This is a genomic window from Lelliottia sp. JS-SCA-14 (assembly GCF_035593345.1).
GTDB classification, from domain to species: domain Bacteria; phylum Pseudomonadota; class Gammaproteobacteria; order Enterobacterales; family Enterobacteriaceae; genus Enterobacter; species Enterobacter wanjuensis.
On record NZ_CP141606.1, the window covers coordinates 3273604 to 3504289 of the forward strand.

Sequence of the window (230686 nt, forward strand, 5' to 3'; positions counted from 1 at the left end):
GTGGTACGAAAGGAGACGAGGTATTTCAAGGGGGCGAAGCTCCGCCATCAGGGTCAAAAAGAATGTGGTTAAGGTAGCGGTAAACGCCGTTTGCCGCAATGTTCGCTTGTCTGCAAAAAAAGAAAGGGCCGGTATCCGGCCCTTTTTTCTGTCAGGAGACATTACTCTTCGGCATCATCTGCCGCATCGTCGTCGGTGTCTGCTTCCGGCGCGATTTCGTCATCGCCTTCTGCCACACTTCCGTCGATGGAATCGAGCTCTTCGTCATCCACCGGCTCTGCAACACGCTGCAGGCCGACCACGTTTTCATCTTCCGCAGTACGGATGAGGATCACGCCCTGGGTATTACGACCCACAACGCTAATCTCAGAAACGCGGGTACGCACCAGAGTGCCTGCATCGGTGATCATCATGATCTGGTCGCAGTCATCAACCTGTACCGCGCCGACCACGGAGCCGTTACGCTCGGTGACTTTGATCGAGATAACGCCCTGTGTGCCACGAGACTTGGTTGGGTATTCCCCTTCCGCGGTACGTTTACCGTAACCATTCTGCGTCACGGTCAGGATTGCGCCTTCGCCACGTGGAATGATCAGGGAAACAACGCTGTCTTCGCCAGCCAGTTTGATACCACGAACGCCGGTCGCCGTACGACCCATTGCGCGCACGGCGCTCTCTTTGAAGCGCACCACTTTACCGGCGGCAGAGAACAGCATCACGTCATCAGAACCGGAAGTCAGATCCACACCGATCAGTTCGTCGCCTTCGTTCAGGTTGACGGCAATAATGCCGGCAGAACGCGGACGGCTGAACTCTTTCAGTGCGGTTTTCTTCACGGTCCCGCTGGCGGTCGCCATAAAGACGTTCACGCCTTCTGCGTACTCGCGTACCGGCAGGATGGCGGTGATACGTTCGTTCGGCTCCAGCGGCAGCAGGTTGACGATTGGACGACCACGCGCCCCGCGGCTCGCTTCCGGCAGCTGATAGACCTTCATCCAGTACAGACGACCACGGCTGGAGAAGCAGAGGATCGTGTCGTGGGTGTTGGCCACCAGCAGGCGGTCGATAAAGTCTTCTTCTTTAATACGTGCAGCAGATTTGCCTTTACCACCACGACGTTGTGCTTCGTAGTCGGTCAGCGGCTGATACTTCACGTAGCCCTGGTGAGACAGGGTCACAACCACATCTTCCTGGTTGATCAGATCTTCGATGTTGATATCCGCGCTGTTGGCGGTGATCTCAGTGCGACGCTCATCGCCAAACTGGTCGCGGACCAGCTCCAGCTCTTCGCGAATCACTTCCATCAGACGATCTGCGCTACCGAGGATGTGCAGCAGCTCAGCGATCTGCTCCAGCAGCTCTTTGTACTCGTCGAGCAGTTTTTCATGCTCAAGGCCGGTCAGTTTCTGCAGACGCAGATCCAGAATCGCCTGGGCCTGCTGTTCAGTCAGATAGTATTGACCGTCACGCACGCCGAACTCCGGCTCCAGCCATTCAGGACGCGCAGCGTCATCGCCCGCACGTTCCAGCATGGCGGCCACGTTACCCAGCTCCCACGAACGGGCAACCAGGCCCGCTTTCGCTTCGGCAGGGGTTGGCGCACGACGGATCAGTTCGATGATCGGGTCGATGTTCGCCAGCGCAACGGCCAGAGCTTCGAGGATATGGGCACGATCGCGTGCTTTACGCAGTTCGAAAATAGTACGGCGCGTCACCACTTCACGGCGGTGACGGACGAACGCGCTCAGGATCTCTTTCAGGTTCATGATCTTCGGCTGACCATGGTGCAATGCCACCATGTTGATACCGAAGGAAACCTGCAGCTGAGTCTGGGAGTAAAGGTTGTTCAGAACCACTTCACCCACGGCGTCGCGTTTGATTTCAATCACGATGCGCATACCGTCTTTATCAGACTCGTCACGCAGCGCGCTGATGCCTTCAACGCGTTTGTCTTTCACCAGCTCCGCGATTTTCTCGATCAGGCGCGCTTTGTTCACCTGATACGGAATTTCGTGGACGATAATGGTTTCACGACCGGTTTTCGCGTCCGCTTCCACTTCGGCGCGGGCACGAATATAAATTTTGCCACGACCGGTGCGGTAGGCTTCTTCAATACCGCGACGGCCATTGATGATGGCGGCAGTCGGGAAGTCCGGGCCTGGGATGTGTTCCATCAGCCCTTCAATGCTGATGTCTTCATCTTCGATAAAGGCCAGGCAGCCGTTGATCACTTCCGTGATGTTGTGCGGTGGAATGTTGGTGGCCATACCCACGGCGATACCGGAAGAACCGTTCACCAGCAGGTTTGGGATCTTGGTTGGCATCACGTCTGGAATGCGCTCGGTGCCGTCGTAGTTATCGACGAAATCCACCGTCTCTTTTTCCAGGTCGGCCATCAGCTCATGGGCGATTTTCGACATACGGATTTCCGTATAACGCATCGCCGCAGCGGAGTCGCCATCGACAGAACCAAAGTTACCCTGGCCATCTACCAGCATGTAACGCAAGGAGAATGGCTGTGCCATACGCACGATAGTGTCATAAACGGCGGTATCACCATGAGGGTGGTATTTACCGATTACGTCACCAACGACACGGGCAGATTTTTTGTAGGCTTTATTCCAGTCATTGCCCAATACGTTCATGGCGTATAGTACGCGACGGTGTACCGGCTTCAGGCCATCTCGGACATCCGGCAGCGCACGGCCAACAATGACCGACATCGCATAGTCCAGATAGGAGCTCTTCAGCTCTTCCTCAATGTTAACCGGTGTAATTTCTCTCGCAAGGTCGCTCATCTAACCGCTATCCCTCTACTGTGTCCCGGATTCAAAGGTCGCAAATTATAACACAACCGCTCTCAGACAGGTAAACCTGTATGCTTTATTCACGGGGAGAGCCTGATATACTCGATCCTCTTGCGAAATAAGGAGTAAAAGCGCCCATGAATGCCGAAAAATCCCCGGTAGCTCACAACGTTGACCACAACGAGATTGCCAAATTTGAAGCGGTGGCATCCCGCTGGTGGGATCTCGAAGGTGAGTTCAAACCTCTGCACCGCATTAACCCGCTGCGTCTGGGCTATATCGCGGAGCGTTCCGGCGGTCTGTTCGGTAAAAAAGTGCTCGATGTCGGCTGCGGCGGCGGCATTCTGGCTGAAAGCATGGCGCGCGAAGGCGCTACGGTCACCGGGCTGGATATGGGCTTTGAGCCGCTACAGGTCGCGCGTCTGCATGCACTTGAGAGCGGTATTCAGGTCGATTACGTTCAGGAGACGGTGGAAGAGCACGCGGCGAAGCACGCGCATCAGTATGACGTCGTCACCTGCATGGAGATGTTAGAGCACGTCCCTGATCCGCAGTCGGTGGTTAACGCCTGCGCAGCGCTGGTCAAACCCGGCGGTCAGGTCTTCTTCTCGACCATCAACCGTAACGGCAAAGCCTGGCTGATGGCGGTCGTAGGTGCAGAATATGTGCTGCGGATGGTGCCAAAAGGCACGCACGACGTGAAGAAATTCATCAAACCGGCGGAGCTGTTAGGCTGGGTCGATGGCACCTGGCTCAAAGAACAGCACATCACCGGTCTGCATTACAATCCGTTAACGGATAAATTCAAGCTCGCGCCGGGCGTAGATGTTAACTATATGTTGCACACAACCGCCAAAAACGACTAACGTCATCAACTATTCTTATAAAGATTGCGCGGCATCATGTTGCGCAATTTTGACCTCCCGTTGAAGAAATCAGCACTCGATCAAATTTTGAATTTTTTTTCTAAATTATTGACATGTCGTCCAGGCCTTACAGTACGAGGACTTAGGCTTTTTTACCCTTTCACAACCTCAATTTAACCTCAAAATCAACCCTTGTACTGAAATGATTCGATACTAGAATACTCACCATATAGCGTTCATTTAATCGCAAAACCCCTATATGTAGTATTTATCCACAGACTTAGTCACAAGGCAGTTCTGTGGATAAACGGGGGATATTTCTATTTCACGGTAATTCACGGACAGGTAAAAACCCACATGAATCAGAGTCTGCTGGTGACAAAGCGCGACGGTACCACTGAGCGCATCAATCTCGACAAAATCCATCGAGTTCTCGACTGGGCAGCAGAAGGACTGAATAACGTATCTATCTCCCAGGTTGAGCTGCGTTCTCACATTCAGTTCTACGACGGCATTAAAACCTCTGACATCCACGAGACCATCATCAAGGCGGCGGCAGACCTGATCTCCCGCGAAGCGCCAGATTATCAGTATCTCGCGGCACGTCTGGCCATTTTCCACCTGCGTAAAAAAGCCTACGGCCAGTTTGAGCCGCCAAAGCTTCACGATCACGTAGTGAAAATGGTTGAGCTGGGCAAATACGACACGCATCTGCTGGAAGACTATACGGAAGAAGAGTTCGAGCAGATGAACGGGTTTATCGATCACTGGCGTGACATGAACTTCTCCTACGCCGCGGTGAAGCAGCTCGAAGGCAAATACCTGGTGCAGAACCGCGTGACGGGAGAAATCTACGAGAGCGCGCAGTTCCTGTATATTCTGGTCGCCGCGTGCCTGTTCTCCGGCTACCCGCGTGAAACGCGTCTGAGCTACGTGAAGCGTTTCTATGATGCGGTTTCTACCTTTAAAATTTCTCTGCCTACGCCGATCATGTCTGGCGTGCGCACCCCGACTCGTCAGTTCAGCTCCTGCGTCCTGATCGAGTGCGGCGACAGCCTGGACTCCATCAACGCCACCTCCAGCGCGATTGTGAAATACGTCTCCCAGCGTGCCGGTATCGGCATCAACGCCGGTCGTATTCGTGCGCTGGGCAGCCCGATTCGCGGCGGTGAAGCGTTCCACACCGGCTGTATTCCGTTCTACAAACACTTCCAGACCGCTGTGAAATCCTGCTCGCAGGGCGGCGTTCGTGGTGGCGCTGCGACGCTGTTCTACCCGATGTGGCACCTGGAAGTCGAAAGCCTGCTGGTCCTGAAAAACAACCGTGGCGTTGAAGGCAACCGCGTTCGTCACATGGACTACGGCGTACAGATCAACAAGCTGATGTACACCCGCCTGCTGAAAGGCCAGGACATCACCCTGTTCAGCCCGTCTGACGTCCCGGGTCTGTACGATGCGTTCTTCGCCGATCAGGACGAGTTCGAGCGTCTGTACACCCAATACGAAAACGACGACAGCATCCGTAAGCAGCGCGTGAAAGCCGTGGACCTGTTCTCCCTGATGATGCAGGAACGTGCCTCCACTGGCCGTATCTACATCCAGAACGTCGACCACTGCAACACCCACAGCCCGTTTGATCCGGCCATCGCGCCAGTGCGCCAGTCTAACCTGTGCCTGGAGATCGCCCTGCCGACCAAACCGCTGTACGACGTTAACGACGAAAACGGTGAAATCGCACTTTGCACCCTGTCCGCTTTCAACCTGGGCGCGATCAAGAGCCTGTCCGAGCTGGAAGAGCTGGCGGTGCTGGCGGTTCGTGCGCTGGATGCCCTGCTGGATTACCAGGACTACCCAATCCCTGCGGCAAAACGCGGCGCAATGGGCCGTCGTACCCTGGGTATTGGCGTGATCAACTTTGCCTACTGGCTGGCGAAAAACGGTAAACGTTACTCCGACGGCAGCGCCAACAACCTGACCCACCAGACCTTCGAAGCCATTCAGTACTACCTGATGAAAGCGTCGAACGAGCTGGCGAAAGAGCAAGGCGCGTGCCCGTGGTTCAACGAAACTACCTACGCGAAAGGCATTCTGCCGATCGATACCTACAAGAAAGATCTGGACGGTATCGTGAACGAGCCGCTGCATCTCGACTGGGAAGGCCTGCGTGAGTCCATCAAAACTCACGGTATGCGTAACTCCACGCTCTCCGCGCTGATGCCGTCCGAGACCTCTTCGCAGATCTCCAACGCCACCAACGGCATTGAGCCGCCGCGCGGCCACGTGAGCATCAAAGCGTCGAAAGATGGCGTGCTGCGTCAGGTGGTGCCGGATTACGAACTGCTTGGCAATAACTACGAACTGCTGTGGGAGATGCCGAATAACGACGGTTACCTGCAGCTGGTGGGCATCATGCAGAAGTTTATCGACCAGTCGATCTCTGCTAACACCAACTATGACCCGACGCGCTTCCCGTCTGGTAAAGTGCCGATGCAGCAGTTGCTCAAAGATCTCCTGACCGCCTACAAATTTGGCGTGAAAACCCTGTACTATCACAACACCCGTGACGGTGCTGAAGATGCGCAGGATGACATGGCACCTTCTATCCAGGACGATGGCTGCGAAAGCGGCGCGTGTAAGATCTAGTATTGTCTTTTGCCGGATGGCGGCGTAAACGCCTTATCCGGCCTACATAATTACAAGGTGTTGTAGGCCGGATAAGCGAAGCGCCATCCGGCATTACACTCCTACAGGACCCACATTAATGGCATATACCACCTTTTCACAGACGAAAAACGACCAGCTCAAAGAGCCGATGTTCTTCGGCCAGCCGGTCAACGTGGCACGCTACGATCAGCAAAAATATGACATCTTCGAAAAGCTGATCGAAAAGCAACTCTCCTTCTTCTGGCGTCCGGAAGAAGTGGATGTTTCCCGCGATCGTATCGACTTCCAGGCGCTGCCGGACCATGAAAAGCACATCTTCCTCAGCAACCTGAAATACCAGACGCTGCTGGACTCCATTCAGGGTCGTAGCCCGAACGTGGCGCTGCTGCCGCTGATCTCCATCCCGGAGCTGGAAACCTGGGTTGAAACCTGGGCGTTCTCCGAGACGATCCACTCGCGCTCCTACACCCACATCATCCGCAACATCGTCAACGATCCGGCGGTGGTGTTTGACGATATCGTCACCAACGAGCAGATCCAGAAACGCGCCGAGGGCATCGCCCACTACTACGACGAGCTGATCGAAATGACCAGCTACTGGCATCTGCTGGGCGAAGGCACGCACAACGTGAACGGCAAAACCGTCACCGTGAATTTGCGCGCCCTGAAAAAACAGCTGTACCTGTGCCTGATGAGCGTCAACGCGCTGGAAGCGATCCGCTTCTACGTCAGCTTTGCCTGCTCGTTTGCCTTCGCCGAGCGTAAGCTGATGGAAGGTAACGCCAAAATCATCCGTCTGATCGCCCGTGACGAAGCCCTGCATCTGACCGGTACTCAGCATATGCTGAACCTGCTGCGCAGCGGCGTGGACGATCCGGAGATGGCTGAAATCGCCGAAGAGTGCAAACAAGAGTGCTACGACTTGTTTGTGCTGGCCGCGCAGCAGGAGAAAGAGTGGGCAGATTACCTGTTCCGCGACGGTTCGATGATCGGTCTGAACAAAGACATTCTGTGCCAGTACGTGGAGTACATCACTAACATCCGCATGCAGGCGGTGGGTCTTGAGCTGCCGTTCAAAACGCGTTCTAACCCGATTCCGTGGATCAACACCTGGCTGGTGTCCGATAACGTACAGGTTGCGCCGCAGGAAGTGGAAGTGAGTTCGTACCTGGTCGGTCAGATTGATTCCGAAGTGAACACTGACGACCTGAGCGATTTCCAGCTCTGATGAGCCGCGTCACGCTAAGCCTTTCCGGCACAGAAGTGCTGTGCCGCGAAGAGCACCCTTCCCTGCTGGTGGCGCTCGAGTCGCATCAGGTTGAGGTCGAATACCAGTGTCGCGCCGGTTACTGTGGCTCCTGCCGCTGTCGTTTAGTGGCAGGCCAGGTTGACTGGCTCACGGAGCCGCTGGCATTTATCCACGAAGGGGAAATTTTGCCCTGCTGCTGCCGGGCAAAAGGCGATATCGAAATCGAAATGTAATGCCCGCTTTCTGGACTGACCCCATAAAGTTGGACAGTTCATGTTAAGCGGCTATCGGGGTCTGGGTTCGGTATTCTACCGGACTCAGACCTTTTAATTTCAGACTGATCCGCTCGTTGTTATAGTAATGGATATAGTCCTCTATCGCCTTCCTCAGTTCATTCAGATTGCTGAACCTGTTCAGGTAAAAACACTCCGATTTCAGTGTGCCGAAGAAGTTCTCCATTACCGCGTTATCCAGGCAGTTTCCCTTGCGCGACATGCTTTGTGTCATACCCTTCGCCTTTAACTTTGCCTGATAACCTGCCATTCGATATTGCCAGCCCTGATCCGTGTGCAGCAACGGTGCATCCTCCGGTTCGAGCACTGAGAATGCATCATGCAGCATCGTATTAACCATCTCCATCACCGGCCTTTCCGACAGGCTGTATGAGATAATCTCCCGGTTAAACAGATCGAGAACCGGCGACAGGTACAGCTTTTTACCCTGCACCGAGAACTCGGTAACATCCGTGACCCATTTTTCATTGGCTTTCGATGCACCGAAGTTCCGGCCCAGGATATTGGGTGCAGCCTTGCCCACCTCACCTTTCCAGGCACGATATTTCTTCACCCTTATCAGAGAGCGGAGCGACAGCTCTGCCATCAGCCGCTGCACTGTTTTATGGTTTACCAGCAACCCTAGTTTTCTCAATGAGAGCGTGATCCTGCGGTAGCCATAACGCCCTTTGTGATAGTGGTAAATCTCTCTGATTTTGTCTTTCAGCCCGGCATGCCTGTCCATTCGCTTCAGCGCATTTATATTGTGATACCACGTACTGCGGGACATGTCCGCCGCACGCAAAAGATCACTGAGCGCATACTCCAGCCTTAGCTCACTGATTATTACGGCTTTCTGCCGTTTTTCTCGCTTTGAACTAAGGCCTTCAGCTTTTTTAGGTAGGCATTCTCTGCGCGCAGGTAACGAAGTTCAGCCCGCAACTCTTCAGGAGATAACTTTTCCAGCGCAGCATCGGTAAGTGGAGGTGTTTTTTTGGGTTTTGTCATGTCCTTGCTCCGGCCAGGTTTTATGCTCAGAAGTCCTTTTTCACCTGCGTCTTTGTAGACATTCACCCAGTGCCGGACAACGGTTTCAGTGGAGATATTAAACCGTGCGGCAGCTTCGCGCATCGAAAGTTCTTCAGCGAGAACAGTGCGTACGACAGCAATCCGGAACGCCGGAGAATGGCGGTCATTTTTCCAGGTAATGCCATCAATACCGTGGAGTTGCCAGGCTCTTACCCAGCGTCGCACTGATGTTCTTTCAACCCCAAAACGTTCAGCGGTACGATGTGTTCCATCTTTTCCGGCAAGGTAGTGATTGACTACAGCTAATCTGGTTTCGAGGGAATATTTTGGCTTTGCCATAAAAAACTGCACCTTACTCAGTTGGGTGTCCAACTTTTGGGGTGCAGTCCATTCGCGGGCATTTTTTTATCCGCGTTTCTGCATCATCTCGGCATGATGACGCTTCTCGCCAATCATCACCACGATCAACAGCAACACCGCCATCACGCTGCCGCCAATCATCACCATAAAGCCACCGTCCCAGCCGAAGAAATCGACCGTGTAGCCAACAATGGCGCTGGCCGCGACCGACCCGCCGAGATAGCCAAACAGACCGGTAAAGCCCGCGGCGGTTCCTGCGGCTTTCTTCGGTGCCAGCTCCAGAGCATGCAGACCGATCAGCATCACCGGGCCGTAAATCAGGAAGCCAATCACGATCATACAGGCCATATCCACGCCTGGATTACCCGGAGGGTTGAGCCAGTAAACGACCGTCGCGATGGTCACCAGAGTCATAAAGAACACGCCCGTTGCGCCACGGTTGCCTTTGAACACTTTGTCCGACATCCAGCCGCAAATCAGCGTCCCCGGGATCCCGGCGTATTCATACAGGAAATAGGCCCACGAGGACTTATCCAGCGCGAAATGCTTCACCTCTTTCAGGTAGGTCGGCGACCAGTCGAGGATGCCGTAGCGCAGCAGATAGACAAACACGTTCGCCACCGCGATATACCACAGCAGTTTGTTTGGCAGGACGTATTTCATGAAGATCTGCTTCGCCGTCAGCTCCTCTTCATGCTGCTCGCTGTAGTCATCCGGATAGTCGTTTTTATACTCTTCAATCGGCGGCAGACCGCAGGACTGCGGCGTGTCGCGCATCAGGGCGAAGGCAATCATCGCCACCAGAATCGCGCCGAACGCCGGCATGTACAGCGCCGCTTTCCAGTCGTTAAACCACGCCATTCCCAGCAGGAACAGCAGCGGTGGAATACCGCCGCCGACGTTATGGGCGCAGTTCCACACCGACACAATCCCGCCGCGCTCTTTCTGCGACCACCAGTGAACCATGGTGCGTCCGCACGGCGGCCATCCCATCCCCTGGAACCAGCCGCAGACAAACAGCAGAACAAACATCACCGCGATGCTCGACGTCGCCCAGGGCACAAAGCCCATAAACAGCATCACCGCCGCCGCGAGGATCAGCCCCGCCGGTAAGAAGACGCGCGGGTTAGAGCGATCCGAGACGGATCCCATAATGAATTTAGAAAAACCATAGGCGATGGAAATGCCGGACAGGGCAAAACCTAAGTCACCGCGTGAAAAACCCTGCTCGACCAGGTACGGCATCGCCAGCGCGAAGTTTTTACGCACCAGGTAGTAGGCGGCATAGCCAAAGAAAATCCCGAGGAAGATTTGCCAGCGCAGGCGGCGATAGAGCGGGTCGACTTCTGCTTCTGGCAGACGCGCCCGATGCGGGGCAGGTTTGAAGATACTGAGCATAACAGCCTCCGTGGCCATGTATTGAATTGCCGGGCGTTATACATCACCCCGGCTCCAGAGAGGCGGGGATGTTAAATAATCACAACGATTGTTACTGTGAATCAACGCACGAATTGTTACAGAAATATGACACAGTGCGCAAAAAGGCGCACGGAATCACGTTTCATTTTCGTATTATGCTCGATTATGTTCGAAATCAAACAAACCCCATTTTTGATGTGGCTAAATGGTAAAAAAACGAACATGAGGGAAGACAATGACAATCCGCGATCCTCGTTACAGCGATGTGATTATCATTGGCGGCGGCGCAACGGGCGCCGGAATGGCGCGGGACTGCGCCCTGCGAGGCTTGAGCGTGACGCTCCTCGAGCGTCATGACATTGCCACCGGTGCAACCGGGCGTAACCACGGCCTGCTCCACAGCGGCGCGCGCTACGCCGTCACCGATAACGAATCCGCGCGCGAGTGCATTGCCGAAAATCAGATCCTCAAACGCATCGCCCGCCACTGCATTGAGCCGACCAGCGGCCTGTTTATCACCCTGCCCGAAGACGATCTCGCCTTTCAGCAAACCTTTATTACCGCCTGCACGGAGGCCGGGATTTCCGCCGAAGCAATCGATCCTCAGCTTGCCCGACGCATCGAACCGGCGGTAAACCCTGCGCTGCTGGGCGCGGTGAAAGTTCCCGACGGCACCGTCGACCCCTTCCGTCTGACGGCGGCCAACATGCTCGACGCCCGTGAGCACGGCGCGACCGTTCTGACCGCCCACGAAGTGACGGGGCTGATCCGCGAAGGCGACAGAGTGCGGGGCGTGCGCGTCTACGACCATCTCTACGGGGAACACAGCGCGTTGTACGCCAGCGTGGTGGTGAACGCGGCGGGGATCTGGGGCCAACGCATTGCCGAATATGCGGATCTCTCCATTCGCATGTTCCCGGCCAAAGGCTCGCTGTTGATCCTCGATCATCGCATCAACAATCACGTCATCAACCGCTGTCGCAAACCGTCTGACGCCGACATCCTGGTGCCCGGCGATACCATCTCTCTGATTGGCACCACCTCCACGCACATTGATTACAACGACATCGACAGCAACCGCGTCACCGCCGAAGAGGTGGATATCCTGCTGCGCGAGGGGGAAAAACTGGCCCCGATCATGGCGCAAACCCGCATTCTGCGCGCCTATGCCGGTGTGCGTCCGCTGGTCGCCAGCGATGACGACCCGAGCGGACGCAACGTCAGCCGCGGGATTGTTTTGCTGGATCACGCCGCGCGCGACGGGCTGGAAGGCTTTATCACCATCACCGGTGGCAAGCTGATGACCTACCGTCTGATGGCCCAGTGGGCGACGGACGCCGTGTGCCGCAAGCTGGGCAATACGCAGCCCTGCACCACCGCGGAACGTCCGCTGCCCGGTTCGCAGGAGCCGACCGAAAAAACGCTACAAAAAATCATCTCCCTGCCCGCACCGCTGCGCGGTTCAGCCATTTACCGTCACGGGGATCGCACGCCCGTCTGGCTTGGGCAAGGACGTCTCAGCCGCAGCCTGGTGTGTGAATGCGAAGCCGTCACGGCGGGGGAAGTGCAGTACGCGGTCGAAAACCTGACGGTCAATAATCTGCTCGATTTGCGTCGCCGCACCCGAGTGGGGATGGGCACCTGTCAGGGCGAGCTGTGCGCCTGCCGCGCGGCAGGTCTTCTGCAACGGTTTAACGTGACCACCTCAGCGCAATCACTGACGCAGCTCAGCGAGTTCCTCAACGAGCGCTGGAAAGGGGTGCAGCCTATCGCCTGGGGCGACGCGCTGCGCGAAAGCGAATTTACCCGCTGGGTCTATCAGGGTCTGTGCGGACTGGAAAAGGAGCAGCACGATGAAGTTTGATACGGTGATTATCGGCGGCGGTCTGGCCGGGCTGATGTGCGGTCTGAAGCTGACGCAACGCGGCCAGCGCTGCGCCATCATCACGCGCGGTCAAAGTGCGCTGCATTTTTCGTCCGGCTCGCTGGACCTGCTCGGCGCGATGGCCGACGGGTCACCCGTTCAGAATCCGCTGACGGCGCTGGAAAACCCGCAGGCCCTGCCGCCAGAACACCCTTATCGTCGGGTGGGCATCGACAATATTTCCCGTCTGGCACTGGAAACCGAAGCGCTGCTCGCGGCGTGCGGCACGCGCTTAAAGGGCAACGCCGGGCAAAACCATCAGCGCGTCACGCCGCTGGGCACCCTGCGTAGCGCGTGGCTCAGCCCGGAAGAGGTGCCTGTCGCCCCCGCGCAAACCCAGCGCGTTCGCGTCGTCGGCATTAGCGGCTTTCTTGATTTTCAGGCCCACCTCGCCGCCGCCTCGCTGCGTCATCAGGGGATCGAGGCGGACACCGTCGAAATTGAGCTGCCGGAGCTGGATGTCCTGCGCGACAACGCCAGTGAGTTTCGCGCGGTGAATATCGCCCGTCTGCTGGATAACGACGTTCACTGGACGACGCTTTACGACGCTTTAAAACCGCTGGCGCAGGACGTCGACGCGCTGTACATGCCCGCCTGCTTTGGGCTGACGGATAACCGTCTATGGCGCTGGCTCTCCGACCGCCTCCCCTGCCCGCTGCATCTCCTGCCTACGCTTCCCCCTTCCGTACCGGGAATTCGTCTCCATAATCAGCTCCAGCGTCAGTTTGTCGCCCAGGGCGGTGTGTGGATGGCGGGCGATGAGGTCAAAAAAGTGTCGCTGGAGGAAGGCAAAGCCACCGCAGTCTGGACGCGCAACCACGACGATATCCCGCTGCGCGCCCGTTTCGTGGTGCTGGCGAGCGGGAGCTTCTTCAGCAACGGCCTGCTCAGCACCCGCGAAGGCATTCGCGAGGCGGTAATGGGCCTCGACGTACGCCAGAGCGCCTCGCGCGCCGACTGGTATCAGAGCGATTTCTTTACCCCACAACCGTGGCAGCAGTTCGGGGTCATTACCGACGACTGCCTGCGTCCGCAGCTTTCCGGCGTCGCCGTCGACAATCTTTACGCCATAGGTTCGGTGCTCGGCGGTTTTGACCCGATAGCCCAGGGCTGCGGCGGCGGTGTGTGCGCCATTACCGCGCTGGCGGTAGCCGAACAGATTTGCCAGCGTGCGGGAGAACACCCATGAACGATACCCGTTTTGAAAGCTGCATCAAATGCACCCTCTGCACCACCGTCTGCCCGGTCAGCAGCGTGAACCCTCGCTATCCCGGTCCGAAACAGGCCGGGCCGGACGGCGAGCGTCTGCGCCTGAAAGATGGCGCCCTGTACGATGAGGCGCTCAAATACTGCATCAACTGTAAGCGCTGCGAGGTCGCCTGCCCGTCTGACGTCAAAATCGGCGATATCATTCAGCGCGCACGGGCGCAGTACAGCACGCAAAAACCGACCCTGCGGGATGCGATTCTGAGCCACACGGATCTGATGGGCAGCGTCTCTACCCCGTTCGCCCCGCTGGTCAATGCGGCCACCGCCCTGAAACCGGTGCGCAAGCTGCTCGACGTGGCGCTTAAAATCGATCATCACCGCAGCCTGCCGAAATACTCCCACGGCACCTTCCGCCGCTGGTATCAATCTGTCGCCGCTGAACAGGCGCAATACGCCGACCAGGCCGCGTTTTTCCACGGCTGTTACGTGAACTATAACCACCCGCAGCTGGGCAAAGATCTGGTCAGCGTACTGAATGCGATGGGCACCGGCGTGCAGTTGCTGAACAAAGAGAAGTGCTGCGGCGTGCCGCTGATTGCCAACGGCTTTACCGACAAAGCGCGCAAACAGGCCCGGCATAACGTGACTTCCCTGCGCGAAGCAATTGTCGACAAAGGCATTCCGGTGCTTGCCACTTCGTCTACCTGCACCTTCACCCTGCGCGATGAATATCCGCATCTGCTGGATGTCGATAACAGCGGCCTGCGCGAGCACATCGAGCTGGCGACGCGCTTTATCTGGCGCAAACTCGATAGCGGGCAGACGCTGCCGCTTAAGCCGTTGCCGCTAAAAGTGGTGTATCACACGCCGTGTCATATGGAGAAAATGGGCTGGGCGATCTATACGCTGGAGCTGCTGCGGCTGATTCCGGGGCTAGAGCTGACGGTGCTGGATTCGCGCTGCTGCGGGATTGCGGGAACCTACGGATTTAAGAGCGAAAACTACCCGACCTCACAGGCGATCGGTGCGCCGCTGTTCCAGCAGATTGAGGAGAGTGGCGCGGATCTGGTGGTGACCGACTGCGAGACCTGTAAATGGCAGATTGAGATGTCCACCAGCAAGCGCTGCGAGCACCCGATTTCGCTGCTGGCGAAAGCATTGCAGTGACGGGAGTCCTTTATAACAGTAGTGGAATCGTTCCGTTCACTTCATCGTCCGTCTCTTTGCGGTGAACGTGTAAAGGGCGCTCGCCGCCGCTCCCTCAACCTTCACAGCTGTCTACATGTGGCACCGGTGTGGGTCCCCGCAGAAATCGGCGAACCGGAGGCCGGATGACAAGGGCTGGACGCCAGGGATGGCGGCCAGAGGCGAAACGAGACAGGACAAAATTGCCGGGAGCAATTTTGAACAGCGCTTGCGCTGGCCCCGTAGGGGCGAGTCCCATGGATGGGACGAGTAATCACGAGTCGAGCCGACCGCAGGCAGATGGCCGGGAGGTGAGCGCAGTGCGAAGCACCGATTTCATGGCGGGGCGCGGGGATTGCAAAGGGGGCCGCGCAGCCCCCTTTGCACGTTCACAAGTTGTGAAGCCATTATATTCTGCTGAACATAAAGTGAACGGAACAACCTCTGATGCTTAACTGTCCGATACTGAGGCGCTTAGCCCCGTAAGCATCACTCAATAAACAGCGTATCCACCACATCAATCCAGCCATGATCGCTCGCAACATCTTTCCCATTAAGCCAGCGGCGCAGCATGTTCAGGGCCATCATCGCGCACACTTCCTGACGCACCGGCAGGCTGTAGCGCGTGGCACTCATTTTCACCCGCAGAGCATGGGTGCCCTGCGGCGTGGCGAGGGCAAAGTTGAGATGATCGTCTTCCAGACCCGTCACCGCCAGCGCCAGCCCGGCGAAATGATTCACCCGACGATCGGCCGTCCAGTGGGCGGTTTGCGCCAGAGTCTCTTCCTGAGACGGCACCACTTCGCTCGCCAGCAGCGCGGCGTTGGCCCGCGAGAGCTGCAGCGCCAGCAAACCACCGGTGAACTGCTCGCTTAAGGTCAGGCTCAGCTGACGCTCCTGCAGATGGCGGGCGATTTGCGCCGGTAATCCTTCGGTGCCTTCGAAGATCAGGTTTTCACCCGCCACGCGCTGCACTTCCGGCCATGCCGCCAGCATCGCCGCTTTTTGTGTCGCCGGGCCGGTGAGTTTCAGTTCGATAATCGGCATTGAGGAGCGATAGCCCATCGACACCCCTTCCGGCAGTTCGAGGGGATCCAGGCTTTGCGCCAGATCGCTTTCCGAGCGGCCAAAAGTGGTGAGACGCAGGCAAATCGGCGGCTCGGGCAGCGTGAATCGCTCGCGCAGGCGCGGCATGATCTCCTGCTCGACCATAACTTTAAATTCAGAGGGAACACCGGGGGTGAAGAACATCAGGCAGCGGTTCAGCTTGACGGCAAACCCGCAGGCCGTGCCAACCGGGTTGTTGATAAATTCAGCGCTGGCGGGGATTTCCGCCTGCTTGCGGTTGCTGGGGGCCATCACCCGACCACGATCGGAAAAGAAGCGCTCCATCTGTGTCAGCCAGGCTTCGTGCAGCACCAGCCCTTCACCTTTTGCCGTGGCGGCGGCCAGCGCGCTGAGATCGTCGCTGGTCGGCCCGAGGCCGCCGTTCACAATCAGCACATCCGCATGCTCGCTGCGCTCGCGCAGCACGTTGACTAATGACTCGAGGCTATCGCCGACGGTATTGCGGCGCGTTAAGGGTAATCCCTGCTCAAAGAAAAAATTGGCCAGCCAGGCCGCATTGGTATCGGTAATTTGTCCGTGCAGCACTTCATCGCCAGTGGACAACATTTCCACGCTTATCATCGTGTTCTCCCACGTATTGAGTGGAAACACTATAGCGCAAACCGATGTGGGGGGAAGAAAGAAACAGGTGCGGCAGGACGCCGCACCCGAAAATCAGAAACCTGCGCTCACACCAACGTACGGGCCGTCGGCCAGCGCGTTGTCGCGGTTGCCGTCTTTACCGGCGAGGTTCAGGTAGCGGTAGCCCGCTTCGATAGTGATTGGACGCATGATGGTCCAGCGCGCACCGGCGTTGGCTTCTTCATAGCTGTCGATACCGCTGGAGAGGGAATCCGGAGAGTAGTAGTACTCGCCAAACAGGCCGAAGCTGTCGCCGATTTTCCACTGTAAACCGCCGCCCACTGCCGCCGCGTAGCCTTCGCTGCCGTCGTTCGGGTTGGTGTAGATCCCTTTCCCGCCCACGGTCGCCAGGAAGGGTCCCAGCGGAATGTTCAGACCCAGGCCGAGGCTTGCCGCATCGCCGTCGTCATCGTTATGCGTCCAGCCGCCGGTCATCGCCAGGCCAGAGGTCTCCGTGCCCATGCCAAAACCAAGGTGGGTGTAATCTTTACCCGCCTGGCCGCTGAAAGAAATTGCGTTTGCCGCTGCAGATACAAACATCAGGCCGCTCAGGCCCAGTAATGCCACTTTTTTCATTGTCGTGATCCCGCACTCATTGAATAGATATCCCAAAACCGCGCGATTTTAACCCGTGCGGGCCTGGGATCAATGCGCTATCAGTGCGTATGACGTTTAGTTTGTAACGATTTGAAACTTTCCGGCTTTTTTGCAAGCAGTGTTTAGGTCAATTAACGGACTAGCCTTTCAGAAAAGCATTAACCCACTGCTGTAATGCCCGACGGGAAATTTTGATCCCACCGCTTTTCAGCTCCGCGGGCAGCACCAGCCAGTGTCGTGGCTGCTGGAACCGCGCCAGCTTGTCGCTGACCCACTCGGGAAACTCGCCGATATCGGCGTTTTCGGCGCACTCGACTACCGCCACCGGGCGCTGACCGAACTCGGCGTCATCCAGCGGCACGACAAACACCTGATGAATCAGCGGATGTGCGCTAATTACGCGCTCCAGCTCTTCCGGCTGAATGCCCTCGCCGCCGCTGAAAAACAGATTATCCATGCGTCCAACAATCGTCAGACGGCCATCGTGCAGCTCCCCACGATCGCGGGTGGCGAACCAGCCCTGCGCATTGGCAAGCGGCGCTAAACCGCCGTCGCGCCAGTAGCCGCTGGCCATCGATTTCGCTTTCAGCCAGACCTCGCCGTCAACAATGCGAACTTCACGGCCCGGCAGCGCATATCCCACGTCAGGTTGACCGTCGGCCTCTTTCGCACAAACTGTGGAGGCAAACTCCGTCAGGCCGTAGCCACACCAGCTTCTGATGCCCTGCTCTTGCGCCTTGAGAGTTAGCTCAACGGGGATCGCCGCGCCGCCCAGCAGCACCGCTTTGAGGGCGACGGGGTCGTGGTTATTCAGCAGACGCCAGAGCTGCGTCGGGACCAGCGACGCATGCGTGCAGCCCTGCAGCATCTGCTCCAGCGGCTGTTTTTCACGCACGGTTAAACGGGCACCGGCCAACAGCCAGCGCCAGAGAATCCCCTGCCCGGAGACGTGAAACAGCGGGAGCGAAAGCAGCCAGTCATCGTCGTCGCCATAGGGCATCAGGGAGAGCACGCCCTGCGCACTGGCAAGATGGGCCTCACAGGTGTGTACCGCCGCTTTTGGCAGGCCAGTGGAGCCAGAGGTCAGCGTCATCGACGCCAGTCGCTCTGGCTGCCATGGGGCCGCGTGGCGTCCTGTGGATTCGCGCATCGCAAGCCGCGGCAATCCATCGAAATCGCCGTCCAGCAGCAGGGTAAAGCGCAGGGTCATCTGCGGAATTAACACGTCCAGCAGCGGGCGCGGAAGCTGAGGGTTAACGGGTAAGATTCGCGCGCCGCATTGCAGCAGCGCCAGCCAGGCGAGCAGCGTATCAGGGTGGTTTTGCGCCATCAGCATCACGCCGTCGCCGTCCTGCACGCCCTGCTGCTGGAAGCTGCTGGCCTGGGCATCGACGCGCTGACACAGCTGATGCCAGGTCAGGATTTCACTGTTCAGGCGCAGGGCCGGTTTGTCGGCCTGCTGCTGACACCAGTGTCGCCACGGCCAGTCGGTAAAGCTCATAGCAGCGGCTCCAGCGCCTCAACGTCCACCAGCGGGAGCGCATTGTCCGGCCAGCGACGCACGAGCTGGGCCTGCATCAAATTGAGCGTGTCCAGCCCCGGAATGGTGTTCGGGGTCAGCCACGCGGCAATCCGCGCCAGTTGGGTCAGGCCGAGGCTCGACTCGATGGAGGAGCTGATTACCGCGGTCAAACCCAGCGCGTGGGCCGCCGCGACCTGCTCGCGCACCTTATCCAGACTGCCTGTGAGCGTCGGTTTGATCACCACCGCGCTCACACCCGGCTCGGCGATAAACTCGAAATCCGCCTCGCGCAGGCTTTCATCCCAGGCAATGGCAATCCCCGTCTCCTGTGCAAAGGCGCGCGAGTCGTCACGGGTTTTGCACGGCTCTTCCATAAACGCGATGCGGTTGCGGTAAACCGGATTGACATACTTCGCGAACTGCTGCGCTTTGAGCGGCGTCCAGGCGCGGTTGGCGTCCAGACGCAGACGCAAATCCGGGATCGCCTCGAGCAGCAGATTAACGACCATGCCGTCGCGTACCGCTTCGTACAGGCCCACTTTGACCTTAGCGACTTTCTCGCCCGGCATGGCGGCAAGCGCCACAAACAGCTCGTCCGGATCGCCGGAACAGAGCGGCGCGGCGCGATAATCCGCCGCCTCCGGCAGCGTGCCATCCAGTTCGGCGAGCGCGCAGCTAATCCCGAAGGCAGCAGAAGGCACATCCGGCAGCGCCGGAGAAGCGCCGTCGCGCCAGGCGTTAACCCAGCTCAGCAGCGCCGCCTGGGCGTCGTCCAGCGATTCGAGGCTAAAGCCTGGCAGCGGCGAGACTTCGCCCCAGCCCTGCTTTTCGCCCTGCTGCAAATGGACGAACAGACCGTCACGGGTTTTTAACCGCCGTTCACGCAGCACCACGCCCGCGTCCATCGGTATCTGCCAGCGGTAAACCTGCGCGCGACGCATTACGGGTTCCGTTTGTATTTGCTGAAGTCCGGCTGGCGTTTTTCGTTAAACGCGTTGCGGCCTTCCTGCCCTTCTTCGGTCATGTAGAACAGCATGGTGGCGTTACCCGCCAGCTCCTGCAGGCCGGCCTGACCGTCGCAGTCGGCGTTCAGCGCGGCTTTCAGGCAGCGCAGCGCCATCGGGCTGTTTTGCAGCATTTCGCGACACCAGCGGACGGTCTCTTTTTCCAGATCGGCAATCGGCACCACGGTGTTGACGAGGCCCATATCCAGCGCCTCTTTAGCGTCGTACTGACGGCACAGGAACCAGATTTCACGCGCTTTTTTCTGACCCACGATGCGCGCCATGTAGGAGGCCCCCCAGCCGCCGTCGAAGGAGCCGACTTTCGGGCCGGTCTGGCCGAAGATGGCGTTTTCAGCGGCAATCGTCAGGTCACACATCATGTGCAGCACGTGGCCGCCGCCGATGGAGTAGCCAGCGACCATTGCGACAACAGGTTTTGGACAGGTGCGGATCTGGCGCTGGAAGTCGAGCACGTTCAGGTGATGCACACCGGAGTCGTCCTGGTATCCGCCGTAGTCGCCGCGTACTTTCTGATCGCCGCCCGCGCAGAAGGCTTTGTCGCCTTCCCCGGTCAGCACGATCGCGCCGATGTTGTCGTCGTAGCGCGCATCAGCCATCGCCTGCATCATCTCTTTGACGGTCAGAGGACGAAACGCGTTACGCACCTGCGGACGGTTAATGGTGATTTTGGCAATGCCGTCGACAGATTTGTGGTAACGAATATCCGTGTAGCCTTCGGAGCAGTCTTGCCATTCAACGGGTGCATACAGCATTTGTTCATCAGGGTAGATCATAGGATGTCCTTTGTTCGAAGACGCAGTATCTGCGCCAGACTCGCGGCAACCGCAGCGGGATTGTCCCGGTGGGCGTTGTGTCCGGCATTGGGAATCACATGGCGTTCGGCGTGAAGTTCAGCCGCGAGGGCTGCAAACTTCTCGTCGCGCTCGCCATACACATAGTGAAAAGGAATATTGCTGGCGCTGAGCGCCGCACGTAAATCAGGCTGTACCGCCAGAGAGGTGGCTTCCAGCATGGCCGCCAGGGTCGCGCCGTTGTTTTGGCTGCGCAGGGCAACCAGTTCGCCGCGCTGGGCGTCGGTCAGAGAGGCAAAGACCGGCTGCTGATACCACTCCTGGAAGACTGACGCCAGGGGTTCATCGCGAAAGCATCGCGCCCAGCGTTGATCGGACCGGGATCGCGCCTCTCGCTCTGAGGCGTCGCGCAGGCCAGGATGACCGCCCTCCACGATCAGCCCCGCCAGCCCTTGCGGCTGCTGGCAGGCATGAAACATCGCCACGCGGCCGCCGAGGGAGTACCCCACCAGCCAGTAGTTAAGTATGTTGTAACTAAGAAGCGTATTACTCAGAAGCTGGTTGACGTCGCTGAAACCCGTCACGGCAATAGCCTGTGAACCGCCGTGGCCGGGAAGATCGAGATACAGCTGCAGGTAGTCGGGCAGCTGCGCCCCTACCCTCTGCCATTCGCGGTTATCGCCGGAAAAACCGTGCAGGAACACCAGCCAGGGGAGGCCTGGTTTTCCGGCGCGCATTTCACCGGCGAGGATCATAGATGGCTCACCTGGGCGAGGAGGTTTTGCAGCTTCTGCGCGCCGTCGGAATCGTTGACCACCAGCTCAATCAGCGTGGCGCCCGGCTGTTTCCAGGCGCGGCTCATGGCCTCATCCAGCTCAGCCCAGCTTTGCGGGCGGCGGTATTTGAGGCTAAACATCGCCGCGGCGTGCTCGAACTGCACGTTTTGCGGCATGAGATAGAATCGCTCGCGCTCGCTTTGCGGCGTCGGCAGCAGGGAGAAAATCTGCCCGCCGTTATTGTTCACCACAATCAGCACGAACGGTGCGGAGACCTGGCGCAGCAATGCCAGCGCGTTGAGGTCATACAGGGCCGATAAATCCCCGACAATCGCCAGCGTCGATTTTGCGCTCGCGCGCTGCACGCCCGCCGCGGTGGAGATCAAACCGTCGATGCCGCTTGCGCCACGGTTGCTGTAGACCGGGTAACCGGCAGGCAGTTTTGCCAGGGCATCAATCAGACGCACCACCAGACTGTTGCCGACAAACAGCTGGCCCTGCTCCGGCAGATACTGACGGATGCGGTGCGCCAGCTCGGCCTCGCCAAAACCTTCGCACTGCTGCGAGGTTAACTCCCAGGCCTGGCGCGACAGCGTCGGGATATCCATCGCCCACGGCTGACGTTTTTCTGCCGGATGGGCATCCAGCCAGTCATCGATGTTACTGACCAGACGACGTCCGCGATGGTGCGCCGGATCCAGCCGTCCTTCCAGCGGGTCCACCAGCCAGTACTCTTCCGGCTCGCAGGTGGTTTGCCATTGCAATACGCGCTTACCCGTGAGGCTCGATCCCAGCTGGACCACGATTTGTGCCTGCGACAGTTCTGTCACGGCTTTGGCGTTACTCAGCCAGAGGTCCGCGCAGGGCAGCGGCTGTCCGGTTTGCGAAAGCACGTCGCCAATCAGCGGCCAGCCGAGGGTTTGCGCCCACTCCGCCACCCGTTTGCCCTCGGCGGCGGTCATGCGGCCGGCAAGGACCACGCCGCGCTTTTGTCGCCAGAAGAACCAGTCGCGCTGTTTTGCGCTGTCGAGATGGGTCTGGGCGCGCAGCCAGGGTTTGTCGCTGCGCCACCAGTTGCCGAGGGTTTGCTGCCACTCCACGCCGGTGTCGTCCATTTCACCATACAGCGGTTCGGCGAACGGGCAGTTGATGTGCAGCGCACCGCTGTGCAGCGATCCCAGCGCATGATCAATCGTCGAGACCAGCCAGCTGGCGGGGATATCTTGTGTCGGACGCGGAAGCGCGATGGACTGGGACGGATGAGAGGCAAAAATGCCCGGCTGACGGATCGCCTGGTTGGCGCCGCAGTCGATCAGTTCCGGCGGACGGTCGGCGGTGAGCAGAATCAGCTTTTCGCCCGTCAGCCCGGCTTCAATCAGGGCCGGATAGAGATTCGCGACCGCCGTACCGGACGTCACAATCACCGCCACGGGTGCCTGGCTGACTTTTGCCAGCCCAAGGGCCAGATGGCCAAGACCGCGCTCATCAAAATGGGTGTGATGAATAAACGCCCGGTTTTCTGCCGCCGCCAGCGTCAGCGGCGTAGAACGTGAGCCCGGCGCAATACACACATGCCTGACGCCATGGCGAGTCAGGGCTTCAAGGATCACCGCCGCCCAGCGTCGGTTAAAAGAACTTACTGACATGAAATTGTCCGGTATCAATATTGAGACACAGTATAAATAATAGAGAGTGATTGAATTTTGATATGAATCGGGATTGCGCGACTCAGTATTAATCCATAAGGAGCAGTGTTCTCAGCCCTGCGGCTTTGTTCTCTATCTCCTGCCACTCCTCCTCGGGAACGGACCCACTGACAATCCCTGCCCCGGCGTAAAGCCTGACGGCTGAATCACTGACGCGCGCGCTGCGAAGCGCCACGCAAAATTCACTTTGTGCCAGCGACAAATAGCCCGCCGAACCGGCGTACCATTCCCGGTCGAAGGGTTCAAAGGTCTGGATAAAGTCATGCGCTGACTGGCGTGGCAAACCAGCGACGGCGGCCGTCGGCTGTAACAGCTGCAAACACTGCTCGTCGTCGGCGTCATGTAATTCGGTCCAGATACAGCGGCGCAGGTGTTGCACCTTGCGCAGCCGGACGATTTGCGCCGGGAGCACCTCCAGCGCCTGGGTATGGCGCTGCAACCGCTGGCAGATATCTTCCACCACCAGCATGTTTTCACGCTGGTTTTTGTCGTCCGCCAGCAGCCACTCGCCCAGACGTTGGGCCTGAGCGTCGTCGGGATGGCTGGCGACCGTACCGGCCAGCGCCTCGGTGCGCAGATGCGTGCCGCGCCGACGCCACAGGCGCTCCGGCGAGGAGCCCATAAACGCGCTGTGGGCGTCAAACACCATGCAGAAATGGTAGCAGTTGAGATTCAGACGGCGGCTGGCGGCCATCAGGGCGATGGCGTTCACGCCGCGGTCGAAGTGCAGATCCGTCGCGCGGGCCAGCACCACTTTATCGAATGCACCGCGCTCGATGGTGTCGGTGGCCTGCGAAACCAGCCGCAGCCACTCCGGCTTTTCAGGCAGATGCGTTTCGCGCACTTTGTGCATCGCGAGCACGGTAATGGGTTTGCTCTGACTGAGCTGTTGCAGAAAGGCGCTGGCCTGTTGCGCGTCGTCCTGAAGCGAATGGTCGCTCGCCAGATTCAGTCGCAGCGTCGCCACGCCGCCCAAACGCTGCCATAACAGACGCGGCAGGAACAGATGGCTCTTTTCAGGGCTAAAGGCGTTCAGCCCGCAAATACGGGTATCGTCAGGAAGCGAATGGGTCTTGAGAAACTGGCGGGCGAGCGCGAGTGAGGAGAAGTGTTGCACCGCGCCGATGGCGGCGAGCTCTTCTTCGCCGTTACGCTGCTGCCAGTAAAACTGGGGATAAGATGCCTGAGCGCCCAGCCAGGCCAGGGGATCGAAGGCATCGTTTAACGGGAAAGCAATGTCGATATGGCGTACGCCGGGGGTAGCCGGAAAGTCTTGCGCCAGAAAGCTGCAAAGACGTTCCATCGCGACTGAAATCGAATGCACGCTGACCTCTCCCTGTTAAAACCTCACATTATACGGGGTACTTAGCCGAAAAAGCAGTACCCACGTTTAGGGAGGGGTCACCGTTTGTGCGCAGAATCAGCGGCGAGAGAGCAGAAGCCCCAGCACCAGTCCGACGGCCGCCCCTGCGCCAATGCCCTGCCACGGTTTTTCGTGCACGTAATCATCGGCGCGATAGACCGCTTTTTTGGCGCGATAATAGTAATTATCGGACGCGTTGCTGACGCGGTGTTTCACCTCTTCCAGCGCCCGCTCAGCGCGCGCTTTCAGCTCAATGTACTTTTGGTCAGCCGGATCGCCCGATGAGCGCAGCACTTCTTCCAGCGTTTCGCTTAGCAGCGCCAGGTCGTCGTCGATACGGGAATCCCAGGATTGAAATGACATATCTTTCTCCATGTGAGTGCATCAGTCCCTAACTATAGACAACGACAGCGAATTACGCCTGTTTCGCTTCCCTTGCCATGCCAATGTGCGGAATGCCGTCTTCGTCATACACGTCCGTGACCGGGGCAAAACCGAAATGGGCGTAGAAGGGTTGCAGATGCGCCTGTGCGCCGAGGTATAACGCCTTGTCTGGCCACTGTTTTTCGCAAGATTTCAGCGTTTGCTCCATCAGCGCATAGCCAAGTTTTTCCCCGCGCGCGTTACTGCTGATAATTACGCGGCCAATGACGACCGGTTCATAATCCTCTTCGCTTTTCAGAATCCTCGCATACGCCACCAGTTCGTCATCTTTCCAGCCGAGGATGTGGCGGTTCTCGCCCACCAGGTCATCGCCGTCGATATCCTGGTACGGGCAGGTTTGTTCCACGACAAACACTTCGCAGCGCAGTTTGAGCAGCGCATAGAGGGCGGAAACGGTCAGTTCACTATGATGTAAATCTTGCCACTGGATCATGTCAGGCTCCTTATTGGATTTCATCCCGTTATACTAAACACTTCTCGTGAGTCATAGAGTTTGATGATGTTATGGAACTGATTTTTCTCGGTACGTCTGCCGGTGTGCCAACCCGATCACGAAACGTGACGGCAATATTGCTCGATTTGCAGCACCCGACGCACGCGGGCTTATGGCTTTTCGACTGTGGTGAAGGGACGCAGCATCAGCTGCTACGCACCACGTATCACCCCGGCAAGCTGGACAAAATTTTTATCACCCATCTGCACGGCGATCATCTGTTTGGCCTGCCAGGGCTGCTGTGCAGCCGCTCAATGGCCGGGAACGCTAACCCGCTGACGATTTACGGCCCGGCGGGGATTAAGGAGTTTGTCGAAACCACCCTGCGCCTGAGCGGATCCTGGACCGATTACCCGCTGGAGGTGGTTGAAATCACCGAGGGGGTGGTCTTTGAAGACCCACGCTATAGGGTGACGGCGCAGCCGCTGAATCATCCGGTGGAGTGCTATGGCTATCGCGTGGATGAGCACGACAAGCCCGGTGCACTGGACGCTGCGGCGCTGATTGCCGACGGCATCAAACCGGGGCCACTGTTCCAGCAGCTGAAAAACGGCGAAACCCTGACCCTGGATGACGGGCGCGTGGTTAACGGTCAGGATTATCTCGCATCCCCCGTTCCCGGCAAAAAAGTGGCGATCTTTGGCGATACGGCGCCCTGCCCGCAGGCGCTACTTCTGGCACAGGACGTGGATCTGCTGGTTCATGAGGCCACGCTTGAAGCAGCAATGGAAGAGAAAGCCAACAGCCGTGGGCATAGTTCTACCCGTCAGGCGGCGGCCCTGGCGCGAGATGCAGGCGTGAAGAAACTGATCGTCACCCACGTCAGCTCCCGCTACGACGCCGAGGGCTGCGCGGCGCTGCTCGCGGAGTGCCGGGAGGTATTCGCAGAGTGCGAGCTGGCCCACGATTTCTGGCAGGTTTGCGTTTAGCCCTTCACTTTTCCCTCAGCGTGCCGATAACGATTAAAAGGCAAGCATTTCATTTGAGGGCACCATGGATAATTACCAACAAGATATTGATGACAGGGCGAATCTCACCCTGTCGAACCGGTTTGAACTGTTACTGTTCCGTCTCGGGACCTCAATGAATGAGAACAAGTCTGAACTGTTTGGCATTAACGTTTTTAAGCTGCGTGAAATTGTGCCGATGCCGGAATTCACTAAACCTGCGGGTATGAAATCCCCGCTGATGGGGATGGTGAATATCCGCGATCAGGTGATCCCGGTGATCGATCTGGCGGCAGTCGCAGGCTGTACCCCTACAACCGGTCTGAATATTCTGCTGATTACCGAGTATGCCCGCAGCGTGCAGGCGTTTGCCGTGGAGTCCGTGGACAATATTATGCGTCTGGACTGGAAGCAGGTGCATGCGGCGGAAACCGCCGTCAGCGGGCGCTACATTACCAGCATCGCCAGTCTGGATGAGGGCAGCGATTCGAACAATCTGGCGATGGTGTTGGACGTTGAGCAGGTCTTATATGACATCACGCCAGCGAACCACGAAATGCACGCCACGGATTTGAAAATCAGCAAGTTCAACATCAAGCCAGGTGCGGTGGCGATTGTGGCGGAAGACTCTAAAGTCGCTCGCTCGATGCTGGAAAAAGGGCTGGAGGCGATGAATATCCCGGCACAGCTGTTTATCACCGGCAAAACAGCCTGGGAAAAAATTGGCGAGCTGGCGGCGCAAGCTCAGGCAGAAGGCGTGCCGATTACCGATAAGATCGCGCTGGTGCTGACTGACCTCGAAATGCCAGAGATGGACGGATTTACGCTGACGCGCAAAATCAAGACCGATGAATTCCTCAAGCACATTCCGGTGGTGATCCACTCTTCCCTGTCCGGGAACGCCAACGAAGACCATATCCGCAAGGTGAAGGCCGACGGGTATGTGGCGAAGTTTGAGATTAACGAGCTGTCATCGGTGATCGAGGAAGTGCTGGATCGTTCGATGAAGAAGATTGAAGGGCCGTTGATCAGTCGTAAACAGCTGGCGTAAGCCTTGTGCCGGGTGGCGGCTGCGCCTTACCCGGCCTACAGATCATGACATTTTTGTAGGCCGGGTAAGCGAAGCGCCACCCGGCAATAAAAAACCCGCCGAAGCGGGTTTTTTTATGTCTGCCACCTGTTACATCAGCGGCATCGCATGCTGCACCAGGGTGATCAGCGGCTGCGGGTAGATACCGAAGATCAGCACCAGCAGCGCGGAGATCAGCACCACAATACCGCCGGCGCTGTACTGCCAGTTGGTAGGCGCATCGCGGTTCAGCTGCTGCGGCGCGTTCAGGTACAGACTCACGGCGACACGCAGGTAGTAGTACAGACCGATGGCGGAACCGATAACCACCGCCGCGGTCAGCCACCACAGACCCGCCTGCACACCGACGGCCAGCACGTAGAACTTACCGATAAAGCCGAGCGTCATCGGGATACCCGCCAGAGACAGCATCATCACGGTCATCACCGCGGACAGAATCGGACGGTGCCAGAACAGACCACGGTAGGAGTACAGTGAATCTGCATCCGGGCCACGGTACGGGCTGGACATCAGACTCACCACGCCGAACGCGCCGAGGCTGCTGAACAGGTAACCGGCCAGGTAAACCCCGACGGTTTCCATCGACATCGAACCGCTCTGCAGCGCAATCAGCGCCACCAGCAGATAGCCCAGGTGAGAGATAGACGAGTAACCCAGCAGACGCTTGATGTTGGTCTGGCTGAGCGCCATCAGGTTACCGAAGATGATCGAGGCGAAGGCGATAATGCCCAGCACCACGCGCACCGCTTCGCTGTCGCCAACCGGCGCGTACAGGAACAGACGCATCACCACGCCGAAGATAGCGATTTTGCTCGCCGTCGCCAGGAAGGTGGAAACCGGAGCCGGAGCACCCTGATACACGTCTGGCGTCCACAGGTGGAACGGAACCAGAGAGAGTTTAAAGCCGAGGCCAACAATCATCATGCCCAGACCCGCCAGCAGCAGCGGTTCGTGCAGCATGTTGTCGCCGAGGCTCTTGCCGAGCGCCAGGAAAGAGAGGTTACCGGACTGCGCATACAGCAGCGCCATACCAAACAGCAGGAATGACGAGGCCGCAGCAGACAGGATCATGTACTTGATAGCAGCTTCCAGAGAACGCTTCTGACGGAACGCATAACCAATCAGGCCGAACAGCGGGAGAGAGATCAACTCAATACCGAGGAACAGGGCCGCGAGATGGTTAGCGTTCGCCAGCAGGATCCCGCCGAGAGCGGCAATCAGAACCAGCAGGTAAAACTCTTCTTTGTTGTCGTTGTAGCCTTCAAGCCACGGGTAGGCAAAGGTACAGGTCGCGAGGCTCGCCAGCAGAACCAGCCCGGTGTACAGCATCGCAAAACCGTCAACGCGCATCAGCGGGGTGACATCCATCGCGCCCGCCTGGCCAACAAACCAGAGGGAGACTAACGCAGCGTTCAGACCCAAAACCGACAGCGTGGCATTCAGGAAGTGATTGCGTCGCCACGCAATGGAGAGCATCACAACCACCACCGTCAATCCGACGATCAGCAGCGGTAGCAGCGCGATCAGTTGTTGTGGAGTTATTGTCATGGCGAATTACAGCCTTGTATTAGAAGCAGAATTAACAAACCACTGCTGGATGTTACCCATCGCGGAATGCGAGGTATCCAGAATCGGCTGCGGATAGAAGCCCAGCAGCACCAGCAGTACGACCAGCAACAGAACGAGGAACAGTTCGCGCGGCGACATCCCCGGCAGCTCTTGCTCCGCGATTTGGCTCTTCGCTTTACCGAAGTAAGCGCGATGCAGCATCGCCAGCGAGTACACGGACGCGAAGACCAGGCCGAAAGTGGAGACCACGGTAATCACCGGAACCACTTTGAAGCTGCCGAACAGAATCATGAATTCGCCGACAAAGTTACCGGTGCCCGGCATCCCCAGCGTCGCGACTGCGAAGAACATCGACAGAGCTGGCAGCCACTTAATTTTGCTCCACAGACCGCCCATCATGCGCATGTCACGGGTATGCAGACGTTCGTAAAGCTGACCGCAGAGGATGAAGAGACCCGCCGCAGAAAGACCGTGAGCAATCATCTGAATCACCGCGCCCTGGTACGCCAGCTGGCTGCCGGTGTAGATGGCAATCAGCACGAAGCCCATGTGGGAAACGGAGGTGTACGCGATAAGACGTTTGATGTCGTACTGCGTGAATGCCATCCATGCGCCGTAGAAGATACCGATCACACCGAGCCACATCGCAATAGGCGCGAACTCAGCGGAGGCGTTCGGGAACAGCGGCAGCGCAAAGCGCAGCAGACCGTAGGCCGCGGTTTTCAGCAAGATCCCCGCCAGGTCAACGGAACCTGCCGTTGGTGCCTGGGAGTGCGCGTCTGGCAGCCAGCCGTGCAGCGGAACCACCGGCATTTTCACCGCAAACGCGATGAAGAAGCCCAGCATCAGCAGGTATTCCACGCCGTGAGACATTGGCGTTTTCAGCAGCGCTTCGTAGTTGAAGGTCCAGACGCCGGTCGCGTTGTAGTGCACGAACACCAGGCCCAGGATCGCAATCAACATCACCAGACCACTCGCCTGGGTGTAGATGAAGAACTTGGTTGCCGCCGTGATACGCGTTTTACCGTCGGATGCCTTATGGCCCCACAGCGCGATCAGGAAGTACATCGGCACCAGCATCATTTCCCAGAAGAAGAAGAACAGGAACATGTCGATGGCAAGGAACACGCCGATCACGCCGCCCAGGATCCACATCAGGTTCAGGTGGAAGAATCCCTGGTATTTTTGAATCTCATTCCAGGAACACAGTACCGCCAGAACGCCAAGCAGGCCGGTCAGCACCACCATCAGCAGCGACAGGCCGTCGAGCGCGAGGTGGATCGTGATACCAAAGCGCGGTATCCACGGCAGGATAAATTCAGACTGCCACTGCGGGATGCCCGCAGACTGGGTCAGTGAATAGCCGCCCTGCAACCAGAGTTGCAGACCAAGTGCAAGCGTCAATCCCATGGTGATCAGCGCAATCCAGCGCGGCATCTTCACGCCAAAGCGTTCGGTCTGCCAGCACAGGAACCCACCAATGAAGGGAATTAATATTAGCCAGGGTAGTAACATGGCGATTTTTATTCCTTTTTAAGGCCCCAGCCGGGGCCGATGTTCAACGAATTCTCACGGAAAATTCAGTTCGGATGGGGTTTGTTGTGTCGGGTGGTGCTTACGCTTACCCGACCTACGGTTTTGTAGGCCCGGTAAGCAGCGCCACCGGGCGAAACCCCATCTCAAATCAACGCAACACCATCAGCAGCGCCAGCACGACAACCGCACCAATGCTCATCGAAGCCACATACCAGCGCAGATAACCGTTCTCGCTCAACAGCAGGCCTTTACCTGCGAAGCGGGACAGCACTGCCGGGATGTTCATCATGGAGTTCATCGGATCGCGTTTCAGCAGCCACGCAATGCCGAGGAATGGCTTAACGAAGATCATGTCGTACAGCCAGTCGAAGCCCCACGCGTTGTACCACCAGGTGCCCAGCAGACGGCCCGGCGCACTGTTAGCGACCGCAGTCACCAGCGTACGTTTGCCCAGCCACAGCCATGCAGCGATCAGGATGCCCGCAATAGCGACCACACCCGAGGTGATTTCAAGCGTCAGAACACGACCGTGCTCAAGCTCGGTGGTATCCGGCAGTACGCCCTGCAGCGGTGGCACAATCATCGCGCCAACGAAGGTAGACAGGACCAGCAGAACCAGCAGCGGCAGGTGGTGGGTAATCCCTTTCCCTGCGTGAGCGTGAATTTGTTCTTTACCGTGGAATACGATGAAAATCATTCGGAAGGTATACAGGGAGGTCATGAATGCACCGACCAGACCTGCCACCATCAGATTGATATGACCATTTGCCATGGCACCCGCAAGGATTTCGTCCTTACTGAAGAAGCCCGCGGTGATAATCGGCAGAGCCGACAGCGCCGCGCCGCCCACCAGGAAGCAGACATAAACCAGCGGAATCGATTTGCGCAGACCGCCCATCTTGAAGATGTTCTGCTCGTGGTGGCACGCCAGAATGACGGAGCCGGACGAGAGGAACAGCAGCGCTTTAAAGAACGCGTGTGTCATCAGATGGAAAATCGCCGCGTCCCATGCCTGTACGCCGAGCGCCAGGAACATGTAGCCAATCTGGCTCATGGTGGAGTAAGCGAGAACGCGTTTGATGTCCGTCTGAACCAGCGCGGCAAAGCCCGCCAGAACCAGCGTCACCGCGCCCACGATACCGACCAGGTGCAGGATTTCCGGAGTCATCAGGAACAGACCATGGGTACGCGCAATCAGGTAAACACCGGCGGTCACCATGGTCGCGGCGTGGATCAGCGCGGAGACAGGCGTTGGGCCTGCCATCGCGTCCGCAAGCCAGGTCTGCAACGGCAGCTGCGCGGATTTACCCACGGCACCACCCAGCAGCATCAGCGTTGCCCACGTCAGCATGTTGTTGCCTGCTTCGAAGTGAGCCGGCGCCAGTTCCACCATTTCGCGGAAGTTCAGCGTGCCCAGTTCGTTGTAAAGAATGAACAGCGCGAAAGCGAGGAACACGTCACCCACACGGGTCACGACGAACGCTTTCATGGCCGCTGCGCCATTCTTCGGATCGGTGTAGTAGAAACCGATCAGCAGGTAAGAGCAGAGACCCACGCCTTCCCAGCCGAGATACATCAGCAGGAGGTTATCACCCAGCACCAGAACAACCATGCTGGCGATAAACAGGTTGGTGTAGGCGAAGAAGCGGGAGTAACCCTCTTCACCGCGCATATACCAGGAGGCGAACATGTGGATCAGGAAGCCCACACCGGTCACCACGGAGAGCATGGTCAGAGAGAGACCATCCAGCACCAGGCTGAAACCGATGTTGAAATCACCGACCGACATCCAGGTCCACAGCGGCAGGGTGAACGCCTGCTTGCCGTTGTTAAAGAAGTCGATACCGGCATAGGCGGTGACCAGCGCCGCCAGGCCGATAGAGCCAATGCCCACGGTCGCGGACAGATTTTCCGACCAGCGGCCGCGGGAGAATGCCAGCAGCACAAAGCCGATCAACGGAAAGATAATGGTTAAGGCAAGCATGTTCATCCACGCAACTCACTTACTGAATCGATGTTCAGGTTCTGGCGGCGACGATGGAGCTGCAGCAACAGCGCCAGGCCAATACTCGCTTCAGCAGCCGCAAGGCTGATGGCGAGAATGTACATTACCTGACCATCGGTCTGGCCCCAGTAGCTACCGGCGACCACAAAGGCCAGCGCGGAAGCGTTGATCATGATTTCCAGACCGATCAGCATAAACAGCAGATTGCGGCGGATAACCAGACCGGTTAAACCCAGAACGAACAAAATCGCGGCGAGGATCAGTCCATGTGTTAAGGGGATCATGCGCGCTCCTCCGTTTTTCTTTTCGCGCTGTCATTCGCACGGTTGCTCAGCACTTCACCCGGACGCTCTTCGCGACCGACGTGGAAGGCCACAACCAGACCCGCCAGCAGCAGCATCGACGCCAGTTCAACGGCCAGAACGTATGGGCCAAACAGCGTGATACCGACCGCTTTCGCGCTGATCGGCGTACCGTCGATGCCCTGATCGTTCACGCCAAGGATCGCGTAAACGATCACCGCCAGCATGATGGCCGACAGAATCGCCGGGCCAATCCACACCTGCGGTTTTAACCACTGACGTTCTTGTTCAATTTCAGAGCCGCCCAGGTTCAGCATCATCACCACGAAGACGAACAGAACCATGATGGCCCCGGCGTAGACGATGATTTCCAGTGCGCCCGCAAAGTGGGCGCCCAGTGAGAAGAACACCCCGGAAATAGCCAGCAGCGAGATGATCAGATACAGCAACGCATGCACCGGATTGGTGTGCGTGATCACGCGCAGCGTGGCCAGGATGGCGATAAGGCCACAGATATAAAAAGCGAATTCCATTGCCCTCTCCTTACGGTAACAGGCTCTTGACGTCGATAGGCTTAGCTTCGTTCTCTGCTTCGCCCTTATCTTTGCCGTCGATTGCCATACCCGCCATCCGGTAGAAGTTATATTCCGGGTATTTGCCCGGACCGGAAATCAGCAGATCCTCTTTCTCGTACACCAGGTCCTGACGCTTGTACTCACCCAGTTCGAAATCTGGAGTCAGCTGAATCGCCGTGGTTGGGCACGCTTCTTCACACAGACCACAGAAGATGCAGCGTGAGAAGTTGATGCGGAAGAACTCAGGGTACCAGCGGCCGTCTTTGGTCTCTGCTTTCTGCAAAGAGATACAGCCGACCGGACAGGCTACCGCACACAGGTTACAGGCAACGCAGCGCTCAGAGCCGTCCGGATCGCGGGTCAGCACGATACGGCCACGGTAGCGCGGCGGCAGATATACCGGCTCTTCCGGATACATCTGGGTTTCGCGTTTTGCAAACGCGTGCAGGCCGATCATCCAGATACTGCGAAGCTGGGTGCCGGTGCCTACCAATAATTCTTTTAAGGTCATGTTCTAAAGCCCCTTATGGCTGCTGCCAGAGAATGACAGCCGCCGTTACCAACAAGTTGACGAGCGTCAGCGGCAGGCACACTTTCCAGCCGAAGGACATTACCTGGTCATAACGCGGACGCGGTAAGGACGCACGAATCAAAATGAACATCATCATGAAGAACGCGGTTTTCAGCGCGAACCAGATGAACGGCGGTAAGAACGGGCCATGCCAGCCACCAAAGAACAGCGTAACCATCAACGCGGAAATGGTGACGATACCGATGTACTCGCCCACGAAGAACAGACCGAACTTCATGCCGGAATATTCAATGTGGTAACCGTCGGCCAGTTCCTGTTCGGCTTCTGGCTGGTCAAACGGGTGACGGTGACACACCGCCACGCCCGCGATGGCAAAGGTGACAAAACCAAAGAACTGCGGTATGACGTTCCAGATATCAGCCTGGTTGTTGACGATGTCGGTCATGTTGAATGAACCGGCCTGCGCCACCACGCCCATCAGGGAAAGACCGAGGAACACTTCGTAGCTCAGGGTCTGCGCAGACGCACGCATCGCCCCCAGCAGGGAGTATTTGTTGTTACTCGACCAGCCCGCGAACAGGACCGCGTAAACCGCCAGGCCTGCCATCATCAGGAAGAACAGGATCCCGATGTTCAGGTCCGCCACCACCCAGGTCGGACTGACCGGGACGATAGCAAAGGCCAGCAGCAGCGAGGTAAAGGCGATCATCGGTGCCAGGGTAAAGATGACGCGGTCCGAGAATTTCGGGATCCAGTCTTCTTTAAAGAACATCTTGATCATGTCCGCGACCAGCTGGAGTGAACCACCCCAGCCCACGCGGTTCGGTCCGTAACGGTTCTGGAACAGACCGAGCAAACGACGTTCACCAAAGCTCATGAACGCGCCGCAGGTGACAACCACCAGCAGAATGACCACCGCCTTGAGAATGCTTAACAGAATTTCGATGAGATCCGGCGTTAACCAACTCATGCTTGTGCCTCCTGCAGATTATCAAGACGCGCGCCCGCCAGCACCGGAGCGATACCCGGCAGACCCATCGGCAGACCCACCTGCCCTGCTGTCAGACCTTCGGCGATCACCAGCGGCAGACTGATGGTCTGGCCTTCATAGCTAAAGGAGACCTGGCTGCCCGCGTTGACGCCAAGCTTCGCGGCATCCGCCGGATTGAGCTTGATGTAAGGCTGCGGCATGCGCGTCTGGAACACCGGAGAGCGCTGGGACATCTCGTCACTACCAAACAGATGGTAGTAAGGCGCGATACGCCAGTTGCCTTCCTGCGCTTCGAAACGTGCCGGAACGGTCGTGAAGTACTCCAGACCCGTTTCGCTCGCCTCAATCAGACGCACGCCCGGATCGCCGTGGCGCAGAGAACCGCCCACTTCAGCCTGGAACTTGTTCCATGCCTGCGGGGAGTTCCAGCCCGGTGCCCATGCGAACGGAATCTGAGAACGCGGTGCAGACGGCTGGTTGTTCCCTTCCATGGAGAAGGCGAACATGGTGTCTTTATCCTGCGGCTGACGCGGCTCGTGCACGCTGATATTGGCGCGCATCGCAGTACGGCCACTGTAACGGTGCGGTTCACGCGCCAGTTTCTGGCCGCGAATGCGGAAGCTCGCGTCCGGTGCGGCATCTTTGATGCCTGCCAGCTGCGGCAGTTTGGCCACAACGGCGTCGATCACATCATCGAGCTGCGTCCAGTCCACCTGACGGTTTTCCACGGTGCTGTGCAGAGAGTGCAGCCAGCGCCAGCTTTCCAGCATCAGGGTGTTCGCGTCGTAGTAAGACGGGTCATAAACCTGGAAGAAACGCTGTGCGCGGCCTTCGTTGTTGATAACAGTACCGTCGCTTTCGGCGAAGCTTGCTGCCGACAGCACCAGGTGCGCTTTGTCCATAATCGCCGTGCGCTGATGGTCAATTACCATCACCAGCGGCGCTTTCGACAGAGCCGCATCCACGCGAGCGGCAGAAGCATGACGATGCAGGTCGTTCTCAAGGACGATCACGCCGTCAGCCGCACCCGATTCGAGTTCGCTTAACGCCGCTTCCAGAGAACCGCCGCCAATCAAGCCCAGACCGACGCTGTTAACTGCGCGCGCAATCATGGTCACGCCCACGTCCGCCCCACGCCCTTTCAGCGCTTTCGCCACGTTTGCCGCAGCCTGAATCACGTCCGGGCTACCGGCGTTGGTGCCGGAAATAATCAGTGGTTTCTTCGCGCCGGCCAGAGCCTGCACGATCACGTCGATCTTGTTCTGCAGGTCACGATCCAGGCCTTCGACAGCCGGAGCACTGTTATCCAGCGCGTGAGCAATGGCAAAACCGAGACGCGCCTGGTCTTCTACCGGAGCGCGATAGGTCCACGCCGCGATGTCGTCCAGACGGGTGTTGTCGACGTTAGTGACAAACAGCGGATGCTTGGCGCGCTGGCCGATGTTGAGGATCGCCGCAATCTGCCAGTCAGCCACTTTCTGGGCCGCTGCCATTTCACGTGCTTTACCTTTCACCGCCTGACGAACCGCCAGTGCAACGCGTGCACCGGTCTGCGTCAGATCTTCGCCCAGCACCAGCACCGCGTCATAGGATTCGATTTCGCGCAGCGCGGGAGTACGGATACCGCCTTCACGCAGCACTTTCAGCACCAGCTCCAGACGTTCCTGCTCGCCGTGGGCGATACCGGTGTAGAAGTTATCCGCACCCACCAGCTCACGCAGCGCAAAGTTGCTTTCGACGCTGGCACGCGGGGAGCCGATACCGATCACTTTCTTCGACTGGCGCAGAATATCTGCCGCGCCCTGCATCGCTTGTTCAGCGTTGAGGGTGATCAGATCGTCGCCACGGCGCTGAACCGGCTGACGCGGACGGTCTTTCAGGTTCACATAGCCATAGCCGAAACGACCACGGTCGCAGAGGAAGTAGTGGTTAACGGTACCGTTGTAACGGTTTTCGATACGACGCAGTTCACCGTAGCGCTCGCCCGGGCTGGTGTTACAGCCGAGGGAACACTGCTGGCAGATGCTTGGCGCAAACTGCATGTCCCACTTACGGTTATAACGCTCGGAGTGCGTTTTATCGGTGAATACGCCGGTCGGGCAGATTTCTACCAGGTTACCGGAGAATTCGCTTTCAAGCGTACCGTCTTCCGGACGACCAAAGTAAACGTTGTCATGTGCGCCATACACACCCAGATCCTGACCGTCTGCGTAATCTTTGTAGTAACGTACGCAGCGGTAGCAGGCGATGCAGCGGTTCATTTCGTGAGAGATGAACGGCCCCAGATCCTGGTTGCGGTGGGTACGTTTGGTAAAGCGATAGCGACGGAAGCTATGACCCGTCATCACGGTCATATCCTGAAGGTGGCAGTTACCGCCCTCTTCACAGACCGGACAGTCGTGCGGGTGGTTGGTCATCAACCATTCCACAACGCTCTCACGGAACTGTTTCGCTTCTTCGTCTTCAATCGAAATAAAGGTGCCTTCGGTCGCTGGTGTCATACAGGACATGACCAGGCGTCCACGCGTGTCTTCCGCGTTTTGGTATTGCTTCACCGCACACTGGCGGCAAGCACCGACGCTGCCCAGCGCCGGATGCCAGCAAAAATACGGAATATCAAGGCCGAGAGACAGACAAGCTTCTAGCAGGTTGTCGGCCCCGTTGACCTCGTATTCTTTGCCGTCTACATGAATCGTAGCCATTAGCATGCTTCCAGTTGGCTCAGTCAGAGACTGAGCGTTAATCAAAATTCAGTATCGCTACCAGCGCGCTTTCAGCAGGTTCGGCTGAATACCGTTAATCAAATGGGTATTGCTGAACTGCTGCTTGATGCCCGCTTCGAATTCGTCGCGGAAATATTTAATCGCGCTTTGCAATGGCTCAACGGCACCTGGTGCGTGGGCACAGAAGGTTTTGCCCGGACCGAGGAATCGACACAGTTGCTCAAGTGTCTCGATGTCGCCAGGCTGGCCTTCGCCGCGCTCGATGGCGCGCAGGATCTTCACGCTCCACGGCAAACCGTCACGGCATGGCGTACACCAGCCGCAGGACTCGCGGGCGAAGAACTCTTCCAGGTTACGCACCAGCGACACCATGCCAATTTCATGGTCAACGGCCATCGCCAGCGCCGTACCCAGACGGCTGCCTGCTTTACCAATGCTTTCGAATTCCATCGGCAGGTCGAGGTGCGCTTCTGTCAGGAAGTCTGTCCCCGCGCCGCCCGGCTGCCAGGCTTTGAATTTCAGGCCATCGCGCATACCGCCCGCATAGTCTTCGAGGATTTCGCGTGCGGTGGTCCCGAACGGCAGCTCCCACAGACCCGGATTTTTAACGCGACCGGAGAAGCCCATCAGCTTGGTGCCAGCGTCTTTACTGGTCGAGATGTTCTGATACCACTCCACGCCGTTGGCGAGGATAGCCGGAACGTTACACAGGGTTTCGACGTTGTTGACACAGGTCGGTTTACCCCAGACGCCGGAGCTTGCCGGGAACGGAGGCTTGGAGCGCGGGTTCGCGCGGCGGCCTTCGAGGGAGTTGATCAGCGCGGTCTCTTCACCACAGATGTAACGCCCTGCCCCGGTGTGCACGAACAGCTCGAAATCAAAACCGGTGCCGAGAATGTTTTTGCCAAGCAGGCCCGCTTCGGTCGCTTCCGCGATGGCGCGACGCAGGTTTTCTGCCGCTTCAATGTATTCGCCGCGCAGGAAGATGTAGCCACGGTAGGCTTTCAGCGCGAACGCAGAAATCAGCATGCCTTCCACCAGCAGGTGCGGCAGCTGTTCCATCAGCAGGCGGTCTTTATAGGTGCCCGGCTCCATTTCATCGGCGTTACACAGCAGGTAACGGATGTTCATGGATTCGTCTTTCGGCATCAGGCTCCACTTCAAACCGGTGGAGAAGCCCGCGCCGCCGCGCCCTTTCAGGCCGGAGTCTTTCACCGCGTTGACGATTTCATCTGGCGCCATGCCGGAGAGCGCTTTACGTGCGCCTTCGTAGCCGTTTTTGCTCTGATATTCTTCGAGCCAGACGGGCTGTTTGTCATCGCGCAGACGCCAGGTCAGCGGATGAGTTTCAGCAGTGCGAATGACTGTTTTCATTTGTACCGCTCCAGCAGGTCAGGAATCGCTTCCGGCGTCAGATGGCTGTGAGTGTCCTCATCAATCATCATGCTCGGCCCCTTGTCGCAGTTACCCAGGCAGCAGGTTGGCAGCAGCGTGAAACGACCGTCGAAAGTCGTTTGTCCTGGCTTGATGTCGAGTTTTTTCTCGAGCGCGGCCTGGATGCCCTGATAACCGGTGATATGACACACCACGCTGTCGCAGTAGCGGATCACGTGACGGCCTACCGGCTGGCGGAAGATCTGGCTGTAGAATGTTGCCACCCCTTCCACGTCGCTTGCCGGGATACCCAGCACCTCGGCGATCGCGTAGATCGCGCCATCGGGTACCCAACCGCGCTGTTTCTGGACGATTTTCAGCGCTTCAATGGATGCCGCACGCGGGTCTTCGTAGTGATGCATCTCGTGCTCAATTGCCGCACGTTCTGCCGCACTCAGCTCAAAAGCCTCGGTTTGTGGTTGTTGATTCTCGTGCATAATTAGCGGTCCACATCTGACATAACAAAATCGATACTACCCAGATACACAATCAGGTCGGAGACCAGACTGCCGCGAATGGCGGACGGGATCTGCTGCAGGTGCGCAAAGCTCGGCGTACGAATACGCGTACGGTAGCTCATGGTGCTGCCGTCACTGGTCAGGTAGTAACTGTTAATACCCTTGGTCGCTTCCACCATCTGGAAGGATTCCTGGGCTGGCATGACCGGGCCCCATGAAACCTGCAGGAAGTGGGTGATCAGGGTTTCGATATGTTGCAGCGTGCGCTCTTTCGGTGGCGGCGTCGTCAGCGGGTGATCCGCTTTGAACGGGCCTTCCGGCATGTTGTTGAGGCACTGCTCAAGGATGCGCAGACTCTGGCGCAGCTCTTCCACTTTCAGCATCACGCGGGTGTAGCAGTCGGATACACCGCCGCCAACCGGGACTTCGAAGTCGAAGTTTTCGTAGCCAGAGTATGGACGGGCTTTACGCACGTCGAAATCAATACCGGTCGCACGCAGGCCAGCACCGGTGGTGCCCCACTCCAGCGCTTCTTTCGCGCCGTAAGCGGCCACGCCTTTGGAACGGCCAATCAGAATGGTGTTGCGCAGCGCGGCTTTCTCATAAGAGGCCAGACGCTTCGGCATCCAGTCGAGGAATTCACGCAGCAGGCGATCCCATCCACGCGGCAAGTCGTGTGCCACACCGCCGATACGGAACCAGGCCGGGTGCATACGGAAACCGGTGATGGCTTCAACCAGATCGTAAATTTTCTGACGGTCGGTAAACGCGAAGAACACCGGCGTCATCGCCCCAACGTCCTGAATGAACGTGGAGATATAGAGCAAGTGGCTGTTGATACGGAACAGTTCAGAGAGCATGACGCGGATAACATCAACGCGTTCAGGCACTTTGATACCGGCCAGTTTCTCTACGGCCAGCACATAAGGCATTTCGTTCACGCAGCCGCCGAGGTACTCGATACGGTCGGTGTACGGAATGTAGCTGTGCCAGGACTGGCGCTCGCCCATCTTCTCAGCACCACGGTGGTGGTAACCGACGTCAGGAACGCAGTCGACAATCTCTTCGCCGTCGAGCTGAAGAATAATACGGAATGCACCGTGCGCAGACGGGTGGTTTGGACCGAGGTTGAGGAACATGAAGTCCTCATTGTCGGTGCCACGCTTCATGCCCCAGTCTTCCGGCTTGAAAGTCAGCGCTTCCATCTCCAGATCCTGTTTGGCTTTGGTCAGCTCAAACGGGTCGAATTCGGTGGCGCGCGCCGGGTAGTCTTTACGCAGCGGGTGGCCGGTCCAGGTCTGCGGCATCATGATGCGCGTCAGGTGCGGGTGGCCATCGAAGGTCATGCCGAACATTTCCCAGGTTTCGCGCTCGTACCAGTTCGCGTTCGGGAAAAGTTTGGTGATCGTCGGCAGATGCATGTCGTTTTCAGACAATGCCACCTTGAGCATGATATCCCGATTGCGGTCTATTGAGATCAGGTGGTAGAAAACGGAAAAATCCGCCGCGGGTAAACCGTGACGGTGGGTGCGCAGACGCTCATCCATGCCGTGTAAGTCAAACAGCATGACGTAAGGTTTAGGTAATTTCTTTAAGAAATCGACTGCTTCCAGCAATTGTTCACGCTTGACCCAAACAACGGGTACCCCGGTGCGGGTGGCCTGAACAGTAAAGGCATCCGGCCCAAAACGGTTGCGCAGTTCGCCGATGACCGGGTCATCGAGATGATCCCGGGTTTGCCATGCGGCATCTTGCGCGGTTAAGTCGGTCATATTGTTCACCATTGCAAATGGTCCGTGGTGACTGTTAAGCCTGGCTTCGCGCTATTTGTATAGTGATATGCGAAGGTTTTTCTCCAGGCCTACAGGCGCAAATTAAATTTCGTCAGGCGTACGCAGATTGGTCACTGCAATACGTTCTCCGCGTTTACGCTCGCGCTCAGACTGCATATTGGCGCGGTACACGCCCTGGTCGCCAACCACCCAGGAAAGCGGACGGCGCTCTTTGCCGATCGACTCCTGCAGCAGCATCAGCGCCTGCATGTAAGCTTCCGGACGCGGCGGGCAGCCAGGGATGTAAACATCCACCGGGATAAACTTATCGACGCCTTGCACTACGGAATAAATGTCGTACATACCGCCCGAGTTTGCACAAGCCCCCATGGAAATAACCCATTTCGGCTCGAGCATCTGGTCGTAAAGACGCTGAATGACGGGCGCCATTTTGGTGAAGCAGGTTCCCGCTACCACCATCAGGTCAGCCTGACGAGGTGATGCACGCAGTACCTCGGCACCAAAACGCGCAACGTCATGCACCGCAGTGAATGACGTCACCATTTCAACGTAGCAGCAAGAAAGACCAAAGTTGTATGGCCAGATGGAGTTCTTACGACCCCAGTTGACCATATCGTGCATGGCATGTTCGAGCTTGCCCATGTACACGCTTTTGTTGACTTCTTGCTCCAGGGGGTCGGTTACGATCTCCTGTTTTTGCAGGGGGTAACGGTCATTCTCACCGTTAGGATCTATGCGGGTGAGCGTATAATCCATCTTATTGCCTCGCTGTTACTGCTGACGATTAGAGTTACTGTTTTCCGGGTTAACCAGTTCACGGCGTGAACGCACAGGTGTCCAGTCCAGCGCGCCGATGCGCACCAGGTAAACCAGACCGGCCAGTAGCACTAAAATGAAAATTGCGGCTTCGACAAAGCCAATCCATCCACTTTCGCGGATTGAAGTTGACCATGCGAACAGGTAGAGCGCTTCAACGTCGAAGATGACGAAGAACATGGCCACCAGATAGAACTTGGCGGACAGGCGTAAGCGAGCGGTACCTACCGAATCGATACCCGATTCAAATGGGGTGTTTTTGTGCCTTGCGCGGGCGCGACCGCCCAGGAACCAGCCACCGACTAACATCAGGCAGCACAGGCCTATGGCAACGATAAGAAAGATTGCGAATGCCCAATGATGAGCGACGACTTCTGTGGATGTTGACATACTCATTGCTTACTCATCAAAAGTGATATCTACAGCTCTGCTCTTGCTGGCAGATGGACATCACATCGATTCATGGGGAGGAACAAATAACCTTACACCGACTGTCAGAAATGAGACATAGACAGCAAAATGATGTGGTTTTTTACTCCTTTCTATAACCTTTTGTCAACTTTAACAAAGGTTTCTTCACATTAAATCACATAGATCGATTCTCATTAACATTTCATGCCCTTTAACCCTGGTGGGTCGATGACTTTACGTCAACCGCATGGTGTTGAATCGTGTCCGTTTTGAAGTAAAAGAAATATTACCCCCCTATTTTGACAGGATTTGCTGCTGATTCCTCCCCCCAAATAGGAGTATTTTCTTGATCTGAGACACGCTTTTGTTAATCCAATCCAAAAAACGGCAACATTTTTGCTGGTTTTTTAACATCAACACTGCAAACAGAATAACAAAACGCGAAACGTTTAAAAATCGAGCAAATATACTCATTACTATGATAATTAAACACTTTTTAAAATATCCCTAAAGATAATGACGATATTTTTGTCAAAAAAAAACCACTCCGCGAAAAATCCGCACGAGTGGTTCTTTTTTACACTTACAAATTGTTACGAGATTATTAGAGCCTGATCACTCAAAATCCCCTTCAACCACCAGGGAATCGCCCCCCCCTTCGGGAGTAACATTCTCGAATTGCCACGGATTGTGGTAGCTCACCATCGCTTCAAAGACGATTTTTGCCAGCTCATTATTGCTGCCCGGGTTATGGCACAGCAGATACTCCGTGTCAGGTAATGACGGTAATCCGTCAGATTTGCCTAAAACGCGCAAATCCGGGCTCATCATCTCAACAGGACGAGCGGTCACGCCAAGTCCCGCTTTCACGGCGGCGCGAACCGCAGGCAGCGTGGAAGCCACATAGGCTAAGCGCCACGGAATATTGGCTTCATTCAGCGCGGACAACACCATATCGCGGAACGGGCTGGGATCGTCCAGCAACACCAGCGGAATAGGCTCACCTTTTTGCAGCACATATTCCGCCGCGCAATACCAGTGCGTCGGCGACGTGCGCAGCGTCAGGCAATCAAATTGCCCAGGGCGGTGCGTTGTCACAACCAGATCAACTTCATGGTCTTTCAGCATATCAATCATGAAGGCATTTCGTTTGACGCTGACATCCAGCGCAAGCTTCGGATAAACCGAACTGATGCGATTAAGTAAAAACGGCAATATCGTATCAGCGGATTCATCAGAAGCGCCTAACGTTAAAACGCCCTGAAGATTGCTAAACATTAATGACATACATGCTTCATCATTGAAGCGCAGAATCTTCCTTGCGTAACCCAGTAACTGGATCCCGTGCTCGGTTAAGAGCTTATTACGACCATGGCGTGCAAAGAGCTCTTTGCCCACCAGCTGCTCGAGTCGCTGCATTTGTTGGCTCACCGCCGACTGGGTACGGCAAACAGCGGCTGCGGCGGCGGCAAACGTATTGAGATCAGCGACCGCAACAAAGGTTCTCAGCAGATCGAGGTCGAGATTCATTATCGGACGATTTGCATTTATCATATCTATTCACTTACAAGTTGCTCGTGCGGAGCTGCCCGACCGGCAGACTACATGACAGATAGTTATTGGCTGGTGTATAGCAGAAGTCAGAAACAACGTTCCATGACGATATTTTTATTCTCTTAAATGTTCAGGATATTTTTAGGTTTTGCTGATTTAGGTAAATTCCATTAAAGAAACTACACATCATCACCTTTTTTCACGCAACACGGGCACAGCAGTAAAGGTGTTGCCTATCCAGTATAGTAGAGATAATTCTAACAATAACAATCAACTAATTCAGGAAAAACAGGAGGAAATACACGTTATTGTAAACATTCCTCTCTTTTCCTGAGACAACATCTTAACCCAAATCCACTTTATTTATAAGTATTATTGCACCATTAATGATTAATCGATGTTGATTAACGGCTAAACTAATTTTATTAAAATTAACGAAAGTTAAGATTTCGGCCTCAATAATATATAAACATTAATTTAGATTAGCTTTATCCATTAATAATGCTTAACATTATTTTCACACGCGCAACCTTTGACCAATTCCCCCATTGAGCAAAGATATTAAGAAGCATTCCGGTTTTACGAAAGGTCACCCGAGGAAATCATTGCAATCTCATCGTTTCCCTACAAGAGAGCGGTTTTTAGCAGGGTAAAATACATTAAAAACCGCCGCAAACGCGATAATAAACTGCACTTACCTGCTAACGCAATGCTTTAAACGACCAAACTACCCTGCTGGCAGATAAATAGATTACGTCTTATTTTCGCATCCCGGCAAAATCTTCTTCTGTACACCCTTCAAAACGCAGCGCGGTGGGAGTACATTGTTCCGTGCTGACTTCCACGGCAGGGAGTGGCAACAACAGCTAAAAGGTCAACGATTCATGTCCCCTATCGAAAAATCCAGCAAATTAGATAACGTCTGTTACGACATCCGCGGTCCGGTTCTCAAAGAGGCAAAGCGCCTGGAAGAGGAAGGTAACAAGGTCCTGAAACTCAACATTGGCAACCCTGCGCCCTTTGGTTTTGACGCGCCGGACGAAATCCTGGTGGATGTGATCCGTAACCTGCCCACTGCGCAAGGCTACTGTGATTCAAAAGGACTCTACTCCGCCCGTAAGGCCATCATGCAGCACTATCAGGCCCGTGGGATGCGCGATGTCACCGTTGAAGATATCTATATTGGTAACGGCGTTTCCGAACTGATCGTGCAGGCGATGCAAGCCCTGCTGAACAGCGGCGATGAGATGCTGGTGCCTGCGCCGGATTATCCGCTGTGGACAGCGGCCGTTTCCCTCTCCAGCGGCAAAGCGGTGCACTATCTGTGCGACGAATCCGCCGACTGGTTCCCGGATCTCGACGATATCCGCGCCAAAATCACCCCGCGCACGCGCGGTATCGTGATTATCAACCCGAACAACCCGACGGGTGCGGTCTACTCCAAAGAGCTGTTGATGGAGATCGTGGAGATCGCCCGTCAGCACAACCTGATCATCTTCGCCGATGAGATTTACGACAAGATCCTCTACGACGCAGCGCAGCACCACTCGATTGCGACGCTGGCTCCGGATCTGCTGACCGTCACCTTTAACGGCCTGTCGAAAACCTACCGCGTGGCCGGTTTCCGTCAGGGCTGGATGGTTCTGAACGGCCCGAAAAAGCACGCTAAGGGCTACATCGAAGGGCTGGAAATGCTGGCCTCGATGCGCCTGTGCGCCAACGTTCCGGCGCAGCATGCGATTCAAACGGCGCTCGGCGGCTATCAGAGCATCAGCGAATTTATCGTGCCCGGCGGTCGCCTGTACGAGCAGCGTAACCGCGCATGGGAGCTGATCAACGATATTCCTGGCGTCTCCTGCGTGAAGCCTAACGGCGCACTCTACATGTTCCCGAAAATTGACGCTAAACGTTTCAATATTCACGATGACCAGAAGATGGTGCTCGATTTCCTGCTGCAGGAAAAAGTGCTGCTGGTTCAGGGAACCGCGTTTAACTGGCCATGGCCGGACCACGTGCGTATCGTCACCCTGCCGCGTGAGGATGACCTGGAAATGGCGATTAGCCGGTTCGGACGCTTCCTCTCCGGTTATCATCAGTAACCTCCCATCAGGCTGCCACTGGCAGCCTGATTTGCATCTTGCCTCCCCTCGCCGCACAATGAACGCTGTCGCAGTGCAAGACAAAAGGTATTCTATGAGTCAAAGTCATTTCTTCGCCCATCTCTCCCGCCTGAAACTCATTAACCGCTGGCCGCTGATGCGCAACGTGCGCACCGAAAACGTGTCGGAACACAGTTTGCAGGTGGCGATGGTTGCTCACGCCCTGGCCGCCATAAAAAACCGCAAATTCAACGGTAACGTCAATGCCGAACGCATCGCCCTGCTGGCGATGTACCACGACGCCTCCGAAGTATTAACCGGCGATCTGCCGACACCGGTGAAATATTTCAATTCGCAGATTGCCCAGGAATATAAGGCTATCGAGAAGATCGCCCAGCAGAAACTGGTGGATATGGTGCCAGAAGAGCTGCGGGATATTTTTGCGCCGCTGATCGATGAGCATCAGTGCACAGAAGAGGAAAGATTGCTGGTGAAACAGGCCGATGCCCTGTGCGCCTATCTCAAGTGCCTCGAAGAGTTGTCCGCCGGAAACAACGAGTTTTTACTGGCGAAAACGCGACTGGAAAAAACCCTCGAATCACGCCGCAGCGAAGAGATGGATTACTTTATGCAGGTGTTTGTGCCGAGCTTCCATCTGTCGCTGGATGAGATTAGCCAGGATTCACCTCTTTAGTCGTCCGTTGTGCCCGGCGGCGCTACGCTTGCCGGGCCTACAAAACCCTTAACGGGATGCCAACAACGATGTCAAAACGGGAACAGCACCGGAATCAGCACCACGCAAACCAGCATCACCAGAATGGTGAACGGCACCCCGAGCTTCACGAAATCGCTGAATTGATAGTTCCCCGGCCCCAGCACCAGCGTATTCACCGGTGACGAAACTGGCGTCATAAACGCCGCTGACGCCGCCATTGCGACCATCATCGCAAACGGATACGGCGACACGCCCATCGACTTCGCCATCGCCAGCGCAATAGGTGCCATCAGCACCGCCGTCGCGGTATTGGAGATAAACAACCCGATGGTGGCGCACATCACGAACAGACAAATCAGCATCATGTACGGGCCATAGCCCCCGCCGACGTCCATCAGCCCTTTCACCACCAGATCCACACCGCCTGTTTTTTGCAGCGCCAGCGCGAACGGCATCATACCGACGATCAGAATAATGCTCGGCCAGTGAATGGCTTTGTAGGCGCTCTCGGCGTCGATGCAGCGGAATTTGCCCATCAGCAGGCAGGCAATAATCGCCGCGATGGGGTTAGGAATTTCGTCGGTGAGCATCAGGGCGACCATCAGCACCAGACAGAATATGGCGTGCGGAGCCTGACTGTGGGCGGGTGAGGCGTCGCTCTCTTCGACAGGCATATTGAGCACCACAAAATCGCGCCCTTTTTGCCCGAGTTGGCTGATAAGCTTCCAGTTGCCGACCACCAGGAAGATATCGCCCAGCTGCAGCGGCTCATCCACTACCGCCCCTTCCATCGCAACGCCGTCGCGTTTCAGACCGACGACGTTCAGTCCGTAGCGGGTACGGAACCCGATTTCACGCACGGTTTTGCCCAGCAGTTCCGACTCAGGGATCAGCGAGACCTCCGCCATCCCCACGTCCAGCGCCTGGTCGGAGAAATACTCGCCGCGCAGCACCATCGGCTCCAGCAGTTGTTCAGTGCAGAACTCACGCAGATCCACGTCCGCCGTCGACATATCAATCAGCAGGACGTCGCGGGCGCGGAACTCAGACACCCCATTCACATTCACAATCACGCGACGGAACCGCCGCCAGCGCTCGACGCCAATGATATTCGCGCCGTAGCGTTCGCGCAGTTTGAGATCGTCCAGACGCTGACCAATTAGCGGTGAGCCGGGGCGGATCGCCAGGCGACGCGCGCGCCCGGTGAGGCGATACTCTTTGATCAGATCGCGGAAAGTGCGCCGACGCCAGCCGTCGCCTTTTTTGTGTTGCGTATCGCCCTTCAGCGCAAAGCGGGTCAGAAGCATGTAAATCACGCCGAGCACCAGCACGACCAGGCCAATCGGCGTCACGCTGAAGAAGCTAAACCCGGCATAGCCTTCGCGCAGCAGTTCGCTGTTCACCACCAGGTTTGGTGGCGTCGCGACAAGAGTCATCATGCCGCTAATCAGCCCGGCGAAACTCAGCGGCATCATCAACCGCGACGGTGAGGTCTGCATGCGCATTGAGACGCTTAACACCACCGGAATAAAGATCGCCACCACGCCGGTGGAGCTCATAAAAGCACCCAGCCCGGCGACCGTCAGCATCAGGTAGATGAGCATTTTGGTTTCGCTGCTGCCCGCCACTTTCACCAGCCAGGAGCCCATCACCGTGGCGACGCCGGTGCGCACCAGCCCGTCGCCGATGATAAACAGCGCGGCAATCAAAATGACGTTCGGATCGCTAAAACCGGAGAAGGCTTCGGAGAGCGTTAAGGTACCGCTCAGAACAAACGCGACGATAACCAGCAGAGCAACGGCGTCCATGCGCACTTTGCCGGTTGCAAAGAGAATGATGGCGATAGCAAGAAGGCTCAGCACCCAAATCAGTTCACCGTTCACAACATATCCTTGTCAGGGAAAGGGAGGGAAATTTTGCCATAAAAAGGCCCCAACAATGTGGGGCCAAATCATGGGTTTACATTTTCAGGGAGACGGTAACATTTCCGTCCGATCCCTTGTGGACCGAGAGCGCGGCAAGCGACGTGAGCGCGAAATCCACTTCGTCGAGCCGGGGCGAACCGGCCGGGACATTCACGGCAATCACGTGGCTACCGGCGTTGAGCCCTGCCAGCACACCGGCGGCGGCGTCTTCGACCACCACGCAATCCTTCGGATGAATGCCCAGCAGTTCCGCGCCTAATAAAAACGCATCCGGCTCCGGTTTACCGCGCTTCACACGTTCAGCGGTGACGAACACTTCGGGCATCGGCAGGCCTGCGGCCTTGTGGCGGGCATGAGCGACGGGAATTGAACCCGAGGTCACGATCGCCCATGGGATCTGCGCTTCGTTCAGATGCTGGAGCAGCTCAAGCGCGCCCGGGAGTGCCGCAATACCCTCGACATCCTGAGCTTCAATTTGCTCCAGATATTTGAACTCCGCCTGAATCTCCTCTTCGGTTCTTCCGGATAAGAAGTGGCGTAAAGAGGTAATGGCCTGTTTGCCATGGATGAAATTCAACACGTCCTGATGGTCGATGCCATGCCTGTCGGCCCAATGGCACCACGAGCGCTCGACAACCGGCAGCGAATCCACCAGCGTACCGTCCAGATCAAACAGAAAACCTTTACACTGCACACTCACCCCCTCAGGCGTTAATAATTTGCTGAATCTCGTTGCTGCTTAAATGGTACTGACGCGGGCAGGCGTGCCACGCGCTTAACATACGCTGATATTTTTCCCACATCGGCGTCTGGGAGTTGAAGCCATGAGTACCGGCATCAAAATGGGTGTAGCGCCCTTCGGTGTTCACCATAAAGCGAACATAGCTCAGGTAGCGGGATTCGGTCGCCACGTCAAAACCAAGGAAGGTTACGCGACGCTCATCGATGGTTTGAGCATCTTTCAGATTGGTCCAGGAAACATGCAGCGCGTGGTACATCTCCATGATGTCGATGACGGTGCGGCACGTCTCTTCTTTCAGTTCACCAAATTCACGATCCAGCTCGCGCATCTGCAAGCCAAAGCCACGTTCGACGATAGTCTGCAAGCGGCGATAGCGCTCAGCGTTGTCGGGATCAAGCATAGTCATCATCTTGTACTGATTGGACAAAATCAGACGTTGAGCGTTGGTCATTTCCATCTTTCGACTCCTGTTGCGCGTTGCACTCAAAAAAAAGACACGGTAACTGATTGTTACTGTGCCTTCTTTTCGTGACCGTTTCGATGATCAATCACAAGTCATCAAGGAATGTTTTATCAAGTTGCTTAAAAGCGCGCTTGAGCGTGTCGGCCAGCGCCTGGTAATCCGGCTTACCTTCCACCGGGGCCAGCGCCTGACCGGCTTCCTGAAGTTTCCCGCGCACTTCATAAAACCAGTGTAAAATAGTAGGTGGCAGCGGTGTGACAGAACGTTTGCCCAGCCACCACAGTCCTTGCATCGGAAGTGTTAACGCAAATAGCGCCGTCGCGACGGCCGGGCCAAGCTGGCCGCCGAGGGCAATTTGCCAGCACAGGGTAAAGACGGCAATCGGCGGCATAAAGCGGATCGCATAGCGGGTGATGCGGATGACGCGGTTATCGATAAACACCGGGGCAAGGCGCTTTTCCAGGGGCCACGTCTTTGCGTAATGCTGGCCCCGACGAAACAGGCTAAAGAAGCTCACGGAGGGGTTCTCTGGTGTCGACATGGCTGTACCTCAACTTCACATATAAAAATTAAAATTTTCGTGCAAATCCACAACAAGCTATGACAACGTTCAAAATATTTTGTCATCGCTACCCAGTATCGGGTATTCTGTGCCAGCCTGATTGGGCCTTAGACGAGAATCGTTAACTCGTCAAATTATCGCATATTATGCCATTGTCTGAAAATCGTTCAAAATGGCATAAAATCATATGGATTTCTTTCATCCTGCCAGAATGTTCGTTTGGCATGATGTTAATCATAAATGTCTGGGTCATCTTGCGCTACGCTACGAGACTCACTGACGTTTTTTTAGCCACGTATCAATAATAGGTACTTCCATGTCGAGTAAGTTAGTACTGGTTCTGAACTGCGGTAGCTCCTCACTGAAATTCGCCATCATCGATGCGCTCAACGGTGAAGAGTACCTCTCTGGTTTGGCCGAATGTTTCCATCTTCCTGAAGCACGTCTTAAGTGGAAAATGGACGGCAGCAAACAAGAAGCGGCTTTAGGTGCAGGCGCCGCTCACAGTGAAGCGCTGAACTTTATCGTTAACACTATTCTGGCACAAAAACCAGAACTGTCTGCTCAGCTGACTGCAATCGGTCACCGTGTTGTTCACGGCGGCGAGAAGTACACCGGCTCTGTAGTGATCGACGAATCCGTGATTCAGGGTATCAAAGATGCAGCCTCTTTTGCACCGCTGCACAACCCTGCGCACCTGATCGGCATCGCGGAAGCGCTGAAATCCTTCCCGAATCTGAAAGACAAAAACGTCGCTGTCTTCGACACCGCGTTCCATCAGACCATGCCGGAAGAGTCCTACCTCTATGCCCTGCCGTACAGCCTGTACAAAGAGCACGGCGTACGTCGCTACGGCGCACACGGCACCAGCCACTTCTACGTTACTCAGGAAGCGGCCAAGGTTCTGAACAAACCTGTTGAAGAGCTGAACATCATCACTTGCCACCTGGGCAACGGTGGTTCTGTTTCCGCTATCCGCAACGGCGAGTGTGTTGATACTTCTATGGGTCTGACCCCGCTGGAAGGTCTGGTGATGGGTACCCGTTCCGGTGACATCGACCCGGCGATTATCTTCCACCTGCACGACACCCTGGGCATGAGCGTTGATGCGATCAACAAAATGCTGACCAAAGAGTCTGGCCTGCTGGGTCTGACCGAAGTCACCAGCGACTGCCGTTACGTTGAAGACAACTACACCACCAAAGCTGACGCTAAACGTGCAATGGACGTTTACTGCCACCGTCTGGCGAAATACATCGGTTCTTACACCGCGCTGATGGATGGTCGTCTGGATGCGGTTATCTTCACCGGCGGTATCGGTGAGAACGCGGCAATGGTTCGTGAACTGTCCCTGGGCAAACTGGGCGTTCTGGGCTTTGAAGTTGATCACGAGCGTAACCTGGCTGCCCGTTTCGGCAAGTCTGGCTTCATCAACAAAGAAGGCACCCGCCCGGCTCTGGTTATCCCAACCAACGAAGAGCTGGTCATCGCGCAAGACGCGAACCGTCTGACTGCCTGATTCCACACCGCCAGCCTAGCTGGCGGTGCTGTTTTGTACCCCGCCCGATGCGGCGGTAACCAAAAGAGGATAAACCGTGTCCCGTACTATTATGCTGATCCCTACCGGAACCAGCGTCGGCCTGACCAGCGTCAGCCTTGGCGTTATCCGTGCTATGGAACGCAAAGGCGTTCGCCTGAGCGTCTTTAAGCCTATCGCCCAGCCTCGTGCCGGTGGCGATGCGCCAGACCAGACCACCGCCATCGTGCGTGCGAATTCCGGTCTGCCAGCGGCTGAACCGCTGAAAATGAGCCACGTTGAGTCTCTGCTCTCCAGCAATCAGTCCGATGTGCTGATGGAAGAGATCATCGCCAATTTCCACGCGAATGCGCAAGACGCAGAAGTGGTGCTGGTTGAAGGCCTGGTTCCGACGCGCAAACACCAGTTTGCTCAGTCTCTGAACTTTGAAATCGCCAAAACCCTGAACGCTGAAATCGTGTTCGTGATGTCCCAGGGTACCGATACCCCGGAACAGCTGAACGAGCGTATTGAGCTGACTCGCAGCAGCTTCGGCGGCGCGAAAAACACCAACATCACCGGCGTTATCGTTAACAAACTGAACGCACCGGTTGATGAACAAGGCCGTACCCGCCCTGACCTGTCTGAAATTTTCGACGACTCTTCCAAAGCGAAAGTCGTGAAAGTGGACCCGGCTCAGCTGAGCGCAAGCAGCCCGCTGCCAGTTCTGGGCGCGGTGCCATGGAGCTTCGACCTGATCGCCACCCGTGCGATCGACATGGCGCGTCACCTGAATGCGACCGTGGTTAACGAAGGCGACATCAACACCCGTCGCGTAAAATCTGTGACCTTCTGTGCGCGCAGCATTCCGCACATGCTGGAACATTTCCGCGCAGGTTCCCTGCTGGTCACTTCCGCTGACCGTCCTGACGTGCTGGTTGCAGCCTGTCTGGCCGCGATGAACGGCGTTGAGATCGGTGCAATCCTGCTGACCGGCGCTTATGAAATGGACCCTCGCGTGGGCAAGCTGTGTGAACGTGCGTTCGCCACCGGCCTGCCAGTGTTCATGGTGAACACCAACACCTGGCAGACCTCCCTGAGCCTGCAGAGCTTCAACCTGGAAGTGCCGGTTGATGACCATGAGCGTATCGAGAAAGTTCAGGAATACGTTGCAAGCTACATCAACGCTGACTGGGTTGAGTCTCTGACTGCGACCTCCGAGCGTAGCCGTCGTCTGTCTCCACCAGCCTTCCGCTACCAGCTGACCGAGCTGGCGCGTAAAGCCGGTAAACGTGTTGTTCTGCCAGAAGGCGACGAACCACGTACAGTGAAAGCAGCCGCTATCTGTGCAGAGCGCGGAATCGCGACCTGCGTGCTGCTGGGTAACCCGGATGAAATCACCCGCGTTGCCGCGTCTCAGGGCGTGGAACTGGGTTCGGGTATCGAAATCGTCGATCCAGAGGTGGTCCGCGAGAGCTATGTTGCCCGTCTGGTTGAGCTGCGTAAGAGCAAAGGCATGACCGAAGCCGTTGCCCGCGAACAGCTGGAAGACAACGTGGTTCTGGGTACCCTGATGCTGGAGCAGGATGAAGTTGACGGCCTGGTTTCTGGTGCTGTTCACACCACCGCGAACACCATCCGTCCACCGCTGCAGCTGATCAAAACTGCACCAGGCAGCTCTCTGGTCTCTTCTGTGTTCTTCATGCTGCTGCCTGAACAGGTTTACGTTTACGGCGACTGTGCGATTAACCCGGATCCAACTGCTGAGCAACTGGCTGAGATCGCTATTCAGTCTGCGGACTCCGCGATTGCCTTCGGTATCGAACCGCGCGTGGCGATGCTCTCCTACTCTACCGGCACCTCCGGCCAGGGTAGCGACGTTGAGAAAGTACGTGAAGCGACCCGTCTGGCGCAGGAAAAACGTCCTGACCTGATGATCGATGGCCCGCTGCAGTACGACGCCGCAGTGATGGCTGACGTTGCGAAATCCAAAGCGCCGAACTCTCCGGTTGCAGGTCGCGCTACCGTGTTCATCTTCCCGGATCTGAACACCGGTAACACCACCTATAAAGCGGTACAGCGTTCTGCCGACCTGATCTCCATCGGGCCGATGCTGCAGGGTATGCGCAAGCCGGTGAACGACCTGTCCCGTGGCGCGCTGGTAGACGATATCGTCTACACCATCGCTCTGACCGCGATTCAGTCTTCACAGCAACAGCAGTAAGGTTTTGCCGGATGGCGCTTCGCTTATCCGGCCTACAAAACCGTAGGCCCGGTAAGCGTTAGCGCCACCGGGCAACAAAAAGGCGACCAATAAATGGTCGCCTTTTTTATTTACAGCAGCTCTCGCGCCGCCGAGACAATATCGTGAGCCGTCAGGCCATACTCTTTTTGCAGGAAATCCTGCGTCCCGACCTGACCGTAGCGCTCCTTCACCCCCACGCGACGCATCGGCACCGGGCACGTTTCGACCAGCACTTCCGCCACCGCAGACCCTAATCCGTTGTGAATGCTGTGATTCTCACAGGTGACAATCCGCCCGGTTTTCTCGGCGTAGTTTTTCACCAGCATCCGGTCGATAGGTTTCAGGGTAAACATGTCGATCACCGCCGCGCTGACCCCCTCCTGCTCGAGCTGGCGCGCCGCTTCCAGCGCTTCCGCCACCATAATGCCGTTGGCAATCAGAGTAATATCACTCCCCTCGCGCAGCACGTTGCCTTTGCCAATCGTGAACGTGGAGCCTGGCGCATAGACGCTCGGGGCCTGCTTACGAATGGTGCGCACCCAGTAGAACCCGTCGAGATCGATAAGCTGGCGCAGCACGTCCTCGAACATCACGGCATCGGTGACTTCCAGCACCACCGAATGCGCCAGACCGCGTACAATCCCCATATCCTCAAACGACATATGGGTGCCGCCGTTGTGACAGGCCGTGACGCCCGCGTCCGAGGCGATCACTTTGACGTTATTGCGCTGATAATCCAGCGACATAAACAGCTGATCAAAGCAGCGACGGCTGGCGAATGCCGTAAAGGTATGCACAAAAGGTCTGCGTCCGGTCAGCGATAAACCCGCCGCCGTGCCAATAACGTTGGCCTCCATAATGCCGCAGTTGATCACGTGCTGCGGGTAATCACGCGCCACGCCGTCCATCGCCATTGAGCTCATCAGATCGGCTTCGAGGGCGATAATCTCGCTTCCGGCTTCAATCTGGCTGGCCACGAAACCGGCGTACACTTTGCGCATCTCGATAGCGTCTTTTTGTCCTGCGGGTGCAACCTTAATCATTTGCGGCCTCCAGTTGGCGAATCGTCTCATTCAGCGCGGCTTTGACGTCATCCGTCAGTCGCAGGTGGTGGGAGTTGCTTAACTGCTCCAGATACGGCACGCCCTGCCCTTTGATGCTGTCGAGGATCACCACCCGTGGGCGGGCCTCGGCGGCAGGCGGCTGCGAAACGGCCTCCAGCAGCCCGGCCACGTCATCTCCTTTGACCGTCACCACATCAAAGCCAAAGGCGCGGAATTTCCCTTCGAGGTCGAACGCGCAGATGATCTCGTCCAGCTCACCGTCGAGCTGCTGTTTGTTCCAGTCGACAAAAATGGTCAGATTGTTCAGCCGGTGATGGGCAATAAACTGGAAGGCTTCCCAGCACTGGCCCTCGTTCAGCTCGCCGTCACCGACGATGCAGAATACCCGGTTTGGACGCCCCGCCAGCTTGTGTGACAGCGCCATGCCGCCCGCAATCGAAATCCCCTGCCCGAGCGAGCCGGTCGTCGCATCCACGCCGCGCGTTTTCAGGCGATCCGGGTGGCTTGGGAGCCGCGTCCCGTTCTGGTTCAGGGTGCTCAGTTCTTCCACCGGGAAATAGCCTTTAATCGCCAGCGTACTGTAGAGTGCCGGGCCCGCATGGCCCTTGGAGAGCACGAAGTAGTCACGCTCCGGCCAGTCGGGATCGGCCGGGTCGATTTTCATCACCGCGCCGTAGAGCACCGCCAGGGTTTCCACTACCGACATACTGCCGCCGTAATGTCCGAACCCCAGTTGCGTTAAGGATTTGAGCGTTTCCACGCGGATCTCGCGCGCCAGTCGGGTCACTTCTTTCACATTCATGATTTGGCTCCGGTGTTTTCCTGCGCGTTACCGCCCGCAGTTTTGTTTTTAGCAAACAGGTTGTAGGCCACCAGCACGGCAAACAACGCGACGACGAGGCCGGTGATAGCAAACGGTGACAGGTAGCGCGCCAGGTTGCCCAGCACGATGCCCACCGCGCCAAAATCGGCGTCAGAGAAGGTGGTGTTAGCGAAACCAATCGCCCCCAGCACCGGCAGCAGCATCACCGGCAGGAAGGTAATCAGCAGGCCGTTGGCAAAGGCACCGATCATCGCCCCGCGACGCCCACCCGTTGCGTTACCGAACACGCCAGCGGTTGCCCCGGTGAAGAAGTGCGGCACCACGCCCGGCAGGATCAGCACCCAGCTAAACTGTCCGCACAGGAACAGCCCGACGATCCCGCCGAGGAAGCTGAACAGGAAGCCAATCAGCACGGCGTTAGGCGCATAGGGATAGACCACCGGGCAGTCGAGGGCTGGACGCGCATTCGGCACCAGTTTTTCGGAGAATCCGGTGAAGGCCGGGACGATCTCCGCCAGAATCAGGCGCACGCCCTGCAGGATGATGAACACACCCGCTGCGAAGGTGATCGCCATGATGATGGCGTAAACCAGATAGTTTTGGCCGCCGCTGAAGGTGGCTTCTACGTACTCGCGCCCGGCGCTGACGGCCATGATCAGGTAGATAATCATCATGGTCAGCGAGATAGAAATTGAGCTGTCGCGCAGGAAGCTTAAGTTCTTCGGCAGGTTCATCTCTTCAGTAGAACGCGAACCTTTCCCGCACTTGCTGCCGATCCAGCCGGAGAGCACGTAGCCCAGCGTCCCAAAGTGACCAAAGGCAATGTCGTCATTGCCGGTGATGCGCTTCATATAGCGTTGCGCCAGCGCCGGGAAGAACGCCATGATTAAGCCCAGAATCAGCGAGCCGGTAAAGACCAGGCCGATGCCTTCGAAACCCGCCACCGTCAGGATCACGCCGATCATACAGGCCATATAAAAGGTGTGATGCCCGGTGAGGAAGATGTATTTCAGACGCGTAAAGCGGGCGACAATAATATTCGCCACCATCCCGAAGGCCATAATCAGCGCCGTGGATGCGCCGTATTTCTCCAGCGCAATCGAAACAATCGCTTCGTTATTCGGAATAATTCCCTGAATACTAAAGGCGTGTTCAAACATCCCGCCTAAGGGATTTAACGAGCCCACCAGCACCGTGGCACCACCGCCCAGCACAATAAAACCGAGAATGGTTTTAATGGTGCCTTTTACTACATCAGAAAACGGTTTTTTCTGCGCCACCAGGCCAATTAAAGCAATTAATCCCACCAGCACTGAGGGGACTTTTAAAATATCAACAACGAAATTCAGCGTTTCAAGGATAAACATATCCACCTCGCCTCAACAGGGTTATTGTTTCGCGAACCAGGCGCTGAGCTGCGCTTCGAGTTCATTGATATCGATAATGTTGGTGATCACCACCAGCTGGCTTTCCGGCACGCTTGCGCTGGCGGCGATGTCTTTTGCCATCACGAACAGGTCAGCGGCTCCCGGTGTGGCCGAGGAGAGATCGGAGTGCTCCACCTCAGCTTCAATATTTAATTTCTTGAGGACTTTTTTGATATTCATTTCGACCATAAAACTGCTGCCCAGGCCGGAGCCGCAAATCGCCATAATTTTCATTGTTATGCCTTTTTTGAGTAGAGTACGTCCGCATCACGCATCGGCGTAATGAGTCAATTAATCGGAATGGGTAATAACGTCAGAAGCGTTCGATAATGGCTTTTATTTCCTCCCGCGTATTAACGTTATGCAGTTCGGCCAAATCCTCATCGCTGGAAAATAACTCGGCCAGCGCGGAGATCATTTCGATATGGCTGTGTTTATCGGGTGCAGCCAGCATGATAATAATATCTACCGGATCGAACTCTCCGGCACCAAATGCGACTCCCTGTTTCAGTTTTAATAATGAGAGGCCAAGCCCTTTCGCCCCTTCTTCTGGCCGCGCATGCGGCATCGCCAGCCCTGGTGCCAGCACGTAATAGGGTCCTAACTTATGATGCTGTTCGACAATCGCCGTCACATACTCCGGGGAGATGACGTTCATCTCCAGCAGCGGTCTGGCGCACAGCTCCAGCGCCTGCGGCCAGTCCTCAACGCTCTCTTCCAGCGTGATGGTTGCATCATGTATCCAGCTTTTGAGCACTTTCTTCTCCCGCCTGAGGTCAATGATGAACAAACTTTATGCAAGCCCATCGCGGATAGCTGCGATCCGGATCACAAAGATAGCGCTACCAATTTCGAACATTCAGAATTGTGATAGCGCTATCAAATTGGAATCCGCACGGGAAATCACAGTAAAAAAAGGGATTTAAGGCGTATACTCAAATTCATGTGAAGCGAAGGATGATAAGAAAAACGCGTCTGGTCACCAGGAATTTGTATGTCTCTAACCCGAAAACGACGTAGTACCGGCAAAGTGACTATCTCGGATGTCGCGCAGCTTGCCGGAGTGGGTACTATGACGGTGTCCCGCGCATTGCGCACGCCTGAGCAGGTTTCCGATAAGCTACGAGAAAAAATTGAAGCGGCGGTGCAGGAGCTGGGTTATATGCCCAATCTTGCGGCCAGCGCGCTGGCGTCAGCATCGTCCAGGACCATTGCGATGGTCGTGCCCAATCTGGCAGAGGATGGTTGTTCCGATATGTTTGCCGGATTGCAGCAGGTCCTGCAGCCCGCCGGATACCAGATTATGCTGGCAGAATCGCAGCACCGGCCTGAGCAGGAAGAGAAATTGCTGGAAACGCTGCTCGCCTCGAACATTGCGGCGGCGATTTTACTCAGCGCGGAACACACGGATACCGTTCGCCACTGGCTGAAAAACGCCTCGATCCCGGTGATGGAAATGGGCGCGATGCGCGCCGACCCGCTGGATATGAATATCGGCATCGACAACGTCGCGGCGATGTACGAACTCACCGAACTGGTGATTCAGCGCGGCTATCAGAATATCGGGCTGTTGTGCGCCAATCAGGAGCAGTGGATTTTCCAGCAGCACCTGCAGGGTTGGTACAAAGCGATGTTGCGCCACCATATGTCCCCCAATCGGGTGATTAACGCCGCGCTGCCGCCGAACTTCTCGACGGGGGCGTCACAGCTGCCGGAGTTTTTACTCGCCTGGCCTGAGCTGGATGCGCTGGTCTGCGTCTCTGACGAGCTGGCGTGCGGCGTGCTGTATGAATGTCAGCGCAGACGCATCAAAGTGCCGGATGATTTGGCAGTAGTGGGTTTTGGCGATAGCGACGTGAGCCGCGTCTGTCAGCCGCCGCTGACGACCATGGCGGTGCCACATCGCAAGATTGGTGTTGAAGCGGGACGTGCGCTGCTGGAGCGCTTAAATGGCGACGACTGGCGCGATCAGAAACCGATCGCCTCCAGTCTGTGCTTGCGGGAAAGCTGCTGAGATTTACTCAGCCTGCTCCTGCTTCTCAGGTTTTGCGGATTCATTTTTGGCGTTGCGGCTCATCCACAGCGCCAGGGCTTTCAGTGAGTCCGGCGTAAATTCATCGCAACGGGCGGTGATCTCTTCTGGCGTCATCCAGCTCACTTCGCTCACCTCTTCTTCCTGAAGCGCGAATGGCCCGTGGGAAACGCAGCTAAACAAGCCACCCCAGACGCGACAATGTTTGTCCTCGAAGTAGAACAAACCGTGCTCGGCAAAGGGGACACCGGCGATGCCTAACTCTTCTTCGGCTTCACGACGCGCGGAATCCAGCAGGATTTCATCGGCCTGAACGACGCCGCCTGCCGTTGCGTCAAGCATGCCTGGCATAAAGTCTTTCGTTTCAGTACGTCGCTGTACCAGGATCTTGCCCATACCGTCGTGAACAACGATGTAGGTGGCGCGATGGCGCAGACGTTCAGCCCGCATTTGCTCGCGGCTGGCCTGTGCAATCACTTCATTGTCTTCGCTGACAATGTCTACCCACTCTGTACTTGCCAAATGACTCTGCTCCACCATCGGGAACCCTTCTCGTTAAGCGCTCTTTTGGCGCGTTTGACTTTTGAGGTGTAACTTACGGATTAATGCTGACCTGCGCAATAACTTGCTGATCATTAAGTGCGATAACGCTCAAGAGATTCTCATCCAGCAGGCCATAGCTGGGAGCATGTCCCCCTTTCGGAATGCTGACGGACCCTGGATTGAAATGAACGATATCCCCGTGTAATGCCGCCACCGGAATATGAGTATGACCGTAAACCAGCACATCGCCAGTCGCGAGCGGCGGCAGATTCTCCGGGCCAAAAAGATGTCCGTGGGTTAAAAACAGACGGGTATTTTCCAGCAACACCTGCTGCCAGGGGGCCGTTATCGGGAAGTGAAGCAGCATCTGGTCAACTTCGCTGTCGCAGTTGCCGCGCACCGCAATAATTTTATCCGCGTACTGGTTCAGTTTTTCCGCCACCTGCGCCGGAGCGTAGCCTTCCGGGAGCGCATTGCGCGGCCCGTGGTTGAGCACATCACCGAGGATTATCAGCCACTGCGCACCGCTTTCTACAAAGCGTGACAGCACGCGTTCCGTCGCGGGCAGCGACCCGTGAATATCCGATGCAAACATGAGTTTCATCAGGGACTCCTTTCAAATGATCACTGCCCTATGATACCTGAACCCACGGGGTTTATCAGCCTGCGCGCTTTGCGGAGAGCGCCACAAAACGCTGCACGGAGGCGCGCTGCCACTGGAATGAAGCGTAATCGGCCAGCGCTTGTGGCACCTCGTCGCCATTCAGCACCAGGCGGTTGAGCATCAACGCCAGATCGGCATCGGCGATGCACCATTCACCAAACAGATTCGGGTTGCCGTGTTCCAGCAGTTTCGCCGCCGTTTCGAAGAGTTTGCTGGCGCTCGCCGCGCCCGCGTCGTTGAGCGCAGGCTTTTTCGCCCCGCCGAAAATCACATCCGTCGACCGCTGTTCGCGAATCGGCCCCAGATCGCTCCTGAGCCACGCCTGGATCTGCCGTGCCCGCGCGCGCTTTTGCAGATCGTGAGGATAGATGCGCTCCCACTCCGGCGGCGCAAAGCGATCTTCCAGGTATTCATCGATCGCCGAGGATTCGCTGAGCTCAAACCCGTCAATTTCCAGCACCGGCACGCGACGCGTCAGCGCATAACCCTGCCACTGCGGTTTGAGGTGATCGCCGCGATCCAGGTCAACGGTTTTGAGGTTAAACGTCAGCCCCTTCTCCGCCAGCGCGATATACACACTCATCACATAAGGCGAGAAAAAGTTGGCATCGGACCACAGGGTAATCGCAGGTTGGCTCATAACATCCTCATCGGCTGATCGGTTTTCATCCAACATATAATCTCTTTGCGTTCCTGTCACTTGATGAAAACTCACGATTTATGCGCAGCGCCTATACTCGTTTTTATGGCATGAAATAATGTAAGGACAGGAGTTGAGATGATAGACCTCTATTTTGCCCCGACCCCCAACGGACACAAGATCACGTTATTTCTGGAAGAGACGCAGCTGGATTATCGCATTATCAAAGTGGATATCAGCAAGGGCGATCAGTTCCGGCCTGATTTTCTCGCCATCTCGCCCAACAATAAAATCCCCGCGATTGTCGATCACGCTCCGGCGGACGGCGGCAGGCCGCTGAGTCTGTTTGAATCCGGCGAGATCCTGCTCTATCTGGCGGAGAAAACCGGGAAACTGCTGAGCGGCGAACTGCGCGAGCGCCACCATACGCTGCAGTGGCTGTTCTGGCAGTCGAGCGGGCTTGGCCCCAGCCTCGGGCAAAACCATCACTTCAACCACTTCGCCCCGCAGCCGATTCCTTATGCTATCGAACGCTATCAGGTGGAGACACAGCGGCTTTACGGCGTGATGAACAAGCGGCTGGAAAAATCTCCGTGGCTGGGCGGGGACCATTACAGCATCGCCGATATTGCCTGCTGGCCGTGGATCAACGCCCACGTGCGCCAGCGAATCGACCTTGCGACTTATCCCGCCGTGAACAATTGGTTCGAGCGAATTCGCAATCGCCCGGCGACAGAACGCGCGATGCAGAAGGCGCAACAAATTTAAGCGCCCGCCCCGTTGGGCGCGCCGAAAATCCTCATGTATTATGATCTGAATAACAAACAGAGGAAGCCTGCAATGTCACAGCATGACGCTATTATTCGTATAAAAAACTTACGCTTACGCACTTATATCGGCATTAAACCTGAAGAGATCGAAAATCGTCAGGACATCGTGATTAACGTGGTGATCCACTACCCGGCCGAGAAAGCGCGCGCCAGCGAAGATATCAACGATGCCCTGAACTATCGCACCATCACCAAGAGCATCATTAAGTACGTGGAGAATAACCGCTTCTCATTGCTGGAAAAATTAACTCAGGATGTGCTCGACATCGCACGCGAACATCACTGGGTCACTTATGCTGAAGTGGAAATCGATAAACTTCACGCGCTGCGTTACGCCGACTCGGTCTCCATGACCCTGAGCTGGCAACGCTAAGCGCAATCCCGGAGGTAGTATGAAGATTCTGGTGACTGGCGGTACAGGCCTGATTGGTCGTCATCTCATTTCGCGTCTGCAGGTGCTGCATCACGAGATTACCGTGGTGACGCGCAATGCAGAGAAAGCCCGTCAGGTGCTGGGAAAAGACGTTGGCATCTGGAAGGGTCTCGCTGAGCATCAGAATCTGGACGGCTTCGACGCCGTCATCAACCTCGCAGGCGAGCCTATCGCCGACAAACGCTGGACCGAAGAGCAAAAACAGCGGCTGTGCGACAGCCGCTGGAACATCACGCAAAAGCTGGTCGATCTGTTCCACGCCAGCACTACCCCGCCGTCGGTACTGATTTCCGGCTCGGCGGCCGGGTATTACGGCGATCTCGGGGAAGTGGTCGTCACCGAAGAAGAACCGCCGCACAACGAATTCACCCACAAACTCTGCGCGCGCTGGGAGCAAATCGCCTGCGGCGCGCAAAGCGACACGACCCGCGTCTGCCTGCTGCGAACCGGCGTGGTGCTGGCGCCGAAAGGTGGCATTCTGGCGAAGATGTTGCCGGTGTTTAAACTCGGTCTCGGCGGCCCGATGGGCAGCGGTCGTCAGTATCTGGCGTGGATCCACATCGACGATATGGTCAACGGTATTCTGTGGCTGCTGGATAACGATCTGCGCGGCCCGTTCAATATGGTTTCGCCCTATCCTGTGCGTAACGAACAGTTCGCCCATGCGCTGGGCCACGCCCTGAAACGCCCGGCGGTTCTGCGCGCCCCTGCCACCGCCATTCGCCTGATGATGGGCGAATCGTCGGTGCTGGTGCTGGGGGGGCAGCGCGCCCTGCCAAAACGGCTGGAGGCGTCAGGGTTTGCCTTCCGCTGGTATGATTTAGAAGAAGCCCTGGGAGATGTGGTGGGTTAAATCTGCCGTGTCGCTTATGGTAGAGTCGTACGTCAGACTCCCCAGAATGGCGACACTATGGCGACAATCACCACTCCCCGACTTCAGCTTTCCCCGTTCAAACCCTCCGACTGGGCGTTCTTCCGCTCGCTGCGCGAAGACCGCGCCATCATGCGCTATATGGCGGCCATTGCCCCTGAAAAAGAGACGCGACGCTTGTTCGCCATCCGCCTCGCAGCACCGCATACCTTCGTGATCCGCTCCCGTCATGAGGACACGCCGCTCGGCGATATCGGCCTGCAAATCAGTGCGAAGTATCGGGAAGAGGCGGATATCGGCTACACGGTAATCCCGCAGGCGCAGGGCAAAGGCATTGCCAGCGAGGCGCTGCGCGCGGTGTGCGACTATGCATTCACTCAGACGGGCGTGAAAGCGATCAATGCTTACGTGCTGGCAGATAACGCCGGTTCCGTGCGGGTGCTGGAGAAGATGGGTTTTGTGCGCACTCAGGTGCTGGAACAGGCCTATGAGATCGATGGCGTTCGGTATGACGACTGGGTGTATCGGCTGGAGTGTGGTGCGGGCGGCACTGCGTTTGCCCGGCCTACATAACTCGTAGGCCCGGTAAGCGCAGCGCCACCGGGCGACAAAACTACTTGAGCGAACCTTTCAGGAACTGCTGCAGACGCGGGCTTTTCGGGTTCGCCAGCACCTCGTCCGGATGCCCCTGCTCTTCGATGACGCCCTGATGCAGGAAGATCACGTGGTTAGAGACGTTACGGGCGAAGCCCATCTCGTGCGTCACCACCACCATCGTTTTCCCCTCTTCGGCGAGCTTCTGCATAATGCGCAGCACTTCGCCCACCAGCTCAGGGTCGAGCGCGGAAGTCGGCTCATCAAACAGCAGCACTTCCGGCTCCATCGCCAGCGCACGGGCGATAGAGACGCGCTGCTGCTGACCGCCGGACAGATGCACCGGATATTTAATCTGCTGGCGCTCGTCGATCCCCACTTTCGCCAGGTATTTCACCGCGCGCTCACGCGCTTCCTGTTTGCTTAAGCCGAGAACCTGAATCGGTGCTTCCATCACGTTCTCCAGCACCGTCATGTGGCTCCAGAGGTTAAAGTGCTGGAAGACCATCGTCAGGCGCGTGCGCAGCAGGCGCAGCTGATTTTTATCCGCCACTTTCAGCTGCCCGTCTTTGTCGCGCACCAGATTGATATTCTGCCCGCTGACGATAATCGAGCCTTCGCTCGGTTTTTCGAGGAAGTTAATGCAGCGCAGGAAGGTACTTTTTCCCGAACCGGATGAGCCGATAATACTGATCACATCGCCCGCATTCGCCGTGAGCGATACCCCTTTCAGCACTTCATGTTCGCCGTAGCGTTTGTGCAGATCGATAACGTTTAATTTATTTTCAGACATCGTTTTCTCAGTGCGTCGAAGTAGGTTTCATGTGCTGCAACCAGCGTTTTTCTGCCTTACGGAACAGGCTAATCAGGACGTACGAAATGATCAAATACAGCACCGCGGCGATGCCGAAGGCGGTAAAGGGCTGGTAAGTCGCCGAGTTAATATCACGCGCGATTTTCAGCAGATCCGGCACGGTGGCGGTAAACGCCAGCGCGGTGGAGTGCAGCATCAGAATCACTTCGTTGCTGTACGCCGGAAGGGCGATACGCAGCGCCGATGGCATAATAATGCAGCGATAGAGTTTCACTGACGAGAAACCGTAGGCACGCGCTGCTTCAATCTCACCGTACGGCACAGAGCGAATGGCCCCGGCGAAAATCTCGGTGGTGTAAGCGCAGGTGTTCAGCGTCAGCGCCAGCACGGTACAGTTCAGGCCGCTGCGAAAGAACGCGTTGAGCATTTCGGTGCCTTTGACGATCTCCAGCGTATACATCCCGGAGTAAAAGACCAGCAGCTGAACGTACAGCGGCGTACCGCGAAACACATAGGTGAACAGCCAGATCGGGAAGCGAATGTATTTATTTTCCGACACCCGGCCAATGGACAAAAACACCGCCAGAATCCCGCCCATCACCACGGACGAAATCAGCAGCCACAGGGTGATCGCCACGCCGGTAAAGCGATAGCCATCGGTCCACAGCAGCGATTTCCAGTATTCCTGAATAATCTCAATCACAGGTCAGCCCTCTTCACACCCACGGAGTAGCGACGTTCGAGAAGAAGCAGCACACCATTGGAGACGGTAGTAAACACCAGATAAATCACGCCGCACACCACGGCAAAATAGAAGGGTTCCCAGGTGCTCTTGCCCGCAAGCTGCGTGGCTTTCACCACATCTTCCAGCCCGAGGAGGGAAACCAGCGCCGTCGCTTTAAGGATCACCTGCCAGTTGTTGCCGATGCCCGGTAAGGCAAAACGCATCATGGCCGGGAACATAATCCGACGAAAGATTTGTGAGGAGGTAAAACCGAAGGCGGTGGCCGCCTCGATGTGGCCTTTGGGTACGGCCATGTACGCGCCACGGAAGGTTTCCGTGAAATAGGCGCCGTAGATAAAGCCGAGGGTGATAATACCGGCCACCATCGGGTCGATATCAATTTGCGACATGCCTACGGCATCCGTCACGCTGTTGAGCGCGATTTGCAGACCGTAGAAAATGAGCAGCATCAGCACCAGATCGGGTACACCGCGAATCAGCGTGGTGTAGCCTTCAAAAATCAGCGCCAGTACCCGATTACTTGAGAGTTTCGCTCCCGCACCCGCCAGGCCTATCAGCACCGCCAGCACCACTGAACTGAGGGCCAGTTCAAGAGTGACGAGCGCGCCTTGTAAAATAACGCCAGAAAATCCGTACAGCATAAGGCCTGCCCTGTCGTGAGTGGTCACACCGTGTCTTTTCCCCTCCCGAAACGCGGGAGGGGCCGCACGTTATATAACGGGGCGATTAGCCGCCGTAGACATCAAAGTCGAAGTATTTCTTCGCCAGTTTTTCGTAAGTGCCGTCTGCACGCATTTCGGCAAAGGCTTTGTTCAGTGCTTCACGCAGTTCGTTGTCCTCTTTACGCAGGCCCATGCCGGTGCCGACGCCAAAGAGTTTCTCGTCCTTGATGGACGGACCGCCGAACTTATAATCTTTCCCAACCGGCTGCTTGAGGAAACCTTCGCTGGCAGCCACTTCATCCTGGAACGCAGCGTCAATACGGCCTGCAGTCAGGTCAGCGTAGATGTTTTCCTGGCCCTGATAAGAGACGATTTCAATCCCTTTTGGTGCCCAGTGTTCATTGCCGTAGGTTTCCTGGGTGGTGCCCTGCAGCACGCCGACGCGTTTGCCTTTCAGGGACTCCAGCGTTGGCTGAATGTCAGAAGACTTAGCCACCACCAGACGCGAATCCGCGGCATAGAGTTTGTCGGTGAAGGCAATCTCCTGCTGGCGTTTTTCGGTGATGGAGAGGGAGGACATAATCACGTCGATTTTTTTGGCTTTCAGCGAGGGGATCAGCGCATCCAGCGGGTTTTCAACGTAGGTACATTGCGTTTTGATGCGTTTGCACAGCTCGTTGGCGATATCGATGTCAAAACCAACCAGTTCACCTTTCGAATTCTTCGATTCAAACGGGGCATAAGTCGGATCGGTACCGATACGCACTTTTTGCGGAATGGCGGCAAAAGCAGCGGTAGCGCTGGAAAAGGCCAGCACCAGAGAAAGCGACAACACCAGTTTTTTCATGTTTATCCTCAACAGACTGTCTTCTTACGGGATTTTACGACGGGGGAGTGTCGTTAATGTGCCATTAATCCCCTTAGCAAGGCAAAGTATAATGCCCGCCAGATGGAAATTTTTGCATCATAAGTGCTTAACTATGCACTTGACGACCCAAAATGGTGCGCTTTTTGCACCATTTTGGATCCAACACATCCGAATGCCCCGTCAGTGACGATTAATCACCGTATACGTTGAAGTCGAAATATTTCTTCGCCAGTTTGTCGTAGGTACCATCTTTGCGCAGTTCAGCAAAGGCTTTGTCAAAGGCCGCTTTCAGCTCTTTGTCGTCTTTACGCAGGCCAATCCCGGTGCCGTCACCGAAGTACTTTTTGTCTTTCACCGACGGACCGGCAAAGGCGAACTCTTTACCCGCAGGCTGTTTCAGGAAGCCTTCGCTCGCCGCCACTTCGTCCTGGAATGCCGCATCCAGACGCCCTGCCGCGAGGTCAGAATAGATCAGATCCTGGTTCTGGTACGCGACCACATCGACGCCTTTTTCGCGCCAGTCGGCGTTAGCAAAACCTTCCTGCGTGGAGCCCTGCAGCACGCCAACGTGTTTGCCTTTCAGCGATTCGATCGTTGGCTGGATTGGGGAGCCTTTTGCCGCGATCAGACGGGAGTCCGCCGCGTAGAGCTTGTCAGAGAAGGCAATCTCCTGCTGACGTTTTTCAGTAATGGAGAGTGAAGAGATAATGGCATCGATTTTCTTGGCTTTCAGCGACGGGATTAACGCATCAAAATCGCTGCCCACCCATGTGCATTTCACCTGCATGCGCTTGCACATTTCATTTCCCAGATCGATATCAAAGCCGACGAAGTCGCCTTTCGCATCCTTGGACGAGAATGGCGCGTAAGTGGCGTCAGTACCGATACGCACTGTCTGAGGAAGTGCCGCATAGCTGCTCGCTGCCGCACTTAATCCCACCAGCAGAGACAGAGCCAGAACCGTCTTCTTCATACATTTACCCTCAAGTGTCGTGATTTTCTTATGGTTTATGTTGTGTGTTGTGTAACAGGCGTTCTCTTGCAGGTCTTATGCCATATTGCCGACGGGTCAAAAATTCGACGTTAAATATGTTAATAAAACGTTGCGATATTGCCTTAATAAGGAAAGATAGCAGGTCTGCCAAACGAACCGGAGAGGGAGAAAGGGAAAAAACGAATTAAATGTCGAGGATATGATCGCGGTTGCATAATTGCCCCGCAACGGGGCAACCAGGCTTATCATGCACCCAAAACGGGCAACGGGTTATGCGCCCTGCCAGCGGGCGAAGAGATCTTCCGGCAGGTCGATGTCAAACTGATCCAGTACGCGATTGACCGTCTGGTTGATCACGTCGTCCAGCGTTTGCGGGCGATGATAAAACGCCGGCACCGGCGGCATAATCACCGCGCCCAGCTCCGCCGCCTGGGTCATCAGGCGCAAATGGCCGAGATGCAGCGGCGTTTCACGCACGCAGAGCACCAGGGTGCGGCGCTCTTTCAGCACCACGTCGGCGGCGCGCGTCACCAGCGTGTCCGTATAGCTGTTCACGATGCCAGAGAGCGTTTTGATGGAGCACGGCAGGATAACCATGCCAGCAGTTTTAAACGAGCCTGAAGAGATGCTGGCGGCGATATCGCGGGCATCGTGCACCACGTCGGCCAGGGCCTGAACGTCGCGCAGGGAAAAATCGGTTTCGAGGGAGAGGGTCTGACGCGCCGCCTGGCTCATCACCAGATGGGTCTGGACATCCGCCACGTCGCGCAGTACTTCCAGCAGTCGTACGCCGTAAATGGCACCGCTGGCACCGGAGATCCCTACAATGAGTTGTTTCATGATTTCGCCCTTACTTGCATCTCGGGCAGACTGTGCAGGATTTTGCGGGGAGTTGCAAGTGAGGGCGCCCGCCCTCACTTGCCGAAGACTTAGCCTTCGTTGTGCATCTCTAAGCTTTCGAGATCGTTTTGCATCTGCACGGCTTTCGCATCGTCGTTGCGCAGCGAGTCGAGATAGTCAAGATACTGCTGATCAACGTCTTTAGTCACGTAAATACCGTTGAAGACCGAGCACTCAAACTGCTGAATATCCGGGTTCTCGGCGCGTACGGCGTCAATCAGATCGCTCAGGTCCTGGAAAATCAGGCCGTCAGCGCCGATGATCTGGCGAATCTCATCCACTTCGCGACCGTGAGCAATCAGCTCGTTGGCGGTCGGCATGTCGATGCCGTAGACGTTCGGGAAGCGAATTTCCGGCGCAGCAGAGGCCAGATAGACCTTCTTCGCACCCGCTTCACGCGCCATCTCGATGATCTGCTCAGACGTGGTGCCGCGCACAATGGAGTCGTCCACCAGCAGCACGTTCTTATCGCGGAACTCAGCGCGGTTGGCGTTGAGCTTACGACGCACGGACTTACGACGCAGCTGCTGGCCCGGCATGATAAAGGTGCGGCCCACGTAGCGGTTCTTAACGAAGCCCTGACGGTACGGTTTACCCAGGATTCGCGCCATTTCCAGGGCGATATCGCAGGAGGTTTCCGGGATCGGGATGACCACGTCGATATCCAGATCGTCCCACTCACGGGCAATCTTCTCACCGAGCTTGGTGCCCATGTTCACACGCGCGCTGTACACGGAAATCTTGTCGATGAACGAGTCCGGACGGGCGAAGTACACATATTCGAACAGGCACGGATTGCTGACCGGGTTTTCCGCGCACTGGCGGGTAAACAGCTGGCCTTTTTCAGTGATGTAGACAGCTTCGCCCGGTGCGACGTCGCGCAGGAACTCAAAGCCCAGGGTATCCAGCGCCACGCTTTCGGAGGCGACCATGTACTCGGTACGGCCATCGCCCAGATCGCGTTTACCCAGCACCAGCGGACGGATGCCGTTAGGATCGCGGAACGCCACCATACCGTGGCCGATAATCATCGCCACGCAGGCATATGCGCCACGGATCTGGCGGTTAGTCGCGGCAATGGCGGCAAAAATGTTGTCTGCTTCCAGCGGGTAATGGCGGAAGTTATCCAGCTCGCTGGCAAAGATATTGAGCAGGATTTCAGAATCAGAGGTGGTGTTAATGTGGCGACGCTTCTCTTCGAACAGCTTTTTACGCAGCTCGTGCGCGTTGGTCAGGTTGCCATTGTGGGCAAGCGTGATGCCATACGGAGAGTTGACGTAGAAAGGTTGTGCTTCAGAGGCGCTGGAACTGCCAGCAGTAGGATAACGAACGTGGCCAATCCCCATATTGCCCTGCAGGCGCTGCATATGGCGGGCTTCAAATACATCGTTGACCAGGCCATTCGCTTTGCGTAAACGGAAACAGTTGTTGGCATCAATGGTAATGATGCCTGCTGCATCCTGGCCACGGTGCTGAAGCACCGATAACGCGTCATAAATAGACTGGTTTACCGGCATGAAACCGGCGATACCGACAATACCGCACATTCGTCTTTTCCTCGTTAAGCCACATCTCAAAGTGATTACACTTTGGGCAAGAAACTCGACGAGCTTTGCAGATAGTCAAAGAACCATCTGATGATGAAGCTGAACTGTGGAATCAGCTGGGACTTGCTCCAGTCTTCGCTTTTTGAAAACCCGGTAAAGGTATCAAGGAAGAACAGAATCGCTGCCACGATCAGCGCGCCTCGCAGCGCACCAAAACAGATCCCCAGTACCCTGTCCGTTCCTGACAGACCGGTTTTCTCGACCAGCTGACCTATCACGTAGTTCACGATAGCGCCGACGAGAAGCGTCGCGACAAACAGCACCGCGATGGCGATTCCATTTCGGACCAGTTCATCTTCAAAGCCCGTGAACCAGACAGACAGGTAAGTGTAGTAATGACTGGCAACAAAGAAAGCACAACCCCATGTCACCAGCGATAACGCTTCACGAACAAAGCCACGGATCAGGCTAACCAGACAGGAAAAACCTATCACCGCAATGATGGCGTAATCAATCCAGACCATATGTGTCCCACGATTAAACGCCCTGTCATCCAGTTCGGGGCGAATTCTAACAGAAAAAGAAAACGTTTGCGTAGGGATTTCCTTCCCGCGCGTAAATAAAAAAGGCGCTGAAAAAATGCTCAACGCCGTCGGCCTTGTTGCCTTATCTGGCAATCTGGCGCACGCGATTTTCCCCTCACCCCGGCCCTCTCCCCAAAGGGGCGAGGGAGAAAAGACCGCACCGAACAGTCCCCTCTCCCCTATGGGGAGAGGGTTAGGGTGAGGGGGGATTAGCGCCTATCAGTTCGCGCTATAATTCATCACCACACCGCTCAACCCGGAGATCTGCTTCAGCTCGCCAAGCGATCCTTTCAGCTTATCTTTCGAGGCGTCCGGGCCGACCAGAATGCGGGTAATTTTACCCTGTACCGGCGTCGAAGGTGAAGTGTAAACCCGATACCCTGCCCCGCGGAGTTTACCCACCACTTCATTGACTTTATCGGCATTTTTCAACGCCCCAAGCTGCACCACGTACGCTTTCCCGGTCGGCGCAGGTTTCTCTTCCTGAACCGGTTTTTCCGGCGGCGCTTCTGCCGCAGCGGCAATCTGCTCGCTGGCTTTATCGCGCTGCGGTTTCGGCTGGGGTTTGTCCGCCGGTTTCGCGGCAGGCTTAGGCTGCACGACCGGTTCCGGAACAGGGTCCAGTTCACCGGTGTTGCTTGCCGTCAAACGAGAGGGATCGAGCGACGGTGCCGCCGCATCACCGGCACGCACCTCTTCTGCCGCCCCTTCCGGAGGCTGAGCAGGCAGCGCCTGCGTGGCCGCAGGCAGCATGTCGGGCTCGTCGCGATCGCCGGGCTTCGGCACCAGCGGGATCGCCGCGAACTCATCCTGATAATGTTTTTTCTGCCCGTCGAGCAGTCCCGGGAGAATAATCACTCCCAGCGCAACCAGCACAATGGTTCCTGTTAAACGGTTCTGAAACTTACTTGCCACCGGTTCTCCCCGCCTCCATCACTTCCATGACATGCGCTACGGTGTGAAACGATCCACACACCAGCACGGTATCTTCAGGTTTAGCATCCGCCATCGCGGCGTGCCATGCCAGCGCCACGTTTTCATAAGCTTCGCCCTGCGCGAGATGTTCCATCAACTGTTCGGCAGACGCGCCCCGTGGGCCTTCCAGTGGAGCACAATACCAGCAATCGACGACACTCTCCATGCAGGCCAGTGTGCCAGCAATATCTTTATCATGAAGCATACCGATAACCGCCAGCACTCGCCCGGTTTTTGGCAGGGATTTGAGTCGTTCTGCGAGGTAGGCCGCGGCATGGGGATTGTGCGCCACGTCCAGGATCAAACGCGGAGACTCGCTGACAATCTGAAAACGTCCCGGCAGAAGCGCATTCTGAATACCGTCACGAATCGCCTGTTCGCTCACCGCCAGTCCACTGGCGCGAATGGCCGCCAGCGCGGTAGCGGCGTTCGGCTGCGGAACCTGCGGCAACGGCAGATTATCCAGCACGCCCTGAGCGTCGCTAAAGCGCCAGCCGTCAGCCGTCACCTCATACTGCCAGTCAACGCCGCGACGCATCAGATGCGCCCCCTTCTCCTGCGCCACATCGGCGATGGTGTGCGGCATATCCGGCTCACCCACCACGGCAGGTTTGTTGGCGCGGAAAACGCCCGCTTTTTCGCGACCAATGCTTTCGCGGTCTGGCCCCAGCCAGTCCGTGTGATCTAGCGCGATGCTGGTCACTACGGCGACGTCGGCATCGACCATGTTAGTGGCGTCCAGGCGTCCGCCTAAACCGACTTCGAGGATCACCACGTCCAGCTGCGCCTGTTTGAACAGCCACAGGGCGGAGAGCGTGCCGTACTCAAAATAGGAGAGCGAAATCTCACCGCGCGCGGCTTCGATTTCCGCAAAAGAGGCGGTGTGCGCCGATTCCGGCAGCTCGGTATTCTGCACGCGCACGCGCTCGGTGTAGCGCACCAGATGCGGGGAGCTGTAAACGCCCACCTTGTAACCGGCGGCCATCAGCATCGATTCGAGGGTGCGGCAGGTGGTGCCTTTGCCGTTGGTTCCCGCTACGGTAAAGACGAATGGCGCGGGCTTGAGGACATCTAAACGCGCAGCGACCTGGCTCACGCGATCCAGTCCCATATCGATAGTTTTACTGTGCAGATTTTCCAGATAAGAAAGCCACGTGACCAGGGGTGACGTGGCTTGGGGAATCATTTGTTTTTCCATGATACGCACTTTCATTTTAGGTTAGAAAGCAAAAGGGCAGCGCCGTCTGGCCCTGCCCTTTTTGAGTTATCAGGCTTCGGGTTCCTGATGCGGCACGACCACGCCTTCACGCGGCTCGTCCGGACTTGGCGACGGCAGATTCATCAGCTTCGCCAGGATGCTTGCCAGTTTCAGGCGCATTTCCGGGCGGCGAACGATCATGTCGATAGCGCCTTTTTCGATCAGGAATTCACTGCGCTGGAAGCCCGGCGGCAGTTTCTCACGCACGGTCTGTTCGATAACGCGTGGACCGGCAAAGCCGATCAGCGCTTTCGGTTCAGCGATGTTCAGATCGCCCAGCATCGCAAAACTCGCCGATACGCCGCCCATGGTCGGGTCGGTCAGAACGGAGATGTACGGCAGACCGCGTTCCTGCATTTTGCCCAGTGCCGCAGAGGTTTTCGCCATCTGCATCAGGGACATCAGCGCTTCCTGCATACGTGCACCGCCGGAGGCGGAGAAGCAGATCAGCGGGCAGTTGTCTTCCAGCGCCTGCTCAACGGCACGGATGAAACGCGCACCGACGACGGAACCCATTGAGCCGCCCATAAAGGAGAACTCAAAGGCCACAGCGACAACCGGCATCTCGTGCAGGGTGCCTTTCATCACGATCAGCGCGTCTTTCTCGCCGGTCTCTTTCTGAGCAGAAGCCAGTCTGTCTTTGTATTTCTTGGAGTCACGGAACTTCAGCACATCTTTTGGCTCAAGTTCGCTACCCAGTTCAACCATGGAACCTTCATCCAGCAGGCTATGCAGGCGATTACGCGCCGACATACGCATGTGGTGGTCACACTTCGGGCACACCTCAAGATTGCGTTCCAGCTCAGCGCGGTACAAGACCTGGCCGCAGCTGTCACACTTGGTCCACACCCCTTCAGGAATACTCGCCTTACGGGTTGGGGCTATGTTGCTTTTAATTCGTTCAATCCAGCTCATTGATAACCTTTCTGCCTGAACCTGGTCGTATGCCAGTTTTGCTGTAAGCGGCGCATAATGCCATTTTTGCCACAAACAGACCATGAATGTTGCACATTAAAACATAACAGCCCGAAACTTTGGATAAAAAAGTGGTCGAACCGCAAATGCGTACTTACTTCGCTTGCTTTGCCGCCGCACGTTTATGACGAATAATTTCGACAACGCCCGGCAGGATTGAGAGCACAATAATGGCAACAATCAGTAACTTAAGATTTTCCTGCACGATTGGCAGATCGCCAAACAGGTAGCCCGCGTAGGTAAACAGCAGCACCCACAGCAGCGCACCAATCACGTTATAGGCCGCGAAGTGACGATAGGACATATGTCCCATTCCCGCCACAAAGGGGGCAAACGTCCGGACGATCGGCACAAAACGCGCCAGAATGATGGTTTTGCCACCATGACGTTCATAGAACGCGTGCGTTTTGTCTAAATAGCTGCGACGGAAAATCTTCGAGTTCGGATTACTGAACAGCCGTTCACCGAATACCCGCCCAATAGTGTAGTTCACCGCATCGCCCACAATAGCCGCAACGATCATCAGCACCACCATCAGGTGGACGTTGAGATCGTTGGTCGGCAAAGCAGAAAGCGCGCCCGCGACAAACAGCAGGGAATCGCCCGGCAAAAACGGCGTGACGACCAGGCCGGTTTCACAGAACAAAATCAGGAACAGAATGGCATACACCCAGACGCCGTACTGCGCGACCAGCTCCGCCAGATGAACATCGATATGCAGGATGAAATCGATGAGAAAACGTATTAAGTCCATATTGTCTAAGCCTTAATTGAATTGCAACTGCGTTAGTCCGCTAAAAATAGCGGGCCCATTGGCGGTTTTGGAAGGTCAAAGCGATCCGGATAATCTACCGAGACCAGATACAGCCCTTCCGCCTTCGCCGTTGCTGCCGCAAGCGTTCTGTCCTTCGCTGCCAGCAGTTCTGCAATCCAGCTCTCCGGCTGGTGTCCGGCGCCTACTTCCATCAGGCTGCCCACAATATTCCGCACCATATGATGTACAAAGGCATTGGCTTTGATATCCACCACCACATACGCGCCATAACGACTGACGGTAATGTGCATCACGTTTCGCCACGGCGTGCGCGACTGACACTGGACCGCACGAAACGAGGTAAAGTCATTTTCACCGAGCAGATGCTGCGCGGCACGATGCATACGATCGGCATCCAGCGGCTCATAAAAATGAGTCACGCCCTGGCTTAACACTGCCGGACGCAGACGCTGATTGTAGATAACGTAGCGGTAACGACGGGCCGTGGCGCTGAAACGCGCGTGAAAATCATCCGGCACATCTTTCACCCAGCGCACCGCGATGTCACCAGGCAAATTCGCATTTACGCCCAGTGTCCACGCCGCATCTTTACGCACCGCGGTGGTTTCGAAATGCACCACCTGGCCCGTACCGTGTACGCCTGCATCGGTACGACCGGCGCACAGCACACCGATCGGTTCGTTCGCCACCTGAGAGAGCGCTTTCTCCAGCTTTTCCTGGACGCTGCGCACTTCATTCTGACGCTGCCAGCCATAATATTTGCTGCCGTCGTACTCAATCCCGAGGGCAATTCTATGCACTGGCTTGTGTTCCACTTCAGACATCCTTACAGATACTCCTGCACCAGCTTCTCAGCGATTTTGACCGCCATCAGCGCGCCGCCGAAACGTACGTTGTCCGCCACAGACCAGAACTGCACCTGCTCAGGCATGCCGTAGTCGTTACGCACGCAGCCCACGGAGAGACGCGCGTTGCCTGTCGCATCGCCAACCTGAGTTGGGAAATCGGTCTCTTCGCTCAGAGAGATATCTTCGCCGCGCTCGAACGCATAGCGCGCTTCTTCCGCCGCCAGCGGACGCAGGGCTTCGAAGTTCACCATCTGCGCGTGGCCATAGAAGACCGGCGCACGCACGCAGGTGGCGGAGATAATCAGACCGTCATCCTGCAGAATTTTGCGGGTCTCATCGACGATGCGGCGCTCTTCACGCACGCTGCCTTCGCGATCGGCCAGCATCGGCATCAAGTTGAAAGCTAACTGGCGACCAAAGAAATCGTCATCGTCGACCGGAATTCCGTTCAGCAGTTTCGCGCTCTGCCCTGCCAATGCATCGACCGCTTTTTTACCCTGCGCAGAGACAGAGAGCAGGCTGGTGACGGTAATACGTGACAAGCCGCCGTCGTCGATCAGCGGTTTCAGCGCCGTCAGCAGCTGGCTGGTCAGGCTGTCCGGGACAGCGATGATATTACGGTTGCGGTAGTCGGCGAGCACAAACGGGTTAACGTCCGGCACCACCAGCGGCACGTCCGGCTCCAGCGAAAAGAGACCGCTCAGATCGATCACCAGACAACCGGCGTTGGCCGCTTCTTCCGCGTAAGCGGCTGAAGCTTCAGCACCCGCCGCAAAGAACGCCAGCTGGGCCTGCGTCCAGTCAAACTCCGCAACATCCTGCGCGCGAACGGTTTTACCTTCGTAGCGCAGGGAGGTCCCGGCGCTTTCCGCGCGCGCCAGGGCATAAACTTCTCCCACCGGGAACTGACGTTCCGCAAGTGTTTCGAGCAGGGCTTCGCCCACAGCGCCAGTGGCACCCAGTACGGCAATATTCCAGCCTTCAGACATGGTGGTTTACTCCAGAAATGAAACAGCTCCCGGCCAGATTATCCGGCAGGGAGCATTAAGAAGACATTAACGCGCCGGGTTATGCGTGGCATTAAAACCCAGTTGATTCAGTAACGCTGCCGCATCGGCATCGTCACAGATGACATACAGGGAGGACCACTCGCGGCGCTCGAGGTAATTCTTGCGCAGTTTGTCGAATTCACCCGGAATGCCCGCCACTTTTCGCAGCAGCGCGTCATCGCGGCGCACATCATACACTAAATGCACCAGCCTTTTTAGCGAAGACTCATCGAGCGGGCCGTGCAGCGTAATGCGGCCAAATTCCGGCGCGGGCAGCAGGGAATCCAGCGAAACCTGCTGGGCCTGACCGATGAAAGCGCTATAGGCTTCAAAGACCTGCGTCGTGCCGCGCGCTTTACCTTCCAGCGTATAGCCCGCGATGTGCGCCGTGGCGACATCGACGTGGTTCAGCAACGTGACGTTGAGATCCGGCTCTGGCTCCCAGACGTCCAGCACCACGCTCAGATCCTGCCCGGCTTCCAGACAGGTCAGCAGCGCCGCGTTGTCGACAACCGGCCCACGGCAGGCATTTATCAGAATAGTGCCAGGCTTCAGGCGGCGAATAAACGCCTCATCGGCCAGATGCAGGGATTTGTACGGGCCGTCTTTGAACAGCGGCGTATGAAAAGTGATCACATCCGCCTGCTCGACCAGCTCATCAAGCGTGCGGAAGTCGCCTTCATCACCGCGATCGGCGCGCGGTGGATCGCACAGCAGCGTGCGGATGCCGAGCGCTTCGAGACGCTTCTGCAAACGTCCGCCGACGTTTCCCACGCCGACAATGCCGACCGTGCGGTCTTTCAGCGCAAAGCCGTCGCGCTCACCCAGCATCAGTAAAGAGGAGAAGACGTATTCCACGACCGCAATCGCATTGCAGCCCGGTGCTGCTGAAAATCCGATACCTGCCTGCGCCAGCCAGGCATCATCCACGTGATCGGTTCCTGCCGTCGCCGTGCCGACAAATTTAACGCTTTTGCCCGACAGCAGCGTCTCATTCACTTTGGTCACCGAGCGCACCATCAGCGCGTCAGCATCATCCAGTTCCGCCAGCGGGATCGGCCGACCGGGAACAGCCTTAACGTCACCCAGGCGGCTAAACAGCTCACGGGCGTAAGGCATATTTTCATCAACGAGGATTTTCACGACAGAGTACCTGTTTGAGAGGAAGAAAACCTGCCAAGTGTGCCATAATCTCGCCGCCAGGCATACCCGATCGCTTTGCCTGGTTCACGGTGAGTAATGACTTTAAGGATTTTGACGATGCAGCCCATTTCAGGTACGCCGCCGCGCCCTCCGGGTGAAGGCCCCGTAACACCTTCCGCCATTGGCGAACAGCCGTTATCGACGATGCAGCGCACGGTGCTGGAGCGTCTGATCACCCGTCTGGTTGCGTTGACCTCGCAGCAGAGCGCGGAAGTGTGGGCGGGAATGAAACATGACCTCGGGCTGAAAAACGAGTCCCCGCTGCTGTCGCGCCATTTTCCTGCTGCCGAGCAAAACCTGAATCTGCGCCTGACCACCGCGCAGCAAAATCACACCACCCGCCAGGTGGTGTCGCAGCTGACCGAGCTGTTAGGTCAGGGGAATAACCGCCAGGCGGTGAGTGAGTTTATTCGTCAGCAATTTGGTCAGACGACGCTGAGCCAGCTCACGCCGGACCAGCTGAAAACCGTACTGACACTGTTGCAAAGTAATCAGCTGTCGATTCCGCAGCCGCAGCAGCGCCCCGCCACCGAGCGTCCGCTGCAGCCTGCCGAGCATAATACGTTGAAGCAGATGGTTACCCGACTGGCGGCCGCCACGGGCGAATCGAACAAGCTTATCTGGCAGTCGATGCTGGAGCTGTCCGGCGTGAAGGCCGGCGAGCTGATTCCAGCGAAACAGTTTACCCATCTGGTGACCTGGCTGCAGGCGCGCCAGACGCTGAGCACGCAAACCGCGCCCACGCTGCATACCCTGCAGGCGGCGCTCAAGCAGCCGCTGGAACCCCGTGAATTTGAAGCGGTGCGTGATTACGCCCAGCAGACCTGGCAGGCGACGCCGCAAACGGTGCTGACCACCGCCCAGGTTCAGGATTTGCTCAATCAGATCTTTATCCGCCGCGCCGAACCTGAAAGTGGCGTGCCGGAAGCGCGCAACATTCAGCCGATTTACAGTCCGCTGTTTGCCCCGGTGGTGGACACGATAAAATCGATCTCCGCACGTCCGGGGCTGATGATTATTGCGCTGATGGTTGCGCTGGCGCTGTTCTGGCTGGTTATCTAATTTTTGCCGGATGGCGGCTACGCCTTATCCGGCCTACGAATTAACGGGTTTTGTAGGTCGGGTAAGGCGCAGCCGCCACCCGACAAGCCCTTTCACCGCTTCCAAAACGCGATAATCGTCACCACAATCCCCACCACCGCCGAAACCGCCCCGGCCAGAAACACCGACGAATAGCCGAACGACGTTGCCAGTACGCCTGCCAGCGGGCCGGTGACCCCGTAAGAGATATCCTGAAACGCCGCATAGCCGCCGAGCGCGGTTCCGCGAACCTGCGGTGCTACGCGCTTCACCACTTCCACGCCAAGCGCCGGGAAGATGAGCGAACAGCCGCAGCCGGTTAACGCCGCGCCCAGTAACGCGATCCACGCCCCCGGCGCCTGCCACAGCAGCAGCAGACCCAGCGTTTCGATGACCAGGGAAACGACGGCGACTTTCACGCCGCCAAACCTGTCCGGCATCCAGCCGAACAGGACGCGCATCAGCACGAAAGCGCCACCAAACGCAGTCAGAGTAAAGCCAGCCATCGCCCAGCCGCGACTCATAAAGTAGAGCGAGACAAAGGTACCAATCACCGCAAAACCGACGCCCTGCAGCGCCAGCCCGAGACCCGGCTTCCAGATTTGCCCCACCACACTCCACAGGGACGGACGTTCGCCTTTGTGGGCAGGCACTTTACGCACCGAGCCGTTGAAGGCCCACGCCACCAGCGGCAGCGCCATGGTGGTTCCCGCCAGCGCGGCGTAACCGAAATGGCTGTGGATCAGCAGACCCAGGGGTGCACCTGCGGCCAGCGCGCCGTAGATCGCCATCCCGTTCCAGGACATCACTTTGCCGGACCGCGTCGGCCCGACCAGGCCCATGCCCCAGGTGAGCGTCCCGGTCAGCAGCTGGCTTTCGCCAAAACCGAGAATTAAACGCCCGACAACCAGCAGCGCGAATTTATAGATGGCGTCCACCGGCAGCAGCGCCGCCAACAGCCATGCGCCTCCCGCCAGCCCGCAGGCAAACATCCCCTGCAGCGCAGAACGTTTTGCGCCATGCTGATCGGCCAGTCGCCCGGCGTAGCCGCGTGTCAGAACGGTGGCTAAAAACTGAATCCCCACGGCGACGCCCACCAGGGTATTGCCGTAGCCCAGCTCCTGATGCACAAACAGCGGAATCACCGGCAGCGGCAGGCCGACGGTCATATAGGTCAGAAACACCGCGAAGGCGATGCGAAACAGCGAGACATTCGCTGACGAGGTTTTTTCTTTTTGAGTTAGCGCAGTCATTCATGACTCCAAACGAATACAAAAAGGGAGCCATCGGGCTCCCTCTTTTCACATCAGTCGTCAATCTTACGCTTTCAGTTTACGCATCACCAGCGTGGCGTTGGTGCCGCCGAAACCGAAGCTGTTAGACATAACAGTCGTCAGCGCCTGCTCGGTCGGTTTGGTGACGATGTTCAGGCCAGCAGCCTGCTCGTCCAGCTCTTCCACGTTGATGCTTGGGGCGATAAAGCCGTGTTCCAGCATCAGCAGAGAGTAGATCGCTTCCTGCACGCCAGCGGCACCCAGAGAGTGACCGGTCATTGCTTTGGTCGCGGAGATCGCCGGGCTGTTGTCGCCAAAGACTTCACGGATAGCACCCAGCTCTTTCACGTCGCCGACCGGAGTCGAAGTACCGTGGGAGTTCAGGTAATCGATTGGGGTATCCACGCCGTCCATTGCCAGCTTCATGCAGCGCACTGCGCCTTCGCCAGATGGAGCAACCATGTCTGCGCCATCGGAAGTCGCGCCGTAGCCGACAACTTCGGCGTAGATGTGCGCGCCACGGGCCAGAGCGTGTTCCAGCTCTTCAACCACAACCATACCGCCGCCGCCTGCGATGATGAAACCGTCACGGTTTGCGTCATAGGTACGGGAGGCTTTTTCTGGCGTTTCGTTGTACTTGGTGGACAGTGCGCCCATCGCGTCGAACTCACACGCCATTTCCCAGCACAGCTCTTCGCCGCCGCCAGCAAAGACGATGTCTTGTTTGCCCAGTTGGATCTGCTCAACCGCGCTGCCGATGCAGTGTGCGGAAGTCGCACATGCGGAGCTGATGGAGTAGTTCACACCGTGAATTTTGAACGGGGTTGCGAGGCACGCAGACACTGCAGACGCCATCGCTTTGGTCACAACGTAAGGACCGACCGCTTTCAGGCCGCGCGGGCTACGCATAGCGTCTGCGCCGAACACCTGAGATTTAGAAGAACCGCCGGAACCTGCGATCAGGCCCACGCGCGGGTTGTTCTGGTAAACCTCTTCTTTCAAACCAGCATCTTCTACAGCCTGCTGCATTGAGAGGTAAGCGTAGATAGAGGCATCGTTCATGAAACGGACCACTTTGCGGTCGATCAGACCGGTGGTGTCCAGTTTGACGTTACCCCACACGTGGCTACGCATACCAGAATCTTTGAATTCTTGAGAGAAAGTGATCCCCGAGCGTCCTTCACGCAGAGATTCCAGGACTTCCTGCTGGTTGTTACCGATGCTGGAAACGATGCCCAGGCCAGTAATCACTGCACGTTTCATTCAATACCTCTGTAAGTCATACTATATTAAGTTTCGAGTCGCACAATAGCGTACACTTGTACGCTGAACAAGTCCGATCAGCCAATTTCTGTGGAAATTTGCACCAACGAACACACATCGTTAAGATCGTGCCACTGCCTGTCAGACGAGTAACTTACGTGAAACAAAACGCCATACAACCCGCCAACCTTGAGTTCAACGCTGAGGGTACACCTGTTTCCCGAGATTTCGACGATGTCTATTTCTCTAATGATAACGGACTGGAAGAAACCCGTTATGTTTTCCTTGATGGAAACCAGCTCAACGCACGTTTTCCAGAGCATCCGCGCAGCCAGTTTGTGGTGGCGGAGAGCGGTTTTGGCACCGGATTAAACTTCCTCACCCTCTGGCAGGCGTTTGAGCAGTTCCGTGCGGCGCACCCTGAGGCTACGCTTCGAAGATTACATTTCATCAGTTTCGAGAAATTCCCCCTCACCGCCCACGACCTGAGGCTGGCCCATGAGCACTGGCCGGAACTGCGCGTCTGGGCCGAGCAGTTGCAGGCCCAGTGGCCGCTGCCGTCAGGCGGATGCCATCGTCTGGTGCTGGACGGCGGACGGGTGACACTCGATCTGTGGCTTGGGGACATCAACGAACTAACGGACCAACTCGACGACTCCCTGAATCAGAAAGTTGACGCCTGGTTTTTGGATGGTTTTGCCCCGGCGAAAAACCCGGACATGTGGAGCGAACAGCTTTTCTGTGCGATGGCGCGTCTGGCGCGCCCCGGTGCGACGCTGGCGACTTTTACCTGCGCCGGGTTTGTGCGTCGTGGGTTGCAGGAAGCCGGTTTCACCATGCGTAAAACCAAAGGCTTTGGCCGTAAGCGAGAGATGCTGACGGGCGCGATGGAGCAGGAAAAGACTCTGCCAGCGCGCGCCCCGTGGTTCGCCCGCAGCGGCGCGGAAAAACGCGAGACGGCGATTATTGGCGGCGGTATCGCCAGCGCACTACTTTCGCTTGCCCTGCTCCAGCGCGGCTGGCAGGTGACGTTATACTGCGCTGACCCCGCCCCCGCTGCGGGTGCTTCCGGCAATCGTCAGGGCGCACTGTATCCGCTGCTGACCGCCCACGATCCGGCCCTCAGTCAGTTTTTCCCGGCGGCCTTTACCTTCGCCAGACGCCTCTACGACAGCCTGCCGGTGAAGTTTGACCATGAATGGTGCGGCGTGACGCAGCTCGGCTGGGACGAAAAAAGCCAGCGTAAGATAGACCAGATGTTGAGCCTGGGAATGCCCGCACAAATCGCAGAGGCGGTGAACGCGCAACAAGTGCAGGAAAATAGCGGCCTGCAAATTGACTGCGGCGGGATTCATTATCCTCTCGGCGGCTGGCTATGCCCGGCACAGCTGACGGCCGCGGCCATCGAACTCGCGCAGTCGCAAGGGCTAACGGTGCATTATGAACATCCGCTGGAATCTCTGGAGAACATCGACGGCGGCTGGCAGCTGCGTTTTGCTCATGGCAGCGAGACACAGCACACCAGCCTGGTGCTGGCTAACGGCCATCGCATCGGCGATTTCCCGCAAACAGAAAACCTGCCGGTCTATCCGGTCGGCGGCCAGGTGAGTCATATTCCCACCACGCCGAATCTGAAAGAACTTCGTCAGGTCCTGTGCTACGACGGCTATCTGACGCCGCAAAACCCGGCGAACGGGCATCACTGCATCGGGGCCAGCTATCATCGCGGTGAGACGGAAATGGAATACAGTGAAGAGGATCAGCAGCAAAACCGGCAGCGCCTGATCGATTGCTTCCCTCAGGCGGAGTGGGCAAAAGAGGTTGATGTGAGCGGTGGCGATGCGCGCTGCGGCATCCGCTGCGCCACCCGCGATCACCTGCCAATGCTCGGCAACGTGCCGGATTACGCCGCGACGCTGACGGCCTATGAAAATCTTGCAGAAAATCGTGAGACGGCGGTGAGTGCCCCGGTCTATCCAGACCTGTTTATGCTCGGTGCGCTCGGGTCACGCGGATTGTGTACCGCCCCGCTGGCGGCAGAAATTCTGGCCTCGCAGATGAGTGAAGAACCGATTCCGATGGACGGCGTTACGCTGGCAGGATTGAACCCGAATCGACTGTGGGTACGGAAATTATTGAAGGGTAAGTTGGTGAAGCCGGGTGCGGTCTGATGCCCTCACCCCGCCCCTCTCCCACGGGAGAGGGAGAAAACACTAAAAACGACAACTGGCGTTGCCGTTTTGCTTTTACCTTGTGCGGCCTGATGCCCTCACCCCGACCCTCTCCCACGGGAGAGGGAGAAAACACTAAAAACGACAACCAAAGGTTGTCGTTTTGCTTTTACCTCGCAGCGCCACCGGGCAAAAAGCCACTACTTCAAATTAGCCTGCTGAAACAAATTGTCCCACATGCCCAGCACCAGAGACTGGTCGCGCGGCGAAAGTTCGCCCGCCTGAATCGCTTTTTCCAGACCACGGCTCACTTCAGCGTGGACCGCTTCCGGTGAGTGATCGTCGCCCGCTTCCAGCTCGGCTACAGCAAGCGTCAGGTGACCACGCAGATAACCGCTGGCAAACAGTTCATCGTCACTGGCGTGCTCCACCATGTCATCAATTAACGCCAGGATGCGTGATTCAAATTCTGCGATCATCTTCTTTCCTCAATTAAGATCTTCCGGCCACGGGAAGTGTTCCGCCGTGAATTCCGGCGTGTGGTAATAATTCTGTAGTGCCTTGATGAAACGCGCCGGTCGCTCCGGGATGCCTTTCTCAAGATATTCCATCACCTGCGCGTGAACGCGGCGCTGGAAGGTAATACGATCCGGCTCGCAATCCCCTTCGAGATTGTCGCAGCTGACGTTGAACGGAAAACCGGCCGCCACGCAGAACAGCCAGTCGAAGGCCTGGGGTTTAACTTCCACGTCCTCGAACTGGCCCTGCGTCGTGGCATCACGTCCGTCCGGGCAGTACCAGTAACCAAAATCCACCAGCTCACGGCGCGCTTTCCCGGCGATACACCAGTGGGAAATCTCATGCAGACCGCTGGCATAAAAGCCGTGCGCAAAGACGATCCTGTTATACGGCACGTCGGCATCAGCAGGAAGATAGATCGGTTCGTCGTCGCCTTTAATCAGACGGGTATTAAAATCCTCCGCAAAACAGCCGTCGAAGATCTCAATCAGTTGTTCGTATTTATGCGTACTGTTCATTAGTTCATCCCCAACCAGTGGAGGATCTCCTGTCCGTGGCTGTCATAAAGAAGTTTGGCACTCATCACCGCCGACACAATCACAATCATCGGACGGATAAGTTTCTGCCCTTTGCTCAATACCAGACGCGAGCCGACGCGCGCGCCTAAAAATTGTCCGACCATCATCACAAAGCCGGTCGCCCAAATCACTTTCCCGCCAATAATAAACAGCAGCAGACCGCCAAGATTGGAGGTGGCGTTGAGGACTTTGGCGTGAGCGGTGGATTTGGCGAGGTTAAAACCGGCCAGCGTGACAAACGCCAGGGCATAGAACGAACCCGCACCGGGGCCGAAGAAGCCATCGTAAAACCCGACGCAGCCGCCGGCGATCAGGGCAAACGGCAGGCCGTGCAGACGACGCTGTCTGTCCTCTTCCCCCAGTTTCGGCATCAGTAAAAAATAGAGGCCAATGCAGATGACGAGGATCGGCAGAATCTGGCGCAAAATGTCCGATTGCACGTGCTGGACCAGCAGCGCACCGCTGGTCGAGCCGATGAAGGTCATCAAAATATTGAGTTTCTGATCGGCAAGGCTGACGACTTTGCGGCGAATGAAGTAGATGGACGCAGAGAGCGAACCGCCGCAGGCCTGCAGCTTATTGGTTGCCAGCGCCTGGGCCGGACTCATGCCCGCGGCCAGCAGCGCAGGCACCGTCAGCAGACCGCCCCCACCCGCCAGCGCATCGATAAAACCCGCCAGCATCGCGACAAAGAACAGTACCGCCAGAAGCCACGGTGACACCATAAACAGATCGACGAAATTATCCATTAAAGTACATGCTCATCCAGTAGCGCCTGGCAGGAAGGCGGCAACGGAGGCGGTGTCTTCTTCTCAGGCTTGGTGGTTCCAGGTTTTGCTGGCTCAAACCAGCTCTGCAGCTCGGCCCCGCAGCCATCTCCCGGCGGCGGTAACGGCTGATCCTCACACTCCAGGCTGTTCGCCGGGCAGCGCAGACGCACGTGCATATGCGCGCGATGCTGGAACCACGGACGCACTTTACGCAGCCAGTCGCGATCCGTTCCGGCATCAAGACAAAGCTGCTGTTTTATCGCCGGGTTGACGAAGATGCGCGTCACGTCGTTATCTTTCGCCGCCAGTTTGATCATGCTCGAGACGTCCGGCGACCACAGAGACGGCACCACGCTTTTGCCATCGCGCGCGACGAGATCCAGCGCCTGCGGTTTCAGCAGTTGCGACGAACTCCAGCGTGTTTTCGGCAGTTGCAGGAAGATATCAACATCGAGACCCGACTGATGGCTGGCGTGACCGCCATTAAATCGACCTCCTGCTGGCATTCCCATATCGCCAATCAGCATCGTCCCGAGCCCCAGGTTGTGCACCTGGTTACCCAGACGCTGGATAAACAGCACCAGATCCGGATGGCCAAAGTAACGACGCTGGTCGGTGCGCATCACCTGATAGGTATCAGACTGCAGCGGTAAATCCTGCGCGCCGACGATACAGCCGTTGGCAAACGCGCCGATCGACTGGGCGCTGCCCGCGATCGGATGGGTAATTTTTTGCCACGGGGTGGCTGCCAGACTGGCTCCACTGGCGAGCAGGGCCAGCAGAGCAAAAGCGGTTTTTTTCATGTTTACCAGCGTGGAAGAGGGGCCGTCACGTCCGCATTCTGCGCGCGCTGGCGCAGGAAATGATCCATCAGCACAATCGCCAGCATCGCTTCTGCGATCGGCACCGCGCGGATCCCGACACAAGGATCGTGACGCCCTTTGGTGATCATCTCAACTTCTTCGCCAGAGCGATTAATGGTGCGCCCAGGGACGGTAATGCTGGAAGTCGGTTTCAGCGCAATGTTGGTCACAATTTGCTGACCGCTGCTGATGCCGCCCAGAATGCCGCCCGCGTGGTTGCTCTGGAAACCGTCTTTGGTGATTTCATCGCGATTCTGGCTGCCGCGCAGGGCGACCACGTCAAAACCGTCGCCAATTTCAACGCCCTTCACCGCATTGATGCTCATCATCGCGTGGGCGATGTCCGCATCCAGACGATCGAAGACCGGCTCGCCGAGGCCCGGAGGAACGCCGTCTGCCACCACGGTCACTTTCGCGCCGATGGAGTCGCCCTCTTTTTTCAGGCCGCGCATCAGTTCGTCCAGCGCGTCAATTTTGTCGGCATCCGCGCAGAAGAACGGGTTCTGCTCAACCAGATCCCAGTCTTTGATCGCCAGCGGAATGTCGCCCATCTGGGTCAGGCAGCCGCGGATCACGATGCCGAATTTTTGCGCCAGATATTTTTTGGCGATAGCGCCTGCGGCCACGCGCATGGCGGTTTCACGCGCCGAAGAGCGTCCGCCGCCGCGGTAGTCACGAAAACCGTATTTTTGTTCGTAGGTGTAATCGGCATGGCCCGGACGGAAAACGTCTTTGATGGCGCCGTAATCCTGCGAGCGCTGATCGGTATTTTCAATCAGCAGACCGATGCTGGTGCCGGTGGTGCGGCCTTCGAAGACGCCGGAGAGGATCTTGACGCTATCCGGCTCGCGACGCTGCGTGGTGTAGCGCGAGGTGCCCGGACGGCGGCGATCGAGATCGTGCTGTAAATCGGCTTCGGTCAGTTCGATGCCAGGCGGGACACCGTCCACGATGCAACCCAGCGCCAGGCCGTGAGACTCACCGAAAGTGGTTACACGGAATAATTGTCCAATACTGTTTCCTGCCATCACGGCTCCGTTGTCGTTGTTCTGTGTTTGAGCGATGTGAAACGGGCCGCAGCCCGTTGGATTAATCTTTGTAGATGCTGAAGTGTTCGCGCGCCGCGATGAGCTGCGCTTTAGTCAGCATGAAGACGCCTTCGCCACCGTTGTCGAATTCAAGCCAGGTGAACGGCACGTCCGGGTACTGCTCCATCAGATGTACCATGCTGTTACCGACTTCACAAATCAGAATGCCGTTGTCGGTCAGATAATCCGGCGCGCAGGCCAGGATGCGGCGCGTCAGCTTCAGGCCGTCTGAGCCGGACGCCAGGCCGAGTTCCGGTTCGTGGCGATATTCGTTCGGCAGATCGGACATATCTTCCGCGTCAACGTACGGCGGGTTGGTGACGATCAGGTCGTATTGCAGTTTTGGCAGGTCGCGGAACAGGTCAGAGCGGATCGGCGTCACGTGGTGAATCAGACCGTGCTCTTCGATGTTGTGTTCGGTGACGGCCAGCGCATCGGTGGAGATATCCACCGCGTCGACTTCCGCTTCCGGGAAGGCGTACGCACAGGCAATCGCGATGCAGCCGCTGCCGGTACACATATCCAGAATGTGCTGCGGCTGATGGTCGATCAGGCCCGCAAAGTGATTATTGATCAGCTCACCAATTGGGGAGCGCGGCACCAGCACGCGCTCATCAACGTAGAATTCGTGGCCGCAGAACCAGGCTTTATTGGTCAGATAAGCGACCGGGATGCGCTCGTTAACGCGGCGGATCACGCGCTCAACGATGCGGTGTTTCTCGCTGGAGGTCAGACGCGCGGTGCGCATGTCTTCCGGGATATCCAGCGGCAGATACAGGGATGGCAGCACCAGTTGAACCGCCTCGTCCCATGGGTTGTCCGTCCCGTGCCCGTACCAGATATTGGCGGCGCTGAAGCGGCTGACGGACCAACGCAACATGTCCTGAATGGTATGCAGTTCGTTTACTGCTTCATCGACAAATATTTTATCCATTATTCTCTCCAGGGCATGCTTGCATAATTTTCGGCGGCTAGTTTGCCATGAAGACGTCGATAAATCAGCATTGTGACGGGGTGAGATGGGTGAAAAAATGCGTTTTGCTTGCGCCTCCCTCAGGTAAACTAAGGGAAATAAGAGATGAGACGGACTAATGAAAAAGAAAATGCCGCTTAGCGAGGAGGATCAGACGCTCTTTCGCCAGCTGATGAGCGGGACGCGCAAAATCACGCAGGACACCATTGTCCATCGACCGATCCGCAAAAAAGTCAGCGAAGTCCCGGTGAAACGGCTGCTGCAGGAACAGGCCGATAACAGCCACTATTTTTCAGACGAATTTCAGCCGCTGCTGAACACGCAGGGCGCGGTGAAATATGTGCGGGAAGATGTCAGCCATTTTGAGCTGAAAAAGTTACGTCGCGGGGATTATTCGCCGGAGCTGTTTCTCGATCTGCACGGTCTGACGCAGATGCAGGCGAAGCAGGAACTGGGCGCGCTGATTGCGGCCTGTCGTCGCGAGCACGTGTTTTGCACCTGTGTGATGCACGGCCACGGAAAGCATATTCTCAAACAACAAACGCCGCTGTGGCTGGCTCAGCATCCACACGTGATGGCTTTTCATCAGGCGCCAAAAGAGTACGGCGGAGATGCCGCGCTGCTGGTGTTGATTGAAGTGGAAGAGTGGCAGCCACCGGAGCTGCCCTGACAGGCAGGCGGGTGGCACAGGCTACCCGCCAGATCATTCGTCACATCAGATAGCTTTTGCCATCTTCAGATTGCACGGACTCATTTGCCAGTTGAATACCCCTTTGCCGGCGTCGTCGAGGGTGACGTTGGCAATCGCGGAGGTGGTGAACATCGGAGGCGTTTCGCCAGGGCAGAGTTCAGACACCAGGTAGCCGACCAGCGGCAGATGGGAAATCACCAGTGCAGAAGAGACACCTTCGTTGCTCAGCGCCTGAAGATACGCGCTGACAAGACCCACATCCCCACAGGGTGTTAGCTCGGGAAGAACATCGACGCTTTTCGGCAGGTTCATACACTCCCCCACCACATCCAGCGTCTGTTCGGCCCGCAGGAACGGACTCACCAGCACACGATCGATATCCACTTTTTGGCCTTTGAGCCAGGTCGCCATTTGACGGGATTCGTCACAGCCACAGGTTGTCAAAGGACGAACAGAGTCACTGGCAGCATCGAGTGCCGCGTCGCCGTGACGCATGATAAAAACTTGCATATTGCACCGCTTTTGTTAACCAGGATCACCGGCGTTGACTACCCGCGAAAACAGCTAAAAGGTAGAAAACCCGATGGCCGGGCATTGTGCCTGATCCATCTGATGAATGAAACGCTGTTTTTTACCTTAATGGCGTAAGTATAGTCAATATCTGTTTACAAATTCGCCAAAACAGGTTCATTCACCACTGGATATACTCTTGTTGGACCTTAAGTTACGAGGTCAGTTTCCTCTGTCGGCCAAAAGTGCAGGTTATTTTCTGCCATCCGCACTAAAGGTTCGCACGGGCTAAACCGTGGACCATAAAGCGATGCCAGACGCTGCAATATTGCCACCACTTCACCCGCGCCCAGACTATCCATATAGCGGAACGGGCCACCCAGGAAAGGTGGAAAACCGATGCCAAACACGGCGCCAATATCGCCGTCTCGCGCACTTTTAACGACCTGCTCGTCATAACAGCGAGCCGCTTCGTTGAGCATCATCATGACGCAGCGCTCAGCGCACTGCTGCGCTGATAGTTTCCCCTGGCCGGAAGCCTGAATAAGCCCATAAACCGAGGGGTCGACCTGTTTCTTGCTTTTACGCCCTTTAACTGCGTAAAGATAGAAGCCACGTCCATTTTTTCTGCCTTTGCGATCGTCGTTCAAGATCACAGAAACAATGTTTGCAGGTGGGCTAAAACGTTCTCCATAAGCAGCTTCCAGCACAGGTATAATTTTAGTGCCTGTGTCTATTCCAACCTCATCCAAAAGTTGGATTGGCCCCACCGGAAAACCAAACTTCACTAAGGCTTCGTCGATATGATCGATTTTCTCGCCTTCGGTCAGGAGGCGCATCGCCTCGTTGATATAAGGCGCAAGGATCCGGTTGACGTAAAACCCGGCTTTGTCCGCCACCACAATCGGCGTTTTGCCCTGCCGTTTAGCCAGCTTGACTACCGTAGCCACCGTTTGTGCGCTGGTTGACGCATGCGGAATGACCTCCACCAGCGGCATTTTTTCCACTGGACTAAAGAAGTGCAGACCGATGACCTGCTCAGGCCGCGCGGCTTTGGCCGCAATATCACCAATCGGCAGTGACGAGGTATTCGAGGCAAAAATGGTGTGCGGCGCGCAGTGCTGTTCAACTTCGGCGACCATCTGCTGTTTCAGCGCCAAATCTTCAAACACAGCTTCAATCACCACATCGCGATGCTGAAAACCGCTGTAGTCGGTGGTCCCTGAAATCAGCGCCAGCTCTCTGTCGCGCTCACTGGCTTTGATATGGCGGCGTTTGACCTTTTGATCAAGGAGCTGCCAGCTGTATTGCAGAGCGTGGTTAATGCCTTTCGGATTGATGTCTTTGATTCGCACAGGCAATTTGCCTTTGCTGGCCGTGACAAAAGCGATGCCGCCGCCCATCAATCCCCCGCCCAGCACACCAACAGAGTTGAGAGGTGCCGGTGAGGCCTCGCTTCCGGGATCTTTTTTCACGTCGGTGCTGGCGAAGAAGATGCTGCGCAGCGACTTCGACTGAGGCGTCATCGCCAGCTCACCAAAGGCTTTAGCTTCCGCCGCATAGCCGCTGCTGCTCCCCTGCGACAGACCGGTTTCAATCACCTCAAGAATGCGCCTGGTCGCCGGGTAGTTGCCTTTGGTCTTTTGTTCGGTTTTTTTTCCGACTATATTAAAGAGCAAAGCGCGCCCGAGCGGCCCCGCGAGAACCCGCTCGCGGACCGGCAGGTGTCGACTGGCCTGACGCCCTTTTAACGCCAGCTCAACGGCCGCTTCCAGCAGAATGGAATGAGGAACCACTTCATCCACCAGCCCGGCCTTTAATGCCTGACGAGGGCGAAGCTGTTTACCGGTCAAAATCATCTCCAGCGCGGTACTTACGCCAATCAGGCGCGGCAATCGCTGGGTTCCACCCGAGCCGGGTAACAGCCCCAGCTGCACTTCCGGCAGACCGAGGACGGTTTTCGCATCATCCGTACAGATACGGCTGTGACACGCCAGCGCCAGCTCCAGGCCGCCGCCGAGACAAGCGCCGTGGATCGCGGCGATCGCCGGGATCGGCAAGGCGTGGATCTCCGCCATGATCTGTTGTCCCTGACGGGCAAGCTGCTCCGCCTCCTGCGCACTGCTGGCGCGGGCGATCATGTTGATATCGGCACCGGCGATAAAATTATCGGGCTTGGCGGAGATAAAAATCAGCCCGCGAATCTCTTTGTTTTCGCGGATCTGCTTGAGGATCGCGCGCACCTGAACGCCGAACTCGGCTTTCAGGGTATTCATCTTCTCGCCCGGTACGTCGATGGTGACGACGGCAATATTATCCAGACGGACCTTCAGGTCAAAAGCGGAAGTCGTTTCCATTATTCAGCCTCCAGAACCATCGCCGCACCCAGGCCGCCCGCCGCACAGGCGGTGACCAGACCAAAACCGCCGCCGCGACGGCGAAGTTCGTGTAGCGTTTGCGTAATCATGCGTGCGCCGGTGGCGGCAAACGGGTGGCCGTAGGCGATGGAGCCGCCCAGCACGTTAAATTTGCTCTCATCCACCTCTCCGGTGGCATGGGCGCGGCCCAGTACATCGCGGGCAAAGCGTTCGCTACCTAGCAGCTGCAGGTTAGCCAGCGTTTGTGCCGCAAAGGCTTCATGCATGTCGATCAGTGTTAAATCGGCCATCGTTAATCCAGCGCGTTCGAGCGCCAGCGGCGTGGACCACGCCGGACCGAGCAGCATGTCCTGCCAGACGTCGATGGCGGTGAAGGCGTAGCTGCGCAGATAGCCCAGCGGGACCAGCCCCAGCTCTTTGGCGCGGGACTCGGTCATCAGGATCACCGCCGCCGCGCCGTCGGTCAGAGGCGTGCTGTTCGCCGCCGTGACGGTGCCGTGTTTGCGGTCAAACGCCGGGCGTAATTTTGCATAATCCGCCAGCGTCGAATTGCCACGAATGTTGTTATCTTCGGCGAGAGGCTCACGGAACGGCGGGATATAGGCCGTCATGACTTCGTCGGCAAGTTTGCCCTCTGACCACGCCAGCGCCGCGCGCTGATGGGAGCGATGGGCCAGGGCATCCTGCTGCTCACGGGTAATGCCATAGGTTTTCGCCATCTGCTCCGCGGTGTCGCCCATCCGCAGGCCGGTGGAGTATTCCGCAACCGCAGGTGGGACGGGCGCGAGATCGCGCAGGCGAAGACGAGAAAAGAGTTTGAGACGCTGCCCCATGGTGCGGGCTTTGTTGACGTCCACCAGCACGCGGGCCAGCTTTTTGCTGACGCCAATCGGCAGAACAGACGAAGAATCGGCCCCGCCCGCAATGCCCGCGCGAATGGTGCCGGTGATCAGGCTTTCCGCCACGTTAGCGACGGCCTGGAAGCTGGTCGCACAGGCACGGCTGACGCTGTAGGCGTCCGTATGGACGTTCATTCCGGTGCCGAGCACAATTTCGCGGGCGATGTTGGGCGCTTCAGGCATCTGAACCACCTGCCCAAAGACCAGCTGTTCAATGACCTCAGGGGGTATTTCGCTGCGTGCCAGCATCTCCCCCACTACCATTTTCCCCAGATCGACAGCCGGTATTCCGTGAAATGCCGTCGCCTGACGTGCAAACGGAGTACGCAATCCACTGACAATGGCAATGCGATCACCCTGACGGGTGACGAGCGGTAATGCCTGACTCATAACAGTCCCCTGTAAATAACCTGATGCGCAAAGTGGTCTGACCTGATAACAGTTTTAACCATATTTTTACATTGAGCCAATCGGGGAAGCGAAAAATTGCGAGGTAAGACACAGAGAAGAAAAGAAAATGCCCCTGCGCAGGCAGGGGCATTTGAGGTGTTTTTTGTCGGGTGGCGCTTCGCTAACCCGACCTACAATTTCGTAGGCCGGGTAAGGCGAAGCCGCCCCCCGGCATATTTACGGAAAAATTAACGCAACCCGAGCTGGAAGATCAGTGTTTCAGCTTCACACGCAAAAACGAAATCGATGTCGAGCTTCACGCCACCGTCCACTTCTGTGAGGGAAGATTTGATTTCACACGGATCGGATTCCACGTCGCGCGCGCGTTTGGTCAACGCGGTCAGGGTCTCTTCAGCATCCGAACGTTTGCTAAATACACGGCTGTAAGACGCGGTGCAATCGGTGTTATCCATGATGGTACCGACATCCATACAGCAGCAAACCGGGGTTTCATCAGCACTGCATTTACTCATAGCTCAAGTTCCTCTGCGTTTTCGCGCACGGCGCGAGATAAATACGTTGCTGATATTTTACGCCCTGGCTGAAGGTCTCTCCAGCCGTTAATGGCGCAAACGGGGATAAGTGACCGTTATCACACTAAAAAATGATCTAACGCAAAAATCACCCTTTATGGTGAGTGCCGGTGGTCGCATTTTTGCCACCTGGATCTCGTTTCAAAAAACATCTTTGAAAAACTTCAGAAACAAACTTGCAACATCCCATCTGGTCCGACCTATACTCTCGCCACTGGTCTGATTTCTAAGTGTTACCACAGACCCTACACTTCGCGCTCCTGTTACTCTATGTAACATATATTGCATAAAAATAACTCAATGAGGTTATGGTCATGAGCCAGAAAACCCTGTTCAAAAAGACTGCGCTGGCAGTCGCAGTGGCAATCGTATCAACGTCCGCCTGGTCCGCGGGCTTCCAGCTTAACGAATTTTCTTCCTCTGGCCTTGGCCGTGCATATTCCGGGGAAGGCGCTATTGCCGATGACGCAGGCAACGTGAGCCGTAACCCGGCGCTGATCACTATGTTTGATCGCCCTACCTTCTCTATGGGTGCCGTTTATATCGACCCGGATGTGAACGTTACCGGAAAATCCAATTTAACCGGACAGAGTGCTAACCAGGACAACATCGCGCCAGTGGCGTGGGTGCCTAACATGCACTTTGTTATGCCAATCAACGACCAGTTCGGTTGGGGTGCGTCTGTGACCTCCAACTACGGTCTGGCAACAGAATTTAACGACAACTACGCGGCCGGTATTTACGGCGGCAAAACTGACCTGCAGACCATCAACCTGAACCTGAGCGGCGCGTATCGTCTCGACAGTAACTGGAGCTTCGGTGTGGGCTTCGATGCGGTCTACGCGAAAGCGAAAATCGAGCGCTATGCGGGTTCACTCGGCCCACTGCTGGCGGGTCAGCTGCAAGGTATGGTGCCTCCCTCCATGCTGGATGGTATCAACTCTCCGGACGATCAGATCGCGTACCTGAAAGGCGACGAGTGGGGCTTCGGCTGGAACGCCGGTATCCTGTATGAACTGGACAAAAACAACCGCTGGGGCTTTACCTACCGTTCAGAAGTGAAAATTGACTTCGACGGCGACTATAAAAGCTCCATTGACCCGAACCTGAGCAACATCTTTGCCAGCATGGGTCTGACCGGTCTGCCAGCAGGCACCGGCGGCAGAACGCAGAACGGCGCGCTGACGCTGAACCTGCCTGAGATGTGGGAAGTGTCTGGTTATAACCGCGTTGCGCCACAGTGGGCTATCCACTACAGCCTGACTTACACCAGCTGGAGCCAGTTCCAGGAGCTGAAAGCGACCGGCAACGACGGCCAGACGCTGTTCTATAAAGATGAAAGCTTCAAAGATGCTTATCGTATCGCGCTGGGTACCACCTACTACTACGACAAGAACTGGACCTTCCGTACCGGTATCGCGTTCGATGACAGCCCGGTTCCGGCTGACAAACGCTCCATTTCTATTCCGGATCAGGACCGTCTGTGGCTGAGCGCCGGTATGACTTATGCGTTTAACGACGATGCGTCTGTCGACGTGGGTGCATCTTACATGCACGGCCAGAACGTCAGCTTCACCGAAGGCGAAGGCCCTGCGGCGTACACCTTCAAATCTGAAGGTAAAGCCTGGCTGTTCGGTACTAACTTCAACTACGCGTTCTAATCGCGTCGTCATTAAAAAAGGTGAGCATTTGCTCACCTTTTTCTTTTATTCTTTATCTATCTCAGAAAGCTCATTCTCGATAGCTTTGGCGTTCGGATTGTCTTCCGGTTTCAGCTTGCCGCCGTTGGCGATGAAGTCATGATTCTGGAAGTAAGCTTCGCGGACCATAATGTACGGGTCGGAAGACTGACGCAGCAGGCCGTCTGAATCCAGCAGCTGAGCACGCGTCTCAATCCCTTCGACGGTCCATTTACCGATCGACAGCGGCCAGGTCAGCCACGACAGCACCGGATAAAGGGTATCGACCATGTCACCCCCGTCATCACGGACGGTAAAGCTGCCGTAGAATGGCAGATGCATATACGGGCCATAACCCACGCCATAATTACCCAGCGTACTACCGAAGCGGTGCGGCTGTTCACGCTGCAACTTCGGATTCGCCATTCCCGCCACGTCGATAAAGCCACCCATCCCTAACAGGCTGTTCAGGAAGAAGCGGGTGAAATGCACCATCCCCTGATACGGGTCGCCCTGCAGGAAGAAGTTCACCATGACGGCAGGCTCTTCCAGGTTACTGGTGAAGTTGCTCAGACCATTGCGAGCAGGTTGCGGAACGTAATCACGCCATGCCACAGCTACCGGGCGGACCACGTACGGGTCCAGCACGTTGTAGTTAAAGCTATACATGGATCGGTTGAATCCTTCTAAAGGATCGGAGCGCCCCGTTTGCTCGCCCGAGCTGGCACAGCCCACGAGCAGCGTGGTGCCCAGCGCAAGCGCCGACAGCCGAAGTTTCATATATTTCTCCCTGTTAGTATGGCTATCGTTGACTGCCATCCGTTACGAAGCGCCTGACGCTCCGCTGATTATCGTGCAAGTGATTGTAACAGCACGTTTCTGGATGTCCACGCACACAATGACGGGCAGTCATCTGCCATCACTCTGATCTCAGCATAGCCTGGCTTTACCTTTCTTTTCGTCGGTAATTTTATCTTGTGTCTGAATGTGATGTATCACGTTTATTGCCATTCCAGGGAAAATAAGAGCATCCCCACGGGCAATGTCCGGAAAACCGCTACGATTACTGTTATGACAACGCAGCGAGACGTGCCCGATGGACGAACTACACGCAGAAAAAATTGATAAACACACCGATGAACTGGAAGTGGAAAGCGATGAGAAACAGCACGGAGGCAAAATAGAAGTCGACGAAGACCGTCTCCCCTCCCGGGCGATGGCGATCCACGAATACATCCGCCAGGACGGCGAAAAAGAGCTCGAGCGCGATGCGATGGCCCTGCTCTGGTCAGCCATTGCCGCCGGGCTGTCGATGGGGGCCTCACTGCTGGCGAAAGGGATTTTTCACGTCCAGCTGGAAGGCGTGCCTGGCGGATTTCTGATTGAGAACCTGGGCTACACCTTTGGCTTCGTGATCGTCATTATGGCGCGCCAGCAGCTGTTTACGGAAAACACCGTGACGGCGGTGCTGCCCGTCATGCAAACCCCGACCTGGGGCAATTTCGGGCTGCTGATGCGCCTGTGGAGCGTGGTGCTGCTGGGGAACCTCATCGGCACGGGCGTCGCCGCCTGGGCGTTCGAATACATGCCGATCTTTGATGAGCCGACCCGCGATGCGTTCGTCAAAATCGGGATGGACATCATGAAGAACACCCCGCTGGAGATGTTCTCTAACGCCATTATCTCTGGCTGGATCATAGCCACTATGGTGTGGATGTTCCCCTCTGCCGGTGCGGCCAAAATCGTGGTGATTATCCTGATGACCTGGCTAATTGCGCTGGCTGACACCACCCATATCGTCGTCGGCACCGTGGAAGTACTCTACCTGGTGTTTAACGGCACCCAGCACTGGAGTGATTTCTTCTGGCCGTTCGCCCTGCCGACGCTGGCGGGGAATATCTGCGGCGGGACCTTTATCTTCGCCCTGCTGAGCCATGCGCAAATCCGCAACGATATGTCGAACAAGCGCAAGGCCGAGCTGAAGGAAAAGGAAAAAGCCCGACAAAACAAGGACGAAGATCCAGAAAAAACGCGCTAAATGGCGACTCTTTAAGCAGTCAGGCGGCATCGAGCTTAACGCCCTGTGTAAATGAGGCTATACTCGTGCCGCTTCGTCCCCTTAGTTAAATGGATATAACGAGCCCCTCCTAAGGGCTAGTTGCAGGTTCGATTCCTGCAGGGGACACTTTCAGCGAATTGTTAACCCCATCGAAACACCCACAATCATCTTTTTAATCCCCAAGAAAACCCGGATAGTGGACCTTTTCGCTGCGGACAATTTTCCCGAGAAAACAAGTCATAGCACAGAGTGTATAAGGGTGCTAATCTACGCAGCCCGCCTTGTCCCGGCAGTGGACAGGCAGCGCCGTAAAGTTGGGTAAGGCCTGAAACCATCGCCCTGAACGACGGTCTAAATCAGCACGTAGTATCGCAACCTTTGCGCTACCTTCTCTGGCTTTATATAGGTCCACAATTTTGTCTCAATGCAAATTCGAACGTGCATTTCTCCACCCACGTTACTGGCTCACCTGGTTTGGCCTTGGCCTGCTCTGGTTGCTCGTTCAATTGCCTTATCCCGCAATACAAGTACTGGGTTCAAGTTTAGGCAGCGCTTCCCGTCTCTTTTTGAAACGCCGTGAATCCATTGCCCGCCGAAATCTGGAACTGTGCTTCCCTCATTACAGCGACGAGCAGCGCGACAAGCTGATCGCCGAGAATTTCAAATCCATTGGCATGGCGCTGCTGGAAACCGGTATGGCCTGGTTCTGGCCGGACGAGCGCGTACGCAAATGGTTCGACGTCGAAGGCCTGGAAAACCTCCAGCAGGTACAAGCGCAGAATCGCGGCGTGATGGTCATCGGCGTGCATTTTATGTCGCTGGAGCTGGGCGGGCGCGTAATGGGCCTGTGTCAGCCGATGATGGCAACCTATCGCCCGCACAATAATTTGCTGATGGAATGGGTGCAGACGCGCGGACGTATGCGCTCGAACAAAGCGATGATCAGCCGTAACAACCTGCGCGGTCTGGTCAACGCTTTGAAAAAAGGCGAAGCGGTGTGGTTCGCGCCCGATCAGGATTACGGACGTAAAGGCAGCAGTTTTGCCCCCTTCTTCGCGGTCAGGGATGTCGCCACCACTAACGGCACCTTTGTGATTTCACGCCTGTCCGGTGCGCCCATGCTGACCGTCACGATGGTCAGAAAAGCCGATAAGTCGGGCTATCGTCTGTTTATCTCACCAGAACTGCATAATTACCCACAGGACGAGCGCGAAGCCGCGACTTACATCAACAAAGTGATTGAGAGCGAAATCATGCGCGCGCCGGAACAGTATCTGTGGGTGCATCGTCGCTTTAAGACCCGCCCGGTCGGCGAGTCGTCTCTCTATATTTAGTTCTTTTATCAGGTTAGTTTCGCCAGGAAACTAACCTTTTCAATCACCTGTAATCACCCGCCGTTACTGTCCATTTACCCCTTCGCTCAACGCAATTTATTCCGCTGTGAAATTAAACTGTCTCCGTTCCACGACACTCGTAAGTTACGGAAATGATACAAAAAAATGCCTCTTGTCACCCCCCAAATTTAGGCGTACATTAGCGCCGTCTGGCAATGGGAACGCACAGAATTCTGAGCTGGAGTCAGCGAGCTCGCGGGATAATTCTTATTTCCGCCTGGGTCTGATTTCAACTCTCTATACTCAGTTGGACTCTGTTTTTTAAGGCGTATCTTTGATACGCGGAGCGATGAACGTGAAATATTTCTTTATGGGCATTTCGGTGATTGTATTAGTCTGGGCCGGAACCTTTGCCCTGATGATCTGAGCGAAGAAAATACAGTTAAAAAAACAGGAGCCAATCGGCTCCTGTTTTTTTATGCATATCCTGCTTATTCCGATTTTCTCTCGACCGGCAACAGCCCGTCGGCGCGGAACATACTTTTGATGCCTCTCACCGCCTGACGAATTCGGTCGCTGTTTTCGATCAACGCAAAGCGAACGTGGGTATCGCCGTAATCACCGAAACCAATGCCCGGTGAGACGCAAACCTTCGCATCCTGCAGCAGCTTTTTGGCAAACTCCAGCGAGCCCATCGCGGCGTAGTGTTCAGGGATTTTGGCCCAGACGTACATCGAGGCTTTCGGCATTTCGACCATCCAGCCCGCTTCGTGCAGGCCTTTCACCAGCACATCACGGCGGCGTTTATACTGCGCGGCGATGTCGTGCACGCACTGCTGATCGCCTTCCAGCGCGGCAATCGCCGCGACCTGCAGCGGCGTAAAGGTGCCGTAGTCGTGATAGCTCTTGATGCGCGCCAGCGCGTTGACCAGCGTTTTATTGCCAACCATAAAGCCGATACGCCAGCCCGCCATGTTGTAGCTTTTGGACAAGGTAAAGAATTCAACGGCCACGTCACGCGCGCCCGGTACCTGCATAATCGACGGCGCTTTCCAGCCGTCGTACACGATATCGGCATACGCCAGATCGTGAACTACCAGCACGTCGTAGCGCTTCGCCAGCGCGACCACCTTCTCGAAGAACTCCAGCTCGACGCACTGCGCCGTAGGGTTCGACGGGAATCCGAGGATCATCATTTTCGGTTTCGGGTAGCTTTCACGAATGGCGCGTTCCAGCTCGTTGAAGAAGTCCACTCCCTCCACCAGCGGGACGGAGCGAACCTGCGCCCCGGCAATCACCGCGCCATAAATATGGATCGGGTAGCTCGGGTTCGGCACCAGCACCGTATCGCCGTGATCGAGCGTCGCCAGCATCAGGTGCGCCAGCCCCTCTTTCGAACCGATGGTGACGATGGCTTCGCTTTCGGGATCGATTTCAACGTTGTAGCGATCCTGATACCAGCGGGAGATCGCCCGACGCAGACGCGGAATACCGCGCGAGGTGGAGTAGCCGTGCGTGTCCGGGCGCTGCGCCACGGTGCAGAGCTTTTCAACGATATGCGGCGGTGTGGGGCCATCAGGGTTACCCATGCTGAAATCGATAATGTCTTCGCCGCGCCGACGCGCAGCCATTTTCAGTTCAGCAGTGATATTAAAAACATAAGGGGGAAGACGATCGATACGCGTAAAACGGCGTTCAGGACTGGATTCAGCCATAGATTCCTCAGATTCACGTGAGCGCCCGGACCGTCCGAGCGACGCTGCCACGATTGTGGCGTGTTTAGAAAATAGCCTGATTGAAAAGCTGCTGTCGAGAGGAAAACGAAAAAATAATTATCACGCTAAAACCGGAAGAATGCTGAGGCAAAAAGCGGAAGGCATTGAGGCAAGAATGTTCCCGTGGCAGCTTTTATTTAACGTAACGATATCAATGAAGTAACAACACAAGGACGCAAAAAGGCTAAAGCGTCGATTACTGGGTCTGAAAAAACCAATCCCCTTTGAAGAAAGTGGTCTTTCCTCATTTGATTATTCAGAGGGATGTCTGGTCATTATGCCCCAGGTTTTCTATCATAGCTTTTTCCCGAATTCCCAGGTTTCCTCGTGCACGAAACATTCAATATGCTGCTGGCAGTCTTCGATCGCGCGGCATTAATGCTGATTTGCCTCTTCTTCCTGATCCGCATCCGGCTCTTTCGCGAGCTTCTGCACAAATCCGCCCACTCGCCCAAAGAGCTGCTGGCCGTCACGGCGATTTTTTCCCTGTTTGCCCTGTTCAGCACCTGGTCCGGCGTGCACGTCGAAGGCTCGCTGGTGAACGTGCGTATCATTGCGGTGATGTCGGGCGGGATTTTGTTCGGCCCATGGGTCGGGATTATCACCGGGATTATTGCCGGGACGCACCGCTACTTAATCGATATCGGCGGCGTAACGGCGATCCCCTGCTTTATCACCAGTATTATCGCGGGCGTTATGTCCGGCTGGATTAACCGTAAGATCCCGAAAAAACAGCGCTGGCGGGCGGGTATCGTCGCCGGGATGATGTGTGAAACCCTGACCATGATCCTCGTGGTCGTCTGGGCGCCCAGCATCGAACTGGGTCTGGATATCGTTTCCAAAATCGGTATTCCGATGATTCTCGGCACCGTCTGTATCGGTTTTATTGTGCTGCTGGTACAGAGCGTCGAGGGCGAAAAAGAGGCCAGCGCCGCACGCCAGGCGAAACTCGCGCTGGATATTGCCAACAAAACGCTGCCGCTGTTCCGCCACGTGAACGCCGAATCTCTGCGTCAGGTGTGCGACATTATTCGCCGCGATATTCATGCCGACGCGGTTGCCATTACCAATATCGATCACGTGCTGGCCTACGTCGGCGTCGGTGAAGACAACTATCGCAACACCGACGATACCGTCAGCCCCACCACCCGCCAGGCCATTAACTACGGTAAAATCATCATTAAAAACAATGATGAAGCACACCGCACGCCGGAAATTCACTCGATGCTGGTGATTCCCCTGTGGGAAAAAGGCGTGGTGACCGGCACGCTGAAAATCTACTACTGTCACGCGCATCAGATCACCTCTACGCTGCAGGAGATGGCGATTGGCCTGTCGCAGATTATCTCGACGCAGCTGGAAGTCTCCCGCGCCGAGCAGTTACGCGAAATGGCAAATAAGGCGGAGCTGCGCGCCCTGCAAAGTAAGATCAATCCCCATTTCCTGTTTAACGCCCTGAACGCCATTTCATCGTCGATTCGCATGAATCCGGACACCGCCCGCCAGCTGATTTTCAATCTGTCGCGCTACCTGCGCTACAACATCGAGCTGAAAGACGATGAGCAGATCGACATCAAAAAAGAGCTGTACCAGATTAAAGATTACATCGCGATTGAGCAGGCGCGCTTTGGCGATAAGCTGACGGTTATCTACGATATTGATGAAGAGGTTCACTGTGTGATCCCGAGCCTGCTGATCCAGCCGCTGGTGGAGAACGCCATCGTTCACGGCATTCAGCCTTGCAAAGGCAAAGGCGTAGTCACCATCAGCGTGGCGGAGTGCGGGAATCGGGTGCGGGTGGCGGTGCGCGATACCGGCCACGGCATCGACCCCAACGTGATTGCGCGCGTCGAGTCAAACGAGATGCCTGGCAATAAAATCGGCCTGCTGAACGTCCATCACCGCGTGAAACTGCTGTATGGCGAAGGGCTGCATATTCGCCGCCTGGAGCCCGGCACGGAAATCGCTTTTTACGTCCCGAATGAACGCCTGCCCGTTCATACGCAGACGCTGTTGTTGCCTTAACGGGAGTGCCTCATGAAAGTCATCATTGTGGAAGATGAAATCCTCGCCCAACAGGAATTAAGCTGGCTGATTAAAGAGCACAGCAAAATGGAGATCGTGGGCACCTTTGAGGACGGGTTGGATGTGCTGAAATTTCTGCAGCACAACCGCGTCGACGCCATTTTTCTGGATATCAATATTCCGTCGCTGGACGGCGTACTGCTGGCGCAAAACATCAACCAGTTCGCCCATAAGCCGTTTATTGTGTTTGTCACTGCGTGGAAAGAGCATGCCGCCGAAGCCTTTGAACTGGAAGCCTTCGACTACATTCTGAAACCTTATCAGGAGTCGCGCATCATCAGCATGCTGCAGAAGCTCGAACTGGCCTGGCGACAGCAATCCAGCCCGGCAGTCAGCCCTGCGCCTGCCGCCACGCGCGAAAATGACACACTCAATCTGATCAAAGATGAGCGCATTATCGTCACACCGATGGATGATATTTATTACGCCGAAGCGCACGAAAAGATGACGTTTGTCTACACCCGCCGGGACTCGTTTGTGATGCCGATGAATATCACCGAGTTTTGCGCCAGGCTCCCGACGTCGCACTTTTTCCGCTGCCACCGCTCGTTTTGCGTCAATCTGAACAAGATCCGCGAAATCGAGCCCTGGTTTAACAACACCTATATTTTACGGCTGAAGGATCTGGAGTTTCAGGTGCCGGTGAGTCGCAGCAAGGTGAAAGAGTTCAGGCAGTTGATGCATTTTTGACGCCCTCTCCGTGACGAAGAGGGCGAAGTGAATCAGAGGTACTGACCCAGCGTCTGGCGAAGATGCGCGCCGGACCCCAGCAGGCCTGGATTATCATGCACGATCAGATAAACGGGAATATCCTGCACGTAGGATTTGAAGCGCCCTTTATCTTCGAAACCGCCGCGGAAACCAGAGGCTTTAAAGAATTCGAGGAAGCGCGGCACAATCCCACCGGCGATGTACACGCCGCCAAAGGTACCGAGATTCAAGGCCAGATTGCCGCCGAAGCGTCCCATGATCACGCAGAACAGCGACAGGGCACGGCGACAGTCGGTGCAGCTGTCTGCCAGCGCGCGTTCGGTGACGTCTTTCGGCTGCAGGTTTTCCGGCAGACGGCCGTCAGATTTCACAATCGCGCGATAAAGATAGACCAGACCCGGGCCGGAGAGCACGCGCTCGGCGGAAACGTGGCCCAGCTCGGCGCGCAGCTCCTGCAGAATAATGCCCTCTTCTTCGCTGTTTGGCGCGAAATCAACGTGGCCGCCTTCGCCCGGCAGACTCACCCAGCGTTTGTCGACGTGAACCAGGTGCGAAACGCCAAGCCCAGTGCCTGCACCGTAAACGGCAATCGGCTTGCCCTCGACCGGTTTATCGCCGCCAAACTGAATCAGATGTTCAGGTTTAAGCATCGGGATCGCCATCGAGACCGCCGTAAAGTCGTTAATAATTTCCAGATGCGCGAAACCGAGATTCTTTTTCATCTCGGCAATGGAAAACGCCCAGGTGTGGTTGGTCATCGCCACCCAGTCGCCGGTAATCGGGCAGGCAATGGCGATACAGCCATCTTCTACGCTGACCTTATGCTCATCCAGATAGACGCGAACCACCGCTTCCAGACTCGGGTAATCGAGCCCTGAGTAGGCCTTTGCCTGAGAGATTTCACCGGTATTAATATCGCATAGCGCCAGCCGGGCGTTGGTACCGCCCACATCGCCTACTAAAGCATACTTTGTCATTCTTCTACTGCTCCGCTAAAGTCAGAATAAATCTTTGGGACACTGTAAGTTCAAGGCGAGATAACAACAACGGCCTGAAGGCGGGTGGCCCAGGATTATCGATCTTCGTCACAGAATAACTTTACCGTTTCAGCACCTTTTGCACTATTGCCGTCAAACTGATTGTGCAAAGTCACGCTAAATACTTTTGTACAAGGAAATCATCATGCTTCATCCCCGCGCCAGAACGATGTTGCTGCTAGCAATACCCGCGCTACTGATTGGTATTGCGTCAAGCCTGGTGTTAATCGTCGTGATGAAAGTCGCCTCGGTGCTGCAGACGTTTTTATGGTCCTCGCTTCCCGGGCAGTTCGGTATTGATGTGGCGTCTCCGTCGTGGATCATTTTGATGTTAACGCTCACCGGGATTGCGGTGGGGCTGGTGGTTCGCTTTAGCCCAGGACATGCGGGCCCGGATCCGGCGCTGGAGCCGCTGATTGGTGCGCCCGTGAATCCCGGCGCGCTGCCGGGGCTGATTCTGGCTCTGGTGATGGGTCTTGCGGGCGGCGTGAGCCTCGGGCCGGAACATCCGATCATGGCGGTGAATATCGCTCTTGCCGTCTATCTTGGCTCACGGATTTTGCCGCGCGTGGGTGCTCTCGACTGGACCATTCTGGCATCGGCGGGGACGATCGGCGCGTTGTTCGGCACGCCCGTTGCTGCCGCGCTGATTTTCTCGCAAACCCTGAGCTCCGATAACGACGTTCCGCTCTGGGATCGTCTCTTCGCCCCGCTGATGGCGGCGGCGGCCGGTGCGCTCACCACCAGCCTGTTCTTCCAGCCGCACTTTTCGCTGCCGATCCCTCACTACGGGCACATGCAGCTGGCCGATATCTTTAGCGGGGCGATTGTCGCCGCGATCGCCATCGCGGTGGGAATGGTCGCCGTGTGGTGCCTGCCGCGCCTGCACCTTCTGATGCACAAGCTGAAACACCCGGTGCTGATTCTCGGCTCGGGCGGCTTTTTGCTCGGTATTCTGGGTGCCATTGGCGGCCCCATCACCCTGTTCAAAGGGCTGGATGAGATGCAGCGCATGGCGTTCAGCCAGGTGTTTAGCGTGTCAGATTATTTCCTGTTTGCGGTGGTGAAACTGGCCGCAGTGGTGGTGGCCGCCGCGTGTGGTTTTCGCGGCGGGCGGATTTTCCCGGCGGTGTTTATCGCCGTGGCGCTGGGTCTGATGTTGCATGAGCATGTCGATGCGGTTCCGGCGGCGATCACCGTCTCCTGTTCGATTCTGGGGTTTGTGCTGGTGGTGACGCGAGATGCGTGGCTGAGCCTGTTCATGGCCGTGGTGGTGGTGCCGGATACCAACCTGCTGCCGCTGCTCTGTATCGTGATGTTGCCCGCCTGGCTCCTGCTGGCGGGCAAACCAATGCTGATGGCCTGGCGGCCGAAGAAATAGTCAGGCGTTATTGCGCGCTTCCAGCGCCCGGGTGATGGCGCTCAACAGCGGAGGAATATCCTCTTTGGGCAACATCACCTCGATCAGCGACAGTTTTTCGCTGTGGGCAACCTTCTCCAGTATCTCCGCCAGTTGCCCTGTTTGACTTACCCGCCAGCACTCGGCCTGACCGTTCTGGCTCAGTGCCTGCGGGATCTGCGTCCAGTTCCACAGGGCAATATCGTTATAGCGCTGTTTCGGCCCGTGGATCGCCCGCTCAACGGTATAGCCTTCGTTGTTCAGCACCAGAATCACCGGGTGCTGTTTATCCCGCAGCATCGACCCCATCTCCTGAATGGTCAGCTGCGCTGCGCCGTCCCCGGTCAGGACAATTACGCGTCTGTCCGGGCATGCCGTCTGCGCGCCAAACGCCGCCGCCAGAGTATAACCAATCGATCCCCACAACGGCTGCACGATAAAGTTCACGTCGGTCGGGAGACGCAGTGCGGCGGCACCAAAGGCGGAGGTACCCTGGTCGGCGAGAATGACGTCTCCGGGGCGAATAAAGGGTTGCAGCGTGTGCCAGAAATTATCCTGAGTAAGGGTTTCATCCTGATGCCGATGGGTGAGCGGCGCCTGCCGGGCCGGTGTCGTCTGCCTGGTGATGTGCTGCTTACACAGCGCCGAGAGGATCTCGACGGCCTTCGCCATCGGAATGCCCGTGAACCAGCGCTCCCCCACGCGGGCGGCGTGCGGCTGGATTTCGATGGTTTTGGCCGCCGGGAGATGGTGTGTGAAACCGGCGGTCAGGGTATCGGTGAAACGCGTCCCGACGCAGATAATCATATCCGCCTCTTCAATGGCTTCTTTCACCCCTTCCCCGCTCGCCGAGCCGCTGTAAGTGCCGTAAAAACCGGGCTGGCGCTCATCAAAAATCCCTTTGCCCATCAGCATGGTCGCGTGGGCCATCGGCGTCTCTTTCACCCATTTCTGCAGCTGATCTTTGAGCCCATACCGCAGCACCAGGAAGTCAGCCAGCAGTGCGGTACGTTTGCTGCTGGCGAGGCGCGATTCAGCCGCATCGCGGAAGGCTTTCAGGCAGGTGCTGTCCGCGTGAGAGGTGCGTTCTGTGAGAGCGTTTACAGGCGGCGTGGCCGGTTTTTTTGCCACGTCCGCAGGCAACATCAGATACCCCGGACGCCGCTCGCGCAGCATGATCGACAAGACCCGGTCGATTTCATAGCAGGCGTTTTGCTCCGTTAAAATCGCCTGCGCCACCGTCACCGGCTCACTCATCCGGTAAAAATGACGGAACTCGCCGTCGCCCAGCGTGTGGTGCAGTAGTTCGCCTTTTTGCTGCGCGGCGCTGCCCGGTGCGCCCACGATATGCAGCACCGGAACGTACTCCGCGAAGCTGCCCGCGATACCGTTCATAGCGCTCAATTCCCCGACGCCAAATGTCGTCAACAGCGCGGAAAAGCCCTTGCAGCGGGCATACCCGTCAGCAGCGTAAGCGGCGTTCAGCTCGTTTGCACAGCCCACCCAGCGGATGTCCGGGCTGTCGATGACATGATCGAGAAACTGCAGGTTGTAGTCGCCAGGGACGCCAAACAGGTGTTCGGCGCCGCAGTGTTTTAGTCGTTCAAGCAGGTAATCGGCGACGCAGTATGGGGTTCGCATAACAGGTGTCCTTCTGACGTTGACCTCACTTTGAGTATTAAAGAAGCGTGATGACTGTCCAGAAACCGCGACAAGATGACGCTGGAAAGAATGCTTTACGAAAAATGGCGGTGTAATCTGATTTACTGCGCCACGGTGTAAACGTATACACTGATGGGATATTTCAGGTCAGAGGGGTTTAGCAATGGTTTTTCAGGCGGATAAAATGCGTTATCAGTCAATGCAGTATCGTCGCTGCGGCCAGAGCGGTTTAAAGCTGCCCGCAATTTCGCTGGGTTTATGGCATAACTTTGGCGATACCACGCTCATTGACACCAGTCGTCAACTTTTACACCGCGCCTTCGAGCTGGGGATTACCCATTTCGATCTGGCCAATAACTACGGGCCACCTCCCGGCTCGGCAGAATCGAACTTTGGTCGCATTTTGCAGGAAGATTTTCTGCCCTATCGCGATGAACTGATTATCTCGACCAAGGCGGGCTATACCATGTGGGACGGCCCCTACGGTGACTGGGGTTCACGTAAATATCTGATCGCCAGCCTCGATCAGAGCCTGAAGCGTATGGGGCTGGAGTACGTGGATATCTTCTATCACCACCGCCCGGACCCGGAAACGCCGCTGCGCGAGACGATGAAAGCCCTCGACCACGTGGTGCGTCAGGGGAAAGCGCTCTACGTTGGCCTGTCGAATTACCCGGCGGAACTGGCGCGTCAGGCGATTGAGATCCTCGACGACCTCGGTACGCCGTGTCTTATCCACCAGCCGAAGTACTCTATGTTTGAACGCGCGCCGGAACAGGGTTTGCTGTCCGTCCTGCAGGAGAAAGGCGTCGGCTGTATTCCGTTCTCTCCGCTGGCCGGTGGGCAACTGACCGACCGTTATCTGAACGGTATTCCGGCGGATTCTCGTGCGGCCAGCGGAAGTCGCTTCCTCAATCCGGATCACATTACGGAAGAAAAAATCAGCCAGGTGCGCGAGCTGAACGCGCTGGCCGAAAGCCGGGGTCAAAAGCTGTCGCAGATGGCGCTGGCCTGGGTGTTACGCCACGACGCGGTCACGACGGTGCTGATTGGCGCGAGTAAGACCGCGCAAATCGAGGACGCCGTCGGCACGCTGAATAACCTGCACTTTACCTCTGACGAGCTCAGTACCATTGATGCGATCCTGAACCGCTCAAAATAAATCCACTTTTAGCAAAACGTGCTCCCCCTGACGAATTAGGAGTTGAGGCGATTAAACGGGGCTTTACGGCCCCGTAATATTGCGTTAACAGGCCGCTTACGGCCCCGATCGTGAAGGAGAAGAAGCATGTTCAGGTCACTGATTCTTGCAGCGGTATTAATGGCTTCAGCACCGCTGGTCGCCAATGCTGGCGAAATCACCCTGTTGCCATCAGTAAAATTACAAATTGGCGATCGTGACAATTATGGTAACTACTGGGACGGCGGTGGCTGGCGCGACCGTGATTACTGGCACCGCAACTATGAATGGCGAAAAGACCGCTGGTGGAGGCACGATAATGGCCGTCACCGTGGCTGGGATAATCGCAAAGCGTACGAGCGTGGCTATCGTGAAGGCTGGAGCGACCGGGACGATCGTCGCGGACCGCACGGTCATGGACGCGGTCACGGACACGGCGGCCATCACCACTAAAAAACAAAAAGGAGCCAAATGGCTCCTTTTTTTATGTCTGCAATCTTACAGCCCCAGCGCCGTACCAATCAGCAGCCACAGGTTCAAGGCCACCACCAGCACCACGATAATCCAGCCGATACGTTTAACCAGCGTGGTATTGACCAGGTCGCCCATCAGCTTCTGGTTGCTGGTAAAGATCAGCAGCGGAACCAGCGCCAGCGCGATACCAAAGCTCAGCAGGACCTGGCTCATCACCAGAATGCGCGTCGGATCCAGCCCCATCAGAATGACGATAAACGACGGCAGCATCGTCACGGAGCGGCGCACCCACAGAGGAATGTGGAAGCGTACGAACCCCTGCATCACCACCTGTCCGGCCAGCGTCCCGACCACCGTCGATGAAAGACCGGCTGCCACCAGGCTCAGGCCGAAGATGGTCGCCGCCGCGTGGCTCAGGAGCGGTTCCAGCGTCAGGTATGCCTGATCGAGATCGGCAATCCCCGTGTGACCGTTAAAGTGGAACGCCGCTGCGGCCGTCGCCATCATTGCCAGATTCACAAACCCGGCGATGGTCATGGCGATACCCACATCCCATTTGGTGGCCGAATAGCGCTCCTGGCGAGAGCCTTCGTGGGCGTGCTGCGTCAGGGAGGAGTGGAGATAAATCACGTGCGGCATGATGGTCGCCCCCAGAACGCCCGCCGCCAGGAACACGGCTTCTGACGTCGGCAGGCTGGGGATGATCATCCCTTTACTCAGCTGCGCCAGATTCGGCTGGGAAAATATCAGCTCAACAATATAGGCCGCAGCGACAAACAGCAGCAGACCGCCGATCACCAGCTCGAGGGGCTTCTGCCCGCGGCGCTGGAGCATCAAAATCAGGAAGGTGGCGATCCCGGTCAGTACCGCCCCCTGCAGGAGCGACACGCCCAGAATCAGCTTAAAGCCTATCGCCGCGCCGATAAATTCGGCGAGGTCAGTCGCCATGGCGATGATTTCCGCCTGCACCCAATAGAACCAGACCACCGGACGCGGATAGTGATCGCGAATCTGTTCCGCGAGGTTTTTCCCCGTCGCGATACCCAGTTTTGCGGAGAGCACCTGAATGAGCATCGCCATCAGGTTCGCCCACACCACCACCCACAGTAATTTGTAGCCAAAGCTCGCCCCGGCCTGAATGTTGGTCGCAAAATTACCCGGATCGATATAGCCAATAGCAGCGATGAACGCAGGTCCCATTAATGCGAACCTGAGCTTGCGCGCCGCTCTGGCACTGCTACCCTCTACGCGACTGTTTGTCATTTCTGCCTCTGGAAATATAGCCTTTGCTATGTTTCATGCTATCAAAATGAGAATGATTATCAAGATCATTTAAAAAGTTTATAGTGATTTCTCTGATAGCAAAGAACGATAGCTGGGGCGGGTGCAATGAAACGATCTCACAGACAGTGAAATCGCACAGTCATTTGTGAAGCGTAGCACACAAACGTAACTTTTCACTCATTTACATAACATAACAGAAGTGTATGGTTGATCACTATTTTTGAGACTCGTCACAGGTTGTAACTATACTGTGGCCTTGATCTCGTTTTCTTTGTGCTTGTTACATAGAATGTGCACGGAAATTAAACCTGCCTCATATTTGGAGCAAATATGGACCGCGTCCTTCATTTTGTCCTGGCACTTGTTGTCGTTACTGCACTTGCATTGCTGGTCAGCACAGACCGCAAAAACATTCGTATACGTTATGTTGTACAGCTGCTCGTCATTGAAGTTTTACTTGCGTGGTTCTTCCTGAACTCCAACGTAGGCCTGGGCTTCGTGAAAGGCTTCTCCGAAATGTTCGAAAAACTGCTCGGATTTGCTAACGAAGGGACGAACTTTGTCTTCGGCAGCATGAACGATCAAGGCCTGGCATTCTTCTTCCTGAAAGTGCTTTGCCCAATCGTCTTCATCTCTGCGCTGATCGGTATTCTGCAGCACATCCGTGTTCTGCCGTTTGTGATCCGTGGGATTGGTTTCCTGTTATCCAAAGTCAACGGCATGGGTAAACTGGAATCTTTCAACGCAGTCAGCTCCCTGATTCTGGGCCAGTCCGAGAACTTTATCGCGTATAAAGACATCCTCGGCAAAATGTCCCGCAACCGCATGTACACCATGGCGGCTACCGCAATGTCGACTGTTTCCATGTCTATCGTGGGCGCATACATGACAATGCTGGATCCAAAATACGTGGTCGCAGCACTGGTTCTGAACATGTTCAGCACCTTTATCGTTCTGTCGCTGATCAACCCGTACCGCGTTGACGCCAGCGAAGAAAATATCCAGATGTCTAACCTGCACGAAGGCCAGAGCTTCTTCGAAATGCTGGGCGAGTACATTCTGGCAGGTTTCAAAGTGGCGATTATCGTTGCTGCGATGCTGATCGGCTTCATCGCCCTGATCGCTGCGCTGAACGCCCTGTTCGCGGCTGTGCTGGGTATCTCCTTCCAGGGCATTCTGGGCTACATCTTCTACCCGATTGCATGGGTGATGGGTGTTCCGGCTCACGAAGCACTGCAGGTCGGCAGCATCATGGCGACCAAACTGGTTTCCAACGAATTCGTTGCGATGATGGATCTGCAGAAAATCGCCAGCACGCTCTCTCCTCGCGCTGAAGGTATCCTGTCTGTGTTCCTGGTCTCCTTCGCTAACTTCTCTTCCATCGGCATCATCGCCGGTGCGATTAAAGGTCTGAACGAAGAGCAAGGTAACGTGGTTTCTCGCTTCGGCCTGAAACTGGTATATGGCTCGACGCTGGTGAGCGTACTGTCCGCGTCTATCGCGGCACTGGTACTGTAATCAGAATAAAAAAACCGGGGGTTTGCGCCCCCGGTTTTTTTACGCCTTCAGTTCATCTAGCGGCTGGGGTTTTCCCAGCAAATAGCCCTGCAAATAGTCTACCCCGATATCGAGTAACATCTGCCGCTGCTCCGGCGTTTCGACAAACTCCGCCACCACGCACAAGGATTTGGTCTTCGCCAGATTACAAATCGACTTCACAATGGTCGCATCCATGCTGTCCGTACAGATGTCTTTCACAAAGCAACCGTCGATTTTAATGATGTCCGCCTGTAGCCGTTTGAGTCGCTCATAGTTGGCATACCCCGTGCCAAAATCATCGATCGCAATTTTGAAGCCGTATTCGCGCAGTTGCTGGATATTCTGAATGCTGTATTCGGAATCGGAAAAAGCCTGCTCTTCGGTGACTTCGATAATGACCGCCTGCGGGGCAATCGCGTGGTGCCTGAAGCGATCGATAATCTCAGCGGCCACCTCTTTTTGATTGAGCGTCATTGGCATCAGGTTGACGGAGAAGCGCGCGCCGCACTCCGTCGACGGGTTTTCCCGCAGCCATTTCAGCAGGCTGTCGAGGACGCAGAGGTCAAAGCGGTGGCTGAGGTTGAACTGCGCCACCAGAGGAATGAAGCGATCGGGAGTGAGGATTTCACCGTCGCTCTCCAGACGGGTCAGAATTTCGTGGTAGCCCTCACCGACAGCATTCTGAATGGGCTGGGCATAAAGACGCACGCCTCCCTCCTCCAGCGCCCGTTTCACCCGGCTAAGCATCAATACGCGGTCCGTGGTTTGCCCGGAGACCCGCTCAACGCTGTTGGTAAGCGCCAGCACTCTGTGCGTGACGCAGGACTGCTCTGAAAGCCAGCTCAACTGCCCGAGCGTATGGTGCAGATTTTCGGCATCCTGATCCTCCAGTTCGCCCCAGGCCGCACCAAATTCGATGTCCAGCCCGGTATTGTTCCAGTAGATTTTACGGCTGTTTAGCCGATCGACGATGTGCTGCAAACGCTCCCCGCTGTCTGGCCCCTGCAGCACCAGAATCAACTCGCTGCCCGGTAGCTGGAAGAATTTTTCGTTCGCCTGAAGTAAAGGCTGAACCGCAGAGGTGATGGCTCGCTTACAGTGGATGCGCATCAGCATCCCGTAATGGCGGCTGAGAAACCCCAGGTTGCCCATCCGCAGGCAGCAGATTTTGGCATCCGGGTGTCGCTGTAAATAGTCTTCCAGGGCGCGCATATTCGCGAGGCCCGTGAGCGGATCGGTCAACGCCCTTTCGTGCCAGCCCTTCTTTAGCCATTCGCTCCGGTGGTAAATCCGCGACATGTACATCAGGCAAATGGCGAAGGAGATCAGCACCGACAGGACGAACGCCAGGGCATGCCCGGTCTGAACGCCATTAAGGAAATTTTTGTTGTAAGACAGGAGCAGGAAAGCGGAGATCGCCCAGCTCAAAGAAACCAGGGCATAGCTCAGGCGGCTGATCGCCACAGTAAACAGAATAAAAATCACCGGCACCAGATACCCGGCGATAAAGCTGGCTTCGATCGGGGAGCATAAAACCACTAATCCCAGCGTCAGACATATCAGCCAGCCAAATGTAAATACAGAATGTTTATGAATAAGATACGGCTTAACGCTGCGCAGCCAGAAGGTTCTGGCATTGCGCGGATTAATTATCATTCTTAGCGGGTAATAGAACATCATGGTAAATATCAGGCTGGCGCAAATCAGGCTCTGAATATCGACGATGTTATAAATTGCGGTGCCATCGCCAAAGAAGTTTGATATCGAAAGCGGGAAATCGAAGAAATATCCGGCGAGATACATCGACAGCTTTATGCCGAGGGGAATGATAAATCCCAGCCAGAAAATGCGTAACCCAATATGCCGGTTAGGCAGCCCATAGCGCCAGCGCTTGCCCAGCGTGAAGCGCAGGATTGCGCAGACTGCGAAGACCGAAAACGTCTGGCAAAACAGTACCACCGCATGCTGCAGAGGGGTGAGCTGGAAGTAATAAAGGTTAGTTAAGGCAAAACTGAAGACAATGGGAAGAACCGCGCGGCGGCCAAACAATAACATCATCGCCAGCATCACGCTTAAGGGTAACCAGGCTAAATAGACGTAATGACCGTCGAGGATGGAACGAGGGGAAATAAAACGAGAGAAAGGCACCGCCAGCAGACATAAAATGAATGCCAGCATAAATATTCGTAAATTATTTGTAAGGTGACTTTTTGCTCGTAACAAGGGGCTATTTCCCAGTCGAATCATTGGTTGAAGAAATGGTAAGTTTATTAATTGAGCGAATCAAGTTCCCGGTTTTAAATGAACTCTTTTATTGATTTCGATTGAGGTCAGATTGATAAACATACACGGATGGCAACAAAAAAGGCAGGAGATGATAACAAACGCATAAAAAAACCCCCGCCTTTCGGCGAGGGTCTGAATTTTGGTGGAGCTAAGCGGGATCGAACCGCTGACCTCTTGCATGCCATGCAAGCGCTCTCCCAGCTGAGCTATAGCCCCACAGTGTCTTTACGTTCCAAATTCCCCTGGATTAAGAATTTGGTGGAGCTAAGCGGGATCGAACCGCTGACCTCTTGCATGCCATGCAAGCGCTCTCCCAGCTGAGCTATAGCCCCAACGTAAAGCTGTCGTGTTGACGGGCGGCATAATATGAATTCCATTGCTGAGTGTCAACGGCAAAATCAGCCCTGCCCTTTCAATCGTCGAAAAATCATGCAAATGAAGCACATTGCGAGGTTGCTCGCAGCCAGTAGTTAAACCTGTCACATTTTCGCGTAAAAGGGTGCTATAACATGAAGCCTTCATTAACCCTACTGATATTCAGGTAATTGCATGATCAAGGAACGAATGACGCCAGAGGAGCTGTCCCGGCTCACTGGCTATAGCCGACAGACCATCAATAAATGGGTACGTAAAGAGGGTTGGAAAACATCTCCAAGGCCGGGTGTTCAGGGCGGTAAAGCGCGTCTGGTCCACGTGAACGAGAAAGTGCGAGAGTTCATCCGCAGCGCTTCTCGGGTAACCGAAGCACCTCTTCATCCTGAAAGCGTGGCAAGCAGTAGCTCGCTTGACGCTCTGCTTCTGACACTCGCCAATGAAATGACCCCCGATGAACAAAAACAGCTGACGACGCTGCTGCTGCGAGAAGGGATCACCGGATTGCTACAACGTTTAGGGATACGCGACCAGAGCTGATATGAAAAGATTACGGAGCAAGATGACCACGGAAGAGCTGGCCGAGAGCCTGGGGGTCGCCAAACAGACGGTCAACCGCTGGATACGTAAGCAAGGGTGGAAAACCGAAGGGTTAAACGGCGTGAAAGGTGGACGAGCCAGACTGATCCACATCGATACCCGCGTGCGTGAGCACCTTATGACCCTCCCCGCTATTCGTACCCGCCAGGCGGTTTACCAGTTAGCAGAAGCCTCCGCCGAGTATGGCGATGTGAATACCACCAGCCTGCCACGCCAGGTGACCACTGCTCTGGAAAACCTGACCCAAATCGAGCAACAGAGGCTCGCCGTGCTGCTGGCACGCGAAGGGATTCAGGGTTTTCTCACCCGCCTCGGGATCGCTGAAGAGCAGACATAAAAAAACGGCAGGATAACCTGCCGTTTTCAAATGGGTCTGCCTGATGCGATTACTGCTGGCTTTCGCGCTCAGCAATAAAGCCCAGCGCTTTGTTGATACGCGCGACGCTGCGTGTCTTGCCAATCGCATGGACGGTGACGTCCAGGCCTGGAGACTGGCCTGCGCCGGTCACAGCCACACGCAGCGGCATACCGACTTTACCCATACCCACTTCCAGCTCGTCAGCCGTTGCCTGAATCGCATGATGCACGTTCTCTGCGGTCCAGTCGGTCAGGGCTGCCAGTTTATCGCGCACCACTTCCAGCGGCTGACGCGCAACCGGACGCAGGTGTTTTTTCGCCGCGTCAGCATCAAACTCATCAAACTCTTCGTAGAAATAGCGGCAGCTTTCCGCAATCTCTTTGAGAGTTTTGCAGCGTTCGCCGAGCAGTCTCACCAGATCCGCCAGCTCAGGGCCGGTGCGGGTGTCAATGTTGGCCTGTTCAATGTGCCATTGCAGGTAGGTCGCAACATATTCAGCCGGCATGGTGTTGATGTAGTGATGGTTCAGCCACAGCAGTTTATCGGTGTTAAACGCACTGGCGGATTTGCTCACCGCATTCAGGGAGAAGAGTTTGATCATCTCTTCACGGCTGAAAATCTCCTGATCGCCGCTGGACCAGCCCAGGCGCACCAGGTAGTTCAGCAGCGCTTCCGGCAGGTAGCCGTCGTCGCGGTACTGCATCACGCTCACGGCGCCGTGGCGCTTGGACAGTTTTTTACCGTCATCACCGTTGATCATCGAGACGTGCGCGTAGACCGGCACTGGCGCATTCAGCGCTTTCAGGATGTTGATCTGGCGCGGGGTGTTGTTGATATGGTCTTCGCCACGGATAACGTGGGTGATTTCCATATCCCAGTCATCAACCACCACGCAGAAGTTGTAGGTCGGTGAACCGTCGGTACGACGAATGATCAGATCGTCCAGCTCCTGGTTGCTGAACTCAATCGGGCCACGGATCTGATCGTCAAAGATCACAGAACCGTCCTGCGGGTTAGCAAAACGCACGACGCAGGGTTCGTCATCAGCATGATGTTCATGGCTATGGCGGCAGCGGCCGTCGTAGCGAGGTTTGTCGCCGTTCGCCATCTGCTCTTCGCGCAGGGCTTCCAGACGCTCTTTAGAGCAGTAGCATTTATACGCGGTACCCGCGACCAGCATTTCATCAATGACGGCGTTGTAGCGATCAAAACGTTTGGTCTGGAAGTATGGGCCTTCGTCCCACTCCAGATTCAGCCAGTTCATGCCATCCATGATGGCTTCGATAGCTTCCGGTGTTGAACGCTCGAGATCGGTGTCTTCAATACGCAGCACGAACTCACCGCCGTGGTTACGTGCAAAAAGCCAGGAATAAAGAGCAGTACGGGCACCACCGACGTGCAGATAGCCTGTCGGGCTGGGCGCGAAGCGAGTTTTGATTTTCATGAAATGGCCTTACGTTATAAAGATGCCGACGACCGGCAAATGCTGGGATAAAAACAATGGGCAATATTCTATCACTGTGGGCCGATTCCTCAATGAGGAAGCCTGAATGACGTGCAGGTTTGCTAAATTTGTTTAGAAATCATGCTGCGCGGACCATTTTGTGATCCATTTGTTTAATTTTACGACGAACAAACAAAATCTTTAGAAAAGGCGTTGACTCATTTTCAACTCTCCCTATAATGCGACTCCACACAGCGGGGGTGATTAGCTCAGTTGGTAGAGCACCTCCTTTACACGGAGGGGGTCGGCGGTTCGAGCCCGTCATCACCCACCATCTACTTAAGTAGATACCGCAGTGTAGATAAGAATTTAAGATTGGGCGATTAGCTCAGTTGGTAGAGCATCTCCTTTACACGGAGGGGGTCGGCGGTTCGAGCCCGTCATCGCCCACCATTCTTAAATCTTATTTAGTAGCACCGAAATGGGTGATTAGCTCAGTTGGTAGAGCACCTCCTTTACACGGAGGGGGTCGGCGGTTCGAGCCCGTCATCACCCACCATTCGGGTCGTTAGCTCAGTTGGTAGAGCAGTTGACTTTTAATCAATTGGTCGCAGGTTCGAATCCTGCACGACCCACCAATGTAAAAAAGCGCCCTAAAGGCGCTTTTTTGCTATCTGCGATATTCAAGATTCGAACCTGCAGCAGGTTCGAGCCGAACGCAGTGAGGCACCGGAGCCGCAAGGCGACGGCCCGAAGGGCGAGCGAAGCGAGTCATCCTGCACGACCCACCAATGTAAAAAAGCGCCCTAAAGGCGCTTTTTTGCTATCTGCGATTCCTGAATTCAAAAGACATTGCCTGATGGCGCTTCGCTTATCAGGCCTACGTTATGCCTGCGTGATCCGTAGGTCGGGTAAGCGCAGCGCCACCCGACAAATAGCCCCCCAGATCTGGCAGGTCCTCTCAAGCTATGGATTTTTATGCCGATATGCTTGTTTTATGGCGAGAGGATTTACAATGACAACCATACAGACATCAACACCTTCAATGCAGACCAGCAGTAGCAGTGGTAGCAGCTCCAGCGACAACAGCATTGCGTCGCAAATCAGCCGTCTGACGTCGCAGATCACCAAGCTCACTCAGCAGCTCAAAGATGTGGCGAACGGCAGCGGCACTGCTGAAGATAAGAAAAAGCAGCAGGACCTGCTTCAGGCGCAGATCAAAATGCTGCAGGCCCAGCTGGCACAATTGCAGCGCCAGCAGGCTGAAGAAGCGCAAAAGAAACAAGAACAAAAACAGGGCAAAGCTGAAGGCGTGAACTCACCTTCCGCTGAGCACCAGATCGATATCTACATCTAATCGTCCGGCGCGTTAAATAACGGATCGCGTATGCGGGCCTCCATTAACCGCTGTGCCTGCATACGTACCACCTCCCAAAGCGCGTGAGCCGCCCCGGAAAGCGAGCGATTTTTACGTCGCGCCAGCATCAGTTTTCGCTCAATACAGGGCGCGAAACGCCTGACAACGAGCCGACTCCCCTGCGGCAGCGGCAACGCCAGCGCGGGTAACACGCTGATTCCAATCCCCGCTTCCACCATCGGGAAGAGCGTCGCGGGATGGCCAATCTCCTGCACGATCGTCGCATTCACTTTCTGCTGGGCGAGCGCCGCATCAATCAGCGGACGGCTTCCCGATGCATAATCCTGCAATACCAGGTTTGCCCCCTGCAATGCCTGCCACGTCACCTCTGGCACCTGGGTCAGAGGATCGTCATCGCGACAGAGCAGTAAAAATGGCTCTGAGAGCACCACTTCACACTCAAGATCCGTCACCGGCCCCGGATCGATCACAATCCCGAAATCCACCTCGCCTTGTCTGATACTCTCCAGCACCCACTGCTGCGGCCTGTCGTGCAGTACAAAATCGATATCAGGATAACGCCGGTTACTTTCGGCAATGCACTGGGGAATCAAATGCGCCGAAATGGTCTGGCTGGCGGCCACGCGCACGGTCCCGGAAAGTTGTTGCCCCACCCTGCCGACGTCGCGCAGCGTACTGTTGAGTTCATCCAGGAGTCGCTCCAGACGCGCGGCCAGCTGCTGCCCCGCTTCGGTTAGCACCACTTCCCGCGTGGTGCGGTCGAGCAGGCGCACGCCGGTTTGCAGCTCCAGCTCTTTGACGCTATGGCTAACCGCCGACTGGCTCAGGCCGATTATCTCCCCGGCGCGGCTAAAGCTACGGGCCTGGGCGACGGTGACAAAAACGCGAAGCTGACGTAAGGAGTAATTCATCTTATTTATTCATGAATAGATGCAATAAATCGATTTTATTTCTCAAAGGGAACAAAGCACAATAGCCAAATCTGATTTCAGGAGCATCTATGAAACTGTTTCGTGTTCTCGACCCCTTTACCCTTACGCTGATTGCCGTGGTCCTGCTGGCCTCTTTCTTCCCGGCTCGCGGCGCTTTTGTTCCCTTTATTGAGGGCCTGACGACGGCCGCCATCGCCCTGCTGTTCTTCATGCACGGCGCCAAACTGTCGCGTGAAGCGATCATTGCCGGGGGGAGCCACTGGCGACTGCACCTCTGGGTGATGTGCAGTACCTTCATTCTGTTCCCAATCCTCGGCGTGCTATTCGCCTGGTGGGCACCGGTGAATGTCGATCCGGCGCTGTACACCGGTTTCCTCTATCTCTGTATTCTGCCTGCCACCGTGCAGTCGGCCATTGCATTTACGTCGCTCGCAGGCGGTAACGTTGCGGCGGCGGTTTGTTCCGCGTCTGCATCAAGCCTGTTAGGGATTTTTGTGTCACCGCTGCTGGTCGGCCTGCTGATGAATATGCACGGCGCAGAGGGCAACCTCGAACAGGTTGGGAAAATCTGCCTCCAGCTATTGCTGCCGTTCGTGCTCGGGCATCTCTCGCGTCCGTGGACCGGGGATTTCGTCGCCAGAAACAAAAAGTGGATTGGCAAAACCGACCAGACCTCGATTCTGTTAGTGGTCTACTCCGCCTTTGGCGAAGCCGTGGTGAACGGGATCTGGCATAAGGTCGGGATTGGTTCGCTGCTGTTTATCGCGCTGGTGAGCATTGTCCTGCTGGCGATTGTGATTGCGGTGAACACCTTTGCCGCGCGCAAGTTTGGCTTCAACAAAGCAGATGAAATCACCATTGTGTTCTGCGGTTCGAAAAAGAGTCTCGCCAACGGCATTCCGATGGCGAACATTCTCTTCCCGACGTCGGTGATTGGAATGATGGTGCTGCCGCTGATGATTTTCCACCAGATCCAGCTGATGGTCTGTGCGGTGATGGCACGTCGTTACAAGCGCCAGACGGAGAAGCTGGCGCAGGAAGAGACCCGCGCCGCGAAAGCTTAAGGACGTTTGAGGGGCTGAACCAGATGGCTCAGCCCTTCGCTTTTGATAAGCAACGTGATAGCCATCAGCTCGCCCAGTCGCCCGGCAGGAAATTGATCCTTGCGCGCGAACCACAGGAAATACTCTTCCGGCACGTCAATCAAGCGACGCCCCTTGTATTTACCGAACGGCATCTCGGTGTTGGCGATCTCGATGAGCTGTTCTTTCTCCACGTTACTCTCCCAGTAGCCTGATCATTTCAGCTTCGTCAATAACCTCAATGCCCAGCTCCTGCGCTTTCGCCAGCTTCGAGCCCGCCGCTTCACCGGCGATCACCAGATCGGTTTTCTTCGACACGCTGCCCGCCACTTTGGCGCCCAGCGCCACCAGACGCGCTTTGGCATCGTCACGGGAAAGCTGGCTCAGACTGCCGGTGAGTACCACGGTTTTGCCCGCAAACGGGCTGTCGATCTCTTCGGCGTTAACCACCACCGGCGCAGGCCAGTGAATGCCCTCTTCCAGCAGCTTACCGATGACTTCGCGGTTGCTCTCTTCTGCAAAGAAGTTGAAGACGTGGGTGGCGACAACGATGCCGACGTCCGGCACTTTTTGCAGATCCTCAATCGAGGCCTTTTCGAGCAGCTCAAGCGTACCGAAATGGGCAGCCAGCCCGGCGGCTGTCGCTTCGCCGACTTCACGAATACCCAGGGCGTAGAGGAAGCGCGCGAAAGTGGTCTCTTTGGATTTTTCCAGCGCATTGACGACGTTCTGCGCAGATTTTGGCCCCATACGATCCAGCCCGGTCAGCTTGCCCGCCGTCAGACGGAACAGATCCGCCGGCGTATGGACATACTCTTTTTCGACCAGTTGATCGATGATTTTATCGCCCATCCCGTCAACGTCCATCGCCCGACGAGAGACAAAGTGTTTGAGCGCCTCTTTGCGCTGCGCCCCGCAGATTAACCCACCGGTACAGCGCGTTACCGCTTCGCCTTCCACGCGTTCCACGTCAGAGCCGCAGACCGGGCAATGGGACGGGAATTCGATGGGAAATCGAACTGTTTCATCCAACTGTTTTTCTAATACTTTTACTACTTGCGGAATTACATCTCCAGCACGTCGAATAATGACCCAATCATTAATTTTTAAACCTAAATTTTTGATAACATCTTCATTATGCAATGTGACATTACTAACTGTTGCCCCTCCAACATAAACAGGTGTTAGTCGAGCAACTGGAGTGATGGCTCCGGTTCTACCAACCTGAAAATCAACCCCGATAACTCGTGTTGTCTTTTCCTGAGCAGCAAACTTATACGCAACAGCCCAACGCGGGGCTTTAGCAACAAATCCAAGCTTTTCTTGTTGCCTCTTATCATTAACTTTTATGACGATACCATCAATGTCAAATCCCATATATGGCCTACGTAATTCAATTCGATTGTAGTAGTCCATTACATCATTTATGTCATCATAAAGGCGCACATCATCACTAACTGGTATTCTCCACTTCCTAAACAGTTGCAACGTTTCAAACTGGCCAGCGGGCAGACTACCGCCATCAACAACGCCATATCCATAGCAGTAAAAGTATAGATTTCTGCTACTTACAATCGCGGGGTCGAGTAAACGAATGGTTCCTGCAGCTGCGTTGCGAGGATTGACAAACAGTTTACCGCCATGTTTCCGAGCATAGTTATTCAGTGAATTGAATTTATCTTTAGGAAGAATAACCTCACCTCGGATTTCAAGCTGACTGGGTATATTATTCCCATAAAGAACAAGCGGTACTGATTTTATTGTCTTTACGTTTGCAGTTACATCTTCTCCCTGCACACCATCTCCTCGAGTAACAGCACTTACAAAATGACCATTCTCGTAGAAGATACTTATTGCAAGACCATCAAGCTTTAGCTCACAACAATAAGAAGCTTTTTTGCCTAATTTTTGCTCTATGCGAGAGTTAAACGCCTGAAATCCCTTTTCTTCAAAAACATTTTCTAAAGAAAGCATAGCCATTCGATGCTTGATTTTCTTGAACCCATCAATAACTGGAGCTCCAACACGCTGCGTGGGCGATGTTGAAGTTACAAACTCAGGATTTGATTTTTCAAGTTCAATAAGACGACGCATTAAAGCATCGTATTCTTCATCAGTAATTTCTGGGTCAACAAGAACATGATATCTATGCTCATGGTAGCGCAGCTCATCACGAAGATTCTCGATTAGATGTAATATCTCTTTTTTATTCATAACGTTACCATAGATGAAAAACCCCCGACAGGCGGGGGTTGAGGAGACGTGGAAGAGAACGCAGAATTTAGGCGTTAGCTTCCTTTACTTCGCGGATGCGATCCTGATACTCGCGCAGTTTCTGCGGCGTCATCATACGACGCTGATCGTCGAGTACCACACCACCGACTTCATCGGCGATGTGCTGGGCGGATTGCAGCATCAGCTTAAAGTTTTGCAGTTCGTCACCGTAGGACGGCACCTGCATAAAGATCGTGATGCCCGGCGTGGTGAAATCACCGGTCATTTCCGGATCAAAGGTCCCCGGATTCACCATGTTTGCCAGGCTGAACAGCGCAGGGCCGCTCCCGTCCGGGCTCAGGTGACGGTGGAAAATATTCATGTCGCCAAACTTGAAGCCCGCCTGCTGAATGCTGTTGAGCAGCACGTCACCATTGAGCTGAGTCCCGTGATGCGCGGCGACGTTCATGATGATCACCGTCTCTTTACGCTGCGGCTTTTCAGCTACCGGCGCTTCTTCGATAATCGGTTCCGGTTCAACGACAGGCTCAGGCTGCGGAGCCGGTTGCACATGAACAGGCTGCGGCGGCATTTCTGGCGGCGAGGGCTGAACAGGACGCGGCTGCTGCACGGGCTGTTGAACGTGCTGCGGCTGAACCGGCTGCTGGACAACAGGCTGTTGTACCGGCGGTTGCTGTGGCTGACGCACCGGCTCTTCCACAGGCTGTGGCGCGGGCTGGCGCGGCTGTGCAGACGCGTAAGGCGGCTGATACTGGTGCTGCGGAGGCTGACGAGGTGCTTCATGCTCCCCATGGCCTGCAGCAGGCGCAGTCGTATTGACCCGATGAACGCGAACTTCACCCACGCCTTCGTCGTCGTTATCGTCGATGTCGTCATCACCGTCATCGTCGTTACGACTGGACTTCATGCGTTTCAGTGGGCGATCGCGAAACATCGAGGAACGTTCTTTACGGCTGGTCCAGAAACCATGTACCAGTAAAGCGAGTATGGCGATCGCGCCAACAATGATTAATATCAGACGCAAATCCTGCATCATTATATTCTCTGTTGTTCTAACACCTTGCCACCACGGCAAACATTTACTCACTAAGAGTATTTGCCGATTACGTCAAGTGCAAGTGTGTGCAGAGCATTCAAAGCATAAAGATGAACGAAATCGTGCTTTTTGCTGTTTTTTCGAACATTTCCGAACTGGTCATTGGTCCATAACCCGATAATATAGGCGTGCAATTCCACTGGTTGTGAAAAAAGGAGTACAGCCTGGCTATGGTTTCGACATCAACAACGACTCCGCGCAGCGGCATTGGGTATTTTTCTCAGGGATGGAAGCTGGTCTCCCTGCCTGGGATCCGCCGCTTTGTGATCTTACCTCTTCTGATCAACATTCTGCTGATGGGCGGCGCGTTCTGGTGGCTGTTTACCCGGCTGGAAAGCTGGGTGCCGGCCATCATGAGCCATGTGCCCGACTGGCTGCAGTGGCTGAGCTATTTGCTGTGGCCGATAGTGGTCATCTCCGTCCTGCTGGTCTTCGGTTATTTTTTCTCGACCATCGCCAACTGGATCGCCGCGCCGTTTAACGGACTGCTGGCGGAGCAGCTCGAAGCCCGACTGACCGGCGCGACGCCGCCCGATACGGGTGTGCTTGGCATCATGAAAGATGTGCCGCGCATCATGAAACGCGAATGGCAGAAGTTTGCCTGGTATCTGCCGCGCGCCATTGTTCTGCTGATCCTCTACTTTATTCCCGGCATCGGCCAGACCGTTGCGCCGGTGCTCTGGTTCCTGTTTAGCGCCTGGATGCTGGCTATCCAGTATTGCGATTACCCGTTTGATAACCACAAAGTGCCGTTCAAAGAGATGCGCACGGCGCTGCGCTCGCAAAAAGTCATCAATATGCAGTTTGGTGCCCTCACCAGCCTGTTCACCATGATCCCTGTCCTTAACCTGTTCATTATGCCGGTTGCCGTCTGCGGCGCGACCGCGATGTGGGTAGATTGCTATCGTGCTAAGCACGCGTTATGGAAGTAATGCAAAACTGTGTAAATGGAGGGCGGCTTATGCCCTCCTTATTCCATACTGATAGCCATTATTTCCTTGCAGCATATAGATATGCGATTTCCTTACTTCCGCATACTTATCCAACGGGTATGCTGGGACGGTATCCCAATTTCATACAGTTAAGGACAGGCCATGAGTAAGATTTACGAAGACAACTCGCTGACTATCGGTCATACGCCACTGGTTCGACTGAACCGTATCGGTAATGGACGCATTCTGGCGAAGGTAGAATCACGTAACCCGAGCTTCAGCGTAAAATGCCGTATCGGTGCAAACATGATTTGGGATGCCGAAAAACGTGGCGTTCTGAAACCTGGCGTTGAGCTGGTAGAACCCACCAGCGGCAACACCGGTATTGCTCTGGCCTATGTTGCCGCGGCGCGTGGCTACAAATTAACGCTGACGATGCCAGAAACCATGAGCATTGAGCGTCGCAAGCTGCTGAAAGCGCTGGGCGCGAACCTGGTTCTGACCGAAGGCGCGAAAGGCATGAAAGGTGCCATTCAGAAAGCGGAAGAAATCGTCGCCAGCGACCCGGCGAAATACCTGCTGCTGCAGCAGTTCAGCAACCCGGCTAACCCGGAAATCCACGAAAAAACCACCGGCCCGGAAATCTGGGAAGATACGGACGGTCAGGTTGACGTGTTTATCTCCGGCGTCGGCACCGGCGGGACGCTGACCGGCGTGAGCCGCTATATTAAAGGCACAAAAGGCAAAAAGGATTTAATCACCGTTGCCGTTGAGCCAACCGACTCCCCTGTCATCGCTCAGGCGCTGGCGGGCGAAGAGATCAAACCGGGCCCGCACAAAATTCAGGGTATCGGCGCAGGTTTTATCCCGGGTAACCTGGATCTGAAGCTGATTGATAAAGTGGTCGCTATCACTAACGAAGAAGCGATCTCCACGGCGCGTCGTCTGATGGACGAAGAAGGTATTCTGGCCGGTATCTCTTCCGGAGCAGCGGTTGCCGCCGCGCTGAAACTCCAGGAAGACGAAACCTTTACCAATAAGAATATTGTGGTTATCCTACCGTCCTCGGGTGAGCGTTATTTAAGCACTGCACTGTTTGCCGATCTGTTCACAGAAAAAGAACTGCAACAGTAATGCCAGCATGTTAATAACGCGTAAAAAAGCACCCAAACGGGTGCTTTTTTGTGGCCTGCGTCAAACTTTTACTCCTCCTGGCATTGATTCACCCCGTCGGGTCTGGTATTTAACCTGACAATTATTTTGAAGCGCGAAATTAATCATTACAGGAAATACCGAAGCTGAATCGATTTTATGATTTGGTTCAAGTCTTGCTTTCACTGCATAATGTTTAATGACGAGCGAAACGTCAGCGCTAACAAGACAGGCTAAAGTTAAACCGCCAGGCTAGACTTTAGTTCCACAACACTAAACCTATAAGTTGGGGAAATACAATGTTCCAGCAAGAAGTTACCATTACCGCTCCGAACGGTCTGCACACCCGCCCTGCTGCTCAGTTTGTTAAAGAAGCTAAAGGCTTCACTTCTGAGATCACTGTGACCTCCAACGGCAAAAGCGCTAGCGCGAAAAGCCTGTTCAAGCTGCAGACTCTGGGCCTGACTCAGGGTACCGTCGTCACCATCTCCGCAGAAGGCGAAGACGAGCAGAAAGCAGTTGAGCATCTGGTAAAACTGATGGCTGAGCTCGAGTAAGTTACGGGTTCTTTTCAATATCAGTCACAAGTAAGGTAGGGTTATGATTTCAGGCATTTTAGCATCCCCGGGTATCGCTTTCGGCAAAGCACTTCTGCTGAAAGAAGACGAGATCGTCATCGACCGGAAAAAAATTTCTGCCGACAAGGTTGATCAGGAAGTTGAGCGTTTTCTGAGCGGTCGTGCCAAGGCATCAGCGCAACTGGAAGCCATCAAAACTAAAGCTGGCGAAACTTTCGGTGAAGAAAAAGAAGCCATCTTCGAAGGGCACATCATGCTGCTCGAAGATGAGGAGCTGGAGCAGGAAATCATAGCCCTGATTAAAGATAAGGGCATGACGGCCGACGCGGCTGCACATGAGATTATCGAAGGTCAGGCAACTGCCCTTGAAGAGCTGGATGATGAATACCTGAAAGAGCGTGCGGCTGACGTACGTGACATCGGTAAGCGCCTGCTGCGCAACATCCTGGGTCTGGCGATTATCGACCTGAGCGCGATTCAGGACGAAGTTATCCTGGTTGCCGCCGACCTGACTCCATCTGAAACCGCACAGCTGAACCTGAACAAGGTGCTGGGTTTCATCACCGACGCCGGTGGCCGTACCTCCCACACCTCTATCATGGCGCGTTCTCTGGAACTGCCAGCCATCGTGGGTACCGGTAGCGTCACCGCTCAGGTGAAAAACGACGACTATCTGATTCTGGATGCCGTAAACAATCTGGTTTACGTCAACCCAACTAACGAAGAGATCGAACAGCTGCGTGCCGTTCAGGAGCAGGTTGCTTCTGAGAAAGCGGAACTGGCCAAACTGAAAGATCTGCCAGCCATTACGCTGGACGGTCATCAGGTGGAAGTTTGCGCGAACATCGGTACCGTCCGTGATGTTGACGGCGCTGAGCGCAACGGCGCGGAAGGCGTGGGTCTGTATCGTACTGAATTCCTGTTCATGGACCGTGATTCACTGCCAACTGAAGATGAGCAGTTCGCGGCGTACAAAGCGGTTGCTGAAGCCTGTGGCTCACAAGCGGTTATCGTACGTACCATGGACATCGGTGGCGACAAAGAGCTGCCGTACATGAACTTCCCGAAAGAAGAGAACCCGTTCCTGGGCTGGCGTGCTGTCCGTATCGCGATGGATCGTAAAGAGATCCTTTACGCTCAGGTACGTGCCATCCTGCGTGCTTCTGTATTCGGTAAATTACGCATCATGTTCCCAATGATCATCTCTGTTGAAGAAGTGCGTGCACTGAAAGCTGAGATCGAAATCATGAAGGCGCAGCTGCGTGAAGAAGGTAAAGCCTTTGATGAAACTATCGAAGTGGGCGTGATGGTGGAAACACCAGCAGCCGCGACGATTGCTCGTCATTTGGCCAAAGAAGTCGACTTCTTTAGTATCGGCACCAATGATTTAACGCAGTACACCCTGGCAGTTGACCGTGGTAATGATATGATTTCACATCTCTACCAGCCAATGTCACCGTCCGTGCTCACGCTAATCAAGCAAGTTATTGATGCTTCTCATGCTGAAGGTAAATGGACAGGCATGTGTGGTGAGCTTGCAGGCGACGAACGTGCTACACTTCTGTTGCTGGGTATGGGTCTGGACGAATTCTCTATGAGCGCCATTTCCATCCCGCGCATTAAGAAGATTATCCGTAACACGAACTTCGAAGATGCGAAGGTGTTAGCAGAGCAGGCTCTTGCTCAACCGACAACGGACGAGTTAATGACGCTGGTTAACAAGTTCATTGAAGAAAAAACAATCTGCTAATCCACGAGATGCGGCCCAAATTACTGCTTAGGAGAAGATCATGGGTTTGTTCGATAAACTGAAATCTCTGGTTTCTGATGATAAGAAAGACACCGGAACTATTGAGATTATTGCTCCGTTGTCTGGCGAAATCGTCAATATCGAAGACGTGCCGGATGTAGTTTTTGCCGAAAAAATCGTTGGTGATGGTATTGCTATCAAACCAACTGGTAACAAAATGGTTGCGCCAGTTGACGGCACCATCGGTAAAATTTTTGAAACCAACCATGCGTTCTCTATCGAATCTGATAGCGGTATCGAACTGTTTGTACACTTCGGTATCGACACCGTTGAGCTGAAAGGCGAAGGCTTCAAGCGTATCGCTGAAGAAGGCCAGCGTGTGAAAGTCGGCGACCCGGTGATCGAATTCGATCTGGCGCTGCTGGAAGAGAAAGCCAAGTCTACCCTGACTCCGGTTGTTATCTCCAACATGGACGAAATCAAAGAACTGATCAAACTGTCTGGCAGCGTCACCGTGGGTGAAACCCCGGTCATCCGCATTAAGAAGTAATTCTTGCCGCACAGAAAAATGGCGCCTTCGGGCGCCATTTTTGTTTATGCGGGGAGAATGAGCTCATCAAAGCCTTTTTCCTGGGTGTACTTCATCACCTCCGTCACCCGATCGCCTGCGCGGCGAATCGCGTCAGCCACATCCCTGCCCTGTACAATGCCGCTTACCAGCTCTGAACAGAAGAGATCACCCGTCCCTTTCAGGTCAGTCGCGACGCGCGGATGGTCCGTTACCGTTACACCCTCTTTCGTCACCAGTACCACGTGAATGTTCTCAGGATCAGACTCCACCGGTGCGCTGGTGATCGCTACCCATTTCAGAGTGTCGGACAGCAGACTTTTGGCCGCAGAAATGGCGCTCTCCGGCGTGCGGCACGGCTGACCGCTCAGCACTTCCAGCTCGAAGACGTTCGGCGTAATCCCCTGCGCCAGCGGCAGCAAATGCGCGCGATAGGCTTCCGGGATTTCTGGCTTCACGTAGATCCCGCTGTCGATATCCCCGATCACCGGGTCGACCAGCACCAGCAAATCAGGGTGCTTGGCTTTGATGGCGATAAGCCACTCGGCGAGGATCGCAATCTGGCTGGCGCTGCCCATATAGCCGGTGGTCACCGCTTTCAGTTCGCGTAACACATCGCGCTCTTCGAGGGCTTTCAGGTAGCCGCTGAACCAGTCATCGGGGATCACGCCGCCGTAGAAGGTATCGTAATGCGGGGTATTGCTGAACAGCACCGTCGGGACCGCCGTGACGGTCAACTGATGCTGTCTGATGTTCGGCACCGCAATGCTGTTGCCCACGCTGCCGTAAACCACCTGCGACTGCACAGCCACGATATCCGTCTGCTGCGCACGGGTTTTATCCCGAAATAAAATCATCTCCATGACGCTTAAATCCCCGCCCCCTGCGAATAACTCTCTTCACCAAAGACGCCGGTAGACAGATAACGGTCGCCGCGATCGCAAATAATCGCCACCACCACTGCACCCGGATTAGCCTGCGCCACGCGCAATGCCCCGGCTACCGCGCCACCCGAACTGACACCGCAGAAGATGCCTTCGCGCACTGCCAGTTCACGCATGGTATTTTCCGCTTCGCGCTGATGAATATCCAGCACCTGGTCCACAAGCTCGGCATTAAAAATGCCCGGCATGTACTCCGCCGGCCAGCGGCGAATGCCCGGAATGCTGCTCCCCTCTTCCGGTTGCAGACCGACAATCGTCACTGCGCTGTCCTGCTCGCGCAGAAAACGCGAGACACCGGTAATGGTGCCGGTAGTCCCCATACTGGAGACGAAATGGCTGATGCGCCCGTCGGTCTGACGCCAGATTTCCGGCCCGGTGGTGGTGTAGTGCGCGTAGGGATTATCGGGATTGTTAAATTGATCCAGCAGTTTTCCTTCGCCACGCTGGGCCATGTCGAGGGCCAGATCGCGCGCCCCTTCCATCCCCTGCTCTTTAGTGACGAGGATAAGCTCGGCGCCATAGGCGCGCATGGCGGCACGGCGCTCCTGGCTCATGTTGTCCGGCATCAGCAATTTCATGCGATAACCTTTCAGCGCCGCAATCATCGCCAGCGCAATGCCGGTGTTGCCGCTGGTCGCTTCGATCAGCACGTCGCCGGGCTGTATCTCCCCGCGCTTTTCCGCCTCAACTATCATCGACAATGCCGCCCTGTCTTTGACAGAACCGGCAGGGTTATTGCCTTCCAGTTTGACCCAGATTTCGCTGCCATTGTTGGGATGCATGCGCTGTAGTTTGACCAGAGGGGTGTTGCCGATGGTGTGTTCTAATGTGTTCACGAATTCTGTCCAATAAAAAGCCCGGTGGCGCTTCGCTTACCGGGCCTACAGGGATCGCTTTGTAGGCCGGGTAAGCGCAGCGCCACCCGGCAAATACCACGTCTAATTAACCTATCAGGCCGACTCCGCCAGAGCAAGACTCTCGCGCGACTCGATGCGCTCGGTGCCGTGATAGATACGGGCATGCTGCAAACCGACAAACAGGCGATCGCCGCGGGACGGCGCCTCTTCATCGCGCATCACCACCGTCAGCGGTTCGGTGTACCAGCCCAGGGGTTGCACCACCAGTTGGGTGTAATGACCTTTTGGACTCGCCTCCAGCACCTGGACCGGCAGCGGAGAATCAAGGCTGGTGCGACGGCTGACGTCCACTTCCCACGGACGCAGGAACAGATCGACCGGTCCCTGATGGGCAGGCGTGTAGCCCAGCGGCCAGCGGTGCGCGCCGACGTGGAACTGTCCGCCGCGAATATTACCCTGCATGCGGTTCACTTCGCCCATAAACTCCAGCACGAAGCGGGTCGCCGGCTCGCGCCACAGCTGTTCCGGCTCATCAACCTGTTCGATATTCCCCTGGCTCATCACCACCACGCGGTCGGCCACTTCCATCGCCTCTTCCTGGTCGTGAGTCACGAAGACACTGGTGAATTTCAGCTCCTCATGGAGCTGACGCAGCCAGCGCCTAAGCTCTTTACGCACCTGGGCGTCCAGCGCGCCAAAAGGTTCATCGAGCAGCAGGATTTGCGGCTCCACCGCCAGGGCGCGAGCCAGCGCCACGCGCTGCTTCTGTCCACCGGAAAGCTGCGCCGGATAACGGTCGGCGAGATGAGCCAGCTGCACCATCTCCAGCAGTTTGGTCACTTTCGCTTTGATGGTCGCGGCATTCGGGCGCTCGCGACGCGGCAGCACGGTCAGGCCAAAGGCGATGTTGTCGAACACCGTCATGTGGCGGAACAGGGCGTAGTGCTGGAACACAAAACCGACTTTACGATCGCGGGCATGCAGACGGCTGACATCGGTTCCGTGGAAGCGAATGTGCCCGCTGGTCTGATGCTCAAGCCCGGCAATAATACGCAGCAGCGTGGTTTTACCGGAGCCGGATGGGCCAAGCAGCGCCACCATCTGGCCGGATGGGATATCCAGTGAGATATCGTTCAGCACCTGGGTGCGACCAAAAGACTTCTTAATATTGGCAATCTCAATGCTCATGATTTCCCTCCTGCTGCAGGCGTTTTTCCTGATTCTCTAAACGCCACTGCACCACACTCTTTAAAAACAAGGTCAAAATAGCCATCAGCGTCAGCAGGGCTGCGGCGGTAAAGGAACCGACGGTGTTATAGTCCTGCTCCAGCAATTCAATCTGTAGCGGCAGCGACAGGGTTTCGCCGCGAATCGAGCCAGAAACCACCGACACCGCGCCAAACTCACCGATCGCGCGGGCGTTGGTCAGCACCACGCCGTACAGCAGCGCCCATCGAATGTTCGGCAGCGTCACACGTTTAAACATCTGCCAGCCGGATGCGCCCAGCAGGATCGCCGCTTCATCTTCATGGCTGCCCTGGCTCAACATCACCGGCACCAGCTCACGCACCACAAACGGACAGGTCACGAATACCGTCACCAGCACCATGCCCGGCCAGGCGAACATGATTTGCAGGTTGTGCTCATCCAGCCAGCCGCCGAGCGGGCCGTTCGAGCCGTAAAACAGCAGATAAATCAGACCGGCGACCACCGGCGAGACGGCAAACGGGATATCCAGCAGGGTCAGCAACAGCTGACGGCCAGGGAAGTCAAAGCGCGTCACCAGCCACGCCAGCAAAATCCCGAACACCAGATTCACCGGCACGGAAATCAGGGCGATCATCACCGTCAGCCAGATGGCGTGGAGCATGTCCGGGTCCGCCAGGTTTTGCAGCGCGGGCATAATCCCTTTGCTGAACGCCTGCACGAAAATGTAGACCATCGGCACAACGAGAATAAAGACGGACACCAGCACGCCTGTGCCAATCAGAAACCATTTTCCCCAGTTGATGCGGGGTGCGTCGTAGCGCTTCAATTGAGTAACTTCCGCCATCAGTGACCAACCACACGTCGACCAAAGCGACTTTGCAGAGTGTTAATCGAGAACAACAGGAGCAGCGACGCGGCCAGGATCACCGAGGCAATCGCACTCGCCGCCGGATAGTCAAACTCCTGCAAGCGCACAAAAATCATCAGCGAGGTGACTTCGGTTTTCCACGCGATGTTTCCGGCGATAAAAATCACCGCGCCAAACTCGCCGAGACTGCGGGTGAACGACAGCGCCACACCGGCCAGCAGCGCCGGAGAGAGTTCCGGTAATACCACTTTGCAGAAGCTCTGAATGCGCGTCGCGCCGAGGGTTTCCGCCGCCTCTTCGTATTCCGGCCCTAACTCTTCGAGAACGGGCTGCACGGTCCGCACCACAAACGGGATGCTGGTAAAGGCCATCGCCACGGCGATCCCAAGCCAGGTGTAAGTCACTTTGATGTCAAACTGCGCCAGCCACTGACCGTAAAACCCGTTCACCGAGAACAATGACGCCAGGGTCAAACCGGCGACCGCCGTCGGCAGTGCGAAAGGCAGATCCATCAGGGCGTCCAGCAGCGTACGGCCCGGAAAACGATAGCGGGTTAAGATCCACGCCATCAGCAGGCCAAACACGCCGTTGAAAATCGACGCCACAAACGCCGACAGCAGCGTGACTTTATAGGCCGCCACCACCTGCGGGTTGGTGATCACTTCCCAGTACTGCGCCCAGCTCATCTCAGAGAGCTGCATCACCAGCGCACTTAACGGCAACAGCAAAATCAGACAGACGAACAGCAGGCTGGTCCCGAGGCTTAAGGTAAAGCCGGGCAGCACGCGTCTGGAGGAGACTGCAAACATTACTTACGCCCCGCCGCCAACAGTTTGTCCAGCTCACCGCCGGTGGTGAAGTGGGTTTTCATCACCTCAGGCCAGGAGCCAAACTGGTCTTCCACGCGGAACAGCTCGGTCTGCGGGAATTTGTCTTTGAGCTTGTTCATCACGTCCGGGTTCGCCACGCGATAGTAATAGTCGGTGATAATGGTCTGCGCCTGCGGGCTGTAGAGATAGTTCAGGTACTCCTTCGCCGCTTTCTCGGTGCCGTTGGCTTTAACGTTTTTATCGACCCACGCCACCGGGAACTCGGCAAAGATGTTCACCTTCGGCACCACCACTTCGAAGCCCTGCGCTTCGTACTGTTTACGGATGTTATTCACTTCCGACTCGAAGCTGATCAGCACATCGCCCAGACCGCGTTCCACGAAGGTGGTGGTCGCCCCGCGACCGCCGGTATCAAACACTTCGACGTTTCTCAGGAACTGAGTCATGAACTGCTCGGTTTTGGCTTTATCGCCGCCGTCCGCTTTATCGGCTGCGCCCCAGGCGGCGAGATAGGTATAGCGCGCGTTACCGGAGGTTTTTGGATTCGGGAAAATCAGCTTCACATCAGAGCGCACCAGATCGTTCCAGTCGTGGATATTCTTCGGGTTGCCCTTACGCACCAGGAACGCCATGGTGGAGTAGAACGGCGAGCTGTTGTTCGGCAGACGGCTCTGCCAGTCCGCCGGGATCAGGTTGCCTTTGTCATGCAAAATTTGTACGTCGGTAATCTGGTTGTAGGTCACCACATCGGCTTTCAGCCCCTGCAAAATCGCCAGCGCCTGCTTTGAGGAGCCCGCGTGAGATTGCTTGATGGTCAGCTTGTCGCCGTTGTTCTCTTTCGCCCACTGCTGTTCAAACGGTGGATTCAGGGCGGCAAACAGTTCGCGGGAGACATCATAGGAACTGTTGAGCAGCTCAGTCGCCTGCGCCTGCGCGACCAACAGCATGGAAGCTGCCAGCGCCAGATATCCTTTTTTCAGTACAGTAACGGCCATTGCGCACCCTTATAAATGTGATGACTAACTTATTGCCATAATATTTATAACGGGTACGAAAGGAGTAACGGTTTTATATACCGTTTGGTGATTTAGCAGCAGAAAAGGGAATAAGGATGAGGAGTGTTAATGCCGGGTGGCGCTTACGCTTACCCGGCCTACAAAATTACAGAGCCATTAGACGCTCAACGGACGGCGCGAAGTAGTAGCCGCCGGTCACCGGTTTGGTGAAGCGCAGCATGGCGTCGCGCTTGCCGTCGGTGTCACCAAACATGCTCAGCAGCTGCTGTTCGATGTTGTACAGACGCGCGCAGTAGGCGCAGAAGTACAGGCCGTGGGTGCCGCTCGCCGTGCCGTACGGCAGGCTCTGGCGGACAATCTTCAGTCCTTTGCCGTCTTCTTTCAGATCCACGCGGGTCAGGTGAGAGGTCACCGGGCGGTCGTCGCCGTCGATCTCTTCGTTGGCTTCTTTGGTGCGACCGATCATCATCTCCTGATCGTGCACGCTCATGCGGTTCAGCTGCTTGAGGTTATGCTCCCAGCGCTGGACGAACACGTAGCTGCCGCCCGCATCCACGCCGTCTTTGATTACCGCCACATCGCGACGCGTCTCTTCGCCCGCCGGGTTTTCGGTGCCGTCGACGAAGCCGCTCAGATCGCGCTCTTCCACCCAGCGGAAACCGTGTACTTCTTCCTGGACCTCGATGCTGTCACCGAAGGCTTCCATCGCCGCCTGGGCCACGGAGAAGTTCACGTCATGACGCAAGGAAAGGATATGGATCAGCACGTCGTACTGGGTGGCTGGCGCCAGGCCTTTACCGTAAGGGATAAAGTCTTTCAGCTCGGTAGCGCCTTCGCCGCCGCTCAGCTGACGCCAGACGTTGTTGCCAAACGCCACCACCGCGCCGAGATGCGCGTCCGGGAATTTGGCCTCGAAGGTCACCAGTTTATCGATAAATACTTTGCTGGCCGCACGCAGGGCATCCACATCCCCTTTCACATTGGCTTCAATCCAAATCGCCGCGCGGCAATGTTCTGGCAAAATGCCACTCTGAACCTGAGACATCGCTCCTCCTGAAAAAAAGATGCCACGATATCGTGGCATTGATGGCGGGTATTATACCTGGATTTCAGCGAGGCGGTTTGTTCAGGCGCAAATTACTGCTTCCAGATAATCTTGCTCACTTTCCAGTTTTTGAGGGTGTCGTCCGCAGGCATCAACCCTTCCGGGCCGCTCCACTCACCGGTGAAGAGATAGCTAATATGCTGGCTGTCTTTAGCCTTACACTCGACGGCCACTTTCTCATCCGCCACCGCGCTCTCGCAGTTGCCGAACGCTTTCTGATACAGGTCGCTAAACGGCGTACCGACTTTGACGCCGGTATCGGTTTCCACATCGCGGTCCAGCACCTCAATGCGGTTCACGGTGCCTTTATCGCCGTTGATGATCAGCGCCAGCTTGTCGTCTTTCAGCGCTTCGAAGTAGTGCACGATGGTGCCATTCTCGGTTTTCATGCCGCTGCGCAGGCGGTAGTCGCTGCTGAGTTCTGACTGGATGGCGTCCTGGTCCAGCGCGGTCGTTGCGTTAATGTTCCCGACGCCCTTCTCGGTCACTTCGAATGAGGATCCAAACCAGTTCCACGGATAGGCCGCCGACCAGTTGATGGAGGAGATTGACGAGAGCGTTGAACACCCGGTTAACACCAGCGGCAAAGCGCATAAAACTAAACGCAGCGATTTCATTGAAACGTCCTTTCTTGTTAATTCAACGCTTGTTGGAGTGCAGCATCGATAAAAAGTGCCTTTAATCTTTTTCGATGGCGAAACTGGCGCGCAGACGAGGATGCGTCAGGAGCCACAGCAGCGCCACAATATCCGCCACCACCAGCGAAATCCCGATCCCACTCAGCGGCTCACCGAAGTACCAAAGCAGAGGCTGCCAGCACAGCAATACCACCTGCGCGAGGATCAGCAGCCAACGAAGGCTGTACCAGACACGCGGAAAATGTTGCCGCCGGCCGCTGAGCAAAAACGCCAGCACCGCCGGCACGCCGGGCAACAGCCCGAGCCAGAAGTTATCGTGGTCGGGATAGAACAGATTCAGCAGCGTATTTCCCTGATCGCGCGACGCCCCCGCCACCACAAACAGCACCCAGGTTCGCGCCTGAAGCAGAAGCACACACCAGAACAGAAATGGCAATCTGACGCGGCCCTGGCTGTCATAGTGCGCCGGGTGAAACTCAGTATTCTTCATCTTCGATCAGGCGCTTCCCTAAATTCAGAACATCAGCATGCTCATACCCGAGCCGCTCATACATTCCTAATACCACGTCGTTGTCTTCGCGCACCATAATCTGAATCTTCGGGCAGCCACGGGCGATCAGTTTCTTTTCCAGGCGATTGAGCAGCGCATTGGCGATACCACGCCCGCGATATTCCGGGTGGACGCCGAGATAATAGGCCGAGCCGCGATGCCCGTCGTAGCCGCCCATCACCGTGCCCACCACTTCGCCGTTCACTTCTGCGACGAGAAACAGGCTGACGTCGTGATTGACCTTACGTTCGATATCCATTTCCGGATCGTTCCACGGACGCAGCAGATCGCAGCGTTCCCAAAGGGTAATGACCTCTTCGAAATCTTCCTGGCGAAAAACGCGTATCTCCATGGTATTAACCGCCTTTTTGGGTTGAAAAACAGTGATTATGGCGCGAACGCCGCCATTAGCCAATAAGCGGCGAAAAATGTCCAAAATTTTGGCATAATGTCACTCTGTCACGTATTGAAATGAAAAGTAAAACAATTCTCAACAAGGACTGTCGTAACGTAAAACGCGATACGATATAACACCAGGACCCCATTTTTTACAATTCAGGCCGCATGAGCACATTCAAACCTTTAAAAACACTCACATCGCGTCGTCAGGTACTCAAAGCGGGGCTGGCGGCCTTGACGTTAACCGGCATCGCCCAGGCGCAGGCCAAAGACGACAGTACCCTGAAAACCAGCAATGGGCACAGTAAGCCTAAGGCGAAGAAAGCGGGCGCCAAACGCGTGGTGATGCTCGATCCGGGCCACGGCGGGATCGACACCGGCGCGATTGGCCGTAACGGCTCGAAAGAGAAACATGTGGTGCTGGCGATCGCCAAAAACGTGCGCTCGATTTTACGCGCCAACGGCATCGACGCGCGCCTGACGCGCAGCGGTGATACCTTTATCCCGCTGTACGATCGCGTGGAAATTGCCCACCAGCACGGCGCGGATCTGTTTATGTCGATCCACGCCGACGGCTTTACCAATCCGAGCGCCGCGGGCGCATCGGTGTTTGCCCTCTCCAACCGCGGAGCGAGTAGCGCCATGGCGAAATACTTGTCCGATCGCGAAAACCGCGCGGACGAAGTGGCGGGCAAAAAAACCACCGATAAAGATCACCTGTTACAGCAGGTGCTGTTCGATCTGGTCCAGACCGACACCATCAAAAACAGCCTGACGCTCGGCTCGCACATCTTAAAGAAGATCAAGCCAGTGCATCGCCTGCACAGTAAAGGTACGGAGCAGGCGGCGTTTGTGGTCCTCAAATCGCCGTCGATCCCGTCCGTGCTGGTGGAAACTTCATTCATTACTAACCCGGACGAAGAGCGTCTGCTCGGCACCACGGCGTTTCGTCAGAAAATCGCCAACGCCATCGCCTCCGGGGTGATCAGTTATTTCAACTGGTTTGATAATCAAAAAGCGCATTCGTCGAGACGTAAATGAAACCGAACTCTCAGCAGGTCAAAGCGTTTCTGCTGCACCTGCAGGATCAGATTTGCCAGCAGCTGGCCGCCGTCGACGGCGGCGAATTTCAGCAAGATAACTGGCAGCGCGAAGCCGGTGGCGGCGGGCGCAGCCGCGTGCTGCGTAACGGCGGCGTGTTTGAGCAGGCAGGCGTTAACTTTTCTCACGTCCACGGTGACGCGATGCCTGCGTCTGCCACCGCGCATCGCCCGGAGCTCGCCGGACGCAGCTTCGAAGCGATGGGCGTGTCGCTGGTCGTGCATCCGCACAGCCCGTTTGTGCCGACCAGTCACGCCAACGTGCGCTTTTTCATCGCCGAGAAACCCGGTGCCGATCCGGTATGGTGGTTTGGCGGCGGCTTCGATTTAACGCCCTATTACGGATTCGAAGAGGACGCCGTCCACTGGCACCGCACCGCGCGCGATATTTGTCAGCCGTTTGGCGAGGACGTTTATCCGAAGTACAAAAAGTGGTGCGACGACTATTTCTACCTCAAGCATCGGGACGAACAGCGCGGGATTGGCGGGCTGTTCTTCGACGATCTGAATACACCGGATTTTGACACCGCGTTTGCCTTTATGCAGGCGGTGGGTAAGGGCTATACGGATGCGTATCTGCCGATCGTTGAACGACGCAAAGACACCGATTACGGCGTGCGCGAGCGCGAGTTCCAGCTTTATCGTCGCGGGCGGTATGTAGAGTTCAATCTGGTGTGGGATCGCGGGACGCTGTTTGGCCTGCAGACCGGCGGGCGCACGGAGTCGATTCTGATGTCGATGCCGCCGCTGGTGCGTTGGGAATACAATTTCGAGCCAAAAGAAGGCAGCCCGGAGGCTGCCTTGAGTGAGTTTCTGAAAGTCCGCGACTGGATTTAACGCCGGGCGGCGCTACGGGTTTTGTAGGTCGGGTAAGCGTAGCGCCACCCGACAACACAGACGACTCCTCTCTTACAACGGCTGCGTCTGCGCCTCAACCACTGCTAATGCGACCATATTGACGATACGACGCACGGACGCAATCGGCGTTAACACATGCACCGGTTTCGCCACACCCATCAGCACCGGCCCAACGGTCACCCCTTCCGAACTCGACACACGCAGCAGGTTATAGCTGATACGCGCCGCTTCCACGTTCGGCATAATCAGCACGTTCGCCGAGCCTTTCAGCGGGCTGTCCGGCATCCGCTCGTTGCGGATACTCTCCACCAGCGCCGCATCGCCGTGCATCTCACCGTCAATCATCAGCTCCGGCGCGCGCTCACGCACCAGCTCCAGCGTCTGGCGCATTTTGCAGGCCGCGGCTGATTTGGATGAGCCAAAGTTAGAGTGCGACAGCAGCGCCACCTTCGGTTCGATACCGAAACGACGGACGGTTTCCGCCGCCATCACCGTGATCTCCGCCAGCTCTTCCGGCGTCGGATCGTCGTTGACGTAGGTATCGGCGATAAAGGTGTTACCGCTAGGCAGCAGCAGCGCGTTCATCGCCCCCGCCGTATGCACGCCGTCGCGATAGCCGAAGATCTCCTGCACCACGCTAAAGTGCTCATGATAATCCCCCACCGTTCCGCAAATCAGCGCGTCGGCTTCCCCGCGATGGACCATGATCGCCCCGATCACCGTGGTGTTGCTGATGACCGCTTTCTGCGCCTGCTCCTGGGTTATCCCACGGCGTTTCATGATCGCGTAGTACTCGCTCCAGTACTCTTTGAAACGCGGATCCGATTCGTTGTTCACGATCTCAAAATCCACGCCCGGCTTAATCTGCAGGCCGAGTTTCTGGATGCGCATCTCGATCACGCTCGGACGACCAATCAGGATCGGTTTCGCCAGACCTAAGGTGATCAACTCCTGCGTCGCATGCAGCACGCGCGCCTCTTCGCCTTCGGCCAGCACCACGCGTTTTGCGTCGGCACGCGCCTGGGAGAAGATCGGCTTCATGAACAGGTTGGTTTTGTAGACGAACTCGGTCAGCTTATCGATGTAGGCGTCAAAGTCTTCAATCGGACGCGTCGCCACGCCGGAATCCATCGCCGCTTTCGCCACGGCGGGCGCGATTTTGACGATCAAACGCGGGTCGAACGGTTTCGGGATGATATAGTCCGGGCCAAAGCTCAGATCCTGATCGCCATACGCCGAGGCCACCACTTCGCTCTGCTCCGCATGGGCCAGCTCGGCAATGGCGTGGACCGCCGCGAGCTTCATCTCTTCGTTAATTGCCGTCGCGCCCACGTCCAGCGCGCCGCGGAAGATGAACGGGAAGCACAGGACGTTGTTGACCTGGTTTGGGTAATCGGAACGCCCGGTACAGATAATCGCATCTTCACGCACGGATTTTGCCAGCGGCGGCAGGATTTCCGGCTCCGGGTTCGCCAGCGCCAGAATCATTGGCGCGCGCGCCATTTTCTTGACCATCTCCGGCGTCAGCACTTTCGGGCCGGAGCAGCCGAGGAAAATATCCGCCCCGTCGATCACGTCGTCGAGCGAACGTTTGCCGTCATCCTCTACCGCGTAAGCGGCTTTGGTTTCCGCCATGTTCGGCTCGCGATCTTTGTAGATAACCCCTTTCGAATCGCACACCACGATGTTGTGCTTCTGCATGCCGAGCGCCACCAGCAGGTTCATACAGGCGATCGCCGCTGCACCCGCACCGGAGACCACCATGCGCACATCGGAGAGGTTTTTCTCGACCACCCGCAGACCGTTCAGAATGGCCGCCGTGCTGATGATCGCCGTCCCGTGCTGGTCATCGTGGAACACCGGAATGTTCATACGTTCACGCAGTTTCTGCTCAATGTAGAAACATTCCGGCGCTTTGATGTCTTCGAGGTTAATGCCGCCAAACGTCGGCTCCAGCGCGGCCACCACGTTGATGAATTTGTCCGGGTCCAGCTCATCCACTTCAATATCAAACACGTCGATACCGGCGAATTTCTTGAACAGTACGCCCTTCCCTTCCATCACCGGTTTACCGGCCAGTGCGCCAATATTGCCCAGCCCCAGCACCGCGGTGCCGTTGGAAATCACGGCTACCAGGTTGCCGCGCGCGGTGTATTTGTAAGCGGCCAGCGGATCTTTTTCGATCTCAAGGCACGGCGCGGCGACGCCCGGTGAATAGGCCAGCGCCAGGTCGCGCTGGGTGGCGAGTGGCTTGGTGGGGGAAACCTGGATTTTGCCCGGTACAGGGAATTGATGAAAATCGAGGGCACTCTGTCTTAACTGATCATCCATCTTATTGTTCCTTTCACGTATCGATCAAAAAGGGTGGCGTACTCACGTTCCTGATGCTCACCCTGGAGTGGCGCTTAGTATCGCCCCTGCGGACGGCGCAAACTTTGAAGGCTGCCAAAGTCTCACCATTGCGGAGCAAAATTTGTTATCAATTTATAACAGCCATGTTACCCACTCCCGAAAGCAATGCCTCCCCCGTCTGCTATGCTTTTTTGTTAAGTACGTCATGTATTTCGCAGAAGTGTGAACCAACGCACTCGCCTGAGTCCTTTATTTCTAAGGAGTTATTTTCATGAACCAATTAGACGGCATCAAAAAATTCACCACGGTTGTCGCCGACAGCGGCGATATCGAGTCCATCCGCCACTACCAGCCGGAGGATGCGACCACCAACCCGTCGCTGCTGCTGAAGGCGGCGGGCCTCGCCCACTTTAGCCACCTGATCGACGACGCCATCGCCTACGGTAAACAGCGCGGTAAAACGCAGGAGCAAAAGGTGGCGGAGGCCAGCGACAAACTGGCGGTCAATATCGGTGCGGAAATTCTGAAAAGTATTCCGGGCCGCGTTTCGACGGAGGTAGACGCGCGTCTCTCCTTCGACAAAGAAAAGAGCATCGCCAAAGCGCGCCGCCTGGTCGAGCTGTACCAGGAGCAGGACATCGATAAATCGCGCATTCTGATCAAGCTCGCCTCCACCTGGGAGGGTATCCGCGCCGCCGAAGTGCTGGAAAAAGAGGGGATCAACTGCAACCTGACGCTGCTGTTCTCCTTTGCCCAGGCGCGCGCCTGCGCCGAAGCCGGCGTGTTCCTCGTCTCGCCGTTTGTCGGGCGTATCTACGACTGGTATCAGGCAAAACAGCCGATGGACCCGTACGTGGTGGACGAAGATCCGGGCGTGAAATCGGTGCGCAATATCTACGATTACTTTAAGCAGCACCGCTACGAGACCATCGTGATGGGCGCCAGCTTCCGCCGTACCGAGCAGATCCTCGCCCTCGCGGGCTGCGACCGTCTGACCATCTCGCCGAATCTGCTGAAAGATCTGCAGGACAAAGAAGAGCCGGTGGTGCGCAAGCTGATCCCAACTTCTACCGTCCTGCCAAAACCAAAGCCGCTGACCGAAGCCGAGTTCCGCTGGGAACATAATCAGGACGCGATGGCCGTGGATAAACTGGCCGAAGGCATTCGCCTGTTCGCCGTTGACCAGCGCAAACTGGAAGATCTTCTCGCCGCCAAACTTTAATCATGCCATGGAGTGAACTATGTCCCGTAAAGAGCTAGCCAATGCCATTCGCGCCCTCAGCATGGATGCGGTACAAAAAGCCAATTCCGGCCACCCGGGCGCGCCGATGGGCATGGCCGATATCGCCGAAGTGCTGTGGAATGACTTTCTGAAGCACAACCCGACCGACCCGACCTGGTATGACCGCGACCGTTTTATTCTCTCCAACGGCCACGCCTCGATGCTGCTCTACAGTCTGCTGCATCTCTCCGGCTACGACCTGCCGTTAGAGGAGCTGAAAAACTTCCGTCAGCTGCACTCCAAAACGCCGGGCCACCCGGAGCTGGGCTATACGCCGGGCGTCGAAACCACCACCGGCCCGCTCGGCCAGGGGCTGGCGAACGCGGTGGGGCTGGCGATTGCCGAACGCACGCTGGGCGCGCAGTTTAACCGCCCGGACCATGAGATTGTCGATCACTTCACCTACGTGTTTATGGGCGACGGCTGTCTGATGGAGGGGATTTCCCACGAGGTCAGCTCGCTGGCGGGGACGCTGGGACTCGGCAAACTGATCGGTTTTTACGATCACAACGGCATCTCCATCGACGGGGAAACCGACGGCTGGTTTACCGACGATACGGCAAAACGCTTCGAGGCCTATCACTGGCACGTGGTGCATGAAATCGACGGCCACGACCCGGAAGCCATAAAGAAAGCGATTCTTGAAGCCCAGAGCGTGACGGACAAACCGTCGCTGATTATCTGTCGCACGGTGATCGGCTTCGGCTCGCCAAACAAAGCGGGTAAAGAAGAGGCCCACGGCGCGGCGCTGGGCGAAGAGGAAGTGGCCCTGACGCGGCAGAAACTGGGCTGGAAATATCCGGCCTTTGAGATCCCGAAAGAGATCTACAAAGCCTGGGACGCGCGCGAGGACGGCGAGAAAGCGCAGCAGGCGTGGAACGAAAAATTCAGTGCCTACAAAAAAGCGCATCCCGATCTGGCAGCAGAGTTTTCCCGCCGTATGAGCGGAGAACTACCGCAAGACTGGGAAGCGAAAACGCAGGCGCTGATCGAAGATTTACAGGCGAATCCGGCTAAAATCGCCACCCGTAAAGCCTCGCAAAACACCCTCAACGTCATCGGCCCCATCCTGCCAGAACTGCTGGGCGGCTCGGCGGATTTGGCCCCGAGTAACCTGACCATCTGGTCCGGCTCGAAATCGCTGAAAGAGGATATCTCCGGGAACTACATCCACTATGGCGTGCGTGAGTTCGGGATGACCGCAATTGCCAACGGCCTCGCCCATCACGGCGGATTTGTCCCTTACACCGCCACCTTCCTGATGTTTGTCGAGTATGCCCGCAACGCGGCGCGTATGGCGGCACTGATGAAGGCGCGGCAGATTATGGTTTATACCCACGACTCCATCGGTCTTGGCGAAGATGGGCCGACGCACCAGGCGGTGGAACAGCTCGCCAGCCTGCGCCTGACGCCAAACTTCAGCACCTGGCGGCCGTGCGATCAGGTCGAGGCGGCGGTCGGCTGGAAGCTGGCGGTGGAGCGCCACACCGGCCCGACGGCGCTGATCCTCTCGCGGCAGAATCTGGCACAGATCGAGCGCTCGCCGGAGCAGGTCAAAAATATCGCCCGCGGCGGGTATATCCTGAAAGACAGCGGCGGTAAACCGGATGTGATTTTGATTGCCACCGGCTCAGAGATTGAAATCACCGTTAAAGCGGCGGAGAAACTGACCGCCGAAGGGCACGCGGTGCGCGTGGTGTCTCTGCCTTCCACGGATATTTTTGATGCCCAGGATGAGGCGTATCGCGAGTCGGTGCTCCCGTCGAACGTGGCGGCACGCGTGGCCGTCGAGGCGGGGATTGCCGACTACTGGTACAAATACGTCGGTCTGAAAGGGGCGATTGTCGGAATGACGGGATACGGTGAATCGGCCCCTGCCGATAAGTTGTTCCCGTATTTTGGCTTCACGGTTGAGAACGTGGTTGAGAAGGCGTTAGGCGTGATGTAGTGCGCCTTGTTGTGCTCCCCTCTTCCAGAGGAGAGGGGAGCGTTCAGCGCTCATCTTCCCTGGTTTTCTCCTTCTGCTGGGGGAGAAGACTGGGATGAGAGCGTGCCACTAAGGTTTTACGGACTGGCATTAAAGCGGCGTAATCATTCAGACTTTGCCATTGCACCTGGCAGGAAGCGCTTTCGTGGCACCCTGGCACTTTTAGCGAACTAAAGGGGGCGACCATATTCCTTTGTTCTACAGGCTGGTCATTAATTTTAAGCTGACTGAGCGTAACAAAATAGGGCGTAGGATTACTAACCTGTAGCGCCCCATCATTCATTTCCCACTGCAATTTCTGATAGGCCAAATCAGCCCCTTCATTTAACCCCGCAGGACGATAAAAGAGTTTGATCCGAGACTTTACCGCAATTTGCAGACTGTTGGCCTCTGGTCTGCCCGCCGGAATTGCCGCAATGGTCAGGTAAAACAGGCTTTCACGATCGGCGGGTAAAATGCCACCAGTGCGAATGATGCGGATCTTTCCGGCATGTCCGCCGCCGACCATCATCAGCGGCGGCGTGGCGACAAAAATCGTGTTCCCCTGAAGTGGGCTGATTTTGGTCTGTACCAAAAAGTCCGTTGTCGCCGTGTTGTTCATATCAACAGTGAGAGACTCCGCTGCCTCCGGAAAAACAAACCGCGTGCCGTTAATCACGATTCCCGCGTGGACGGTGAAACTGCAAAATAAAGCCAGTACCGGGAAGCCTTTGTTCATTTTATTCATAGGTCATGTTGAAGGTGACGGTGGCAGAGGCGGGGCCAGCGGTCACTTTTGTGCTGTAGGAAGTGAACTGCGCGTAAAAATTTAACGTCGCCGTTGTGGCTCCGGCCTTAACAGGATAGGAGTGGCTAGTGCTGTTTACGGCGATAGTAGATTTTGTATCGTCCAGAATCTTCACGCCCAGGCCGGTGGCCGTGCCCGGCGCGGAGTCCAGGGCTACCAGCGGACTGCCTTTCACCGCGGCAATGCCGGTGAATGTGACGGTCACGTTGCTGACCGCTGAGCAATCCTTAACCCCAAGGGAGAACGGAATGAGATCGCTGCTATCGCCGGACGCTGTAAAGGCGGTGGAATAGACTTCGCCCAGAGTGACTTTAAGATCGCTGGTGGTTACCGCACAGGTCACCGTATGAATATCACCCGTGATATTCACCTTGCCATCGTAGGCAACGGTTACAGGGGGGGTGAGGATCGTCAACAGACAAAAAGAGAGCGGCCCGATGTGATTCATCATGGATACTCCACCGAAAAATAAAGCACAGCAGTTGCGTTTCCCGGTGTCACTGTCGCCAGAGTGGACTTGTAGCGCAGGGAAAAATTAAGTGTATTGTCGCCGCTTTTTAAGGCGTAACTCAGCGGCGATGAACTGTTAATGGCAACAGGCTTCTTATCTTTATCCAGCACCTGGACAGCGACCCCCGATGCTATATTCCCGCCCCCGCTGGTGTCCGTTAATGAAAGCAGCGTCGGGTCTGAGCCGGTTGTGCCCGTGAATAAAATGCCGGCATTTTTAATCATTGATGAGCATTTTTTTAATACGATGGTAAAAGGCGCATCAACGCTGACGCTGCCCACTGATTTAAAATCTGTGGTGGCAAATGAACCAATATGGACAGTCTGGTTTTTACTGTTGGTATCGATGTCACAGGTGCTATCCACAATGGTACCCGTCATTGTCAGGTTGATTTGTGCTAAATCTGCGTACGCGGGACAGGCCAGTATCGGTGAAATAAAAAATAGTCCCGCGAAAACGCTAATGATTTTTTTCATAAGTAAACCTTTAACTCTTCATCAGGCATAGTCAACACGGATATAAGCTTGAGCGGTGAACTTGCCTAAGCCTGGAATTTTACCGGTGGTGCTGACGGGCGTGGCTTTAAATGTCACCGTAGCTTCAGCATTTCCATCCAGATGAAATGGAATTAGACCTGAATTTGGGAGGGTCAGTTTGCCATTGGTATCCATCATAATGACCCCGATGTCAGGGTTATTCGTTTTAATTGCACTGGCGTAGTCTGGAGACGCGTCCGCCTGAAAGCGCACTGTCAGGTTGGCATAGGCATCAACGTTGGTGCATTTAATGGCCGTGCTGATTGTTTTAGGCGAATAGCCAGTCGGAGCTTGCGTTTTGGTGGTAAAATTCGCTGCGGAGATATTGCCAAAATTAACCGTCACCATCTGCCCCGCGTTAATAACACACTTTTGCGGTGCCGTTATTATGCCTGCCATATAAACGGAAGCCATAGGGGTAGTTCCATAATTGCCGCTCACACGGGTGGCGTAAATATCAACAAGCTTTTCGTCGATAATGACTGTTTCACCAATAAAAGCTTTGGCAATATAGAGCGATAGCTTCCCCTCGGAGCCTGTGGTCCACTGATGAACACTGTGAGCTACATAGCATTGCTCAATCCAGTGGTTAGCAACATTATTCCATGGGATGGGAACGAAACTCTGGCTATCACCATTAACTAAAAGAATATCCATAGAAAATTCAAGGTACTCATTGAGTTTATAAAAGCCAGAGGTATGCCCATTAGCCAGAGAGGTTATCGTTTTATATTTTACATCAGCCATACCAAGCCCGGTGCATTCGCAGTAACCTTGATAGTTATCGCCACTGTGCCAGTGGTAAACGTCCGGAATAAATACACCGGGGTGATTGTTATTTATATCCGATATTGCATAGGTGCCAAAGTTATAATGAAATTGATGTGTTGAGGGAGAGGGATAACAGGGACCTTCGCTGGCCCAGACATTATCGATGCTACCGATCAATAAAATAGCGCCAAATAAAAACCGCAGAAAAATAACAGAAAAGACTCTCATTACTGGCACCTCAGGGTAAACAGACTAATCGGTTTATTCATTTCACTCTCGGCAAGCTGGTATGTCGCTTTGCACTGTTCTTTAACGTCATCACCCCACTGGACGGTTAATTCCCCGGTCAATGGCAGCCCCATCAAATAGGCCTGGCCGTCGTCGCCGACGAGGGTCGAGTTGCCGCCGTCACTGCGGCTGACGGTGGCACCAAACGGCACCGGTTTGTTGTTGTGCATTAGCGTCACCATTGCCCGCAGGCCGGTGTGGGCTGCGAAATTCGCCACCACCAGCGCGCCTTCGCTTGGCACCACGTCAACGACGGCATTGTCGATATCCACTTTATCGCCCAGCGTATCGGTATTGAGCGCGATACGGTTCTGGCGGTAGGTGGTGGCATACGGTACGACGGCATAGCCGCGCCAGTCGGTTTTCACCCCGGTGCTGTTTTCAATATCCACACCCGAGGCACCCGGCGCTTTAATGAGCACATTGGTGCTGCCGAGCGGCTGGCTCAGGGTAATGCCGTTGGCATGGGCGACGATCCCCCCACTCAGGCCGTAGTTCACCTGCTGGTAGCCTGCGCCGTAGTTGTAGCCGATGTTGCCGTTGCCGAGTCCGCCCTGATAGTTCAGCGACGCGTTACCGCTGGTGCCATCGCCCTGATTGGCGTAGCCCTGCTGCACCGTGTAGCTAAGGTTGTTGTCGCTGAGCAGCGTGCCGCTGACGCCCGCCGACTGGGTCATTTTGCCGTGGTTATCGGTACTGTTGCTGTAGGTGGCGTAAGCGTTATTGAGAGGGTTGCTCACGTCGCTGTTATCGCCAGAGGCGAGCCATTTTCCGAGCGGCAGCGAGATGCCCAACGCAAACTGCTGGTCGGCCTGCGGCTGACCCATCGCTTTGTTGTAGCTGTAGCTCAGGTTAAAGCTGACGTCATTCAGGTTACCGCTGTAGCCCACCTGCCACAGATTGTCGGTTTCGTCAGTATTCCAGTAGCTTTGCTGGCTACCGGTGACATAAACCGACCCGTTGCTGCCGACCTGCTGCGAAATGTTGATCTGTATTTTGCCGCGTTTGCTGTAGTAGAGGTCGTAATAGTCCGTCCAGTCCGGCTCGACGTCTTTTTTGCCGTCCTGGGTGTCGATGGTATAGCCGCTCATCTGGGTGTAGGTGGTGTCATCCAGGGTATAAAAGCCCTGCGTCGAATAGCGATAGCCGAGCAGCTGGAAGTTGGTGCCCGTCGAGTTCAGCGACTTGGCGTACAGAAAGCGCAATGATTGCCCGCTGTGTTTGCTGTCGTCGGCAAGCGTACTGTTGGCCTGGGTCAGGTCGGCTGAAAATGCGCCGATATCGCCGAGGTTCAGCCCGAGCCCGAGGCTCTCCGCCTGATAGTTTTCCGAGTGCTGCATACCCCCGTAGGCCGTCATCCCGTACGGCAGCCCCCAAATGAGGGTGCCCTGGGCGAAATTCTGGTCATCCTGATCGGCGGTATTGGTGTGATACTGCCCGGCGGTCACGGCATATTTTATTCGCCCTTCGCGCTGTAACAGCGGCACAGCGGAATAAGGCACCGAGAAGGTGGTTTTGCTGCCGTCGGTTTCGGCAATTTCCACGTCCATATCGCCGCTCGATGAGGTCGGGTAGAGATCGTTGATCTCAAACGCACCCGGCGAGACGTAAGTTTGGTAGATGACGTAGCCGTTCTGTTTGACAGTCACTTTGGCGTTGCTGCGGGCGATACCGCGCACCGTTGGCGCGAAACCGCGCAGGCTGTCGGGCAACATATTGTCGTCAGAAGCTATCTGCACACCGCGAAAACCGACGCTGTCGAACACGTCTGACGGGGTATAGCTGTCGCCGACGGTCAACTCTCCCTTCAGCGGGATGATATTTCGCTGCAGGTAGGTGCTGATGTGCTCCCAGTGGCTGGCGCTGCCGTCACCCTGCCCCCCGTCGTAGGTGCCGGATGAATAGTCGTGCAGCCGCCACGGCCCGATGTTCAGCGTGCTTTGCAGATTGAGGTAATAACTGTTGCTGACGCTATCGCCCCAACTGTTACTGCCGGTGAAATCATAGTTCAGCAGCAGCGCGGTGATGCCGTCGTCCCACTGTTCCGGCGGGATATAGCCGCGCGCACTCTGCTTCATCGCCGCCTGCGGCAGGCTGATGTTCAGGTGCTGCTGCTCAAAATCAAAATCGGTACGAGCGTCGGGGATCATCGTCGCCAGCGGCACACAGGCATCTTCCGCCAGAGCGGCGATATCCGGAAACGCTTTCATCTCAACGCCGAGCGCGTCCAGCCGCACGCGCGTCAGGCAGGGCGCGACATCGCCCTGTTTGTTGGCAGGCGCTTTGAACTCGACGTCTTCGGTCGAGACGAACGTCCCGTTCAGATAGATATCGACGCGATATTTCCCCGGCCCGTGACCGTTGCCTTTTTCAAAGCGTTTAAGGCTGGCGACCGCCGACGGATCGTCCGACAAAAAGGCAGGGTTGAAATAGTTATCCGCCCGTGTCACAGGAGAAAACACCAACGTCAACAGCACTATCTGCCGCCATCCCGGCGTACGGAGGAAGGCACGCGTCGGCGGAGTTAACGGAGTGTCCATTCTCGTTCGCATAATGCTATTCCATTATGCCTTTTTGTCCGGCGGTGTTAGCGCCAAAGTCGCTGACCGTCTGAAAGACTATCTCACCCTGAGCGTTGTCCGGAACCGGAACCGTCAGGCTCTCCTTGGGCGGCACCATGGTGTTGGGGAGCTTTTCGCCGCCGACGGTAAACTGCACCAGCGTTACGTAATAGGGGCTCGGGTTTTTAATCGACAATTGTGCGCCCACGCGATGAAAGCGCAGCAGCGCCGGTGCATCCACCGATTTAATCGGCAGATTTTTCGGCCGCACAAACAGCTTGATCCGGCTCAGCACCGCCAGCTGGAGCGTGTTTTTGCCTTTAGTGTCCGCGGCAGCTGAAGGGATAGCCTTCATATTCAGCCAGTAGACCGTTTCACGGTCGGCAGGCAGGTTTTTCGCGCTGATATACATTACCCGCAGAGTGTTTTCTTTTTGCGGCTGAATGACAAACAGCGGCGGGGTAATTGCGAAATCCGGGCTTCTTGCACCGTTTTCATTTTCCACCCAGCTCTGGATCAAAAACACGGCGTTGTCATCGCTGTTGTTGACCGACATGGAAACCTGGCTGCTGCCCGCCGGATAGATAAGCCGGGTGCCGCCGAGAGAGACGCCACCGGCACAGGCCGTGTGGCTGACACAGAGCATCATCGCCGTTAATGCGAAGGGCTGAATAAAACGATGAGTCAACACATTCACCTCAATAACTACGGATAGATAACGATAAAATTCGCCACCACGCTGGCATCACCGGCGACGATGCGCGCTGTGGCGCGGTATTTGGCGATAAAATGCAGGACGTTTTGGCCGTCAATCAGGGTCTTGTAAGAACGTGGAGCACTGTTGGGCACAACCAGATTGGCCTGTTCGTCATAGATCCCGAGACCGACGCCGATGGCTGAACCGGGTCCGTCAGTGATGGCGAGAACCAGAGGATCGTGGCTGTCGGTAACGCCCTGAAATGCCACCCCGGCAGACTGGCTGACGGCGGAGTTGCAGTCAGTTAAGGTCAGGGTGAAACCAATAGGATCGGCCCAACTGCCCACGCCGTTGAAGGCCTCTTTACGTACCTGGCCCATTTCGACGGTCTGGTCGCTGCTTTGGGCATTCACCGCACAGGCAGCATCTACGGCGTTGCCGTTAAAGTGGATTTGCCCCCCGGTTTCATCCGCAGCGGCGCTACAGGCGAGCAAAAGCAGGCCGACAACAGGAAACATCTGCCTGGTAAGCGTCTGAAACGGCATCTTTAGGTCCTTGAAACAGAGAATCATCACGCCGTCCCTGGCGTATTTTTCATCCTTGAATCAGTTTTTCAGGATCAGGAGTAGGTCACGTTGAAGGTCGCGGTGGCCTGCACATCGCCTGGTTTCACCGTGGTGCCGGTGGTGATGTAATCCGCAGAGAAGACCAGTGAGTTTTCACCATTAATCAGCGCATAGGCTGGAGACGCCGTTCCCAGAGCCAGAGCTTTACCGACATTGTCATACAGCTGAATGCCAATACCCACGGCTGAACCCGCACCGGCGGTATTGTCGAGAGCGGTAGGCATAGCTGCAGGGGCGTTACCGCTGAAGGTGATGGCGGCATTTTTGGAGACAGTGGTGTCACAGTCGGACAGCTTGATGGTGAATGGGCGTTTCTGATTCGCCGCGGTACCCGGTGCAACTTTGCCGTCTGCACCTGCAAATTTCGCGGTACGAACCTGGCCCATATCGACGTTAAAATCGACGGAGTCTTCGTCCACTGAACAAGCGGCATCGACAACGGTACCGTTAAAATGCACCTGACCACCGGTCACTGAGGTGCCCGCTGCCAGCGCAGAACCTGATAAAGCCAAAAGGGTTGCTGCGAATAAAGTGTTCAGTTTTTGTGAACTAGTCATGTATATCGTCCTTTATTATTTAAATAAGCTATCTACTAATAGCCCTAAAAATTGTTAAACCATTGCTCGTGCTCACAAATAATTCGTCACATGAACACCAGGGAATTCATGATATTTTGGCATGACGAGGTATTTGTTACGCCGATAATTATGCAGATTTTTATTTTCTATCAAATAGAAAATTTAAACCATTTTTGTACAGCACCCCGTCCAATTATAGACACTTCACCCTACATTTATAGATACTTTGTTATAAGTGAATGAAGCGTTTAAAATAATCTGTATTTATACGACAGCCAAAATATTGAATCATTCTATATTGCTTATTTTAGCAGAGGTTTTACCTGACATTGTAATTTTAGAAACTGTTATCTGGAGAGAGTAATGAAATCGGCATTACATAATTGCGTTTCCGTTTATCAAGATCCCTGCTTTAACCTGGAAAAACCTGTAGCAGAGGTGGAACGAATCATTGAGAAGTTGCTTCCAGCCGCGACTCCGGTCTTCATGCAGGAAGGTGGAGGTGTTATCAACCTGAAACTTCTCAATAAAAATAAGGGCGGGCTTTCGGTCATTTTGTTATTAAAGGGAAAAATGAATTTTATCAGAAAGTCCTCAGGAGGAATACTCTTTGGCACTGCAGAGGGTCCATCTGTATTTGGATTGTTGGGTTCCAGCTTTAAAGAAGAAGTTTTCAAATATGTCGCCGTGGGTGACTGTAATATCTATGCCCTGCCCAGGGATATGGCAATTGATATAATTAACGCTCACAACCTGCTACGTGATGTTCTTAACTATCATGCTTATATTTCTGATATGGAAGTAAGGTACAGTAATCGCCTCATCAATCAAACTCCCTATGGAATTGTTTGTGCGATTCTCTGCGAACTTGCTGCATTACCTGAATCAGTACGATTAAAAACAGGTATTGCTAAATTTATCATTGAAAGAAGTCATATAAGCCGCAGCACGATGATGAAAATTCTGGCTGACTTGCGTGATGGAGGGTATGTGGATATCCAGTATGGAAAACTGATAAGAATTATAAAGAATTTCCCGAAATTTTATTGAGTCTATCGTAAAGCAGATAGAGACTATAATTAAAATTGTGCAATTGCCTGTTTTTGATATGTTCACTCCAACAACACATACAGGCAAATTATGGATGAAACCGAGCTGAGCATACCCCATGACCGCGGCAAAAACGTTACCGCGTGATCCACAGCGTCGGCCACGCGTCTGGCCCGTGCCAGTTGTCGCAGCTCGGCTCTTCCGCGTACCGCACCAGACGAAAACGCTGGCCGTCAAAACGCCAGCGCGTCTGGATCCCGCAGTCGCCCATTCCTCGCCCTAATGCCAGGGTCGTCAGCTCACGGGTTTTCTCATCAAAGCGAGCGTTCATCAGCTCCATCTCGCTGCTCTCGCTTGACGAGACAAACGGCAGGCGCAGCCGCACGGTTCGGGCGGCGAACGGTTTTTTACGCGACACCAGCCACGCCAGATCCACCGTATTGTAAGCCCCTGCTTCACAGCTGATCATCAGCAGCGCTTTGTCATCCGTTAAAGCCGTCACCCGCACTTCGCGGCGGTTAGGGTCCAGCGAGCACTGGCTGTTGTTCATCCGCCAGCTGCCGTAATCCAGCAGATCGTTGAGCTCTTCATGCGTCAGAGGCGTCGGCGTCGGGTTGACCACCGCCACCTCTTTCAGCGCCGGGGCCGGTGGCACGCTGAGCGGCGGTTCATCGCCCTTTTTAATCCACGCGGTTTCACTCCCCACACGCTTTTGCTGGGCATCAATGAACAGCAACGCCGCCTTGAGCCCCGCCAGCGAGATAATCTGTTTGCCGCCTTTCAGCGTCAACGCCTCCCCTTCCTGAATGGTTTTCAGGAATGCGGCGATGGTCGCGGTATCGTCGGTCACCAGATGCCACGGCGTGATTTTCCAGTGCAGCGCATCCAGCGTCAGGGGCTGACCATCGAGCAGCAGGCGAGGTGCAACGGGCGCTTCTTTCACCGGCGACGCTTCCAGCCCACCCAGGTCAATGCGCAGATTGGCGTCTGTTTTGGCCCCCGCGCTGCGGCTTAAGGTCATCACCAGCCCCTGATGCTCACCGGTATTGCGCGCAACGCAAAAGTTCTGGTTGTTGCAGGTCACCTGCCAGTCGGAAAACGCTTGCTGTGCAGGTGCCGCCCAGGCCAGAGGCACAGACAGTACGCTGAGGAATAAAATAAGAAGAATGCTGTGGCGCATGAAAGGCACAATCCCGGAAACAGAAACTCGAAAACTGGCGGTATGTTCGTTTCGTTGCCGGGATTGCTCAATCGGATTTATCGGATAGATTTATCTGAAAGACAATTTACCGATAGTTTATTAATCAAGACATTAGCCCAGAGAGCTGTAAATACTGGAGCAGTATCAACGTTTTACCATCGCGAATTTCGCCGGTTTTGACCATCTCCTGCGCCTGAGTGAACGGAATTTCCAGCACGTCGATGGCTTCGTCCTCGACGCCGCCACCCGCATGGCTGCGCTGCGCGTCGGTGTATTCGGCGATGAAGAAGTGAATGAGTTCCGTCACGCCGCCAGGGGACATGTACAGCTCAAACAGTTTGGTGACTTGCCCCACCTCAAAGCCCGTCTCTTCGATGGCCTCTTTGCGGATGCACACTTCGGGTTCGTCGTTATCCAGCAGACCGGCGCAGGTTTCGATTAAGCGCCCGTCGGCGTTGCCATTCACCCAGGTCGCGACGCGGAACTGGCGGATCAGTACGACGGTTTGTTTTTCACGGCTGTATAAGAGGATGGTGGCGCCATTGCCGCGGTCGTAGACTTCGCGCTTGTGGCGGACCACTTCGCCTTTGTGAGTTAAATCGTAGGTAATGTTGCGCAGGACAAAATAGTTTTCAGAGAGGATTTTATCTTTGATGATCTCAATTTTCAGGCTCATACGGGCTCCAGGACGTAATGAGTGATTCATAGTACGCCCTGAAATCCGCTTTGTCGCCCCGCTGATTTAATGAATTTTGGGCTGTTTTACGTGCAGCCAGTCCATCATCCCCTGTGCGGCGTGCCGCCCTTCGGCCATCGCCGTGACCACCAGATCCGCCCCGCGCACCGCGTCGCCTCCGGCAAAGATTTGCGGATGGCTGGTCTGGTAACGATAGCGGCTCTCGACGCTTGCCACGATGCGCCCCCAGTCATCGACATTTACGCCCTGCGCCTGTAGCCACGGCATCGAATGCGGGTTAAAACCAAACGCCATGATCACCGCGTCGGCGGGCATCACAAACTCGCTGCCTTCGACGGGGACCGGACGGCGACGCCCCTGCGCATCGGGCTCCCCGAGCGCGGTGCGCAGCAGGCGAATGCCGTTGACCTGACCCGCCTCGTCCAGCACCAGCTCGACGGGCTGCACGTTAAACTCAAAGTACGCCCCCTCCTCTTTGGCGTTTTTGACCTCTTTTTTGGAACCCGGCATGTTGGCCTCGTCCCGGCGATAGGCACAGGTGACCTTCGCCGCCTGGTGGCGCAGCGCGGTGCGCACGCAGTCCATCGCCGTATCCCCGCCGCCGAGCACCACCACGTTTAACCCGGCGACGTCGATAAAGGGCTCGGCATCCAGGGACGGGAGCCCCATCAGATGACGGGTGTTGGCGACCAGGAACGGCAGAGCGTCGTACACGCCCGGCGCGTCTTCGTGCGGAATACCCGCTTTCATCGAGCGGTAGGTTCCCACGCCGATAAACACCGCGTCGTAATCGTTCAACAGCTGGGACATCGGCAGATCTTTACCCACTTCGCAGTTCAGTTCGAACTGAATCCCCATCGCGGTAAATATCTCCCGACGCCGCGCCAGTAGGGATTTATCCAGCTTGAAGGCCGGAATGCCGAAGGTGAGTAGCCCGCCAATTTCCGGGTGCCGGTCGTAGACCGTCACACTCACGCCGTGGCGAATCAGCCGGTCTGCGCACGCCAGCCCCGCCGGACCGGCGCCAATAATCGCAATACGCTTGTCGACAGGCATGACGCCGCTCATATCGGGCCGCCACCCTTTGGTCAGCGCCTGATCGGAGATGTAGCGTTCGATGTTGCCGATGGTCACCGCGCCGGATTCATCGCGCAGGGTGCAGGCACCTTCGCACAGGCGGTCCTGCGGGCAGACGCGCCCGGTGATCTCCGGCAGGCAGTTGGTCTGATGGGACAATTCAACCGCCGCGTCGATATCTCCGGCTTTGACGCGCTCAATCCACTGGGGAATGTGGTTGTGCAGCGGACAGGTCCATTCGCAGATGGAGTGCTCGCCGCACTTCAGGCAGCGCGCCGCCTCGCGGTGCGCCTGGTCTGCGCTGAAGGGTAGATAGATTTCGTCGAAATTGTCGGCGCGCTCCTGCGGGCAGAGCTTATCCGGTTCACCGCGCGCGGCCAGGGCCTGCATCTGCTGAATTTTGCTTTGCCGTGACACCACCTCTGTTACCACGCTGTGCCACGGCTGCGCTTCCTGACAGGCCGCACGCAGACGGCGCGCTTTTGCCAGCCGATTTAGCACGTCTGGCGTAACCAGCGTCAGGGCATCTGCCGGACAATTCGCCACGCACGCGGGGCCTTGCGGCCTGCCGTGGCACAAATCGCATTTGTGCGCAGAGGCTTTGACCTGACCGTCCGCCATGGGGGCGATCACAATTTCCATCGTGCCGAACGGGCAAGCCACAGCACAGGATTTACACCCGATGCATTTTTGCTGATTCACCTGTACGCTGTCGTGGCTTTTAGCGATGGCACCGTTCGGGCAGCTTTGCGCGCAGGGGGCGTTTTCGCAGTGGTGACAGGTGACCGCGCTGTGTCGTTTGCCCTCTTTCAGCACCGTAATGCGCGGGACAAACTGACGCTGGCTTAAGACGTGTTGCTCATCATTGTGCGCAATCACGCAGGCCACTTCGCAGGCGTGACAGCCAATACATTGCAGGTTATCGGCCATAATAAAACGATTCATAAAGGCACCTGTTCTGGTAGCATTAACCCTATTTTTTATATGAATATTGACCACCCCGTCAGTCCCAGGCAATGGTCATTTGCCCAGGACGGGGGACTATTTACGACTTACCTGTGACAGATCAATTTATTTCATCCCAGGTAAAATTGCGTTTCAGTAACGTTCAGGAAACCGAGTTGTGATCGTTAAACGTCCTGTATCTGGAAGCCTGGCCCAGGCTTTTATCTCGATAATTTTGCTCTCCGTGCTGACCAGCGGCATTGCGTTGATGACGCTTGCCAGCAGTCTGCGGGACGCCGAAGCCATTAATATCGCGGGTTCACTGCGCATGCAGAGCTACCGGCTGGGCTACGATCTCGAACGCAACAGCACCGCATTTTCTGACCATCGCCTTCACTGGCAAAGCACCCTCAACTCCCCGGTACTCAAAGAGCTGGATCGCTGGTACGTGCCGGAATCGGTGAAAACTGGCTATCAGCAGCTCCAGATTGCGTGGGTGGAGATGGACCGCCATCTCGAAGCGGGGGATAAAGCCTGGTATCAGGACCATATTCAGCAATATGTGGAGCGTATTGATACCTTCGTGCTCGCCCTTCAGCACTACGCGGAACATAAAATGCAGCTGGTGGTCGCCATTTCACTGGCGGGAGGCTTAGGAATTTTACTGCTGGTGATCATGACGCTGCGCGGGATCCGCCGGGAAGTGGTCGCTCCGCTCAATCATCTGGTGTACGCCAGCCAGAAAATGGAACAGGGCAATTTCGACATTCAGGCCGAGGACACGCACCTGCCCAACGAGCTGGGGCTGCTCTCGCGCACCTTCAACCACATGTCCGCCGAGCTGCATAAGCACTATCGCTCGCTTGAGAGCACGGTTGAAGAGAAAACCCGCCATCTGAATGAAGCCCACCAGCAGCTCGAAATGCTGTTCAAATGCTCGCAGGCGCTGAATGCCAGCCAGATAGACACCCATTGTTTCCGCCACATCATCCAGATCGTTCAGGAATATACCGGCATGAGCTATCTGGAACTGCAGGCCGGAGACAACTGGCAGGTGTGCGAAGGGACAAAAAAAGCCGAACGCGAGACCTTTACCCTGCCGGTGGTGATGCAGGAGACGCGCTTTGGCGAGCTGCGCTGGCAGAGCGACAGCGTGGTGCCGGAGCCGCTGATGAAAAGCGTGGCGACAATGCTCGGGCGCGGCCTCTACTTTAATCAGGCGCAAAAACACTTCCAGCAGCTGCTGCTGATGGAGGAGCGCGCCACCATTGCCCGCGAACTGCACGACTCCCTGGCGCAGGTGTTGTCCTACCTGCGCATTCAGCTAACGCTGCTCAAACGCGCGGTACCGGACGATAACGTCCCGGCGCAGACCATCATTACTGATTTCTCGCGCGAGCTGAACAACGCCTGGCGACAGCTGCGCGAGTTGCTGACCACCTTCCGCCTGACGCTCAATCACTCCAATCTTCCGGCGGCCCTGCATGAAGCGCTCGGCGGCCTGCAAAGCCAGACCAGCGCGAAGCTGGAGCTGGACTGCCGTCTCTCGTCCCTGGCGCTGGACGCCCAAAAGCAGGTCCATCTGCTGCAAATTGTACGTGAGGCGGTGCTGAACGCCATCAAACACGCCCAGGCGACGGTGATTACCGTCAGCTGCGTCACCGCACCAGACGGCGAGCATACGGTCTATATTCGTGATAACGGAATTGGGATCGGGGACGCGAGCGAACCCCCGGGGCATTACGGGCTGAACATCATGCGCGAGCGCGCCGAACGGTTGGGCGGCTCGCTAAGTTTCTCGCAGCCGCAGAACGGCGGAACCCAGGTGTGTATTCGTTTTCGCACGCCGGAGCCTGAGGTCGGAAAGTAAACAATGCGCTGTAAATGCGCATGATAATTTACACTAACTCCTTTTTTTCTCCACGTTTGGCATCCGCCTTGCCGCTAGAGTTAAGCGGGCAATAAACAATAACGATGCAAGCTTACGAGGTCTTATTTTCATGGCGAATTTTTTCATTGATCGCCCCATTTTTGCCTGGGTGCTGGCAATTATTTTATGTCTGACCGGCACTCTCGCCATTTTGTCTTTACCTGTTGAGCAATATCCCGATCTGGCCCCGCCGAACGTGCGTATCACCGCGAACTATCCGGGTGCGTCGGCGCAAACCCTGGAAAACACCGTCACCCAGGTGATTGAACAGAACATGACCGGGCTGGATAACCTGATGTACATGTCGTCGCAGAGCAGCGCGACGGGTCAGGCGACCGTGACCCTGAGCTTTACCGCCGGCTCCGATCCCGACGAAGCCGTCCAGCAGGTGCAAAACCAGCTGCAATCGGCGATGCGTAAGCTGCCGCAGGCGGTGCAGAACCAGGGCGTGACGGTGCGTAAAACCGGCGATTCCAACATCCTGACCATCGCCTTCGTCTCCACCGACGGATCGATGGATAAGCAGGATATTTCGGATTACGTCGCGAGTAACATTCAGGACCCGCTGAGCCGTATCAACGGCGTCGGCGATATCGACGCTTACGGCTCGCAGTACTCCATGCGTATCTGGCTGGATCCGGCGAAGCTGAACAGCGTCCAGATGACCGCCACCGACGTGACCAATGCCATCAAATCTCAGAACGCGCAGATTGCCGTCGGGCAGCTGGGCGGTACGCCGTCGGTGGATAAACAGGCGCTGAACGCCACCATCAACTCCCAGTCCCTGCTCCAGACGCCGCAGCAGTTCCGCGATATCACCCTGCGGGTGAATCAGGACGGGTCCGAGGTGCGTCTTGGTGATGTCGCCACCGTCGAAATGGGCGCGGAAAAGTACGATTATCTGAGCCGGTTTAACGGTAATCAGGCGTCCGGTATCGGGGTGAAACTGGCCTCCGGCGCGAACGAGATGGCGACCGCGAAGCTGGTTATCGACCGGCTGGATGAACTCTCCCAGTACTTCCCGCATGGGCTGGAGTACAAAGTCGCCTATGAAACCACCTCTTTCGTGAAAGCCTCGATTGAGGACGTGGTCAAAACGTTGCTCGAAGCCATCGCGCTGGTGTTCCTCGTGATGTACCTGTTCCTGCAAAACTTCCGCGCCACGCTGATTCCGACTATCGCCGTTCCGGTGGTACTGCTCGGCACCTTCGCCGTACTGTACGCCTTTGGCTACAGCATCAACACCCTGACGATGTTTGCGATGGTGCTGGCGATCGGCCTGCTGGTGGATGATGCCATCGTGGTGGTGGAGAACGTCGAGCGCATCATGACCGAAGAGGGTCTGTCGCCGCGAGAGGCGACGCGCAAATCGATGAGTCAGATTCAGGGCGCGCTGGTCGGCATCGCCATGGTGCTCTCCGCCGTCTTTGTGCCGATGGCCTTCTTCGGCGGCACCACCGGCGCAATTTACCGCCAGTTCTCGATCACCATTGTCTCGGCGATGGTGCTCTCGGTACTGGTGGCGATGATCCTGACGCCCGCGCTCTGCGCGACGCTCCTCAAGCCGTTACACAAGGGCGAACAGCACGGCCAGAAAGGCTTCTTCGGCTGGTTTAACCGCATGTTTAACCGCAATGCGGCGCGCTACGAAGCGGGGGTGGGGAAAATCCTCCACCGCAGTCTGCGCTGGATACTGATTTACGTCCTGCTGCTCGGCGGGATGGTGTTCCTGTTCCTGCGCCTGCCGACCTCGTTCCTGCCGCTGGAAGACCGGGGGATGTTTATTACCTCCGTGCAGCTCCCGAGCGGCGCGACTCAGCAGCAGACGCTGAAAGTGGTGGAAAACGTCGAGTCGTACTTCTTCACCAAAGAGAAAGACAACATCGTGTCGGTGTTCTCCACCGTCGGCTCCGGCCCGGGCGGGAACGGGCAGAACGTCGCGCGTATGTTCGTGCGCCTGAAAAACTGGGACGAGCGCGACAGCAAAACCGGCTCCTCCTTCGCCATTATCGAGCGGGCCACCAAAGCCTTTAGCCACATCAAAGAGGCGCGGGTCTTTGCCAGCAGCCCGGCGGCGATCAGCGGCCTCGGCAGTTCGGCGGGCTTTGATATGGAACTGCAGGATCACGCCGGTGTCGGACACGATGCCCTGATGGCCGCACGCGATCAGCTGCTTGAGCTGGCGGGTAAAAATCCGGAGCTGACGCGCGTGCGTCACAACGGCCTGGATGACAGCCCGCAGCTGCAGGTCGATATCGATCAGCGCAAAGCGCAGGCGCTGGGCGTGTCCATCGATGACATCAACGACACGCTGCAAACCGCCTGGGGTTCCAGCTACGTGAACGACTTTATGGATCGCGGACGCGTGAAAAAAGTCTACGTTCAGGCCGCCGCGCCTTACCGCATGCTGCCGGACGACATTAATCTCTGGTATGTGCGCAATAATTCCGGCGGCATGGTGCCGTTCTCCGCCTTCGCCAGCTCCCACTGGGAGAGTGGTTCTCCGCGACTGGAGCGCTACAACGGCTACTCCGCGCTGGAGATCGTCGGGGAAGCCGCGCCGGGTGTGAGTACCGGGACGGCGATGGACATCATGGAAAATCTGGTGCATCAGCTGCCTGCCGGTTTTGGCCTGGAGTGGACGGCGATGTCCTATCAGGAACGCCTCTCCGGTGCGCAGGCCCCTGCCCTGTATGCCGTCTCCCTGCTGGTGGTATTCCTCTGTCTGGCCGCCCTGTATGAAAGCTGGTCGGTACCGTTCTCGGTGATGCTGGTGGTGCCGCTCGGGGTGATTGGCGCTCTGCTTGCGACCTGGATGCGCGGTCTTGAGAATGATGTTTACTTCCAGGTGGGGCTGTTGACGGTGATCGGGCTATCGGCGAAGAACGCCATACTGATCGTTGAGTTTGCCAATGAGATGAATTCGAAGGGCCACGATCTGCTCTCGTCCACGCTACACGCCTGTCGTCAGCGTCTGCGCCCAATCCTGATGACCTCGCTGGCGTTTGTGTTTGGCGTCCTGCCGATGGCCACCAGCTCCGGCGCAGGCTCCAGCAGCCAGCACGCGGTCGGGACCGGGGTGATGGGCGGGATGATCTCTGCGACCATCCTCGCCATCTACTTCGTTCCGCTGTTCTTCGTGCTGGTGCGCCAGCGCTTCCCGTTAAAAGAAAAGCCGGAGTAATCAGGCAATAAAAAAGGCGGCTTTGATAGCCGCCTTTTTAACGTGTGATTTGTTAAAAAACTATCACATCATTTTTATAACTAAATTAAGTGCTCTTGCAGTTCTTCCTGAATGTCATTTACGAAGCATGTCTTCGATAAAATCTTTCCAGTTCCCCAGTTCACGTTCAATCATAACAACCTCTCTTATTATTATGCGTATTCTATGAGAATATATCGGCATTGTGAAGATAATTTAATCAATGGTTACGATTGGCTCCCCCGCTTGCTGTGCTGGCCCTGAGACAAATATGGCCCTATCTCCTTTAATTTTATGTGACCAATCGCAATATTTAGAAACAACCATACGAGCGGGTGATAATCTTATTCTGGACTGACTTTAAAGGAAATTTAACGCGACTGGACAATTATGCGTAAAAGATGAAACACTATTCAGCTAACAGCTGTAAGTTGAATTAATCGGCATAGCTGAATTAACGATAAGCTGAATGTGTTATATTTCTCCAAACAATATAAAGTCGAAAAAATTGAACATTCGCTATAAATAAAGACAAAAGGATTCACCATGATTGTGATGTACGGCATTAAAAATTGCGACACCATCAAGAAAGCCCGCCGCTTCCTGGAAGCCAATAACGTTGATTATCGCTTTCATGACTATCGCGCCGACGGCCTGGATGCGGAATTCCTGCATAGCGCGATCAAAGAGCTGGGCTGGGAAGCGCTGCTGAATACACGCGGGACCACCTGGCGAAAACTCGATGAATCTGTGCGCAATTCCATCACGGATGCCGACAGCGCAGCGAAATTAATGCTCGAAATGCCAGCGATCATCAAACGCCCATTGCTCTGCGCGCCAGGGCAGCCTATGCTGCTGGGTTTTAGTGAATCCAGTTATACACAAATCATTTGAGGTGTAGTCTATGTCTTGCCCGGTCATTGAGCTGACTCAGCAGCTTATTCGCCGTCCCTCCCTTAGCCCGGACGACGCAGGTTGTCAGGCATTAATGATTGAGCGCCTGCGCGCCATTGGTTTTACCGTTGAGCGTATGGATTTTGGCGACACCCAGAACTTCTGGGCATGGCGCGGCCAGGGCGAAACGCTGGCTTTTGCCGGACACACCGATATCGTCCCTGCGGGCGACGCTGACCGCTGGATCAACCCACCTTTCGAACCGACCATCCGCGACGGTATGCTGTTTGGCCGCGGCGCGGCGGACATGAAAGGCTCGCTGGCGGCAATGGTCGTCGCCGCGGAACGCTTTGTCGCCCAGCACCCGAACCACAAAAATCGCCTCGCGTTTTTAATCACCTCCGACGAAGAAGCCAGCGCCAAAAATGGCACCGTCAAAGTGGTGGAAGCCCTGATGGAGCGCCGCGAGCGTCTGGATTATTGTCTGGTGGGTGAGCCGTCGAGTACCGAAGTGGTGGGCGACGTCGTAAAAAATGGCCGTCGCGGCTCGCTGACCTGCAACCTGACGATCCACGGCGTACAGGGCCACGTCGCCTATCCGCATCTGGCGGATAACCCGGTACACCGCGCCGCGCCGATGCTCAACGAACTGGTGGGCATCGAGTGGGATAAAGGCAACGAATTCTTCCCGCCGACCAGTATGCAGATTGCCAACGTGCAGGCCGGGACCGGCAGCAACAACGTCATTCCGGGCGACTTCTTCGTGCAGTTCAACTTCCGCTTCAGCACGGAGCTGACGGATGAGATGATCAAATCCCGCGTCATCGCCCTGCTGGATAAGTACGAACTGCGCTACACCCTGGACTGGTGGCTTTCCGGCCAGCCGTTCCTGACGCAACGCGGCAAGCTGGTTGATGCGGTGGTTAACGCTATCGCGCACTATAATGAAATTAAACCGCAGCTCCTGACCACCGGCGGTACCTCAGACGGACGCTTTATCGCCCGGATGGGTGCGCAGGTTGTCGAACTGGGCCCAGTAAACGCCACCATTCATAAAATCAATGAATGCGTGAACGCGGCTGATTTACAGCTACTGGCTCGTATGTATCAACGTATCATGGAGCAACTCGTCGCCTGACGACTGCTCTGAGAAGGAATAGCGAATGGACTGGCTGGCTAAATATTGGTGGATTCTGGTGTTGGTGTTTCTGGTAGGCGTGCTGCTGAACGTGATCAAAGATCTGAAGCGCGTGGACCACAAGAAGTTTCTCGCCAACAAACCTGAACTTCCCCCGCATCGTGACTTTAACGATAAGTGGGACGATGACGACAACTGGCCGAAGAAAGACCAGAAGAAATAGTCTCATTCTGCACCCAACAGTTCCCTCTCCCCTATGGGGAGAGGGGTAATGACTCACATAAATTCCACAATATCGTCGTCGTTCGGCTTACTGCCGCTTAACGCTTCGTCGAAATAGTGCTTCGGCACGGTAAAACGCAGGTGATCCAGCGCGAACTGCATGCTGCGATCGTCAATGGCGTGACCCAGTTCATCCACGATATCCAGCGTCACATCCCCGCCTTCACGAATCAGCGCTTCCTGCGCGGCGACCGCATGGGACAACTCAATCACGCGATCTTCTCCGCCGTGGATCAGGTGGATCGTCGTTGCCGTCGTGGCGCTCTGCGGTAAGGTCGCGAAGCGGCCGTTAAAGGCAACGACGCGGGACGCCAGCCCTGGCAGCGCTTTCACGCTCTCGAGCGACATAATCGCCCCCTGCGAGAAACCGATCAGCGCGGTCGCCCCGGCACCGACGCCACTCTGTTGTTGCCAGTAGCGCACGGTTTCAATGAAGGTCGGCATGATGGCATCGATACGCGCCTGACGGTTCTCTTCCGTCACGCCCTGCACGGAAAACCACTGACGCCCCTGAGGGCCGCAAGGCTCTACGCCGCCGATACTGACAATGAGCGCGTCCGGGAAAATCGGCGCAAACCAGCTGCCGATTTGCCCCATATTCACTGCATTATCACCGACACCATGAAACAGCAGCAGCAGTTGCTGCGCGGGGCTGGAAGGGCTTTGGACAACAAAATGGTCATGTTTCATGGCAGTCTCCTTAATTGATAGTCAGGATTTTACGCCTCTCTGGGGTAATGACCATGCCACTTCATTGAAGAAGTCATTGAAAAAATTGCCATTGCAAAATGTCAGTCTTGAGCTGCTGAGCGCGTTCGACATCAAGATAGTCAAGTGCTTGCGCCGCCTCCAGACGCTGTCGCGCCAGCAGCGGTTTTCGCCCCTGAAGCGCCAGATCGGCACACAGCCAGGCGTCGTCTCGGTTCTCTTCCAGTTTGCCACGCAGCGCCTGAAGCGGCAGAGTGACCGCCAGCAGCAATCGCGTCAGCGCCGGCGCAGAGGTCGCCAGCGGTCGATGGGCAAAGGCGAAACCGCCCAACTCCAGCCAGTCATCATCATTAAGGGTAGTCTCCCAGCGATCGTCCACCGGGATCTTTTCGCCGTTCCACTGCTCAATGATGCGCGCATCGCGGCACAACCGCTGGTGCTCCTGCGCGCACAGCGCCTGCCCTGCCTCACTGACAGGCCGCAGCGCCATCGCTGTGAAACACCCGCTGCTGGCTTCGCGATGGGTTCCCATCCGCACCAGCACAAAGCCGCAGCGCTGCCAGAAGCGCCACAGCTCATCGGTGTAACCGAAGCTCACAGAGAAATAATCCTGCTGCGCATGACGGCTTGCATCAGCGATAAGCGCCTGGCCGATGCCCTCGCGCTGACGCGAAGGATGAACCGCCACGCGTGTGACGCGTCGCCCGATAAGGGTCGCGGCCAGCGGTGAACCGCCGTGGGCGGCAAGGGATTGCGCCACCAGATTGCCGCGTGGACGTCGATATCCCGCCCACACCGCCTGACTCAGCTCTGGGGTCAATCCGCCCTCGTCCACCAGCCACAGCGCACCCGCCAGTTTTTCCCCGATGCGGGCGACGGCAAAATGCTGGCCCGGCGCGTCCATCATCCGGCGTAGATCCAGGGGAGACGTGCGGTAGTGCGCGGAGCACAACAGCCTGTAGATGTCCGCCGCAAGCTGTGGCTGGCGCGCCCAGGCGTTTTGTTCCAGTGCGAGGATCTCGGGTGCGCCGTTGGGAGTCACATCCACAACGTCGTCAAATAACAGCGCGTCAGCCACCACGCGCTCAAGGGGGCAGCCAGGTGCCCAGCGAATCGGTTCAGAAAGGGTGAAATGATGTAGCCCGCTGAACCGGGCGCAGAATTTGAGTAAGAATCCGCGTCCCGTGCCTTCATAGCCCTGAATGGTCGTCGTGAGTAATACGCGCGGGAAACGCGACACCAGCTGTTCCAGCAAAGGGCCGGGGATCGCGGCGGCTTCATCGACAATCAGCCAGTCGGCCTGTTGGTCAGAGGCCAGCAGGGAGTCGGGTGCCATAAAGTGGTAGTTATCCTGCGCGAAGCGGGCGATGACGTCCGTCGCCCCTTTCGCCGGAGCGGTAACAATAGCGTGGCCCGAAATGCGGCTCAGCAACATTCCTGCTAGCGCCGATTTCCCGCGTCCGCGAGGGGCGGTCACCACCGCCACGCCGGACTGCATCTGACATAATGTCGCCAGAATCTCAGCCTGTTCGCGCTGCGGCTCGCCGCTGGCGGGCTGCCAGTCGGGTGCGGAAGGAAGCGTACTATCCGGGAAAGGTTGATGCTGTTGCCAGACCATCACGCCGGGATCCTGGCTCACGGTTCGGCAAAAATGGTGGACAAAATGCGGCGTCGCGATGGGATGTTCGGTGTCGCTCCAGCGCAGGGAGTCGATGTCGGGCTGTTCAGGCCAGGCCGCGAAAGGCGGGGTGAGTAACACCAGCAGGCTTCCGGCGCGGAGCGTTCCGCTGAGCGCCGCAAAGGTTGAGACGTCAAACCCGCGACGGGCATCGAAAATCGCGTGGCGGTATTCGCGCCCGAGCAGGCTTTTTAAGGCCTGAGGCGCATCGTTCTCCATTCGCAGCCAGTCGCCCGCCAGCGCCTCACGAAGCCGCTCGGACTGCGCCTGCGACCACGCTTCGTCGCCGCTAATGACCAGCAGTCGACGATGCCCTTCCCGCTTTAACTCTGCAACCAGACGGTCAAACATCATGGCCTCTTCCCTGGCGCAACACATCACATGGCTTTACCGAAGGTGTTGCACTGGGCCGGATCGCCGCTCGCAAAACCGCGTTTGAACCAGGTGTAGCGCTCTTCGGATGTGCCGTGGGTGAAGCTGTCAGGCACCACGCGGCCCTGACTCTGCTGTTGCAGACGGTCGTCGCCGATGGCCTGCGCGGCGTTCAGCGCCTCTTCCAGATCGCCTGACTCCAGCACGCCCTGCTGCTGCATGCTGTGGCCCCAGACGCCCGCGAAGCAGTCGGCCTGCAGTTCCATGCGTACGGACAGGCGGTTTACCTCGGTCTGGGAGGCGTTTTGCTGCAGCTGGCGCACTTTGGGCTCGATGCCGAGCAGTTTCTGCACGTGGTGGCCGACTTCATGGGCAATCACATAGCCCTGAGCGAAATCGCCGTCAGCGCCGAGCTTGCGTTTCATGTCGTCATAGAAGGAGAGATCGATATAGACGGTGCTGTCCGCCGGGCAGTAGAACGGACCCATCACGGACTGGCCGGTGCCGCATCCCGTGCGCGTTGCGCCGCGGTACATCACCAGTTTTGGCTGCTGGTAGGTGCGACCCATTTTTTCGAACTGCTGGCTCCACGTATCTTCGGTGGTCGCCAGAATCACGGAGGTAAATTTGGCGGCTTCATCTTCGTTCGGGCTGATGGAGCGCTGAGATTGTTGTTGCTGTTGCACCGGTTCCCCGGTCATTAAACCGGTCAGATCGACACCGTAGTAGCCCGCCACCAGCACGATAAGCAACAGCACAATGCCGCCTTTACCGCCGGGAAGCCGCATGCCGCCTCCGCCCATGGAGGGCCCCATGCCGCCACTGCTGCGTCTGTCTTCTACATTGTCACTTTCACGACGCCCTTGCCAGCGCATAACCACCTCGAAATTCTCTTCATATTGATAGAGTGATCGTAGGCGGTTAACGGGCGGATTACCATAGGAAACAAGGGTAAGAAGCCAAAGGATGTGCATATCCTTTGGCCTGCAAGGGAATTAATCGAGTTTCACACCCAGACGATGCGCAACGGCTTCGTACGCTTCAATCAGGCCACCCAGGCTCTGACGGAAACGGTCTTTGTCCATTTTATCGAGGGTTTCTTTGTCCCACAGGCGGCTGCCGTCCGGGGAGAACTCATCGCCCAGCACCACTTCGCCTTTGTACAGACCGAACTCCAGTTTGAAATCGACGAGGATCAGGCCCGCGTCATCAAACAGCTTTTTCAGCACGTCGTTGGCTTTGTAGGTCAGCTCCTGCATGCGCGCCAGGTTCTCTTTGCTCACCCAGCCGAAAGTTTCGCAGTAGGATTCGTTGACCATCGGATCGTGCATTTCGTCATTTTTCAGGAACAGATCGAACAACGGCGGGTTCAGCTCGATGCCTTCTTCAATGCCCAGACGCTTCACCAGGGAGCCCGCGGCGCGGTTACGCACTACGCATTCGACCGGAACCATATCCAGTTTTTTCACCAGACACTCCGTATCGGACAGCAAGGCTTCCATCTGAGTCGGGATACCGGCTTCGGCGAGTTTGCTCATAATGAAATGGTTGAACTTGTTGTTCACCATGCCTTTACGGTCGAACTGCTCAATGCGCGCGCCATCCCCTGCTGACGTATCATTGCGGAACTCGAGCACCAACAGATCCGGGTTTTCGGTGCTGTATACGGTCTTCGCTTTGCCACGATACAACTCAGCTTGCTTCTGCATCTTCATTACTCCTGGTGTGATGATATGGTCAAAATCTCGGGATATTATGCCACGCACACGTTTGCGTAGCACGAAAATAAAAAGGGCTGGATTAACCAGCCCTGTTTTTTATTTGCTGAATGCAGCCTGGAAGACCGCCACCAGCGCATCGTTCTGCGACTGGGTCAGCGTGTGACCTTTCGGATCGATGAACTGCAAGCTGCTGCGGTTATCGAGGTCACCGACCTGAATTTTGTAATCGCCGGAAGCGAGGCCCGGATCGCTGGCACCCAGATCTTTCCATGCGCTATCGGAAAGCGGTTTGTAGGTGGCCGTCATGCTGCCCGTTGAACGGGTGCTGTCGGTCACTTTCATACCGGCTTTTTCCAGCACGGCTGGCAGACGCTGCCAGGTCTGCTGGAACGGTGCACGCACCACCAGCATTGGCAGACCGGTGTCATCGGCGGCGCTCTGCACGTCGAAGGTCACGCCACTGCGGCTCTGCGCGGAGTTCGCCGCATCGGTCGCGTTTTTATCGAGACCCGAGGCAATCACGTTCAGCATTTCGGTGCTGTAGCGCTGCAGGGATGCCGCATCCGCCACTGGCTTACCCGCCTGCTCCAGGTTCAGCAGCTTGACCGTGACGGCCTGCTGATAACCCTGTGGTTTGACAGAGACTTGATAACGACCACGGTACTGCTGATCTTCATCCAGACGGTTCCATTCGATCCAGTCGGTCGTCAGGCTCTGACTCGCGTCGTCGCGCTTATCAATTGCGTAATTTTTCGACTGAATCACGCTCACTACCTGCGGCCACAGGGTACTGTTGCGACCGTTTTCGACCAGCAGGGTTGCGGTGTCACCCGTAAACTGGGTACGCGCACCGCTCACCAGCGCCAGAGGCTGCGCCGGTGGACGAATGTCCAGCGCTTTGCCCACTGCGCCACTGCCGTTGGTGACAGGAATATTGTAATCGCCGTTTTGAATCGGCAGGATCATACCCGCTGGCGCATGAAGTTCAGCAAGCGGCGCAGCATCCAGATAGGATTCATCACCGCTCACCTGGCGCTTGTAGCGCGAGTCTGAACTACAGGCGGCGAGGAGCATAACAAGCGAAACACCCGCAACCTTCGCCAGGCGCGACTTCTGTACTGAGTAAGCCATCAAATCTCCCTAAACTCTACAGCAAACCGGCATGCTTCAGCGCCCCGGTGACCACTTCGCGACCGTGGTCGGTAATGGGGGTCATCGGCAGACGCAGCGTGTCGGTCGCTACAAGTCCCAACTCCTTACATGCCCATTTCACTGGGATAGGATTGGGTTCGACAAATAATTTTGTGTGCAGCGGCATCAGACGCTGGTTAATCAAGCGAGCTTCGTCGAAATGACCCGCCGCAGCCAGTTTGCACATTTCGGCCATATCACGCGCCGCGATGTTAGAGGTCACGGAAATCACGCCGTGACCACCGAGCTGCATGAAGTCCAGCGCGGTCGCATCATCACCACTAAGCAGAATAAAGTCGTCTGAAACCAGCTCTTTGATCTGGTGAACGCGGCTTAAGTTCCCGGTCGCCTCTTTAATTGCGATAATATTTTTAACTTTCGAGAGACGGCCTACGGTTTCCGGCAGCATATCGCAGCCAGTGCGCGACGGCACATTATACAGAATTTGTGGCAAGTCAGTATGTTCAGCGATGGCTTTGAAGTGCTGGAACAGACCTTCCTGGGTCGGGCGGTTGTAGTACGGGGTCACCGTCAGGCAGCCGACGATGCCGCTGTTGTTGAAACGCTGGGTCAGGCTGATGGCCTCTGCGGTGGCATTTGCCCCCGTCCCGGCAATCACAGGGATACGCCCGTCCGCCAGTTCGACGGTCATCATCACCACATCGCCGTGTTCGTCATGGCTCAGGGTGGCGGATTCACCGGTAGTCCCTACGGAAACGATCGCCGAAGTCCCGTTGGCGACATGGTAATCAATCAGTTTTTTCAGGCTTGACCGGCAGACATTACCTTTCTCATCCATCGGCGTAACAAGCGCAACAATACTTCCCGTGAACATGGGCCATCCTCTGTGCAAACAAGATTCTCAATGGTACGTTTGGAACTGTAATAAAAGCAAGCGACGTAAGGCGTCCAGGCTGTTGTATGCACGTTTTTTTTATGCTTTCCTTAGGATGACTTAACCACGCAAAGGAAGAACAGGTTTGACAACCTCATCACAACATTACCTGGTTATCACTGCGCTGGGTGCCGACAGAGCCGGTATTGTGAACACCATCACCCGCCACGTCAGCAGTTGCGGCTGTAATATCGAAGACAGCCGCCTGGCCATGCTGGGCGACGAGTTCACCTTTATCATGCTGCTCTCCGGGACATGGAACGCGATTACGCTCATTGAATCCACTTTACCGCTTAAAGGCGCGGAGCTGGATTTGCTGATCGTGATGAAACGCACAACTGCGCGCCCGCGCCCGGCGATGCCGGCGACCGTCTGGGTGCAGGTTGAAGTCACCGACTCCCCGCATTTAATCGAACGTTTCACGGCTCTCTTTGACAGCCATCAGATGAACATCGCCGAACTGGTCTCCCGCACACAGCCGGGGCCGGTACCAAAATTGTTCATTCAGATCACCGCACACAGCCCTGCCTCACACGATGCATCAAATATTGAGCAAGCGTTCAAAGCACTCTGTACAGAACTCAATGCACAAGGCAGTATAAACGTCGTCAATTATTCGCAGCACGAACAGGATGGAGTTGAGTAATGAATCCACTGAAAGCCGGTGACATCGCACCGAAATTTAGCCTGCCCGATCAAGACGGCGAGCAAGTAAATTTGACCGACTTCCAGGGACAGCGTGTTCTGGTCTATTTCTACCCGAAAGCCATGACGCCAGGGTGTACCGTACAGGCGTGCGGTTTACGCGATAACATGGATGATTTGAAAAAAGCTGGGGTCGACGTGCTGGGTATCAGCACCGATAAATCAGAAAAACTGTCACGTTTCGCTGAAAAAGAGCTGCTGAACTTTACGCTGCTCTCCGATGAAGACCATCAGGTCTGCGAACAGTTTGGCGTCTGGGGCGAGAAGACCTTTATGGGCAAAACCTACGACGGCATTCATCGCATCAGTTTCCTGATCGATGCCGATGGCAAAGTTGAACATGTGTTTGACGATTTCAAAACCAGCAACCACCACGACGTGGTGCTCGACTGGCTGAAAGCGAACGCGTGAGTTGCTTGAGCCGTCTGCTGCCCGGCGGCGCTACGCTTGCACGGGCCTACAAATAAAACGCAAAAGGCAACCGAGAGGTTGCCTTTTTTAACATTGTAGGCCGGGTAAGCGCAGCGCCACCCGGCAAATTTACTCTTCCACCGCAGGCACATCCGGCCACGCATGAACCACGGCTTTGATGAGCGTCGCCAGCGGAATCGCAAAGAACACTCCCCAGAAGCCCCACAAACCGCCGAAAATCACCACCGACAGAATAATCACCAGCGGATGCAGGTTCACCGCTTCCGAGAACAGCACCGGCACCAGCAGGTTGCCATCCAGCCCCTGAATAATCAGGTACACGGCGAAACAGCTCCAGAACTCAGTGCCGAGACCAAACTGGAACAGCGCCACGCCGACCACCGGGATCGTCACCACGAACGCGCCGATATAAGGGATCAGCACCGAGAAGCCCACCAGCACCGCCAGCAGCAGGGAATAGTTCAGGCCAAAGATGATGAAGCCAATCCAGGTCGCCACGCCGACCACAATCATCTCCAGCACTTTGCCGCGAATGTAGTTGGTGATCTGCTGGTTCATCTCCTTCCACACCTGCCCCGCCAGGCCACGGTTGCGCGGCAGAATGCGGCGCACGGCGTTGAGCATCTGCTCTTTGTCCTTCACGAGGAAGAAGACCATCAGCGGCACCAGCACCAGATAGACCGCCAGCGTCAGCAGCCCTACCAACGAAGCGAGAGAGTATTTCACCACCGAATCGCCCATCGTCATGATGCGGGCGCGCATGTTTTCCGCCATTGCATCAATAATGCCCGCGTCCATCAGCGCCGGATAACGGCGCGGCAGCGTGGCGGCAAAATCGGAGAGTTTATTTAGCATCCCAGGCATATCGCGGATCAGGTAAATCCCCTGCTGCCAGGCCACGGGCATCACCACGAATGACATCAACAGCAAAATCCCGACGAACAGGATCAGCACGATGCTGGTCGCCCAGCGGCGGGAGCAGCCGATTTTCTCCAGCCGAACCGTCGGCCATTCGAGGAGATAGGCCAGCACCAGGGCAACGAGAAGCGGCGCCAGCAGGCCACTGAAGAAGAATAAAATACCGAACCCGGCGACCAGAATGACCAGCAAAGCAATGGCTTCGGGATCGCTGAAACGACGCCGATACCACTGCATTAACATTTCGAGCATACAACCCTTCCCTGAATCTGATGGCTGGAGCGAGAGTCGAATTGTATCTAACTGTCACACAAAAGACTTTCCATTTTTGACGCGGCGTCACGAAACGCAAAAGGCCGACGCCGGGGATTTTCTTCACGCCCTAACACGGCTACACTCGCAGAGCAGTTGAAGGTGAACGATATGCACGTTCTTCGGTCAAATGGCTACATCCAAAATACAGGGCAGAGGTTATGTTCAGGCAGTTGAAAAAAACTCTGGTTGCAACGCTGATTGCCGCGCTGACTGTCGGCCAAATGGCGCCAGCTTTCGCTGACTCCGCCGATACATTGCCGGACATGGGTACCTCAGCAGGAAGCACGCTCTCCATCGGGCAAGAGATGCAGATGGGTGATTACTATGTGCGTCAGCTCCGCGGCAGCGCGCCGCTGATCAATGACCCGCTGCTGGTGCAATATATCAACGGGCTCGGCATGCGCCTCGTGGCCCACGCCGATTCGGTCAAAACCCCTTTCCACTTCTATTTAATCAATAACGACGAAATCAACGCCTTCGCCTTCTTCGGCGGCAACGTAGTGCTGCATTCGGCGTTATTCCGCTATTCCGATAACGAAAGCCAGCTCGCATCGGTGATGGCGCACGAAATCTCCCACGTCACTCAGCGCCATCTGGCGCGTGCGATGGAAGATCAGAAAAAGAATGCGCCCCTGACCTGGGTCGGTGCCTTAGGCTCGATTCTGCTGGCGATGGCCAGCCCGCAGGCCGGGATGGCGGCACTGACCGGCACGCTCGCCGGAACGCGCCAGGGGATGATCAGCTTTACCCAACAGAACGAACAGGAAGCGGACCGCATTGGCATTCAGGTGCTCCAGCGCTCCGGGTTTGATCCGCAGGCTATGCCTTCGTTCCTCGAAAAACTGCTCGACCAGGCGCGGTACTCCACCCGTCCACCGGAAATTTTGCTGACGCACCCCCTGCCGGAAAGCCGTCTATCCGATGCGCGTAACCGCGCCAATCAGATGCGTCCGGTCGTCGTTCAGTCGTCGCAGGATTTCTACATGGCGAAGGTCAGAACCCTCGGCATGTACAATTCCGGGCGTAACCAGCTGACGGGCGAACTGCTCGATGCGCTGGCGAAAGGCAACGTCCGCGAGCAGAACGCGGCGCAGTACGGCCGCGCGCTGCAGGCGATGGAAACCAGCAAATACGATGAAGCGCGCAAAGCACTCCAGCCGCTGCTGGCCGCCGATCCGAACAACGCCTGGTATCTGGATCTCTCGACCGATATTGATTTAGGGCAGAAGAAAACAGCCGATGCGATTAACCGCCTGAAAAACGCCAAAGATCTGCGCACCAATCCGGTGTTGCAGCTCAACCTGGCGAACGCTTACTTACAGGGCGGTCAGCCCAAGGACGCGGCGACGATTCTGAATCGCTACACGTTTGACCACAAAGACGATCAAAACGGCTGGGATCTGCTGGCGCAGACCGAAGCGCAGCTCGGCAACCGCGATCAGGAGCTGGCCGCGCGCGCCGAAGGTTTTGCCCTGGTGGGGCGCCTGGATCAGTCGATTTCCCTGTTAAGCAGCGCCAGTTCGCAGGTCAAACTCGGCAGCCTGCAGCAGGCACGTTACGACGCCCGAATCGATCAGCTGCGCGGGTTGCAGCAACGCTTCAAGCCGTACGAGAAGATGTAATAAGGAGAAGTCATGTCAGACGCGGTAAAAATTTATCACAACCCTCGCTGCTCCAAGAGCCGCGACACCCTGAGCCTGCTGAAATCGAACGGCATTGACCCTGAAGTGGTGTTGTATCTGGACACCCCACCGGACGCCGCCACCATCCGCCAGCTCCTGCACATGCTGGGTATGGCAAGCGCACGGGAGCTGATGCGCCAGAAAGAGGATCTGTATAAGTCCTTAAACCTTGATGACAGCCACCTGTCTGAAGAGGACCTGATTCAGGTGATGGTCGAAAATCCTAAGCTGATGGAACGCCCGATTGTGGTCGCCAACGGTGAAGCGCGCATTGGCCGTCCGCCGGAAGATGTGCTCGAAATCCTCAACTAATCAGTGCGCCGCAGCGCTTCGAGAAAAGCCTGCGGCGTCGTGTCTCCCAGCTTTTTCTGCGCTTTGCCCTGATTGTAAAACTCCCCAATTCGCATCAGCAGTTGCCCTGCCGGTTCCACATTCACCCGCGGAATAATCTCGCCGAGCGGGACCGTCACCTGTACCGCACTGTGCTTCGCCGCGCTGTTTTTTATCACCACACCGTCCAGGTTTAACCGAGTGGTAAAACCGAAAGTCTCAACGGATTGGATATCAGCCGGGCAGGCTTTCAGCAGCTCTTTCGCCCAGTTCGCCACCAGCTGCGGCGAAATCCCGGCGTAAAGCCGGGCAAAGCACCAGCCGCTGATCGGCTCCCGCGCCCACAGGAGATGTTGCTCGCCGCCGTCGTCCATATGCAGCGAGAGCGGGAGATGATGCAGCTCCAGCCGCTGCGGTATAAGACCCGCTTTTAGCGCCTTTGTCCCCTGCTGTGGCGCACCCTGGCGCGATGCCGCAGCGGGTTTCAGATAGCGATTGAGCGTCGCGCGCGAAACGCTGATCCCCAGTCCTTCATTCACCAGCAGCAAAAGTTCGTCCAGCGGCGCACCGGTGGCGTCGCGCAGAGCATTAATCAATGACACCTGCTCTTGTCTCATCGCTTTGTGTATCACTTTTGGCGTCGTATGGTTGTCTGAAACCTGCTCGCGCTTGCGCCAGCGCCGGACGGTAGTGACCGAAATGCCCAGCTCCACGGCCAGCTCTCTGTCGCTTTTATCAGACTCCTGCAGATAGCGACGGGTGCGCGGTGTGGTGGTGGCATTGGCGTGCAGTTTAATTTCCATCCCGAACCCTCAGTGGAATTTATTATAACCAATCTTGTGAGATTTATATTAACAACGCGATTACATTGTGACCTGTTTCACCTTTCGGTGGCAACGCTTCGCTGATAATCCTCAGACATAACACAAACAACGTCACTCGATCTTGTACGGAGTTCACAATGAACAATGTTCTGGGATTTATGGAAGCAAAATTGATGCCGCTGGCGGCCAAAACGGCTCAGCAGCGTCATCTGGGTGCCATTCGTGGCGCGTACGTTTCATTCATGCCATTTATCATCGTCGGGTCGATTCTGCTGGTGATCTCGTCGTTTCCGAATCAGACCTATCAGCAATTTATGTCGTCAGCCTTCGGCGAAAGCTGGAGCTCGATTATCGAGATCCCGTTTAACGCCGTCTTCTCCACCATGTCGCTGTTTATCAGCTTCCTGGTCGCCTTCCGTCTGGCGGAGCATTACGGCGAAGACCGCATCTCGTGCGGGATCCTGGCGCTGGTCAGTTTCCTGATCCTGACACCGTTTATCAAAGTGGCGGAGAACGGCGGCATTACCGTGATGCCGGTCGAGTGGATTGGCAGTAAAGGGCTGTTCGTGGCGATGATTGGCTCGCTGCTGTGGACGGAGCTGTTCTGCTGGCTGAAGCGCAAAAACCTGGTGATCAAAATGCCAGACGGCGTACCGCCCGCGGTGCAGGAGTCTTTCGCCGCGCTGATCCCCGCCCTGGTGGTGATGATCCTGGTGCTGGTGATCCGCATCCTGTTTGAAAACACCCATTACCACACCATCCATCAGTTCATCTATGAAGTGGTCGCCACGCCGGTGCGTCACTACGGCACCTCCTATTTCGGCGCGCTGATGACGGTGTTCAGCATCACCATTTTGTGGTCCGTGGGTATTAACTCCGGGTCGATGATCAACGGCATCATCCGTCCGCTGTGGATGGAGAACCAGACCGACAACATCGCTGCCATTCAGGCGGGTGTGACGCCGCCGCACATTATCACCGAACAGTTTTTCGACATGATCTGGATGGGCGGCGCGGGTGCCACGCTGTCGCTGGTGATTGCGATGCTGATTTTTGCCCGCAGTAAAAACATGCGCGAAGTGGCGCGACTCGGCGCGGGCGCGTCGGTGTTTAACATCAACGAACCAATTCTGTTCGGCCTGCCGGTGATCATGAACCCGATCATGCTGATTCCGTTTAACCTGGTGCCGCTGGTGTTGGTCACCGTGCAGTACGCGGCGATGAAAATTGGTGCCGTCGCCGTGACGACCGGGGTGTTTATTCCCTGGACGCTGCCGCCGGTGATCAGCGGATTTATCGTCACCGGGCACATCAGCGGCAGCGTGATGCAGCTGCTCAACCTGCTGATCGGCGCGATGCTCTATCTGCCGTTTATGCGCATTCTGGACAAACAGTACCGCGCGGCGGAAATCGCCACCGCGACGCAACCCGAAGCCACACTGGCTAAACAGGAGTAAAGCATGTGGGGAATTATCGCAACCTGGCGAATGGCGCTGGAAGGAGTGACGGAGTCTGCGTCTGCGCTGGCTGCGGGGAAGCCGGTTTCGACGGCGGTAGTGGATGCCGTTGCTGCCGTTGAAGACTTCCCGTTTTACAAGTCCGTCGGCTACGGCGGGCTGCCTACCGAAAATGGCGAGGTGGAACTCGACGCCGCCTATATGGACGGCGACACCCTGGCCTTCGGCGCAGTGGGCAACCTGGTGGATATCGCCAACCCGGTGAGAGTTGCGCAAGCGCTCAGCCGCCAGCGCTACAACAGCCTGCTGGTCGGCCAGGGCGCGCGCGAGTGGGCGCTGAGTCAGGGCTTTTCGGACAAAACCATGCTCACCGACCGGGCGATGCAACATTACCGCAAGCGCTGTCGCGAAACGCTGGATAAGGGCTTAAGCCCCTATGACGGCCACGACACCGTCGGCATTATCGGGCTCGATAAGCAGGGTTCGATGAGCGTTGCCACCTCCACCAGCGGCCTGTTTATGAAAAAACGCGGGCGCATCGGGGATTCACCGATCATCGGTTCAGGTTTTTACTGCGACAGCGAAACGGGGGCGGCCACCGCCACCGGCGTGGGTGAAGACCTGATGAAAGGCTGCACCAGCTACGAAATCGTCCGCCGTATGGCGCAGGGCATGACGCCGCAGCAGGCCGCGGATTCCGTGGTCTTCGAACTGGAAGATAAGCTGATGTCGCGCTTTGGCCGCGTGGGCGATCTCTCGGTGGTGTGCATGAATAACAAAGGCGAGTTTGGTGCAGCGACCAATATCAAAACCTTCTCCTTTGTGGTCGCTACCGCCACTCAGCCGTTAACCGTTTTTCGCACCGAACGCCTGCGCGAGAAAACCCACTATCAGGCCGTGGATGATGAATGGATGCAGGCCTATGCCGCGCGGATCCGCGCCCCGATTGAGGAATAACCATGATCACCTGTGAGCTGATTACCACTCTTGCAGCAGCAAAACCTGAGACACATCTGCTGGCGCGCCCGTCCTGCGCGCTGCTGCCGGATACCACCCTGATTCGTGAAATGCGTGAACTCACAAGCGTGGCGGATACGCGCTTCGGCTGCGCGCCCTTTGCTCGCATCACCCTGCTGCCGGACGCCCTGTGGCAGGATGCGCTGACCGACGGATTAGTGAACGCCCTGCGTCCGCTGTTTGCCGCCCCCGTCAGCGAGAATGTGGTGATAGACGTCAGCCATATTCACGACACCGTGCTGGCTCAGGTGCTGCGCTTTCTGTTCAACCAGGCGCATAAACTCAGTGATTTGCAGCTGAAGAAAAAAGACGACTCTGGCCTTCGGATTCGCCACGTTGCCGCGCTTTGTCTGCCTGAGCAGCGAGAGCGTTTGGCGAAAATCATCCAGCAGCAGCAGGCCATCGCCAACGGAATGATCGCCGCACGCCGTCTGGCGGATACACCGTCCGATCGCTGCACGCCGCAATATGTGGTCGACGAAGCCCAAACGCTCTGTGCCGCCTTCCCTGCCCTGCGCTGTGAAGTGCTCGATGAAAAACAGATCGTAGAACAAGGCCTGGGGCTGCTGCATGCCGTGGGCAAAGGGGCCACCTGCCCGCCGCGCCTGCTGGCGATTCACTACGACGGCACAAATGACGGTCCGGTTCGCTGCTACGTGGGCAAAGGGATCACTTTTGACACGGGCGGTCTGTGGCTGAAAGAAGGCGCGGGCATGTACACCATGAAGTACGACATGTGCGGCGCGGCTAACGTGCTGGGGCTGATGCTCACGGTGGCTGAACTCAAACTCCCCGTGCGGATTATGGGCGTGCTGGCGCTGGCGGAAAACGCCATCGGCCCGGACGCCATGCAGCCGGGAACGGTGGCGCGCGCCTGTAACGGTCTGACGGTGGAGATCAACAATACCGACGCCGAAGGACGACTGGTGCTGGCCGATGCCATCGCCTGGGCGAGCCAGCGGCATCCGCAGGCGCACTACATCATTGATATGGCAACGTTAACTGGTGCGGTAGTGAAAGCGCTGGGCTATGAGCTGAGCGGATTGATGACGCAGAACGAACCGCTGCGGGATCATCTGACCCAGGCAGGGATCAGGAGCGGGGACGAAGTATGGTCGCTGCCGCTGGACGTGCGGCTGAAAAAGCAGACGGAGAGTACGATTGCCGATCTGTGCAATACGCCAACCAATAATGCGGCGATCAGCGCGTCAGCGGCGTGGTTATTGCATCATTTTTGTCCGCCGACGATTCCGTGGGCGCACCTGGATATCAGCGGGACCGCGTTGTGGCGTGAAGGCGGGAGAAGCGTGGCGTCGGGACGGCCGATTCCGTTATTAGTCGAGCATTTGTTAGCGGATATCGAATCGTAGGCCCGTGCAAGCGAAGCGCCGCCGGGCAACAAAGCCGGGTGGCGGCTTCGCCTTACCCGGCCTACGGCTCTATAACTTCAACGTCTCTTTCACAAACGGAATGGTCAGCTTGCGCTGGGCGGTGATAGACGCGTGGTCGAGCTGATCCAGCGTATCAAACAGGGTGCGCATCTCGCGATCCAGCCGTTTTAACAGAAAACGTCCCACGTCTTCCGGCAGCTCAAACCCGCGTAACCGCGAGCGCAACTGCAGCGCCTGAAGTTTGTCTTCATCGGAGAGCGGCTGCAGCTTGTAAATTTGTCCCCAGTCGAGACGAGACGCCAGGTCCGGTAATCCGAGATTCAGCTGGCGTGGTGGGCGATCGCCGGTGATCAGCAACCGGGTTTTCCCCGATTCCAGAATCCGGTTGTAGAGGTTAAACATCGCCATTTCCCACAGCTCATCCCCGGCGATGCATTCGATATTGTCGATGCAAACCAGCGAAAGATGTTCCATGCCGTCGAGCACTTCCGGGACAAACCAGGTGCGCTTATCCAGCGGCACGTAGCCTACCGCGTCGCCGCGCTGGGAAAGCTCCGCGCAGGCGGCGTGCAGCAGATGGCTGCGTCCCGCGCCTTCGCGTGACCAGATATAAATGTATCCGCTGTGCTCCTGGCGTAACACGTTTTGCAGTGCAGCCAGTAAAGAGGGGTTATCGCCCGGCCAGAAACTCGCGAAAGTTTCGTCGTCAGGAAGATAAAGTGGCAGAGAGAGCTGTGCCGGTCCGTTCAGAAATACCTCGATCAAGGTCTCACATAAAATCGGGAGGGAGTTTATCACGGAACCCGCGATGAGAGAACCGGGCGGATCGTCCGCCCGGATTCAGGATCAATGTGACGCTTTTTCGCTCTCCTGAGCGTCCAGCACTTCTTCTTCCGGGCGAAGCACAGAGATCAGCTTGAAGATCAGGCTCAGGCCCACGCCAACGATAGTCGCCAGCGCCATTCCTTTCAGCTCTGCCGCACCGATGTGCACCTTCGCGCCGCTCACGCCGATGATCAGGATAACGGAGGTCAGGATCAGGTTCTGCGTTTTGTTGTAATCCACTTTGGATTCAATCAGCACGCGAATACCGGACGCACCAATCACCCCGTACAGCAGCAGAGAGACACCACCGATCACCGGAACCGGGATAATCTGGATCGCCGCCGCCAGTTTCCCGACGCAGGAGAGCAGAATCGCAAAGATCGCCGCTCCGCCAATCACCCAGGTACTGTAGACGCGGGTAATCGCCATCACGCCGATGTTCTCACCGTAGGTGGTGTTTGGCGTGGAGCCGAAGAAACCGGAGATCATGGTCGACAGACCGTTGGCAAACATCGAACGGTGCAGGCCAGGGTCGCGGATCAGATCTTTTTTGACGATGTTCGCCGTCACCACCAGGTGGCCGACGTGCTCGGCAATCACCACCAGCGCTGCAGGCAGGATGGTGAAGATCGCAAACCACTCAAAGCGTGGCGTGTAGAAGGTTGGCAGCGCGAACCAGTGCGCCTGGGCAATCGGGGAGGTATCCACCACGCCCATCGCGAAGGAGAGCGCGTAGCCCGCCAGCACCCCAATCAGAATCGGGATAATCGCCAGGAAACCGCGGAACAGCACCGAACCGAATACGGTTACGCCCAGAGTCACCAGCGAAATAATGATGGTTTTGGATTCCGGGGATTGTCCGTCCGCAGGCAGCAGACCAGCCATGTTTGCCGCCACACCCGCCAGCTCGAGGCCGATGACGGCAACGATTGCGCCCATCGCCGCAGGCGGGAACATCACGTCCAGCCAGCCGGTCCCGGCTTTCTTCACAATGAAAGCCACCAGGCAGAACAGCGCGCCGCACATGATAAACCCGCCCAGCGCCACTTCGTAGCCTAACGGCAGCAGCAGCAAGACCGGGGAGATAAACGCAAAGCTGGAGCCCAGATACGCCGGGATTTTGCCTTTACAGATGAAAAGGTACAGCAGCGTGCCGACGCCGTTGAACAGCAGTACGGTGGCCGGGTTGATGTGAAACAGGATGGGCACCAGTACGGTTGCGCCAAACATGGCAAACAAGTGCTGCAAACTAAGCGGGATCGTCTGCAAAAGCGGCGGTCTTTCACTCACCCCGATAGTACGGCGCGTCATAGTGTTTTCCTCTAAGTATTGTGAGTTGTTTGTGTTTTATTCAAAAAAAAGCCGACTATCAAAGTCGGCTTTTTTATCGTTATTCGATTATTTCGTACCAAAAATCTTGTCGCCAGCATCGCCGAGCCCCGGGATGATGTACCCGTGCTCGTTCAGCCCCTGGTCGATAGAGGCGGTATACAGCTCAACGTCCGGGTGCGCTTTTTCCAGCGCCGCGATACCTTCCGGTGCCGCAACCAGTACCAGCACTTTGATGCTGTTACAGCCGGCATTTTTCAGCAGGTCGATGGTCGCGATCATGGAGCCGCCGGTGGCGAGCATTGGGTCAACGACCAGCGCCATACGCTCGTCGATGTTAGACACCAGCTTCTGGAAATACGGGACGGGTTCGAGAGTTTCTTCGTTACGGTAGATACCGACTACGCTGATACGCGCGCTCGGTACGTGCTCCAGCACGCCTTCCATCATGCCCAGACCTGCGCGCAGGATTGGCACCACGGTAATTTTTTTACCTTTGATCTGCTCAACCTGAACCGGGCCGTTCCAGCCTTCGATGGTCACTTTTTCAGTTTCCAGGTCAGACGTTGCTTCGTAAGTCAGTAAGCTTCCAACTTCAGAGGCCAGTTCGCGAAAACGCTTCGTGCTGATGTCATGCTCACGCATCAGGCCCAGCTTGTGTTTAACGAGTGGGTGTTTCACTTCCACAATCTTCATTCTCATTCTCCTCTGAGGTGGCTACCGCAAAAAAAATCGCCGGATTATACCGCTTTTTTCCGGGTTCGCCATACCCATCTTGCTTGATGCCGATCAAGCAAAGTGGATTAGGGAGCGATAGTGAGTATAAAACAGGAAAAAAAAGAAGGGAGTTTTGCCGGGTGGAGGTAAAGGCAAAACGGCAACCCGGTTGCCGTTTTTGGTGTTTGCGCCCTCTCCCGTGGGAGAGGGTCGGGGTGAGGGCACCAGACCGCAGAGGCTTATGGCCCGTGCAAGCGCAGCGCCGCCGGGCGATTACAGGTCTGCGCCGTTAGTGGCGATCACCTTCTGATACCAGTCGAAAGATTTTTTCTTGCTGCGGTTCAGGGTGCCGTTTCCTTCGTTGTCTTTATCAACAAAAATAAAGCCATAACGTTTTTTCATCTCGCCGGTTCCGGCAGAGACCAGATCGATACAGCCCCACGGGGTGTAACCCATCAGATCCACGCCATCTTCGACGACCGCTTTTTTCATCTCGCGGATATGGGCGTCGAGATAATCGATGCGGTACTGGTCATTGACCGTACCGTCGCTCTCCTGCACGTCGATCGCCCCGAAGCCGTTTTCAACGATAAACAGCGGCAGCTGGTAGTGATCCCAGAACCAGTTCAGGGAGTAGCGCAGGCCCACCGGGTCAATCTGCCAGCCCCAGTCGGATTTCTGCACGTACGGGTTGGAAACGAGGCTTTTGCTTTCGTCATAATCAAGCTGCGGATTATCCGGCGTGGCTTTGGTGGCGAAGGACATGTAATAGCTGAAGCCGATGTAATCGACGCAGCCCTGCTTCAGAGCTGCAATGTCTTCGTCGGTAATATCCAGCTCGAAACCGCGGCGCTCAAAGTAGTTCAGCAGGTGCTGCGGATATTTCCCGCGCACGTGTACGTCGGTGAACCAGTAGCGACGGTGCATGGCGTTCATCGCCATCATGATGTCGTTTGGCGCGCAGCTCAGCGGATAGATTGGGCACATGGCAATCATGCAGCCGATTTGCAGGGACGGATTGATTTCACGTCCGGCTTTCACCGCCAGGGCGCTGGCCACCAGCTCATAGTGCGCGGCCTGGAACATCACCGGCTCGCGATCTTCACCCTCTTCATATTTCAGGCCGGAGTTGGTGAAGGGTGCGAAATCTTCGTGGAAGTTGGCCTGGTTGTTGATCTCGTTAAAGGTCATCCAGTACTTCACTTTGTGCTGATAACGCTTAAAGCAGACGCTGGCGAAACGCACAAACATGTCGATCAGCTTACGGTTGCGCCAGCCGCCGTATTCGGTCACCAGATGGAAAGGCATCTCGAAGTGCGACAGGGTAATCACCGGCTCGATGCCGTGTTTCAGGCATTCGTCGAACAGGTCGTCGTAGAATTTCAGACCGGCTTCGTTAGGCTCCAGCTCGTCGCCTTTCGGGAAAATGCGCGTCCAGGCAATGGAGGTGCGGAAACATTTAAAGCCCAGTTCGGCGAAAAGTTTGATGTCTTCTTTGTAGCGATGGTAAAAATCGATGGCTTCGTGGTTCGGGTAGTTTTTGCCCTGGATGACGCCCTGGGTGATTTCACGCGGTACGCCGTGCGCCCCGACCGTCATCACGTCCGCGACGCTTATCCCCTTACCACCCTCTTTCCAGCCGCCTTCCAGCTGATGCGCCGCCACCGCGCCGCCCCACAGAAAACCTTCTTTAAATCCTGGCATGCCTTTTCCCTCATTCTGCGTTATTTTCTGCAAAAACAATTACAGAAACCGGTTTCAGTCAAATCATGTGCAATGGCTTAGCCTGTTGCAAGCAGATTGCCGAAACCGGTTTCATTTTCGTGAACGGTATCAAGTTTGTCCTCGCCCAATGCAAAAATGTGTAAATTTTCAGCGACTTTTTTTGACCGCAGAATAGGCTCGCAAACGTTTGCCTGGACTGTTAGAATTGCGCCGATTTTTCTTACTATGCTATGCGTGGGGACTTAAGCCGTGACCAACAAAACTTCTCTCAGCTATAAAGATGCCGGTGTTGATATTGACGCAGGTAATGCGCTGGTTGACCGAATCAAAGGTGTGGTCAAAAAGACTCGCCGCCCTGAAGTGATGGGTGGTCTGGGTGGATTTGGCGCGCTGTGCGCACTGCCGCAAAAATATCGTGAGCCTGTTCTGGTTTCTGGCACTGACGGCGTGGGCACGAAGCTGCGTCTGGCGATGGATCTCAAACGCCACGACACCATCGGGATCGACCTGGTGGCCATGTGTGTGAACGACCTCGTGGTGCAGGGTGCTGAACCCCTCTTCTTCCTCGACTATTACGCCACCGGCAAACTGGACGTGGATACGGCGTCCAGCGTCATCACCGGTATCGCCGAAGGCTGCCTGCAGTCTGGCTGTGCGCTGGTCGGCGGCGAAACCGCAGAGATGCCGGGCATGTACCACGGTGAAGATTACGACGTCGCGGGCTTCTGCGTCGGCGTGGTAGAAAAATCAGAAATTATCGACGGCAGCAAAGTGGCCGATGGCGATGTCCTGATTGCCCTTGGCTCAAGTGGCCCACACTCGAACGGTTACTCCCTGGTGCGTAAGATCCTCGAAGTGAGCGGCTGCGACCCGGAAACCACCGAGCTCGAAGGCAAACCGCTGGCCGATCATCTGCTGGCGCCAACCCGTATCTACGTGAAAAACATTCTTGAGCTGATCGAGAACGTTGACGTTCACGCCATTGCGCACCTGACCGGCGGCGGCTTCTGGGAAAATATCCCGCGCGTACTGCCTGACAATACGCAGGCGGTGATCGACGAGTCCTCCTGGCAGTGGCCAGCCGTGTTCAACTGGCTGCAAACCGCGGGCAACGTCAGCCAGCACGAAATGTATCGCACCTTCAACTGCGGCGTCGGCATGCTGATTGCCCTGCCTGCCAGCGAAGCGGATAAAGCCGTTGAGTTGATGAAGGCGAAAGGTGAAAACGCGTGGAAAATCGGTATCATCAAAGCTTCTGATTCCGAACAGCGCGTGGTCATTGAATGAAAAATATTGTGGTGCTCATTTCCGGCAACGGAAGCAATTTGCAGGCAATCATCGACGCCTGCAAACAGAAACAGATCAATGGCACCATTCGCGCAGTATTCAGCAACAAGGCCGATGCGTTCGGCCTTGAGCGTGCGCGGGATGCCCATATCCCGGCGCACGCGCTGGAAGCCTCACAGTTTGCCAGTCGTGAAGCCTTTGACCGGGAGCTGGTGCAGGAGATCGACGCCTATGCGCCGGATGTCGTGGTGCTGGCCGGGTATATGCGCATCTTAAGCCCGGGTTTTGTCTCTCACTATTCCGGCCGTCTGCTGAACATCCACCCTTCTCTTCTGCCGAAATATCCGGGTCTGCACACCCACCGTCAGGTGCTGGAAAATGGCGACGAGGAGCATGGTACCTCCGTGCATTTCGTCACCGACGAGCTGGACGGCGGGCCGGTGATTTTGCAGGCCAAAATTCCGGTGTTTGATGGCGACGACGAAGACGACATCACCGAGCGCGTCCAGACGCAGGAGCACGCCATTTATCCGTTAGTGGTGAGCTGGTTTGTCGAGGGGCGTCTTGAGATGCGTGATAACGCCGCCTGGCTGGATGGCGTGAAGCTGCCCGCGCAGGGACATGCGGCGGACGAGTAGTCTGTTTTGCCCGGCGGCGCTGCGCTTGCACGGGCCTACGGTTTTTGTAGGTCGGGTAAGCGCAGCGCCACCCGACACGCCTTTATCCCCCACCAACCCCTTAAATTCCCCCAGAAAAAAAATTAACTGTCATACTTTTCTGGCACAGTTGGACATCTCGTGTCAAAGCTCGCCATAATAGAATCGAGACGGATTTGCTGCGTCCCGTGATTGAAACGGAGTGTAAGTTGTAATGGGTCAGGAAAAGTTATACATCGAGAAAGAGCTAAGCTGGTTGGCGTTCAACGAACGTGTGCTTCAGGAAGCGGCTGATAAAAGCAATCCGCTGATTGAGCGTATGCGTTTTCTGGGTATTTATTCCAATAACCTGGATGAATTCTACAAGGTCCGTTTTGCCGAACTGAAACGGCGGATCATCATCAGCGAAGAGCAAGGTCTGAACTCCCATTCACGCCATCTGCTGGGAAAAATCCAGGCGCGCGTCCTGAAAGCGGACCAGGAATTTGACGGTCTGTATAACGAGCTGCTGCTCGAGATGGCACGCAACCAAATCTTCCTGATTAATGAACGTCAGCTTTCCGCCAATCAACAAACCTGGCTGCGCCACTACTTCAAACACTATCTGCGCCAGCACATCACCCCTATTCTTATCAATCGCGAAACGGATCTGGTGCAGTTCCTGAAAGATGACTACACCTATCTGGCGGTTGAGATTATTCGCGGCGACTCCATTCGCTATGCGCTGCTGGAGATCCCGTCGGACAAAGTCCCGCGCTTTGTGAACCTGCCGCCGGAAACGCCGCGCCGTCGCAAGCCGATGATCCTGCTGGATAACATCCTGCGCTACTGCCTCGACGACATTTTCAAAGGCTTCTTCGATTACGACGCGCTGAACGCCTATTCCATGAAAATGACCCGTGATGCCGAGTACGACCTGGTGCACGAGATGGAAGCCAGCCTGATGGAGCTGATGTCCTCCAGCCTGAAACAACGTCTGACCGCCGAACCGGTGCGCTTTGTGTATCAGCGCGACATGCCGGACGCGATGGTGGAAATGCTGCGCGACAAGCTGACCATCTCCCGCTACGACTCCATCGTGCCGGGCGGGCGTTACCACAACTTTAAAGACTTTATTGGCTTCCCGAACGTCGGCAAAGCCAATCTGGTCAACAAACCGCTGCCGCGCCTGCGCCATATCTGGTTCGATAAATTCCGTAACGGATTCGACGCCATCCGTGAGCGCGATGTGCTGCTTTACTATCCGTACCACACCTTTGAGCACGTGCTGGAACTGCTGCGCCAGGCGTCGTTCGACCCGAACGTGCTGGCGATCAAAATCAACATCTACCGCGTGGCAAAAGACTCGCGCATTATTGATGCGATGATCCACGCCGCGCACAACGGTAAAAAAGTGACGGTGGTGGTTGAGCTGCAGGCGCGTTTCGACGAAGAGGCGAACATCCACTGGGCGCGTCGTCTGACGGAAGCCGGTGTGCACGTCATCTTCTCCGCGCCTGGTCTGAAAATTCACGCCAAGCTGTTCCTGATTTCCCGTAAAGAAGGCGACGACGTGGTGCGCTACGCTCACATCGGGACCGGTAACTTTAACGAGAAAACCGCGCGACTCTATACGGACTACTCGCTGCTGACCGCCGACGCGCGCATCACCAACGAAGTGCGTCGGGTGTTTAACTTCATCGAAAACCCGTACCGCCCGGTGAGCTTCGACTATCTGCTGGTCTCCCCGCAGAACTCGCGCCGCCTGCTGTACGCGATGATCGACAAAGAGATCGCCGCTGCGCAAAAAGGCGAACCGTCGGGTATCACCCTCAAACTGAACAACCTGGTCGACAAAGGGCTGGTGGATCGTCTGTATGCGGCCTCCAGCACCGGTGTACCGGTGAATTTACTGATCCGCGGCATGTGCTCGTTGATTCCAGAACTGGAAGGCATCAGCGACAATATTCGCGTGACCAGCATCGTGGACCGTTATCTGGAACACGACAGGATCTATATTTTTGAAAACGGTGGCGATAAACAGGTCTATCTCTCTTCCGCGGACTGGATGACGCGTAATATTGATTACCGAATTGAAGTCGCCACCCCGCTGCTGGACCCGCGTCTCAAGCAGCAAATCCTCGATATTATTGAGCTGCAACTCAGCGACACAGTGAAGGCTCGCTATATCGACAAAGAACTGAGTAACCGCTACGTGCAGCGCGGCAACCGCCGTAAAGTGCGCTCACAGCTGGCGATTTACGACTATATCAAATCACTCGAGCAACCTGATTAACCTATGCCGATAAATGATAAGACGCCACGCCCGCAGGAGTTTGCTGCGGTCGATTTAGGTTCTAACAGCTTCCATATGGTCATCGCCCGCGAGGTCGACGGAGCCATGCAGATCATCGGGCGCCTCAAGCAGCGCGTTCATCTCGCCGATGGTCTTGACGACAAAAATATGCTCAGCGAAGAGGCGATGGAGCGCGGCTTAGCCTGCCTGTCACTGTTCGCCGAACGCTTGCAGGGTTTTTCAGCGTCAAGCGTTTGCATCGTGGGCACGCACACCCTGCGCCAGGCGCTGAACGCGCCGGAGTTTCTCAAACGCGCGGAAAAAGTGATCCCCTACCCGATTGAAATCATCTCAGGTAACGAAGAAGCGCGTCTGATTTTCATGGGTGTGGAACACACTCAGCCGGAAAAAGGCCGCAAGCTGGTGATTGACATCGGCGGTGGTTCCACTGAGCTGGTCATCGGCGAAGACTTCGAGCCGAAGCTGGTCGAGAGCCGCCGTATGGGCTGCGTCAGCTTTGCGCAGATGTATTTCCCTGGCGGCACCATAAACCGGGAAAACTTCCAGCGCGCGAAAATGGCAGCGGTGCAAAAGCTGGAATCCCTCGCCTGGCAGTATCGCATTCAGGGCTGGAACGTTGCCCTCGGAGCGTCTGGCAGTATCAAGGCAGCGCATGAAGTATTGCTGGCGATGGGCGAAAAAGACGGGATTATCACCCCGGAGCGCCTGGAGTTACTGCGCGAAGAGGTGCTGAAACATAAAAGCTTTGATGCCCTGAGCCTGCCGGGCTTATCCGACGAGCGTAAAGCGGTGTTTGTGCCGGGCCTGGCGATCCTGTGTGGCGTCTTCGATGCGCTGGCAATCCGCGAGCTGCGCCTGTCCGACGGTGCATTGCGCGAAGGCGTGCTGTACGAAATGGAAGGCCGTTTCCGTCATCAGGATATCCGCAGCCGTACCGCGCAAAGCCTGGCAAATCAGTACAACATCGACCGTGAACAGGCGAAGCGCGTTCTGGAAACCACCACGCATATTTACGAGCAGTGGGAAGCGCAGAATCCGAAGCTGGCACATCCGCAACTGGCCGCTCTGCTGAAATGGGCAACGATGCTGCACGAAGTGGGCCTGAATATTAACCACAGCGGCATGCATCGCCACTCGGCCTATATTCTGCAAAACAGCGATCTGCCGGGCTTCAACCAGGAGCAGCAGACGATGATGGCGACCCTCGTGCGCTATCACCGCAAAGCGATCAAACTGGACGATCTGCCGCGCTTCACGCTGTTCAAGAAAAAACAGTTCCTGCCGCTGATCCAGCTGCTGCGCTTAGGCGTACTGCTGAATAACCAGCGTCAGGCCACCACCACACCGCCGACGCTGATTCTGAAAACCGACGACCATCACTGGACGCTCAGTTTCCCGCACGACTGGTTTAGCCAGAATGCGCTGGTACTGCTGGATCTCGAAAAAGAGCAGCAGTACTGGGAAGGGGTGACCGGCTGGTTGCTGAAAATTGAAGAAGAGCAGTCGCCGGACGTCGCGGCGTAATGCTCTGTTCTCAGGCGTCGGATGGCGCCTGAGAATCAATCAGTGTTTCAAGCGCCTCAGGTTTTCCAATCAAATACCCCTGCAGATAATCGATCCCCAGCGCATTCACCGCGCTGCGAATCGCTTCGCTTTCCACATACTCAGCCACCACCAGCATGTTCTTCATCCGTGCAAGATGGCACATCGACGCCACAATCTGGTAATCCAGGCTGTTGTCAGCGATGTTGCGAATAAAGCTGCCATCAATTTTTAGCATATCGGCATCGATGCTTTTCAGGCGCGCATAACTCGCGTACCCGGTACCAAAATCATCTATGGCAACCCGGCACCCCATCTTCTGCAGCTGTTTAACGGTCTGCCTGGCGAGATCGGCATTACCAAACCCGCTGCTTTCGGTGATCTCAAAGATCATCTGCCAGGCTTCGATGCCGTACTTTTTCAGTAGCCGGTGAACGTCGAGCGGGAATTGTGACCGGCAGATGGTTGAGGACGACAGATTTACGGCAAAACGCTGCCCTGGCAATCTGTCACGGTGCTCGGCCATAAATTGCAGCGTACGTTCCAGCACCCACAAATCGACGCGCGACGACAAACCAAACTCCAGCGCCACAGGCAGGAATTTATCTGGCGAGAGCAGCACGCCGTTCTCCCCTGGCATGCGTATCAAAATTTCGTGGTAATGATCGCCGCGGATCCCCTGCACCCGTTGCGCCATTAATCTGAATTCATCTTGCTCAAGCGCCCATTGCAGGCGGTTCATGATGGCAACTTTGTCTTTCAGCGTACGCTGCAGATGCATGGCGCCGCGCTGCTGAAGATTCTCAGGATGGTTAGTGGATAGCGACAAATCGGCAATGATGCTCAGCTCACCCAGCAGCAAATAGAGATGGTTCACCGGGGAGCGCACGCAGCAATAGCTCATGCCAACCTGCGGCTGCAGCGGCATTCCGTCCCAGATGAAGCGGAACTCTTTGATCTTCTTGTCGAGCTCTTCAATGCGCAGCGCGTGAGATTCAGTATTCAGCCGAATCGCCAGGTCGCAGCCCGAGAGCTGATAGACACACTCGTTCGGCTGGAGCGAACTTTTGAGCCACTCGGCCAGTTTTTGCTTGTACTGGATGCGCAGCAGCACGCCATAGTTACGGCCCAGCACTTCGAGCTCCGGAATACGCAGCATACAGAGCGCTGACCAGGGCGATTTCGTCAGCGCCCGCGTCATTGCGCGCAGATTCGGCATGTGAACGACCGGGTCGAGAAACGCCAGCCGTCTTGCGTGAAGGGTGATCACGCGCTGGCGCGTGGCCAGCATCGACATGTAAATCACTACAAAAGAGAACACCAGATAACTGGACGAGGTGATCGCCAGCTGGATGTCGTAACCCTGGCCCAACGGGATATAGCGGTAAAAATAGTGAATGGCGACCATCAGCACTGGCGTCCAGATAAGGGACATCAGCTTATAGCCAAACCGCATCGCGCCCCACAGCATCAGCGGCATCAGCAACGACAACGTATAGTTAGTGCTGAAAATGGTACTGGTATCGCTCAAGGGGATCAGCAGGAGAGAGAGCAAACCGCCCAGCGCCGCGAGCCAGAGGATAAATTCCGTTACGGTCACTTTCTTGTCGATCTGCGTTCGGATCTGTGAAATCAGCGCCCTTAAATAGCGCGGATGGCGGATGATCCGGATCAGCAGATAGCTCAGCGGCACGCCCGTCAGCCCACCCACCAGCAGCCCCTGAAAATTTACCAGAGTGCGTATGGTCAGCGGGTTCAGCCCCGCCATACTCTGGCGAGTCTCGTAGATCCCAAGATAGACCGCAAACTGAAACAGCACCAAAAACAGCGCCGACGGGCACAATACCTGCCAGAAAAGTCGTAGCGCCATGAGCTTTGCATCGCCGTAGGCCACCATATTTCGCGGAGGAGAAAACACGCGGTATCCGCCCCAGCTGAGCGTCAGGGGAACGATAAAATGACAGATGACCGCCGCCGTTTCAAAAATACCGCTCGTGGAGTGATAGCGAAGAAACAGCGCCAGAATGATACCCGGAAGGGCCGACAGGCCGAAAAACAGCAATAAGGTGAGCAGGAATGCCAGCGGCATGTAATAGAGGGCAATGATCCCGCCATTTAAGTGGGTATAGGTGCTGGCAAAACTAAATATGGGCAGAAAAATGACAGGCAAAATCAGGGGGAGCGCCCACCACCGGTCTTTGTGCTGCTTCAGGAATAATAGAGTGTTCATAGACGCCTGGTTGAGACCGTTTGATCCTGAGGGTAGTTGCAGACAGGCATCTAACCTGACGAGCTGACGCACACCGCTTTCATAGAGAGAACATCGTGGAGGGAGGATTTTAGTGATCAATGGCGGTTGAGAATTGATTTAAATCAACGCCAGCGCATTAAAAGATCAAATATTACAATTTTTCCTTGAGGTTTTCCGTTTTCTATCAATGCGGTAAATAATTGCATCGCTATCGATAACATCAACTAATTATTACACTGACGATTTTTTACACACTTCGTAATTGACCCTTGACGCCCACTGTGACTTAATAGTCCCATCGCCCAAAAGGGTATGCCCAGGAAAATACAGTGAGTCAGGCAACGCGTATGCACAAACGACATCGATTTAACACTCGAATGACCCGCATTATCTTGCTTATCAGCTTCCTGTTTTTCTTTGGCCGCTTCGTCTATTCCTCCATCGGTGCCTGGTACCATCATCAGGACAAAATCCAGTCTCAGCAGGTGAGTCAGCCGTTGGATGCTGCAATTCGGTAGTTTTCTCGCGTAGTAAATGAATCAGTTCTGTAATTCCATTGCTGTGAATTTTCTCATGGCTTAAGACGTTACCTAACTGACGATGCAGAATCGAGGTTTAACGATCTCACCGTTCGGCAGCTTTCTCGACCGCCATGCGTGGCACGGATCATACGCTTAATGGCTTCGATACAGCCCAATCTCATCACAGATGATCACCTCCAGACCATAACCGTTAAACCTGCCATCAATTAAATCCCGTGAGCCACTTCCTGATTCAAACGTAATCATGGGAAGTACGTGCAATGACTGCGGCGTTAATAGTGGAATATCTCGGTCCTGCGCCTACGAAAGTATCAGGACAAACTCTTCATCGAGCACTGACATCACCTCCAGTGCCCGATCGCTTGCCGGAAATCTGACCAGACGGTTCTCCTCCACGACCCGCACAACAACCAGCGTATTCCCTGTCGTAACACTGACGCATATTAACTGATAATTATCACGCACCTGCTTTTGCAACAATGGCACCTCCCTTGCTGAAACAGCCTGATATTGCGCTTGTGTGTTGTTGATTCCGGCGCAGCTTATGGCAGCGGTGTCGCCGTTTGCTTACGCATAGCTAAATTGGGAACTGGGTGTGTTCGGGGCAAGGAGGGTGGAGTGTGGATTAACAGTGGTGATTTTGGGCAGGCGGTGGTGATGGTGGGACAACCCTCTGGCAAGTCAGAGGGTTTTGGGTTAACAAGAGAAAACTATTCTTAAGCATCTCTTTAAATCGAAAATGCGACAAAGAAGCACATCGGTGATACCCGTAGGTTAATGAACATTTATATAATATATATCAACAAATTACGCATTTTCAATCGATAGCAAATTCTTTATCGCTTGAAGGTCATTCGTTCCTAACGAAGCGGTAATCACGCAAATAATTAAACAACATTATTTATTACATTATTTTTCTTGCAATTCTTTAATACGTTTCTCTTCTTCAAGTTTCCTGCGTTTCAGCCACAGGCTTAACACATTACCTTTTAGAGGGTTAACCTCCTCTGAAAAAGGTTCAAGTATTATAATTGTGAAAAAACCTATCCCAGAAACAATTGCCCCGCCGTAAAGAAAGAGCTCAACGTCCGACCTGGCAAGGTGGTAAACACCATCAACTAGAGCAAGAGAACAAAATAAAGCATAAATAGTAAGAATAAATAATGCTGCAATACGTAGTATTTTATACATATTAAAAACCACTAATTAACTTCGGCTGTGAATGTGTCGTGAAACTAATTTGTCAGATTCCGCCAGTTGACTATGTAACATTCGCGCTATACGCGATCCTTTTTGTCTATCTTGTCATTGTAACCAAGATTCCCATCTCCTAAACTCATTCAAGTTAAGGGTATTAAAAAGTAACAAGTTATTCTTTTATGCGTACTAGCATAGAACAATATCCAAACTCATTAATAGATCTAGATCTAAGATATTTTCACAACATCACAAAAATAGATATTTCTTTCGAACTTAGTTTATTCATAGAACTAATGAGCTCATTAAATACTCTTAAGCTGTTTTCAGTTACCGCATAGCTACTTAAATCATGTGCCTTGTATGACCTCAGCATTTAATTTTATTGGTGATTTCACAACAGATATGTAGTTATATACCTGCCATAAATATATAAAAACATAAGCGATTCAACTTGATATAAAAAACCCTCTGCCAAAGCAGAGGGTTCTGTGTGACTAGAGGTGTGATTTATTCCCACTCAATCGTCGCTGGTGGCTTACCGCTGATGTCATAAACGACACGGGAAATCCCGTTCACTTCGTTGATGATGCGGTTGGATACGCGGCCCAGGAAGTCGTACGGCAGGTGCGCCCAGTGGGCAGTCATGAAGTCGATGGTTTCGACAGCACGCAGGGAGACAACCCAGTCGTACTTACGGCCATCGCCCATCACGCCAACGGAGCGGACTGGCAGGAACACGGTGAACGCCTGGCTCACTTTGTTGTACAGGTCGGCTTTGTGCAGTTCTTCGATGAAGATAGCATCCGCACGACGCAGCAGGTCGCAGTACTCTTTCTTCACTTCGCCCAGCACGCGCACGCCCAGACCTGGACCCGGGAACGGGTGACGGTACAGCATGTCGTACGGCAGACCCAGCTCCAGACCGATCTTACGCACTTCGTCTTTGAACAGCTCACGCAGTGGTTCAACCAGACCCATCTTCATTTCTTTCGGCAGGCCGCCCACGTTGTGGTGAGATTTGATGACGTGCGCTTTACCGGTTGCGGAAGCTGCGGATTCGATCACGTCAGGGTAGATGGTGCCTTGCGCCAGCCATTTCACGTCTTCCAGACGCAGCGCCTGTTCGTCGAACACTTCAACAAACACGCGACCGATGATTTTGCGTTTGGCTTCCGGATCGTTCTCACCTGCTAATGCGGACAGGAAACGCTCTTCGCCTTCGACGTGAACGATGTTCAGACCGAAGTGGTCACCGAACATGTCCATGACCTGCTGGGCTTCGTTCAGACGCAGCAGACCGTTATCCACGAAGACGCAGGTCAGGTTTTTGCCGATCGCGCGGTGCAGCAGCATCGCAGTGACGGAGGAGTCCACGCCGCCGGACAGGCCGAGGATGACTTTATCGTCGCCAACCTGTTTGCGGATACGCTCAACGGCATCGTCGATGATTTTTGCTGGCGTCCACAAGGCTTCACACTGGCAAATATCGCGAACAAAGCGGTCCAGCATGCGCATACCCTGACGGGTGTGGGTCACTTCCGGGTGGAACTGCACGCCGTAGAAGCGTTTTTCTTCGTTCGCCATGATGGCAAACGGGCAGCTTTCGGTGCTGGCAACGGTCACGAAGTCGGACGGGATCGCGGTCACTTTGTCGCCGTGGCTCATCCATACGTCCAGCAGCGGTTTGCCTTCTGGGGTCAGGGAATCTTCGATGCCGCGAACCAGGGCGCTGTCGGTCAACACTTCGACCTGCGCGTAGCCAAATTCACGCTCGTTAGAGGACTCTACATGGCCGCCCAGCTGCATCGCCATGGTCTGCATGCCGTAGCACACGCCGAATACCGGAACACCTGCTTCAAACACGTATTGCGGTGCGCGCGGGCTGTTGTGTTCGGTGGTGCTTTCCGGGCCGCCGGAAAGGATGATGCCGCTTGGGTTGAACTCACGGATTTGTGCTTCCGTCACATCCCACGCCCACAGCTCACAGTAAACGCCGAGTTCGCGCACGCGACGTGCCACCAGCTGTGTGTACTGAGAGCCGAAATCCAGGATAAGAATGCGATGTTTATGAATGTTTTCCATTATTGACGCTAATTCCGAGGCAAGTGAAACAAAGCGCCCGGCATTGAGCCGGGCGCGGAAACTTATCAGGAGCCCAGACGGTAGTTCGGGGACTCTTTGGTGATCGTCACGTCGTGAACGTGGCTTTCCTGGATACCTGCACCGCTGATACGCACGAATTCCGCTTTAGTACGCAGCAGATCGATAGTACCACAGCCGGTCAGACCCATACAGGAACGCAGGCCGCCCATCTGCTGGTGGATGATCTCTTTCAGACGCCCTTTGTACGCGACGCGACCTTCGATACCTTCCGGTACCAGTTTGTCAGCGGCGTTGTCGGTCTGGAAGTAACGGTCAGAAGAGCCTTTGGACATCGCGCCCAGGGAGCCCATACCGCGGTAAGATTTATAAGAACGCCCCTGGAAGAGTTCGATTTCGCCCGGGGATTCTTCAGTACCGGCCAGCATAGAGCCCACCATCACCGCCGCTGCGCCTGCCGCGATCGCTTTCGCGATGTCGCCGGAGAAGCGGATACCGCCGTCGGCGATAACCGGAACACCGGTGCCTTCCAGCGCTTCTACCGCGTCGGAAACCGCAGTGATCTGTGGAACGCCCACGCCGGTTACGATACGGGTAGTACAGATAGAGCCAGGGCCGATACCCACTTTCACCGCGCTGCAACCGGCTTCTGCCAGAGCACGAGCGCCTGCGCCCGTTGCCACGTTACCGCCGATGATCTGCAGGTCCGGGTATTTCGCACGGGTATCACGAATACGTTGCAGAACGCCTTCGGAGTGACCGTGTGAGGAGTCGATCAGCAGAACGTCAACGCCTGCAGCAACCAGCGCATCCACACGCTCTTCGTTGCCCGCACCAGCGCCTACCGCAGCGCCCACGCGCAGACGGCCACGCTCGTCTTTACAGGCGTTTGGTTTACGTTCTGCTTTCTGGAAATCTTTAACGGTGATCATGCCGCGCAGGTGGAAGCTGCTGTCGACGACCAGTGCTTTCTCAACGCGTTTTTCGTGCATTTTAGCCAGCACGACTTCACGGGTTTCACCTTCACGCACGGTGACCAGACGCTCTTTCGGCGTCATGTATACGCTGACAGGCTGGTTCAGGTCGGTCACGAAGCGCACGTCACGACCGGTGATGATGCCAACCAGTTCGTTGTCTTCGGTCACAACCGGGTAGCCTGCAAAGCCATTGCGCTCGGTCAGCGCTTTCACTTCGTGCAGGGTGGTGGTTGGCAGAACGGTCTGTGGGTCGGAAACGATACCGGATTCATGTTTCTTCACGCGGCGAACTTCTTCCGCCTGACGCTCGATAGACATGTTTTTGTGAATAAAGCCGATGCCACCTTCCTGTGCCAGGGCGATAGCCAGGCGCGCTTCAGTCACGGTGTCCATTGCCGCAGAGAGCATAGGAATGTTCAGGCGAATGGTTTTCGTCAACTGCGTGCTGAGATCGGCAGTATTCGGCAGAACGGTGGAATGAGCGGGAACGAGGAGGACGTCGTCAAACGTCAGTGCTTCTTTAGCGATACGTAGCATGGGCAATATCTCTGACCTGGGTGGTTAAATATTGCCGTGGCATTATACAGAGCGTAACCGATTGCATCTACACTTTTTTATAAAAAATGCTTGCGATTACCTCCGGTCGGGTTACTATCGACTGAATAACTTGCTGATTTAGAATTTGATCCCGCTCACATGTTATCCTCCCAAAGCCCCTCAATTTATACCGTTAGCCGCCTCAATCAATCGGTTCGTTTGCTGCTCGAGCAGGAAATGGGACAGGTTTGGATCAGCGGAGAGATCTCTAATTTCACGCAACCTTCATCCGGGCACTGGTACTTTACCCTGAAAGACGACACCGCTCAGGTGCGCTGCGCGATGTTCCGCAACAGCAATCGTCGGGTTACGTTCCGCCCTCAGCACGGCCAGCAGGTTCTGGTTCGCGCCAATATCACCCTGTATGAGCCGCGCGGTGATTATCAAATCATTGTCGAGAGCATGCAGCCCGCGGGCGAAGGCTTGCTGCAGCAGAAATACGAGCAGCTAAAAGCGAAGCTTTCGGCAGAAGGCTTGTTCGATCAGCAGTTCAAGAAATCCCTGCCCTCACCTGCCCATTGCGTGGGGGTGATTACCTCTAAAACCGGTGCGGCGCTGCACGATATTCTGCACGTGCTCAAACGTCGCGATCCGTCGCTGCCTGTTGTCATTTATCCGACTGCCGTTCAGGGCGATGATGCGCCGGGACAGATCGTGCGTGCCATTGCGTTAGCCAACGCGCGTCAGGAGTGCGACGTGTTAATCGTCGGGCGTGGCGGTGGTTCTCTGGAAGATCTCTGGAGTTTTAACGACGAGCGCGTGGCGCGGGCGATTTTTGACAGCCAGATTCCGATCGTCAGCGCCGTCGGCCATGAAACCGACGTTACCATCGCCGATTTTGTCGCAGATATGCGTGCGCCTACGCCGTCGGCTGCCGCTGAAATCGTCAGCCGGAACCAGATGGAACTCTTGCGCCAGTTGCAGAACGGACAGCAGCGTCTGGAGATGTCGATGGACTATTTCCTCGCCAACCGCAATCGTCGTTTCACAAAGCTTCAACACCGCCTGCAACAGCAGCACCCGCAGCTGCGCCTGGCGCGTCAGCAAACGGTGCTTGAACGTCTGCGCCAGCGGATGAACTTTGCGCTGGATAATCAGCTTAAGCGTGCCGTTTCGCGTCAGCAACGCATGACCCAGCGCCTGAATCAGCAAAACCCACAGCCGCGCATCTACCGCGCGCAAACCCGCATGCAGCAGCTTGAGTATCGTCTGGGCGAGAATATCCGTGCCCGTCTGAGCAGCACCCGTGAGCGTTTTGGCAACGCGGTGACGCATCTGGAAGCCGTTAGCCCGCTCTCGACGCTGGCGCGCGGCTACAGCGTGACCACGGCGAACGACGGCACGGTATTGAAGCAGACCAAACAGGTGAAAGCCGGTGATGTGCTCACCACCCGTCTGGCCGACGGCTGGGTCGAAAGCGAAGTGAAAGGGATAACGCCCGCTAAAAAGACGCGCAAGAAAAAACCGGTTTAAACTGGCTTTGACGTATCTGATGTTGCCGGGTGGCGCTTCGCTTACCCGGCCTACAAAACCCATAAAACCCGCAAAACCGTAGGCCGGATAAGCGAAGCGCCATCCGGCAGAATCTACAGGTTTATACCGGCTTAAATTCCACCCGTTTCTTCGAAATCAAACCGTGCCCGTTCTGGCAGAAATAATCCACCGCGCCGCAGGCTTTCAACACCTGCAGCGGCTGATTGCAATCGGGGCATAGTGCTTGCAGCGCAATATCTTTATCGCACGTTTCGCAGTGCGCCATTCCGTTGACGGGTTCCAGCTCTGCATGGCAATCCGGACAGATAACAGACATCGTGACTCCTTAAAAAGGTTTTGAGTTATTTTACCACGCCGCTCAGTGCGGGCCACGCAGCTGCTGCTGTAATTGCAGTAGCAATTCGACCTCTTCCAGCCGACGCTGCGTGGTGAGACTCACCTCTTCTGGCGCGCACTCATACAGGCTTTTGTCGCCCAGAATATGCTCTGCCAGACAGTGCGCGTAGATGGCGCCTGGACGCGTCCAGCGCTGCACGTTTTCATCCTCAATCAACTCAATCACATCCTCAGCGCCGCGCCTGTCATGGCTAACGATTCGACCATCGCGCAAATGCAGCCGGATCCCTTTCTGTCCGCCAGCGGGTCCGGCGTATTTATTGAGCCAGATATCGACCGGAATACCGCTCACGGTCCCCCGAAGATGCGCTTCGCCTTCCGCGGTGTGCAGATCGCCTTTGGCTATCGGGCGGCCAAGCCTGTCTTTTGCCGAGATTAACTGCAACGACAATTCACCACTTCCCCCCAGACCACGCAGGGTATCGCGCATCATCGCCAGAACGTGAGTGCCAATATCAATAATCACCCCATCAGGATGCTCAAGCTGACGGGTATCCGGCTCGCCCGTAGCAAAGTTCAGCGCGATTGGCTCGCCCGCCGCGTTGAAGCCGCTTGGCTCCTGAAGAAAGCCCTCGATTTTGACGATCTCATCAAGTTGGCCCTGCGCGACTTGTATAGCCCCCGTGCGCGCCATCCAGTGATCGAGCGCCAGCACGCGAGACGCGGCTTCAGGTTCTGCGAGCAGCGCTTTAAGTCTTTCGATTTGCGCAAGCGTAGCCACCACCGGTTTTTCCACCACGATACGTTGAACTGGCGAGGCTAAGGCTTGCTCCAGCGCGTCGAGGTGATGCAGTGACGAGGTGGTGATAAACAGAGTATCCATCGGCGTCGCCAGCAGTTGTTCCAGAGTCTGGCAGCGCGTCACGCCTTCCAGCTCGCGCTCAGGGCGAAGATCATAGCCCAGGCAGCTGACTGTATGACCAAAAATCTGGCGTAACGCCGGTAAGTAGGCCGTCTCCACCACGGCGCCAAGCCCAATAAAACCTAACCGCATGTTTCACTCCACACTTAACTTGTCGGGAGACAAAAGACAAAAAACCCGACGGAGTCGGGTTTTGGATTTCGCAATTACTTGCCTTTCTTGATGTGCTTGATCAAACGCTTACGCTTACGCATCTGGTTCGGCGTCAGGGTGTTACGTTTGTTGGCAAACGGGTTATCCCCTTCCTTGAACTGGATGCGGATAGGCGTGCCCATCACGTCCAGCGATTTACGGAAGTAGTTCATCAGATAGCGTTTGTAGGAATCCGGCAGGTCTTTCACCTGGTTACCGTGAATCACCACGATTGGCGGGTTGTAACCACCTGCGTGAGCATATTTCAGCTTCACGCGACGGCCACGCACCAGCGGCGGCTGATGGTCTTCTGCTGCCATGGTCATAATACGGGTCAGCATCGCGGTGCTTACACGACGAGTGGAGCTGTCGTAGGCTTCGCGAACGGATTCGAACAGGTTGCCCACGCCGCTGCCGTGCAGCGCAGAGATGAAGTGCACGCGTGCGAAGTCGATGAAGCCCAGACGGAAGTCCAGCATCTCTTTAACTTGCTCACGCACTTCGTTGCTCAGGCCGTCCCATTTGTTGACGACGATAACAAGTGAGCGCCCACTATTGAGGATAAAGCCCAGCAGGGAAAGGTCCTGATCGGAGATACCTTCGCGCGCGTCAATGACCAGCATGACCACGTTGGCATCTTCAATCGCCTGCAGGGTTTTGATAACGGAGAATTTTTCCACCACATCGGTGATTTTCCCGCGCTTACGCACACCGGCGGTATCGATCAGCACGTATTCGCGCTCATCGCGTTCCATCGGGATGTAGATGCTGTCACGGGTGGTGCCCGGCATGTCGTAGACCACAACGCGGTCTTCGCCGAGAATACGGTTAGTCAGTGTGGACTTACCGACGTTAGGGCGACCGACGATAGCGAGTTTGATAGGCAGATCCTGCGGATTGAAATCATCCTCAGGCTCTTCTTCTGCGCCCTCTTGATCAGCTTCGAACTGTGCCCAGTATTCGGCATCTTCGTCCACTTCTTCCGGCGGGTTCACTTCGTCAACCCACGGCAGCAGAACGGTTTCGAGCAGGCTGGTGACGCCGCGGCCATGAGACGCAGCAATCGGGTAGATTTCACCCAGGCCCAGGGCCCAAAAATCCGCGACCGCCTGATCGGCATCGATGCCGTCAGTTTTGTTCGCCACCAGGAAGGTAGGTTTTTCGCGGGAGCGCAGGTGTTTGGCGATAGCCGTATCGGCAGGCATCAGGCCCGCACGTGCGTCTACCATGAACAGAACAATGTCCGCCTCTTCAATCGCCAGCAGAGATTGCTCTGCCATGCGCGTTTCCACACCGTCTTCTGTACCGTCGATACCACCGGTATCGATACAGATAAACTCGCGACCTTCCACTTCAGCACGACCGTACTTACGGTCACGAGTCAGCCCCGGGAAATCCGCCACCAGCGCATCACGGGTGCGTGTTAAACGGTTAAAAAGAGTGGATTTTCCAACGTTCGGGCGCCCGACAAGCGCGACCACAGGTACCATGTTTGAAGCCTCATAAAATTCAAATAAACGTCGCAGTTGCGGCGTTTTTATAAAAGTCAAAACGGCCCCTGAGTTAACAGGAGCCGTTTATTATACTACAAACGAGACGATTAACGCGTGATCGCGTAGAGCGTACCGTCTTTTGCCTGAATCAGCAGTTTGCCGTCAGCCACAACCGGATCGGTCAGGAAACCGGAGCTGTCGACTTTTTCCTGCGCCACGAAGCGGCCCGTTTCCGGATCGATCCAGTGCATGTAACCTTCGCTATCACCGACGACCAGGCTGCCATTGTACAGCGCAGGCGCGGTCAGCAGACGGTGCAGCAGATCGCTTTGCGTCCACAGCGTCACACCGCCATCGGTGTTCAGTGCCAGCAGGCGGTCGTTTTGGTCAACCAGGTAGATACGGTTGCCATCAACGATGAAATCGTTCACTGAACCCAGCTCACGTTTCCACATGACCTGACCACTGCGCAGATCCAGCGCCGTCAGGTTGCCGTTGTAAGCCAGGGCATAAACCACGTTGTCGACGATGACTGGTGTAGTATCCACATCGCTCAGACGGTCGATTTCAGTCGGACCTGTTGCCTGAGAGATACGCTGCTGCCAGATCATCTGACCCTGCTGCATCAGCACGGCGCTCACGCGACCGTTGTCACCACCGACGATGGCTGCACCAAAGGCGGTAGCCGGTGCCGATTCGCCGCGCAGAGACAGGGCTGGCATATCCAGGTTCACGGTCCATTTCACCGCACCGTCAGCTTCGTTCAGCGCCTGCAGCTGGCCGTTGCTGGTATGAATCAGCACCACGCCGTCGCTAACAACCGGACGAGACAGGGCTTCACCCGCTACGCGAGTCTGCCATGCGATAGAACCATCGCTGGTGTTCAGCGCATAAACCTGCGCTTTTTCGCTACCGATATAAACATGGCCACCGGAAACGGTCACGCCACCCGAGAGCAGCGCCGGAGTACGGGAGAACCAACCGTCTTTCTCGGCCAGATTCACAGACCAGACTTCTTTGCCGTCGTCCGCGTTAAACGCGCGCACGGTGCCTTTGCGGTCAGCAGCATAGACAACGCTATCGGCAAACGCCGGATGCAGGTTGGAATAGAAATCACCAATACCGCTACCTACGGAAGAACTCCACGCGGTAGACGGGGTAAACTGGTTTTCAACCGTCGGCAGCGGGGACATTTTGACAACATCTTCTTCGCCACTGAACAGTGAACAGCCACTCAATAACGTAACGGAAAGCAGTCCTGGCAGAAGTAATTTACGCAATTGCATCGGGTCCCTCTCAGACGGACAAATTATTTATTTTCATCTGCATCATTTCGCTCAGTGCAGGAGAGGCGTTACTTTTCACACCCGCTTCCCACGCGCTGCGCGCGCCTTGTTTGTCGCCTTTGCTCAGCAGAGCTTCACCGCGCAGGTCAGCAACAATCGCTGCAAAACCTTCGCCTTTCACGGTGTCGAGCGTTTTCAGCGCGTCGTCGGCTTTATTCTGCTGAACCTGAATACGGGCGAGGCGTAAATTAATGACCGCTTTCAGATTATCGTCGCTGGCCGCAGCCAGTCCCTGATTCAGCTGAGCCACCGCTTTATCCAGTTCGTTTTTATCCACAAACTGCTGAGCCACTTCCAGCGCAGCCAGTGCACCGTAGGTGTTTTTGTTGTCAGCTGCAAATTTCTCTGCGGCAGCCAGCGTTTGTGGCTGATCGGCGCGAATGGCGCTCACAGTATTTTCATACGACAGGGAAGATTCGCGCGCGGAATCAGCCTGATGGCTGTTCCAGTAACGCCAGCCCATCAGCGCACCGACACCCAAAATCACCCCAACCACCAGAGCTTTGCCATTTTCGGCAAAGAAGCGCTTAATCGCATCAACCTGGTCGTTTTCGTTCTCGTACATTTCCACGCTGTTCTTCCTCTTACCAAGTCAAAGCGCGCAAGTGCGCAGCAACGCTGTCCTGCGTTACGGTTGTTTGCTCACCAGAGCGCAGATCTTTCACCACCACTTCGCCAGCAGCCACTTCGGACTCGCCCAGCACCAGTGCGATAGTTGCGCCCCACTTGTCGGCACGGGCAAACTGCTTTTTGAAGTTGCCACCACCGTGGTTGGTCATCAGCTTAACGCCCGGCAGCGCATCGCGCAGACGTTCGGCAAACTGCATTGCTGCAGACTGCGTATCCGCGCCTGAAGCCACCAGGTATATATCGACAACAGATTCTGCTTTAAATTCCGGATTAACTGCCTGAACCAGCAAAACAAGTCGCTCAAGACCCATCGCGAAGCCGACCGCAGGGGCAGCACGACCACCGAGCTGTTCAACCAGACCGTCATAACGACCGCCTGCACAGACAGTACCCTGCGATCCGAGGCTGGTGGTGACCCACTCAAACACCGTGCGGTTGTAGTAATCCAGACCGCGCACCAGACGCTGGTTCACGGTATAGGCAATACCCGCGTCTTCCAGCAGTTTGCACAGGCCAGCGAAATGCTCGCGGGAATCTTCATCCAGATAGTCACCCAGCGCCGGGGCATCGTTCAGCAGGGCCTGCACTTCCGGGTTCTTGGAATCCAGAACGCGCAGCGGGTTGCTGTACATGCGGCGCTGGCAGTCTTCATCCAGCTTATCTTTGTGCTGTTCCAGGAACGCGACAAGCGCATCACGGTAGTTCGCACGCGCTTCGAGGGAACCGATAGAGTTCAGCTCCAGCGTAACGTGCTGGGAGATCCCCAGCTCACGCCACCAGCGCGCGGTGAGCATGATGAGCTCGGCGTCGATGTCTGGCCCTTGCAGACCAAAGACTTCAACACCCAGCTGATTAAACTGACGGTAGCGGCCTTTTTGCGGACGTTCGTGGCGGAACATCGGGCCGATATACCACAGGCGCTGCTCCTGATTGTACAGGAGACCATGTTCGATGCCGGCGCGTACGCAGCCCGCTGTACCTTCCGGGCGCAGAGTCAGGCTATCGCCGTTGCGGTCCTCAAAGGTATACATCTCTTTTTCAACGACGTCGGTCACTTCGCCGATCGCACGTTTAAATAACGGGGTCTGCTCTACAATCGGCAAACGGATTTCGCTGTAACCGTAGCTGCCGAGCACCTGTTTCAGTGTGCCTTCAATGCGCTGCCAGATGGCGGTTTCGCCAGGCAGATAATCGTTCATGCCGCGGATGGCTTGAATGTTTTTTGCCACGTTTATTCTCTTTCTATATACAAAAAAGAACCCGAAGATTCATTAATCCAGGGTTCAATCATACATGGGAAGCCTTTGGCTTCCCATCACGTTATTTTTCAACTTGCTGAATACTGATGCGCTGGGCTTCATCCAGCATCGTCGCTTTCGCGCGGATGCGGGCTTCCAGCTGATCGATCATGTCGTTGTTATCCAGACGATCTTTACGAACACCATCTTCATAAAGGCCGCTTTTCTTGTTGCCGCCGGTCACGCCGAGCGTTGACACCAGCGCTTCACCCGGACCGTTCACGACACAGCCGATAATGGAGACATCCATCGGCGTGATCAGATCTTCCAGACGTTGCTCCAGGGCGTTGACTGTACCAATCACGTCAAACTCCTGACGCGAACAGGTTGGACAGGCAATGAAGTTGATCCCGCGCGCACGAATGCGCAGGGATTTCAGAATGTCGAAACCGACTTTGATCTCTTCAACCGGATCCGCCGCCAGGGAAACACGCAGGGTATCGCCGATCCCTTCGGAAAGCAGCAGACCAAGACCGATCGCCGATTTCACGGAACCACTGCGCAACCCGCCCGCTTCGGTGATCCCGAGGTGCAGAGGCTGTTCGATCTGCTTCGCCAGCAGACGATAAGATTCCACGGCCAGGAACACATCAGAGGCTTTTACGCTGACTTTGAACTGATCGAAGTTCAGACGATCGAGGTGATCCACATGACGCATCGCGGATTCGAGCAGCGCCTGTGGCGTCGGTTCGCCGTATTTTTCCTGCAGATCTTTTTCCAGCGACCCGGCGTTGACGCCGATGCGGATAGGGATATTTTTGTCGCGAGCACAGTCAACAACGGAGCGGATACGCTCTTCGCTGCCAATGTTACCTGGGTTGATACGCAGACAATCCACACCGTATTCCGCGACTTTCAGCGCGATTCGGTAATCGAAGTGGATATCGGCAACCAGCGGAACATTGACCTGCTGTTTGATGAGTTTGAACGCCTCAGCGGCATCCATGGTGGGCACAGAGACGCGGACGATATCCGCGCCTACGCGCTCTAATGCTTTGATTTGATTGACCGTCGCCTCAACATCCGTGGTACGGGTGTTGGTCATCGACTGGACGGCAATGGGTGCACCATCACCAATCGGCACATTCCCAACGTAAATCCGTTTAGATTTTCTACGTTGAATCGGAGCCTGGTTATGCATGAATTGTCTCCCGCGTTACTCGCCTGTTACTGTGCTGCAGATTGTTCGGCATTAACGGTAAGACGCGCAACCTGATTAGTTCTGATAAAACGGCTCAGATCGACAGGTTTTCCTTGATACTGGATCTGTACCGCTGCCGGAGCACCGATTTTAAGCTTATACGGCGCCTGACCCGTTAGATTTAATGTGCCATCTTTACGCTGCAGGCCGCTGAACAGTTTTTTGCCTGTCGCGTCAGTCACTTCCAGCCAGCAGTCGGCAGAGAAGTTCATCACCAGCGCGTTTGGATCGGCTGCAGTGGTGCCCGCGACGCCCGCCTGGTCAGTCGGCAGGGGTTGAGCGGTGTTAGCCGTAGCCGCTGGAGTGGTCGTTGCTGCCGGAGCGGTGTCCACATTCGCCTGAGAAGGCGCAACCACGGCGTTTTGCGCCGTCGTTTGATCCGGAGTGGTCACCGGCGCTGGCGTTTGGGTAGGTTCAACAGCCTGAGGATCGGTAGCCGCTGTTTGAGGCTCGCCAGAGGTGGTGCTGCTGTCGGTGTTTAACGGCACGCTTTGCGCGCCGTCGTTACCGGAATTGTTAAGCTCTGCAGATGACTGATCGGCCATGGTGGTGATCTCTTCCTGCTGCGCTTTATGGTTTTGCCACCACCATGCGCCCGTCAGACCAATCACCACAAACAGCACCAGCCAGGTAAAACTCATCAGCCAGCCATCACGTTTTTTACGACGTTTGCCCAGAGAGAAGGTCTGCATCGGCGCGACTTTCGCCGCACGTACCGGTGCCTGTTTTTCCATCATTGGCAACAGTTCTTCTTCAGGGATATGCACCAGTTTTGCATAAGAGCGGATGTAACCACGCAGAAACGTTGAAGCGAGATCGGCCGGAGCCTTATCTTCTTCAATATCGCGAACCGTGGAAACCTTCAGGCATAAGCGTTCTGCAACAGCTTGCTGGCTGAGTCCGAGTTGTTCACGGGCGTTGCGAAGACGAACGCCGGTGGAGAGTGCTTCATTTTGGTCGTGAGTGGCTTCAGTATTCATTCGCTACAACTACTTACTGGTACGTGTAAATTAGGGTTCAGGCGCCGGTGAGTCACAATGCCACCCGCACCGCGAAACTTCTGGTCATTTAACCTTAGACAGACAGTTAGTATAAGACGGTCCGGCCTTAGTTGACAGTGAAGCGCTTCTCATGAGGCTAAACTGTTGTTGCGACGTTACATACTGCCTTAAAGTCGTCTGAAACGCACCGTAATTATTCAGCAATCACAATCTGGCTGACTGAATATTCAGTAAGCTAATGCGTCACGGCGTAAATCTGCACCGTGACGCATAATAATCACACAGCTTTGACGTCAATCGCCTCACCCTGCATGCGCTTACGCAGCGTACGCTTGGTGCGGTCAATCACATCGCCGGCCAGCTGACCGCAGGCGGCATCGATATCATCACCACGGGTTTTACGCACGATGGTGGTGAAACCGTACTCCATCAGAACCTTGGAGAAACGGTCGATACGGCTGTTGGAGCTGCGACCATATGGCGCACCCGGGAACGGGTTCCATGGGATCAGGTTAATCTTGCACGGTGTGTCTTTCAGCAGTTCAGCCAGCTGATGCGCATGATCGGTTTCGTCATTCACATGATCCAGCATCACGTACTCGATAGTCACGCGGCCCTGATTGGCGTTGGACTTCTCGAGGTAGCGACGCACGCCCGCGAGGAAGGTTTCGATATTGTACTTTTTGTTGATCGGTACAATTTCGTCACGAATTTCGTCGTTCGGCGCATGCAAGGAGATTGCCAGCGCTACGTCAATCATGTCACCCAGTTTATCCAGCGCTGGCACAACGCCAGAGGTGGAGAGGGTCACGCGACGTTTGGACAGGCCAAAACCGAAGTCATCGAGCATGATTTCCATCGCCGGAACGACGTTAGTCAGGTTCAGCAGCGGCTCGCCCATGCCCATCATCACCACGTTGGTGATTGGACGCGTACCGGTCACTTTTGCCGCGCCGACGATTTTCGCCGCGCGCCACACCTGGCCGATAATTTCGGACACGCGCAGGTTACGGTTAAAGCCCTGCTGCGCCGTTGAGCAGAATTTACACTCCAGCGCACAGCCAACCTGAGAGGAGACGCACAGCGTGGCGCGGTCTTCTTCGGGGATGTACACCGTCTCAACGCGCTGATCGCCTACCGCAATCGCCCATTTGATCGTGCCGTCCGAAGAGCGCTGCTCTTCCACCACTTCCGGTGCGCGGATTTCAGCCACTTCTTTCAGTTTGGTACGCAGCACTTTGTTGATGTCCGTCATGTCATCAAAGTTGTCGCTGCAATAGTGGTACATCCATTTCATCACCTGGTCGGCACGAAACGGCTTCTCGCCCATCTCTTTGAAAAACTCGCGCATCTGCTGACGGTTCAGATCCAGCAGGTTAATTTTTCCATTTTTAGTAGGAACCGCGGCAATGGCGACTTCAGAGGTGTTAACTAGTTCAGACATAATATTTTCCGGCCTCGTTGTTACACGTTATGGCCCGTGGAGGGTTGAAAAGAAACGCCCCGGTAGGCGGTCTGCTCTTCCGGGGCGTTGCATTGTACAAAGTCTGGCGCAGGGATGCCACGTTTGCACGCGGCATTTACGAAATTTATACCCTTCCCTGAGGAATTAACGGGTACGTGGGCAAACTTCGCCTTCTGCGAAGAAGTACGCGATTTCGCGCGCAGCAGATTCAACAGAGTCGGAACCGTGGGTGCCGTTCTCGGTGAAGCTGTCCGCGTAGTCAGCACGCAGGGTGCCAGCCAGTGCGTTAGCCGGGTTAGTTGCGCCCATCAAATCGCGGTGACGCTGTACTGCGTTTTCGCTTTCCAGCACGGAAACCACGATTGGACCGGAAGTCATGAACTCAACCAGGCCGTCGAAGAAAGGTTTGCCGTCGTGCTCAGCGTAGAAACCGCGAGCCTGTTCAACGGTCAGATGCAGCATTTTGGTGCCAACGATTTTGAACCCTGCAGATTCAAAGCGAGCAAAGATGCTGCCAATAACGTTTTTTGCCACCGCGTTTGGTTTGATGATGGAAAAAGTACGTTCAATAGCCATGATAACCTCTGTGTTATGTTCTGTTGTTTTGCATACGTCTGTATAGATGGCGCGGATTATAGAGAGCAAAAACGCCATTGCCTATGGTTCGAAGTAACATTTTTTTAAAATAAGACGAGTTTTAGCAACAGGTCACATCTCAGACGGACGTTTCGCTACTGGAGGGTGAAATTCACCGTGGCGACTTGCCCCGTCTCATCCAATACCAGTAACTGATAATCCCCTGCTTTATCAAGCTGTAAAGTGTAAGCACGTCCTTTAACATTGAGAGGTTCCCCATTCAGGAACCACCAGCGCTGGCTATCGCTGCCGATGGCCTGTAACGGGAGCGAAACGCGTGACTCACCGGGCAAACGTTTGATCAGTGCTCCTTCCCGCACACCGGACAGCATCAGCGGCGCGGGGGAATCTTGCGACAGCGGCGGACAAACAGCCGAGGACGCCGGGATGCGCGCAGCTCTGCGCTCAGACGCAGGCAGCCAGGGTTCAAGCGGTAGCGGCCAGACGTCGAGAATTTTCTCCTGCGCACCAGGGCAATCGGCTGCGACGCGTTTGCCTTCGCTATCCAGCCAGACCGGGAATCGAATCCCGCGAATCCCCTCCTGCTCGGGCAGCAACAGGGTCGGCGGCTGGCTCCCGTCGAGCAGCCAGGTCGCCAGCCGACGTCGGCAGTTCTCGCTCCCTTCCGGCAGGGATTGCCCACCCGGCCAGCAGATCACCCCACGGCTGACCGAAGCCGGACGCGGATCGCGCGGTAAGCGCCCCTCGTCGACCGTCGAACTCGACTGGAGCATATTGTTTACCTGATTCAGCAGCGGCACGGCCCTGGCGAAACCAAACTGCCCGGCGACAGGCGTTCCGTCCGGGCGCCCGGTCCAGATGCCAATGATATAGCGCGCATTGAGCCCGATGGCCCAGGCGTCGCGATAGCCGTAGCTGGTGCCGGTTTTCCACGCCAGCGGCGCAACCTGCGGCAGTGCGCCATCCGGCAGCGGCTGCGCTTCGTTGCCCAAAATTCGGCGAATGATCCACGCCGACCCCGGCGAAAGAAGCGGGCGCTCAATGAGTGGATCGCCCGGCTGCACGCGCAGCTGCCCCGCTTTACCCTGACGGGCAAAGGCGCTGTAGGCTGCGGTGATATCGGCCAGCCGCGCCCCCGCCCCGCCGAGGATCAGCGACAAGTTCGGCTGCGCGCCAGCCGGAAGGATTAGGCGTAATCCGACGTTGCTTAACATCCCGGTGAAACGTTTAGGACCGTAGGCCTCCAGCACCTGCACGGCAGGCAGGTTCAGCGAGCGGACCAGGGCTTCGCTCATACTGACGGGGCCGTGAAATCCGCTGTCGAAGTTGCCAGGCCGATAGTCACCCGTGCGGCGAGGCACATCCTGCAATAACGAGGCGGGATGGATCAGGCCATCGTCCAGCGCCATGCCATAGACAAAAGGTTTGAGCACCGATCCCGGCGATCGGATCGCGCTCACCATATCGACGTGGCTAAACCGGCTGTCGTCACTGATGTCCACCGATCCCACCCAGCCGCGCACCTTCATATTGGTATGATCGACCACGATCATCGCCAGAGAGCTACGCGGTGGCAGGCGGGATTTCCAGTTCATCGCCAGCTCTTCGAGCTGTCTTTGCAGCGAGGCATCCAGCGTGGTGACAATTTTGTTGTCACGGCTTTTACCGAGCATCATGCGGGAGAACAGCGGCGCCAGCTGCGGCATTTGCCGCGGGGCCAGCCAGACCGGCTCCTGACGCGACTCTTTCACCTGCTGCGCGCTCCAGACGCCCTGCGTCACCATGCGTTCGAGCACTTTATTGCGTGCGGCTTCCGCGCGATCCGGCCAGCGGTCCGGGCGCAGACGGCTCGGCGCCTGCGGGAGTACCGCCAGCAGCGCGGCTTCGGAGTAGCTTAACTGCGCCGGTGATTTCCCAAGATAGGCCCAACTGGCCGCCCCGACGCCCTGCAAGGTTCCGCCAAAGGGGGCGCGATTGAGGTAGAGGGTGAGAATATCGCGTTTGGAAAGGTGCCACTCCAGCTGCATCGCCCGCCAGAGCTGGCGCACTTTACCGCCAAAGGTACGCGGATGCGGATCGAGCAGACGCGCCACCTGCATGGTAAGCGTACTGCCGCCCGAGACCACTTTGCCGGAGCTCAGATCCTGCCAGGCTGCGCGCAATACGGAGAACGGATTGACGCCCGGATGATCCCAGAACCAGCGATCTTCATACTGGATCAGGGCATCAAGATAGCGAGGCGAAACCTCTTCGATGGTAACCGGATAGCGCCAGATCCCGTCGCTATCGGCAAACCGCCACAGCGGCGTACCTTTTTCATCGACCACCACGCGCGCCGGGTTGACCTCTTTCAAAGGCAATGGCCACAGGCGATCGGCGACGACAATCAGCGCCCATAAAACGAGAATCGCTCCCGCCAGCCACAGCCAACGGGAGCGAATGAGTCGGGAAAATCTCACCTTACGGAACGACAATCAGCGGGCCGCTGGCGGCACCCGTTGCCCGCCACTGGGGAACGTACATGGATTCCACCATCGGCACCGGCACCTCGTAGGTTCCCGGCGTCACGGCACGTGCCAGGTACACCAGCGTTACCGGCTGGCCTTCGTTCACCGGAACCGCCGCGACAAAGCGATCGTCGCGGAACTCCATGTGCTGAATATCGGCCTGTTGCATCTGGTTGAGCAGGTTCTGCACCTCGCTGCCGCTGTCCTGAAGGCTGGCGCTGCTGCTGGCGAGATTCTGGTTTTCCAGCTCAAGCCCAGCCGGGAGCAGATCAACCACCAGCGCATCCGGTACGTTTTGATTGGCCTTCACTTCCAGCCAGACCAGTACCAGCTCACCGCTCTTCAGGGAAGAGAGGGATTTGGTGCTGCCGTCGGTCGCCAGAATATGGCGCTCGATTTGCAGAACGTTGGACGAGGGTTGCGGTGCATATTCCGGATAACCGGTGCTATCGAGGCGCACCCACAGCGGCGTGGTACCGCTGTTGGTTACCTGCAGCGTGCCCAGCTGATCGCCAGTCACATTTTGCACCTGAGACTTATCATTGCTCAGCGCTTTGTCAGAGAGACTGGTGGTCGCCTGCCAGGCACCGGAGAGCGTCTGGAGCGAACGTCCGGCCAGGAACAGAGCATTACTTTCCTGGGTCGAGAGCCAGCGCTGGCTGAACGCCTGCTGAGAGAGCGTATTCAGCAGCGTGTTTTGCGCATCCGGCAGCAGCTTGTACTCTTCCAGCAGGGAGAGCATCAGGGCGTTATCGCGCAGTTGACTGCCGTAATCCGCCATCCAGTTTTTGCTGTCGCTGCGCGGGGTTTTCATCGCCAGATCCAGCGCCTGCTGGCTGCGTGGCGCATCGCCCATCAGTTTCAAAGCCATCCCGAGCTGCATCAGAGGCAGGCCCGAACCGGTCTGCGCACGACGATCCCAGATTTCACGCAGTGCGCCGAGCGGTGCTTTTTGCTGGCGCGCCAGCACCAGTGCGGCATACGCCTGTACGGCAAATTTACTCGCCTGGGTGTCATCGCTATAGCGAATGGACATCATGCTGGGATCCTGCAGATAGCGCAGCAGGCGGCTGTTCGCATTGTTCACCGCGTCGGCTGGCACGCTGTAACCCTGCTCACCCGCACGGACCAGGAAGTCGGTGACGTAAGCCGTCAGCCAGTACTCTTCCGGACCATTTTTATCCCACAGGGCAAAACCGCCATCATCGCGTTGCATCTGCAGCAAGCGGGAGATCCCGATATCAATTGCCGCGCGACGTTTGTCATCCGTATCACCTTTGATGCCGAGCGCGCTCAGCTGTGCGGCGTTGGTGTAGAGCGACGGGAACAGGCCGCTGGCGGTTTGTTCCAGACAGCCATACGGATACGCCTGCAGTTCGCGGATATAGCGCGCCAGATTGAGCGGCGGTTTACCGCTGAGCAGCAGTTGCCCTTGCAGCGTGGCCGGAGAGAACCCGGTGATATGCTGCGCCGGAGCCGTCCAGCTTTCGCCAGGGTTTAGCATCGCGCCGGTATTGACCGTCTGCGCCGGGAATGCCGGACGCACGCCGATTTTCCAGCTCTTCTGCTGCGGCGCGAAGGTTTCGCCCGGCAGCTGAAGGCCGGTCACCTGGGCCGTAATTTCACCGTCGCCGTAGCCTTCCAGCGCACGCACTGGAATGAACAGTGTGGTACGCACGCCCGGATCCAGTTGGACAGGCTGCGGCTGTGCGCCTTCGAGCGACATTAAGCCCGACGCGGTGAGCGCGACGTTGAGCGTCTGGGGTTTGTCGGTCAGGTTGGTCAGATCCAGCGTCAGCCGGGTGGCATCACCGCTTGCCAGGAAGCGCGGCGTATTCAGCTCGGTAATCACCGGCGCGGCGACAATCACTTTGCCTTCGTTACTGCCAAAATCATCCTCGGTCCAGGCCTGGGCCATGACACGCAGCTCACCGTTGAAATCGCCAATCGGTAAGGTGATCGTCCCTTCACCGTTCGCATCCAGTGCCACAGGCTGCGCCTGTTGAGCGATAATGGTGACGTGATTCACCGGCGGTTTACCGCCGCGTTTCAGCTCATCACCATCACCACCAAAGCGCAGCGCCGCCATACGACCCTGTCCTTCGATGACCTGACCGTAAATGTCATAGATGTCTGCGCCATAGCGTTTCTGACCGAAGAAAGCCTGCCACGGATCGGGAGTGTCGTAATCGGTGATATTCAGCACGCCGCTGTCCACAGCAGAAACCAGGACGTTCACTTTCTGCGGCACACTGCCCTCTTTCACGCTGGCTTTCACTTTCACCGACAGCGTCTGATTAGGGCGCATTTTCTGCGGAGTATCGAGGGCAATATTCAGACGACGGTTTTCGTCGCCCATCGGCAGATGCAGCAGACCGACGGCGCGTTTAGGCGTCGCTGATTTAGATTTATCTCCCGGACGTACCACCAGCGTGCTGAGATACAGATCGTGACGCTTCCAGGCTTTGTCGACTGGAATAGCCATATCCAGGCCATTGGCCGGAACGTCGATCTCTTTCCACCACAGCGGGCCTTCGCTGGATTCGATCATCGCGTAGCCTTTACCTGCGGCAGGTGCGGCGATGTGCAGTTTTATGGTGTCGCCTGGCTGGTAAGAGGGTTTATCCAGTTTCAGCATCACCCGGTCCGGGCGCGCCGCGCCGGTGCCGTCGCTGTTATCCTGCCAGCTGTAACCCGCCCAGAAGCGCACGCTGCTGACCATCTCGTCAGGCGCTTTGACCTCCAGACGGTAAGAACCCCACTCTACCGGGAAGGTGACTTTGCCGGTTTCGTCGGCCTTGAGCGTCAGTTCCTGCTCGCCCTCCACCAGATCTTTTTGATCGAACTGAGACAGCCAGCCGTCGCTTTCCGACCAGTTCCAGTAGTAGTCGCGACGCTCGCGGATCAGGCGAACCTGAAGATCCGAGACCGCTTTTTTGGCCCCGCTGGCATCGGCATAGACAATGTCAAAACTGGCGTTGCCGTTTTCATCGACAATCGGCTGATTCACCGTGGTGTCGGTGCGATAGTCATACACCGCTTTGCTGGCAAACTGCGGACGTATGCCTGGCAGCGTATCGGCAGGCCAAATAGCCTGCTCCGCGCGGCGGGTGATCGGACGACCGCCCGACTCCAGCAGGCTGGCCTGGAGGATTAGCTGCAGCGGCGAGTGGGTCTCTTTCCACTGGCTTTCCGTCGAGACCTGGCCGCGCCCCTGATCGTTCAGGGTGAGCTGGACTTCATCCAGACTGCGGCTAAGGTTCTCTTCAGCGATATCACCAAACTGGAAGCCCGGTAACGCACTCACCGCCTCGCGCAGCGGACGCAGGAAAAGCTGCCCCTGCAGGCTGTTGCCGTTAGCCGGTGCGCCGTACAGGTAGTAACCAACAACATCGAAATTGACTTCATCCTGGGTCGAAACGGGGATTTTCTGACCGGTCAGATTCAGCGCCATGCGCTCAGGCATGAAATCTTCGACGTGGAAATCCCACAGTCGCTGCTGGTTGTCGCCGGTGTTGGCGCGAACGTGCCACATCCCCGTTTGCGCGCCGCTATCCAGCGGATAGTTAAAGCGATAGAGACCGTTTTCCGGCTGGGCCACCACCGTGCGCGCTACCTGTCCATCCGGACGCAGCACTTCGAGTTTGACGGGCTGGTCCGGGAGCGGTTTGCCGTCGCTATCGCGCAGCAGACCGTTGAGGATCACCGTCTCACCCGGACGATAGAGATCGCGCGGGCCGAACATGAAGAATTGCTTGCTGTAACCTGGCTCACCGGCGATATCAAATTCCGCCAGGTCGAGCGCCGGGAGCTTGAGATCCAGAAGCGTCGTCTGGCCGTCTTTGCGGGCCAGAATCAGCGCTGCCTCTTTGTCGGTTTCGAGCTTCGCATGGCCGTCAGCGTCACTGGTGCCCTGCGCCAGCGTCTGGCCTTTATCGTTGAGCAACAGGACTTCAACGCCGGACTGCGCCGCGCCGTTTTCCAGGCTCTGAGTGAAAATATCGAGACGATTGTGATAGCGGTGCGCGGATAAACCGACGTCACTGAGCGTAAAGAGCGTGGCGGCATTGCTGTAATTGTAATGCCCTGCCTGATTCATCACCGCGATGTAAACGCCGGACTGTTGCAGCGGTTTGATATCGCGCAGCGGCAGCAGCAGTTTTTCACGGGTGTTGCGCGCCGGATTGAGATCGAATCGTCCGGTGTAAACCAGCTCGGCCATTTTCAGAAGATTGTCAGATTCCCAGTTGGTCAGGGAGTTACGGTACTCCCACTGGCTGACAAAGGAGGCCAGTGATTCCGGTTTTACACGGTAGAAGTTCACATCCACGTTGTTGACGTTGAGCGCCATCACCGGCAGTCCTTCAACGACTTTGCCCGGCAGGAGCGAGCCGCGGCTGGCAAAGCCAACGGTCGGTTCGATGTCCCGCGTGGTGATCGCTTTTTCGTAATCAATGCCGAAGGTGGCTTTGTTGAGCGCCTGCAAGTCACGCTCAACGGTGACCACCAGATTGCGGTTCGGCTCCAGATGGCGCAGACGAAGCTCTTTCAGATTGGGAGCCAGTTCCCATGCACCGTCCACTTTGCCGCTCTTTTTATCGACGACGTGAACCGTGCGGGCGAAATCCTGTTCGGGATTTAGCGGGACGGAGAAAGTCAGAACCAGGGTAGATGCGCCATCGAGCTGCACTTCGGAAGCATCCAGCAGCGTCAGGGCTTTGCCTGCACTTTGCGAAGCCAGCTTCGCGAGCTTTTCAGCATCCGGTTTTTCAGGTGTTTTCGGTGTGGTCGCGGAAGCGGCTGGTGCAGCCGCCTGAGGTTTATCGTCGTTGTTATCGCAACCGACGAGCGTAAACGTGGTGAGTAGCGCGAGAGAGAGCGCAGCTAAGCGAAACGGTGTCATCCTTTATCCCTGGTCCGTGGAGCCTGTTAGTCGTCGTCCGACTAAGTATTATCCGCAAGTTTCACTAATACAAAAGTCCAATTTTAGAATCTGGAAAGCGCCTCGCACATTGCTCACGGAAAACGCGCGGCAGCCACCGGGATCACAGTGTCGAAGGTTACATGTTACCTTTCGCGTCATTTGTTTTTAAAACAATAAGATAGCTGGATAAGTTGACGCACCACCTGCTAGCTTAATACTCAGACGCACCCTGAGTGCGCGGTTCACTTAGAGAGATAGCCATGAAACGAGCCGTGAACGCCCTACAAAATTTCGGAAAATCATTGTACGGACCGGTACTTATCTTACCGATTGTCGGGCTGTTTATCGCCTTCGGCAACGTATTGGGTAACGGTAATCTTGCCGAGTATGTGCCGTTTCTCGGCCATCCTCTGATTCAACACACAGGGCAGCTGATTGCTAAATCGGCGGTCTCGGTGCTGGTTAACCTTGCTCTCGTCTTTGCAGTCGGCATTCCCATTGGTCTCGCCACGCGTGACAAAGGTTACGCGGCGCTGATCGGCCTGGTGACTTTTGTGGTGTTTATCAATGCCATGAATGTGACGCTCCAGCTGCAAGGGCATCTGGCCCCCGCCGATCAGATGAAAGCTGCCGGGCAGAGCATGGTGTTAGGCGTCCAGGTGCTGGAGATGGGCGTGTTCGCCGGGATCCTCACCGGTGCTCTGTCGGGATACCTGTACAACAAATACTCCGGCGTACAGTTTAACGGCGCGATGGCGATCTACTCCGGGCACTGCTTCGTGGCAATAGTGATGCTGCCGGTGTCGATGATCCTCGGCGTGGTGATGAGCGAGCTGTGGCCTTTTGCCCAGCACGGGATCAGCGCCATGGCTCTTGCGATAAAAGGGTCTGGTCCTTTTGGCGTCGCGATTTACGGTTTCCTGGAGCGCATTCTGGTGCCAACCGGTCTGCATCACCTGGTTTATACGCCGTTCCTGTATACGGAGCTGGGCGGAACGCAGGAGGTGTGCGGCACCGTCTATCAGGGCGCGCGGAATATCTACTTCGCCGAAATGGCCTGCCCGGAAGTGAAACAGCTCAGCAGCACGGTGGTATGGGATGCGCGCGGGATCAGCAAGATGTTCGGCCTGCCCGCCGCGGCGCTGGCGATGTATGTGACCGCGCGGCCAGAGCGTAAAGCGCTGGCGAAAGCCATTCTGATCCCGGCGGCGCTGACCTCGCTGCTGGTCGGCGTGACTGAGCCGCTGGAGTTCTCTTTCCTCTTCGTCGCCCCGCTGCTGTTTGTGGTTCACGCGGTGCTGACCGGTCTCGGCATGATGCTGTTCTACCTGTTTGGCGTCCACGCCATCGGCGCCAACGGCATTATCGATTTCATTCTCTACAACCTGCCGCTGGGCACGGAGAAGTCCAACTGGCCGATGTACATAGTGGTCGGGATGCTCATGTTCGCCCTCTACTTCATCGTGTTCCGCTTCCTGATCCTGCGCTTCAACATGAAAACACCGGGCCGTGAGGATGACGAACAGGAAACCCGCCTGTACAGCAAGCAAGAGTATCAGGCGAAGGGCAGCAACGACGGGCTGGGTGAGTCCATCGTGGTCGGTCTCGGCGGTCGAGCAAATATTGAAGTGGTGGATAACTGCTACACCCGACTGCGCGTCACCGTCAAAGATGTCGACATTATCGACGAGTCACGCCTCAAGGCGACGGGCGCGAAAGGCATTATCAAGCAAGGTAACAACGTTCAGGTGGTCTACGGGCTGCACGTCAAAAAAATGCGAGAAGCTGTTGAGACGTTTCTCTGAAGGAGCCAAACATGTTTAAACCTCCCTTTATTCTCTCCATTGCCGGTGGCGGCAGCACCTACACGCCGGGCATTGTGAAAAGCCTGATGGTCCAGCTGCAGGATTTCCCGCTGGCGGAAATTCGCCTGTACGACATCGACGCCGCGCGCCAGGACACCATTGCGCCAGTGGTCGAAAAAGTGATTCGCGACCACAGTCAGAGCATCAAATTTACCGTTACCCACGACCCGGAAGTGGCGTTCAGCGGGGCACACTTTGTCTTCGCTCAGATGCGCGTCGGGCAGTACAAAATGCGCGAGCAGGATGAGAAGATCCCCCTGCGCCACGGCGTGGTCGGTCAGGAGACCTGCGGCCCCGGCGGGCTGGCCTATGGTCTGCGCACCATTTTACCGATGGTGGAGCTGATCGATCTGGTGGAGCGTTACGCTCACGAAAAAGCCTGGATCGTGAACTACTCCAACCCGGCGGCGATTGTGGCGGAAGGCGTGCGCCGCCTGCGTCCCAACGCCCGCGTACTGAACATCTGCGATATGCCGGTGGCGGCGATGCGAAATATGGGCGCGATTCTGGGTGTGGATCGTCACAAGCTTGAAGTCGACTATTTTGGCCTGAACCACTTTGGCTGGTTTACCCGCGTGCTGGTGGACGGCGTCGACAGATTGCCGGAGCTGCGCCGCCACATCGCGAAATACGGCCTGCTGACGGAAGACGCCGCCAAAACCGACCCGCAGCACTCGGACCCGTCGTGGGTAAAAACCTGGCGCAACATTAAGCCGATCATGGATAACTTCCCGGAATACCTGCCGAACCCGTATCTGCAGTATTACCTGATGCCAAACCAGATTGTTGAGCATCAGAACCCGGACTACACCCGCGCCAACGAAGTGATGAACGGACGCGAGAAAAAGCTGTTCGCGGCGGCGGAAGAGTACAAACGTACCGGCATTCTCTCTGACGCTTTCCACGTCGGCGTGCACGGCGAGTTTATTGTCGATGTGGCGCGTTCGCTGGCGTTCAACCTGCGCCAGCGCCATCTGGTGATGGTCGAAAACCGTGGGGCGATCACCAACCTGCCGTACGACGCGGTGGTGGAAGTCCCGGCATATATCACCTCCGAAGGGCCAGAGCCGATTCGCGTGGGCCAGGTTCCGCTGTTCCATCAGACGCTGCTCCAGCAGCAGCTCGCCTCTGAGCAACTGCTGGTGGAAGCGACCATCGAAGGCAGCTACGAAAAAGCGTTGCAGGCATTTACCCTGAACCGCACCGTGCCGACGATGGAGCACGCGAAAGCCATTCTCGATGAGATGATCGAGGCCAACCGCGACTACTGGCCTGCGCTGCAAAAAGCGTGGCAGGACGGCGAAGCGGTGAAAAAATAAGGGCTTGCTCGCGAGTTGAACGTGGTGTGCTTGTCGGTGTCAGATAAAACACCGACAATCCTTTTTTAAGGAAAAAATGGAGGCACCCATGTCCACCTCATATTTTGTCGCAGCCGACTGGCTTATCGAACACAGCGACGATCCGGAAGTGCAAATCCTCGATGCGCGCATGGCCCCGCCAGGGCAAGAGCATCGCGACGTTCCCGCGGAGTACCGCGCCGGACATCTTCCGGGCGCGGTCTTTTTTGATATCGAAGCCCTCTCCGACCACACCTCTCCCCTGCCCCACATGCTGCCGCGCCCGGAAGCTTTTGCCGTGGCAATGCGCGAGCTGGGCATCAGCCGCGATAAACACCTGGTGGTGTACGACGAGGGCAATCTGTTCTCCGCCCCGCGCGCGTGGTGGATGCTGAAAACCTTCGGCGTCGAGAATGTGTCGATTCTGGCCGGTGGACTGGCGGGCTGGCAGCGCGACGAGTTGCCGCTCCAGCAGGGTGATGTTTCGCTTGCGGAAGGTGATTTTGACGCCACGCTTGACGCGAGCGTAGTGAAACGGCTGACTGACGTCCTGCTTGCCAGCCACGAGAACACGGCGCAAATCATCGATGCCCGCCCGGCTCCGCGCTTTAATGCTCAGGCAGACGAACCGCGTCCCGGCCTGAAACGCGGCCATATTCCCGGCGCGCTCAACGTGCCGTGGGGCGATCTGGTATTTGAAGGCGAGCTGAAAACCACCGACGAACTGAGCGAGATTTTTGAGCGTCAGGGTGTGGATTTGCACAAACCGGTGATTGCCAGTTGCGGCTCCGGCGTCACGGCCTGCGTGGTGATTCTGGCGCTGGCAACGCTCGGCGTGACCGACGTGACGCTGTACGACGGGGCGTGGAGCGAATGGGGTGCGCGGGACGATCTGCCGATCGAACCCGCTCAATAATGGATAACCGACTGGCAACGCTGCTGACGCGCGGGGAGTCTCTGACCCGCGCGGAATATCGCGTCCTGGCCCATCTCACGGAGCATCCGCTGCTGGTGGGCAATATCACGGTGCGCGAGCTGGCGCAGGCGACCTTCGTCTCAACAGCGACCATCATGCGTCTGTGCCAGAAGCTGGGGTTTAGCGGCTTTAGCGAGTTCATCTGGCACTGCAAACAGTTACTCACCGATACGCCGCACATTGCGAGCGAGGCTCAGGATTTACCGCACCTGCCCGCCCTGTTCAGCCAGTTTATCGCCAACTATCAGCAGACCTTTCAGTGGGTGACGGAAGAGAAGCGCCGTCATTTTGCGACGCTGCTGCGCGAGAAAGAGAGTTTCTTCCTGTACGGTGCCGGGTTTTCCTATCTCTTCGCCGAGTACCTGACCAAAAAGCTGCAGGTGCTGGGCAAAACGGCGTTTATTTCCGGACCGGGCGACAGCCGGAATATCTTTCTCAGTAACGCCGCGCGCTATCAGGTGTTTATCGCGGTGTCGCGCAGCGGCGAGACGGAGCAGGTGCTGGATAAAGCGCGGATCGCCAAAAACGTCGGCATGACGGTGATCGCCTTTACCCGCGCGTCAGCGAATACCCTGGCCGGGATGGCGGATTTGCATTTTGCGCTGTATGACGAAGCGGTGCATTTCGCCGCCGAAGCCGCAGGGGTGACGTCGTTTGAATCGAATCTGGTGCTGCTGATGGATTTGCTGTTGCTGGAAGCGACGGGGTGAGTGCTCACCCCGACCGCTTTAGATAATGCGGGTAGTTTTCAGATCGCGCAGGAAGCCGCCCCAGCGACGTTCGTAGAACGGCGTGATGTGCTCGGTAATAAAGTGGCTGATGCCCTTCTCACCTTTCACGACCTGACAGATATCAATCGGCTCGTCACCCGGCAGGGTGTCGGTGGCCACGCTGCCTGCCGCCTGAATGATCTCTTCGATGTCGCCGTCCGCTTCAATGCCGATCAGCAGAACGGGCTGTTCTTCGGCGCTCTCTTTGATCGAGCAGAGAAACGCGCGCTTCACCGGCTTGATGGTTTTAAACAGCGTGGTCAGGGAGTCGATCATCTGCGCCGGGGGTTCGGCCACTTCGGAGAGCAGCAGCGTTTCGCCGCCTTCCAGCACTTCCTGCGTGCTCAGCGGGTTGCCCTCTTCACCAATCAGATGGCTGATTTCGCGCGGGGTGAACTCTTTCCCGGTCGGGAGTTTGGCGTTGAGGAACAGGGTTTCGCCGAGCGTCATTTCAAACAGCGTACGCACCGGCATGACCACGAACGCCTGCTCGTCTTCGACCGCCTGCTGCAGGGCTTCCAGCGAGGTGAAGAACGGGATGACGGAAGTGCCGTCGTCTTTCTCCCAGTGCAGCAGATCCAGCGCGCTGTCTTCGACAACCTGCTCGCCTTCCGCCGCGGTTCCCGGCACCCAGACGGTAGATTCCAGCAGGGTGCGGAAAAATGCCGGACGGTGGGCGGGTTCAGTCGCCGCCTGCTCCAGCAAAGTTTCTAATTCGTTTTTGGTTTCGGACATAGTTTCGTTACGTTTATCGCCCGGCGGCGCTGCGCTTGCACGGGCCTACGGGTTTTGTAGGCCGGGTAAGCGCAGCGCCCCCCGGCATTAAGCCAATTACTCAGCCGTCAACAGATTCGCAATAGTACGCACACCCAGACCGGTGGCGCCCGCAGACCACTGCTCGACGCCCGCTTTACGGTAGGTCGCGGAACAGTCGATGTGCAGCCAGCCTTCGCGATAGTTTTCAACGAAGTGGGACAGGAAACCTGCCGCGGTGCTTGCGCCTGCCGGGTAGGCTGCGCTGGCGGTGTTGTTCAGCTCGGCAAAGTTAGACGGCAGCTGGCTGCGGTGGAATTCCGCCAGCGGCAGACGCCAGAACGGTTCGTTCTCAGCGGCGGCACTCGCCAGCAGACGCGCGGCCAGTTTGTCGTCGAAGCTGAACAGGGCGTGATAGTCGTTGCCAAGGGCGGTTTTCGCCGCACCCGTCAGGGTCGCCATGTCGATGATCAGCTCTGGTTTCTGCGCGGAGGCGTCAATCAGGCCATCGGCCAGCACCAGACGGCCTTCGGCGTCGGTGTTCATCACTTCAACGTTTTTACCGTTGCGATAGCGAATGATATCGCCCAGCTTGAACGCGTTACCGCTCACCATGTTGTCGGCGCAGCACAGGTAGAGTTTCACGCGCTTGTTCAGACCACGGGTGATAGCAAACGCCAGCGCGCCGGTGATGGTCGCCGCGCCGCCCATGTCAGATTTCATGGAGTCCATGAAGGCGCTCTGCTTCAGGCTGTAACCGCCGGTATCAAAGGTGATACCTTTCCCGACCAGGCACGCAAAGACCGGAGCCTGTTTGTCGCCGGTTGGGTTGTAATCCAGCGCCAGCAGGACCGGTGGACGCTCAGAGCCGCGACCCACGGTGTGAATACCCATGTAATTCTGCTCACGCAGATCTTCACCTTTGGTGATGCGATACGACATTTTGTCGCCTGCGGCTTTGCAGAGCAGATCGACCGCGCGCTGCGCCAGCTGCTCAGGACCGAGCTCTTCCGCCGGGGCGTTGATGGTGTCACGCACCCAGTCGATGATGGTCAGACGGTTTTCCAGCTCTTTCTGCGCGGCTTCATCGAGGTTTGCCCACTCGACTTTACGGGTGCCTTTCGGGCCTTTGTAGCCCGCCCAAAACGCCCAGCTGCGATCCGTGTCCCAGCCAACTCCAGCCAGCGTGACGTGCTTGATGCCCAGACCGTCAATTTTACGCGCGGCGCGCTGGATCAGGCCCAAGTCATCGGAATCGTTCAGGTGCAGGGTAATGCCGTCATTATTAATGCTGTAGGTGGCTTTGTCGCCCCAGCGTGCGTCCGCAGGCTGTGTAGAGAGCGTAATTTTCATCGCTTCGGTCATTTTATTTTTCCTTATTAGCAACTAGCAAACGGGCCGCCAGAGGCAGCCCGTTTCATTTTCTACTCTGCTTCATCTAACCAGACTAACAGAATCGCCTCCAGAATTTTTTCATTGGATGCGCTGGGATCGTCGTCAAAATCTTCCAGGTCGCAGATCCACTGATGCATATCGGTGAATCGTACGGTCTTCGGATCGAGATCCGGGTTGGCGTCGTATAGCGCCTCGCCGATTTCGCGGCTGTCGGTCCACTTCAGTCCCATACTACCCCCTGTTAGTGCTCGCGCGCATGGTTGATAGTGTAACGCGGGATTTCGACCACCAGGTCTTCATCGGTGACGCGCGCCTGGCAGCTTAAACGGCTGTCTGGCTCCAGACCCCATGCTTTATCCAGCATGTCGTCTTCGTCTTCGGTGCTTTCCGCGAGGGAGTCGAAACCTTCACGCACGATGCAGTGGCAGGTGGTGCAGGCACAGGATTTTTCACAGGCGTGTTCCACTTCGATACCGCCCCGCAGGGCAACGTCGAGGATGGTTTCGCCGGTCTCAGCTTCCAGAACTGCGCCATCCGGACAGAGGTCCGCATGAGGCAGAAAAACAATCTTTGGCATATTAAACCTCGTCCACGGACTGGCCTTTCAGCGCGGTACGGACAGACTGGTCCATACGGCGTGCGGCGAAATCCTGGGTTTGCTTATCAACGTTTTTAATCGCTTGTTCTATTGCGTCAGCGTCATCGCCTTCGGCCACCGCGCGTAACTGCGCAACGGCGTCGTCAATTACCTGGCGCTCTGCGGCGCTTAGCAGCGCGGCATCAGCAGTGAGTGCGCCTTCCAGACTTTCCAGCACGCGCGCGGCTTCGACTTTCTGCTCCGCCAGCATACGTGCCTTCACATCCTGTTCGGCATAGCTCATTGAATCCTGAATCATGGAGGCGATTTCGCCATCGGTCAGACCGTAGGACGGTTTCACCTGGATGGAAGACTCCACGCCGGTAGATTTTTCCATCGCCGTAACGCTCAGCAGGCCGTCCGCATCCACCTGGAAGGTGACGCGAATATGCGCCCCGCCCGCCGGCAGCGCCGGGATACCGCGCAGCGCGAAACGCGCCAGCGAGCGGCAGTCCTGAACCAGCTCGCGCTCGCCCTGCATCACGTGGATGGACATCGCCGTCTGACCGTCTTTGAAAGTGGTGAACTCCTGCGCGCGGGCCACCGGAATGGTGGTGTTACGCGGGATCACTTTCTCGACCAGGCCGCCCATGGTTTCCAGCCCTAAGGAGAGCGGAATCACATCGAGCAGCAGCATTTCGCTGTCCGGCTTATTGCCGACCAGAATGTCCGCCTGAATCGCGGCGCCAATCGCCACCACTTTATCCGGGTCGATGGAGGTGAGCGGCGTGCGGCCAAAGAATTCACCGACGCGTTCGCGCACCAATGGCACACGGGTTGAACCACCGACCATCACCACTTCCAGCACTTCGCTGGCTTCGACGTTAGCGTCTTTCAGCGCGCGACGGCAGGCCAGCAGGGTACGTTTTACCAACGCGGCAATCAGTTCGTTGAACTGCTCGCAGGTGATTTCCCCGCTCCAGCCCGCCACGTTAACGGTGACAGACTGCGCGTCGCTGAGCGCGATTTTGGCGTCGATAGCGGCGTCGAGCAGCTCGCGCTGCACGCGGACGTCGCTGCGATCGGCAATGCCCGCCTGTTCGCGAATGTAATCCGCCAGCAGATGGTCGAAGTCGTCGCCGCCGAGGGCAGAATCGCCGCCGGTTGCCAGCACTTCGAATACGCCACGGCTGAGGCGCAGAATCGAGATATCAAAGGTGCCGCCACCGAGATCGTAAACGGCAATCACCCCTTCCTGACCGGAGTCGAGGCCGTAGGCAATCGCCGCGGCGGTCGGTTCGTTGAGCAGGCGCAGCACATGCAGCCCAGCCAGACGCGCGGCGTCTTTGGTGCCCTGACGCTGAGCGTCGTCAAAGTAGGCCGGAACGGTGATCACCACGCCGTCGAGTTCGCCTTCCAGCGTGGCGGTCGCACGGGCGGCCAGCGCTTTCAGAATGTCAGCGGAGATGCGAATCGGGTTGAGTAAACCGGCATCGGTTGCGATCATCGGCAGGCCATTTTCACTGGCCTGCAGCTGATACGGCAGGTGCGGGTAACGTGTCTGGATATCGACCAGCGAGCGGCCCATCATGCGTTTTACCGAGCTGATGGTATTGGCGGGGTCTTTCGCGGCATTGGCGCGCGCGTCGTATCCCACAGAGTGGCCATGCTGCTGGTAGTAAACCACGGAAGGCAGCAGGTGACGCCCTTCGGCGTCTGCCAGGGTTTCGGCCTGGCCGCTGCGCACGGTCGCGACGAGAGAATTGGTGGTACCTAAATCAATGCCCACCGCCAGACGACGCTGGTGCGGTGCGGCGCTCAGACCAGGCTCACTAATTTGTAATAAGGCCATGTTAAGCTTCCAAAATCAGAAATCGAGCAGCTTTTCTTCGAGTTGTTCAGCACTGCTTCGCAGTTTATCGAGAAAACGCAGCTTGCGTACAGTGTCCGCCGCTACGTCCCACGTCTCGTTATTCAGTTGTTCAACCATCTGCTGATGGCGGGTATCGAACATTGCTTTCACCCGTTTGATGAAGCTTTCAAGACGGACTTCGTCTTTCGCCTGTTCGATCTCATCCAGCTCTTCGCGAAGCTCCAGCTGTTCCATCAGGAAAGCCGTGTCGCGAACGGTGTGTTGCTCGCTCGCCAGATCAAAACCGTGGAGTGAAAGCAGATACTCTGCGCGCGCGAGCGGGCTGCGCAGGGTTTGCCACGCCTGGTTGATGGTGGCCGACTGCGAAACCGCAGCCAGTTGCTCCGCCGGTGACCCGCTGGCAAATTTATCCGGATGGAATTGACGTTGCAGATCCTGGAAACGAACCGTCAGGGCCTGGATGTCGATCGGGTACTGGGCGGGCAACCCAAAGAGGGTGAAGTAATCCATAACAATCTCAGGGTTAGCCAGTTAGAACAAACCCCACACGTAGCCAGGCCACGGTGGGGTTTCGGTTAACGCGCAGTTAAACGTGGAAGCTTTCGCCGCAACCGCACTCGTCTTTTACGTTCGGATTGGTGAATTTAAAGCCTTCGTTCAGGCCTTCTTTCACAAAATCCAGCTGAGTGCCGTTGAGAAATTGCAGGCTCTTGCCATCGACTACTACCTTCACGCCTTTGTCTTCAAACACGGTGTCATCCGTCGCCGGTTCGTCAACAAACTCCAGTACATAAGCCATACCGGAACAGCCGGAGGTACGTACGCCCAGTCGCAGGCCAAAGCCTTTACCACGGTTCGCCAGAAAGGCGCTTACTCGCGCGGCAGCGCTGTCGCTAAGGGTAATCGACATACTCAAACCTCAATTATTTTGCTTCACGTTTGCTTTTATAGTCCGCAATGGCGGCTTTGATCGCGTCTTCTGCCAGGATAGAGCAGTGAATTTTCACCGGTGGCAGTTCGAGTTCGTCAGCAATATCAGTGTTTTTAATTGCCTGTGCTTCGTCCAGAGACTTGCCCTTCACCCACTCGGTGACCAGGGAGCTGGATGCGATCGCAGAACCGCAGCCGTAAGTCTTGAAACGTGCGTCTTCAATGATACCTTCATTGTTGACTTTAATCTGCAACTTCATCACGTCGCCACAGGCCGGTGCGCCGACCATGCCGCTACCAACGCTTTCGTCGCTGTTGTCGAAAGAGCCAACGTTGCGTGGGTTCTCGTAATGATCAATAACTTTTTCGCTGTAAGCCATGTTGAATTCTCCTTCGTACCGATTAGTGATGTGACCATTCAATGCTGTTCAGATCCACGCCCTGTTTGAACATTTCCCACAATGGAGAAAGGTCACGCAGACGGCCGATGGAGTTACGAACCAGCTTGATGGTGTAGTCAATCTCTTCTTCGGTAGTGAAGCGACCTAAAGAGAAACGGATAGAACTGTGTGCCAGCTCGTCGGTCATGCCCAGTGCGCGCAGCACGTAGGATGGCTCAAGGCTTGCAGACGTACAGGCAGAACCGGAAGAGACGGCCAGGTCTTTCAGAGCCATAATCAGCGATTCGCCTTCAACATAGTTGAAGCTGACGTTGAGGATGTTTGGAGCACCCTGTTCAAGGTCGCCGTTCAGATACACTTCTTCCATATCTTTCACGCCGTCCCACAGACGGTTACGCAGCGTGCGCAGACGCGCCATCTCGCTTTCCATCTCTTCTTTTGCAATACGGTAAGCTTCGCCCATGCCGACGATCTGGTGAACAGGCAGCGTACCGGAACGCATGCCGCGCTCGTGACCGCCGCCGTGCATCTGTGCTTCGATGCGGATACGTGGCTTACGACGAACGTACAGCGCGCCGATACCTTTCGGGCCATAGATTTTGTGGCCGGAGAAGGACATCAGGTCCACTTTCAGCTGGCTCAGGTCGATAGGCAGTTTGCCCACGCTCTGGGTGGCATCTACGTGATAGATGATACCGCGCGCACGGCAGAGTTCGCCGATGGTCGCGATATCCTGCACCACGCCGATTTCGTTATTAACGTGCATGATGGACACCAGAATGGTGTCGTCGCGCATCGCCGCTTCGAGCTCTTTCAGGTCGATAATACCGTTGCTCTGTGGGGCGAGATAGGTGACCTCAAAACCTTCACGCTCGAGCTGGCGACAGGTGTCCAGCACGGCTTTGTGTTCGGTTTTGCTGGTGATGATGTGCTTGCCTTTTTTCTGATAGAAGTTGGCCGCACCTTTAATCGCCAGGTTGTCGGATTCGGTCGCACCGGAGGTGAAAACAATTTCACGCGGGTCGGCGCCAACCAGCTCAGCAATCTGATTACGGGCGATATCAACCGCCTCTTCAGCATGCCAGCCAAAACGGTGTGAACGGGAAGCTGGGTTACCAAAGTTTCCGTCCAGGGTCAGACACTGCATCATTTTCTCGGCAACACGCGGGTCCACCGGCGTGGTTGCGGAGTAATCGAGATAGATCGGTAATTTCATTGTTCTATAAACTCCGTACATCGCTCTAATGCAAGGAATCAGGCTAACCGGCTGGATGTACGACCGAGTAGACGGGGCGAGCTAACGCCCCGGCCTGATTCGAAAAATCTTATCGTTTTTTTAAGCGCGTAACTTAACGTCGATCGCGT

206 protein-coding genes, 7 tRNA genes, 1 other RNA gene and 1 pseudogene (2 of these 215 running past the window's edge) are annotated in these 230686 nt (G+C 56.1%); 74 read left to right on the forward strand and 141 right to left on the reverse strand.

Annotated features, from left to right (window positions below; all coding sequences use genetic code 11):
- Both rcsC and gyrA read right to left on the reverse strand, forming a co-directional pair.
- Positions 1 to 29: the start of a two-component system sensor histidine kinase RcsC gene (gene rcsC / locus U9O48_RS15275; protein ID WP_285149268.1), read on the reverse strand. Its footprint begins 2818 nt before the window's first position; 29 of the gene's 2847 nt are visible here — the first part of the coding sequence; the start codon lies at positions 27 to 29; the stop codon falls past the left edge of the window.
- A gap of 132 nt (positions 30 to 161) precedes the next feature.
- On the reverse strand, positions 162 to 2798 hold the full coding sequence (gene gyrA, locus U9O48_RS15280; protein WP_282495143.1) for a DNA topoisomerase (ATP-hydrolyzing) subunit A: 2637 nt from the start codon (positions 2796 to 2798) through the stop codon (positions 162 to 164).
- A gap of 146 nt (positions 2799 to 2944) precedes the next feature.
- Here gyrA and ubiG point away from each other — a divergent pair, with 146 nt between their 5' ends.
- From ubiG to yfaE, 4 genes are all read left to right on the forward strand, one after another.
- Positions 2945 to 3673 (forward strand): bifunctional 2-polyprenyl-6-hydroxyphenol methylase/3-demethylubiquinol 3-O-methyltransferase UbiG, encoded by a 729-nt coding sequence (gene ubiG / locus U9O48_RS15285; RefSeq protein WP_282495144.1) that lies wholly within the window; start codon positions 2945 to 2947, stop codon positions 3671 to 3673.
- Between the two features lie 357 nt (positions 3674 to 4030).
- Positions 4031 to 6316 (forward strand): class 1a ribonucleoside-diphosphate reductase subunit alpha, encoded by a 2286-nt coding sequence (nrdA, locus tag U9O48_RS15290; protein ID WP_282495145.1) that lies wholly within the window; start codon positions 4031 to 4033, stop codon positions 6314 to 6316.
- A 118-nt stretch (positions 6317 to 6434) separates the two neighbouring features.
- A complete protein-coding gene (gene nrdB, locus U9O48_RS15295; RefSeq protein WP_282495146.1) occupies positions 6435 to 7565 on the forward strand; it encodes a class Ia ribonucleoside-diphosphate reductase subunit beta in 1131 nt (376 codons plus the stop codon).
- Positions 7565 to 7819 carry a class I ribonucleotide reductase maintenance protein YfaE gene (gene yfaE, locus U9O48_RS15300; protein ID WP_282495147.1) on the forward strand — a complete coding sequence of 85 codons (255 nt, stop codon included), beginning with the start codon at positions 7565 to 7567 and terminating at the stop codon, positions 7817 to 7819. The genes nrdB and yfaE overlap by 1 nt, the downstream gene beginning before the upstream one ends.
- Before the next feature lie 43 nt (positions 7820 to 7862).
- Here yfaE and U9O48_RS15305 read toward each other — a convergent pair.
- Together U9O48_RS15305 and glpT are read right to left on the reverse strand one after the other, a co-directional pair.
- A protein-coding gene (locus U9O48_RS15305) for an IS3 family transposase (protein WP_324722757.1) occupies positions 7863 to 9226 on the reverse strand; the annotation gives its coding sequence in 2 pieces (ribosomal slippage) (positions 7863 to 8749 and positions 8749 to 9226; 1365 coding nt in all).
- Between the two features lie 66 nt (positions 9227 to 9292).
- The gene (glpT, locus tag U9O48_RS15310) at positions 9293 to 10645 is read right to left on the reverse strand and encodes a glycerol-3-phosphate transporter (RefSeq protein WP_285146757.1); all 1353 of its coding nucleotides are present in this window, start codon (positions 10643 to 10645) and stop codon (positions 9293 to 9295) included.
- 256 nt (positions 10646 to 10901) lie between these two features.
- Between glpT and glpA the strand changes: the two genes are divergently transcribed.
- From glpA to glpC, 3 genes are read left to right on the forward strand one after another with little or no spacing between them, the layout of a single operon-like run.
- Positions 10902 to 12530 carry an anaerobic glycerol-3-phosphate dehydrogenase subunit A gene (gene glpA, locus U9O48_RS15315; RefSeq protein WP_324722758.1) on the forward strand — a complete coding sequence of 543 codons (1629 nt, stop codon included), beginning with the start codon at positions 10902 to 10904 and terminating at the stop codon, positions 12528 to 12530.
- The gene (glpB, locus tag U9O48_RS15320) at positions 12520 to 13779 is read left to right on the forward strand and encodes a glycerol-3-phosphate dehydrogenase subunit GlpB (RefSeq protein WP_324722759.1); all 1260 of its coding nucleotides are present in this window, start codon (positions 12520 to 12522) and stop codon (positions 13777 to 13779) included. The genes glpA and glpB overlap by 11 nt, the downstream gene beginning before the upstream one ends.
- Complete coding sequence (gene glpC, locus U9O48_RS15325; protein WP_324722760.1) at positions 13776 to 14966, forward strand: anaerobic glycerol-3-phosphate dehydrogenase subunit GlpC; 1191 nt, start codon at positions 13776 to 13778, stop codon at positions 14964 to 14966. Before glpB ends, glpC begins: the two co-directional genes overlap by 4 nt.
- Positions 14967 to 15473: 507 nt before the next feature.
- Here glpC and U9O48_RS15330 read toward each other — a convergent pair.
- From U9O48_RS15330 to U9O48_RS15375, 10 genes are all read right to left on the reverse strand, one after another.
- A complete protein-coding gene (locus U9O48_RS15330) occupies positions 15474 to 16673 on the reverse strand; it encodes a nicotinamide mononucleotide deamidase-related protein YfaY (protein ID WP_285146763.1) in 1200 nt (399 codons plus the stop codon).
- 93 nt (positions 16674 to 16766) lie between these two features.
- Positions 16767 to 17309, reverse strand: coding sequence for a YfaZ family outer membrane protein (locus tag U9O48_RS15335; protein ID WP_282493621.1), 543 nt, complete (start codon positions 17307 to 17309; stop codon positions 16767 to 16769).
- A gap of 160 nt (positions 17310 to 17469) precedes the next feature.
- Positions 17470 to 18831: an o-succinylbenzoate--CoA ligase gene (gene menE, locus U9O48_RS15340; RefSeq protein ID WP_324722761.1), complete on the reverse strand. Its 1362-nt coding sequence runs from the start codon at positions 18829 to 18831 to the stop codon at positions 17470 to 17472.
- The gene (gene menC / locus U9O48_RS15345) at positions 18828 to 19793 is read right to left on the reverse strand and encodes an o-succinylbenzoate synthase (RefSeq protein ID WP_324722762.1); all 966 of its coding nucleotides are present in this window, start codon (positions 19791 to 19793) and stop codon (positions 18828 to 18830) included. The genes menE and menC overlap by 4 nt, the downstream gene beginning before the upstream one ends.
- On the reverse strand, positions 19793 to 20650 hold the full coding sequence (gene menB / locus U9O48_RS15350) for a 1,4-dihydroxy-2-naphthoyl-CoA synthase (RefSeq protein ID WP_324722763.1): 858 nt from the start codon (positions 20648 to 20650) through the stop codon (positions 19793 to 19795). Before menB ends, menC begins: the two co-directional genes overlap by 1 nt.
- On the reverse strand, positions 20647 to 21423 hold the full coding sequence (gene menH / locus U9O48_RS15355) for a 2-succinyl-6-hydroxy-2,4-cyclohexadiene-1-carboxylate synthase (protein ID WP_324722764.1): 777 nt from the start codon (positions 21421 to 21423) through the stop codon (positions 20647 to 20649). The genes menB and menH overlap by 4 nt, the downstream gene beginning before the upstream one ends.
- Positions 21420 to 23090 (reverse strand): 2-succinyl-5-enolpyruvyl-6-hydroxy-3-cyclohexene-1-carboxylic-acid synthase, encoded by a 1671-nt coding sequence (gene menD, locus U9O48_RS15360; protein ID WP_324722765.1) that lies wholly within the window; start codon positions 23088 to 23090, stop codon positions 21420 to 21422. Before menD ends, menH begins: the two co-directional genes overlap by 4 nt.
- 88 nt (positions 23091 to 23178) lie before the next feature.
- Positions 23179 to 24474: an isochorismate synthase MenF gene (gene menF, locus U9O48_RS15365; protein ID WP_324722766.1), complete on the reverse strand. Its 1296-nt coding sequence runs from the start codon at positions 24472 to 24474 to the stop codon at positions 23179 to 23181.
- A 96-nt stretch (positions 24475 to 24570) separates the two neighbouring features.
- On the reverse strand, positions 24571 to 24876 hold the full coding sequence (elaB, locus tag U9O48_RS15370) for a stress response protein ElaB (RefSeq protein ID WP_282493628.1): 306 nt from the start codon (positions 24874 to 24876) through the stop codon (positions 24571 to 24573).
- Between the two features lie 52 nt (positions 24877 to 24928).
- Complete coding sequence (locus U9O48_RS15375; protein WP_285149257.1) at positions 24929 to 25390, reverse strand: GNAT family N-acetyltransferase; 462 nt, start codon at positions 25388 to 25390, stop codon at positions 24929 to 24931.
- A 71-nt stretch (positions 25391 to 25461) separates the two neighbouring features.
- On the opposite strand from U9O48_RS15375, the gene rnz reads away from it, so the two are divergent.
- Together rnz and U9O48_RS15385 are read left to right on the forward strand one after the other, a co-directional pair.
- The gene (rnz, locus tag U9O48_RS15380) at positions 25462 to 26379 is read left to right on the forward strand and encodes a ribonuclease Z (protein WP_324722767.1); all 918 of its coding nucleotides are present in this window, start codon (positions 25462 to 25464) and stop codon (positions 26377 to 26379) included.
- A gap of 64 nt (positions 26380 to 26443) precedes the next feature.
- Positions 26444 to 27448: a chemotaxis protein gene (locus U9O48_RS15385; RefSeq protein ID WP_285146771.1), complete on the forward strand. Its 1005-nt coding sequence runs from the start codon at positions 26444 to 26446 to the stop codon at positions 27446 to 27448.
- A 129-nt stretch (positions 27449 to 27577) separates the two neighbouring features.
- Here U9O48_RS15385 and nuoN read toward each other — a convergent pair whose 3' ends face one another.
- The 14 genes from nuoN to lrhA form a co-directional block, all read right to left on the reverse strand.
- On the reverse strand, positions 27578 to 29035 hold the full coding sequence (gene nuoN / locus U9O48_RS15390; protein WP_282493632.1) for an NADH-quinone oxidoreductase subunit NuoN: 1458 nt from the start codon (positions 29033 to 29035) through the stop codon (positions 27578 to 27580).
- 6 nt (positions 29036 to 29041) lie between these two features.
- On the reverse strand, positions 29042 to 30571 hold the full coding sequence (nuoM, locus tag U9O48_RS15395; protein ID WP_282493633.1) for an NADH-quinone oxidoreductase subunit M: 1530 nt from the start codon (positions 30569 to 30571) through the stop codon (positions 29042 to 29044).
- Between the two features lie 169 nt (positions 30572 to 30740).
- The gene (nuoL, locus tag U9O48_RS15400) at positions 30741 to 32582 is read right to left on the reverse strand and encodes an NADH-quinone oxidoreductase subunit L (protein WP_282493634.1); all 1842 of its coding nucleotides are present in this window, start codon (positions 32580 to 32582) and stop codon (positions 30741 to 30743) included.
- On the reverse strand, positions 32579 to 32881 hold the full coding sequence (gene nuoK / locus U9O48_RS15405) for an NADH-quinone oxidoreductase subunit NuoK (protein ID WP_003861496.1): 303 nt from the start codon (positions 32879 to 32881) through the stop codon (positions 32579 to 32581). The genes nuoL and nuoK overlap by 4 nt, the downstream gene beginning before the upstream one ends.
- Entirely contained in the window at positions 32878 to 33432 is a 555-nt protein-coding gene (gene nuoJ / locus U9O48_RS15410) for an NADH-quinone oxidoreductase subunit J (protein WP_282493635.1), read from the reverse strand. Before nuoJ ends, nuoK begins: the two co-directional genes overlap by 4 nt.
- 10 nt (positions 33433 to 33442) lie before the next feature.
- On the reverse strand, positions 33443 to 33985 hold the full coding sequence (nuoI, locus tag U9O48_RS15415) for an NADH-quinone oxidoreductase subunit NuoI (RefSeq protein WP_282493636.1): 543 nt from the start codon (positions 33983 to 33985) through the stop codon (positions 33443 to 33445).
- Positions 33986 to 33998: 13 nt separating this feature from the next.
- Positions 33999 to 34976, reverse strand: a complete 978-nt coding sequence (gene nuoH / locus U9O48_RS15420) for an NADH-quinone oxidoreductase subunit NuoH (RefSeq protein WP_095282746.1) — start codon at positions 34974 to 34976, stop codon at positions 33999 to 34001.
- Entirely contained in the window at positions 34973 to 37699 is a 2727-nt protein-coding gene (gene nuoG, locus U9O48_RS15425; RefSeq protein WP_285158425.1) for an NADH-quinone oxidoreductase subunit NuoG, read from the reverse strand. Before nuoG ends, nuoH begins: the two co-directional genes overlap by 4 nt.
- Positions 37700 to 37756: 57 nt before the next feature.
- The gene (gene nuoF, locus U9O48_RS15430; RefSeq protein WP_285146776.1) at positions 37757 to 39094 is read right to left on the reverse strand and encodes an NADH-quinone oxidoreductase subunit NuoF; all 1338 of its coding nucleotides are present in this window, start codon (positions 39092 to 39094) and stop codon (positions 37757 to 37759) included.
- Complete coding sequence (gene nuoE / locus U9O48_RS15435) at positions 39091 to 39591, reverse strand: NADH-quinone oxidoreductase subunit NuoE (RefSeq protein ID WP_282493639.1); 501 nt, start codon at positions 39589 to 39591, stop codon at positions 39091 to 39093. Before nuoE ends, nuoF begins: the two co-directional genes overlap by 4 nt.
- A 2-nt stretch (positions 39592 to 39593) precedes the next feature.
- The gene (nuoC, locus tag U9O48_RS15440) at positions 39594 to 41396 is read right to left on the reverse strand and encodes an NADH-quinone oxidoreductase subunit C/D (RefSeq protein WP_282493640.1); all 1803 of its coding nucleotides are present in this window, start codon (positions 41394 to 41396) and stop codon (positions 39594 to 39596) included.
- Between the two features lie 90 nt (positions 41397 to 41486).
- Positions 41487 to 42161: an NADH-quinone oxidoreductase subunit NuoB gene (gene nuoB, locus U9O48_RS15445; protein WP_003861482.1), complete on the reverse strand. Its 675-nt coding sequence runs from the start codon at positions 42159 to 42161 to the stop codon at positions 41487 to 41489.
- Between the two features lie 15 nt (positions 42162 to 42176).
- On the reverse strand, positions 42177 to 42617 hold the full coding sequence (gene nuoA / locus U9O48_RS15450) for an NADH-quinone oxidoreductase subunit NuoA (protein ID WP_282493641.1): 441 nt from the start codon (positions 42615 to 42617) through the stop codon (positions 42177 to 42179).
- 630 nt (positions 42618 to 43247) lie between these two features.
- Positions 43248 to 44186: a transcriptional regulator LrhA gene (gene lrhA / locus U9O48_RS15455; protein WP_282493642.1), complete on the reverse strand. Its 939-nt coding sequence runs from the start codon at positions 44184 to 44186 to the stop codon at positions 43248 to 43250.
- Between the two features lie 884 nt (positions 44187 to 45070).
- Between lrhA and alaA the strand changes: the two genes are divergently transcribed.
- Both alaA and yfbR read left to right on the forward strand, forming a co-directional pair.
- Complete coding sequence (alaA, locus tag U9O48_RS15460; protein ID WP_095282753.1) at positions 45071 to 46285, forward strand: alanine transaminase AlaA; 1215 nt, start codon at positions 45071 to 45073, stop codon at positions 46283 to 46285.
- Between the two features lie 94 nt (positions 46286 to 46379).
- Complete coding sequence (yfbR, locus tag U9O48_RS15465; RefSeq protein ID WP_285146777.1) at positions 46380 to 46979, forward strand: 5'-deoxynucleotidase; 600 nt, start codon at positions 46380 to 46382, stop codon at positions 46977 to 46979.
- A gap of 71 nt (positions 46980 to 47050) precedes the next feature.
- Here the strand turns inward: yfbR and U9O48_RS15470 are convergent, their stop codons facing one another.
- The 4 genes from U9O48_RS15470 to yfbV all read right to left on the reverse strand — a co-directional run bounded on the left by U9O48_RS15470 (position 47051) and on the right by yfbV (position 50671).
- Positions 47051 to 48883, reverse strand: coding sequence for an SLC13 family permease (locus tag U9O48_RS15470; protein WP_282493644.1), 1833 nt, complete (start codon positions 48881 to 48883; stop codon positions 47051 to 47053).
- A 76-nt stretch (positions 48884 to 48959) separates the two neighbouring features.
- Positions 48960 to 49619 carry a sugar phosphatase gene (locus U9O48_RS15475; RefSeq protein ID WP_324722768.1) on the reverse strand — a complete coding sequence of 220 codons (660 nt, stop codon included), beginning with the start codon at positions 49617 to 49619 and terminating at the stop codon, positions 48960 to 48962.
- 10 nt (positions 49620 to 49629) lie between these two features.
- Positions 49630 to 50124 (reverse strand): YfbU family protein, encoded by a 495-nt coding sequence (locus U9O48_RS15480; RefSeq protein WP_095282756.1) that lies wholly within the window; start codon positions 50122 to 50124, stop codon positions 49630 to 49632.
- A 91-nt stretch (positions 50125 to 50215) separates the two neighbouring features.
- Positions 50216 to 50671: a terminus macrodomain insulation protein YfbV gene (gene yfbV, locus U9O48_RS15485; RefSeq protein WP_282493646.1), complete on the reverse strand. Its 456-nt coding sequence runs from the start codon at positions 50669 to 50671 to the stop codon at positions 50216 to 50218.
- Positions 50672 to 51008: 337 nt separating this feature from the next.
- Between yfbV and ackA the strand changes: the two genes are divergently transcribed.
- Entirely contained in the window at positions 51009 to 52211 is a 1203-nt protein-coding gene (gene ackA, locus U9O48_RS15490; protein WP_282493647.1) for an acetate kinase, read from the forward strand.
- A 76-nt stretch (positions 52212 to 52287) separates the two neighbouring features.
- A complete protein-coding gene (gene pta, locus U9O48_RS15495) occupies positions 52288 to 54432 on the forward strand; it encodes a phosphate acetyltransferase (protein ID WP_324722769.1) in 2145 nt (714 codons plus the stop codon).
- Positions 54433 to 54542: 110 nt separating this feature from the next.
- On the opposite strand, the gene U9O48_RS15500 is transcribed toward pta, so the two are convergent.
- From U9O48_RS15500 to U9O48_RS15520, 5 genes are all read right to left on the reverse strand, one after another.
- Positions 54543 to 55496 carry a transketolase family protein gene (locus tag U9O48_RS15500; protein ID WP_285146781.1) on the reverse strand — a complete coding sequence of 318 codons (954 nt, stop codon included), beginning with the start codon at positions 55494 to 55496 and terminating at the stop codon, positions 54543 to 54545.
- On the reverse strand, positions 55489 to 56319 hold the full coding sequence (locus U9O48_RS15505; RefSeq protein ID WP_285146783.1) for a transketolase: 831 nt from the start codon (positions 56317 to 56319) through the stop codon (positions 55489 to 55491). Before U9O48_RS15505 ends, U9O48_RS15500 begins: the two co-directional genes overlap by 8 nt.
- Complete coding sequence (locus U9O48_RS15510; RefSeq protein ID WP_282493650.1) at positions 56316 to 57707, reverse strand: PTS ascorbate transporter subunit IIC; 1392 nt, start codon at positions 57705 to 57707, stop codon at positions 56316 to 56318. The genes U9O48_RS15505 and U9O48_RS15510 overlap by 4 nt, the downstream gene beginning before the upstream one ends.
- A 21-nt stretch (positions 57708 to 57728) precedes the next feature.
- A complete protein-coding gene (locus tag U9O48_RS15515; RefSeq protein WP_095282763.1) occupies positions 57729 to 58001 on the reverse strand; it encodes a PTS sugar transporter subunit IIB in 273 nt (90 codons plus the stop codon).
- Between the two features lie 79 nt (positions 58002 to 58080).
- Positions 58081 to 58524, reverse strand: a complete 444-nt coding sequence (locus tag U9O48_RS15520) for a PTS sugar transporter subunit IIA (protein ID WP_282493654.1) — start codon at positions 58522 to 58524, stop codon at positions 58081 to 58083.
- Positions 58525 to 58761: 237 nt separating this feature from the next.
- Between U9O48_RS15520 and U9O48_RS15525 the strand changes: the two genes are divergently transcribed.
- On the forward strand, positions 58762 to 59781 hold the full coding sequence (locus tag U9O48_RS15525; RefSeq protein ID WP_282493655.1) for a LacI family DNA-binding transcriptional regulator: 1020 nt from the start codon (positions 58762 to 58764) through the stop codon (positions 59779 to 59781).
- Between the two features lie 3 nt (positions 59782 to 59784).
- Here the strand turns inward: U9O48_RS15525 and yfcD are convergent, their stop codons facing one another.
- The 3 genes from yfcD to yfcF are packed head-to-tail and all read right to left on the reverse strand — an operon-like array spanning position 59785 to position 61646.
- Positions 59785 to 60339: an NUDIX hydrolase YfcD gene (gene yfcD, locus U9O48_RS15530; RefSeq protein ID WP_282493656.1), complete on the reverse strand. Its 555-nt coding sequence runs from the start codon at positions 60337 to 60339 to the stop codon at positions 59785 to 59787.
- A gap of 55 nt (positions 60340 to 60394) precedes the next feature.
- Positions 60395 to 60946: a phosphodiesterase gene (gene yfcE / locus U9O48_RS15535; RefSeq protein ID WP_285146786.1), complete on the reverse strand. Its 552-nt coding sequence runs from the start codon at positions 60944 to 60946 to the stop codon at positions 60395 to 60397.
- 55 nt (positions 60947 to 61001) lie between these two features.
- Positions 61002 to 61646 (reverse strand): glutathione transferase, encoded by a 645-nt coding sequence (gene yfcF, locus U9O48_RS15540; protein WP_285149249.1) that lies wholly within the window; start codon positions 61644 to 61646, stop codon positions 61002 to 61004.
- A gap of 138 nt (positions 61647 to 61784) precedes the next feature.
- Between yfcF and yfcG the strand changes: the two genes are divergently transcribed.
- The 4 genes from yfcG to U9O48_RS15560 all read left to right on the forward strand — a co-directional run bounded on the left by yfcG (position 61785) and on the right by U9O48_RS15560 (position 64353).
- Positions 61785 to 62414 carry a GSH-dependent disulfide bond oxidoreductase gene (gene yfcG / locus U9O48_RS15545; RefSeq protein WP_285146789.1) on the forward strand — a complete coding sequence of 210 codons (630 nt, stop codon included), beginning with the start codon at positions 61785 to 61787 and terminating at the stop codon, positions 62412 to 62414.
- 72 nt (positions 62415 to 62486) lie between these two features.
- The gene (folX, locus tag U9O48_RS15550) at positions 62487 to 62849 is read left to right on the forward strand and encodes a dihydroneopterin triphosphate 2'-epimerase (protein ID WP_285146790.1); all 363 of its coding nucleotides are present in this window, start codon (positions 62487 to 62489) and stop codon (positions 62847 to 62849) included.
- A 19-nt stretch (positions 62850 to 62868) separates the two neighbouring features.
- Positions 62869 to 63762: a TIGR01777 family oxidoreductase gene (locus U9O48_RS15555; protein ID WP_285149248.1), complete on the forward strand. Its 894-nt coding sequence runs from the start codon at positions 62869 to 62871 to the stop codon at positions 63760 to 63762.
- A 57-nt stretch (positions 63763 to 63819) separates the two neighbouring features.
- Positions 63820 to 64353, forward strand: a complete 534-nt coding sequence (locus tag U9O48_RS15560) for a GNAT family N-acetyltransferase (RefSeq protein ID WP_285149247.1) — start codon at positions 63820 to 63822, stop codon at positions 64351 to 64353.
- A gap of 40 nt (positions 64354 to 64393) precedes the next feature.
- Here U9O48_RS15560 and hisP read toward each other — a convergent pair whose 3' ends face one another.
- The 15 genes from hisP to pdxB form a co-directional block, all read right to left on the reverse strand.
- Positions 64394 to 65167 (reverse strand): histidine ABC transporter ATP-binding protein HisP, encoded by a 774-nt coding sequence (hisP, locus tag U9O48_RS15565; RefSeq protein ID WP_095282772.1) that lies wholly within the window; start codon positions 65165 to 65167, stop codon positions 64394 to 64396.
- 7 nt (positions 65168 to 65174) lie between these two features.
- Positions 65175 to 65891, reverse strand: a complete 717-nt coding sequence (locus U9O48_RS15570; RefSeq protein ID WP_282493667.1) for an ABC transporter permease — start codon at positions 65889 to 65891, stop codon at positions 65175 to 65177.
- A complete protein-coding gene (locus U9O48_RS15575) occupies positions 65888 to 66574 on the reverse strand; it encodes a histidine ABC transporter permease HisQ (RefSeq protein WP_285146793.1) in 687 nt (228 codons plus the stop codon). Before U9O48_RS15575 ends, U9O48_RS15570 begins: the two co-directional genes overlap by 4 nt.
- 85 nt (positions 66575 to 66659) lie before the next feature.
- Complete coding sequence (gene hisJ / locus U9O48_RS15580; RefSeq protein WP_095282775.1) at positions 66660 to 67442, reverse strand: histidine ABC transporter substrate-binding protein HisJ; 783 nt, start codon at positions 67440 to 67442, stop codon at positions 66660 to 66662.
- Positions 67443 to 67653: 211 nt separating this feature from the next.
- Positions 67654 to 68436, reverse strand: a complete 783-nt coding sequence (gene argT / locus U9O48_RS15585) for a lysine/arginine/ornithine ABC transporter substrate-binding protein ArgT (RefSeq protein WP_095282776.1) — start codon at positions 68434 to 68436, stop codon at positions 67654 to 67656.
- A gap of 291 nt (positions 68437 to 68727) precedes the next feature.
- The gene (locus U9O48_RS15590) at positions 68728 to 69297 is read right to left on the reverse strand and encodes a UbiX family flavin prenyltransferase (RefSeq protein ID WP_282493669.1); all 570 of its coding nucleotides are present in this window, start codon (positions 69295 to 69297) and stop codon (positions 68728 to 68730) included.
- A gap of 89 nt (positions 69298 to 69386) precedes the next feature.
- Complete coding sequence (gene purF, locus U9O48_RS15595) at positions 69387 to 70904, reverse strand: amidophosphoribosyltransferase (protein ID WP_100779425.1); 1518 nt, start codon at positions 70902 to 70904, stop codon at positions 69387 to 69389.
- Between the two features lie 35 nt (positions 70905 to 70939).
- The gene (gene cvpA / locus U9O48_RS15600; protein WP_282493670.1) at positions 70940 to 71428 is read right to left on the reverse strand and encodes a colicin V production protein; all 489 of its coding nucleotides are present in this window, start codon (positions 71426 to 71428) and stop codon (positions 70940 to 70942) included.
- Between the two features lie 279 nt (positions 71429 to 71707).
- The gene (gene dedD / locus U9O48_RS15605) at positions 71708 to 72403 is read right to left on the reverse strand and encodes a cell division protein DedD (protein ID WP_282493671.1); all 696 of its coding nucleotides are present in this window, start codon (positions 72401 to 72403) and stop codon (positions 71708 to 71710) included.
- The gene (gene folC / locus U9O48_RS15610) at positions 72393 to 73661 is read right to left on the reverse strand and encodes a bifunctional tetrahydrofolate synthase/dihydrofolate synthase (protein WP_324722770.1); all 1269 of its coding nucleotides are present in this window, start codon (positions 73659 to 73661) and stop codon (positions 72393 to 72395) included. Before folC ends, dedD begins: the two co-directional genes overlap by 11 nt.
- A 69-nt stretch (positions 73662 to 73730) precedes the next feature.
- Positions 73731 to 74636 (reverse strand): acetyl-CoA carboxylase, carboxyltransferase subunit beta, encoded by a 906-nt coding sequence (gene accD, locus U9O48_RS15615; RefSeq protein ID WP_282493673.1) that lies wholly within the window; start codon positions 74634 to 74636, stop codon positions 73731 to 73733.
- Between the two features lie 154 nt (positions 74637 to 74790).
- Positions 74791 to 75450 (reverse strand): DedA family protein, encoded by a 660-nt coding sequence (locus U9O48_RS15620; protein WP_324722771.1) that lies wholly within the window; start codon positions 75448 to 75450, stop codon positions 74791 to 74793.
- Between the two features lie 32 nt (positions 75451 to 75482).
- Complete coding sequence (gene truA / locus U9O48_RS15625; protein WP_282493675.1) at positions 75483 to 76295, reverse strand: tRNA pseudouridine(38-40) synthase TruA; 813 nt, start codon at positions 76293 to 76295, stop codon at positions 75483 to 75485.
- Between the two features lie 2 nt (positions 76296 to 76297).
- Positions 76298 to 77308 carry an aspartate-semialdehyde dehydrogenase gene (locus U9O48_RS15630; protein WP_285149244.1) on the reverse strand — a complete coding sequence of 337 codons (1011 nt, stop codon included), beginning with the start codon at positions 77306 to 77308 and terminating at the stop codon, positions 76298 to 76300.
- A gap of 66 nt (positions 77309 to 77374) precedes the next feature.
- Positions 77375 to 78511 (reverse strand): 4-phosphoerythronate dehydrogenase PdxB, encoded by a 1137-nt coding sequence (gene pdxB / locus U9O48_RS15635; RefSeq protein ID WP_324722772.1) that lies wholly within the window; start codon positions 78509 to 78511, stop codon positions 77375 to 77377.
- 117 nt (positions 78512 to 78628) lie between these two features.
- Between pdxB and flk the strand changes: the two genes are divergently transcribed.
- On the forward strand, positions 78629 to 79633 hold the full coding sequence (flk, locus tag U9O48_RS15640) for a flagella biosynthesis regulator Flk (protein WP_285149242.1): 1005 nt from the start codon (positions 78629 to 78631) through the stop codon (positions 79631 to 79633).
- 92 nt (positions 79634 to 79725) lie between these two features.
- On the opposite strand, the gene U9O48_RS15645 is transcribed toward flk, so the two are convergent.
- Together U9O48_RS15645 and fabB are read right to left on the reverse strand one after the other, a co-directional pair.
- The gene (locus tag U9O48_RS15645; RefSeq protein WP_324722773.1) at positions 79726 to 80904 is read right to left on the reverse strand and encodes an MFS transporter; all 1179 of its coding nucleotides are present in this window, start codon (positions 80902 to 80904) and stop codon (positions 79726 to 79728) included.
- A gap of 66 nt (positions 80905 to 80970) precedes the next feature.
- Complete coding sequence (fabB, locus tag U9O48_RS15650; protein ID WP_282493680.1) at positions 80971 to 82188, reverse strand: beta-ketoacyl-ACP synthase I; 1218 nt, start codon at positions 82186 to 82188, stop codon at positions 80971 to 80973.
- 158 nt (positions 82189 to 82346) lie between these two features.
- Here fabB and mnmC point away from each other — a divergent pair, with 158 nt between their 5' ends.
- Positions 82347 to 84359, forward strand: a complete 2013-nt coding sequence (gene mnmC, locus U9O48_RS15655) for a bifunctional tRNA (5-methylaminomethyl-2-thiouridine)(34)-methyltransferase MnmD/FAD-dependent 5-carboxymethylaminomethyl-2-thiouridine(34) oxidoreductase MnmC (protein ID WP_324722774.1) — start codon at positions 82347 to 82349, stop codon at positions 84357 to 84359.
- Between the two features lie 200 nt (positions 84360 to 84559).
- On the opposite strand, the gene U9O48_RS15660 is transcribed toward mnmC, so the two are convergent.
- From U9O48_RS15660 to prmB, 6 genes are all read right to left on the reverse strand, one after another.
- Positions 84560 to 84838, reverse strand: a complete 279-nt coding sequence (locus tag U9O48_RS15660; RefSeq protein WP_100779413.1) for a YfcL family protein — start codon at positions 84836 to 84838, stop codon at positions 84560 to 84562.
- 9 nt (positions 84839 to 84847) lie between these two features.
- Entirely contained in the window at positions 84848 to 85396 is a 549-nt protein-coding gene (locus U9O48_RS15665; RefSeq protein WP_324722775.1) for an elongation factor P hydroxylase, read from the reverse strand.
- Complete coding sequence (locus U9O48_RS15670; protein WP_282493683.1) at positions 85396 to 86205, reverse strand: sulfite exporter TauE/SafE family protein; 810 nt, start codon at positions 86203 to 86205, stop codon at positions 85396 to 85398. Before U9O48_RS15670 ends, U9O48_RS15665 begins: the two co-directional genes overlap by 1 nt.
- Complete coding sequence (gene mepA, locus U9O48_RS15675; RefSeq protein ID WP_285158438.1) at positions 86205 to 87029, reverse strand: penicillin-insensitive murein endopeptidase; 825 nt, start codon at positions 87027 to 87029, stop codon at positions 86205 to 86207. Before mepA ends, U9O48_RS15670 begins: the two co-directional genes overlap by 1 nt.
- Positions 87030 to 87031: 2 nt before the next feature.
- Positions 87032 to 88117 carry a chorismate synthase gene (gene aroC, locus U9O48_RS15680; RefSeq protein WP_285146802.1) on the reverse strand — a complete coding sequence of 362 codons (1086 nt, stop codon included), beginning with the start codon at positions 88115 to 88117 and terminating at the stop codon, positions 87032 to 87034.
- 61 nt (positions 88118 to 88178) lie between these two features.
- Positions 88179 to 89111, reverse strand: a complete 933-nt coding sequence (gene prmB / locus U9O48_RS15685) for a 50S ribosomal protein L3 N(5)-glutamine methyltransferase (RefSeq protein WP_285146804.1) — start codon at positions 89109 to 89111, stop codon at positions 88179 to 88181.
- Between the two features lie 157 nt (positions 89112 to 89268).
- On the opposite strand from prmB, the gene smrB reads away from it, so the two are divergent.
- Complete coding sequence (gene smrB, locus U9O48_RS15690) at positions 89269 to 89820, forward strand: endonuclease SmrB (RefSeq protein WP_282493687.1); 552 nt, start codon at positions 89269 to 89271, stop codon at positions 89818 to 89820.
- Positions 89821 to 89865: 45 nt separating this feature from the next.
- Here smrB and sixA read toward each other — a convergent pair whose 3' ends face one another.
- The 4 genes from sixA to U9O48_RS15710 all read right to left on the reverse strand — a co-directional run bounded on the left by sixA (position 89866) and on the right by U9O48_RS15710 (position 94551).
- Positions 89866 to 90351 carry a phosphohistidine phosphatase SixA gene (sixA, locus tag U9O48_RS15695; RefSeq protein WP_282493688.1) on the reverse strand — a complete coding sequence of 162 codons (486 nt, stop codon included), beginning with the start codon at positions 90349 to 90351 and terminating at the stop codon, positions 89866 to 89868.
- 209 nt (positions 90352 to 90560) lie between these two features.
- Positions 90561 to 92708: a fatty acid oxidation complex subunit alpha FadJ gene (fadJ, locus tag U9O48_RS15700; protein WP_324722776.1), complete on the reverse strand. Its 2148-nt coding sequence runs from the start codon at positions 92706 to 92708 to the stop codon at positions 90561 to 90563.
- Positions 92708 to 94018: an acetyl-CoA C-acyltransferase FadI gene (gene fadI, locus U9O48_RS15705; RefSeq protein WP_282493690.1), complete on the reverse strand. Its 1311-nt coding sequence runs from the start codon at positions 94016 to 94018 to the stop codon at positions 92708 to 92710. The genes fadJ and fadI overlap by 1 nt, the downstream gene beginning before the upstream one ends.
- A gap of 248 nt (positions 94019 to 94266) precedes the next feature.
- Positions 94267 to 94551: a YfcZ/YiiS family protein gene (locus U9O48_RS15710; RefSeq protein ID WP_282493691.1), complete on the reverse strand. Its 285-nt coding sequence runs from the start codon at positions 94549 to 94551 to the stop codon at positions 94267 to 94269.
- A 374-nt stretch (positions 94552 to 94925) separates the two neighbouring features.
- Between U9O48_RS15710 and fadL the strand changes: the two genes are divergently transcribed.
- Positions 94926 to 96272 carry a long-chain fatty acid transporter FadL gene (gene fadL / locus U9O48_RS15715; protein WP_285146809.1) on the forward strand — a complete coding sequence of 449 codons (1347 nt, stop codon included), beginning with the start codon at positions 94926 to 94928 and terminating at the stop codon, positions 96270 to 96272.
- Positions 96273 to 96317: 45 nt separating this feature from the next.
- Here fadL and mlaA read toward each other — a convergent pair whose 3' ends face one another.
- Positions 96318 to 97070, reverse strand: coding sequence for a phospholipid-binding lipoprotein MlaA (mlaA, locus tag U9O48_RS15720; RefSeq protein WP_282493693.1), 753 nt, complete (start codon positions 97068 to 97070; stop codon positions 96318 to 96320).
- A 316-nt stretch (positions 97071 to 97386) separates the two neighbouring features.
- Here mlaA and U9O48_RS15725 point away from each other — a divergent pair, with 316 nt between their 5' ends.
- From U9O48_RS15725 to ypdK, 4 genes are all read left to right on the forward strand, one after another.
- Positions 97387 to 98328 (forward strand): formate/nitrite transporter family protein, encoded by a 942-nt coding sequence (locus U9O48_RS15725; RefSeq protein WP_324722777.1) that lies wholly within the window; start codon positions 97387 to 97389, stop codon positions 98326 to 98328.
- A 75-nt stretch (positions 98329 to 98403) separates the two neighbouring features.
- Positions 98404 to 98475: transfer RNA gene (locus tag U9O48_RS15730), tRNA-Arg, on the forward strand.
- Positions 98476 to 98762: 287 nt separating this feature from the next.
- Positions 98763 to 99683, forward strand: coding sequence for a kdo(2)-lipid IV(A) palmitoleoyltransferase (gene lpxP / locus U9O48_RS15735; protein ID WP_285150128.1), 921 nt, complete (start codon positions 98763 to 98765; stop codon positions 99681 to 99683).
- A 355-nt stretch (positions 99684 to 100038) separates the two neighbouring features.
- Positions 100039 to 100110, forward strand: a complete 72-nt coding sequence (gene ypdK / locus U9O48_RS15740; RefSeq protein WP_099458937.1) for a membrane protein YpdK — start codon at positions 100039 to 100041, stop codon at positions 100108 to 100110.
- A gap of 64 nt (positions 100111 to 100174) precedes the next feature.
- Here the strand turns inward: ypdK and alaC are convergent, their stop codons facing one another.
- Complete coding sequence (gene alaC / locus U9O48_RS15745; RefSeq protein WP_285146812.1) at positions 100175 to 101398, reverse strand: alanine transaminase; 1224 nt, start codon at positions 101396 to 101398, stop codon at positions 100175 to 100177.
- A gap of 387 nt (positions 101399 to 101785) precedes the next feature.
- On the opposite strand from alaC, the gene U9O48_RS15750 reads away from it, so the two are divergent.
- Together U9O48_RS15750 and U9O48_RS15755 are read left to right on the forward strand one after the other, a co-directional pair.
- On the forward strand, positions 101786 to 103483 hold the full coding sequence (locus tag U9O48_RS15750) for a sensor histidine kinase (protein ID WP_282493761.1): 1698 nt from the start codon (positions 101786 to 101788) through the stop codon (positions 103481 to 103483).
- A 12-nt stretch (positions 103484 to 103495) separates the two neighbouring features.
- Positions 103496 to 104233, forward strand: coding sequence for a LytR/AlgR family response regulator transcription factor (locus U9O48_RS15755; RefSeq protein ID WP_282493762.1), 738 nt, complete (start codon positions 103496 to 103498; stop codon positions 104231 to 104233).
- Positions 104234 to 104265: 32 nt separating this feature from the next.
- Here the strand turns inward: U9O48_RS15755 and glk are convergent, their stop codons facing one another.
- The gene (gene glk / locus U9O48_RS15760) at positions 104266 to 105231 is read right to left on the reverse strand and encodes a glucokinase (protein WP_282493763.1); all 966 of its coding nucleotides are present in this window, start codon (positions 105229 to 105231) and stop codon (positions 104266 to 104268) included.
- 205 nt (positions 105232 to 105436) lie between these two features.
- On the opposite strand from glk, the gene U9O48_RS15765 reads away from it, so the two are divergent.
- Positions 105437 to 106672, forward strand: coding sequence for an ion channel protein (locus U9O48_RS15765; protein ID WP_324722778.1), 1236 nt, complete (start codon positions 105437 to 105439; stop codon positions 106670 to 106672).
- On the opposite strand, the gene ipdC is transcribed toward U9O48_RS15765, so the two are convergent.
- Positions 106673 to 108331, reverse strand: coding sequence for an indolepyruvate decarboxylase (gene ipdC, locus U9O48_RS15770; RefSeq protein WP_324722779.1), 1659 nt, complete (start codon positions 108329 to 108331; stop codon positions 106673 to 106675). It abuts the gene before it with no gap.
- A gap of 184 nt (positions 108332 to 108515) precedes the next feature.
- Here ipdC and mgrA point away from each other — a divergent pair, with 184 nt between their 5' ends.
- On the forward strand, positions 108516 to 109514 hold the full coding sequence (mgrA, locus tag U9O48_RS15775) for an L-glyceraldehyde 3-phosphate reductase (protein WP_324722780.1): 999 nt from the start codon (positions 108516 to 108518) through the stop codon (positions 109512 to 109514).
- 126 nt (positions 109515 to 109640) lie between these two features.
- Positions 109641 to 109985, forward strand: coding sequence for a DUF2502 domain-containing protein YpeC (gene ypeC, locus U9O48_RS15780; protein WP_282493767.1), 345 nt, complete (start codon positions 109641 to 109643; stop codon positions 109983 to 109985).
- Between the two features lie 45 nt (positions 109986 to 110030).
- Here the strand turns inward: ypeC and U9O48_RS15785 are convergent, their stop codons facing one another.
- Positions 110031 to 111269 carry an Nramp family divalent metal transporter gene (locus U9O48_RS15785; RefSeq protein ID WP_285150117.1) on the reverse strand — a complete coding sequence of 413 codons (1239 nt, stop codon included), beginning with the start codon at positions 111267 to 111269 and terminating at the stop codon, positions 110031 to 110033.
- A gap of 351 nt (positions 111270 to 111620) precedes the next feature.
- Between U9O48_RS15785 and nupC the strand changes: the two genes are divergently transcribed.
- Positions 111621 to 112808 (forward strand): nucleoside permease NupC, encoded by a 1188-nt coding sequence (gene nupC / locus U9O48_RS15790; RefSeq protein ID WP_282493769.1) that lies wholly within the window; start codon positions 111621 to 111623, stop codon positions 112806 to 112808.
- Positions 112809 to 112847: 39 nt separating this feature from the next.
- Here the strand turns inward: nupC and U9O48_RS15795 are convergent, their stop codons facing one another.
- The 3 genes from U9O48_RS15795 to U9O48_RS15805 all read right to left on the reverse strand — a co-directional run bounded on the left by U9O48_RS15795 (position 112848) and on the right by U9O48_RS15805 (position 115447).
- On the reverse strand, positions 112848 to 115007 hold the full coding sequence (locus tag U9O48_RS15795; protein WP_285158443.1) for an EAL domain-containing protein: 2160 nt from the start codon (positions 115005 to 115007) through the stop codon (positions 112848 to 112850).
- Between the two features lie 248 nt (positions 115008 to 115255).
- Positions 115256 to 115331, reverse strand: a tRNA-Ala gene (locus U9O48_RS15800).
- 40 nt (positions 115332 to 115371) lie between these two features.
- Positions 115372 to 115447 (reverse strand) — tRNA-Ala (locus U9O48_RS15805).
- A gap of 217 nt (positions 115448 to 115664) precedes the next feature.
- Here U9O48_RS15805 and U9O48_RS15810 point away from each other — a divergent pair.
- Together U9O48_RS15810 and U9O48_RS15815 are read left to right on the forward strand one after the other, a co-directional pair.
- Entirely contained in the window at positions 115665 to 116027 is a 363-nt protein-coding gene (locus U9O48_RS15810) for a YfeC-like transcriptional regulator (RefSeq protein WP_282491562.1), read from the forward strand.
- Position 116028: 1 nt separating this feature from the next.
- On the forward strand, positions 116029 to 116424 hold the full coding sequence (locus U9O48_RS15815) for a YfeC-like transcriptional regulator (RefSeq protein ID WP_285150119.1): 396 nt from the start codon (positions 116029 to 116031) through the stop codon (positions 116422 to 116424).
- Between the two features lie 49 nt (positions 116425 to 116473).
- Here U9O48_RS15815 and gltX read toward each other — a convergent pair whose 3' ends face one another.
- Positions 116474 to 117889, reverse strand: a complete 1416-nt coding sequence (gene gltX, locus U9O48_RS15820) for a glutamate--tRNA ligase (RefSeq protein ID WP_285146820.1) — start codon at positions 117887 to 117889, stop codon at positions 116474 to 116476.
- Positions 117890 to 118147: 258 nt separating this feature from the next.
- Here gltX and U9O48_RS15825 point away from each other — a divergent pair.
- The 6 genes from U9O48_RS15825 (at position 118148) to U9O48_RS15850 (ending at position 119246) form a co-directional block, all read left to right on the forward strand.
- Positions 118148 to 118223: transfer RNA gene (locus U9O48_RS15825), tRNA-Val, on the forward strand.
- 43 nt (positions 118224 to 118266) lie between these two features.
- Positions 118267 to 118342 (forward strand) — tRNA-Val (locus tag U9O48_RS15830).
- Positions 118343 to 118372: 30 nt separating this feature from the next.
- A tRNA-Val gene (locus tag U9O48_RS15835) sits at positions 118373 to 118448 on the forward strand.
- Positions 118449 to 118451: 3 nt separating this feature from the next.
- Positions 118452 to 118527, forward strand: a tRNA-Lys gene (locus U9O48_RS15840).
- A 29-nt stretch (positions 118528 to 118556) separates the two neighbouring features.
- Positions 118557 to 118680: non-coding RNA, RtT sRNA (locus tag U9O48_RS15845), on the forward strand.
- Between the two features lie 224 nt (positions 118681 to 118904).
- The gene (locus U9O48_RS15850; protein ID WP_282495458.1) at positions 118905 to 119246 is read left to right on the forward strand and encodes a FlxA-like family protein; all 342 of its coding nucleotides are present in this window, start codon (positions 118905 to 118907) and stop codon (positions 119244 to 119246) included.
- Here the strand turns inward: U9O48_RS15850 and U9O48_RS15855 are convergent.
- A complete protein-coding gene (locus U9O48_RS15855) occupies positions 119243 to 120178 on the reverse strand; it encodes a LysR family transcriptional regulator (protein WP_285150121.1) in 936 nt (311 codons plus the stop codon). The two genes, U9O48_RS15850 and U9O48_RS15855, sit on opposite strands and share 4 nt — an antisense overlap.
- Positions 120179 to 120267: 89 nt before the next feature.
- Between U9O48_RS15855 and U9O48_RS15860 the strand changes: the two genes are divergently transcribed.
- Entirely contained in the window at positions 120268 to 121263 is a 996-nt protein-coding gene (locus U9O48_RS15860; protein ID WP_282495460.1) for a bile acid:sodium symporter family protein, read from the forward strand.
- Here the strand turns inward: U9O48_RS15860 and U9O48_RS15865 are convergent.
- The 3 genes from U9O48_RS15865 to zipA all read right to left on the reverse strand — a co-directional run bounded on the left by U9O48_RS15865 (position 121260) and on the right by zipA (position 124552).
- Complete coding sequence (locus U9O48_RS15865) at positions 121260 to 121475, reverse strand: DUF3820 family protein (RefSeq protein ID WP_095282821.1); 216 nt, start codon at positions 121473 to 121475, stop codon at positions 121260 to 121262. The two genes, U9O48_RS15860 and U9O48_RS15865, sit on opposite strands and share 4 nt — an antisense overlap.
- Position 121476: 1 nt before the next feature.
- Positions 121477 to 123495: an NAD-dependent DNA ligase LigA gene (gene ligA, locus U9O48_RS15870; RefSeq protein ID WP_285158445.1), complete on the reverse strand. Its 2019-nt coding sequence runs from the start codon at positions 123493 to 123495 to the stop codon at positions 121477 to 121479.
- Between the two features lie 67 nt (positions 123496 to 123562).
- Positions 123563 to 124552, reverse strand: a complete 990-nt coding sequence (gene zipA / locus U9O48_RS15875; RefSeq protein WP_285158446.1) for a cell division protein ZipA — start codon at positions 124550 to 124552, stop codon at positions 123563 to 123565.
- 230 nt (positions 124553 to 124782) lie between these two features.
- Here zipA and cysZ point away from each other — a divergent pair, with 230 nt between their 5' ends.
- From cysZ to crr, 5 genes are all read left to right on the forward strand, one after another.
- Positions 124783 to 125544 carry a sulfate transporter CysZ gene (gene cysZ / locus U9O48_RS15880; RefSeq protein ID WP_282495463.1) on the forward strand — a complete coding sequence of 254 codons (762 nt, stop codon included), beginning with the start codon at positions 124783 to 124785 and terminating at the stop codon, positions 125542 to 125544.
- 162 nt (positions 125545 to 125706) lie between these two features.
- Positions 125707 to 126678, forward strand: coding sequence for a cysteine synthase A (gene cysK, locus U9O48_RS15885; RefSeq protein WP_095282825.1), 972 nt, complete (start codon positions 125707 to 125709; stop codon positions 126676 to 126678).
- Between the two features lie 317 nt (positions 126679 to 126995).
- Entirely contained in the window at positions 126996 to 127253 is a 258-nt protein-coding gene (gene ptsH / locus U9O48_RS15890) for a phosphocarrier protein Hpr (RefSeq protein WP_000487600.1), read from the forward strand.
- Between the two features lie 43 nt (positions 127254 to 127296).
- Positions 127297 to 129024, forward strand: coding sequence for a phosphoenolpyruvate-protein phosphotransferase PtsI (ptsI, locus tag U9O48_RS15895; RefSeq protein ID WP_282495464.1), 1728 nt, complete (start codon positions 127297 to 127299; stop codon positions 129022 to 129024).
- A 40-nt stretch (positions 129025 to 129064) separates the two neighbouring features.
- Positions 129065 to 129574, forward strand: a complete 510-nt coding sequence (gene crr / locus U9O48_RS15900) for a PTS glucose transporter subunit IIA (protein WP_049841435.1) — start codon at positions 129065 to 129067, stop codon at positions 129572 to 129574.
- A gap of 44 nt (positions 129575 to 129618) precedes the next feature.
- Here crr and pdxK read toward each other — a convergent pair whose 3' ends face one another.
- The 10 genes from pdxK to U9O48_RS15950 form a co-directional block, all read right to left on the reverse strand.
- Positions 129619 to 130455, reverse strand: a complete 837-nt coding sequence (gene pdxK, locus U9O48_RS15905) for a pyridoxine/pyridoxal/pyridoxamine kinase (protein ID WP_285150123.1) — start codon at positions 130453 to 130455, stop codon at positions 129619 to 129621.
- Positions 130456 to 130460: 5 nt separating this feature from the next.
- On the reverse strand, positions 130461 to 131372 hold the full coding sequence (gene cysM, locus U9O48_RS15910; RefSeq protein WP_285150124.1) for a cysteine synthase CysM: 912 nt from the start codon (positions 131370 to 131372) through the stop codon (positions 130461 to 130463).
- Positions 131373 to 131486: 114 nt separating this feature from the next.
- Positions 131487 to 132581: a sulfate/thiosulfate ABC transporter ATP-binding protein CysA gene (cysA, locus tag U9O48_RS15915; protein ID WP_282495467.1), complete on the reverse strand. Its 1095-nt coding sequence runs from the start codon at positions 132579 to 132581 to the stop codon at positions 131487 to 131489.
- A complete protein-coding gene (gene cysW / locus U9O48_RS15920) occupies positions 132571 to 133446 on the reverse strand; it encodes a sulfate/thiosulfate ABC transporter permease CysW (RefSeq protein WP_285150125.1) in 876 nt (291 codons plus the stop codon). Before cysW ends, cysA begins: the two co-directional genes overlap by 11 nt.
- The gene (gene cysT / locus U9O48_RS15925; protein ID WP_100779371.1) at positions 133446 to 134279 is read right to left on the reverse strand and encodes a sulfate/thiosulfate ABC transporter permease CysT; all 834 of its coding nucleotides are present in this window, start codon (positions 134277 to 134279) and stop codon (positions 133446 to 133448) included. The genes cysW and cysT overlap by 1 nt, the downstream gene beginning before the upstream one ends.
- On the reverse strand, positions 134279 to 135295 hold the full coding sequence (locus U9O48_RS15930; protein ID WP_285154403.1) for a sulfate ABC transporter substrate-binding protein: 1017 nt from the start codon (positions 135293 to 135295) through the stop codon (positions 134279 to 134281). The genes cysT and U9O48_RS15930 overlap by 1 nt, the downstream gene beginning before the upstream one ends.
- Positions 135296 to 135461: 166 nt before the next feature.
- Positions 135462 to 136361 (reverse strand): Dyp-type peroxidase, encoded by a 900-nt coding sequence (locus U9O48_RS15935; protein WP_324722781.1) that lies wholly within the window; start codon positions 136359 to 136361, stop codon positions 135462 to 135464.
- 92 nt (positions 136362 to 136453) lie between these two features.
- Positions 136454 to 137038, reverse strand: a complete 585-nt coding sequence (locus U9O48_RS15940) for an RpoE-regulated lipoprotein (protein WP_285146830.1) — start codon at positions 137036 to 137038, stop codon at positions 136454 to 136456.
- A 61-nt stretch (positions 137039 to 137099) separates the two neighbouring features.
- Positions 137100 to 137549 carry a DUF2919 domain-containing protein gene (locus U9O48_RS15945; RefSeq protein ID WP_285146831.1) on the reverse strand — a complete coding sequence of 150 codons (450 nt, stop codon included), beginning with the start codon at positions 137547 to 137549 and terminating at the stop codon, positions 137100 to 137102.
- On the reverse strand, positions 137536 to 137961 hold the full coding sequence (locus U9O48_RS15950) for a GNAT family acetyltransferase (RefSeq protein WP_047624910.1): 426 nt from the start codon (positions 137959 to 137961) through the stop codon (positions 137536 to 137538). The genes U9O48_RS15945 and U9O48_RS15950 overlap by 14 nt, the downstream gene beginning before the upstream one ends.
- Before the next feature lie 212 nt (positions 137962 to 138173).
- On the opposite strand from U9O48_RS15950, the gene amiA reads away from it, so the two are divergent.
- Both amiA and hemF read left to right on the forward strand, forming a co-directional pair.
- Complete coding sequence (amiA, locus tag U9O48_RS15955; protein WP_095282836.1) at positions 138174 to 139049, forward strand: N-acetylmuramoyl-L-alanine amidase AmiA; 876 nt, start codon at positions 138174 to 138176, stop codon at positions 139047 to 139049.
- Positions 139046 to 139945, forward strand: a complete 900-nt coding sequence (hemF, locus tag U9O48_RS15960) for an oxygen-dependent coproporphyrinogen oxidase (RefSeq protein WP_324722782.1) — start codon at positions 139046 to 139048, stop codon at positions 139943 to 139945. Before amiA ends, hemF begins: the two co-directional genes overlap by 4 nt.
- A gap of 72 nt (positions 139946 to 140017) precedes the next feature.
- Here hemF and maeB read toward each other — a convergent pair whose 3' ends face one another.
- A complete protein-coding gene (gene maeB, locus U9O48_RS15965) occupies positions 140018 to 142297 on the reverse strand; it encodes an NADP-dependent oxaloacetate-decarboxylating malate dehydrogenase (RefSeq protein WP_285154406.1) in 2280 nt (759 codons plus the stop codon).
- A 292-nt stretch (positions 142298 to 142589) separates the two neighbouring features.
- Between maeB and tal the strand changes: the two genes are divergently transcribed.
- On the forward strand, positions 142590 to 143540 hold the full coding sequence (gene tal, locus U9O48_RS15970) for a transaldolase (RefSeq protein WP_285149827.1): 951 nt from the start codon (positions 142590 to 142592) through the stop codon (positions 143538 to 143540).
- A 19-nt stretch (positions 143541 to 143559) separates the two neighbouring features.
- Positions 143560 to 145548, forward strand: coding sequence for a transketolase (tkt, locus tag U9O48_RS15975; protein WP_324722783.1), 1989 nt, complete (start codon positions 143560 to 143562; stop codon positions 145546 to 145548).
- A gap of 43 nt (positions 145549 to 145591) precedes the next feature.
- On the opposite strand, the gene U9O48_RS15980 is transcribed toward tkt, so the two are convergent.
- The 8 genes from U9O48_RS15980 to U9O48_RS16015 all read right to left on the reverse strand — a co-directional run bounded on the left by U9O48_RS15980 (position 145592) and on the right by U9O48_RS16015 (position 152921).
- On the reverse strand, positions 145592 to 146314 hold the full coding sequence (locus U9O48_RS15980) for a molecular chaperone (RefSeq protein ID WP_324722784.1): 723 nt from the start codon (positions 146312 to 146314) through the stop codon (positions 145592 to 145594).
- Positions 146307 to 146825: a fimbrial protein gene (locus tag U9O48_RS15985; RefSeq protein ID WP_285149824.1), complete on the reverse strand. Its 519-nt coding sequence runs from the start codon at positions 146823 to 146825 to the stop codon at positions 146307 to 146309. The genes U9O48_RS15980 and U9O48_RS15985 overlap by 8 nt, the downstream gene beginning before the upstream one ends.
- A complete protein-coding gene (locus tag U9O48_RS15990; RefSeq protein WP_285149823.1) occupies positions 146822 to 147361 on the reverse strand; it encodes a fimbrial protein in 540 nt (179 codons plus the stop codon). The genes U9O48_RS15985 and U9O48_RS15990 overlap by 4 nt, the downstream gene beginning before the upstream one ends.
- A 21-nt stretch (positions 147362 to 147382) precedes the next feature.
- On the reverse strand, positions 147383 to 148420 hold the full coding sequence (locus tag U9O48_RS15995; RefSeq protein ID WP_285149822.1) for a fimbrial protein: 1038 nt from the start codon (positions 148418 to 148420) through the stop codon (positions 147383 to 147385).
- Positions 148420 to 151032 (reverse strand): fimbrial biogenesis usher protein, encoded by a 2613-nt coding sequence (locus U9O48_RS16000; RefSeq protein WP_285154411.1) that lies wholly within the window; start codon positions 151030 to 151032, stop codon positions 148420 to 148422. Before U9O48_RS16000 ends, U9O48_RS15995 begins: the two co-directional genes overlap by 1 nt.
- A 4-nt stretch (positions 151033 to 151036) precedes the next feature.
- A complete protein-coding gene (locus tag U9O48_RS16005) occupies positions 151037 to 151690 on the reverse strand; it encodes a fimbria/pilus periplasmic chaperone (protein ID WP_416382228.1) in 654 nt (217 codons plus the stop codon).
- 56 nt (positions 151691 to 151746) lie between these two features.
- Positions 151747 to 152283, reverse strand: a complete 537-nt coding sequence (locus U9O48_RS16010) for a fimbrial protein (RefSeq protein ID WP_285146840.1) — start codon at positions 152281 to 152283, stop codon at positions 151747 to 151749.
- A gap of 74 nt (positions 152284 to 152357) precedes the next feature.
- On the reverse strand, positions 152358 to 152921 hold the full coding sequence (locus U9O48_RS16015; RefSeq protein WP_285146841.1) for a fimbrial protein: 564 nt from the start codon (positions 152919 to 152921) through the stop codon (positions 152358 to 152360).
- Between the two features lie 384 nt (positions 152922 to 153305).
- On the opposite strand from U9O48_RS16015, the gene U9O48_RS16020 reads away from it, so the two are divergent.
- Positions 153306 to 153992, forward strand: a complete 687-nt coding sequence (locus U9O48_RS16020) for a helix-turn-helix domain-containing protein (protein ID WP_285149819.1) — start codon at positions 153306 to 153308, stop codon at positions 153990 to 153992.
- Between the two features lie 136 nt (positions 153993 to 154128).
- Here U9O48_RS16020 and U9O48_RS16025 read toward each other — a convergent pair whose 3' ends face one another.
- From U9O48_RS16025 to aegA, 3 genes are all read right to left on the reverse strand, one after another.
- Positions 154129 to 155172 (reverse strand): DUF1176 domain-containing protein, encoded by a 1044-nt coding sequence (locus U9O48_RS16025; protein WP_324722786.1) that lies wholly within the window; start codon positions 155170 to 155172, stop codon positions 154129 to 154131.
- A 124-nt stretch (positions 155173 to 155296) separates the two neighbouring features.
- On the reverse strand, positions 155297 to 155869 hold the full coding sequence (gene nudK, locus U9O48_RS16030) for a GDP-mannose pyrophosphatase NudK (RefSeq protein ID WP_324722787.1): 573 nt from the start codon (positions 155867 to 155869) through the stop codon (positions 155297 to 155299).
- 66 nt (positions 155870 to 155935) lie between these two features.
- Entirely contained in the window at positions 155936 to 157912 is a 1977-nt protein-coding gene (aegA, locus tag U9O48_RS16035) for a formate-dependent uric acid utilization protein AegA (RefSeq protein WP_324722788.1), read from the reverse strand.
- A 178-nt stretch (positions 157913 to 158090) separates the two neighbouring features.
- Here aegA and narQ point away from each other — a divergent pair, with 178 nt between their 5' ends.
- Complete coding sequence (gene narQ, locus U9O48_RS16040; protein ID WP_324722789.1) at positions 158091 to 159782, forward strand: nitrate/nitrite two-component system sensor histidine kinase NarQ; 1692 nt, start codon at positions 158091 to 158093, stop codon at positions 159780 to 159782.
- Between the two features lie 130 nt (positions 159783 to 159912).
- Complete coding sequence (gene acrD / locus U9O48_RS16045; protein WP_282495481.1) at positions 159913 to 163026, forward strand: multidrug efflux RND transporter permease AcrD; 3114 nt, start codon at positions 159913 to 159915, stop codon at positions 163024 to 163026.
- 114 nt (positions 163027 to 163140) lie between these two features.
- Here acrD and ypfM read toward each other — a convergent pair whose 3' ends face one another.
- Positions 163141 to 163200, reverse strand: a complete 60-nt coding sequence (gene ypfM, locus U9O48_RS16050) for a protein YpfM (RefSeq protein ID WP_100780840.1) — start codon at positions 163198 to 163200, stop codon at positions 163141 to 163143.
- Between the two features lie 390 nt (positions 163201 to 163590).
- On the opposite strand from ypfM, the gene U9O48_RS16055 reads away from it, so the two are divergent.
- The 3 genes from U9O48_RS16055 to U9O48_RS16065 are packed head-to-tail and all read left to right on the forward strand — an operon-like array spanning position 163591 to position 165299.
- A complete protein-coding gene (locus tag U9O48_RS16055) occupies positions 163591 to 163938 on the forward strand; it encodes an ArsC family reductase (protein WP_285146848.1) in 348 nt (115 codons plus the stop codon).
- A gap of 10 nt (positions 163939 to 163948) precedes the next feature.
- Positions 163949 to 165076 (forward strand): succinyl-diaminopimelate desuccinylase, encoded by a 1128-nt coding sequence (dapE, locus tag U9O48_RS16060; RefSeq protein WP_282495483.1) that lies wholly within the window; start codon positions 163949 to 163951, stop codon positions 165074 to 165076.
- Positions 165077 to 165101: 25 nt separating this feature from the next.
- Entirely contained in the window at positions 165102 to 165299 is a 198-nt protein-coding gene (locus tag U9O48_RS16065; RefSeq protein ID WP_059179411.1) for a YpfN family protein, read from the forward strand.
- 53 nt (positions 165300 to 165352) lie between these two features.
- On the opposite strand, the gene ypfH is transcribed toward U9O48_RS16065, so the two are convergent.
- From ypfH to dapA, 6 genes are all read right to left on the reverse strand, one after another.
- Complete coding sequence (gene ypfH, locus U9O48_RS16070) at positions 165353 to 166048, reverse strand: esterase (RefSeq protein ID WP_285149815.1); 696 nt, start codon at positions 166046 to 166048, stop codon at positions 165353 to 165355.
- 73 nt (positions 166049 to 166121) lie between these two features.
- On the reverse strand, positions 166122 to 168098 hold the full coding sequence (locus U9O48_RS16075; protein ID WP_324722790.1) for a tRNA(Met) cytidine acetyltransferase TmcA: 1977 nt from the start codon (positions 168096 to 168098) through the stop codon (positions 166122 to 166124).
- 23 nt (positions 168099 to 168121) lie between these two features.
- A complete protein-coding gene (locus U9O48_RS16080) occupies positions 168122 to 168991 on the reverse strand; it encodes a neutral zinc metallopeptidase (RefSeq protein ID WP_285146850.1) in 870 nt (289 codons plus the stop codon).
- A gap of 120 nt (positions 168992 to 169111) precedes the next feature.
- Entirely contained in the window at positions 169112 to 169825 is a 714-nt protein-coding gene (purC, locus tag U9O48_RS16085) for a phosphoribosylaminoimidazolesuccinocarboxamide synthase (RefSeq protein ID WP_095282862.1), read from the reverse strand.
- A 108-nt stretch (positions 169826 to 169933) separates the two neighbouring features.
- Complete coding sequence (bamC, locus tag U9O48_RS16090) at positions 169934 to 170968, reverse strand: outer membrane protein assembly factor BamC (protein ID WP_282495487.1); 1035 nt, start codon at positions 170966 to 170968, stop codon at positions 169934 to 169936.
- Between the two features lie 16 nt (positions 170969 to 170984).
- Positions 170985 to 171863 (reverse strand): 4-hydroxy-tetrahydrodipicolinate synthase, encoded by an 879-nt coding sequence (gene dapA / locus U9O48_RS16095; protein ID WP_282495488.1) that lies wholly within the window; start codon positions 171861 to 171863, stop codon positions 170985 to 170987.
- 145 nt (positions 171864 to 172008) lie between these two features.
- On the opposite strand from dapA, the gene U9O48_RS16100 reads away from it, so the two are divergent.
- The gene (locus tag U9O48_RS16100; protein ID WP_282495489.1) at positions 172009 to 172569 is read left to right on the forward strand and encodes a glycine cleavage system transcriptional repressor; all 561 of its coding nucleotides are present in this window, start codon (positions 172009 to 172011) and stop codon (positions 172567 to 172569) included.
- Positions 172569 to 173039 carry a thioredoxin-dependent thiol peroxidase gene (gene bcp, locus U9O48_RS16105; protein ID WP_100779347.1) on the forward strand — a complete coding sequence of 157 codons (471 nt, stop codon included), beginning with the start codon at positions 172569 to 172571 and terminating at the stop codon, positions 173037 to 173039. Before U9O48_RS16100 ends, bcp begins: the two co-directional genes overlap by 1 nt.
- A 129-nt stretch (positions 173040 to 173168) precedes the next feature.
- Here bcp and U9O48_RS16110 read toward each other — a convergent pair whose 3' ends face one another.
- On the reverse strand, positions 173169 to 174230 hold the full coding sequence (locus U9O48_RS16110) for an AI-2E family transporter (RefSeq protein ID WP_282495490.1): 1062 nt from the start codon (positions 174228 to 174230) through the stop codon (positions 173169 to 173171).
- Positions 174231 to 174451: 221 nt separating this feature from the next.
- On the opposite strand from U9O48_RS16110, the gene bepA reads away from it, so the two are divergent.
- Together bepA and arsC are read left to right on the forward strand one after the other, a co-directional pair.
- A complete protein-coding gene (bepA, locus tag U9O48_RS16115) occupies positions 174452 to 175915 on the forward strand; it encodes a beta-barrel assembly-enhancing protease (RefSeq protein ID WP_285158459.1) in 1464 nt (487 codons plus the stop codon).
- Between the two features lie 12 nt (positions 175916 to 175927).
- On the forward strand, positions 175928 to 176287 hold the full coding sequence (gene arsC / locus U9O48_RS16120; protein WP_324722791.1) for an arsenate reductase (glutaredoxin): 360 nt from the start codon (positions 175928 to 175930) through the stop codon (positions 176285 to 176287).
- Here arsC and U9O48_RS16125 read toward each other — a convergent pair.
- Positions 176284 to 177108, reverse strand: a complete 825-nt coding sequence (locus U9O48_RS16125) for an XRE family transcriptional regulator (RefSeq protein ID WP_324722792.1) — start codon at positions 177106 to 177108, stop codon at positions 176284 to 176286. The two genes, arsC and U9O48_RS16125, sit on opposite strands and share 4 nt — an antisense overlap.
- Before the next feature lie 158 nt (positions 177109 to 177266).
- Here U9O48_RS16125 and celB point away from each other — a divergent pair, with 158 nt between their 5' ends.
- Genes celB through U9O48_RS16140 form a run of 3 tightly spaced genes read left to right on the forward strand, consistent with a single transcriptional unit; the run spans position 177267 to position 180973 of the window.
- Complete coding sequence (celB, locus tag U9O48_RS16130) at positions 177267 to 178586, forward strand: PTS cellobiose transporter subunit IIC (RefSeq protein WP_285146855.1); 1320 nt, start codon at positions 177267 to 177269, stop codon at positions 178584 to 178586.
- 3 nt (positions 178587 to 178589) lie between these two features.
- On the forward strand, positions 178590 to 179543 hold the full coding sequence (locus U9O48_RS16135) for a N(4)-(beta-N-acetylglucosaminyl)-L-asparaginase (RefSeq protein WP_285146856.1): 954 nt from the start codon (positions 178590 to 178592) through the stop codon (positions 179541 to 179543).
- 2 nt (positions 179544 to 179545) lie between these two features.
- On the forward strand, positions 179546 to 180973 hold the full coding sequence (locus U9O48_RS16140) for a leucyl aminopeptidase family protein (protein ID WP_324722793.1): 1428 nt from the start codon (positions 179546 to 179548) through the stop codon (positions 180971 to 180973).
- A 69-nt stretch (positions 180974 to 181042) separates the two neighbouring features.
- On the opposite strand, the gene U9O48_RS16145 is transcribed toward U9O48_RS16140, so the two are convergent.
- The 4 genes from U9O48_RS16145 to U9O48_RS16160 all read right to left on the reverse strand — a co-directional run bounded on the left by U9O48_RS16145 (position 181043) and on the right by U9O48_RS16160 (position 185569).
- Entirely contained in the window at positions 181043 to 181744 is a 702-nt protein-coding gene (locus U9O48_RS16145; protein ID WP_282495522.1) for a DnaA inactivator Hda, read from the reverse strand.
- Between the two features lie 96 nt (positions 181745 to 181840).
- The gene (gene uraA / locus U9O48_RS16150) at positions 181841 to 183130 is read right to left on the reverse strand and encodes a uracil permease (RefSeq protein ID WP_095282874.1); all 1290 of its coding nucleotides are present in this window, start codon (positions 183128 to 183130) and stop codon (positions 181841 to 181843) included.
- 87 nt (positions 183131 to 183217) lie between these two features.
- Complete coding sequence (gene upp / locus U9O48_RS16155) at positions 183218 to 183844, reverse strand: uracil phosphoribosyltransferase (protein WP_023308769.1); 627 nt, start codon at positions 183842 to 183844, stop codon at positions 183218 to 183220.
- Positions 183845 to 184138: 294 nt separating this feature from the next.
- Positions 184139 to 185569 carry a 6-phospho-beta-glucosidase gene (locus tag U9O48_RS16160; protein WP_282495497.1) on the reverse strand — a complete coding sequence of 477 codons (1431 nt, stop codon included), beginning with the start codon at positions 185567 to 185569 and terminating at the stop codon, positions 184139 to 184141.
- Between the two features lie 270 nt (positions 185570 to 185839).
- On the opposite strand from U9O48_RS16160, the gene purM reads away from it, so the two are divergent.
- The 4 genes from purM (at position 185840) to ppx (ending at position 191353) form a co-directional block, all read left to right on the forward strand.
- A complete protein-coding gene (gene purM, locus U9O48_RS16165; protein ID WP_282495498.1) occupies positions 185840 to 186877 on the forward strand; it encodes a phosphoribosylformylglycinamidine cyclo-ligase in 1038 nt (345 codons plus the stop codon).
- Positions 186874 to 187515, forward strand: coding sequence for a phosphoribosylglycinamide formyltransferase (purN, locus tag U9O48_RS16170; RefSeq protein WP_285149805.1), 642 nt, complete (start codon positions 186874 to 186876; stop codon positions 187513 to 187515). The genes purM and purN overlap by 4 nt, the downstream gene beginning before the upstream one ends.
- A gap of 232 nt (positions 187516 to 187747) precedes the next feature.
- On the forward strand, positions 187748 to 189808 hold the full coding sequence (ppk1, locus tag U9O48_RS16175) for a polyphosphate kinase 1 (protein WP_282495500.1): 2061 nt from the start codon (positions 187748 to 187750) through the stop codon (positions 189806 to 189808).
- Positions 189809 to 189811: 3 nt separating this feature from the next.
- A complete protein-coding gene (ppx, locus tag U9O48_RS16180) occupies positions 189812 to 191353 on the forward strand; it encodes an exopolyphosphatase (protein ID WP_282495501.1) in 1542 nt (513 codons plus the stop codon).
- A 10-nt stretch (positions 191354 to 191363) separates the two neighbouring features.
- On the opposite strand, the gene U9O48_RS16185 is transcribed toward ppx, so the two are convergent.
- Positions 191364 to 193601 (reverse strand): EAL domain-containing protein, encoded by a 2238-nt coding sequence (locus U9O48_RS16185; protein ID WP_285154427.1) that lies wholly within the window; start codon positions 193599 to 193601, stop codon positions 191364 to 191366.
- Between the two features lie 368 nt (positions 193602 to 193969).
- Between U9O48_RS16185 and U9O48_RS16190 the strand changes: the two genes are divergently transcribed.
- Together U9O48_RS16190 and U9O48_RS16195 are read left to right on the forward strand one after the other, a co-directional pair.
- The gene (locus U9O48_RS16190) at positions 193970 to 194140 is read left to right on the forward strand and encodes a YfgG family protein (RefSeq protein WP_282495503.1); all 171 of its coding nucleotides are present in this window, start codon (positions 193970 to 193972) and stop codon (positions 194138 to 194140) included.
- Between the two features lie 544 nt (positions 194141 to 194684).
- Positions 194685 to 194810 (forward strand): annotated as a pseudogene (locus tag U9O48_RS16195) (MFS transporter); the annotation flags it as partial.
- A 263-nt stretch (positions 194811 to 195073) separates the two neighbouring features.
- Here U9O48_RS16195 and U9O48_RS16200 read toward each other — a convergent pair.
- The 3 genes from U9O48_RS16200 to guaB all read right to left on the reverse strand — a co-directional run bounded on the left by U9O48_RS16200 (position 195074) and on the right by guaB (position 198978).
- Positions 195074 to 195355 carry a hypothetical protein gene (locus tag U9O48_RS16200; RefSeq protein WP_285149803.1) on the reverse strand — a complete coding sequence of 94 codons (282 nt, stop codon included), beginning with the start codon at positions 195353 to 195355 and terminating at the stop codon, positions 195074 to 195076.
- A 516-nt stretch (positions 195356 to 195871) separates the two neighbouring features.
- Complete coding sequence (gene guaA, locus U9O48_RS16205; protein ID WP_285146928.1) at positions 195872 to 197449, reverse strand: glutamine-hydrolyzing GMP synthase; 1578 nt, start codon at positions 197447 to 197449, stop codon at positions 195872 to 195874.
- 62 nt (positions 197450 to 197511) lie between these two features.
- Complete coding sequence (guaB, locus tag U9O48_RS16210) at positions 197512 to 198978, reverse strand: IMP dehydrogenase (protein WP_282495504.1); 1467 nt, start codon at positions 198976 to 198978, stop codon at positions 197512 to 197514.
- A gap of 159 nt (positions 198979 to 199137) precedes the next feature.
- Between guaB and xseA the strand changes: the two genes are divergently transcribed.
- The gene (gene xseA, locus U9O48_RS16215) at positions 199138 to 200511 is read left to right on the forward strand and encodes an exodeoxyribonuclease VII large subunit (RefSeq protein ID WP_324722794.1); all 1374 of its coding nucleotides are present in this window, start codon (positions 199138 to 199140) and stop codon (positions 200509 to 200511) included.
- Between the two features lie 121 nt (positions 200512 to 200632).
- On the opposite strand, the gene U9O48_RS16220 is transcribed toward xseA, so the two are convergent.
- The 12 genes from U9O48_RS16220 to U9O48_RS16275 form a co-directional block, all read right to left on the reverse strand.
- Positions 200633 to 200848: a zinc ribbon domain-containing protein gene (locus U9O48_RS16220; RefSeq protein WP_324722795.1), complete on the reverse strand. Its 216-nt coding sequence runs from the start codon at positions 200846 to 200848 to the stop codon at positions 200633 to 200635.
- A 42-nt stretch (positions 200849 to 200890) separates the two neighbouring features.
- Entirely contained in the window at positions 200891 to 201922 is a 1032-nt protein-coding gene (locus tag U9O48_RS16225; protein WP_324722796.1) for a Gfo/Idh/MocA family oxidoreductase, read from the reverse strand.
- Between the two features lie 74 nt (positions 201923 to 201996).
- Positions 201997 to 203472 carry a ribosome biogenesis GTPase Der gene (gene der / locus U9O48_RS16230; RefSeq protein WP_100780837.1) on the reverse strand — a complete coding sequence of 492 codons (1476 nt, stop codon included), beginning with the start codon at positions 203470 to 203472 and terminating at the stop codon, positions 201997 to 201999.
- A gap of 110 nt (positions 203473 to 203582) precedes the next feature.
- Positions 203583 to 204761 carry an outer membrane protein assembly factor BamB gene (gene bamB, locus U9O48_RS16235; RefSeq protein ID WP_285146871.1) on the reverse strand — a complete coding sequence of 393 codons (1179 nt, stop codon included), beginning with the start codon at positions 204759 to 204761 and terminating at the stop codon, positions 203583 to 203585.
- 10 nt (positions 204762 to 204771) lie between these two features.
- Positions 204772 to 205392 carry a YfgM family protein gene (locus U9O48_RS16240; RefSeq protein ID WP_285146872.1) on the reverse strand — a complete coding sequence of 207 codons (621 nt, stop codon included), beginning with the start codon at positions 205390 to 205392 and terminating at the stop codon, positions 204772 to 204774.
- Between the two features lie 13 nt (positions 205393 to 205405).
- Positions 205406 to 206680, reverse strand: coding sequence for a histidine--tRNA ligase (hisS, locus tag U9O48_RS16245; RefSeq protein WP_285146873.1), 1275 nt, complete (start codon positions 206678 to 206680; stop codon positions 205406 to 205408).
- Between the two features lie 91 nt (positions 206681 to 206771).
- The gene (gene ispG, locus U9O48_RS16250) at positions 206772 to 207890 is read right to left on the reverse strand and encodes a flavodoxin-dependent (E)-4-hydroxy-3-methylbut-2-enyl-diphosphate synthase (RefSeq protein ID WP_282495511.1); all 1119 of its coding nucleotides are present in this window, start codon (positions 207888 to 207890) and stop codon (positions 206772 to 206774) included.
- Positions 207891 to 207916: 26 nt separating this feature from the next.
- Positions 207917 to 208930, reverse strand: coding sequence for a cytoskeleton protein RodZ (gene rodZ, locus U9O48_RS16255; RefSeq protein ID WP_285154431.1), 1014 nt, complete (start codon positions 208928 to 208930; stop codon positions 207917 to 207919).
- Positions 208931 to 209228: 298 nt separating this feature from the next.
- A complete protein-coding gene (locus U9O48_RS16260) occupies positions 209229 to 210395 on the reverse strand; it encodes a bifunctional tRNA (adenosine(37)-C2)-methyltransferase TrmG/ribosomal RNA large subunit methyltransferase RlmN (RefSeq protein WP_282495513.1) in 1167 nt (388 codons plus the stop codon).
- Between the two features lie 165 nt (positions 210396 to 210560).
- On the reverse strand, positions 210561 to 210992 hold the full coding sequence (gene ndk / locus U9O48_RS16265; protein ID WP_282495514.1) for a nucleoside-diphosphate kinase: 432 nt from the start codon (positions 210990 to 210992) through the stop codon (positions 210561 to 210563).
- A gap of 155 nt (positions 210993 to 211147) precedes the next feature.
- Positions 211148 to 213472, reverse strand: a complete 2325-nt coding sequence (gene pbpC / locus U9O48_RS16270) for a peptidoglycan glycosyltransferase PbpC (RefSeq protein WP_324722797.1) — start codon at positions 213470 to 213472, stop codon at positions 211148 to 211150.
- A gap of 1 nt (position 213473) precedes the next feature.
- On the reverse strand, positions 213474 to 218423 hold the full coding sequence (locus tag U9O48_RS16275; RefSeq protein WP_324722798.1) for an alpha-2-macroglobulin: 4950 nt from the start codon (positions 218421 to 218423) through the stop codon (positions 213474 to 213476).
- Positions 218424 to 218704: 281 nt separating this feature from the next.
- Here U9O48_RS16275 and U9O48_RS16280 point away from each other — a divergent pair, with 281 nt between their 5' ends.
- The 4 genes from U9O48_RS16280 to U9O48_RS16295 all read left to right on the forward strand — a co-directional run bounded on the left by U9O48_RS16280 (position 218705) and on the right by U9O48_RS16295 (position 223332).
- Complete coding sequence (locus U9O48_RS16280; RefSeq protein WP_324722799.1) at positions 218705 to 220249, forward strand: PTS transporter subunit EIIC; 1545 nt, start codon at positions 218705 to 218707, stop codon at positions 220247 to 220249.
- A gap of 11 nt (positions 220250 to 220260) precedes the next feature.
- A complete protein-coding gene (locus tag U9O48_RS16285; protein ID WP_107703114.1) occupies positions 220261 to 221628 on the forward strand; it encodes a 6-phospho-alpha-glucosidase in 1368 nt (455 codons plus the stop codon).
- 88 nt (positions 221629 to 221716) lie between these two features.
- Positions 221717 to 222562, forward strand: coding sequence for a 3-mercaptopyruvate sulfurtransferase (gene sseA, locus U9O48_RS16290; protein WP_324722800.1), 846 nt, complete (start codon positions 221717 to 221719; stop codon positions 222560 to 222562).
- The gene (locus U9O48_RS16295) at positions 222562 to 223332 is read left to right on the forward strand and encodes a MurR/RpiR family transcriptional regulator (RefSeq protein WP_324722801.1); all 771 of its coding nucleotides are present in this window, start codon (positions 222562 to 222564) and stop codon (positions 223330 to 223332) included. Before sseA ends, U9O48_RS16295 begins: the two co-directional genes overlap by 1 nt.
- 18 nt (positions 223333 to 223350) lie before the next feature.
- On the opposite strand, the gene sseB is transcribed toward U9O48_RS16295, so the two are convergent.
- The 10 genes from sseB to iscR form a co-directional block, all read right to left on the reverse strand.
- A complete protein-coding gene (gene sseB / locus U9O48_RS16300; RefSeq protein ID WP_285146882.1) occupies positions 223351 to 224127 on the reverse strand; it encodes an enhanced serine sensitivity protein SseB in 777 nt (258 codons plus the stop codon).
- A 96-nt stretch (positions 224128 to 224223) separates the two neighbouring features.
- On the reverse strand, positions 224224 to 225510 hold the full coding sequence (gene pepB, locus U9O48_RS16305; RefSeq protein WP_282494197.1) for an aminopeptidase PepB: 1287 nt from the start codon (positions 225508 to 225510) through the stop codon (positions 224224 to 224226).
- A 59-nt stretch (positions 225511 to 225569) separates the two neighbouring features.
- The gene (iscX, locus tag U9O48_RS16310) at positions 225570 to 225770 is read right to left on the reverse strand and encodes a Fe-S cluster assembly protein IscX (protein ID WP_095282903.1); all 201 of its coding nucleotides are present in this window, start codon (positions 225768 to 225770) and stop codon (positions 225570 to 225572) included.
- Positions 225771 to 225781: 11 nt separating this feature from the next.
- The gene (gene fdx / locus U9O48_RS16315; protein ID WP_282494196.1) at positions 225782 to 226117 is read right to left on the reverse strand and encodes an ISC system 2Fe-2S type ferredoxin; all 336 of its coding nucleotides are present in this window, start codon (positions 226115 to 226117) and stop codon (positions 225782 to 225784) included.
- A 1-nt stretch (position 226118) separates the two neighbouring features.
- Positions 226119 to 227969, reverse strand: coding sequence for a Fe-S protein assembly chaperone HscA (gene hscA / locus U9O48_RS16320; protein WP_324722802.1), 1851 nt, complete (start codon positions 227967 to 227969; stop codon positions 226119 to 226121).
- A gap of 15 nt (positions 227970 to 227984) precedes the next feature.
- Entirely contained in the window at positions 227985 to 228500 is a 516-nt protein-coding gene (gene hscB, locus U9O48_RS16325; RefSeq protein ID WP_282494194.1) for a co-chaperone HscB, read from the reverse strand.
- Positions 228501 to 228576: 76 nt separating this feature from the next.
- Positions 228577 to 228900 (reverse strand): iron-sulfur cluster assembly protein IscA, encoded by a 324-nt coding sequence (gene iscA / locus U9O48_RS16330; protein WP_282494193.1) that lies wholly within the window; start codon positions 228898 to 228900, stop codon positions 228577 to 228579.
- A gap of 13 nt (positions 228901 to 228913) precedes the next feature.
- Positions 228914 to 229300 (reverse strand): Fe-S cluster assembly scaffold IscU, encoded by a 387-nt coding sequence (gene iscU, locus U9O48_RS16335; RefSeq protein ID WP_005120408.1) that lies wholly within the window; start codon positions 229298 to 229300, stop codon positions 228914 to 228916.
- 22 nt (positions 229301 to 229322) lie between these two features.
- Positions 229323 to 230537, reverse strand: coding sequence for a cysteine desulfurase (iscS, locus tag U9O48_RS16340; protein WP_282494192.1), 1215 nt, complete (start codon positions 230535 to 230537; stop codon positions 229323 to 229325).
- 120 nt (positions 230538 to 230657) lie between these two features.
- Positions 230658 to 230686, reverse strand: partial view of a Fe-S cluster assembly transcriptional regulator IscR gene (gene iscR / locus U9O48_RS16345; RefSeq protein ID WP_282494191.1) — the final stretch only. Its footprint extends 463 nt past the window's final position; only the last 29 of its 492 coding nucleotides appear in the window; its start codon lies off the right edge, out of view; the stop codon is at positions 230658 to 230660.

Bases quoted from the DNA above. Each gene is read 5' to 3' on its own strand.
- ispG (WP_282495511.1), bottom strand. From the start codon at position 207,890: ATGCATAACCAGGCTCCGATTCAACGTAGAAAATCTAAACGGATTTAC.
- fadI (WP_282493690.1), bottom strand. From the start codon at position 94,018: ATGAGTCAGGCATTACCGCTCGTCACCCGTCAGGGTGATCGCATTGCC.
- hscB (WP_282494194.1), bottom strand. From the start codon at position 228,500: ATGGATTACTTCACCCTCTTTGGGTTGCCCGCCCAGTACCCGATCGAC.
- U9O48_RS15930 (WP_285154403.1), bottom strand. From the start codon at position 135,295: ATGGCCGTTACTGTACTGAAAAAAGGATATCTGGCGCTGGCAGCTTCC.
- U9O48_RS15815 (WP_285150119.1), top strand. From the start codon at position 116,029: ATGAAAAGATTACGGAGCAAGATGACCACGGAAGAGCTGGCCGAGAGC.
- ubiG (WP_282495144.1), top strand. From the start codon at position 2,945: ATGAATGCCGAAAAATCCCCGGTAGCTCACAACGTTGACCACAACGAG.
- U9O48_RS16140 (WP_324722793.1), top strand. From the start codon at position 179,546: ATGATCACCTGTGAGCTGATTACCACTCTTGCAGCAGCAAAACCTGAG.
- ackA (WP_282493647.1), top strand. From the start codon at position 51,009: ATGTCGAGTAAGTTAGTACTGGTTCTGAACTGCGGTAGCTCCTCACTG.
- tkt (WP_324722783.1), top strand. From the start codon at position 143,560: ATGTCCCGTAAAGAGCTAGCCAATGCCATTCGCGCCCTCAGCATGGAT.
- U9O48_RS15945 (WP_285146831.1), bottom strand. From the start codon at position 137,549: ATGAAGAATACTGAGTTTCACCCGGCGCACTATGACAGCCAGGGCCGC.
- menB (WP_324722763.1), bottom strand. From the start codon at position 20,650: ATGATCTACCCTGATGAACAAATGCTGTATGCACCCGTTGAATGGCAA.
- U9O48_RS15525 (WP_282493655.1), top strand. From the start codon at position 58,762: ATGTCTCTAACCCGAAAACGACGTAGTACCGGCAAAGTGACTATCTCG.
- cysW (WP_285150125.1), bottom strand. From the start codon at position 133,446: ATGGCGGAAGTTACTCAATTGAAGCGCTACGACGCACCCCGCATCAAC.
- upp (WP_023308769.1), bottom strand. From the start codon at position 183,844: ATGAAGATTGTGGAAGTGAAACACCCACTCGTTAAACACAAGCTGGGC.
- U9O48_RS16025 (WP_324722786.1), bottom strand. From the start codon at position 155,172: ATGCGCCACAGCATTCTTCTTATTTTATTCCTCAGCGTACTGTCTGTG.
- iscS (WP_282494192.1), bottom strand. From the start codon at position 230,537: ATGAAATTACCGATCTATCTCGATTACTCCGCAACCACGCCGGTGGAC.
- yfcD (WP_282493656.1), bottom strand. From the start codon at position 60,339: ATGGTGGAGCAGAGTCATTTGGCAAGTACAGAGTGGGTAGACATTGTC.
- rnz (WP_324722767.1), top strand. From the start codon at position 25,462: ATGGAACTGATTTTTCTCGGTACGTCTGCCGGTGTGCCAACCCGATCA.
- argT (WP_095282776.1), bottom strand. From the start codon at position 68,436: ATGAAGAAGACGGTTCTGGCTCTGTCTCTGCTGGTGGGATTAAGTGCG.
- ppx (WP_282495501.1), top strand. From the start codon at position 189,812: ATGCCGATAAATGATAAGACGCCACGCCCGCAGGAGTTTGCTGCGGTC.
- acrD (WP_282495481.1), top strand. From the start codon at position 159,913: ATGGCGAATTTTTTCATTGATCGCCCCATTTTTGCCTGGGTGCTGGCA.
- menC (WP_324722762.1), bottom strand. From the start codon at position 19,793: ATGCGTCGCGCGCAGGTTTACCGCTGGCAGATACCGATGGACGCGGGC.
- U9O48_RS16000 (WP_285154411.1), bottom strand. From the start codon at position 151,032: ATGCGAACGAGAATGGACACTCCGTTAACTCCGCCGACGCGTGCCTTC.
- U9O48_RS15995 (WP_285149822.1), bottom strand. From the start codon at position 148,420: ATGAGAGTCTTTTCTGTTATTTTTCTGCGGTTTTTATTTGGCGCTATT.
- U9O48_RS15950 (WP_047624910.1), bottom strand. From the start codon at position 137,961: ATGGAGATACGCGTTTTTCGCCAGGAAGATTTCGAAGAGGTCATTACC.
- U9O48_RS16055 (WP_285146848.1), top strand. From the start codon at position 163,591: ATGATTGTGATGTACGGCATTAAAAATTGCGACACCATCAAGAAAGCC.
- nuoH (WP_095282746.1), bottom strand. From the start codon at position 34,976: ATGAGTTGGTTAACGCCGGATCTCATCGAAATTCTGTTAAGCATTCTC.
- uraA (WP_095282874.1), bottom strand. From the start codon at position 183,130: ATGACGCGCCGTACTATCGGGGTGAGTGAAAGACCGCCGCTTTTGCAG.
- cysK (WP_095282825.1), top strand. From the start codon at position 125,707: ATGAGTAAGATTTACGAAGACAACTCGCTGACTATCGGTCATACGCCA.
- bamB (WP_285146871.1), bottom strand. From the start codon at position 204,761: ATGCAATTGCGTAAATTACTTCTGCCAGGACTGCTTTCCGTTACGTTA.
- prmB (WP_285146804.1), bottom strand. From the start codon at position 89,111: ATGGATAAAATATTTGTCGATGAAGCAGTAAACGAACTGCATACCATT.
- U9O48_RS15515 (WP_095282763.1), bottom strand. From the start codon at position 58,001: ATGAAAATTATGGCGATTTGCGGCTCCGGCCTGGGCAGCAGTTTTATG.
- hisJ (WP_095282775.1), bottom strand. From the start codon at position 67,442: ATGAAAAAACTGGTGTTGTCGCTTTCTCTGGTGCTGGCCTTTTCCAGC.
- bamC (WP_282495487.1), bottom strand. From the start codon at position 170,968: ATGGCTTACTCAGTACAGAAGTCGCGCCTGGCGAAGGTTGCGGGTGTT.
- U9O48_RS15860 (WP_282495460.1), top strand. From the start codon at position 120,268: ATGAAACTGTTTCGTGTTCTCGACCCCTTTACCCTTACGCTGATTGCC.
- U9O48_RS15795 (WP_285158443.1), bottom strand. From the start codon at position 115,007: ATGCTGGCATTCATTTTATGTCTGCTGGCGGTGCCTTTCTCTCGTTTT.
- alaA (WP_095282753.1), top strand. From the start codon at position 45,071: ATGTCCCCTATCGAAAAATCCAGCAAATTAGATAACGTCTGTTACGAC.
- U9O48_RS16135 (WP_285146856.1), top strand. From the start codon at position 178,590: ATGTGGGGAATTATCGCAACCTGGCGAATGGCGCTGGAAGGAGTGACG.
- mlaA (WP_282493693.1), bottom strand. From the start codon at position 97,070: ATGAAACTTCGGCTGTCGGCGCTTGCGCTGGGCACCACGCTGCTCGTG.
- U9O48_RS16080 (WP_285146850.1), bottom strand. From the start codon at position 168,991: ATGCGCTGGCAAGGGCGTCGTGAAAGTGACAATGTAGAAGACAGACGC.
- nuoI (WP_282493636.1), bottom strand. From the start codon at position 33,985: ATGACCTTAAAAGAATTATTGGTAGGCACCGGCACCCAGCTTCGCAGT.
- U9O48_RS15630 (WP_285149244.1), bottom strand. From the start codon at position 77,308: ATGTCTGAAGGCTGGAATATTGCCGTACTGGGTGCCACTGGCGCTGTG.
- U9O48_RS16160 (WP_282495497.1), bottom strand. From the start codon at position 185,569: ATGCCAGGATTTAAAGAAGGTTTTCTGTGGGGCGGCGCGGTGGCGGCG.
- rodZ (WP_285154431.1), bottom strand. From the start codon at position 208,930: ATGAATACTGAAGCCACTCACGACCAAAATGAAGCACTCTCCACCGGC.
- U9O48_RS15990 (WP_285149823.1), bottom strand. From the start codon at position 147,361: ATGAAAAAAATCATTAGCGTTTTCGCGGGACTATTTTTTATTTCACCG.
- U9O48_RS15660 (WP_100779413.1), bottom strand. From the start codon at position 84,838: ATGATCGCAGAATTTGAATCACGCATCCTGGCGTTAATTGATGACATG.
- xseA (WP_324722794.1), top strand. From the start codon at position 199,138: ATGTTATCCTCCCAAAGCCCCTCAATTTATACCGTTAGCCGCCTCAAT.
- dapE (WP_282495483.1), top strand. From the start codon at position 163,949: ATGTCTTGCCCGGTCATTGAGCTGACTCAGCAGCTTATTCGCCGTCCC.
- amiA (WP_095282836.1), top strand. From the start codon at position 138,174: ATGAGCACATTCAAACCTTTAAAAACACTCACATCGCGTCGTCAGGTA.
- U9O48_RS15755 (WP_282493762.1), top strand. From the start codon at position 103,496: ATGAAAGTCATCATTGTGGAAGATGAAATCCTCGCCCAACAGGAATTA.
- menH (WP_324722764.1), bottom strand. From the start codon at position 21,423: ATGATCCTCGCCGGTGAAATGCGCGCCGGAAAACCAGGCCTCCCCTGG.
- U9O48_RS16005 (WP_416382228.1), bottom strand. From the start codon at position 151,690: ATGATGCTCTGTGTCAGCCACACGGCCTGTGCCGGTGGCGTCTCTCTC.
- fdx (WP_282494196.1), bottom strand. From the start codon at position 226,117: ATGCCAAAGATTGTTTTTCTGCCTCATGCGGACCTCTGTCCGGATGGC.
- crr (WP_049841435.1), top strand. From the start codon at position 129,065: ATGGGTTTGTTCGATAAACTGAAATCTCTGGTTTCTGATGATAAGAAA.
- U9O48_RS15725 (WP_324722777.1), top strand. From the start codon at position 97,387: ATGGACGAACTACACGCAGAAAAAATTGATAAACACACCGATGAACTG.
- guaB (WP_282495504.1), bottom strand. From the start codon at position 198,978: ATGCTACGTATCGCTAAAGAAGCACTGACGTTTGACGACGTCCTCCTC.
- fabB (WP_282493680.1), bottom strand. From the start codon at position 82,188: ATGAAACGTGCAGTGATTACTGGCCTGGGCATCGTTTCCAGCATCGGT.
- nuoJ (WP_282493635.1), bottom strand. From the start codon at position 33,432: ATGGAATTCGCTTTTTATATCTGTGGCCTTATCGCCATCCTGGCCACG.
- U9O48_RS16225 (WP_324722796.1), bottom strand. From the start codon at position 201,922: ATGCGGTTAGGTTTTATTGGGCTTGGCGCCGTGGTGGAGACGGCCTAC.
- sseA (WP_324722800.1), top strand. From the start codon at position 221,717: ATGTCCACCTCATATTTTGTCGCAGCCGACTGGCTTATCGAACACAGC.
- purC (WP_095282862.1), bottom strand. From the start codon at position 169,825: ATGCAGAAGCAAGCTGAGTTGTATCGTGGCAAAGCGAAGACCGTATAC.
- nuoE (WP_282493639.1), bottom strand. From the start codon at position 39,591: ATGCACGAGAATCAACAACCACAAACCGAGGCTTTTGAGCTGAGTGCG.
- U9O48_RS16015 (WP_285146841.1), bottom strand. From the start codon at position 152,921: ATGACTAGTTCACAAAAACTGAACACTTTATTCGCAGCAACCCTTTTG.
- flk (WP_285149242.1), top strand. From the start codon at position 78,629: ATGCAGCCCATTTCAGGTACGCCGCCGCGCCCTCCGGGTGAAGGCCCC.
- cvpA (WP_282493670.1), bottom strand. From the start codon at position 71,428: ATGGTCTGGATTGATTACGCCATCATTGCGGTGATAGGTTTTTCCTGT.
- ptsH (WP_000487600.1), top strand. From the start codon at position 126,996: ATGTTCCAGCAAGAAGTTACCATTACCGCTCCGAACGGTCTGCACACC.
- U9O48_RS15375 (WP_285149257.1), bottom strand. From the start codon at position 25,390: ATGATCCAGTGGCAAGATTTACATCATAGTGAACTGACCGTTTCCGCC.
- tal (WP_285149827.1), top strand. From the start codon at position 142,590: ATGAACCAATTAGACGGCATCAAAAAATTCACCACGGTTGTCGCCGAC.
- U9O48_RS15765 (WP_324722778.1), top strand. From the start codon at position 105,437: ATGCTTCATCCCCGCGCCAGAACGATGTTGCTGCTAGCAATACCCGCG.
- yfcE (WP_285146786.1), bottom strand. From the start codon at position 60,946: ATGAAACTCATGTTTGCATCGGATATTCACGGGTCGCTGCCCGCGACG.
- glpT (WP_285146757.1), bottom strand. From the start codon at position 10,645: ATGCTCAGTATCTTCAAACCTGCCCCGCATCGGGCGCGTCTGCCAGAA.
- purF (WP_100779425.1), bottom strand. From the start codon at position 70,904: ATGTGCGGTATTGTCGGTATCGCCGGTTTCATGCCGGTAAACCAGTCT.
- nuoN (WP_282493632.1), bottom strand. From the start codon at position 29,035: ATGACAATAACTCCACAACAACTGATCGCGCTGCTACCGCTGCTGATC.
- hemF (WP_324722782.1), top strand. From the start codon at position 139,046: ATGAAACCGAACTCTCAGCAGGTCAAAGCGTTTCTGCTGCACCTGCAG.
- U9O48_RS15500 (WP_285146781.1), bottom strand. From the start codon at position 55,496: ATGATTAAGGTTGCACCCGCAGGACAAAAAGACGCTATCGAGATGCGC.
- U9O48_RS16065 (WP_059179411.1), top strand. From the start codon at position 165,102: ATGGACTGGCTGGCTAAATATTGGTGGATTCTGGTGTTGGTGTTTCTG.
- alaC (WP_285146812.1), bottom strand. From the start codon at position 101,398: ATGGCTGAATCCAGTCCTGAACGCCGTTTTACGCGTATCGATCGTCTT.
- ppk1 (WP_282495500.1), top strand. From the start codon at position 187,748: ATGGGTCAGGAAAAGTTATACATCGAGAAAGAGCTAAGCTGGTTGGCG.
- U9O48_RS15665 (WP_324722775.1), bottom strand. From the start codon at position 85,396: ATGAACAGTACGCATAAATACGAACAACTGATTGAGATCTTCGACGGC.
- yfbV (WP_282493646.1), bottom strand. From the start codon at position 50,671: ATGTCGACACCAGAGAACCCCTCCGTGAGCTTCTTTAGCCTGTTTCGT.
- U9O48_RS15505 (WP_285146783.1), bottom strand. From the start codon at position 56,319: ATGAATGTGAAAGAAGTGACCCGACTGGCGCGCGAGATCCGCGTGGAA.
- U9O48_RS16285 (WP_107703114.1), top strand. From the start codon at position 220,261: ATGTTTAAACCTCCCTTTATTCTCTCCATTGCCGGTGGCGGCAGCACC.
- nudK (WP_324722787.1), bottom strand. From the start codon at position 155,869: ATGAGCCTGAAAATTGAGATCATCAAAGATAAAATCCTCTCTGAAAAC.
- der (WP_100780837.1), bottom strand. From the start codon at position 203,472: ATGGTACCTGTGGTCGCGCTTGTCGGGCGCCCGAACGTTGGAAAATCC.
- smrB (WP_282493687.1), top strand. From the start codon at position 89,269: ATGAAAAAGAAAATGCCGCTTAGCGAGGAGGATCAGACGCTCTTTCGC.
- glpB (WP_324722759.1), top strand. From the start codon at position 12,520: ATGAAGTTTGATACGGTGATTATCGGCGGCGGTCTGGCCGGGCTGATG.
- U9O48_RS15330 (WP_285146763.1), bottom strand. From the start codon at position 16,673: ATGATAAGCGTGGAAATGTTGTCCACTGGCGATGAAGTGCTGCACGGA.
- folX (WP_285146790.1), top strand. From the start codon at position 62,487: ATGTCACAGCATGACGCTATTATTCGTATAAAAAACTTACGCTTACGC.
- cysA (WP_282495467.1), bottom strand. From the start codon at position 132,581: ATGAGCATTGAGATTGCCAATATTAAGAAGTCTTTTGGTCGCACCCAG.
- pepB (WP_282494197.1), bottom strand. From the start codon at position 225,510: ATGACCGAAGCGATGAAAATTACGCTCTCTACACAGCCTGCGGACGCA.
- glk (WP_282493763.1), bottom strand. From the start codon at position 105,231: ATGACAAAGTATGCTTTAGTAGGCGATGTGGGCGGTACCAACGCCCGG.
- U9O48_RS15575 (WP_285146793.1), bottom strand. From the start codon at position 66,574: ATGCTGTACGGATTTTCTGGCGTTATTTTACAAGGCGCGCTCGTCACT.
- nuoB (WP_003861482.1), bottom strand. From the start codon at position 42,161: ATGGATTATACGCTCACCCGCATAGATCCTAACGGTGAGAATGACCGT.
- sixA (WP_282493688.1), bottom strand. From the start codon at position 90,351: ATGCAAGTTTTTATCATGCGTCACGGCGACGCGGCACTCGATGCTGCC.
- U9O48_RS15985 (WP_285149824.1), bottom strand. From the start codon at position 146,825: ATGATGAATCACATCGGGCCGCTCTCTTTTTGTCTGTTGACGATCCTC.
- U9O48_RS15850 (WP_282495458.1), top strand. From the start codon at position 118,905: ATGACAACCATACAGACATCAACACCTTCAATGCAGACCAGCAGTAGC.
- nuoG (WP_285158425.1), bottom strand. From the start codon at position 37,699: ATGGCTACGATTCATGTAGACGGCAAAGAATACGAGGTCAACGGGGCC.
- U9O48_RS15385 (WP_285146771.1), top strand. From the start codon at position 26,444: ATGGATAATTACCAACAAGATATTGATGACAGGGCGAATCTCACCCTG.
- menD (WP_324722765.1), bottom strand. From the start codon at position 23,090: ATGTCAGTAAGTTCTTTTAACCGACGCTGGGCGGCGGTGATCCTTGAA.
- nuoK (WP_003861496.1), bottom strand. From the start codon at position 32,881: ATGATCCCCTTAACACATGGACTGATCCTCGCCGCGATTTTGTTCGTT.
- nrdB (WP_282495146.1), top strand. From the start codon at position 6,435: ATGGCATATACCACCTTTTCACAGACGAAAAACGACCAGCTCAAAGAG.
- purN (WP_285149805.1), top strand. From the start codon at position 186,874: ATGAAAAATATTGTGGTGCTCATTTCCGGCAACGGAAGCAATTTGCAG.
- sseB (WP_285146882.1), bottom strand. From the start codon at position 224,127: ATGTCCGAAACCAAAAACGAATTAGAAACTTTGCTGGAGCAGGCGGCG.
- gltX (WP_285146820.1), bottom strand. From the start codon at position 117,889: ATGAAAATCAAAACTCGCTTCGCGCCCAGCCCGACAGGCTATCTGCAC.
- ypfH (WP_285149815.1), bottom strand. From the start codon at position 166,048: ATGAAACATGACCATTTTGTTGTCCAAAGCCCTTCCAGCCCCGCGCAG.
- maeB (WP_285154406.1), bottom strand. From the start codon at position 142,297: ATGGATGATCAGTTAAGACAGAGTGCCCTCGATTTTCATCAATTCCCT.
- cysT (WP_100779371.1), bottom strand. From the start codon at position 134,279: ATGTTTGCAGTCTCCTCCAGACGCGTGCTGCCCGGCTTTACCTTAAGC.
- yfcG (WP_285146789.1), top strand. From the start codon at position 61,785: ATGATAGACCTCTATTTTGCCCCGACCCCCAACGGACACAAGATCACG.
- mepA (WP_285158438.1), bottom strand. From the start codon at position 87,029: ATGAAAAAAACCGCTTTTGCTCTGCTGGCCCTGCTCGCCAGTGGAGCC.
- nuoC (WP_282493640.1), bottom strand. From the start codon at position 41,396: ATGGTGAACAATATGACCGACTTAACCGCGCAAGATGCCGCATGGCAA.
- U9O48_RS16200 (WP_285149803.1), bottom strand. From the start codon at position 195,355: ATGTATAAAATACTACGTATTGCAGCATTATTTATTCTTACTATTTAT.
- bepA (WP_285158459.1), top strand. From the start codon at position 174,452: ATGTTCAGGCAGTTGAAAAAAACTCTGGTTGCAACGCTGATTGCCGCG.
- arsC (WP_324722791.1), top strand. From the start codon at position 175,928: ATGTCAGACGCGGTAAAAATTTATCACAACCCTCGCTGCTCCAAGAGC.
- U9O48_RS15855 (WP_285150121.1), bottom strand. From the start codon at position 120,178: ATGAATTACTCCTTACGTCAGCTTCGCGTTTTTGTCACCGTCGCCCAG.
- pdxK (WP_285150123.1), bottom strand. From the start codon at position 130,455: ATGGAGATGATTTTATTTCGGGATAAAACCCGTGCGCAGCAGACGGAT.
- zipA (WP_285158446.1), bottom strand. From the start codon at position 124,552: ATGATGCAGGATTTGCGTCTGATATTAATCATTGTTGGCGCGATCGCC.
- U9O48_RS15935 (WP_324722781.1), bottom strand. From the start codon at position 136,361: ATGTCTCAGGTTCAGAGTGGCATTTTGCCAGAACATTGCCGCGCGGCG.
- U9O48_RS15590 (WP_282493669.1), bottom strand. From the start codon at position 69,297: ATGAAACAACTCATTGTAGGGATCTCCGGTGCCAGCGGTGCCATTTAC.
- U9O48_RS16020 (WP_285149819.1), top strand. From the start codon at position 153,306: ATGAAATCGGCATTACATAATTGCGTTTCCGTTTATCAAGATCCCTGC.
- ptsI (WP_282495464.1), top strand. From the start codon at position 127,297: ATGATTTCAGGCATTTTAGCATCCCCGGGTATCGCTTTCGGCAAAGCA.
- celB (WP_285146855.1), top strand. From the start codon at position 177,267: ATGAACAATGTTCTGGGATTTATGGAAGCAAAATTGATGCCGCTGGCG.
- yfbR (WP_285146777.1), top strand. From the start codon at position 46,380: ATGAGTCAAAGTCATTTCTTCGCCCATCTCTCCCGCCTGAAACTCATT.
- glpC (WP_324722760.1), top strand. From the start codon at position 13,776: ATGAACGATACCCGTTTTGAAAGCTGCATCAAATGCACCCTCTGCACC.
- lrhA (WP_282493642.1), bottom strand. From the start codon at position 44,186: ATGATAAATGCAAATCGTCCGATAATGAATCTCGACCTCGATCTGCTG.
- bcp (WP_100779347.1), top strand. From the start codon at position 172,569: ATGAATCCACTGAAAGCCGGTGACATCGCACCGAAATTTAGCCTGCCC.
- nupC (WP_282493769.1), top strand. From the start codon at position 111,621: ATGGACCGCGTCCTTCATTTTGTCCTGGCACTTGTTGTCGTTACTGCA.
- nuoA (WP_282493641.1), bottom strand. From the start codon at position 42,617: ATGAGTATGTCAACATCCACAGAAGTCGTCGCTCATCATTGGGCATTC.
- truA (WP_282493675.1), bottom strand. From the start codon at position 76,295: ATGTCTGAAGTGGAACACAAGCCAGTGCATAGAATTGCCCTCGGGATT.
- nrdA (WP_282495145.1), top strand. From the start codon at position 4,031: ATGAATCAGAGTCTGCTGGTGACAAAGCGCGACGGTACCACTGAGCGC.
- iscX (WP_095282903.1), bottom strand. From the start codon at position 225,770: ATGGGACTGAAGTGGACCGACAGCCGCGAAATCGGCGAGGCGCTATAC.
- U9O48_RS15335 (WP_282493621.1), bottom strand. From the start codon at position 17,309: ATGAAAAAAGTGGCATTACTGGGCCTGAGCGGCCTGATGTTTGTATCT.
- U9O48_RS15785 (WP_285150117.1), bottom strand. From the start codon at position 111,269: ATGACAAACAGTCGCGTAGAGGGTAGCAGTGCCAGAGCGGCGCGCAAG.
- U9O48_RS16010 (WP_285146840.1), bottom strand. From the start codon at position 152,283: ATGCCGTTTCAGACGCTTACCAGGCAGATGTTTCCTGTTGTCGGCCTG.
- cysZ (WP_282495463.1), top strand. From the start codon at position 124,783: ATGGTTTCGACATCAACAACGACTCCGCGCAGCGGCATTGGGTATTTT.
- U9O48_RS15670 (WP_282493683.1), bottom strand. From the start codon at position 86,205: ATGGATAATTTCGTCGATCTGTTTATGGTGTCACCGTGGCTTCTGGCG.
- accD (WP_282493673.1), bottom strand. From the start codon at position 74,636: ATGAGCTGGATTGAACGAATTAAAAGCAACATAGCCCCAACCCGTAAG.
- ipdC (WP_324722779.1), bottom strand. From the start codon at position 108,331: ATGCGAACCCCATACTGCGTCGCCGATTACCTGCTTGAACGACTAAAA.
- gyrA (WP_282495143.1), bottom strand. From the start codon at position 2,798: ATGAGCGACCTTGCGAGAGAAATTACACCGGTTAACATTGAGGAAGAG.
- U9O48_RS16185 (WP_285154427.1), bottom strand. From the start codon at position 193,601: ATGAACACTCTATTATTCCTGAAGCAGCACAAAGACCGGTGGTGGGCG.
- U9O48_RS15480 (WP_095282756.1), bottom strand. From the start codon at position 50,124: ATGGAAATGACCAACGCTCAACGTCTGATTTTGTCCAATCAGTACAAG.
- U9O48_RS15980 (WP_324722784.1), bottom strand. From the start codon at position 146,314: ATGAATAAAATGAACAAAGGCTTCCCGGTACTGGCTTTATTTTGCAGT.
- hisP (WP_095282772.1), bottom strand. From the start codon at position 65,167: ATGTCTGAAAATAAATTAAACGTTATCGATCTGCACAAACGCTACGGC.
- U9O48_RS15710 (WP_282493691.1), bottom strand. From the start codon at position 94,551: ATGAGTAAATGCAGTGCTGATGAAACCCCGGTTTGCTGCTGTATGGAT.
- U9O48_RS16295 (WP_324722801.1), top strand. From the start codon at position 222,562: ATGGATAACCGACTGGCAACGCTGCTGACGCGCGGGGAGTCTCTGACC.
- nuoF (WP_285146776.1), bottom strand. From the start codon at position 39,094: ATGAAAACAGTCATTCGCACTGCTGAAACTCATCCGCTGACCTGGCGT.
- U9O48_RS15555 (WP_285149248.1), top strand. From the start codon at position 62,869: ATGAAGATTCTGGTGACTGGCGGTACAGGCCTGATTGGTCGTCATCTC.
- U9O48_RS16220 (WP_324722795.1), bottom strand. From the start codon at position 200,848: ATGTCTGTTATCTGTCCGGATTGCCATGCAGAGCTGGAACCCGTCAAC.
- glpA (WP_324722758.1), top strand. From the start codon at position 10,902: ATGACAATCCGCGATCCTCGTTACAGCGATGTGATTATCATTGGCGGC.
- hscA (WP_324722802.1), bottom strand. From the start codon at position 227,969: ATGGCCTTATTACAAATTAGTGAGCCTGGTCTGAGCGCCGCACCGCAC.
- ypeC (WP_282493767.1), top strand. From the start codon at position 109,641: ATGTTCAGGTCACTGATTCTTGCAGCGGTATTAATGGCTTCAGCACCG.
- U9O48_RS16190 (WP_282495503.1), top strand. From the start codon at position 193,970: ATGCACAAACGACATCGATTTAACACTCGAATGACCCGCATTATCTTG.
- menE (WP_324722761.1), bottom strand. From the start codon at position 18,831: ATGAGCTTTACCGACTGGCCGTGGCGACACTGGTGTCAGCAGCAGGCC.
- U9O48_RS15620 (WP_324722771.1), bottom strand. From the start codon at position 75,450: ATGGACTTAATACGTTTTCTCATCGATTTCATCCTGCATATCGATGTT.
- U9O48_RS16280 (WP_324722799.1), top strand. From the start codon at position 218,705: ATGAAACGAGCCGTGAACGCCCTACAAAATTTCGGAAAATCATTGTAC.
- dapA (WP_282495488.1), bottom strand. From the start codon at position 171,863: ATGTTCACGGGAAGTATTGTTGCGCTTGTTACGCCGATGGATGAGAAA.
- aegA (WP_324722788.1), bottom strand. From the start codon at position 157,912: ATGAATCGTTTTATTATGGCCGATAACCTGCAATGTATTGGCTGTCAC.
- aroC (WP_285146802.1), bottom strand. From the start codon at position 88,117: ATGGCAGGAAACAGTATTGGACAATTATTCCGTGTAACCACTTTCGGT.
- U9O48_RS16125 (WP_324722792.1), bottom strand. From the start codon at position 177,108: ATGGAAATTAAACTGCACGCCAATGCCACCACCACACCGCGCACCCGT.
- ligA (WP_285158445.1), bottom strand. From the start codon at position 123,495: ATGAATAAAAAAGAGATATTACATCTAATCGAGAATCTTCGTGATGAG.
- elaB (WP_282493628.1), bottom strand. From the start codon at position 24,876: ATGTCATTTCAATCCTGGGATTCCCGTATCGACGACGACCTGGCGCTG.
- U9O48_RS15645 (WP_324722773.1), bottom strand. From the start codon at position 80,904: ATGACTGCGCTAACTCAAAAAGAAAAAACCTCGTCAGCGAATGTCTCG.
- U9O48_RS15940 (WP_285146830.1), bottom strand. From the start codon at position 137,038: ATGAAATCGCTGCGTTTAGTTTTATGCGCTTTGCCGCTGGTGTTAACC.
- yfaE (WP_282495147.1), top strand. From the start codon at position 7,565: ATGAGCCGCGTCACGCTAAGCCTTTCCGGCACAGAAGTGCTGTGCCGC.
- iscA (WP_282494193.1), bottom strand. From the start codon at position 228,900: ATGTCGATTACCCTTAGCGACAGCGCTGCCGCGCGAGTAAGCGCCTTT.
- U9O48_RS15560 (WP_285149247.1), top strand. From the start codon at position 63,820: ATGGCGACAATCACCACTCCCCGACTTCAGCTTTCCCCGTTCAAACCC.
- yfcF (WP_285149249.1), bottom strand. From the start codon at position 61,646: ATGAGCCAACCTGCGATTACCCTGTGGTCCGATGCCAACTTTTTCTCG.
- U9O48_RS16110 (WP_282495490.1), bottom strand. From the start codon at position 174,230: ATGCTCGAAATGTTAATGCAGTGGTATCGGCGTCGTTTCAGCGATCCC.
- ndk (WP_282495514.1), bottom strand. From the start codon at position 210,992: ATGGCTATTGAACGTACTTTTTCCATCATCAAACCAAACGCGGTGGCA.
- mgrA (WP_324722780.1), top strand. From the start codon at position 108,516: ATGGTTTTTCAGGCGGATAAAATGCGTTATCAGTCAATGCAGTATCGT.
- U9O48_RS15810 (WP_282491562.1), top strand. From the start codon at position 115,665: ATGATCAAGGAACGAATGACGCCAGAGGAGCTGTCCCGGCTCACTGGC.
- fadL (WP_285146809.1), top strand. From the start codon at position 94,926: ATGAGCCAGAAAACCCTGTTCAAAAAGACTGCGCTGGCAGTCGCAGTG.
- U9O48_RS16275 (WP_324722798.1), bottom strand. From the start codon at position 218,423: ATGACACCGTTTCGCTTAGCTGCGCTCTCTCTCGCGCTACTCACCACG.
- nuoM (WP_282493633.1), bottom strand. From the start codon at position 30,571: ATGTTACTACCCTGGCTAATATTAATTCCCTTCATTGGTGGGTTCCTG.
- nuoL (WP_282493634.1), bottom strand. From the start codon at position 32,582: ATGAACATGCTTGCCTTAACCATTATCTTTCCGTTGATCGGCTTTGTG.
- U9O48_RS16075 (WP_324722790.1), bottom strand. From the start codon at position 168,098: ATGATGTTTGACCGTCTGGTTGCAGAGTTAAAGCGGGAAGGGCATCGT.
- fadJ (WP_324722776.1), bottom strand. From the start codon at position 92,708: ATGGAAACGACTTCCGCTTTTGACCTGAAGGTCCGTCTGGATAATATT.
- folC (WP_324722770.1), bottom strand. From the start codon at position 73,661: ATGGAAAAACAAATGATTCCCCAAGCCACGTCACCCCTGGTCACGTGG.
- U9O48_RS15510 (WP_282493650.1), bottom strand. From the start codon at position 57,707: ATGTTTATCCTTGAAACGCTGAATTTCGTTGTTGATATTTTAAAAGTC.
- iscU (WP_005120408.1), bottom strand. From the start codon at position 229,300: ATGGCTTACAGCGAAAAAGTTATTGATCATTACGAGAACCCACGCAAC.
- U9O48_RS16260 (WP_282495513.1), bottom strand. From the start codon at position 210,395: ATGTCTGAACTAGTTAACACCTCTGAAGTCGCCATTGCCGCGGTTCCT.